Below are 230686 nucleotides of genomic sequence, written 5' to 3' on the forward strand. Positions count from 1 at the left end.
CGCCGGCCATCGCGGTCAGCTTGCCGGTGTCCGCGTCGGCGAGCTTGGTGACGGTCTCGGTGGGGGTGGGCGTGGGGGTGGGGGTGGTGGGCGGGTCCGTCGGTCCGGGGCTCCCGGAACCGCCGCCGGGCTTGCCCGGCTTGTCGGGGCTCGGCGACGTGCCGGGCGAGTCGGGCGACGGGGTGGGGGTCGGCGTCGGGCTCGGCGAGGGGCTCGCTCCGCCGCTGCCGCCACCGCCGCTGGGGTTGCGCGGCAGGACACCGGTGCCGTTGGGGACCTCGTGCGTGCCCTTGCGGTAGTACTCCAGCCAGGACAGGACGGTCGCCAGGTAGTCCGAGGAGTTGTTGTAGCTGAGGATCGCCTTGTTCAGGTCCGCGGCGTTGGACAGGTCACGGTCGGCACGGCACAGGTAGTGCCCGGCGGCGAGGGCCGCGTCGTAGATGTTGTTCGGGTCCTTCTTGCCGTCGCCGTTGCCGTCCCGGCCCGCCCACTCCCACGTCGACGGAATGAACTGCATGGGGCCGACGGCGCGGTCGTGCACCGTGTCACCGTCGTACGAACCGCCGTCGGTGTCGGTGATCTTCGCGAAGCCGTTGCCGTTCAGCACCGGGCCGAGGATCGCGGTGATCGTCGTGCCGTTCGCGTCGACGTTGCCGCCGCGCGCCTGGCCCGACTCGACCTTGCCGATCGCCGCCAGCAGCTGCCACGGCAGGTTGCAGCCCGGCTTGCTGGCCGCGAGCTCGGCCTCCGCCTTCTTGTAGGCGTCCAGGACGGTGGCGGGAATGCCCGAATCGGCGCCCCCGCTGCCCGCGCCCCCGGGCGAGGCGCTGGGACCGTCGGTGGGGCTGTCGAGCGGCGGCAGATCGGTGAAGTAGTCCGGTCCGGTCGCGCCGCCGGGCGGCGTCGGGTCGTCGGAGCGGTCCGCGGCCGACTTGCCGCCGCCCGTCTGCGGAGGGGTCACGCCGGGAGCCTGTGACGCGGACAGGGCCGCCACCGCCGCGGCGGCGACCGCGGCCGTCATCGCACCCCTGCGCAGCCGCCTGCCGAATACCGCCGCCATACCGCGAACCCCTCCCGTATAGCCCGTCAAAGCCGGTCTGTCCGGCCCGCCCCGGATCGCGGGACGTACCGGATCCCTGCACTCCCCAGCGCACGGACCCAGCCGACACTACGACAACTTCCGCCGCGCAGACACCTGTTCGCGCCCGGTATTCACCGATTGATCAGGTACGCGCTGTCGTACGCTTCCACGCTCGCACGTTCTCGATCCCAGGGGGTTCCGTGCCGTTCACCATCAGTCATGCCGCCGCTGTGCTGCCGTTCGTTCGGCGCGACGGTTCGGGGCGCGGCCGGCTCGTGCCGTCGCTGCTCGTGGCCGGCTCGTTCGCGCCGGACGTCACGTACTTCGCGGCGAGCGCGGTGCCCGGGGCGATGGAGTTCGGCACGTTCACGCACTCCTTCGCGGGGGTCTTCACGGTGGACGTCCTGATCGCGCTCGCGCTGGTGGCGCTGTGGCGACTGGTCCGGGAGCCGGTCCTCGCGCTGCTGCCGCGACGGGTGCGGGACCGGGTGTGGACGGTGGCCGGGGGACGGGGCGGCGGGGCCGGCCGCCGGTGGGCGTGGTGGTACGTCTCCGCGGCGATCGGGGCGACGACACATGTGGTCTGGGACGCGTTCACGCATCACGACCGCTGGGGGACGCGGGTCCTGCCGGTGCTCGGCGAGAGCGTCGCCGGGTCACCGCTCTACTGGTACGCGCAGTACGGGAGTTCGGCGCTCGCGCTGGGCGTGATCGCGGTGTTCGTGTGGCGGTCGGTGCGCGGCGCCGCCGCCACGGCCGGGCTCGCCGCCGCGTCGGTCCGGGATCGGTGGCTGGCGCTCGTCCTGATCGGCGGGTGCGCGTGCGGCTGCGGCGCGGTGCGGGTGGTGCGCTGGCTCGCGTACGTGGACGAGGAGGGCCTCGCCTGGAAGCCCTGGGAGATCGTCCCGACGCTGTGCTTCGGAGCGGGCGCGGGACTCGTGCTCGGCCTCGTCCTGTACGCGGCGGCGGTCAGGGCGCTGGGGCGGACCGGGCGTCCGGCAGGGCCTACGGGTGCGGGAGTTCAGGCGCCCACGGCGGAACCGAGCCGTCCGAACGCTCGCTGATCTCGTCGGCCGGGGTGAGGCCGCGGGCGACGGCGCGCCCCTTGTTCAGGTTCCGGTGGACGGCCTGGGCAACACGCTCCACGGTGCGCACGCCGTATGCCATGGACGGGTTGTCGTGGGACAGGACGGCGATGCGGTAGGTGCGGCCGCCGCCGGTGAACGCGCCGATGCTGTGGATGCGCCAGCCGTGGGTGGCGCGGGGCAGCCAGCCGTTCTTGAGGTGGGCGCGCAGGCCGCGCGGCATGCCGGCGGTCACGCCCCAGCGCTGGTCCTTCCTGACCTCGCTCATCAGCTTCAGGCCGTAGGCCCGGTACGTGACGAACGGCCGGGGTCCGGTCAGCCCGCCGAGCAGGCGCAGCTGGTCGGCGGCCGTGGTGCGGGTCAGGCCCCAGTAGCCGTACGGGCCGAGGCTGGTGCGGGTCGTGCCGGCGCGGCGCAGCGTACCGGCCAGGTAGGGGCGGCCGAGGTCGTTCCACAGGCGGCTCGCGGCCGCGTTGTCCGAACTGCGGATCATGGGGCGGAGGTTGCGCCCCTCCCACGGGGTGAGGGGGCGGCCCCGCTGCTGGGCGCGGCGCAGGGTGGCCTCCAGCATGAGGACCTTCACGATGGACGCCGAGTCGTAGCTCAGGCCCGCGTCGAGGGTGCAGTTCAGGTTGGTGCGGTTGTCGTGCAGCGCGACGGAGACGGTGCCGCGGCGGCCGGCGAGGGCGCTGCGCAGGTCGCGGGTGAGCTGCTTGGCGAGCGCGGGGTTCTTGGGGGCGCGGCAGGTGGGATTGCGCTCCGCGGCCTGCGCGGTGGGGGCGGTGCCGAGCAGGGAGGCCCCGAGCAGGGAGGTGCCGAGCAGGAGCGTGAGGGCGGTGTGCTTGCGGCGGGGTTGTGGCGGCATTGCCCCATGGTGCGGGGGCACTCCGTCGGGGGGCGCGGTGTGAGGTCTGAACGGGGGTGTGGCTTCACGCGTGCGCGCCGTGGGGTGGGGGGTGGTGAGGTTTCGTCGGCGGGTGCGGGTGTTTCGTGGCTGGTCGCGCAGTTCCCCGCGCCCCTGGAGACGCGCACGGCGTGCGCCGTCTCCAGGGGCGCGGGTTCGGGAAGGCGCGGCGAAGCCGCAGCCTTCAGGGGAGCGGGGAACTGCGCGACCAGCCACAACGCACCCGCACCCGGCGAACCCATCTGCCGGAGGCTAGTGCGCCGCGGACTCCCAGTCCGTCCCCAGGCCCACCGAGACATCCAGCGGCGCCCGGAGGGCAACCGCGGCGGCCATCTCGCGGCGGACCAGCTCCTCCGCGGCCGCGGCCTCGCCGGGGGCGATCTCCAGGACGATTTCGTCGTGGACCTGGAGCAGCATCCGGGACGTGAGCTTCGCCTCCGTGAGCGCCTTGTCCACGTTGAGCATCGCGATCTTCACGATGTCGGCGGCGGTGCCCTGGATCGGTGCGTTGAGCGCCATCCGCTCGGCCATCTCGCGGCGCTGCCGGTTGTCCGAGTTCAGGTCGGGCAGGTAGCGGCGGCGGCCCAGCATCGTCTCGGTGTAGCCGGTGGCCCGCGCCTCGTCGACGGCCCGGCGCAGATAGTCGCGGACCCCGCCGAACCGCTCGAAGTACGTGTCCATCAGGGCACGCGCCTCGCCCGCCTCGATGTTCAGCTGCTGCGAGAGACCGAACGCGGAGAGGCCGTAGGCCAGTCCGTACGACATCGCCTTGATCTTGCGGCGCATCTCCGCGTCGACCGCCGAGGGCTCCACGCCGAACACCTGCGCGCCGACCGTGGTGTGCAGGTCCTCTCCGGAGGTGAACGCCTCGATGAGGCCCTCGTCCTGCGACAGGTGCGCCATGACGCGCAGCTCGATCTGGCTGTAGTCCGCCGTCATGAGGGTCTCGAAGCCCTCGCCGACGACGAAGCCGCGGCGGATCGCGCGGCCCTCGTCCGTGCGGACCGGGATGTTCTGCAGGTTCGGGTCGGTCGACGAGAGGCGGCCGGTCGCGGCGACCGTCTGGTTGAACGTGGTGTGGATGCGGCCGTCCGCCGCGATCGTCTTGATCAGGCCCTCGACGGTGACGCGGAGCTTGGCCTGCTCGCGGTGGCGCAGCATGATCACGGGCAGCTCGTGGTCGGTCTGCGTGGCGAGCCAGGCGAGCGCGTCCGCGTCCGTCGTGTAGCCCGTCTTCGTCTTCTTCGTCTTCGGCAGGTCCAGCTCGCCGAAGAAGACTTCCTGGAGCTGCTTGGGCGAGCCGAGGTTGAACTCGTGGCCGACGGAGGCGTGGGCCTCCTTCACGGCCTGCTGCACGGCGCCCGCGAACATCTGCTCCATCGACTCCAGGTGGGCGCGGTCGGCGGCGATGCCGTACCGCTCCAGGCGCGCGAGGAGCACGGAGGTGGGCAGCTCGATGTCGGTGAGCAGCTCGGCCGCGCCGACCTCCTTGAGGCGCTCGCCGAACGCCTCGCCCAGGTCGAGGATGGCGCGGGCCTGGACCATGAGGGCGTCGGCCTCGGCCTGGTCGTCCTCGTCGGTGCCGAAGGCGAGCTGCCCGTCGGCGGCCGCGGCCGGGGCCAGCTCGCGGCCCAGGTACTCCAGGGACAGCGCGTCGAGCGCGAAGGAGCGGCGGCCGGGCTTGACCAGGTACGCGGCGAGCGCCGTGTCCATGGTGATGCCCTCGACGCTCCAGCCGTGCTCGGCGAAGACCCGCATGACGCCCTTGGCGTTGTGCAGGACCTTGGGCTTCGCGGCGTCGGCGAGCCACTGGGCGAAGGCCTTCTCGTCGGCCTCGTCGAGCGCCGACGGGTCGAACCAGGCGGCCTCTCCCCCGGCGGCCGCGAGCGCGATCTCCGTGACCGAACCGGCGCCGAGCGCCCAGGTGTCGACGGATGCCAGGCCCAGGACGGCCGTGCCGTGCTCGGCGAGCCACGGGGCCAACTCGCCCGTGCCGAGCACCTTTCCGTCCAGCTCGACGCCCGGCTCGGCCGGCGTCTCCTCGGCCTCGGCGGCGCCCGGGTCGACGGCGAACAGGCGCTCGCGCAGCGACGGGTTTCGGATCTCCAGGGTGTCCAGGATCATCGCGATCGCCGTGCGGTCGTACGGCGCGCGCTCCAGGTCGGTGACGCCCTTGGGCAGCTCGACGTCGCGCACCATCTCGGTCAGCCGGCGGTTGAGCTTGACGGCGTCCAGGTGCTCCCGCAGATTCGCGCCCGCCTTGCCCTTGACCTCCTCGGCGCGCTCGACCAGCTCGGCGAACGAACCGAACTGGTTGATCCACTTCGCGGCGGTCTTCTCGCCGACGCCGGGGATGCCCGGCAGGTTGTCCGACGGGTCGCCGCGCAGGGCCGCGAAGTCGGGGTACTGGGCCGGCGTCAGGCCGTACTTCTCCTGGACCTTCTCCGGCGTGTAGCGGGTGAGCTCGGAGACGCCCTTGGTCGGGTAGAGCACCGTCACGTGGTCGGTGACGAGCTGGAAGGAGTCGCGGTCGCCGGTGACGATGAGGACGTCGAAGCCCTCGGCCTCGGCCTGCGTGGCGAGCGTGGCGATGACGTCGTCGGCCTCGAAACCGTCGACGGCGAAGCGCGGGGTGTGCATCGCGTCGAGCAGCTCGCCGATCAGCTCGACCTGGCCCTTGAACTCGTCCGGGGTCTTCGACCGGTTCGCCTTGTACTCGGTGAACTCCGCGGAGCGCCACGTCTTGCGGGACACGTCGAACGCCACGGCGAAGTGCGTGGGCGCCTCGTCGCGCAGTGTGTTCGCCAGCATCGACGCGAATCCGTAGATCGCGTTCGTCGGCTGGCCCGTCGCCGTCGTGAAGTTCTCCGCGGGCAGCGCGAAGAACGCCCGGTACGCCAGCGAGTGCCCGTCCATGAGCATCAGCCGGGGGCGCCCACCTGCACCGGAGCCCGTCGCCTTCGTCGCGGTTGTCTTCGCCGTCTTTGCTGCTTTCTCTGCCACGTCCCCGATCCTGCCACGCCCCACTGACACTCCGGCCCACTGCGACCGGGCGGCGAGGCCGTCGGTCACCCGTGCGAGGATCGGAGACGTAGCTCACAGCACGGCCCAGCACGCTCGCAGGACCAGCTCGAAGGGGAGTCAGCCATGGCCAGCAAGCCGCCCGCGTCGGACCCGGTACAGGACGCACCGCAGGTCGCGGCCCCGCAGCACCATGCCGCAGGGCTTCCCGCCGTCAGGCACTCCCTCAAGATCGCGCGCGAGCAGATGGGCGTGAAGCGCACCGCGCTGACGCTGCTGCGCGTCAACCAGAAGGACGGCTTCGACTGCCCCGGCTGTGCCTGGCCCGAGCCGGAGCACCGGCACGCGGCGGAGTTCTGTGAGAACGGGGCGAAGGCGGTCGCCGAGGAGGCCACCCTGCGCCGGGTGACGCCCGAGTTCTTCGCCGCGCACCCGGTCGCCGACCTGGCGACGCGTTCCGGGTACTGGCTGGGCCAGCAGGGCCGCCTCACGCACCCCATGTTTCTCGCGGAGGGCGCCGACCGCTACGAGCCGGTGACGTGGGAGCGGGCCTTCGACATCATCGGCGACGAGCTGGCCGCGCTGGACTCCCCGGACGAGGCGGTCTTCTACACGTCGGGCCGGACGAGCAACGAGGCGGCGTTCCTCTACCAGCTGTTCGCCCGCGAGTTCGGCACGAACAATCTGCCCGACTGCTCGAACATGTGCCACGAGTCGTCCGGTTCCGCGCTCACGGAGACCATCGGCATCGGCAAGGGCAGCGTCCTGCTGGAGGACCTCTACAAGGCGGACCTGATCATCGTGGCCGGGCAGAACCCGGGCACGAACCACCCGCGCATGCTCTCCGCCCTGGAGAAGGCCAAGTCGGGCGGCGCGAAGATCATCTCCGTGAACCCGCTCCCCGAAGCGGGCCTGGAGAAGTTCAAGAACCCGCAGACGCCGAAGGGTCTCACCAAGGGCGCGTCCCTGACCGATCTGTTCCTGCAGATCCGGCTCGGCGGCGACCAGGCCCTGTTCCGCCTCCTGAACAAGCTGATCCTCGACACGGAGGGCGCGACCGACGACGCCTTCATCGCCGAGCATACGCATGGCTACGAGGAGTTCGCGGCGGCCGCCCGGGCCGCCGACTGGGACGAGACGCTGAAGGCGACCGGCCTGTCGCGCGCGGACATCGAGCGGACCCTGGAGATGGTGCTCGCCGCCAAGCGCACCGTCGTGTGCTGGGCGATGGGCCTGACCCAGCACAAGCACTCCGTGCCGACCATCCGCGAGGTGGTCAACTTCCTTCTGCTGCGCGGCAACATCGGCCGCCCGGGCGCCGGTGTCTGCCCCGTCCGCGGCCACAGCAACGTGCAGGGCGACCGCACGATGGGCATCTTCGAGCGGCCCGCGCCCGCGTTCCTGGACGCCCTGGAGAAGGAGTTCGGCTTCGCGCCGCCGCGCGAGCACGGCTTCGACGTCGTCCGCGCCATCCGCGCCCTGCGCGACGGGGACGCGCAGGTCTTCTTCGCGATGGGCGGCAACTTCGTGTCCGCCTCCCCCGACACCGACGTCACCGAGGCGGCGATGCGCCGCGCCCGCCTGACCGTGCACGTCTCCACGAAGCTGAACCGCTCGCACGCCGTCACCGGCGCCCGCGCCCTGATCCTGCCCACGCTCGGCCGCACCGAGCGCGACCTCCAGGGCGGCGGCGAGCAGTTCGTGACCGTCGAGGACTCCATGGGCATGGTGCACGCCTCGCGCGGCCGCCTGGAGCCGGCGAGCAGGCACCTGCTGTCCGAGCCCGCCATCGTGGCCCGCCTCGCCCGCCGCGTCCTGGGCGCCGCATCCGCCACGCCCTGGGAGGAGTTCGAGAAGGACTACGCGACGATCCGCGACCGCATCGCCCGCGTGATCCCCGGCTTCGAGGACTTCAACGCGCGCGTGGCGGACCCGTCCGGTTTCGCGCTGCCGCACGCCCCTCGCGACGAGCGGCGCTTCCCCACGACCACCGGCAAGGCCAACTTCACGGCGGCGCCCGTCGAGTACCCGCACCTCCCGGAAGGGCGGCTGCTGCTCCAGACCCTGCGCTCGCACGACCAGTACAACACCACCATCTACGGCCTCGACGACCGCTACCGCGGGATCAGGAACGGCCGCCGGGTCGTCCTCGTCAACGCCGAGGACGCCAAGGAACTCAGCCTGGCGGAGGGTGCGTACGTCGACCTCGTGAGTGAGTGGAGCGACGGCGTCGAGCGGCGCGCGCCCGGCTTCCGCGTCGTCCACTACCCGACGGCCCGCGGCTGCGCGGCCGCCTACTACCCGGAGACCAATGTGCTGGTGCCGCTGGACGCCACCGCGGACACCAGCAACACCCCCGCCAGCAAGTCCGTCGTCGTGCGCCTGGAACAATCGAGCACCGACTGAGCGTTCGCTCAGCCAGGTGGGAAGCTTTTCCAGCAGAACAGCACACAGGTAAGCAGGCACGACGGACGGAGCCGGGCCCCATGGGCGAGCAGAACCAAGTGAAGTTCCCGCAAGAGGTCATCGACGAGTACGCGGCGCTCGGCGTCGACCTGCCCGCCCTGTTCTCCGCCGGGCACCTCGGTACCCGGATGGGCATCGAGATCAAGGAGGCGGCCGCGGACCGCGTCGTCGGCACGATGCCCGTCGAGGGCAACACGCAGCCGTACGGCCTGCTGCACGGCGGCGCCTCCGCGGTCCTCGCCGAGACCCTCGGCTCGGTCGGCTCGATGCTGCACGGCGGCCTCGGCAAGATCGCCGTCGGCGTCGACCTGAACTGCACGCACCACCGCGGCGCCCGCTCGGGCCTGGTCACCGGGGTGGCCACGCCGGTGCACCGCGGGCGGTCCACGGCGACGTACGAGATCGTCATCACGGACGAGCAGGACAAGCGGGTCTGCACGGCGCGTCTGACCTGCCTGCTGAAGGAAGCGCCCACCGCGCCCACCGCCTAGGACCCGTCCGGCGGATCGTGTCGCGGGCGAGCCGGTCCCGGCGCGGCGCACGGACCTCCGCGTGCCCGCCGGACGCCGCGCGGATGCCGCGCCGGTGAGCGACGAGGGGCCCGGTCCCGTACGGCGATGCGCCGGAGAGTGACGGACGGGCACCGGTCCCGACACCTTCCGGCCCGCCCCACCGCGCGCGGGGGCCGCGCACGGACGCGGGCGGCGCGGCCCGTGGCGCCGCCGTGCGCACTTCGCGAGCGGGCCGCGGCAGCGACGCCCGCCCACGCCGCCTCATCGGGCCACCACGCCTCCAGGGGCGCGCGGCAGGGGGGATCCGCCCGGCGCGGACGCCGGCCCGCCGGACGACCCCAACCACCGCCGCACCGCGGGAAGTTGACGGAACTCCCGGCTCCGGCTCACCGTCGGGCATGACCGGCATCGGGCCCGTCGAGCCGCACGAACCGCCCGACGCCCCCTCCCCTCAGGCACCTCCGCCACCGGCAGACACCCTCGGTGACGACGCGCGGCGCCTGTCCGACCGCTGGACCGAACTGCCCCCGCACCGGCGCCGGTTAGCCGTGACCGCCGCGGCGACCCTCGTCGCCCTCGCCGCCTGCGCCGTCCTGCTCACCCGCCCGGAACCCGCGCCGACGCGTCCGTCCGTCCCCTGGCCCGCCCAGGTCACTCACCTGCGGTACAACGGCACGGACACCCGACCCGGCACCTTCCGCTTCACCGTGCGCGTCGACCGCGGCACGTCAGTGACGATCCATCAGGTCCTTCCCGGCTTCGGCCAGTTGACGGCCGCTACCACGCCACGACCGCCCTTCACGGTGGCCCCCGGCATCCCGCGCGCCCTCGCCGTGCGCATCGGCGTACGCGACTGCACCGCCCTGCCCCGGCTCCTGGACATGACCTACCTGGACCTTTCCCTGCACAACCGGCGCGGACAGGAACTGCACAGCTTCATCTTCGTCGGCCGTTACCCGCACGCCCTCCTCGCCCACCTGCGCGCCACCTGCGGGCCGCCCGTGCGTCACCGATGACCGACAGCCACCGACGACCTCACACGGCGGTAACACAGAGTTACCTCTGTCGCAACGAAGCAATGCGAGGGTCACGGCGCACACCCGCGCCCACCGCACCGCGCACCCCTCGCGCACACCGCGCGCCCATGCGTGTACCGCACACCGACCCAGGTCACCTCAAGTCCCATTGGAGAACTGCGCGTTCTCGACATGCGAACACCGCACACCGCGCCCGCACCCCCCGGGCCCGCCCCAATCGTCCGCACTGCGCCCACCCGACCCCGCCCCGGCATAACAAGAGCGTCACAGCCTCTTCCACACCTGCTCAGCACTCCCCACCTGCCCTTATAGTCACGGCCAGTCACCGCGCCGCCGGGCGCGTCACTTGCACGGCCCCTGTACCAACCCGTACGGCCCGGCGAGACACACGGCCTCCCAAGACCGGAAGGCCGCGCCAGGGAGAGGAATGATCGTGCGACACCGTTCTCTGCTCATACTCACGTCCGTGCTCACCACCGGAGCACTCACGCTCACCGCCTGCGGTTCGCGCGACGATGACAACAAGGAGTCCGGCAAGACCACCACCGTGGTCATCGGCGTGGACGCCCCGCTCAGCGGCGACCTGTCGGCCATCGGCATCGGCATCAAGAACTCCGTCGACCTGGCCGCCAAGACCGCCAACAAGAACAAGGAAGTCCCGGGCGTCACCTTCAAGATCAAGGCGCTCGACGACGTCGCGAACCCCTCCACCGGCGGCCAGAACGCGACCACGCTCGTCGGCGACAAGACCGTCCTCGGCGTCGTCGGCCCCCTGAACTCCAGCGTCGCCCAGTCGATGCAGAAGACCTTCGCCTCCGCGAACCTGGTCGAGATCTCGCCCGCGAACACCGCCCCCGAGCTCACCCAGGGCGCCAAGTACGCGACGACGAAGTCCCGCCAGTTCAAGACGTACTTCCGTACCGCCACGACGGACGCGCTCCAGGGCCCGTACGCCGCCCAGTACGCGTACAACACCCTCAAGCTCAAGACGGTCTACTCCGTCGACGACAAGAAGACCTACGGCGCGGGCCTCGCCCGCACCTTCCGCGAGGAGTTCACCAAGCTCGGCGGCAAGGTCGTCGCGACCGACCACATCAACCCCGACGACCGCGACTTCGGCGCCATCTCCACCAAGATCAAGAACTCCAAGGCCGACTTCGTCTACTACGGCGGCGAGTACCCGGCCGGCGCCCCGCTCTCCAAGCAGATCAAGGACGCCGGAGCCAAGATCCCGGTCATCGGCGGCGACGCCCTGCAGAGCGCCGACTACATCAAGCTCGCCGGCAAGAACGCCGAAGGCGACTTCGCCACCTCCGTCGGCGCCCCGCCGGAGCAGCTCGACACCGCCAAGAAGTTCATCGCCGACTACAAGGCCGGCGGCTACACCGACCCGTACGAGACCTACGGCGCCCTGTCCTACGACGCCGCCTGGGCCATCATCCAGGCCGTCAAGTCCGTCGCGAACGACAACGACGGCAAGCTCCCCAGCGACGCCCGCGCCAAGATCACCGAGGCCACCCAGAAGGTCTCCTTCAACGGCGTCACCGGCCAGGTCGCCTTCGACGAGTACGGCGACACCACCAACCGCACCCTCACCGTCTACCAGGTCAAGGGCGGCAAGCACACCCCGGTCAAGACCGGCGAGCTGGAGAACTGACCCACAGGGAACCCCCGCGGTAACCCTCCCCGGGATCCCACCGCACCAGCCCACGGCGCGGGGGGCACACAACAGCCCCCCGCGCCCTCGCACTTGACGACAACCTCGGAGGCCCAGCGGTGCACGATCTGCCGCAGCAGCTGGTCAACGGCCTGATCCTCGGAGCCCTGTACGGCCTCATAGCCGTCGGCTACACCATGGTCTACGGCATCATCCAGCTCATCAACTTCGCCCACGGCGAGATCTACATGATCGGCGGCTTCGGCGCCCTCACCATGTGGCTCTGGCTCCCCGGCGGCACGTCCCTCGCCATCGCGATGCCCCTCATGCTCCTCATGGGCATCGCCTGCTCCGTCCTCGTCGCCGTCGGCGCCGAACGGTTCGCCTACCGCCCCCTCAGGAACGCCCCCCGGCTCGCCCCGCTCATCACCGCGATCGGCCTGTCCATCGCGCTGCAGCAGGTCGTCTGGGCGTTCTACCCCGACGCCAAGGCCGACCGCACCTTCCCCCAGTTCTCCGGCGGCCCCATCGACCTCGGAGCCTTCACGCTCCAGCGCGGCGACCTCTTCCTCATCATCGCGGCCCCCCTGTGCATGGCCTTCCTCGCCTACTTCGTCGCCAGGACCCGCACCGGACGCGCCATGCAGGCCACCTCCCAGGACCCGGACACCGCCCAGCTCATGGGCATCAACACCGACCGGATCGTCGTCACGGCCTTCGCCATCGGCGGCGCCTTCGCCGCCGTCGCCGCCATGGCCTACGGACTCAAATACGGCCAGGTCGGCTTCAAGATGGGCTTCATCGCCGGCCTCAAGGCCTTCACCGCCGCCGTCCTCGGCGGCATCGGCAACATCTACGGCGCCATGATCGGCGGCCTCGCCCTCGGCCTCGCCGAAGCCCTCGCCACCGCCTACATCCAGGACATCCCCGGCATGGAGCTCCTCGGCGGCGGTGCCTGGAAGGACGTCTGGGCCTTCGTGCTCCTCATCCTCGTGCTCCTGCTGCGCCCCCAGGGCCTGCTCGGCGAGCGCGTCGCGGACAGGGCGTGATCACCATGACCGACACCACCACCACGGCCCCCGCACGCGCCGTGCTCCCGCTGCCCGAGAAGGCCGCCCGCTACGGCACCGCCGCCGGCGCCCTCCTCACCACCGCGAGCACCTTCCTCGCCTGGACCTGGACCGCGGAATTCCCCGGCGACCTCACCGTCACCGGCTACCCCGGCGGCCTGCAGGTCCTCACCCTCGTCGGCGGCCTCATCACCCTGCTGCTCACGCTCTCCGCCCTCGGCATCCGCGGACTGCGCTGGCTCACCCCCGGCGGCAGCACCGCACCCACCCTGCTCTTCGCCCTCGGCACCCTCGGCACCACCGGCTACACCCTCGGCGCCATCAGCTACAGACTCGGCGGCGTCGTCAACCTCGAACCCGGAGCCTGGATCGCCGGCATCGCCGCGCTCCTCACCGCCGTGTTCGCCCTCGGCATCCCCGCCGACGAACCCGACCCCGAGGCCACCGGCGCCGGCGCCCGCCTGCGCGCCGCCCTCAAGGCACCGCCCGCACGCCCGGCCGCCGTCACCCTGCCGTCCTGGGCCGAGATCCTGCTGATCGCCGTCGCCTTCGGCATCGCCCTCTACGTCTTCACGTACGGCATCGACACCGAATACGTCGAGCTCTTCACCGGCTACCTGATCCTGGTCCTCTTCGGCGGCATCGCCCTGACCAAGACCGGTCTGCCCTCGCGCCTCACCGCGCTCACCGCGAAGCACCGCACCATCGCGCTCACCGCGGCCTTCGTCGCCGCCGCCGCGTTCCCCTTCACCCAGTCCAACGACACCTACACCAACGTCGCCGCCAACATCCTGGTCTTCGCCACCGTCGCCCTCGGCCTCAACGTCGTCGTCGGCCTCGCCGGCCTCCTCGACCTCGGCTACGTCGCCTTCCTCGGCGTCGGCGCCTACGCCGCGGCCCTGGTCTCCGGCTCCCCCGACTCCACCATCGGCGTCCACTTCCCGTTCTGGGCCGCCGTTCTCACCGGCGCGGCCGCCTCCCTGGTCTTCGGCATCGTCATCGGCGCCCCGACCCTGCGACTGCGCGGCGACTACCTCGCCATCGTCACCCTCGGCTTCGGTGAGATCTTCCGCATCACCATGAACAACCTGGACGGCGACTCCGGGCCCGACATCACCAACGGCCCCAACGGCATCCCGAACATCCCCGACCTCGAAATCTTCGGGTTCAACCTCGGCGAGACCCACACCGTCCTCGGCGTCGACCTCGGCCGGTTCGCCAACTACTACCTCCTGATGCTCGTCTTCACGATCATCGTCGTCACCGTCTTCCGCCGCGCGGGCACCTCCCGCATCGGCCGCGCCTGGGTCGCCATCCGCGAGGACGAGACCGCCGCCCAGGCCATGGGCATCAACACCTTCCGCCTCAAGCTCCTCGCCTTCGCCCTCGGCGCCTCCCTCGCCGGCATGGCAGGCACCGTCCAGGCCCACGTCCAGTACTCGGTCACCCCCGACCAGTACAAGTTCGTGGAGAACGCGCCGCCCAACTCCGCGTTCCTGCTCGCCGCCGTCATCCTCGGCGGCATGGGCACCGTCAGCGGACCCCTCGTCGGCGCCTCCCTGCTCTACCTCATCCCCGCCAAGCTGCAGTTCATCGGCGAGTACCAGCTCCTCCTCTTCGGCGTCGCGCTCATCCTCCTGATGCGCTTCCGCCCCGAAGGCCTCATCGCCGACCGCCGCAAGCAGCTCGAATTCCACGAGATCGACCAACTCGACGTGCCAGAACAGCGATTGCCCGAAGAACCGGCCGTCACCAAGGCGGGGGCGTGACCACCATGACCACGACCACGACCACGACGACCCGTACCGTCCTCGAAGCCAGCGGCGTCACCATGCGCTTCGGCGGCCTCACCGCCGTCCGCGACGTCGACCTCACCGTCGGCGAGGGCGAGATCGTCGGCCTCATCGGACCCAACGGCGCCGGCAAGACCACCTTCTTCAACTGCCTCACCGGCCTCTACGTGCCGACCGAGGGCAAGGTCTCCTACAAGGACACCGTCCTGCCGCCCCAGCCCCACCTCGTCACCCAGGCAGGCATCGCCCGCACCTTCCAGAACATCCGCCTCTTCGCCAACATGACCGTGCTGGAGAACGTCCTCGTCGGACGCCACACCCGCACCAAGGAAGGCCTCTGGTCGGCCCTCCTGCGCGGCCCCGGCTTCAAGAAGGCGGAACGGGCCTCCGAGGAACGCGCCATGGAACTCCTGGAGTTCACCGGCCTCGCCAAGAAGCGCGACCACCTCGCCCGCAACCTCCCCTACGGAGAACAGCGCAAGCTGGAGATCGCCCGCGCCCTCGCCAGCGACCCCGGACTCCTCCTCCTCGACGAGCCCACCGCCGGCATGAACCCCCAGGAGACCCGCGCCACCGAGGAACTGGTCTTCGCCATCCGCGACCAGGGCATCGCCGTCCTCGTCATCGAGCACGACATGCGGTTCATCTTCAATCTCTGCGACCGCGTCGCCGTCCTCGTCCAGGGCGAGAAACTCGTCGAAGGCACCAGCGACGTCGTCCAGGGCGACGAACGCGTCATCGCCGCCTACCTCGGCACCCCCTTCGAAGGCGCCCCCGAGGACACCGCGCTCGACGAAGTCCAGGCCGCCGAAGCGCAGGCCGCCGCCGAAGGAGACGACCAGTGACCGCACTGCTGGAGGTCGAGGACCTCAAGGTCGCGTACGGCAAGATCGAAGCCGTCAAGGGCATCTCCTTCCGCGTGGAGGAAGGCCAGGTCGTCACCCTCATCGGCACCAACGGCGCCGGGAAGACGACGACGCTGCGCACGCTCTCGGGCCTCCTGAAGCCCCTGAGCGGCAAGATCACGTTCGCCGGACAGCCGCTCAACACGGTCCCGGCCCACAAGATCGTCGCCATGGGCCTCGCCCACTCCCCCGAAGGCCGGCGCATCTTCCCCCGCCTCAGCATCGCCGAGAACCTCCAGCTCGGCGCCTTCCTCCGCAAGGACACGGCAGGCATCACGAAGGACATGCAGCGCGCCTACGACCTGTTCCCCATCCTGGGCGAACGCAGGAAGCAGGCGGCGGGCACGCTCTCCGGCGGTGAGCAGCAGATGCTCGCCATGGGACGGGCGCTGATGTCCCAGCCCAAGCTGCTCATGCTCGACGAGCCCTCCATGGGCCTCTCCCCGATCATGATGCAGAAGATCATGGCGACCATCGCCGAGCTGAAGGCACAGGGCACCACGATCCTGCTCGTCGAGCAGAACGCCCAGGCGGCCCTGTCGCTCGCCGACCAGGGCCACGTCATGGAGGTCGGCTCCATCGTCCTGTCCGGCTCCGGCCAGGACCTCCTCCACGACGAGTCCGTCCGCAAGGCGTACCTCGGCGAGGACTGAACCCGCACATGACCGAGGCCCGCACCCCATCGGGGTGCGGGCCTCGGTCATGCCCAGGGGGCCGGGTCTCAGCCCTTCGACGCCTTCTTCTCCGCGGCGTCCTCGATGACCGCCTCGGCGACCTGCTGCATCGACAGCCGGCGGTCCATCGACGTCTTCTGGATCCAGCGGAACGCCGCCGGCTCCGTCAGCCCGTACTCCGTCTGCAGGATCGACTTCGCCCGGTCCACCAGCTTGCGGGTCTCCAGACGCTGGGTGAGGTCCGCGACCTCCTGCTCCAGCGTCTTCAGCTCCGTGAAACGCGAGACCGCCATCTCGATCGCCGGCACGACGTCGCTCTTGCTGAACGGCTTCACGAGGTACGCCATCGCGCCCGCGTCCCGGGCCCGCTCGACGAGGTCGCGCTGGGAGAACGCGGTCAGCATCAGGACCGGCGCGATCGACTCCTCGGCGATCTTCTCCGCCGCGCTGATGCCGTCCAGCTTCGGCATCTTCACGTCGAGGATCACGAGGTCCGGGTTGTGCTCACGGGCCAGCTCGATGGCCTGCTCACCGTCGCCGGCCTCGCCCACGACGGTGTAGCCCTCTTCCTCGAGCATCTCTTTGAGGTCGAGGCGGATCAGGGCCTCGTCCTCGGCGATGACGACACGGGTCGTCAGCGGCGGGACGTGCGACTTGTCGTCGTCGGCGGCGTCAACGGGCTGGGGCGACTCGGGGGCGGTCACGGGGGCGCTCCTTGTTCGGGCAGGCTATGGGCTGCTCCTAGAGACTACCTAGCTGCGGCCGCGCGTGATGACCCGGTACACTTCCGACGCGGCCAGCGGCCGGGCCGGGTTGGTGGAACGGTATACACGGAGGTCTCAAACACCTCTGCCTGAAAGGGCTTGCGGGTTCGAATCCCGCACCCGGCACACAGTTCCGTAAGCGGATGTTCGCATTCTCGTGAACATCCGCTTTTTGCTGCGCGGCGTCACAATCGCTCACGCACAGTTACCCCATGGAACAGCACGCACCTTCGGTACGGGCACAAGCAATCGCGCTGATGCGCCAGGGCGTCGCCAACCGCGTCGTCGCGGAGCGGCTGAACGTCCCGAGGGGAACCGTCGGCTGGTGGCGCAGCGAGGACCGCAGAGCCCGAGGTGAGGCGTACGAGCCGGTGACGGACTGCCCCAGGTGCACTGGCCGTGACTTCGGCAAGGCCGCCTATGCGTACTTACTCGGCCTCTATCTCGGCGACGGCCACATCATCTCCAAGCCCCGACAGCACCACCTGTCCATCTTCTGCAACGCCACGCAGACCGGGTTGATCGCGGCCGCCGCGGAGGCCATGCGCCATGTCATGCCGCTCCCTCGCGTGAGCCTGCGCGAGAGGCCCGGCTGCATCGAGGTGAAGTCGTACACCAAGCACTGGACCTGCCTGTTCCCCCAGCACGGCCCCGGCAAGAAGCACGAGCGCGAGATCGCCCTGGTCTCCTGGCAGCGGGAGATCGTCGACGCGCATCCCTGGGAGTTCGTGCGGGGTCTGATCCATTCCGACGGCTGCCGGATCACGAACTGGACCACCCGGCTCGTCGGTGGCGAGCGCAGGCGCTACGAGTACCCCCGGTACTTCTTCACCAACAAGTCCGACGACATCCGGCAGCTCTACACGGACACCCTCGACAGGCTGGGTGTCGTCTGGACGCACTGCACGCGCAACGGCAGCCCGTACAACATCTCCGTCGCGCGTGCGGCAGACGTCGCCCTCCTCGACCTCCACGTGGGACCCAAACACTGACCCGCAATAGGACCCGTCACAGCACCCCCGCCCGCCCCCTGGGACCCGCCCCAATTCCCCCGCGAGTTCTTGACCGGCCCACCCGCCTCGCACGATGTTCGGGGTCACACCCATCCGTCGTCCGAAGAGGTACGCATGAGCCCGATCAACCGGCGCCGCTTCGTCGCGGCCGCGGCCGGCGCCGCCGCGGCCGCCGTGGCCGTGAGCCCGGAGTCCGCGTTCGCAGCAGGGTCCGGCAGGAGCGTCGGCGCGACGGACGAGGACGGTCCGGACTTCGGCGACAGAGGCGATTTCACCGACGCCGACAAGGGGTTCGTCGCCGCTCTGTCCCCGGGCGTCGTCAGGAATGCGGACGGCAAGGTCGTCTGGGACAACGACGCGTACGACTTCCTGAAGAGGGACGCTCCGGCCACCGCCAGCAAGAGCCTGTGGCGGCAGTCCCAACTCGTCCGCAAGCAGGGCCTGTACAAGGTCACCGACCGGATCTATCAGGTCCGGGGGCTCGATCTGTCGAACATGACGATCGTCGAGGGCGACACCGGCATCATCGTCATCGATCCGCTGATCTCCGCCGAGACGGCCGCCGCCGCGCTGAAGCTGTACCGGGACCATCGCGGCGCCGGCAAGGAGGTCACCGCTCTTCTCTACACGCACCCGCACGTGGACCATTTCGGCGGCGCGTACGGCGTCCTGCCGAACGGGGCGGGGGACGTGCCGGTCGTCGCGCCGGAGGGGTTCCTGGAGCACGCGGTGTCGGAGAACGTGTACGCGGGGACGGCGATGACGCGTCGCTCCGCCTATATGTACGGCGCCCAGCTCCCCACGTCGGCCAGGGGGCAGATCGGCTGCGGTCTCGGGCAGAACGTGTCGCTCGGGACCGTCGGGCTGATTCCGCCGACCAGGAGCATCACGCGGACCGGGCAGGTCGAGACGTACGACGGCGTGCGGTTCGAGTTCCAGATGACGCCGGGGACCGAGGCGCCCGCCGAGATGAACTTCGTCCTCCCGGATCTGCGGGCCGTGTGCATGGCGGAGAACGCGACGCACACGATGCACAACATCATCACGCTGCGCGGTGCGCAGGTGCGGGACGCCCGCCAGTGGGCGCATTGTCTGGACGAGTCGATCGGCCTGTTCGCGGGGCGGGTGGACGTGGCGTTCGCGTCGCATCACTGGCCCACCTGGGGCGGCGACGAGATCACCGAACTGCTCACGCAGCAGCGGGACTTGTACGCGTATCTGCACGACCAGACCCTTCGGATGATCAATGTCGGGATGACGGGCCGGGAGATCGCCGAGGAGATGAGGCTGCCGCCCGCGCTGGAGGGGTGGGCCAACCGCGGCTACTACGGGTCCGTGAGCCACAACGTGAAGGGCATCTATCAGCGCTACATGGGCTGGTTCGACGCGAACCCGGCTCATCTGTGGGAGCACCCGCCCGTCGAGGAGGCGAAGCGGTACGTCAAGGCGATGGGCGGGCGGACGGCGACCGTGCTGAAGGCGAAGGGGTTCGCGCGGGACGGGGATCTGCGGTTCGCCGCGACGTTGTTGAACCACGTCGTGTTCGCGGATCCGGAGCACAAGGCCGCGAAGGCCGAACTTGCCTCTGTTTACGAGAAGTTGGGGTTCGCGACGGAGAACGCGGTCTGGCGGAACTTCTATCTCACCGGGGCCATGGAGCTGCGTGAGGGGGTGCGGCCCGGCGATTCGTCGACCGTGGGCCCGACGATGATGGCGGCGCTGAGCGTCGAGCAGCTCATCGATTCGGTGGCGATCCGTGTCAACGGGCCGAGGGCCTGGGATCTGAAGGTGCGGATGGACTGGAGTTTCCCGGCGTCCGGCGTCGTGTTCCATCTGACTTTGCAGAACGGCGTGTTGACGTATCGCAGCGATACGAAGGCGGATCCGGCCGCGGAGGTCACGCTGACCATGACCAAGCCTCAGTTGCTCGCTCTGCTGGGCGGCAAGGGGCTGGGGGACATCGGGGTCGTGGGGGACGCGTCGCTGTTGCAGAAGCTGCTGGCGGTCGTGGACGAGCCGGATCCCGGTTTCGCCGTGGTGACGCCGTAGGAGCGGGCGGATACGCGGCCGGGGCCGCACCCCGGGGAGGGGTGCGGCCCCGGCCGCGGTGGGTGACCGGTTACTTCGGGCTGTCGTCCTCGCCGATGTGGTGGATGCGGACGAGGTTGGTGGAGCCGGGGACGCCGGGCGGGGAGCCGGCGGTGATGACGACGATGTCGCCCTTGCGGCAGCGGCCGATCTTGAGGAGCTGCTCGTCGACCTGGGCGACCATCGCGTCGGTGGAGTCCACGTGCGGGCCGAGGAACGTCTCGACGCCCCAGGTCAGGTTGAGCTGCGAGCGGGTCGCCGGCTCGGGGGTGAAGGCCAGCAGGGGGATGGGTGAGCGGTACCTGGACAGGCGCTTCACCGTGTCGCCGGACTGGGTGAAGGCGACGAGGAACTTCGCGCCCAGGAAGTCGCCCATCTCGGCCGCCGCGCGGGCGACGGCGCCGCCCTGGGTGCGGGGTTTGTTGCGCTCGGTCAGGGGCGGCAGGCCCTTGGCGAGGATGTCCTCCTCGGCCGCCTCGACGATGCGGCTCATCGTCTTGACGGTCTCGATCGGGTATTTGCCGACGCTGGTCTCGCCGGAGAGCATGACCGCGTCGGTGCCGTCGATCACGGCGTTCGCGACGTCGCTGGCCTCGGCGCGGGTCGGGCGCGAGTTGTCGATCATCGAGTCGAGCATCTGGGTGGCGACGATGACCGGCTTGGCGTTGCGCTTGGCGAGCTTGATGGCGCGCTTCTGCACGATCGGGACCTGCTCGAGGGGCATTTCGACGCCGAGGTCGCCGCGGGCGACCATGATGCCGTCGAACGCGGCGACGATGTCGTCGATGTTGTCGACGGCCTGCGGCTTCTCCACCTTGGCGATGACCGGGAGGTGGCGGCCCTCCTCGGTCATGATGCGGTGCACGTCCTCGATGTCGCGTCCGCTGCGTACGAAGGAGAGCGCGATGATGTCGGCGCCGATGCGCAGGGCCCAGCGGAGGTCCGCCTCGTCCTTGTCGGAGAGCGCGGGGACGGAGACGGCGACGCCGGGGAGGTTGAGGCCCTTGTGGTCGGAGACCATGCCGCCTTCGACGACCTCGGTGCGGACGCGGGGGCCGTCGACGCCGGTGACCTGGAGGCTGACCTTGCCGTCGTCGACGAGGATGCGCTCTCCGGGGGTGACGTCCTCGGCGAGGCCGCCGTAGGTGGTGCCGCAGCTACGGCGGTCGCCCTGGATGCCGTCCTCGACGCTGATGGTGAACTCGTCACCGCGTTCAAGGAGTACGGGGCCTTCGCTGAAGCGGCCGAGTCGGATCTTCGGGCCTTGAAGGTCGGCGAGGATGCCGACGCTGCGGCCGGTCTCGTCGGAGGCCTTTCGCACGCGCTGGTAGCGCTCCTCGTGTTCGGCGTAGGTGCCGTGACTGAGGTTGAAGCGGGCTACGTCCATTCCGGCCTCGACGAGTGCCTTGATCTGCTCGTACGAGTCGGTGGCGGGGCCCAGGGTACAGACGATCTTTGCTCGGCGCATGATTCGAGCCTAGGCCTTACCGGCCGGTAGAGAATTGGCCGGGCGTGACTACTCAACGACCTTTGTATGAAGGGCTATTGACAAGCGCCGCTAAGTTTTGAATTTGATCGCGGGCGCGCTCCAATGAGCAGGTGGGATGTCAGAGCTGGGGCGGGTGCATCGTGAATCGCGCATTGACCTGGGCGTGCACGTGCTGGCGTTCGGGTTCGAGGTCGAGGGCGGGTGCGCTGTCGGGGGTGTCCCCGGCGAAGGCGGCGCGGGGCATGCCGCGGGCGAGTTCGCGCCCTGTCCAGGAGTGGTCCTCCGCTGCGACGTCGGCGAGTTCGACGAGGGCGGCGAGGGTGGTGCCGAGGGCGTCGGCGTATTCGCGGGCGCGCTGGACGGCTTCGTGGACGGCCTGCCGGCGTGCCTGGGCGTGGACCGGCGAGGTGGGGCGCAGGGACCACCAGGGTCTGTCGACGCTGGTGAGGTCGAGGTCGGCGAGGCGGGTGGCGAGTTCACCGAGGGCGGTGAAGTTGGTGAGGTCGACGGTGACGTGGACTCGGCCGTGGTGGGTGCGGATGCGTTCGCCGCGGCCGTGTTTGGCGAATTCGGGGGTGAGGGAGAAGGCTCCGGTCTCGAGGTTCTCGACGGCGTCGCCGTAGGTCTTGACGAGGTCGAGGACGCCGGTGTTGCGGCGGGTGAGGTCGTCGAGGGTGGCGCGGCGGTCGGTGCCGCGGGCGCTGACGGTGATGCCGATGCGGGCGAGTTCGGGGTCGGCTTCGAGGTGGGCTTCGCCGCGGACGGCGATGCGGGGTGCCTCGGGTGTCCCGAATGGCGTGGGTTCGGCGGGTGTGGGGGTCATGGCCCCACTGTCTCACTGGTGTCCGCCCCCGGCCGGTCATCGGATCGAAACCTGGAGGGGGTGTTGCGGGGGTGGGTTCTGCGCCAGAATCTACGCGCGTTACACGTGTGTTGACTCATCGCCAGTGGTGCCCCGAGGAGTACAGAGATGCCGTTGAACCGCAGAAGGTTTCTGGGACAGTCCGCCGCGACGGGCGTGGGGGTGGCGCTGACCGGCGCCCTGGCCGCACCGGCCGCGGAGGCCGCGGAGCGGGGTCACGGGCACGGGCACGGACCCGAGAGGCGGAAGCGGTACTCCTTCACGGTCATGGGCACGACCGACCTGCACGGGCACGTCTTCAACTGGGACTACTACAAGGACGCCGAGTACGCGGACACGGCGGGCAACGCGCAGGGTCTGTCGCGGATCTCGACCCTGGTGAAGCAGGTGCGCGAGGAGAAGGGCCGTGGCAACACGCTCCTGATCGACGCGGGCGACACGATCCAGGGCACGCCGCTGACGTACTACTACGCGCGCGTGGAGCCGATCACCGCGAAGGGTGGTCCGGTGCACCCGATGGCGCAGGCGATGAACTCGATCGGCTACGACGCGGCGGCGCTCGGCAACCACGAGTTCAACTACGGCATCGACACGCTGCGCACGTTCGAGTCGCAGCTGAAGTTCCCGCTGCTCGGGGCGAACGCGGTGGACGCGAAGACGGAGCGGCCGGCGTTCCGGCCGTATGTCATCAAGAAGCTGCGCACGCCGCACGGCAAGGACGTGAAGGTGGCGATCCTGGGGCTGACGAACCCGGGGATCGCGATCTGGGACAAGGCGTACGTGCAGGGTGTGCTGAAGTTCCCCGGCATCGAGGAGCAGGCCGCGCTGTGGGTGCCGAAGCTGCGCTCGATGGGCGCGGACGTGGTGATCGTCTCGGCGCACACGGGTGCCTCGGGCACGTCGTCGTGGGGCGATCAGCTGCCGTACGTGGAGAACGCGGCGGCGAACGTGGCGGCGAAGGTGCCGGGGATCGACGCGATCCTGGTCGGGCACGCGCACGTGGAGATCGAGCAGCAGGTCGTGACCAATGAGAAGACCGGGAAGCCGGTCGTCCTGTCGGAGCCGCTGTGCTACGCGGAGCGGCTGGCTCTCTTCGACTTCGAGCTGGAGTGGGAGAAGGGCCGCTGGACGGTGGCGTCGGTGTCGTCGAAGCTGCTGAACTCGAACACGGTGGCGGACGACCCGAAGATCACGAAGCTGCTCGCGGACGAGCACGCGCTGGTCGTGAAGTACGTGAACCAGGTGGTGGGACGGGCGACGGCGACGCTGACGACGGAGGACGCCCGTTACAAGGACGCGCCGATCATCGATCTGATCAACAAGGTGCAGGCGGATGTCGTGACGGAGGCGCTGAAGTCGACGCAGTACGCGTCGCTGCCGGTGCTGTCGCAGGCGTCGCCGTTCTCGCGTACGTCGCAGATCCCCGCGGGGGACGTGACGATCCGCGATCTGTCGAGCCTGTACGTGTACGACAACACGCTGGTGGCGAAGTTGCTGACGGGTGCGCAGGTGCGGGCGTACCTGGAGTACTCGGCGGAGTATTTCGTGCAGACGGCGGCGGGTGCGGCGGTCGATGTGGACAAGCTGACGAACGCGAACAACCGGCCGGACTACAACTACGACTACGTGTCGGGTCTTTCGTACGACATCGACATCGCGCAGCCGGCGGGTTCGCGGATCAAGAACCTGAAGCACGGCGGTGCGGATCTGGACGACGCGGCGCAGTTCGTGTTCGCGGTGAACAACTACCGGGCGAACGGCGGTGGCGCGTTCCCGCACGTGGCGACGGCGCAGGAGCTGTGGGCGGAGTCGATCGAGATCCGGACGCGGATCGCGGAGTGGGTGACGGCGAAGGGCGTCCTCGACCCGGTCGACTTCGCGTCGGTGGACTGGAAGCTGACGCGGGACGGGACGCCGGTGTTCTAACCCTGGAGTTTGATCAGATTGCCGCGCTCACCTGTCTGCTGTCCGGGCAGGGGGGCGCGGTTCTCGTGTCCGGTGAGGCCGAAGGTGGTGAAGGCGGTGCGCCGGGGCTGCGGGTAGGGGTCCTTGCCCGTCAGGGAGTTGAGGATGGTGGAGCTGCGCCAGGCGGCGAGGCCGAGGTCGGGGGCGCCGACGCCGTGCGTGTGGCGCTCGGCGTTCTGTACGTACACCGCTCCCTGCACCGACTTGTCGAGGACGAGGCGGAACTGCTCGTCGATCCGCGGGCGTTCGCTGTTGTCCCGGCGGATGTAGGGGTCGAGTCCGGCGAGCATCCCGTCGAGCGGGCGCTCCTTGTAGCCGGTGGCGAGGACGACGGCGTCGGTGGTGAGGCGGGAGCGGGTGCCCTGTCCGCGGTGTTCGAGGTGGAGTTCCACTTTGGTGGTGGCGACGCGGCCGGCGGTGCGAACGCTGACGCCGGGGGTGAGGACGGCGTCGGGCCAGCCGCCGTGCAGGGTGCGCCGGTAGAGCTCTTCGTGGATGGCGGCGATGGTGTCGGCGTCGATGCCCTTGTGGAGCTGCCACTGGGCGGGGACGAGGCGGTCGCGCTCGGGTTCGGGGAGCTGGTGGAAGTACGAGGTGTAGTCGGGCGTGAACTGCTCGAGGCCCAGCTTGGAGTACTCCATGGGCGCGAACGCCTCGGTGCGGGCCAGCCAGTGGATCTTCTCGTGGCCCGCGGGGCGGTGCCGGAGGAGGTCGAGGAAGATCTCGGCGCCGGACTGGCCGCTGCCGATGACGGTGACGTGTTCGGCGGCGAGCAGGCGCTCGCGGTGGTCGAGGTAGTCGGCGGAGTGGACGACGGGCACGGTGGGCGCGTCGGCGAGGGGCTTGAGCGGCTCGGGGACGTGGGGCTCGGTGCCCACTCCGAGGGCGACGTTCTTCGTGTACGTGCGGCCGAGGGCCTCGGCTTCTCCGTCGGCGTCGAGCTGGGTGAAGTCGACCTCGAACAGGGCGCGTTCGGTGTTCCAGCGGATGGCGTCGACCTGGTGGGAGAAGTGGAGTCCGGGCAGGTTCTCGCTGACCCAGCGGCAGTAGGCGTCGTATTCGGAGCGCTGGATGTGGAAGTTCTCGGCGAAGTAGAAGGGGAAGAGCCGCTCGCGGGTCTTGAGGTAGTTGAGGAACGTCCAGTGGCTGGTGGGGTCGGCGAGGGTCACCAGGTCGGCGAGGAAGGGGACTTGGAGCGTGGCGCCGTCGATGAGCAGCCCGGGGTGCCACTGGAAGGCGGTGCGCTGTTCGTAGAAGACGGTGTCGAGCTCGGTGAGGGGGTGGGCGAGCGCGGCGAGGGAGAGGTTGAAGGGGCCGATGCCGATGCCGACGAGGTCGCGGGGCGCCTCGTCGGGCGGGGTGGCGGACTGCGGGGTGGGCGCGGCTGTCATCGGGGCGTGTGTCCTTCCACCAGTTTCAGGAGGGCGGCGAGGTCGCCCGGTTCGGTGTGCGGGTTGAGCAGGGTGGCTTTGAGCCAGAGGGTGCCGTCGTCGGTGCGGGCCCGGCCGAGGACGGCGCGGCCTTCGGTGAGCAGGCCGCGGCGGATCGCGGCGATGGTCTCGGCGCTCGCGCCCGTGGGCCGGAACAGGACGGTGGAGAGGGTCGGGGTGTCGTAGAGCTCGAAGGCGGGGTGGGCGTCGACGAGCCGGGCCAGGTGGTGCGCGAGGGCGATGACCTGGTCGGTGAGGGCGCCGAGTCCGGTGCGGCCGAGGGCTTTGAGCGTGACGGCGATCTTGAGGATGTCGGGGCGGCGGGTGGTGCGCAGGGAGCGGCCGAGGAGGTCGGGCAGGCCTGCTTCGGTGTCGTCGTCGGCGTTGAGGTAGTCGGCCTGGTACGTGAGGGCCTGTACGTCGGCCGGGTCGCGTACGGCGATGAGTCCTGCGGCGACGGGCTGCCAGCCGAGCTTGTGCAGGTCCAGGGTGACGGTGTGGGCGCGGGCGAGGCCGTCGAGGAGGGTGTGGTGGCGGGCGCTGAACAGGAGGCCCGCTCCGTAGGCGGCGTCGACGTGCAGGCGGGCGCCGTGCTGTTCGCAGACGTCGGCGATCTCGGGGAGCGGGTCGATGAGGCCGGCGTCGGTGGTGCCGGCGGTGGCGGCGACGAGCTTGGGCCCGGGCAGGTCGGTGAGGGCCTCGTCGAGGGCGGCGGGGTCGAGGGTCCCGGTGGGTGCGGGCACGGCGATCGGGTCGGGCAGACCGAGCAGCCAGGCGGCGCGGGCGAGGCTGTGGTGGGCGTTGTCCCCGACGAGGAGCCGGACGGGTGCGCGGTGGCGGGTGGTCTCCCGGGCCAGCAGGACGGCGAGCTGGTTGGCCTCGGTGCCGCCGGTGGTGACGAGGGCGTCGCCGGGCGCCGTGTCGCCGTACACCTCGCGGGCGAGGGCGGCGGTCACGAGGGCTTCGAGGGCGGAGGCGGCGGGGGCCTGGTCCCAGGAGTCCATCGAGGGGTTGAGGGCGCTCGCGGCGAGGTCGGCGGCGGTGGCGACGGCGAGCGGCGGGCAGTGCAGGTGGGCGGCGCACAGGGGGTCGGCGGGGTCGGCGGCGCCTTCGGTGAGCGCGGTGACGAGGGTGCGCAGGGCGTCGTCGGCGCCGGTCCCCTGCTCGGGCAGGAGGGTGCCCGCCCGGTCCTGCAGCCGGGTGGCGACGGCGTCGGGGCCGCCGGCCGGGAGGGGGCCGCCGCGGAGTGCGGCCCCCTCCTGGAGTGCGTCGAGGACGGTGGTGAGCAGGGGCCGCAGGGCGTCGGGGCCCTGGGTGCCTCCGGCGAGGGGCGGATGAGCGCTCACGGGCGCAGCCCGTTCCTCGAAAGGGCGGTGGTGGGCGACGGGCGGGCGCTCATGGGGGTCCTTCGGGTGCGTGACTGGCGGGGCGGCCACGAGGCCGTGCGCCCACCAGTCTTGAACCTTCGGGAAGTAGACCTTCGGTAAATGCGACAGGAATACCCGAAAGGGGTACTCCTTGGCCGGAAAGGTCTGTTGGTGGTGTATAAGGCGTGGCGGTTAGGGCTGTTGGGCCTGCCGTACCCGCAATGCCCTTGCGAGGTCGTCGAGTTGGTCGGTGAGCTTGCGGCGCAGGGCCGGGGTGGGGGTGCCTTCGGCGAGGGTCCGCTCGCCGAGGTCGAGGGTGTCGGTGTCGATGGCGTACGTGGGGAAGGCGTGCCGTCCGGCGGCTTCGGCGATGGCGGGGCCGCGGCGGTCGGCGAGGGCGGTGACGTCGGTGAAGTAGCGGGGTACGTAGCACCGCAGCAGGCCGGCCTGTTCGGGCTGCCAGAAGCCCTGGGCGGTCGCGGTGAACAGGTAGTTGGACAGGTCCTGTCCTGGGTCGGTGGTGAACATCGCGTCCCAGGCGGCCTGTTTGGCCTGCGGGTCGGGCAGGGCGGCGCGGCAGCGGGCGGCGCCTTCCTGTCCGGCGGCGCTGGGGTCGTGGGCGAGTTCGGCCTCGATGACGGCCTCGTCGACGGCGCCGAGGACGCTGAGCCGGCCGAGGATGCGCCAGCGCAGCTCGGGGTCGAGGTCGGGGCCGCCGCGGACGGCGCCGGAGTCGTACCAGTCGCGGATGACGTCGGCGTGCTGGGCGGCGTCGACGAGGTGGCGCACGGCGGTCAGGCGCAGGCCGGGGTTGCTGCCGTCCTCGGTGCGGCGGATGAGGTCCTCGCACAGGGCGGTGAGCAGGGTGAGCGCGGCGGGGCGGTCCTCGGGGGCGCTGTAGCGGTCGGCGACCTGGGTGTGGGCGAAGGCGAGGACGCCCTGGACGAGGGCGAGGTCGGTCTCCGCGGCGAGGTGGGCGCCGACGGTCTCCAGGTAGGCGGCGGGCTCCAGTTGCCCGTCGCGGACCATGTCGCGCAGCGTGTTCCACAGGACGGCGCGGGTGAGGGGGTCGGGGACTTTGGAGAGGCCGCGCAGGGCCGCTTCCTCGGAGGCCGGGTCGAGGCGGACCTTGGCGTAGGTGAGGTCCTGGTCGTTGGGGACGATCAGGGCGGGCCGGGGGCCGAGGAACGTCTGGGGCGTCCGGTCCGCGGGCACGTCGACGTAAAGGCGCTCGCTCAGGACGAACGCGCGGTGGTCGGCGGGGTCGCGGTCGTAGCGGCCGAGGGCGATGCGGTGCGGGCGGCTGCCGGTGCGCTCGGCGGCGAGGGTCCAGGTGTCGTCGGTGCCGGTGACCCGGGCGGTGAGGGTGTCGACTCCGGTGGTGCGCAGCCAGGCGTCGGCCCAGGCGTGGACGTCGCGTTCGGTGGCGGAGGCGAGGGAGTCGAGGAAGTCGGCGAGGGTGGCGTTGCCGAACCTGTGGCGCTTGAAGTGGGTGTTGATGCCGGCGAGGAAGTCCTTCTCGCCGAGCCAGGTGACGAGCTGGCGCAGGGCGGAGGCGCCCTTGGCGTAGGAGATCCCGTCGAAGTTGAGGAGGGCGGAGGCGGTGTCCTCGACGGCTTCGGGGGCGACGGGGTGGGTGGAGGGCCGCTGGTCCGCGTCGTAGCCCCAGGACTTGCGGGCGACGCCGAAGTCGACCCAGGTGTCGGTGAAGCGGGTCGCCTCGGTGAGGGTCTGGTAGCCCATGTACTCGGCGAACGACTCGTTCAGCCAGATGTCGTCCCACCACTTGAGGGTGACGAGGTCGCCGAACCACATGTGGGCCATCTCGTGGGAGATGACCATGGCGCGGGTCTGCCGCTCGGTGTCGGTGACGGCGGAGCGGTAGACGAACTCGTCGCGGAAGGTGACGAGTCCGGGGTTCTCCATCGCGCCGGCGTTGAACTCGGGGACGAACGCCTGGTCGTAGGAGTCGAACGGGTAGGGCTCGTCGAACTTCTCGTGGTAGCGGTCGAAGCACGCGCGCGTGACGTCGAGGATCTCGTCGGCGTCGGCGTCCAGGTAGGGCGCGAGGGAGCGGCGGCAGTGCAGGCCGAAGGGCAGGCCGCGGTGTTCGGTGCGGACGGAGTGCCAGGGTCCCGCGGCGACGGCGACGAGGTAGGTCGACAGGAGCGGGGTGGTGGCGGCCTGCCACTTCCCCTCCCCCAGGTGTTCGGTGACGCTGTTGGCGAGGACGGTCCAGTCGTCGGGGGCGGTGACGGTGAGGTCGAAGACGGCCTTCAGGTCGGGCTGGTCGAAGGCGGCGAAGACACGCTGGACGTCCTCCATGAACAGCTGCGTGTAGACGTACGTCTCGCCGTCGGTGGGGTCGGTGAAGCGGTGCATGCCCTCGCCGGTGTGCGAATAGCGCATCGCGGTGTCGAGGCGCAGCTCGTGCGGGCCCTCGGTGAGGCCGGTGAGCGGCAGCCGGTTGCCGTCGAGCGAGGCGGGGTCGAGGGGCTGTCCGTCGAGGGTGGCGGAGCGCAGCTCGGCGGGTTTGAGCTCGACGAAGGTGTCCCCTGTCGCACGCGCGGTGAACCGGATCGCGGTACGGGAGTCGAAGGTGTCAGCGCCGGTGGTCAGGTCGAGGTCGACGGTGTACCGCTCGACGTCGATGAGCCGGGCTCGGGTCTGCGCTTCGTCGCGCGTCAGTACGGGCATGAGGTCATGGTGCCGTACGGCTCCGGCGCGGGAACAGGGCGGCTCGTGCGGCCCCGGCCAGGGGCGCGGGGAGCTGCGCGGCCGGCCACGACGGCGCGGCAGCCGCCGAGGGATCTCGACCGGCTACGGCGCCGCGGCCCCGGGGCTCTGGCCCAGGCCCTGCTCCTCGGTCGCCGGAGGGGCTCGATGGTGCGCCGGTGCGTGCGTCAGCGCTTGGTGTCCTCGGCGATCTGCTCGTGGTGGCGGATGACCTCGCTGATGATGAAGTTGAGGAACTTCTCGGCGAACGCGGGGTCGAGCTTGGCGTTCTCGGCGAGCTGGCGCAGGCGCTCGATCTGGCGGGCCTCGCGGGCCGGGTCCGCCGGGGGCAGGGCGTGCTCGGCCTTGAGGTGGCCGACCTGCTGGGTGCATTTGAAGCGCTCGGCGAGCATGTGGACGACGGCGGCGTCGATGTTGTCGATGCTGTCGCGGAGGCGGGCGAGCTCGGCGAGCACCTCGGGATCGACGGCCGACTGGTCTGCGGGCTTGCTGGTGGTCATGACGGATCAGCCTACGTGGACCATGGGCGGGTCGTCGGGGTCGGGGATCTTGTCCGACCAGCCGCCGGGTACGGCACGGCCCTGCTGCTCGCGGAAGCGGACGGGTGCGGTGCCGACGCGGCGGGTGAACAGGCGGGAGAAGTAGGCGGGGTCGTCGTAGCCGACGCGGCGGGCGACGGCGGCGACGGGCAGTTCGGTGGCGGCGAGGAGTTCCTTGGCGCGGCCGAGGCGGATGCCGAGGAGGTAGTCCTTGGGGCTGCAGCCGGCGCCTCTGCGGACGGCGGTGCGCAGTTCGGCGGGGGTCATGCCGTGCCGGGCCGCGTGTTCGGCGACGGACAGCGGCTGGAAGGCGTCGCGGGCGAGGGCCTGGAGGACGGGGTCGCCGTCGGGGGCCATGTCGGCGCGGGCGCGGCGCAGGGCGACGAGGAGTTCGTGGACGGCGGCGCCGGTCTCGACCTCCAGGAGGGGGTTGCCGCGGCGGGCGGCGCGGGCGATACGGCCGACGGCGGCGCGGGCCGGGGCGGCGTCGGAGAGGGGCACGAGGGGCCGGTCGGGCTCGATGTAGCCGAGTTCGGTGTAGGTGGCGGTGGCGGGGCCGGTGAAGTCGACGAAGCACTCGTCCCAGCCGGTGTCGGGGTCGGCTCCGTAGTGGTGGGGGCGGCCGGGGGTGAGCCAGATGAGGGCGGGGGCGGTGACGGGGGCGCGGCGGCCGTCGGTGCCCTGGAACCAGCCGCTGCCCGCGGTGACGACGACGGCGACGTGGTGGTCGAGGGTGCGGGGTCCGACGGTCGGCAGCAGTCCGTGCTGGAGGCCCACGCCGAGGCAGACCAGGCCGAGGCGGTGGTGGACCGGGCTGGGTGTGAAGTACCGCATCCAGGTGTGGTACGTGGACATATGTCCCCTCCCGTGGTGCTTGTCCTGCGTGTTGTGGTGGCGTTCGGGGCACCGGGGGCGCCTTCCCGCGTCCAACACCAGCCGATCTTTGTCCATGGACCCCGTGGCCCGCCAGAGGTGAAGGTGGCGGCCGGTAGGTGAGGCGCCTATCGGGCACGGAGGAGCACGTGATGGCCGAGTTCAGGGTGGGCGAGGACGACTTCGAGGTGGACGGCAGGCCGGTGCGGCTGCTGTCGGGTGCCTTGCACTACTTCCGGGTGCACGAGGAGCAGTGGGCGCACCGGCTGCGGATGCTGAAGGCGATGGGCCTGAACTGTGTGGAGACGTACGTCCCGTGGAATCTGCACGAGCCGCGGCCGGGCGAGGTGGACGACGTGGCGGCGGTGGGCCGGTTCCTGGACGCGGCGCGGGAGGCGGGGCTGTGGGTGATCGCCCGGCCGGGTCCCTATATGTGCGCCGAGTGGGAGAACGGCGGGCTGCCGCACTGGGTGACGGGCCCGCTGGGGGCGCGGATCCGGACCAGGGATGCGGAGTTCCTGGCGTCCGTGGAGCGCTGGTTCCGGGTGCTGTTGCCGTACATCACGGAGCGGCAGATCGACCGGGGCGGCCCGGTGATCATGGTGCAGGTGGAGAACGAGTACGGCAGTTACGGCTCGGACGGCCTCTACTTGCGGGCCCTTGCGGACCTTCTTGTCGAACTCGGTGTGACAGTGCCGCTGTTCACCTCGGACGGGCCCGAGGACCACATGCTGACGGGCGGTACGGTCCCGGGGATGCTGGCGACGGCGAACTTCGGCTCCCACGCGCGCGAGGGCTTCGCGACGCTGCGCAGGCACCGTCCCAAGGGGCCGCTGATGTGCATGGAGTTCTGGTGCGGCTGGTTCGACCACTGGGGCGCCGAGCACGTCGTGCGCGATCCGCGGGACGCGGCCGAGGCGCTGCGGGAGATCCTGGAGTGCGGGGCCTCGGTGAACCTGTACATGGCGCACGGCGGGACGAGCTTCGGCGGCTGGGCGGGGGCGAACCGGGGCGGGCGGCTGCACGACGGGCCGCTGGAGCCGGATGTCACGTCGTACGACTACGACGCGCCGATCGACGAGTTCGGCCGGCCCACCGAGAAGTTCTGGCTGTTCCGGGAGATCCTCGGCCGGTACGCGGACGGGCCGCTGCCCCAGGTGCCCGAACCGCCGGCGGCGCTCGCCGCGCCGGTCACGGCCGGGCTGACCGCGTTCACGCCGCTGGACGGTGTGCTGGAGGCGCTGGGCGGGCCGGAGACGGAGCACGCCGTGCCGCCGTCGTTCGAGGCGCTGGACGTGGACCGCGGCCTGGTGCGGTACGCGGTGACGGTGCCGGGGCCGCGCAAGCCGTATCCGCTGCGGGCGAGCGGGCTGCGGGACCTCGCCGTCGTGTACGTCGACGGGGAGCGGGCCGGGGTGCTCACGGAGGAGGAGCCGGTGCTCGCGGAGCCTGTCGCCGGGCACGCGCGCGTGGAGCTGTGGGTGGAGTCGCTCGGCCGGGTCAACTACGGGCCGCGCACGGGCGAGCCGAAGGGGATCACCACCGGGCTGCTGCACGAGCGGCAGTACGTCCACGGGGTGCGGGCCAGGGGGCTGCGCCTGGACGCGTTCGTGCCGGAGCGGGTGGCGTCCCTGCCGTCCGTGCCGCCGGGCGACGGGCTTCGGGGCCTGTACCGGGGGTCTTTCGAGGTGGCGGGGGCCGGGGACGCCTCGCTCGAACTTCCGGGCTGGACGCGGGGGTTCGTGTGGGTGAACGGGTTCTGCCTGGGGCGGTACTGGGCGGCCGGGCCGCAGGATGCCCTGTTCGTGCCCGGGCCTGTGCTGCGGGAGGGGGTCAACGAGGTGTGGGTGCTGGAGGTGGACCGGGCGGGTGAGCCGGGCGTGCGGCTGCGCTGAGGCGGGGCCGGGGGCGCCTGTTCGTCCGCCGGGTGCGGTGGGGCGGCGGGTGCGGCTTTCGCCGTGGCCCGCAGCGCAGTTCCAGGCGCCCCTGGATGCGCACCCGGCGGACGGGCACGCGTTCAGGCCCCCTGGAGCTCGGTCACCTCGAACGCGTCCAGGGTGAACTCGGCCGTGCCGTCGTCCCCGGTCTTGCGGAGCCCGACCCACGCCTCGCCCTGCGCGGGCGCGGTGAACTCGTAGGTGAGGGTCGCCGGTTGGGTCGCGACGGGCAGGTCCTTACGGTCCAGCTCCCGCGGCTGCGGCTCGTCGACCGCCGTGATCCAGGCGTACTGGCCGGCCAGCTCGCACGCGTACCGGAGGCGGACCCGGTACCGCTTGCCGGGCAGGAAGCGGACGGTGTGCGGGACCGTACGGTGGACGAGGCCGGTGTTCTCGCCGCGGGACTTCAGGGACTGGGTGCCGTCGATGACATCGTCGACGGCCTTGCCGTTCCAGCCGCGCTGCGTGAAGGGCGCGTGCCGCTGCGCGATGTGGGTGCGCGGATCGGTGGAGCCGCCGGCGTCGCCCTTCACGAAGGGGCCCCAGCCCTGCGGTACGTGCTCGAAGTCCTCGGCGGCGAGGACGTCCCGGGGAACGGTGGGCCGCACGGCCGCGGCGATGCGTACGTTGTCGAAGCGGACGCGGGCCCGGCCGGCGTCCGCGCGCAGGGTGAGAGTGACGGGGCCGCCGCCCTCGGGGACGGTGAAGTACGTGAACATCCGCTGGAAGCGGGTGTCGTGCTTGCGGTCGGCGGCGACGTGGTTGACGGCGGTGGACGTGTCCGTCCAGTTGGTGGCGGTGACGCCGTCGGCGGTGCGCACCTCCAGGGAAGCCTTGCGCCGCTCCCCCGCTGTCGCACCGACCTCGACCTGGACGGACGCGACGTAGCTGCCGGGGGCGAGGCGGGACAGGCGCTGGGAGACGGTGGCGGCGGCGCCGGGCGCGATGACGAGTTCGTGGTCGCCGAGGTCGCTGAGTGCGACGGCCGCGGGGCCGGTGACCTGCCAGCCCGCCAGGGAGCCGGAGTGGAATCCGGGGTCGTGGAGCGGGGTGCCCTGCCCCCAGTCGGGGTCGCGGTCCAGGTCGGTGCGGCGCCGGTAGAGGACGTACGGCTGGTCGGCGTCGGCGCGGAGCGTGACCTTGCCGCCGGCGACGGGCACGTGGGCGACGAAGACGCGGCCCTGGTCGGTGAGCCGGTACAGGGCGACGCGCGACAGGCCGGTCCAGGCGCGCGGGAGCTGCCAACTGCTGCTGCCGCCTTCGGGGTTGTAGTGGTACAGCTTCGCCGGGTCGGTGGCGTTGCGGGGTTCCCACGGCAGCAGGTAGGTGCCGTCGTCGTAGACGAGGCGGCCGTCGGTGGTGATGCGGCGGGTGCCGGTGGCGTCGCTGACGCTGGTGCGGGTGGCGCCGAAGAACGTGATGTCGTGGTCGCCCCACGCCTTGATGGGCTGCGCCTGGAGGTACTTGGCGGGCAGCGAGTGGGTCCAGATGAGCCGGTAGAAGGCGGTCCAGTCGGTCTTGCCGACCCAGCCTTCGAAGTTGCCCATGCGGGCGACGCCGAGGAGGGTGGGCCACTTGTCGGCGAAGACGTCCTTCTGGTGGTGCCGGATGAAGCGGATCAGCCGGGAGTTGATGCCGCGCGAGGTGTCGGCGCCGTAGTCGGTCTCGGTGGCCCAGTGCGACCACAGGGCGGAGCGTTCGAAGCCGTGGCCCCATTCGGTGGTGATGTTCCAGCCCTGCTCGCGGAAGGTGCGCTGGAGGCGGTCGGAGGTCCAGCCGGACTCGCGGAACACGTCGATGTAGAGGGTGTTCAGGGCCGGGTCGGTGTCGCGGCGCAGGTCGGCGAAGCGCCGGACGATGTCGCCGGAGACGAGGTCGCGGCGCTGGTCGATGCGGTAGCTCTGGTCGAGCCAGTCCCACTGTTCGTCCGTCTTGTCGACGAGGGTCTCGGAGAAGGCGTGGGCGACGGGGTAGGACTCGGTGGCGTTGACGTGCACGCCGAAGTCGCTGTTCCACTTCTTGCCCTCGCGGACCAGGGTGTTGAGGTCGTCGAGGCCGCCCGCGCGGGTGTTGTAGTTGCCCGCGTAGTCGGGGTGCGCGGAGTCGTGGCCCTCGGACTGGTAGCCCTTGAGCAGCGTGTACTGGCGCAGTCCGTCGGTGGCGAGGTGGATGCGCTTGACGTTGTCGAGGGTCGCGAGGAACGGGTTGGTGGCCTGCGAGGCGAAGTTGAACGGGATGTGCGGGACGACCCGCAGGTGCTGCTCGTCGGCGCCGCGCGGGGTGACGGCGATGGCGCGGAAGGCGATCGCGGCGTCCTGCCAGTCGACCGTGCCGTCGCCGTTCCGGTCACCGGTGACGATCACGGTGGCGTACGGGAGGGGTTCGGTGGCGTCGACGGGGGCGGTGGCGGCGCGGTGCGTCCACTGGCCGGGGGTGAGGCGGGCGGCGGTGTGGCCGTCGCCGCGGACGGTCTCGCGCCACAGGCGGCCGTTCTCCCAGGTGGTGCCCGCGGCGGTGTCGGGCTTGTCGTAGACCGTGTTGGTCTCGACGGCGCCGCCGAGGGTGTCGTGGGCGACGACGGCGTAGGCGCAGCCGGTGGGTGCTTCGGCCGGACTGTCGGCCTTCGGTGTGACGAGGGTGTCGCCGCTCTTGGCCTTGTCGAGCTGCACCTTCGCGGCGAGGAGGGCGGCGCCGGGCTGGTCGCTGCGGACGGACAGCAGCGCGAGGCCGGGGATCTGCAGGGTGCCGACGCGGAGTGCGGCGGTGTCGGCGATGCGGGTGACGCGCCAGTCGACGCGGAAGCCCTCGACGGTGATGCGTACGTCGATGGTGGTGCCGCCGTCGAGGGCGAGCCGGTAGTCGGCGCGGTCGGTACCGGCCGTCGACGTCACCTTCGGGGTGTGCTCGACGCCGTCGACGAGGACGGTCGTGACCGGGTCGGGCTGGGCGTGCAGGACGGCTCCGGTGGCGCGGTCGGTGTAGGAGACGACGGCCGGGAAGGCGGTGGCGACGCGGACGTCGAGGTCCCGGGAGCGGAGCACGGCGGCTGTACCGGCGGTGTCCGCGGCGCGGGCGGTGGTGGTGCCGGCGAGGCCGAGCGTCAGGGTGGTGCCCGCGGCGGCGCCGGCGGCGACGACGGCCCTGCGGCTGGGCCCGTCATGGCCTCTCGAGGGACCGGTGGGCGGCTTCGGCTGGCCTGTGGGGGGCACGGCGCACTCCTTCTCGCGGCGGTTCGGCGTGTCGATCACGATGCGCCGCGTGGGGCGAGGGCGCCCATGGACAAAGGAGGGACAGGTGTTGGACTAACGGACGCGCAGGGGCGGCCGGACCGCCCGTGAGGGGGTCTGGTGCCGGAGGCGGGCGGCCTTACTCTGGAGGCGCCGGGTCCGGGGGCGGGCCCCGGGGGAACACGGCCCGGCGGCCCCAGGGGGTGCGCGCGTGGCGAACGGCGGACCGGTGGTGCACGGCTATCCGCACCTGGAGACCGTGCGGTCGGCGATCACCGCGCTGTACAAGCGCCTCTCCTACGACACGGTGCACACCTTCGCATCGAGTGTCGTCCCCGCCGACGTGGCCTTCGGCGACCAGGACGATCTGCACCTGGGGGCGCAGCGGGTGGCGCGCGAGATGGTGCGGCACTATCACCTGCCGGACGCGCGCATGATCGTCGGCTTCCGGGAGATGCAGCACGCGGCGAGCGTCGAACTGGCCGCGGGGCCCGAGTACTTCATCGAGCTGAACGACCGGTTCCGTACGCATCGCCGGGACATCGGGGCGGCGCTGGCGCACGAGGTCATGCATGTGTATCTGCACCGGCTCGGCCTGTCGTTCCCGGGGACGCGGGACAACGAGATCCTCACCGACACGGCCGCGACGTACCTGGGCGCGGGCTGGCTGCTGCTCGACGCGTACCGGGAGGACGCGGCGTCGTCGCAGAAGCTCGGCTATCTGACGCCGGAGGAGTTCGGGTACGTACTGGCGAAGCGGTCGCTGGCGTTCGGCGAGGCACCGGAGACGTGGTTCACCAGCGCGCAGGCGTACACGGCGTACACCAAGGGTCTGGCGCAGGCGCGGCGCGACGAGCAGCAGCCGCCGTTGACCGCGGCGGGCTGGGCGGGCCGGCGCCGGTACGCGAAGGACCGCCGCTACGCGCAGGACCACGGCCCGCACGGGCCCGCGCCGGCCGGGCCGTACTCGTTCTCGGCGACCGGGCCGCAGGGGCGGTCGGGGCTGCGGGTGGCGTTCCCCTGCCCGACGTGCCACCAGCGGATCCGGGTGCCCGTGCGCGGGCGGGTGCGGGCGCGGTGCGGACTGTGCCGCACGGTCCTGGAGTGCGACACGTAGGGGGCGGCTCGCGGTCCGCCGAAGCCGTCCTGGCCGGCGGAGTCCCGGACTCGGGAGGCAGGGGCGCCGACATGCTGTGCGTCCGGGTGTGCCCCGGGGTGAGGGCCGAGGCGGGACGCTGCCGCGCGGCGCGTGACGGTGCTTTCACGGCCGGGCCGTCCGGGGCGGCGGCCCGGTTCCCGGCGGTGGCGGCGGACGACGGCGCGGGGCCGCCGTGCGCCCGTCCCACGACCGTGGGGGGATCTCCCCCTGGATCCCCCGTGGCCCCCGTGGTGGTGCGTCCGGGCACTTCGACCGTAGGGCGCCGCGGTTGCCCGGCGCCCCGGGAGGCGGCCTAGGGACTTCCCCGGTCCGCGTCCTGCGGGCTGCGGCCCGGCCGGCTGCGGTCGAGGCGGGCGGCGAGGCGGGTGCGGGAGTCGACGCCGAGCTTGGCGTAGATGCGGCCGAGGTGGTACTCGACGGTCTTCACGCTGATGACGAGTTCGCGGGCGACCTGCCGGTTGGTGAGCCCCGCGGTGACGTGCCGGGCGACGGCCAGCTCCTGCGGGGTGAGCAGCGCGGCGGCGCCCGCGCCGCGTTCCCGGCGCTCGCCGGGGTCGATGCCGCAGGCCGCCAACTCCCTTTCGCAGCGCTCCAGATCGGGCCGTGCCGCGAGCCGCGCGAGGAGGTCGCGGGCCGTGCCGAGCTGCTCGGCGGCGCGGGTCCGTTTCCCGGTGCGGCGCAGGAAGGCGCCGTACGCGAGGTGGGCGTGGGCCCGGTCGAAGGGGGCCGCGACGTGCGGGGCCTGTTTGAGCGCGGCGCGGTAGGCCCGGTCGGCGGCGGGGTTGTCCCCGCGGGCCGCTTCCAGGGTGCCGCGGGCGCGGGCGGCGCGCAGCAGGGCGCCGTGGTGGCCACGCCGGACGGCGATCACCTCGTACGGGGCGAGGGCCGCGGCGGCGCGCCGGTCCTCGCCGAGTGCGCTCCAGGCGTCGGCGAGCAGGTCCCGCCACGGGGTCGGTCCGGGCTCCTCGATGTCGCCGCGGCGGGCGAGCCCCGGCAGCGGCTCCAGGGCGAGGGCGACCTCCTCGTGGCGGCCGCGGGCGCGGGCGAGGTGGGCCTCGGCGAGCGCGGACCACAGGACGGGCTGGGCGTGGCCGAGGCGCGCGTATTCGGCGACGACCCGGGCGTGCGCCTCGGCCTTGGCGAACTCTCCCCGGGCGCTGTGAAGTTGAGCTGCCAGCATGCGGCAGTACAGGGCGATGTGCGGCTGGTCGGTGTCGGCGGCCAGGGTGAGGGCCTGGTCGGTGTGGGCCAGGGCGTCGTCCCAGGCGCCGATGCCGTGTTCGGCGGAGGCCAGGCACGTCGCGGTGACGACGCGGAACGAGGCGGCGCGGCTCCGGCTGCTCGCGTGGACGGCGGTCAGGTCCTGTACGGCGCCGGGGAGATCGCCCGTGATCTCGCGCAGGGTGCCGCGGCCGAGGAGTTCCTCCAGCTGGGCGGGGGTGGCGACGGCCGGGTCGGGCAGCGGGCCGAGCCCGTCGAGGGCCGCCGCCGCGCCGCCGCTCATCGCCAGGCCGCTCAGCCGCAGGTACCGGATCATGTCGGTGGCGGTGTCCTGCGGGGCGAGCCGCAGCGCGGTCTCCGCCCATTCGGCCATCTCGGCGCCGCGTGCCGTGCTCCCGCACAGGGCGGCGAACTGTCCGGCGACGCGGGCGCCGAGGACGGGTTCGCGGGCCGGGTCGCAGCGGCGCCAGGCGTCCCGGAGCAGGGCCTCGGCCCGGCCGAGGTCGAACAGGAGCAGCCGTCCGAGCAGATAGCTCCGCCAGCCGCTCGGCGCGAACTCGGCTATGTGCGCGGCGACTTCGGCGACGTCCGGGATGTCGCCGGCGAGCAGCCCGCACTCCACGGACTCCAGGGTGAATCGTTCGCGGCGGTCCGGGCGTGCGCTGAGCCGGGCGGCGTCGGCGAGTTGGCGCGCCGCGCACGCCCAGGCTCCGTCGGCGGCGAACTCCCTTCCTGCTGTGGCCAGTTCGTCGGCGAGCCGGTCGTCGGTGCCGGTGGCGGCGAGGGCCCGGTGCCGGAGGGCGGCCGCGCGGTCCGGGACGGTGCCGGCCGCGGCGCCGTGGAGTGCGGCGCGGCGGGCGGGGCCCAGGCGGTGGTAGACGGCGGCGTGCACCAAGGGGTGCGGGAAGCGGATCCCGTCGGTGCCGGGCCGGACGTCGAGGAGGCCGTTGTCGACGGCCTCCTCCCATGCGGCCAGCGCCGTCGTGGAGGGCCGGTCCGCCGCCGGTCGCGGGGCGGAGGCGGCCGGGCCCGGCGGTTCCCCGAAGGCGATCCGCGCCGCCGCCGTGAGGGTGCAGTGCGCGCCCAGGACGGCTGCCGCGCTGACGAGTCGCTCCGTCGGGGCGCCGCAGGCCGCGAGGCGGTCCAGGACCAGGGCCGTGAACGACTTCGGGGCCGGAGGTGTGACGTCGGGGCGTTCCAGCGCGTCGACCAGCGCCGGGCCCTCCTGGTCGAGGAGGGCGAGGACGTGCAGCGGGTTCCCGGCGGTGTGCGCGTGCAGGCGGGTCGCGGCCCGGGCGGTGAGCCGCAGGCCCGTCGCCCGGGCGGCCAGCCGGCGCAGCTCGCCGGGGTCGAGCCCGCCGAGCCCGACCCGTACGCAGCCGGCCGACGTGAACAGTCGCCGCACCCCTTCCGGGACCCCGCCGTGCTGCACGTCGCGGGCCACCACCAGCGCGACGACCCGGTCGGCCCGCAGCCGGCGCACGGCGAACGCGAAGGCGGTGAGCGACGCCGGATCGGCCCACTGCGCGTCGTCGACGACCAGCGCCACGGCGCCCGCGTCCCCGGCCTCCTGCGCCTCGTCGACCGCTTCGAGGAGCGCGGCCCCGGCCTCGACCGGATCGGTCCACGCCCGGCCGGCGCGTCCGCCGAGCAGCTGCTCCACCACGCCGAACGCGAGGCCGGTCTCGGCCTCCTCGCCGCTCGCGTGCAGCACGTGGGGCATGTCGTCGAGGAAGCGGTGCACCAGCGCCGTCTTGCCGACACCGGCCGCGCCCTCGATCAGCACCCGCTGCGGCGCCCCGAGTCCGGCGGCGCCGCGCGCGCGTTCCAGCACGGCCAGCGCGTCCCCGCGCCCTACGAACCGCTCGGCCTCCACCTCTTCAAGCTAGCGCTCCGCGAGGGCGCCCGGCCATCGGCGGCGGGGCCGCGGGGCGCGATGGGCCGCCACGTCTTCGCGGCCCGCCGCTCAGGACGCCCCGTAGACGCTTCCCGGGGTCTCGGCGCGGGCCAGCAGTTCCCGTGCCGCGCCGCCCGCTCCCGTCGGGGTCCACCGCTCGGCCTTGTCGACGGTCGGCCCGGGCCGCCACCCCTCCATGACCGTGATGCGGCCGCCCTCCACCTCGAAGACCCGGCCGGTCACCCCGTCACTGGCCGCCCCGGACCCGAGCCACACCACCAGCGGCGACACGTTCTCCGGCGCCATCGCGTCGAACTCCCCGCCCCCCGGGGCGGCCATCGTCCCGGCGAACGCGGTCTCGGTCATCCGGGTCCGCGCGGCCGGCGCGATCGCGTTGACCTGCACCCCGTACCGCCCCATCTCGGCGGCGGCCACCAGCGTCAGCCCGAGGATCCCGGCCTTGGCCGCGCTGTAGTTGCCCTGCCCGACCGACCCCAACAGACCCGCTCCGGACGAGGTGTTGACGACCCTGGCCGTCACCGTCCGGCCCGCCTTCGCCTCGGCCCGCCAGTACGCGGCGGCCTGCTGGAGCGGCAGGAAGTGCCCCTTGAGGTGGACCCGCATCACGGCGTCCCAGTCGTCCTCGGCCAGGTTCACCAGCATCCGGTCCCGCAGGAACCCGGCGTTGTTCACCAGCGTGTCGAGCCGCCCGTACGTGTCGACGGCCGCGGCGACGAGGGACGCGGCGCCCTCCGAGGTGGCGATGTCGGCCCCGTGCGCCGTCGCCTCGCCGCCCGACGCCCGTATCTCCTCGACGACGTGAGCGGCGGGACTGTCCGGCGCGGGCGCTCCGTCGAGGCCCACCCCGAGGTCGTTCACGACGACCTTCGCGCCTTCGGCCGCGTAGGCGAGGGCGTGCGCGCGCCCCAGCCCGCGTCCGGCGCCGGTGACGGCCACCACCCGCCCCGCGCACAGTCCGCCGCCGACCGGCTTCGCGTCCGTCATCTCACGCCTCCTTGTTGACCGTTGCCGCATCCAGGAACGCGGGGCGTTCGCCGCCGCCGTGCACGAGCAGGCTCGCCCCGGTGATGTACGCCGCCGCGTCCGACGCCAGGAACACCGCGGCGTCGCCGATCTCGCGGGGCTCGGCGAGCCGGCCCAGCGGCACCGTGGCGCCCACCGCCGCGATGCCGTCGTCGTCGCCGTAGTGCAGCGCGGAGAGTTCCGTGCGCACCATGCCGAGCACGAGGGTGTTGACCCGGATGTCCGGCGCCCATTCCACGGCCATGGACCGCGCCAGGTTCTCCAGGCCCGCCTTCGCCGCCCCGTACGCCGCCGAGCCCGGCGAGGGGCGCGTCCCGCTGACGCTGCCGATCATCACGATCGAGCCGCGCGCCGCCGCGAGCCGTTCGCGGGCGGCGAGCGAGGCGGTGAGCGGCGCCGTCAGGTTCAGTTCGATCACGCGGGCGTGGCGCTCGGCGTCCGTGTCGCCGAGCAGCCGGTACGGCGTGCCTCCCGCGTTGTTCACCAGCACGTCCACCCGGTCGAGCCTCGCGAACACCTCCCCCACGGCCACGGTGTCGCGCAGGTCGACGGGGACGAACTCGCAGCCGTCCAGGGCAGCTTCGGGCGGCCGGCGGGCACAGACCAGCACCCGCGCCCCGGCCCGCACGAACGCGCCCGCGATCCCCGCCCCCACCCCCCGGGTGCCGCCCGTGACGACGACGACCCTCCCGCTCAGGTCCGGCCCCTGCCCCATGCCCCCTCCTCCTGACCCTCCCGGTCTTCTGGGCCCTTCCCGGCCCGTTCCGCAGGCCTCGGCCGCCTGCTACCGTCGAGCGCGATCGCGTACCAAACAAACGTTAGGTGGAAAGGTAGCCGAACCCCTCGTTCGCCGCCACCACCCCGCTCCTGAAGCCCTCCACAAGGGAGTTCACGTATGCCAGGCACGCACAGCACCGCCCTGTCCCGCCGGACCCTGATCGGTGCCGCGCTCGGCACGGCCGCCGCGGCGGCGGTCGCCCCGGCCGCCGCCGCCCTGTCCGGCACACCGCCGATCCGGCACATCCCGCTGCAGGGCGCGGTGAACGTCCGCGACATCGGCGGCCACCGCACGCCCGGCGGCCGGGTCCGCCACGGGCTCGTCTACCGCGCCGACGCGCTGAGCAAGCTCACGGACGCCGATCTGACGACGCTGGGCGAACTGGGACTGCGTCATGCCGTGGACTTCCGGGTGCCGTTGGAGGTGCAGTACGACGGCGCGGACCGACTGCCCGCGGGCGTGGCCGGCATCTCCCGCCCGGTCACCGACAACGGGCTGTACGCGCAGATCCTCGCCGCCATCGGCTCCGGAGACCCGGCCCGGCAGGAGGAGATGCTGGGGAACGGGAAAGCGGCGGCGTTCATGCGGAGCGTGTACCCGATGTTCGTCTCCAGCGCCGACAACCGCGGGCGGTTCGCGGCCACCCTGCACGACATCGCGTACGGCGGCCGGGACGCGCTCCTGTACCACTGCACGTCCGGCAAGGACCGCACCGGCTGGACGACCTACGTGCTGCTGCGCCTGCTCGGTGTGCCCGAACGCGCCGCCGTGGCCGACTACTTGGCGTCCAACACCTTCCGCGCCGCCTACGACGCGCGGCTCCGCGAGAGCCTGCGGCAGTCCGGTGCGATGCGGAACCCGGATCTGCTGATCCCGCTCCAGGAAGTGCGCACCGACTACCTCGCGGCGGCCCTCGGCCAGGTGCGCCGCGAGTACGGCGGTCTGCGGCGGTACGCGGCCGAGGGCCTCGGGGTCGACCGGCGTACGGCCGGGCTGCTGCGGGCCCGGCTCGTGCACTGACCCGGACGCCCGGCGTCACTTGCCCTCGTGTGCGCTCCAACTCCTAATGTCCCGGGCATGACCAGCAGCACGCGACAGCACAGGATCGGCAGCGGGTTCGGGGCGCACAGCACGGCGGCCGAGGTCGTCGCCGGGATCGATCTCACCGGGCGGACGGCCCTCGTCACCGGCGGCTACTCGGGCCTCGGCCTGGAGACGACCCGCGCGCTCGCCGCGGCGGGGGCCCGCGTCATCGTGCCGGCGCGCCGCCCGGACCAGGCGCGCGAGGCCCTGCGCGGTATCGGGGGCACGGAGGTGGCCGCGCTCGACCTGTCGGACCTGGAGAGCGTCCGCGCCTGCGCCGACCGCCTCCTCGACTCGGGCCGCACCCTGGACCTCGTCATCACCAACGCCGGGGTCATGGCGGCCCCCGAGACCCGGGTGGGACCCGGCCTGGAGTACCAGTTCGCGACGAACCACCTGGGCCACTTCGCCCTGGTGAACCGGCTGCGCCCGGCGCTGTCCCCGCACGGTGCGCGCGTCGTCGCCCTCTCGTCCTCCGGCCACTTCCTGACCGGCATCCGCTGGCACGACCTCGACTTCCGTACGGGCTACGACCGCTGGCTCGCCTTCGGTCAGGCCAAGACGGCCAACGCCCTGTTCGCGCTGCACCTGGACCGGCTCGGCGCGGCGAGCGGTCTGCGCGCGTACGCCGTGCACCCGGGGTCGATCCTGACCCCGCTGCAACGGCACATTCCGCGCGAGGAGTGGGCCGGGCGCGGCTGGGTCACGGAGACGGGCGCGCCCCGGCCCGGTTTCAAGACGCCGGAGCAGGGCGCGGCGACCACCGTCTGGGCGGCCACCGCGCCGGTGCTGGACGGGTACGGCGGCGCGTACTGCCAGGACTGCGACCTGGCCGAGTCCGTGCCGGACACCGCCGAGGACATGCTCGTCGGCGGGGTCAAGTCCTGGGCGCGGGACCCGGAGGCGGCGGCCCGGCTGTGGTCGCTGTCGGCGGACCTGACCGGCGTGGACGCCTTCGCCTGACCGGGCCCGCGTTCGAGCGCCAGGGCCTGTCCGGCGGATCGTGTCGCGGGCACGGGGCCCGGCACGCCGACCAGCACGGGCCACCCGGACGCGGCCTGACCCGCCGGACAGCCCCTAGGCCGCGGCCCTGCGGGGACCGCGCGGGCCGTGGCCACGGCGGTTGCCGCCGGCCGTGGAGCCGTTCGCCGCGCCGGTGCCCGAGCGGCGCCGGCCGCCGGACGCACCCTGAGAGGAACGCTGGCCGCCCTGCGCGGACCGCTGGCCGCCCTGCGAGGAGCGCTGCCCCTCGCCGCCCGCGGCACGGCCCGCGCCGCTGCCGCCGTTGCCCGAGCCACCGCCGCGCGAGCGGCGCGAACGGCGCGGCTTGGCGGCGGCCGCGGGGGCGGTGGGCTCCGGGACGGCGATGGTCACGGCCACACCGGAGGGCTCGCGCGCCCCGGTGATCGCCACCAGCTCCTCGTCCGTGGACCGGACCTGGGTGGTGCGGGGCTGCACCTTGGCGTCCCGCATCAGGCGCTGCACGTCGCGCTTCTGCTCGGGCAGCACGAGCGTGACGACGCTGCCGGACTCGCCGGCGCGGGCCGTACGGCCGCCGCGGTGCAGGTAGTCCTTGTGCTCGGTGGGCGGGTCGACGTTGACGACCAGGTCGAGGTCGTCGACGTGGATGCCGCGCGCGGCGACGTTCGTGGCGACCAGCGCGGTGACCCGGCCGTCCTTGAACTGCTCCAGGGTGCGGTTGCGCTGCGGCTGGCTGCGGCCGCCGTGTAGCGGCGCGGCGAGCACGCCGCTGGCCAGCAGGCGCTTGGCGAGCCGGTCGGCGGAGCGCTTGGTGTCGACGAAGAGGATGACGCGTCCTTCACGGGCGGCGATGCGCGCGGTGACGGCCTTCTTGTCGGTCTCGTCGAGCAGGTGCAGGACGTGGTGCTCCATCGTCGTGACGGCGCCTGCGGACGGGTCGACCGAGTGCACGACGGGGTCGGTGAGGAACTGCCGCACCAGCCGGTCCACGTTCCGGTCGAGGGTCGCCGAGAACAGCATCGTCTGGCCGCCCGGCGCGACCTGCTTCAGCAGCGCGGTGACCTGCGGCATGAAGCCCATGTCGGCCATCTGGTCGGCCTCGTCGAGGACCGTGATCCGGACCTGGTCGAGGGCGCAGTCGCCGCGCTCGATGAGGTCCTTCAGACGCCCGGGGGTGGCGACGACGACCTCGGCACCGCGGCGCAGCTGGCCGGCCTGCCGGGAGATCGACATGCCGCCGACGACGGTGGCCAGGCGCAGCCGGAGCGCGCCGGCGTACGGGGTGAGGGCGTCGGTGACCTGCTGGGCGAGCTCGCGCGTGGGGACGAGGACGAGCGCCAGCGGGGTCTTCGGCTCGGCCTTGGCGCCGGCGGTGCGGGCGAGCAGCGCGAGGCCGAAGGCGAGGGTCTTGCCGGAGCCGGTGCGGCCGCGGCCGAGCAGGTCCCGGCCGGCGATCGAGTTGGGCAGCGTCGCGGCCTGGATCGGGAAGGGCTCGGTGACGCCCTGCTCGCCCAGGGTCTTCAACAGGGCGGCGGGCATGTCGAGTTCGGCGAAGCTGTCGACCGGGGGCAGCGCGGGAGTGGTGTTCTCCGGCATGGTGAACTCGCGCGGCGGCGTGGGCTGTTGCCTGCGCTGCTGCTCGGGGGCGCGGCGCCTTCCGGCCCCGGCGGGACGGGGGGAACGCTGGCGGGACGGGCGGGACGAGCTGGCCATGCGGCATGCCTTCCGGGGACTCCGGGGGTGGGGACAGCATGAGCCGGGGCCCGCACCGTGAAGGTGCGGACCCCGGCCCGGTGATGCTCGATCAGGCGGGGAGGATGTTCTCCGCCTGCGGGCCCTTCTGGCCCTGCGTCACGTCGAACGTGACCTTCTGGCCCTCCTGGAGCTCACGGAAGCCCGAGGTGGCGATGTTCGAGTAGTGGGCGAAGACGTCGGCGCCGCCGCCGTCCTGCTCGATGAAGCCGAAGCCCTTTTCCGAGTTGAACCACTTCACGGTACCGGTGGCCATGTAATTCTCCTTGAAACAGGTAGCAGCCCCCCATTCCGAGAATGCCCCGGCAAAACAATAATGCGCCTGAGGAACATTCCCGTCAGGCGCACATAAAGTCTATGGGTACCAAAACTGCAACACGGAGACCTTAGCACGCCCTCTCACCGGGCCGCGATTCCGTCCAGGACCATGGACAGGTACTGGCGGGCGATCTCCTCGGGGCTGTGCTGTCCGCCGGGCCGGTACCAGGAGGCGGCCACCCAGACGGTGTCGCGCACGAACCGGTACGTGAGGCGGATGTCGAGGTCGGCGCGGAACACCTGGTCCGCGACGCCGCGCTCCAGGGTCGTCAGCCACGTCTTCTCGAACCTGCGCTGGGACTCGGCGAGGAACTCGAACCGCTCCTGCACGGCGAGCTGCCTGGCCTCCTTCTGGTAGATCGCGACGGCGGCGCGGTGCCGGTCGATCTCCCGGAAGGACTCGGTGACGAGGGCCTCCAGGGTCTGCCGGGGGCCGGGCTCGGCATCGAGGACGGCGTCGTAGCCGGACCACAGCTCGTCGAGGAAGGTGCGCAGGATCTCCTCCAGCATCGATTCCTTGGAGTCGAAGTGGTAGTAGAGGCTGCCCGCGAGCATGCCCGCCTCGTCGGCGATCTTACGGACGGTGGTGGCGTTGTAACCCTGGGCGGCGAAGACCTCGGCGGCGGTGGCCAGGATCTCGCGGCGCCGCTCGGGCGACGCGGCGGCCTTCGCCGACGGGGGCTTCTTGGTCACCTGGGGCTCCTTGTTCGTGGGCACGCCCCCATTGTGGTCCGTCGGCGCGGCGAGCAGCCCCGGCCCCTCCTGGCGGCGCCGCGGGCGTGCCCCGGTCATGGCGCGGGGCGCGTCACACTCCGCCGACGACGGCGACGGGCCCCGTCGCGTACAGGTCCACGGCGCCGTCCGCGGTCACGAGTGCGGCGTCGTGGCGGCCGAGCGTCCGCCCCGCCACCTGCGCGCCCGCCTCGGTGAGGGCGACGACGAGCGAGGGGCCCGGCGCGAGGGGCAGCCGACCGCGGACGACGGCGACGGACGGGGGCTGGGCGAGGGCGTCGCGCCGCCACATGACGTTGAAGTTGACGACGGGCCCGCCGAGCAGCCGGCAGCCGGTGGGCACGTCGCCCGCGAAGTCCCTTGGTTCGTAAGGGGAGTCGACGAGGGTGGCGGCGGCGCCGACGGTCAGTTCCATGCCGTCGCCCTCGACCATGGTGAGCGTCCGGTCGACGCCGGGGAACGCGGAGAACGGCCCGTCGGCGGCCACCTCCGCGAGACTGACCCGCCAGCGGAAGTCGCCCGTGCCCGCGCCCTGCGGGGCTCCGGCGATCTCGCGGGTGACTCCGCCGCCGTTCTTCCAGGCGACGGCGGTGCGGTCGGCGGCGGGCAGCAGGCGTACGGCGGTGTCGATCATGAGCGCCGAGGGTACGCCGGGCGCACCCGCTCCGACCAGGCCCGCCGGGGGTGGCTATGTTGTTCGCCGCCCTACGTTGATGACCTCAGGAGCCGGCCGTGGAGCCCACCTCTCAGTCCGCCACGACGCCGACGTGCTACCGGCACGCCGGCACCGAGACGCACATCGGCTGCGTCCGCTGTGAACGGCCCATATGCCCGGCCTGCATGCGCGAGGCGTCCGTCGGGTTCCACTGTCCGGAGTGCGTGCGCGAGGGGAGCCGCTCGGTGCGGCAGGCCCGCACGGTGGCCGGCGGCCGGATATCGGCCGTGCCGCTGGTGACGTACGCGCTCATCGCGGTGAACGTCCTCGCCTACCTGGGCGAGGTGATCAGCCCCGGCATCGTCGAGCGGCTGCAGATGCTGGGCCAGGGCCTGGTCGGCCCCGACGGCGCGCGCTACGTCTTCCAGGACAGCTACCCCTCGGACTTCCACGCGGACGGGGTGGCCGCGGGCGAGTGGTACCGGCTGCTGACCGGCGCGTTCCTTCATATGCCGCCCACCGAGGGCGTGTTCGGGGTCCTGCACATCGCCCTGAACATGTGGTCGCTGTGGAACCTCGGCCGGATCGTCGAGTCCCAGCTGGGCCGCGTCCGCTATCTCGCGCTCTATCTGGTGTCCGCGCTCGGCAGCTCGGTCGTCGTCCTGCTGATCGCGCCGGACACCCCGACGGTCGGCGCGTCCGGCGCGGTCTTCGGGCTCGGTGCGGCGTACTACGTGATCGCGCGGCGGATCGGTGCGGACATGCGCCAGGTCAACCAGTTCATGGCGTACTTCCTGCTGTGGATGCTGATCTCGGCCGGGTTCACGTCGTGGCAGGGGCATCTGGGCGGCCTGCTCACCGGCGGCCTGGTGACGGTGGGGCTCGTGTACGCGCCGCGGGAGCGGCGGGGGCCGGTGCAAGGAGTGGTGTGCGGGGCGGTGGTGGTGCTGCTGGTGGCGCTGGCCGCCCTGAAGGTGGCGGCGCTCGCCTAGCGCGAGCGGTGCGGGGCCCACAACCGGGCCGTGACGGCGGCCGCTTACCCTGTCCCGCATGAAGCGCGCAGGCTGTCTGGTCCTCTCGTTCCTCGCCGTGGCCCCTGTCGCCACGGCGGCGGTCTTCTTCCTGTCCCCCGACGGCAAGAACGACGACGCGTCCGGCGGCCCCGGGACGTCGGCGACGGCGTCCGCGCAGCCCGGTCAGGACGGCAAGTCGGCCGCGGAGCGCAAGGCCGACGACGAGCTGATCGCGGACCTGCCGCCCGGCCTCGCCGCCCCCGCCAAGAAGGAACTCGCGCAGCAGATCGTCGCCAGCGCCGAGAACTCCACGCTCGACTGGCGCGGCCAGTACGGCTACATCGAGGACATCGGCGACGGCCAGGGCTACACGGCGGGCATCATCGGCTTCTGCACCGGCACCCACGACCTGCTCACCCTGGTCGAGCGCTACACCGAGGCGCACCCAAACAACGGCCTGGCCCGCTACCTGCCCGCCCTGCGCAAGGTCGACGGCTCGGACTCGCACGAGGGCCTCGACCCCGGGTTCACCGAGGCCTGGAAGGCGGAGGCGAAGGTGGCGGCCTTCCGCAGGGCCGAGGACGAGGAGCGCGACCGGGTCTACTTCGACCCGGCGGTCCGCCTCGCCAAACTCGACGGCCTCGGCACGCTCGGCCAGTTCGTGTACTACGACGCGATGGTCTTCCACGGCCCGGGCACGGGCCCCACCGGCTTCTACGGCCTGCGCGAGGCCGCGATCAAGGAGGCCGACACCCCGTCGCAGGGCGGCGGCGAGAAGGCGTACCTGGACATCTTCCTGGACCTCCGGCGCAAGGCGATGAAGGAGCGGAAGCAGGACATCGACACCTCGCGCGTCGACACGGCCCAGCGGCAGTTCCTCTACGACGGGAACCTGTCGCTGAAGACGCCGTTGACGTGGCAGGTCTATGGAGAAACGTTCCGGGTGCCGTAGCAGGCACAACTCGCCCGCGCCACGGACCACGTCTGGGATGATGTGAGACTCGAAAGGCGAGGGTGACGGGGGAGCACGTGGCGCGGGAGCAGGAAGTCGGCCCGGGACAGCGGAGAGCGCTGCTGATCGGCGTGACGCAGACGCCGTATCTGGCCGACCATCCGGAACTGTCAGACCGCTATCGTCCCCTCGACTCCGCCGAGCGGGACGTGACGCTGTTGCGCGCTGTCCTCGAGGACTCCGGCTACGACGTCGAGACGCGAACCAAGAGCGAGGAGACCGGGCACAATCCGGTTCTCGGCGCGGTCTCACGCTTTTTCGCTTCGTGCGCGCCGGGCGATACCGCGTTCCTCTACTTCTCCTGCCACGGCGAGACACTCGGCGGCATCGACCACCTCGTCCTCGCCGATACCCAGGCCGACTGGCCGCTGCCCGACGGCACCCCGGGGCTGGACCCGGACACGCTGCTGCGCGCCGATCCGGACAAGCTGTTGCGCAGACTGCCGCCCGGCGTCACCGCGGTCATCTGCCTGGACATCTGCCGTACCCCTGAGCCCCGCGAGGCTCAGCCGGGTCCCGCCGACCGCGGCACGGTCCCCGGCGGGCACCAGGCGTACTGGGTCTACAGCTGCGGCAGCGGGCAGCGGTCCTACGCCGACCCGATGGCCGGCAGCTGGTTCGCGCGGGCACTCGCCGATGCCCTGTCGCCCCTCACACCGCCGCGTTCCTTCCATGAGGTGATACAGCACACGCAGGCCGAACTGATCCGTATCTCGGACGATCATCCCCAAGTCGAGGCGCCTGAGGTCCAGTTCAGGCGTCCATCGCCGATTCAGGACGAGCCCGACCGGGATCCCGCGGTGTGCGAGGGCTCGGAGCAGAGCTCGGAATGGATCCGCGCCATCCGTGATTCGACCCTGTGGAAGCACACCTCGGGTCCGGCCGAGGCACACCGGCGGGTGCAGGACCGGCTCGCTGACCTGGTCCGCTGCGTCGTCGGCAGCGCCGCGGGCTCCGGCGCACTGCGGGACGACCCATGGTCCGACCCGCTCTACCCGGTGCGTGTCGAGGACCGGCTCGCCGACCTCGTGGGCCGGGCCGGGCCGCTGCGCGACGACGAACTGCTCTCCCCCGCCGAGACGGCATGCCTGCTGGCAGCCGCCGTCGTCCAGGAAGGCATCGTCGCCGTCGCCCTGGACGAGCTGCGCGGGCTGCTGCCGGTCCGCTTCGACCCGGGGCCGCGCGGCAAGGACGAGGAACCCGGTCAGCACCGGCGCCTGGTCCGGGACGCCGCGCGCGACGTGTGCCGCGCGCACTCCCTCGTCCTGCGCACCACGGAGACCCTGCGCGGCCGCGGGCTCGACGACGCAGCGAAGGCCGCCGACCACTGGCTGCGCCACCGCTTCGTCGCCGACTGGGACCGGCTCTGGTTCCGCATGGCCGACGAGTACCGCCCGGTCGACGAGCTGATCGACATGGTGGTGCAGGCCGTCGTCGCCGCCGCCGACTCACCGGCGGCGGGGCCCCGCACGGACGCGGACCGCGAGCAGATCGACAACCAGGTCCGCCAAGTCCTCGGGCACACGACGGTCAAACCGGGCCGCAGCCCGCGCATCAACTTCGAGGGGCACGGCGAGGACTGGATCGAGTCCTGGCCGGTGCGCGGCAACCAGTGGCGCGGCCCTCAACTCGCCCGCCTCCTGTGGACGGCGTCCCTGCTCGCCGCCGACCCACGGCGTCTGTCCAGCGTTCTCGTCGACCACCTGGGCGCCCACGAACCTCTCGTCGCCCGGGACGTCGCGGTCGCACTGCGCGGCTTCGACTACGACGCGAAGGACCGCTCCGACGGGACGTACGCCCTGGCCGTGCGGTTCCGCTGCCCGCACCCGGCCCTGCACGCGGCGGTCGAGGAACTGGCGCTGACGGCCGACGCGGCGGTGCGGGCCTTCCGCGAGGACCCAGCGCTGCCGGTGCTGCTGCAGGGCCTGCCGTCCCGGGTCACCACGGACCAGCTGACGGCGGTCCCCGGTCGCTACAAGGAACCCTTGGAGCGCTTCCGTCTCGCGGAGGACGAGATTCGCCCGCTTCTCATGGGGACTCAACTGTACGGCGACCGCATGCTGGCCGTGCGCGAGCTATACCAGAACGCGCTGGACGCCTGCCGTTACCGAGACATGCGCCGCCAGTACGGCAAGGCTCGCTCGGCCTGGGACGGGGAGATCACGTTCGTCCAGGGCCGACACGACGGCCGACCCTACATCGAGTGCACCGACAACGGCTCGGGCATGACCCGCAACCGCCTCACCTCGATGTTCGCGCGGGCAGGCAAGCGCTACGAGCAGGATCCGGAGTTCGTTCAGGAACGCCGCAACTGGCGTCGCGAAGGCATCACGGACCGATCCATGAACTCGCGCTTCGGCATCGGGGTGTTCAGCTATTTCATGCTGGCCGACGAGGTCGTCGTATGGACCCGCCCGGTGGACCAGTTCGGCATCCCCGGCGCGGACGCGTTGCGCGCTGACATCCAATCGGGATCGGGGCTGCTGCAGATCAACACGTCGCGGGACGCAGAGGTACCGGAGGGAGGCGGGACGCGGGTCCGGCTGTATCTGGCGGAGGCCGTCGGCGAGGAGAAGCGGGCATCGGCTCTGGAAACGCTGAGGACGCTGCTCTGGGTGACCGAACACCAGGTACACGCAGAGGAGTTGGCAGACGACGGCAGTGTCGTGCGCAGCCTCGACTGGGTTCCTGGGCAACTCGTCGACCGAGACGAATGGTACGGCGACTCGGTGCCGCTCGGCCCCGAGGCCGACGCCGACGCATGGCTCGTGCAGGGCAAAGGACAGCTGCTGCTCGACGGAATCGTGGTCCAGGACGCTCCCAAGGTGTACGGATACGTGGTGAACCTGCGGGAGCGACACGCGCCGGTACCGAGCGTCGACCGTAAGCAACTGCTCTCTTACGACACAGAGTTGGTAATGACGGAGCTGGTCTCGTGGGTGCAGGACGCGGGGCCAGGGGTTGGTGACGTGTCACTGTCGTGGCTGTGGCAGCTAGGCAGGACGGCGCCTCGGCTGACTGTGGCGCTGCTGGACTCCCTGCCGAGGGAGACCGTGGGGGTGATCGGACCCGGCATGGGCCACATGACGCGGCGCCTGGAACCGGGCAGGGTCCTGTTGTCGGAGACAGGGTGCCTGCCGTGCGGCGACGGCCGTGCCGGTTACGTCTCGGTAGGCCCTCCCCATCCCCACCAACTCCGGGAATTCAGGCACTGGAGGAACACTTTGCTCGACGCCGGAAAGAGCCGGCAGAGCTTCACACCCTCGGGTTACCCGACACCACAAAGCATCGACACCCTTCTCTTCCGGCACGCGTACCCCCACGGCTGGGAGCCCCTCCTGCAGGCTGCGGCGCAGGGACGCATCTGCGTGCGGACCGTACTGCGAGCGGTGCGCCGCTACGCCGTGACCGGCATTCACGTACCGGCCGTCGCCGACATCAGAGCGCTGGAAGGGGTCCGCATCTCCCAGGCTGCCGCCGATCTGCGCACCGCGTATCTGTCACTTGAACACGACATGCACCGGCTCGCTGACGTCGACGGCTATGCATACCGCAGGAGCGCCCGAGCCCTGGAGCGGCAGCGGCCACCCGCTCAACACGCTCCGCTGCTTGAGATCGCGGCTGTATTCAGCCTGACGCTGGGCCAGACGGCCGACTTGTTACGCGAGCTGCGTCTCTTGGAGCCGACGCTGCCCGAACCGCCCGAACTGGATGAGGCTCTGTCCACAGAGCGCCCGACCCTGGACGACGCAAGCCGACTTGCCGTGCGCGAGAGAAGAGGCCTCTCCTACCGAACCCCTTCTTCCAACCAACTGATCTGGCATCCGGGGTCGTTGGGGCCGGTGGCCCTCTTCGTTCGTGCGACACCCCCCTTCTCACCCAGCGAACTAGCCCAACGAATAGAGCACTTCGCGCCACTGGGCTTCTCACTCGAGCCCGCCCTTCCCGAGAAGGCGCTGGACTTGCGTGAGCTGCCACCCGAACAACGCCTCCTGCTGTCGCACGATTTCGACGGATCGGGTCCCTGGTACGAGGGAGACGTGCCGCTCGAACACCTCATGGAGCTCTCCCACCAGACAGGCGCCTCGCTGAAAGAGGTAGCCGAGCGGATCGACGCGGCGCAGCACATCACCGCAGCTCGCGCCCCAGCCATTCCAGAAGCAGCGGCCGACTGGGTGGTTCCGTCGTGGGTGGGCCGGGCGCTGCGCGATCGCTCTGTGGGCCGCCGCAGTGGTTCGCTCCGGCCCTGGGAGCTGTTCAGTACATGGACCGACTTCAACCAGCCCGCAACGTTCCTGCGGGCCCTGGGTGTGCTCGACGCCAGCGCGTTGGTCGACTGGGGGGACGGTGACCGTGCCCTGTTGGAGTGTTCTCCTGAGTCGCTCCAGCAGTGGCGACTGCCGGAGCACTACGCCCGTCTCGACGTCGACTTCGACGCGCCGAACGCGTCACTCGCCTTCCTGATGGCCGCGGCCCATCGCCACGGCGAGGCACTCGGCACGGCAGGAGATCAGCTGGCCCGGCTAAAGACCCTTCTGCCCCTGAAGCCGATCGACCTTCCCGAGCCCGCCCGCGGACTTCGCGTCAGCGCGCACGACCTGGAAATCCTGGCCCCGAGAGCTCTTTCGCTTCAGGCCAGTCAGGTCAAGCGGCGTCTGAGGGTACTGGACCTCTTGGAGTACGGCCTCTCCTCTCACACCCCCCTCGGTGAGACGGTCCAGCACTTGGCGGAGTACGTGCCCATCGGTGGCCCGGCCCTGCCCGGCCCGTTCGAGGGGCCGCACGCGGAGCGTCTCCAGCGCTTCGTGCCCGAGTGGTTCGACATCTCGGCCTTCGCCGAGGACCTCCTGGGCCCGGCCGTCCTCGGCCCTCTCGAACTCGTCCTCGTGTCCGGCCGCTTCGGTTGGTCCCTCGCCAAGACCTACGACCGCTACGCGCCGTTTGCCTGTCTTGGTCTGGACGTCACCGTCCACGCTCCTCAGGGCCCCGAAGGCGAGCTCGTACCGGACTGGCGCGATGTCGTGCTGCTCACCGAACAGCTCACGGGCCGCGCCCCCGCTCTGTCGGGCGACGTTCCGCAGGACCACATCACCCTGTGTGTCGAGGAGACCGATCTCGACGAGGACGGCGTACGCGAGCGTCTGTCCCAGTACGCGAACCTCTTCGGCCTGACACTGCCCGCGGAAACGGACGACATGACGGAGACCGCCCCATGACCCCGGCCACTCCTTACCGAGCGCACCGGCATCCGGCCACACTCACCTTCGAGTGGTCGGCCCAGCAGGCCGACGGCCGGGACGAGTTGACGGCCACGGGTATCTGCCCGGTCTGCGCCTGCCCCACGACCCGCTCCTTCGGTCCGGTGCAGCCGCTCATCGCCAAGGGCGGCTTTCTGAACCGTCGCGCGGAGCCCACCGACCCCCTGCCCTGGAACACGTCCTGCCGGTGCGACGGCTATCACCAACCGCGCCCGGAGGGCCGCCGTGGCTGCGGCGCGCTGCTGACCCTCGCGCCGCCGCCGGCCGCCCTCACCGAAGGACGGTGAGCGGCCCAGTGAGCTTCACCGACGACGAACTGCGGGCCGCCGAGGACCGGTCGGACGCGCTCCGCGATCCCCACCGGCAACTCCGCCTGGCCCAGCAGCAGGCCGAGGGGTATCGCACATACCTGTCGTCCCTGACCGGTCTTCTCGCGGCAGTCTTCGTACTCAAGGGACAGGAGGACCTGAGCAAGCTGTCCGACAGCACTCGCTGGAGTGTCATATCGCTCCTCAGCGTCGGCTTTCTCGCCCTGATCGCGGCCTCCTGGCTAAGCGTCGTCGCCGTGCACGGACGCCCTGGCGAAGAGGTCTACAGCGAGCCCAACCGCTTGCTCATGTACGAGCGTCGACGCACCCGCACCATCTGGAGACTGGTCGAGGCGGCCCGTTGGCTCGGCCTCCTCGGCGTACTCGCCGTGGCCGCCGCCGTCATCGTCACCTGGGTGGCCCCCGTCAAGTAACCGGAGGCAGACGCACCGCGACGCCCGCCCAGGCGTCCGGTCGGGGACAGTTAGGGCGAGCGTCGCGCTCAGTTCCGTACGCCGTTGTACGGGACGTTCAGGGACGGGGCGTCACACCATGAGGGCGCGGTCCGTCGGGCGGATCGGCGCCGGGAGTTCCGAGGCGCCGGTCAGGAAGCGGTCCACGCCGCGGGCGGCCGAGCGGCCCTCCGCGATGGCCCACACGATGAGCGACTGGCCGCGGCCCGCGTCACCGGCGACGAAGACGCCGGGGACGTTGGTCTGGAAGTCGCCGTCGCGGGCGATGTTGCCGCGCTCGTCGAGGTCCAGGCCGAACTGGGAGACGAGGCCGTTCTCCTGGTCGGTGCCGGTGAAGCCCATCGCGAGGGTGACCAGCTGGGCGGGGATCTTGCGCTCCGTGCCCGGCTTCGGCGTCAGCTTGCCGTCGATGAACTCGACCTCGGTGAGGTGCAGCCACTGGACGTTGCCGTCCTCGTCGCCCTCGAAGTGGGTGGTGGAGACGGAGTAGACCCGCTCGCCGCCCTCCTCGTGCGCGCTCGTGACCTTGTAGAGCATGGGGAAGGTGGGCCAGGGCTGACCCGCGTTCCGCTCGTCGCCGGGGCGCGGCATGATCTCCAGCTGCGTGACCGAGGCCGCGCCCTGGCGGTGGGCGGTGCCCACGCAGTCCGCGCCGGTGTCGCCGCCGCCGATGACGACGACGTGCTTGCCCTCGGCGGTGATGGGGGGCTGCACGAAGTCGCCCTCCTGCACCTTGTTGGAGAGCGGCAGGTACTCCATCGCGAAGTGGATGCCGTTCAGCTCACGGCCCGGGACCGGCAGGTCGCGGGAGATCGTGGCGCCGGCGGCGACGACCACGGCGTCGTAGCGCTTGCGCAGCTTGGCGGCGTCGAGGTCACGGCCGATCTCCACGCCCGTACGGAACTTGGTGCCCTCCGCGCGCATCTGCTCGATGCGGCGGTTGATGTGGCGCTTCTCCATCTTGAACTCGGGGATGCCGTAGCGGAGGAGTCCTCCGATGCGGTCCGCGCGCTCGTAGACGGCGACCGTGTGACCGGCCCGCGTCAGCTGCTGGGCGGCGGCCAGGCCCGCCGGGCCCGAGCCGATGACCGCGACCGTCTTGCCGGAGAGCCGCTCCGGGGCCTGGGGCGCGACGTCGCCGCGGTCCCACGCCTGGTCGATGATCGACACCTCGACGTTCTTGATGGTGACGGCCGGCTGGTTGATGCCGAGCACGCACGCCGACTCGCACGGAGCCGGGCACAGGCGGCCGGTGAACTCCGGGAAGTTGTTCGTGGCGTGCAGCCGCTCCTGCGCCGCCGACCAGTCCTCGCGGTACGCGAAGTCGTTCCACTCGGGGATCAGGTTCCCCAGCGGACAGCCGTTGTGGCAGAACGGGATGCCGCAGTCCATGCAGCGCGAGGCCTGCTTGCTGATGATGGGGAGCAGCGAGCCGGGAACGTAGACCTCGTTCCAGTCCTGCACGCGCTCGCCGACGGGACGCGTCCTGGCGACTTCGCGCCCGTGGTTGAGAAAGCCCTTGGGATCAGCCATTGGTCGCCGCCTCCATCATCTTCTCGGTGATCTCGGTCTCGGAGAGACCGTCTCGCTCGGCGGCGTCCTTGGCGGCGAGCACTGCCTTGTACGTGCTGGGGATGATCTTGCTGAAGCGGGCCACCGAGGCGTCCCAGTCGGCGAGCAGCTTCTCGGCGACCGTGGAGCCGGTCTCCTCCACGTGGCGGCGCACGACGTCGTGCAGCCACTGCTTGTCGGTGTCGTCCAGGGCCTCGACCGCGGACTGGCTCGCGCCGTTCACGTTGTCGGTGTCCAGGTCGATGACGTACGCGATGCCGCCCGACATGCCGGCCGCGAAGTTGCGGCCCGTCTCGCCGAGGACCACCGCGTGACCGCCGGTCATGTACTCGCAGCCGTGGTCGCCCACGCCCTCCGAGACGACCGTGGCACCGGAGTTGCGGACGCAGAAGCGCTCGCCGGTGCGGCCGCGCAGGAACAGCTCGCCGCCCGTCGCGCCGTACGCGATGGTGTTGCCGGCGATCGTCGAGTACTCGGCGAGGTGGTCGGCGCCGCGGTCCGGGCGGACCACGATGCGGCCGCCGGACAGGCCCTTGCCGACGTAGTCGTTGGCGTCGCCCTCCAGGCGCAGCGTGACACCGCGCGGCACGAACGCGCCGAACGACTGGCCCGCCGAGCCGGTGAAGGTGATGTCGATGGTGTCGTCGGGCAGGCCCGCGCCACCGAACTTCTTCGTCACCTCGTGGCCGAGCATGGTGCCGACCGTGCGGTTGATGTTACGGATGGCGACCTGGGCGCGCACCGGCTGGGCGTCGGCCTGGTCCTGGGCCGCGAGGGCGTCGGCGGCGAGCTTGATCAGCTCGTTGTCGAGCGCCTTCTCCAGGCCGTGGTCCTGCGTGATCAGCTGGTGGCGGACGGCGCCCTCGGGCAGGTCCGGGACGTGGAACAGCGGCTCCAGGTCGAGGCCCTGCGCCTTCCAGTGGTTCACCGCCCGCTCGGTGTCGAGGAGTTCGGCGTGGCCGACGGCCTCCTCGATGGAGCGGAAGCCCAGCTCCGCGAGGAGCTCGCGGACCTCTTCGGCGATGAACTCGAAGAAGTTCACGACGAACTCGGGCTTGCCGGAGAACCGGTCGCGCAGCGTCGGGTTCTGGGTGGCGATGCCGACCGGGCAGGTGTCCAGGTGGCAGACGCGCATCATGACGCAGCCGGAGACGACGAGCGGCGCGGTCGCGAAACCGAACTCCTCGGCGCCGAGGAGCGCGGCGATCAGCACATCGCGGCCGGTCTTCAGCTGGCCGTCGGTCTGCACGACGATGCGGTCGCGCAGGCCGTTGAGCAGCAGGGTCTGCTGGGTCTCGGCGAGGCCGAGCTCCCAGGGGCCACCGGCGTGCTTGAGCGAGGTGAGCGGGGACGCGCCCGTGCCGCCGTCGTGGCCGGAGATGAGGACGACGTCCGCGTGCGCCTTGGAGACACCCGCGGCGACCGTGCCGACACCGACCTCGGAGACCAGCTTCACGTGGATGCGGGCCGCCGGGTTGGCGTTCTTGAGGTCGTGGATCAGCTGAGCCAGGTCCTCGATGGAGTAGATGTCGTGGTGCGGCGGCGGGGAGATCAGGCCCACGCCCGGCGTCGAGTGACGCGTCTTGGCGACCCACGGGTAGACCTTGTGGCCGGGCAGCTGACCGCCCTCACCGGGCTTGGCGCCCTGGGCCATCTTGATCTGGATGTCGTCGGCGTTGACCAGGTACTCGGACGTGACGCCGAAGCGGCCGGAGGCGACCTGCTTGATCGAGGAGCGGCGCGCCGGGTCGTACAGACGGTCCGGGTCCTCGCCGCCCTCACCGGTGTTGGACTTGCCGCCCAGCTGGTTCATGGCGATGGCGAGGGTCTCGTGGGCCTCGCGCGAGATGGAGCCGTAGGACATGGCGCCGGTCGAGAACCGCTTGACGATCTCGGAGACGGGCTCGACCTCGTCGATCGAGATCGGCTGCCGGCCCTCGGACTTGAAGTTGAACAGGCCGCGCAGCGTCATCAGCCGCTCGGACTGCTCGTTCACCCGGTCCGTGTACTTCTTGAAGATGTCGTAGCGGCGCGAGCGCGTCGCGTGCTGGAGGCGGAAGACCGTCTCCGGGTCGAACAGGTGCGGCTCGCCCTCGCGGCGCCACTGGTACTCGCCGCCGATCTCCAGGGCGCGGTGCGCCGGGGCGATGCCGGAGGCCGGGTAGGCCTTGGCGTGGCGGGCGGCGACCTCCTGGGCGATGACGTCCAGGCCGGCGCCGCCGATCTTGGTGGCCGTGCCGTTGAAGTACTTCTCGACGAAGGCCTCGTCGAGGCCGACGGCCTCGAAGACCTGGGCGCCGCGGTAGGAGGCGACGGTCGAGATGCCCATCTTGGACATGACCTTGAGGACGCCCTTGCCGAGCGCGTAGATCAGGTTGCGGATCGCGCCCTCGGCCTCGCCGTTCTCGTCGCCCGACAGGAACGTGCCGGCGCGGACCAGGTCCTCGACCGACTCCATGGCCAGGTACGGGTTGACGGCCGCGGCGCCGAAGCCGATCAGCAGGGCGACGTGGTGGACCTCGCGCACGTCACCGGCCTCGACCAGCAGGCCGACCTCGGTGCGCTCCTTGGTGCGGATGAGGTGGTGGTGCACGGCGGCGGTGAGCAGCAGCGACGGGATCGGCGCGTGCTCGGCGTCGGAGTGCCGGTCGGACAGGACGATCAGGCGGGCACCGGCGTCGATGGCCGCGTCGGCCTCGGCGCAGATCTCCTCGATCCGGGCGGCGAGGGCGTCGCCGCCGCCGCTCACCCGGTACAGGCCGGACAGGGTCGCGGCCTTCATGCCGGGCATGTCGCCGTCGGCGTTGATGTGGATGAGCTTGGCCAGCTCGTCGTTGTCGATCACCGGGAACGGCAGGGTGACCGAACGGCACGACGCGGCGGTCGGCTCCAGCAGGTTGCCCTGCGGGCCCAGCGAGGAGCGCAGCGAGGTGACGAGCTCCTCGCGGATCGCGTCCAGCGGCGGGTTCGTGACCTGCGCGAACAGCTGGGTGAAGTAGTCGAAGAGCAGGCGCGGGCGCTGCGAGAGGGCCGCGATCGGGGTGTCCGTGCCCATCGAGCCGATCGGCTCGGCGCCGGTCTTGGCCATCGGCGCGACGAGGATACGGAGCTCCTCCTCGGTGTAGCCGAAGGTCTGCTGGCGGCGCGTGACGGAGGCGTGCGTGTGCACGATGTGCTCGCGCTCGGGCAGGTCGGAGAGCTCGATCTCGCCGGCTTCCAGCCAGTCGCCGTAGGGGTGCTCGGCGGCGAGGCCGGCCTTGATCTCGTCGTCCTCGATGATGCGGTGCTCGGCGGTGTCGACGAGGAACATGCGGCCGGGCTGCAGCCGGCCCTTGCGGACGACCTTCGCCGGGTCGATGTCGAGGACGCCGACCTCGGAGCCGAGGACGACGAGGCCGTCGTCGGTGACCCAGTAGCGGCCGGGGCGCAGGCCGTTGCGGTCGAGAACGGCGCCGACCTGGGTGCCGTCGGTGAAGGTGACACAGGCCGGGCCGTCCCAGGGCTCCATCATCGTGGAGTGGTACTGGTAGAAGGCGCGCCGGTCGGCGTCCATGGAGTCGTGGTTCTCCCACGCCTCCGGGATCATCATCAGGACGCTGTGCGGAAGCGAACGGCCGCCGAGGTGCAGCAGCTCCAGGACCTCGTCGAACGAGGCGGAGTCGGAGGCGTCCGGCGTACAGATCGGGAAGATCCGCTCCAGCTTCTCCGAGCCGAACAGCTCGGAGGCGAGCTGGGACTCGCGGGCGCGCATCCAGTTGCGGTTGCCCTTGACGGTGTTGATCTCACCGTTGTGGGCGACGAAGCGGTAGGGGTGCGCGAGCGGCCACGACGGGAACGTGTTCGTGGAGAAGCGCGAGTGGACGAGCGCGACGGCCGAGGCGAAGCGGCGGTCGGACAGGTCCGGGAAGAAGGGCTCCAGCTGGCCGGTGGTCAGCATGCCCTTGTAGACGATGGTGCGGGCGGAGAGCGACGGGAAGTACACGCCGGCCTCGCGCTCGGCGCGCTTGCGCAGGACGAAGGCCTTGCGGTCCAGCGCGATGTCCTTCGCGGCACCGTCCGCGTCCGCCACGAAGATCTGCCGGAAGACCGGCATCGTCGAGCGGGCGGTGGCGCCGAGCAGCTGCGGGGCGACGGGGACCTCACGCCACCCGAGGACGTTCAGGCCCTCTTCACCGGCGATGGTCTCGAGCTGCGAGACGAAGGACTCGGTGTCGTTCTCCGGCAGGAAGGCGATACCGACGGCGTACGCACCGGCGTCGGGCAGGTCGAAGTCGACCGACTCGCGCAGGAAGGCGTCCGGAACCTGGGACAGGATGCCCGCGCCGTCACCCGAGTCGGGCTCGGAGCCGGTGGCACCGCGGTGCTCCAGGTTGCGCAGAACTGTGAGCGCCTGCTCGACCAGCGTGTGGCTCGCCTCACCGGTGAGGGTGGCCACGAAGCCGACGCCGCAGGCGTCGTGCTCGTTGCGCGGGTCGTACATGCCCTGGGCGGCAGGGCGAGCATCCATGTGCGACCAGTTCTGGCCGTTCGCGGAATGCTGGGACGGCTGGCGCGGCGTACGCATCGGCTCTCCCGTCGTCGTCGTGGCATTTTTCAAGTGCCGAGGGACGACGTTGGCCCTCTGCGGAGGTACTGCTGATGTACTGCAAAGTTCATGCTGCTGCAAAATTTCGTGCAGGTTACATGATGGAACGATTCTCAGGAAGCGGATAGTTCGTTCCAACATGCGGACACCGCGGGTGGCGGCGGAAGGGGGCCCGGGGGACAGATCAGTGACCGGGGGGCCGATGTGCCGATGCGCGTCGCGGGCCTCATTGCCCACAGCGCTTACGGCTCATGCCCCGTGGTCAAGTACTCGAAACCGTCCAGTAACGACTACTTATGCAAGGCCCTGTATAGCCATCTTCCGGCCGTGACCGGCGAACCGTCAACCTATTGCCGTTCCGAAGAGACTGCCCAGGAGATACGTCACACCCGCCGCGGCGCCGCCCAGGGCCAACTGCCGCAATCCGCTGAACCACCAGGAGCGCGCCGTCACCTTCGCCACGACGGCGCCGCACGCGAAGAGTCCGATCAGCGCGAGCACCACGGCGGGCCACAGCGCGCTCGCCCCCAGCAGGTAGGGCAGTACGGGGATGAGGGCGCCCAGCGCGAACGAGCCGAAGGAGGAGACCGCGGCGACCGTCGGCGAGGGCAGATCACTCGGATCGATGCCGAGCTCCTCGCGCGCGTGGATCTCCAGGGCCTGCTCGGGGTCGCGCGACAACTGCCGGGCGACCTCCGCGGCCAGCTCGGGCTCGACACCGCGGGACACGTACAGCTCGGCGAGCTCCCGCTCCTCGTCGACCGGGTGCTTGCGCAACTCCCGTCGTTCGACGTCGAGTTCGGCCTCGACCAGCTCGCGCTGGGAGGCGACGGAGGTGTACTCGCCGGCCGCCATGGAGAAGGCGCCGGCGGCCAGGCCCGACAGACCGGTGATGATCACCGTCTGCTGCGAGACGGCGCCGCCCGCGACACCGGCCATCAGCGCGAAGTTGGAGACGAGGCCGTCCATCGCGCCGAACACCGCCGGACGCAGCCAGCCGCCGTTGACGTCGCGGTGGGTGTGATTGTCCCGGTGCGCGTCGTGCAGCGTCGCCTCGGTCTCGATGATGGCCATGCTCGTGATCCCCGCTCCCCTAGGTCGTTTACGGACCCGAAAGTACGCGCGAAAAAACGCCTCCGCTAGCAAGGAAGGCCGTACTTACCTGCGGTTTTGCACCCTGCGCAACAGGCCGGGCACGCGCTGACCTCGACCTTCCCCGACTCACCCGTGAGATGGATCACGTGATCGCTCCGTTGACGGGCCGGGAAACATGACCGCAACATCTGTAAACGTTTCCAGTAGCCGGAAACGTTTACAGCAACCAGACGTTCGCTGACATAAGGGGGCAAAGAGGTGCCGAGGACAGCGACCGCACCGCAGGGCGGTCAGCCGACGATCGTCTCCATCGCCGAGCGCGCGGGAGTCTCGATCGCCTCCGTCTCGCGCGTCCTCAACGGCGTCGGAGCCCGCCGCGACACCGTCGAGCGGGTCGAGCGCGCCGCCGCCGAGCTCGGCTACGTGCCGAACGCGGTGGCCCGCTCCCTCAAGGACGGCCGCACCCGGCAGCTCACCTTTGCGATGCCCGACATCGGCAACCCGGTGTACGTGGCGATGGTCCGCGCCATCCAGTCGGTGGCGAAGGCGGCCGGGTACCGCCTGCTCCTGCACTCCACGGACGCCGTCGTCGACGACGAGCTGGCCGTGCTGCGCAGCCTCGGCGACCGGACCAGCGACGGGCTCATCATCTGCCCCATCCGCATCACCGACGAGCACATCGAGGCGCTGCGCACCGCGGCCGGTCCCGTCGTGGTCATAGGGTCCCTGCCGGACGACGTGCCCGTGGACAGCGTGCGCGCCGACTCCGTCGCGGGCGCCTCGCTCGCCGTACGCCACCTGTACGAGACCGGGCGCCGCCGGATCGCCTTCGTCAACGGCCCCTGCGACACGGTCCCCGGCCGCAACCGCGCCGCGGGCTACCGCGCGGCGCTCGACGACTGCGGCCTCGTATACGACCCGGCGCTCGTCGTGCACACCGACTTCGGCATCGAATCCGGCGCCGAGGCCGCCGCGGCCCTCCTGGACCGGTCCCCCGACGCCGTCTTCTGCGCCAACGACCAGCTGGCGCTCGGCGCCGCCCGCGCCCTGCACTCGCGCGCGCTGCGCATACCCGAGGACGTCGCCGTCGCGGGCATGGACGACAGCGTGCTCGCGCAGGCCGGCTGGCCCCCGCTGACCAGCGTCGACCTCGGCTCCACCGAGCGCGGCCGGCGCGCCGCCGAACTGCTTCTGGAGCGCCTCGGCGCCTCCGGGACCGCCACCCCCCGCAGCACCACCGCCCCGCCCCGCCTCGTCGTCCGCGCCTCCACGGGCCGGGCGGCGCCCGACAGTTGAGAGCCACGAGGTTCGATCCATGAGTCTCACCGCCGACCGGGACAGTGCCGTCCCGGGCAGCCGCGGCACACCGCCGCCCCGCACTCCGGACCAGCGCAAGCGCGCGCTCGGCCTGGACCGGGGCGCCTGGTTCCTGCTGCTTCCCGCGCTGGTCCCGATCCTGATACTCAGCGTGGGCCCGCTCCTGTACGGCCTGTCGCTCGCGTTCACCGACGCGCAGGCGGGCCGCACGTCCCCCACGCAGTTCGTCGGCCTGGACAACCTGCTCGACCTGCGCCACGACAGCCTCTTCTGGGAGTCGTTCCGCATCGGCCTGATCTGGGCGGTGTGCGTCACGGCGCTGCAGTTCGTCCTGGCGCTCGGCCTCGCCCTCCTCCTCAACCAGAACCTGCGTTTCCGCTGGCTGGCCCGCACCCTCGCGCTGGTGCCCTGGGCGATGCCCGAGGTCGTGGTCGGCATCATGTGGCGCCTCGTCTACCACTCCGACGCGGGCATCCTGAACAAGACGCTGACCCAGCTGGGCCTGATCCACGAGAACATCGACTGGCTCTCCGACCTCTCCTACGCGCTGCCCGCGGTCATCGTCGTCGGCGTCTGGGCCGGCATGCCGCAGACCACGGTCGTGCTCCTCGCCGGTCTGCAGAACGTGCCGCACGAGCTGCGCGAGGCCGCCCAGCTGGACGGCGCCGGACTGTGGCGCCGCTTCACCACGGTCACCTGGCCCGCGCTCAAGCCGGTGGTCCTCGCCGTCACGGCCCTGAACTTCATCTGGAACTTCAATTCCTTCGGCCTGGTGTACGTCCTCACGCAGGGCGGCCCGGGCGGACAGACCCGGCTGCCGATGCTGTTCGCGTACGAAGAGGCCTTCAAGTACGGCCAGTTCGGCTACGCGGCCGCGATGGGCCTCGTCATGATCGCGGTGATCGCGGTCCTCCTGACGCTGTTCCTGCGCAAGAAGCTCAAGGAGGACGCAGCATGAGCGTGAGCCCCGCACTCCCCCGGGCCGCCGGCCGGGCGGGCCAGTACCTGGCCCTGCTCTGCTACCTGGTCTTCCTGGCCTTCCCCCTGCTCTGGCTGCTGTCGACCTCGTTCAAGTCGCCGCAGGAGCTGGGCTCGATCGACCCGTCCTGGCTCCCGCGGCACCCGAGCCTGGACAACTACCGGGCGGCCTTCGACGCGCAGCCGCTGCTCCACTCGGCACTGAACAGCCTGGTCGTCGCGGTCAGCGCCTCGCTGATCTCGGTGGCGATCGCGGTCCCGGCGGCGTACGTGATGGTCCGCTACAAGAGCCGGGTCGGCCAGGCCGGCACGGTCTGGATCCTGGTCAGCCAGATGTTCCCGTTCGTCCTGGTGATCATTCCGCTGTTCCTGGTGCTGAAGAACCTGCACATGATCGACAGCATCCCCGGCCTGATCATCGTCTACGTCGTCTGGAACCTGCCCTTCTCGCTCTGGATGCTCCAGGGCTACGTGAAGTCGGTGCCGCGCTCCCTGGAGGAGGCGGCGGCGATGGACGGAGCGGGCCGTCTGCGCACGCTGACGAGCGTGGTCCTCCCGCTGCTGGCCCCCGGCCTGGTGGCGACGCTGATGTTCAGCTTCGTGACGGCCTGGAACGAATTCTTCTTCGCGCTCGTGCTGCTCAAGTCCCCGGAGAACCAGACGATGTCGGTCATCCTCACCCGTTTCCTCGGCGCCGAGGGCGTCGCGGACCTGGGCCCCCTCGCCGCGGCCTCGGTCCTCGCCACGATCCCCAGCCTGGTCTTCTTCGCGCTGCTCCAGCGCCGGCTCGTGGGCGGCATGCTCAGCGGGGCGGTGAAGGGCTGATGCGCACCCGACGGATCACGGCGGCGGCCGCGGCCGCCCTCTGCCTGACCCTCGTCGCCGGATGCGGCGGCGACGGCTCGGACCCGTCCGACGGCACGGTCACCCTCGAATTCCTCAGCCTGGCCTGGCAGAAGGAGTCGGTCGACGCCAACAAGGCGCTCGTCAAGCGGTGGAACGACACCCATGACAAGGTCAAGGTCAAGTATGTGCAGGGGAGTTGGGACAACATTCACGACCAGCTCCTCACCTCCTTCGAGGGCGGCGAGGCGCCGGACATCTTCCACGACGACGCCTCCGACCTCACCGACTTCGCGAACGGCGGCTACCTCGCGGATCTCGGCCCGTATCTGCCGAAGTCGCTGAAGGAGGACATCCCGCAGGCCTCCTGGGACACGACGACGTTCGACCACAGGACGTACGGCATCCCGTTCCTCCAGGAGCCGCGCGTCCTGATCGCGAACACGAAGCTGCTGAAGCAGTCCGGCGTCCGCATCCCGACCGCTCAACACCCTTGGACCTGGGACGAGTTCGAGAAAGTCAGCAAGAAGCTCACCCACGACAAGAACAAGGACGGCCGGCCGGACACCTACGGCGTCGCCTGGTCGATGAAGGAACCCGTCAGCCAGTCCGTCAACCTCTCCCTGTCCACCGACGGCAAGATCTTCTACAAGGGCGAGGACGGCAAGAACGAGATCCGTTACGACGCGGCCGACTCCGCGGTCGCGCAGCTGATCAACCGGCAGGTCAACGAGGACCGCACCGCGCCCAAGTCCGGCCTGGGCATGTCGGGTTCGGACACGCTGCCCGGCTTCTTCGCGGGCCGCTACGCGATGCTCCCGCTCAACTTCTCGTACCGCCAGCAGGTCCGGCAGCAGGCACCCGAGGGCTTCGACTGGACGGTGCTGCCCATGCCGTCCGGCGCCGGCGGCCTGGCACAGGGCACGGCCCCGCAGACCCTCTCGGTCTCCCAGGACAGCAGGCACAAGCAGGTGGCGACCGACTTCATCGCGTACCTGACGCAGGCCGAGCACCAGGTCCAACTGGCGCGCGGCGACTGGCTGTTGCCCACGAGCACCGAAGCGCTGAAGGACCCCTCGCTCACCACGGACAAGAACGGCTGGCGGACGGGGGCCGACATAGCGAAGGACCTGCGCCCCTCGCCGGTGCTCGGGGTGCGCGGCTACGCGGAGTGGAAGGACAAGATCGCCACTCCGGCCTACCAGGAGTACTACAACGGCGCGTTCGGCATCGATGAACTGCGCAAGCGCCTGGCGGGCGACGGCAACCGCATCCTCGACCGCTACCAACGCTGAACCGAGCACGACCCCAGAAAAGAGCACGAACACACCATGAGCGTCAGCGTCGACCCGGATCCCCCCGCGGACGGCACCGCGGCCCCCCGCAGGCTGCGCACGGTCCCGCATCCCCCGCCGCCCGGCACGATCTCCCTGCGGGACCGGGCCAGGGGCGCGCTCCTCGGCCTCGCCGTCGGCGACGCGCTCGGCGCGCCCGCCGAGAACATGAAGCCGTCCCAGATCCGCGAACGCTGGGGCCGCATCGAGGGCTTCGTCTCCGCCGATCCGGCCGGGACGGACGACACCGAGTACGCGATCTTCTCCGGCCTGCTGCTCGCCGAGCACGGCGCGGCCCTCACCATCGCCGATGTCGAGGCGGCCTGGCACACGTGGATCGCGGACCGGGACGAGGGCCCGTTCAAGGGCGCGGGCTTCAGCGAGCGCGGCACGCTGGAGAATCTGCGCCGCGGTCTCGCGGCGCCCATCTCGGCGCAGCACCGGCACGCGTGGAGCGACGGCCTCGCCATGCGGGCGGCCCCCTTCGGTGTCCACGCGGCCGGCCGCCCCGCCGAAGCGGCGCGCCTGGTGTCCATCGACGGCACGGTGTCGCACGACGGGGAGGGCATCCACGGCGGACGGGCGGTGGCGGCCGGAGTGGCGGCGGCGATGGTCAGCCACAACCCGGACGCGGTCGTCCAGGCGGCGCTCTCCGTGGTGCCGGAGGACTCCTGGACGGCGCGCTCCCTGCACCGGGCGGTGTCGGCGGCGCGCCGGGCCCGCCGGGACCCGGACGGCACCCAGCTGTCCATGGAACGGGCGGTGCGCAAGGCGGTCGTCATCGGCGGCTACCCCTGGACGGACCTGGCGCCGGAAGCGGTCGGGCTCGCCTTCGGGGCGTTCGCGGTGGCCCGCGGCGACTTCCGTGAGTCCGTCCTCACGGCGGTGAACATGGGCCGCGACGCGGACACGACGGCGGCAGTCGCCGGGGCGCTCGCCGGGGCGCTGTGCGGCGAGGCGTCGATCCCGGAGGCGTGGTCCGCGGCGATCGGCCCGGTTCGCGGCAGCTGCCTCCCGTCCATGGCGGGCAAGCACATCCTCGACGTGGCGGACCGCCTGACCCCGCCCCCGCCGGACCGCGAGGGAGCGGTGGCGTGACCCGGCACGGCAGATCGCCCAAGGCGGGGCCGCGGCCGATGGCGCCGCACTCGGACGAGAAGCCCCACCGGGCTGAGGCCGCACGTCGACGGGAGGGGACGTGTCGGGGTGCCCCCGCAGGACACCACAGGCATTCAGCGCCGGACGGCGCGCCTACGGCGTACGGAGGCGACGAGACCCATCCGGCCGGGGAAGTACCCCGGCGCGGCCCCGCCCCACGAACCGACCGCCGGCGCACCACCCCGGCAACGCACACCCCCGCCCCACCGAAAGGCCAGGCCACCCCATGACGACCGCCCCGGCGGAGACGACGTCCCGCATCGAGGGTCTTCTGCTCGGCATCGCCGCAGGGGACGCGGCCGGCTGGCCGTCCGGGCGGCACCGCGCCGCCCGGCTCCCCGACTGGACCCGCCGTCTCACCCGCGAACTGGACACGTTCGCCGAGCAGAACGCGACCACCACCCTCCCCGTCCCGATCGCCCTGAACCAGCCCCCCGAGCCGCTCCGCCTCGGCCCGTCCGACGACGCCGAATGGGCCGCGTTCACCGCGCACGCCGTCCTCGACGCGTACGCCGAGGGCCTCGGCGACCTGCCCCCGGACCACCGTGTCCGCTCGGCGCTCGCCCTGGCCTGGAACACGCTCGCCGACGAGATCGCCGCGGCGGCCGCCCGGGCCGACGAGATCGAGTCGGCGAAGATCCCGCTGCGCGCCCGGATCTCCGTCCGCGCGGGCCTGGGCAATCTGGCCGCAGGTCTGCGGCCCCCGGCCACCGGCCACGACAACCCGCACTACTTCGACGACGCGGCCTGCGTACGGGCGGCCGTCCTCGCGGTCGTCCACCCGGGACAGCCCGAACGCGCGGCGGATCTGGCCGAGTTCGACGCCCGGTACACCCAGGACGGCGACGGCGTGCACGGTGCCCGCGCGATGGCGGCGGCCGTGGCGGCGGCGCTCGGCGGGGCACCGGTCGACGCCTGTGTGGACGCGGCGCTGGCCCAGCTCCCCGACGGCACCGAGATCCACCGCAACGCGCACCGCGCGGTGGAACTGGGCCGCACCACGGCGGCCGCCCGCCCGGGCCTGCCCGGCAACGCGTTCGCGCTCGTGCCCGTCCTGGAGCACGAGATCGTCGACCACGTCTACAGCTACGGCATCGCGGCCGCGGAGACGGTCCCCGTCGCCCTGGCCGTCGCCACGGCCGCCGCGGGCGCGGTCACCGAAGCGGTCCCGACCACCGCGTGCCTGTCCCGCGTCGCGGACTCGGCGCCTGCCCTGGCCGGTGCCCTCACCGGCGCGATCGGCGGCGCGGAGGCGCTCCCGCAGACCTGGCGCGACGCCTGTCGCACGCTGGCCGGCTGCGCGCTGCCCCGCCTGGCGGGCACGGACCTCACCGACCTGGCGGCACGCCTCGCGGCCACGCACGCACCACCACGGTCACATGCACACCTGATCAACTCGGCCTCCTCGGAAGGAACTTCGGCATGAGCAGCGTCCCCACTCACCCGTCACTGGAGGACCGCACCACCGGCGCCCTCGTCGGCGCCGCCGTGGGCGACGCGCTCGGCGGCCCGGTCGAGGGCTGGACCCCGGAGGCGATCGCGGAACGGCACGGCGGCCGGGTGCGCGGCATCGTCGAGCCGTTCTACAAGGACGACTGGAAGACGGCCCGCCCGATCGCGCCGTACCACAAGGGCGACGGCCACGTCACCGACGACACCCTGATGACGCACGCGCTGATCCGCGTCTACGAGAAGGTCCGCGACCACCTCGACGCGTACGCCGTCGCCGACCACCTGGTCCCGGACCTGATCACCACGCCCCGCTGGATCCCGGAGCTGGAGGCGGAGGCGCTCCCGCTCCAGCGCATCTTCCTCGCGGAGAAGTGGATCGTGGCCCGCATCCACTACGGCCACATCGACCCGCGCGAGGCGGGCGTCGGGAACATCGTCAACTGCGGTGCGGCGATGTACATGGCGCCGGTCGGCGCGGTCAACGCGGGCAACCCCCTCAAGGCGTACGAGGAGGCGCTGGACGTCGCGGGCGCGCACCAGAGCTCGTACGGCCGCGAGGCGGCGGGCGTCTTCGCGGCGGCCGTGGCGGCGGCGTACAAGCCGGACGCGACGCCCACCACGGTGATCGACGACGTCCTCTCCCTCGCCAAGGACGGCACGAAGGCGGCGATCGAGGCGGTCTGCGAAGTGGCGTCCCGCTTCGACGACTTCGAGGACGCGCTCCAGCCCCTGCGCGAGGCGGTCACCCCCTTCGACACGGTCGGCCCGGACTACCGCAAGCCGTCGCTGGGCGCCCGCCGACCGTCGCGCCTGCACTCCATCGAGGAGCTCCCGGTCGCGCTCGGCATGCTGCTGGTGGGCCGCGGCGACTTCCGGCACACGGTGCTCGGCTCGGTGAACTACGGCCGCGACTGCGACTCGATCGCCACGATGAGCGGCGCGATCGTCGGCGCGCTGTACGGGGAGGGCGCGGTGCCCAAGGAGTGGAGCGCGGAGGTGGCGCGGGCCAGCAGGCTGGATCTGCACGCCCCGGCCGCCGCCCTCACGCGCGTCACGCGTGAGGTGCACGTGCGCGATCTGGAGCGCCGCCGCGCCCACGAGGCGGCGTTCGCGTCGGTCGCGGGGCTGTGATGCTGCGTCTGACCTGGGTCCAGCCCGAGGACCTGCTCGGTCACGAGCTGCGCCAGGCCGCGCAGGACGGCCGCGACGCGTCCGCGGTCGAGCGGCGCTGGACGGCGGCGGGCGGCCACCTGGCACCGGATCGGGCGGGCGCGTCCGCGGGGCCGACTACGCCCGAACTTCGGTCTCTCGCCGGGCAGTTGCTGGACGAGCTGGCGGTCCTGCCGTCGCCCCTGGCGGCGGACGAGCCCACCGGTCTCACCGCGATCCGGGACGCCTGCCCGGCCTGGCCGCACTCCCCCACCGCCGCGCACCAGGCGTCGTACGACGCGGTCCACGCGGCCTGGCTGGGCCGGGCCGCCGGATGTCTGCTCGGCAAGCCGGTGGAGAAGCTGCCCCTCGCCGGGATCCGTGCCGTCGCGCGGTCCACCGGCAACTGGCCGCTGAGCGGCTGGTTCACGGAGGTCGGCCTCGCTCCGGAGCTGGCCGCCGCGTATCCGTGGAACCGGCGCAGCGCGCCGACCTCGCTCGCCGAGAACATCGACGGCATGCCCGAGGACGACGACCTCAACTACCCGCTTCTCGCCCTCCTGTTGCTCCAGCGACACGGCACCGGCTTCACCACCGAGGACGTGGCGAAGCTGTGGCTCGACGAGCTGCCCGCCGGGCGCACCTTCACCGCCGAGCGCGTCGCGTACCGCAATCTTCTCGACGGCCTCGAACCTCCCGCCACCGCCGCTCACCGCAACCCGTTCCGGGAGTGGATCGGCGCGCAGATCCGCGCCGACGTCTTCGGCTGGATCAACCCCGGGGACCCGGCGCGCGCCGCCGAGCTGGCGCACCGGGACGCCGTGCTCACGCACACCGCCAACGGCGTGTACGGGGAGATGTTCACGGCCGCCGTCATCGCGGCCGCGGGCTCGGGCACGGTGGACGTGCACGCGGCGCTGCGGGCCGGCCTGACGGTCGTACCGCCGCGCTCGCGGTACGCGAAGGCGGTGCGCCTCGGCATCGAACTGGCCGAGAGCCAAGAGGACTTCGACACCGTGGTGGACGAGCTGCACGGCGTCTACGCCGACCACCACTGGGTGCACGTCCTGCCCAACGCGGCCCTGCTGGCCGCCGCGCTCACCCACGCCGACGGCGACTTCTCCGGCTCCATCTGCCGGGCGGTGTCGGGCGGCTGGGACACGGACTCCAACGGCGCGACGGCCGGTTCGATCGCGGGCCTGCTCGCGGGCGGCCCGGACGCGCTCGGCGCGCGGTGGACGGCTCCGCTGAAGAACCGCCTCGCCACCACGGTCGCGGGCTTTGACGGCATCGGCTTCGACGAACTGGCCAGGATCACTCTGGAGGCCCGCGCATGACGACCACTCAACAGACGACTCAGAACGGCCCGTTGACCGGACTGCGGGTCCTCGACCTGGCCACCCTCTTCGCGGGCCCGCTCTGCGCCACGATGCTCGGCGACTTCGGCGCCGAGGTGGTGAAGGTGGAGCATCCGCGCAAGCCGGACCCGTCCCGGGGCCACGGTCCGGCCAAGGACGGCATCGGCCTGTGGTGGAAGCTGCTCGGCCGCAACAAGAAGAACCTCACGCTCGACCTCTCCTCCCCCGGCGGCCGCGAGGTGCTCCTCAAGCTGGTCGCCGAGTCGGACGTCGTCATCGAGAACTTCCGCCCCGGCACCCTGGAGAAGTGGCACCTCGGCTGGGAGGAGCTGAGCGCCGCCAACCCGCGCCTCGTGCTGGCCCGCGTCACCGGCTTCGGCCAGTTCGGCCCGTACGCGCGCCGCCCCGGGTTCGGCACGCTCGCGGAGGCGATGAGCGGCTTCGCGGCGATCACCGGCCAGCCGGACGGCCCGCCGACCCTGCCCCCGTTCGGCCTCGCCGACTCCATCGCCGCGCTCGCCACCTCGTACGCGGTGATGGCGGCGCTGCGCGGCCGCGACGTGACGGGCCGCGGTCAGGTCGTCGACATGGCGATCATCGAGCCGATGCTGACCATCCTCGGCCCGCAGCCCACCTGGTACGACCAGCTCGGTTACGTCCAGCCCCGCACCGGCAACCGCTCCACGAACAACGCGCCCCGCAACACGTACCGCACGAGCGACGACAAGTGGGTCGCGGTCTCCACGTCCGCCCAGTCGATCGCGGAGCGGGTGATGCACCTGGTCGGCAGGCCGGAGTTCATCGACGAGGAGTGGTTCGCGACGGGTGCGGGCCGCGCGGGCCACGCGGACGAGCTGGACGCGGCGGTCGGCGGCTGGATCGCGGTCCACACCCGCGACGAGGTGGTGGCGGCCTTCGAGAAGGCGGAGGCGGCCATCGCCCCGATCTACGACATCCGTGACGTGATGCGGGACGAGCAGTACCGGGCCCTGGACTCCATCACCGAACTCCCCGACCCGGACCTCGGCACGGTCAAGATGCAGAACGTCCTGTTCCGCCTCTCCGAGACGCCGGGCGCGATCAAGTGGACGGGCCGCCCGCACGGCGCGGACACGGACGAGATCCTCGACGGCCTCGGCCTGTCGCAGGCGGACATCGCCACCTTGCGGAAGGCTGGTGCGGTATGAGCACAGTGTTCCTGACCTGGCTGTACGTCCCCGGGGACCGCCCCGACGTCGTGGCGAAGGCGCTCGGCTCGGGCGCCGACGTGGTCCTCGTCGATCTGGAGGACGCGGTCGCCCCCGAGCGCAAGGCGTACGCGCTCGACGCGACGGCGGAGCTGCTCGCCGACAAGCACGAGGTGCCGGTGCACGTGCGGGTGAACGCGCTGGACGGGCCGCTCGCCGAGCGGGAGGTGCGGCGCCTCACCCCGCTGCCCGGTCTGGACGCGCTGCGGCTGCCGAAGGTGCACGACACGGCGGACGTGGCCCGGGTCGCCGACTGGGCGGTCGACGTGCCGCCGCTGTACGCCCTGCTGGAGTCGGCGCTGGGCGTCGAGCACGCCTACGACATCGCCTCCCACCCCTGTGTGCACGGCGTCGCGCTCGGCGAGGCGGATCTGCGGGCCGACCTCGGCGTCGCGGACGCGGCGGGCCTCGCGTGGGTGCGCGGCCGTGCGGTGGTCGCGGCCCGCGCCGCGCACCTGCCGCCCCCGCCCCAGTCCGTCTACCCGGACATCCGCGACACGGCGGGCCTGGCCCGGTCCTGCGCCGAGGGCCGCGCGCTCGGCTTCTTCGGCCGGACGGCGATCCACCCGCGTCAGCTCCCGGTGATCGAGGAGGCGTTCCGTCCGACGGAGGCGGAGCTGGCGGCGGCCGAGGAGATCGTGGGCGCGGCGGCCACCGACGCGGGGGCGCTCGCGCTCCCGGACGGCCGTTTCGTGGACGCGGCGGTGGTGGCCTCCGCCCGCAGAACCCTGGCCCTGGCAGGCCGACCCACCACTGCTGACCGGCCCACCACCCCTGACCGGTCCGGCACCCCCAGCCCGTCCGGCGTTTGAGGACGAGCCCTCAGGGCGATACACCCGCACCAAGAAGGGCGCCGAACCAGAGACGGTTCGGCGCCCTTACGAGCGTACGGCGAAAACCAATCAGGCCTTCTTGGCCCCGGCCTCGTCCTTGGCCCCGGCGTCAGCACTCTTCACAGCGCCATCGCCATCGGCAACCCCATCCGCACCGCCATCAGCGTCGGCCTCGGCCTCGGCATCCGCCGCGGCCGGCTCCTCGGCTGCGCCGGAAGCGCCGTCCCCGTCCTCGTCGGAGGCACCCGGCTCCACGATCTCCTCGCGTCCCGGTCGCGTCTTCGCCGACACCACCAGGTAGACCACGGCGAGCACGAAGACGATCAGCGCGGTCCAGTTGTTGAGGCGCAGACCGAAGATGTGGTGCGCGTCGTCGACCCGCATGTACTCGATCCAGAACCGGCCCACGCAGTACGACGCCACGTACAGCGCGAACGCCCGCCCGTGTCCCAGCTTGAACCTGCGGTCGGCCCAGATGACCAGCAGCGCGACGCCGATGCACCACAGGGACTCATAGAGGAACGTCGGGTGGTACGTGCCGGGCACCCGCCCGTCCGTGTCCGAGGTGATCTTCAGGGCCCACGGCAGATGCGTCTCCCGGCCGTACAGCTCCTGGTTGAACCAGTTGCCCCAGCGGCCGGCGGCCTGCGCGAGGGCGATGCCCGGCGCGAGGGCGTCGGCCCAGGCGGGCAGCGGGATGCCACGGCGGCGGCAGCCGATCCAGGCACCCACCGCGCCGAGCGCGATGGCGCCCCAGATACCGAGGCCGCCCTCCCAGATCTTGAAGGCGTCCACCCAGTCACGGCCCTCGCTGAAATACAGCTCGTAGTCCGTGATCACGTGGTAGAGACGCCCGCCGACCAGGCCGAACGGCACCGCCCAGACAGCGATGTCAGCGACGGTGCCGGCCCGCCCGCCGCGGGCGATCCAGCGCCTGTTGCCCAGCCAGACGGCCAGGAAGACGCCGATGATGATGCAGAACGCGTAGCCGCGCAGCGGGATGGGTCCGAGATGGATGACCCCGCGCGACGGGCTGGGAATGTAGGCAAGTTCCATGGCAGGGTCGACGCTACCGTGCCGGGCCGCGGACACGTCCAGCAGCCCGGCTACGTCTCCATAACAAGGGCCTACTTGTCGGCGTCCTGCACCGTCTTCTTCAGCTTGTCCGGGGTCATGGTCTGGTCGTCCATGATGTTCTTGCCGTTGAGCAGGACCGTCGGGGTGCCCTGGTAGCCGCCGTCCTGGAACGCCTTGTACGACTTGTTGATCCAGCCGTTGTGCGTGCCGTCGTCCACACAGGACTTGAAGGTGTCGGTGACCAGCCCGTCGACCTTGCCGGCCAGGTCGATCAGCTTGCCGTTGTCGGCGAAGGTGTCCTTGGTCTCCTCCGGCTGGTTCTCGTACAGCACGTCGTGGTACTCGGGGAACTTGCCCGCGCCCTGGGCGCACGCCGCCGCGTTGCCCGCGTGGAGGGAGCCGCTGCCGCCCATGTTCGAGTCGATCAGCGTGACCGTGTGGTACTCGACCTTCAGCTGGCCGGCGTCGGTCAGCTCATGGATCGTCGAACGGTAGTTGTCCTCGAAGGACTTGCACGCGGGGCAGCGGAAGTCCTCCCACACCGTGAGCGTCGACTTGGCGCTGTCCTTGCCGACGGGGATCGCCAGATCGTCCTTGCCGGTGGCTCCCTTCGGCGCGACCACGGCATCCGACGAGCCACCGGAACTGTCGTCACCGGAATTCGCCGCGGCCACGCCGATCACGGCGGCCAGCCCCAGCACACAGACGACGGCCGCGCCCACGATCAGGGTCCGGCGCCGCTTCTCGGCGGCTTTCTGCTTCTCGCGCTCCACGGCCAGCCGCTCGCGGGCCGTTCGCTTTCCCTCACGGTTCTTCTCGCTCACACCCGCCCAAACGAACCGGGGAGGCACGAGCGTGCCTCCCCGGTCCTACTTCCACCCATATGAGGGACGTTGCTACGCGTCGCCCCGTACGCCGGCCGCGAGTTCACCGGCGAGGGCGCGGACCGCGTCGAGACCGGCGGCCTCGTCGTCGGCGTCCAGCATCCGCTTCACGAACGCCGAGCCGACGATGACGCCGTCCGCGAAGGCGGCGACCTCCTTCGCCTGCCGGGCGTCGGAGACGCCGAGGCCGACGCAGACCGGCAGCTCGGTGGTGGCCTTGGTGCGGCGGACGAGGTCCTGGGCCTGGTTGCCGACGGACTCGCGGGTGCCGGTGACACCCATCAGCGAGGCGGCGTAGACGAAGCCCGAACCGGCCGCCGTGATGGTGGCCAGGCGCTCGTCCTTGCTGCTGGGCGCGACGACGAAGACGGTCGCGAGACCGTGCTTCTCCGCGTGCTCGCGCCACGTCGCCGACTCCTGCACGGGCAGGTCGGGCAGGATGCAGCCGGCGCCGCCCGCCTCGGCGAGCTCGGCGGTGAACCGCTCGATGCCGTAGCGGTCGATGGGGTTCCAGTACGTCATGACGAGGACCGGCTTGCCGGTGGCCTCGTGGGCCTCGCGCACCGTGCGCATGACGTCCTTGATCTTGACGCCGCCGCGCAGCGCGATGTCGTCGGCGGTCTGGATGACCGGGCCGTCGAGCACCGGGTCGGAGTGCGGCAGGCCCACCTCGACCACGTCGGCGCCGCCGTCGAAGACGGCCTTGATCGCCGCGATGCCGCCGTCGACCGTGGGGAAACCGGCGGGCAGGTAGGCGATGAGGGCGGAGCGGCCCTCGGACCTGGCAGCGGCCAGGGTGTCGCTCAACAGCTGGATGTTGCCGCTCACTTGGCGTCCCCCTCGATCTCCGCGGTGTCGGCGGCGTCGGCCGCGACCTCGGCGTCGGCACCCTCGTCGTACAGCCCGAAGTACCGGGCGGCGGTGTCCATGTCCTTGTCGCCGCGCCCGGACAGGTTGACGATGATCAGCCCGTCCTTGCCGAGCTCCTTGCCGACCTCGAGCGCGCCCGCGAGGGCGTGCGCGGACTCGATGGCCGGGATGATGCCCTCCGTGCGCGACAGCAGGCGCAGTGCCTGCATCGCCGCGTCGTCGGTGACGGCGCGGTACTCACCGCGGCCGCTGTCCTTGAGGAAGGCGTGCTCGGGGCCGATGCCCGGGTAGTCCAGACCGGCCGAGATCGAGTACGGCTCGGTGATCTGGCCCTCGTCGTCCTGGAGGACGTAGGAACGGGAGCCGTGCAGGATGCCGGGCTCGCCGGCCGTCAGGGTCGCGGCGTGCTCGCCGGTCTCGACGCCGTGGCCCGCGGGCTCGCAGCCGACGAGACGGACGTCGGTGTCCGGGATGAACGCGTGGAACAGGCCGATGGCGTTGGAGCCGCCGCCGACGCAGGCGATCGCGGCGTCGGGCAGCCGTCCGGCGCGCTCCAGGATCTGGCGGCGGGCCTCGACGCCGATGACGCGGTGGAAGTCGCGGACCATCGCCGGGAAGGGGTGGGGTCCGGCGACCGTGCCGAAGAGGTAGTGCGTGCGGTCGACGTTGGCGACCCAGTCGCGGAACGCCTCGTTGATGGCGTCCTTGAGGGTGCGGCTGCCGGACTTCACGGCGACGACCTCGGCACCCAGCATGCGCATGCGGGCCACGTTCAGGGCCTGGCGCTGGGTGTCGATCTCGCCCATGTAGATGGTGCACTCGAGGCCGAACAGGGCGCAGGCGGTGGCCGTGGCCACGCCGTGCTGGCCCGCGCCGGTCTCGGCGATGACGCGGGTCTTGCCCATGCGCTTGGTGAGGAGGGCCTGGCCGAGCACGTTGTTGATCTTGTGCGAGCCGGTGTGGTTCAGGTCCTCGCGCTTGAGGAAGATCCGGGCGCCGCCGGCGTGCTCGGCGAACCGGGGCACCTCGGTGAGACTGCTGGGGCGGCCGGTGTAGTTGACCAGGAGGTCGTCGAGTTCGCGGGCGAACTCGGGGTCGTTCTTGGCCTTCTCGTACTCGACGGCGACCTCGTCGACTGCGGCGACGAGGGCCTCCGGGATGAACTTGCCGCCGAACGCGCCGAAATAGCCTTCGGCGGACGGGACGATCCCCTCCGGGTCGGGGATGAAGTACTCGCTGGGCATGCGTGAGCCTCACGGTGAGTCGGTGGAAACAACTGATCGCCGTGGGGGCGTGGGTACTCGGTCGAGTGCGGACCGTCTTGGGTTGCTCGCGCCGTTCCCGCGCCCCTTACAGGGCGCCCTGCCATCGCATGCCGTTGACCTGACCCGGCTCGTCACCGATGACGTACCGCACGCGCCGCCCGTGCACCCTGCGCGCGGGCGCCCGGCAGCCGCGCGGGCGGCAACCGGGGGCGAGGCGGACGGCGATGGACATGGTGCGGGTCTCAGCCCCGTCCGTGGCGCAGCGCGGGGTGCGCGCCGGCGGCGACCAGGTCGGAGACCGCGGAGCGCGGGTCGCGGCCGGTCACCAGGGACTCGCCCACGAGGACGGCGTCGGCGCCCGCGTTGGCGTACGCGATGAGGTCGTGCGGGCCGCGCACGCCGGACTCGGCGACCTTGACGATGTGGTCCGGGATGTCCGGGGCGACGCGCTCGAAGGTGCCGCGGTCGACCGTGAGGTCCTTGAGGTTGCGGGTGTTGATGCCGATGACCTTGGCCCCGGCGTCGACGGCCCGCTCCACCTCGTCCTCGTCGTGCGCCTCGACGAGCGGCGTGAGGCCGATGGACTCGGCGCGCTCGATGAGGGACTCCAGGGCGGGCTGGTCGAGGGCGGCCACGATCAGCAGGGCGAGGTCGGCGCCGTACGCGCGGGCTTCCCACAGCTGGTACGAGGTGACGATGAAGTCCTTGCGCAGGACCGGGATGTCGACCTTGGCGCGGACCGCCTCGAGGTCGGCGAGGGAGCCGCCGAAGCGCCGCTGCTCGGTGAGGACGGAGATGACGGCCGCGCCGCCCGCCTCGTAGTCGGCGGCGAGGGCCGCCGGGTCGGCGATCGCGGCCAGCGCGCCCTTGGAGGGGCTGGACCGCTTGACCTCACAGATGACCTTGACGCCGTCGCCGCGCAGGGCCGCGACCCCGTCCTTGGCGGCTGGAGCCTTCGCCGCGCGCTCCTTGAGCTCGTCGAGGCTGACGCGCGCCTGCCGTTCCGCGAGGTCGGCACGGACTCCGTCGATGATCTCGTCGAGCACACTCACGCGAGGGGACTCCTTTCCTGGCAGTTCGGTTCTCTGGGCAACCGAGTGGTCACTGTGATGGTATCCGGAGGAGGGCGAAGGCTCCGCATCCGGTTGACGGCGATCCCACTACCTGGACAAATGCTGTTGATCAAGGGAGCAGGAAGCCACCGACGGGCAGGTTCCGGACAACCGTGAAGGTCAGCACGACCGCGCCGAGTGTCCACAGGTGTACGCGCCCGAGGCCGAGGCCGAGCGGACGACCACGGGCCGCCCGCACGGCCCACACGGTCCACAGCACGGCGAAGAGGGCGTAACCGGCCACGGCCAGGGCGTTGGCGCCGAGGGCTCCGCCCAGGTCACCGTGCACGATGGCGTGGGCGCTGCGCAGGCCGCCGCAGCCGGGGCAGTAGACGCCGGTGGCCTGCAGGAGCGGGCAGGCGGGGTAGTGGCCGGGCTCGTTCGGGTCGACGGTGCCGACGTACGCGAACGCCGCCGCGACCCCTCCGAGGAGCCCGAGCGGCACGGCCAGCCTGCGCAGGGCGGCGGTGCGGGGGGCGGCTTCGGTGTCGGTCGTCTCGACGGTCACCCGTGAATTCTGCCCCGGTGGAGCGGGCTGCGCGCCCGGGGACACGCGAAAGGGGCGGTGCGGCGAGTCCGCCGCACCGCCCCCGCGTCGTTCTGCGAGCGGCTCAGGCCTCCGAGCCGGCGGTCGCGGCCGGGACGGTCTTGAGCTGCAGCTCGGCACGGCGCGGCTTGCCGAGGCCCATCGCGCTCATCGCGCCGCCGACGATCGCGGCGACCGCGAGCAGGGCGATGCCCGCCCAGAAGCCGGCCACGCTGCCCATCACCATGAAGGCACCGGAGACACAGAAACCGATGAAGGCGATGATGACTCCGGTCCAGGCGGCCGGGGTGTGTCCGTGGCTGGTGTCCGCCATGGCTTGCTCCTCGTGACTAATGGCCCGTGCGTACACGGGCTTGCATCGTTCGTTTCCATTGTCCCGTACGCGCTGTACGGGCCGGACCCGGGGTCAGGCGGTGCCCGTCGGGTCCTCGCCGCGGTCGAGGGCCTTCCACAGGTCCTCGGGGCGGTCCGGGTCGACGGGCTTCTGCCGACGGGCCCGGGGTGCGCCGCTGCGCTCGTAGCGACCGCCCATCGAGGGCCAGGCCGCGCCGTACACGACGGCGAGGATCCCGGCGATCAGGATGAGGGCGCCGCCGCCCGCCGCGACGTACGGCCAGGCGGTGTGACTGAGCGCGTCGATGGTGCCGGCCGCGTCGCCGGAGGCCTGGGCGGCCTTCTCGTCGAGCGCGGAGCTGTCGTCGGCGCCGAGCACGGCGGCGGCGACGGCGCCCGCGCCGCTGAGCGCGAGCAGCGCGGCGACCAGGACGCGGCCCGCCCGGCGCACCGCGAACACGGCCACGAGGGCGGCGAGCCCCACGATGGCGAGGGCCGCGGGGACGCCCGTGACGTCGCTGCCCTTGGCCGTCAGCGGGAGCTTGCCGCCCGCGACGGCGGCGACGCCGGAGCACCACTCCTGCCGGGACGCGAGCAGCGCGACCGCGGCGCCCGCGGCCCCGAAGAGCAGGGCGACGCCGAGACTGCGCCGGCCGCTGCTGCTCGGCCCGGCGGTCTCGGAGGCTTCGGTTCGGGGGTGCGGTACGGCAGTCACGTATTCCACTATCGCCTGTCCGCGCGGGTGTATGTGACCCGGGGGCGGGAGGCGTGGGTCACTTCACACCGTGGGCGGCGCCGAGCCGGTTCGCCGTGTGGACGGCACGGAGCACCGCCGCGGCCTTGTTGCGGCACTCGGTGTCCTCGGCGACCGGGTCCGAATCGGCGACGACGCCCGCGCCCGCCTGCACGTACGCCGTGCCGCCGCGCAGCAGCGCGGTGCGGATGGCGATGGCGGTGTCGGAGTCGCCCGCGAAGTCGAGGTAGCCGACGCAGCCGCCGTACAGGCCGCGCCGGGACGGCTCCAGTTCGTCGATGATCTGCATCGCGCGGGGCTTGGGGGCGCCGGAAAGGGTGCCGGCCGGGAAGCAGGCGGTGAGCACGTCGAAGGCGGTGCGGTCCCCGGCGACCTGGCCGGTGACGGTCGACACGATGTGCATGACGTGCGAGTACTTCTCGATGGACATGAAGTCGACGACCTCGACGGAGCCGGGCTCGCAGACCCGCCCGAGGTCGTTGCGCCCGAGGTCGACGAGCATGAGGTGCTCGGCGCGCTCCTTGGGGTCGGCGAGGAGTTCGTCGGCGAGCGCCTGGTCGTGCTGCGGGGTGGTGCCGCGCGGCCGGGTCCCGGCGATGGGGTGGACCATGGCGCGGCCGTCCTCGACCTTGACGAGGGCCTCGGGGGACGAGCCGACGACGTCGAACCCGTCGAAGCGGAAGAGGTACATGTACGGGGACGGGTTGGTGGCCCGCAGGACCCGGTAGACGTCCAGCGCGCTCGCCGTGCACGGGGTCTCGAACCGTTGGGAGGGCACGACCTGGAAGGCCTCGCCCGCCCGGATCCGCTCCTTGATGTCCTCGACGGCCTCCTGGTACTGCTCGCCGCCCCACAGCGCGGTGAACTCGGGCAGCTCGGACGGCGGGAGTGCGGCCGGGGCGGACTGCACGGGCTTGCCGAGGTCGGCCTCCATGGCGTCGAGCCGGGCGACGGCGTCGGCGTAAGCCTCGTCGACGCCGGTGTCGAGGTCGTTGTGGTTGATCGCGTTGGCGATGAGCAGGACGGACCCGTCCCAGTGGTCGAGCACGGCGAGGTCGCTGGTGAGCAGCATCGTCAGCTCGGGCAGGTTCAGGTCGTCCCGCTCCCCCGGGCCGATCTTCTCCAGGCGGCGCACGCTGTCGTAGCCGAGATAGCCGACCATGCCGCCGGTGAAGGGGGGCAGGCCCTCGTAGCGCGGGGTGTGCAGCGCCTCGACGGTGGCGCGCAGGGCGGCGAGGGGGTCGCCGTCGACGGGGACGCCGACCGGCGGGGTGCCGAGCCAGTGGGCCTGGCCGTCGCGCGTGGTCAGCGTGCCGGTCGAGTGCACGCCGACGAACGAGTACCGGGACCAGGACCGTCCGTTCTCCGCGGACTCCAGGAGGAACGTGCCGGGGCGTTCGGCGGCGAGCTTGCGGTACAGGCCGACCGGGGTGTCGCCGTCCGCGAGGAGCTTGCGGCTGACGGGGATCACGCGGCGGTCGGTCGCGAGCTTGCGGAAGGTCTCGAGATCCATGGCGGCCGACCCTACTGCTTCACGGGGAGGATGTCGGCGTCGAAGCAGGTCCGGGCGCCGGTGTGGCAGGCGGCGCCCACCTGGTCGACCTTGACCAGGACGGTGTCCGCGTCGCAGTCCAGGGCGACCGACTTCACGTGCTGGAAGTGGCCGGAGGTGTCGCCCTTGACCCAGTACTCCTGGCGGCTGCGCGACCAGTAGGTGCAGCGGCCCGTGGTGAGGGTGCGGTGCAGCGCCTCGTCGTCCATCCAGCCGAGCATGAGGACTTCGCCCGTGTCGTACTGCTGGGCGATGGCGGGGACCAGGCCGTCGGCGCTGCGCTTCAGGCGCGCGGCGATGTCCGGGTCGAGGCGGCCGGCGGCGGAGGGGGGCGTGCTGCTCATGGGTGCCATTGTGCCGCGCCGTGCGGGTTCCCTTTCGCGGGCGTCCACTGTCCGGACGGGGGAGGCGGTCGTAGGCTGGCGCCCATGTCGACCCATGCCAAGCGTGAACGACTTCTCCTCGCCGATCTGTTGGAGGCGGCGGGCCCCGAGGCCCCCACTCTGTGCGAGGGCTGGACCGCCCGTGACCTCGCGGCGCACGTCGTGGTGCGCGAGCGCCGGCCCGATGCCGCCGGCGGCACCCTCGTCAAGCAGCTCGCCTCGCGTCTGGAGCGGGTGCAGGGCGAGTTCGCGGAGAAGCCGTACGAGGAACTGATCCAGCTGATCCGGACGGGGCCGCCGCGCTTCTCGCCGTTCTCCCTCAAGCAGATCGACGAGGCGGCGAACGTGGTCGAGTTCTATGTCCACGCCGAGGACGTGCGCCGCGCGCAGGCCGACTGGTCGCCGCGGGAGCTCGACCCGGTCTTCGCCGAGGTGCTGTGGTCACGCCTGGAGCGGATGGCGCGGGTCGTGGGCCGCAAGGCGCCGGTGGGCCTGGTGCTGCGCCGCCCGGACGGCCGGACGGCGGTCGCGCACCGCGGCGCTCCGGTGGTCACGGTCACCGGCGAGCCGTCGGAGCTCCTGATGTACACGTTCGGCCGCCAGGACGCGGCGAACGTGGAGGTGGAGGGCGACAAGGCGGCCATCACCCAGCTCAGCGAGACGAAGGCGCTGGGCCTGTAGGCACCACACGCACCACACGCACCACACGCACCAACGGAAAGGCCCCCATGATCAAGCTCGCGATGACCAGCGTCTACGTGGACGACGTGGCCAAGGCTCACGCGTTCTACACGGACGTGCTCGGGTTCGAGACGCGGACGCACATCGACCTGGGCGACGGGACGCTGTTCGCGACGGTGGGGGCGGCCGGCGCCCAGGCGGACGTGGAGCTGCTCCTGGAGCCCGGCCAGGGGCCGATCGCGGAGCCGTACCGCGCGGCGCTGCGGGAGGCCGGCCTGCCCAGCATCGTGTTCTCGGTGGAGGACGTCGCGGCCGAGTACGAGCGGCTGCGGAAGCTTGGCGTGGCCTTCACCCAGGGCCCCGAGGAGCAGGGCCCGGTGATCACGGCGGTGCTCGACGACACGGTGGGCAACTTCGTCCAGCTGATGCAGCCGGCCGCGACCGGCTGACGGGTCCCGTCAGAGCGGGTTGATGCGCGCTTTCAGCAGGCAGAACTCATTGCCCTCGGGATCGGTGAGGACGTGCCACTGTTCCTCGCCGGTCTGGCCGATGTCGGCCCGGCGCGCTCCGAGCTTCAGGAGGCGTTCGAGCTCGGCGTCCTGATCGCGGTCGGTGGGGTTGAGGTCGATGTGCAGCCGGGACTTCCCCGGCTCCGGCTCGTCCCTGGCGCTCAGGATGATCGTCGGCTGCGCACCGCCGAACCCGTCGCGTGCGCCGATCTCGAGGGTGCCGTCGTCCTCGCGGTCGAGCACCACGAAGTCCAGGACCTCGCACCAGAACCGCGCCAGCACCTCGGGGTCGCGGCAACCGAGCACGAGTTCACCGATACGACATGCCATGGACGAAGACCTGCTCTCAGCGTCGGAACCGCCGGGCCGCGGGGCGCTCCTGGGCTCCCCGCGGCGGGAAGACGATCGAGACCGTACCGGGCGGTGCGAGCGGGTGTGAAGCGCTTTTCGGGGTCCGCGCCCCGCTCCCGTCGGACAGTCCTCAGGGGAGTTCGGCCCGGCGCAGGGGACCCGAGCAGAGGGCGACGACGCCGCCGAGCGCGCAGACGCCCGCGCACCCGGCGAACACCGCTCCCGTTCCCCACAGCGCGACGGCCCACCCGACCACGGGGAACGTGAGCGGTGCGACGCCGAAGCTGACCAGGGTGGCGGCGGAGGTGACCCGGCCGACGTAGGCGGGGCCCGCGTGGCTCTGCAGCAGCGCCCCGCTCAGGGTTCCGCACAGCCCGAGGGAGAGGCCGACGGCGAGTGCGACGCAGGCCGCGCCCACGACGGACGGCACCCGGGCGAGCAGGGCCATCGCCGCGGAGCCCAGCACGGCCATCACGCCGGTGACGAGCCCGGCGCGGGGCGCCCGTCCCCGTACGGTGATCAGGAGTGCGGCGGCCCCGGCGCCGACGCCGAACCCGGCGAGCACCCAGCCCATTCCGGTCGAGCCCCAGCCGCGCTCGTGGGCGAGGAGCGTGAGGCCGAGGTTCATCGGGCCGACGAAGCCCAGGTCGCCGAGGGCGATGACGAGCACGAGGGGCCGCAGGACGGGGTGGTGGGCGATGTGCCGCAGCCCGTCGCGCAGTTCGGCCGTGACGGCCGCGCGCTCCTGCCGGTCCGCGGGCGGCGGTCCGGCGTCCCGGACGGCGATCAGCAGCGGCAGGGACACCCCGATGAGCAGCGCGGCGGCGCCGAACGCCCCGGCCGTGCCGCCGAGCGCGATGCCGAGGCCGGCGAGCGGTCCGCCGAGCACGTTGGCGAGCCGGGTCGCGAGGGCGCGCAGCCCCTGCACGCGGGCGAGTTGGCCGCGTTGCGCGATGCGGGCGGGCAGGGCGCCCGCGGCGGGCAGGAACACGGCGTCGACGATCCCGAAGACGACGGCGACGGCGCCGAGCGCCCACAGTCCGGGGCTGGTCGCGAGCAGGGTCGCGGCCGCGGCGACGACGAGTGCGGCGCGCACGGCGCTGGTGGCGAGGACGACGCGGCGCGGTCCGTACCGGTCGGCGACCACTCCGCCGCCGAGCATGAGGACGGCGCGCGGTACGGCGCTGACCGCGGTGACGAGGCCGGCCTGGGCGGGGGTGCCGTGCTGCACGGCCGCCCAGGACAGGGCGAAGTAGTAGACGTTGTCGCCGACGGCGGACGAGACGTACGCGCTGAGCCAGCGCAGCACGTTCCCGTCGCGGTGGGCGGCCGGCGTGCCGTCGGTGGCGGTGTCCCGCAGGGCGGTGGACGCCATGGCGGGCCGCCCTCAGTTCCGGAACGGGAAGGCGTAGGTGTGCACCGCGACGTTCTCGCGGCCCTCGGTGTTCCCGGCGTCCTCTGCGGCCCGGCCCTGTTCCTCGTAGCGGCGCAGCAGTGCGCGCATCTCGCCGACGAGCTCGGTGAGTTCGGCCGCGGTCAGCCGCATCATGGACTCGGACGACTCGTGGGCCGTGGCCCAGGCGTCGTCCCAGGCGATCCGCTGGTCGAGGAAGCGCCGGTACATGTCGGCGCGCTGCTCGAAGAAGAGCCGGCTGGCGGCGGTGTGCGCGGCGGCCTTCTCGGGTGCGCTGCGGAAGTCGGCGTCGCGGATCTCGACGCCGTCGGACGCGGGCTGCCACCAGCGCTCGCGCCCGTCGACGCCCTGCGGCTCGGCTTCCTCGATGAGGCCGTGCTCGGCGAGCTTGCGCAGGTGGTAGCTGACGAGTGCGACGGCCTCGTCGACGTGCTCGGCGAGCTGCGAGGCGGTGGCGACGCGGCGCAGGCTCAGCTCGCGGTAGAGCATGCTGCGCACGGGGTGGGCGAGGGCCTTGAGCGTGCCCAGGTCGGTGATGCGGCGGTCTCTCTCTTTGCCTGCCATACCGCCACCGTAGATACGAAAGAAATGTTGCGCAATAAAAATTGCGGAACTTGTCCTGCGCTTCCGGGGCCGGGAGCGGGCCGGGACGTCAGTCGTGCGGGCGCAGGCGGTGCGCCTGCAGCGCCAGGGCGAGTTCCACGAGGTCGGTGGGGCGGGTCAGGCTCCGGCCGGTGAGCTGTTCGCAGCGGCGCAGGCGGTTGAGGACGGTGTTGCGGTGGCAGTACAGGCGGGCGGCGGCGCGCTGCGCGGAGCCGTCGCAGTCCAGCCAGGCCGTCAGGGTGTCGAGCAGCAACGCCCGGTCGGCGGACGGCAGGGTGCGCAGCGCGCCGAGCACCCGGTCGGCGAGGAGGTCTCCGAGCGCGGGGGCGCCGGCCACGAGGGCGGCGGGCAGTTCGTCGTCGAGCAGGACGGTGCCGCCGCTCGCGGGGCAGATCCGCAGGGCGGTCTCGGCGAGGCGCCGGGCGCCTCCGACGGCGGCAAGCCCCTCGACGGCGGAGCTCACGCCGACGCGTACGCCGGCCCCCCGGTCCGTCGACGCACGCCACGCGGCGGCGAGTTGCCGTACGTCGCACTCCCCCAGGGCGACGATGCCGCGCTCGGCGTCGGGCGCCGGGTGCCACACCGTCCGGGTGCCGGTGGGCGAGGGCGCCACCGTTCTGCCGCCCGCGACGAGCACGACGGCGTACCGGCCGCGCTCGGGCAGGCCGAGCGCGGCGGCGGCGTCGGGCAGGTCGGCGATGCGGGTGGCGCCGTCGAGCAGGGCCGCGGCCGTCAGGCGGCGCCGGTTCTCGCGGCGCCAGGTCAGTTCGTGCTCCGCCCGGCGGTAGGACTCGGCGACGCAGGCACAGTGCTCGTCGACGAAGTTCCGCACGTCGGCGGCGAGATGGACGAGCAGATGCGCGTCCCGCGGATGGTGCCGGGTCACCTCGTCGACGAGCGCCTGCCAGACCAGGGCGCCGCCGAGCCGGAAGGCGTGCAGCAGGGCGTCGAGCGGGAGGCCGCGGGCCGCGCGTTCGGCGCCGATGCGGGCGGAGCAGGCCCGGGCGGCCTCGCGGGAGCGGGCGGGGTCGAGCAGGGAGGCGACGCTGTGCCGCAGGGAGCGCTGCACCTCGCGCCGTACGTCCCCGGGGTCGGCGTCGATCGCGGCGCGGTAGGCCGGTTCCCGTGCGTGCAGTTCGGCCGTCAACCGGTCGGTGAGCGTGGGCAGTTGACCCATGAGCGGGAGCGCGGCGCGACGCAGTACGGCGACCGCGTCGGACCCGGCGGGCGGGGGTCCGGTCCGGGGGCGGGGTCGAGGGGGTACGAGGTGCACGGGCATCGCGGTCCTCCACGGGTCGGCTCGTGCCGGAGCGCGCCTGAGCCGCCCCGGGGCCCGAGAATGACATACCGTCTGGTCGGTCTCCAGCCCTCGGGACATAACGACACCGTGACGCGTACGGATCCGTGAGGTGCGGCCCGGGCGGGGACGCGGGGCCGGGACCGGATCTCAGGAGTGCGCGACAGGCCGTTCCGCGTGGTTCACGAGGCGGGCCAGTTCGACCCGGGAACGGACGCCCAACTGCGCGAACACGTTGCGCAGATGGTGGTCGACGGTGCGCGGGCTGACCGACAGGCGCAGGGCCACCTCGCGATTGGTGGCGCCCTCCGCGACGCAACGGGCGATGCGCAGCTGCTGCGGGGTCAACTCCGCGAGTCTGCCCGGAGGTTCGCGATGGCCGGGGGCTTCGCCGGTGGCGCGCAGCTCGGCGGCCGTCCGGTCGGCCCAGACCGTGGCGCCGCACCGCTCGAAGGCGACCAGGGCGTCGCGCAGCAGCACCCGCGCGCGGGCGGGCCGGCGCGCGCGGCGCAGCCATTGGCCGTGCAGGGCGGCGGTGCGGGCCCGCTCGAAGTCGCCGTCGGCCCGGTCGTGACGGGCCAGGGCCTCGGCGAACCGGGCGTCCGCGCGGGCCGGGTCGCCGGCGGCCAGCAGCGCCTGGCAGCGGGCCAGTTGGGCCAGCGCCTGCGGGTCGTAGCCCCGCTCGGTCCACACCGTGAACTCCGCGACGGCGGCCCGGGCCCCGTCCGGGTCGCCGGCCAGGGCCGAGGCCTCCACGAAGCACGGCACGGCGAGCATCCGGACCGCGAAGTGGCCGCGCCGCGGCCCCGGCCGCACGAGCGGTCCGAGCCGGGCCGCCGCCTCGGCCACCCGGCCGCGGGCCAGATCGGCGCGGGCCAGGGCCCATTGGGCGAGGGTGGCGGCCTGGACGAGACCGTGCCGGGCGGCGACGTCCTGCGCGGCCCCCGCGTGCCGGGCGACCGTCTCGGCGTCACTGTCCAGCGAGGCGACCAGGGCGAGGATCGCGTGCATGTGGGCGAGGACGTTGCGCTGCCCCGTGGCGCGCGCCGCCCGCAGCCCCTCCTCGGCGTGGGCCCGGGCGCGGGCGTGCCGCCCGGTGCGCAGTTCGCCGTACGCGAGCAGTTCCAGGGCCCGGGGCAGCTCGGGCCCCGCGTCGTGGGCGCGGGCGGCGGCGAGGGCGCGGCTGCCGAGAAGGCAGGCGGCGTCCACGTCCCCGGCGACGAGAGCGGCGGCCCCGGCCCGCAGCAGCGCGTCCGGGGCGCCCGCGTCGGCGGCCCCGGCGACGACCCGGCGCAGCGCGGCCCGGCCCGCCGCGTAACGGTCGCCGAGAGCGGCGGACATCCCGAACCCGTAGTCGTGCCCGGTGGCGGCTCCCGCCCGCGGCTCCCCCACGTCCTCCCGGTACGCCTCCATGTCGCCGAGCGCCCACGACGCCTCCGCCGCGGCGAACCGGGCGTCGAGCGCGTGGGCCGGCGGGCAGAGCCGGGCGGCCAGCAGCAGGCAGGCGCGGGCGTCGGCCATCGGGCCGTCGCGCAGGGCGAGCAGCCCGTGCACCAGCGCGGCGTTCCCCCGCACCTCGTCCGGCGGCGTCAGCTCCCCCACTTGGTCGAGCAGTTCGCGCGCCCGGTGCGGGCGTCCCGCGCGGCGCGCCTGGTCCGCGGCGGCCACCAGCAGGTCGGCGCGGACGGCCGGATCCGCGGTGAGGGCCGCCGCGTGGGCGAGGGCGGTGGCCCGCTCCCCGTGCGAGGGGCCCGGCAGCCGTGCCGCGGCGGCGAGTTCGGCGCCGGTCCGGCTGTCGGGATACGGCGCCGCGAGCGCCCGGTGCAGCAGCCCCGCCGGCCGGTGCCGCTCCCCCGCGGCGGCCTCGGCCAGCAGGCGGTGCGCGGCCCTGCGCTGCGCGGGCCGCGCCGCCTCGTACACCGCCCGCCGCCCGGCGAGCCGCAGCCGCCCGTCCGGGCTCCGCTCCAGGCCCGCGCGCTCGGCGGCGTCCAGCGCGTCCGCGCCGAGTCCGGCGGCCGCCGCGGCCCGCAGCACGAGGCCGCCGTCCACGCGCGCCCCCTCGGGGTCGCTCTCGTAGGCGGCTGCGGTCAGCAACAGGACATGTCTCGCGGTCACTTACGTCACCGTACGAGCGGACCGCCGCGCCCGCGGCGCCGGTTGGGAACGGACCCAACCGGCGCCGGACGACACTGTGCCCGGGCACAGCGCGTCAGAACGTCACGACGTGTGCGGGCAGTTGCCCCGGTACTCCGCGATGGTGAGGCTCGACGCGGGCAGCGGGCAGAGGAACTGCTCGTAGCGGGTGTCGTTGTCGATGAAGCGCTTCAGCCACGAGATGCTGTACTTCGCGATCGTGGTGTTGGACGAGTTCGGCGTGAAGTGCGTGGCGCCGCGCAGCTCCAGGTACGCCTTGTCGAGCGAGCTCGGCAGACTCTGGTAGAACGGCTCGGAGTGGGTGGCGACCGGGGCGATGGTGTCGCCGTCCGCGCCCACGACGAGCGTCGGGGTCTTCACCTCGGGCCAGGTCTTGTCGAGGTTCCAGCCGGTCAGCGGGATCGCGGCCTGGAGCGAGGGCCGGCTCTTGGCCGCTTCCAGGGTGCCGCCGCCGCCCATGGAGTGCCCCATGACGCCGAGCCGGCTGGTGTCGATCCGGCTGCGCACCGAGCTCTGCTGCGTCAAGTAGTCCAGCGCGGCGAGGAGTTGGCGGCCCCGGCTGTCGGGCTGGTCGAGCGTGGTGTTGGTGTCGATGGTGAAGACGACGAAGCCCTGCGAGGCGAGGCGCGGGCCCAGCCAGGCGATGGACGACTGGTACGCCGTGTAGCCCGGGGAGATCGCGACGGCGCCGAACGTGCCGTCGGCCGTGGACGTCGGGTAGTAGATGGTGCCGCCGCCGAAGCCGCTGACGCTCAGGGACGACACGGTGGTCTGCGAGACGGCGTACGAGCCGCGGGACGCCTCGATGCTCGACGTCGTCGGGGCGGGTCCGCGCTCGTAGGGGTTGTCGGCGGCCTGGGCGGTCAGGGTCTGCGAGGTCACGAGCCCGCCGACGGCCAGGAGGGCGGCGAGTCCGGTACGGATCAGGCGGGTGCGGAGTCTGTTCGCGGCTCGTCTGGCGTGCGCGGGGGGCGCTGCACTGGTGTGCTGCTGCACGACGCGGTCCTCTCGGTGGGGCGGCGCCCGTCCCGGGGCGCCGCCGTGGTCTCTGACATCGACCACGGTGGCGTCGGGCCGCCCCTTCCGCATCGGCGAAATCACCGGTCGCGGGTGCGCCTTCTCTTCCGCCTCGTCTTCATCACGGGCGGGGCGGGTCATCTCATCGATGAGGCAGCAGCGAAGCTGTATGCCTCAGGGGCGCGGGGAACTGCGCGAGAAGCCCCACCGGGCCGCAGCGGCCGACGCACGACCACCCCCACGGCGAAACGGCCTACCGAACCGCACACCCCGCGGAGCGCAACGCCCCCTTGACCTCGCCGATCCGGAGATCGCCGAAGTGGAAGACGGACGCGGCGAGCACCGCGTCCGCCCCCGCCGCGACGGCCGGCGCGAAGTGGTCGAGGCGGCCCGCGCCACCGGACGCGATGACCGGGACGGTGACGTGCCGGCGAACGGCCTCGATCATCTCCAGGTCGTAGCCGTCCTTCGTACCGTCCGCGTCCATCGAGTTGAGCAGGATCTCGCCCGCCCCCAACTCGGCCGCCTGGTGCGCCCATTCGATCGCGTCGATACCGGCGGAGCGGCGCCCGCCGTGCGTGGTGACCTCGAACGTGCCCGACTCGGTGCGCCGCGCGTCCACGGACAGCACGAGCACCTGACGGCCGAACCGCTCCGCGATCTCCCGGATCAGCTCGGGCCGGGCGATCGCGGCGGTGTTCACGCCGACCTTGTCCGCCCCGGCGCGCAGCAGCTTGTCCACGTCGTCGGCGGTGCGGACGCCGCCGCCGACCGTGAGCGGGATGAAGACCTGCTCGGCGGTGCGGCGCACCACGTCGTAGGTGGTCTCGCGGTTGCCGGAGGACGCGGTGATGTCCAGGAACGTCAGCTCGTCGGCGCCCTCGGCGTCGTACACCTTCGCCATCTCGACGGGGTCGCCCGCGTCGCGCAGGTTCTGGAAGTTGACGCCCTTGACGACGCGGCCGTTGTCGACGTCGAGGCAGGGGATGACTCGTACGGCGAGGCTCATGATGTGCTGGCTCCCTGGCGGTACGCCTCGACCTCGACCTCGACGACCAGCGACGGGTCGACGAAGCCGGAGACGATCAGCATGGACGCGACGGGTCGGACGGTGTCGAAGAGCTCCTTGTGGGCCCGTCCGACCTCGTCCACGTCCCGCGCGTGCGTGAGGTACATACGGGTACGGACGATGTCCTCGCGGCCGAGGCCCAGCCGGCCGAGCGCCTCGACGGCCACGCCGAACGCGGTCACCGTCTGCTCGTACGGGCCGCCCTCGGCGATGACCCCGTCGACGACCGACGTGCAGCCGGCGACCAGCACGAGGCCGTTGGGCAGTTCGACCGCGCGGGCGTAGCCGAACTCCTCCTCCCAGGGGGCCCCGGACTGGACGCGCCGGACGCCGCCCGTGCCGCTTCCGTCGCTCACGACGAGACCGCCGCGAGCGCCTCTTCCAGCGTGAACGCCTTGGCGTACAGCGCCTTTCCGACGATGGAGCCCTCGACGCCCAGCGGGACCAGCTCGGCGATGGCTCGCAGGTCGTCGAGCGAGGAGACGCCGCCGGAGGCGACGACCGGGCGGTCGGTGGCCGCGCACACGTTCTTCAGCAGCTCCAGGTTCGGGCCCTGCAGCGTGCCGTCCTTGGCGATGTCGGTGACGACGTAGCGCGTGCAGCCCTCGGAGTTGAGCCGCTCCAGGGTCTCGTAGAGGTCGCCGCCGTCGCGGGTCCAGCCGCGGCCGCGCAGCGTCGTGCCGCGCACGTCGAGGCCGACGGCGATCTTGTCGCCGTGCTCGGCGATGACCTTGGCGACCCACTCGGGGGTCTCCAGGGCGGCGGTGCCGAGGTTCACGCGGGTGCAGCCGGTGGCGAGGGCGGCGGCGAGGGTGTCGTCGTCGCGGATGCCGCCGGAGAGCTCCACCTTGATGTCCATGGCCTCGGTGACCTCGCGGATCAGGGCGCGGTTGTCGCCGGTGCCGAACGCGGCGTCGAGGTCGACCAGGTGCAGCCACTCGGCGCCGGCGGACTGCCAGGCGAGAGCGGCCTCCAGCGGGGAGCCGTAGGAGGTCTCGCTGCCGGACTCGCCGTGCACGAGACGGACGGCCTGCCCGTCACGGACGTCGACGGCGGGAAGGAGTTCGAGCTTGGCAGCCATCAGAGGGTTCCGATCCAGTTCTTCAGCAGCTGGGCTCCGGCGTCGCCGGACTTCTCGGGGTGGAACTGCGTCGCCCACAGTGCGCCGTTCTCCACGGCGGCCACGAACGGCTCGCCGTGCGTGGCCCAGGTGACCTTCGGGGCGCGCAGGTGGGGGTTGTGCACTTCCAGCTCCCAGTTCTGGACGGCGTAGGAGTGCACGAAGTAGTAGCGCTCGTCGGCGTCGAGGCCGGCGAACAGCCGGCTGTCCTCGGGGGCGCGGACGGTGTTCCAGCCCATGTGCGGTACGACGTCGGCCTTCAGCGGCTCGACGGCGCCGGGCCACTCGTCGAGGCCCTCGGTCTCGACGCCGTGCTCGATGCCGCGGGCGAACATGATCTGCATGCCGACGCAGATGCCCATGACGGGGCGTCCGCCGGAGAGCCGGCGGCCGACGATCCAGTCGCCGCGGGCCTCGGTGAGCCCCTTCATGCAGGCGGCGAACGCGCCGACGCCGGGCACGAGCAGCCCGTCCGCGTTCATGGCCTTGTCGTAGTCGCGGGTGATCTCGACGTCGGCGCCCGCGCGGGCGAGGGCGCGCTCCGCGGAACGGATGTTCCCGAAGCCGTAGTCGAAGACGACAACTTTCTTGTCACTCATGGCAGTTGGTCAGTTCCAGTAGTCGAGCCGCAGCACACCCGCGACGAGGCACATGGCCGCGGCGATCGAGAGCAGCGTGATGAGGCTCTTGCCCATGCCCTGCTTGACGAACGAGTAGATGCCGCCGAGCAGGAACAGGCCGAGGACGATGAGGACGGTCGCGAGGCCGTTCATGGCTAGAGGGCGCCCTTCGTCGAGGGGAGGATGCCGGCGGCGCGCGCGTCCCGCTCGGAGGCGTAGCGCAGCGCGCGGGCGAGGGCCTTGAACTGGCACTCCACGATGTGGTGCGCGTTGCGTCCGTACGGCACGTGGACGTGCAGGGCGATCTGGGCCTGCGCGACGAAGGACTCCAGGATGTGCCGGGTCATCGTGGTGTCGTACTCGCCGATCATCGGCGCCATCTTCTCGGGCTCGGTGTGCACGAGGTAGGGGCGGCCGGAGAGGTCGACGGTGACCTGGGCGAGGGACTCGTCCAGCGGGACCGTGCAGTTGCCGAAGCGGTAGATGCCGACCTTGTCGCCGAGCGCCTGCTTGAAGGCGGCGCCGAGGGCGAGGGCGGTGTCCTCGATGGTGTGGTGCGAGTCGATGTGCAGGTCGCCCTCGGTCTTCACCGTGAGGTCGAACAGGCCGTGGCGGCCCAGCTGGTCGAGCATGTGGTCGTAGAAGCCGACGCCGGTCGACACGTCGACCTTGCCGCTTCCGTCCAGGTCGATCTCGACGAGGACCGAGGTCTCCTTCGTCACACGTTCAATACGTCCTACGCGGCTCATGCGCCGTACTCCTTCTTCACTTCGCGGGCCGCGTCCAGGAACGCGTCGTTCTCTTCGGGGGTGCCGACCGACATGCGCAGGCGTCCCGGCACGCCGTTGTCCCGGATCAGGACGCCGCGGTCGAGGATGAACTGCCAGACGGCGTGCGGGTCCTGGAAGACACCGAACTGGATGAAGTTGGCGTCGGCGACGGTCACGTCGAAGCCGAGGCCCTCCAGCTCCGCGACCACACGGTCGCGTTCGGCCTTGAGCTGCTCCACGTACTGGAGCAGCGTGTCGGTGTACTCCAGGGCGGCGAGGGCCGTCGCCTGGTTCACCGCCGACAGGTGGTAGGGCAGGCGAACCAGCTGGACGGCGTCGACCACGGCCGGGTCGGCGGCGAGATAGCCGAGGCGCAGCCCGGCCGCGCCGAACGCCTTGGACATGGTCCGCGAGATCACCAGGTTCGGGCGGCCCTCGATCAGCGACAGCAGCGAGTCGCCGTGGCTGAACTCGGTGTACGCCTCGTCGACGATCACCATGGCGTCCCGGCCGGCCGCCTCGTACAGCGCGAGGACGTCCTCGGCCGCCACCGCGTTGCCCGTGGGGTTGTTGGGGCTGGTGATGAAGACGACGTGCGGCTTGTGGGTGCGGATCGCCTCGATCGCGGCGGGCACGTCGAGGGAGAAGTCCGCGGCGCGCGGGGCGCTGACCCAGCCGGTGTTGGTGCCGCGGGCGAGCAGCGGGTGCATCGAGTACGAGGGCTCGAAGCCGAGGGCGGTGCGGCCGGGGCCGCCGAACGCCTGGAGCAGCTGCTGGAGCACCTCGTTCGACCCGTTGGCCGCCCAGACCTGCTCGAAGCCGACCTGGTGGCCGGTGGTCCGGGTCAGGTACCCGGCGAGCTCGGTGCGCAGCTCGACCGCGTCCCGGTCCGGGTAGCGGTTGAGGTTCCGGGCCGCGTCCGCGACCCGCTCGGCGATACGCGCGACGAGCGGCTCGGGCAGCGGGTACGGGTTCTCGTTCGTGTTCAGCCGGACGGCGACGTCCAACTGCGGTGCTCCGTAAGGGGACTTGCCGCGCAGCTCGTCCCGTACAGGAAGGTCGTCGATGCTGGTCACTTGTCTCCCGGCACCTTCCACTCGAAGCGGGCCTTCAGCGCCGCTCCGTGCGCGGGCAGGTCCTCCGCCTCGGCGAGGGTGACCACGTGGCGGGTGATCTCGGCGAGCGCGTCGCGCGTGTAGTCGACGATGTGGATGCCGCGCAGGAAGGACTGCACGGACAGACCCGAGGAGTGGCAGGCACAACCGCCGGTGGGCAGGACGTGGTTGGAGCCCGCGGCGTAGTCGCCGAGGGAGACCGGGGACCAGGGGCCCACGAAGACCGCGCCCGCGTTCCGCACCCTTTCGGCCACTTCGGCGGCGTCCCGGGTCTGGATCTCCAGGTGCTCCGCGCCGTAGGCGTTGACGACCGCGAGGCCGTCCTCGACCGAGTCGACGAGGACGATCGCGGACTGCTCGCCCTTCAGCGCGGGCTCGATGCGCTCCGCGCGGTGCTTGCTCACCGCGACCTGCTCGGCGAGCTCCCGCTCGACCGCGGCGGCGAGCTCCTCGGAGTCGGTGACCAGGACGGAGGCGGCCAGCGGGTCGTGCTCGGCCTGGCTGATCAGGTCGGCCGCCACGTGCACGGCGTCGGCGGTGTCGTCGGCGAGGACGGCGATCTCGGTGGGACCGGCCTCGGCGTCGATGCCGATCTTGCCGGTGAAGTGGCGCTTGGCGGCGGCCACCCAGATGTTGCCGGGTCCCGCCACCATGTTCGCCGGGGCGCAGGACTCGGTGCCGTGCGCGAACATCGCGACGGCGGTGGCGCCGCCGGCCGCGTACACCTCGTCGACGCCGAGCAGCGCGCAGGCCGCGAGGATCGTCGGGTGCGGCAGGCCGCCGAACTCCTTCTGCGGGGGCGAGGCCAGCGCGAGGGAGGGCACTCCGGCCTCCTGCGCCGGAACCGTGTCCATGATCACGGAGGACGGGTAGACGGCCCGGCCGCCGGGCGCGTACAGGCCCACGCGGTCGACCGGGACCCACTTCTCGGTGACGACGCCGCCGGGGGCGACCTCGGTGCGCTCGGTGGTCCTGCGCTGGGCCCGGTGCACGATCCGCGCGCGCCGGATGGACTCCTCCAGGGCGGCCCTGACCTCCGGGTCGAGCTGCTCCAGGGCGTCCGTAAGGGCCTGGGCCGGGACCCGGACCTGGGTGAGGCGTACGCCGTCGAACTTCTCCGCGTACTCGATCAGCGCCGCGTCGCCACGATGATGCACGTCCTCGCAGATCGGCCGCACCTTCTCCAGGGCGGCCGTGACGTCGAAGTCGGCACGGGGCAGCAGCGAGCGCAGGGCCTGACCCTCGGGGAGGGCGGCGCCGCGCAGATCGATTCGAGAGATCACGCACCAATTCTCTCAGACGCGGGTTCGCCGTCGTTGGCCCGTATCAGTGACTGATACACGTCCGGTTTCAGCCGTTGTTCCGGCACCGGAAGACGACCTTCACCACTAGCGTTCAGACGGTCACCCAGCGGGCATGAACGGTTGTACGAAACCCACGAGTAGCAGGTGGCCGAGGTGACCGCGGGCCACGTGGGACGTGCGGGTGGCAGGGCGTACGGGGTGCACGGGGAGGAAGAGCGGTAGTGGTCGACGTGACGACCGGCAACGACGGAGACGTGCCGGACGGGCTGAGCGCCGCGGAAGTCGGGATGTGGCAGGCGTTCCGCAACGGCAGCGTCTACGACCTGCGCAGCGGGGACGCGACGGTGGACGATCCGCACGGCGGGCACCCCTGGGGGCCCGAGCGCAGTGTGCGGGCGCGGATCGTGGCCTGGCTGCTGCTGGACGGGCCGCCCGCCCTGTCGGGCCGGGTCTCGTCCCTCAAGCTCCAGGGCGTGCAGATCACCGACGTGCTCGATCTCGCGGGCGGCACGGTGGTCCCGTATCTCGAACTGAAGCACTGCCGCTTCGAGAAGGAGGTGCTGCTGCCGGAGGCGCACTTCACGACGGTACGGCTCGTCGACTGCTCGGTGCCGCGGCTGGAGGCCGCCCGGGTGCACACCGAGGGCGATCTGCATCTGCCGCGCTGCCGCTTCCACAACGGCATCCGCCTGACCGACGCGCACATCGGCACGGACCTGCTGCTCAACCAGGCCGTCGTGTTCCGCGACCGGCACAGCAAGTCGGTCATGGCGGACGGTCTGTCGGTCGGGCAGGACCTGCAGGCCGAGATGATGGAGACGCACGGCGAGGTCAGCCTGCGCGGCGCCACGGTCGGCGTCTCGCTCTCGCTGCGCGGCAGTCACCTGAGCAACACCTACGGCCGCCGGGCGCTGAACGCCCCGCAGATGACGGTCGAGCGCACGCTGTACCTGACCCCCGCGGGCCTCGGCAATCCGATCCAGTCCAGCGGCGCCACGCCCGCGCGCGGCACGCGGGTGCAGCGCTTCGAGTGCGTGGGCGGCGTCCGGCTCGACGACGGGCGGTTCGGTGACGCGGTCGACCTGGAGTCGGCGCGCTTCACGCTGGAGAACGACCAGGAGGTCTCGCTGCGCCGCATCCAGACCCCCGAGCTGCGCTTCCTCGGCGAGAAGCCGCAGCGCGGGAGGATCGTGCTGTCCGGCGCGAAGATCGTCAACCTGGTCGACAAGGCGGCGGGCTGGCCCGGCCCCGGGCAGCTGCGCATGGGCGGATTCACCTACGAGAACCTGATCCCGTTCGGCCCCTTTCCGCTCACCCGGCGCCTGGAGTGGCTCGCCGCGGCGACGCCCGAGTACAACCCGGAGCCGTACGAACGGCTCGCCACGGTGCTGCGCAACAGCGGCGAGGACGCCGACGCCCGCGAGGTGCTCCTCGCCAAGCAGCGCCGCCGCCGCGACACGCTGCCGGCCGCGGCGAAGGTGTGGGGCTACCTCCAGGACTGGACGGTGGCGTACGGGTACCGGCCGGGCCGGGCCGCGGTGTGGATGGCGGTGCTCTGGGCGGTCGGCGCGTTCGCTTTCGGCCATGCATCCCACCCGCCGATGAAACCGGGCGAGGGCCCGCACTGGGACTCGGCCCTGTTCGCCCTCGATCTTCTCCTGCCGGTGATCGACCTCGGCCAGTCCAGCGCCTGGCAGTTGCAGGGCGGCTGGCAGTGGGCGGCGGCGATCCTGGTGATGCTGGGCTGGATCCTGGCGACGACGGTGGCGGCGGGAGCGACGCGGCTGCTGCGCCGGAGCTAGCCCCGGCCGAACCGTTACCGTCCGGAGGCAACCAACGGTCCCCCGGAGCCGTCATCCCAGCGCAGACCCCGTTCCCGCACGCAGAGGAGGCACCGTGCCGTTCCTGCGTGCCTTCCTGCGGACCGTCCGCATGATCCGCCACACCGGAGCCCTGGCCGAGGGCCTGCCGCCGGACGACGAGGTCCTGCTCGACGCCCCGGACGAGCGGCTGGCCCCGGCGCTGGTCGAGGCCGGACGCGGGGAGTTCGGCCCGGTCGCCAAGGTCCTCGCGCACACGAGGGAAGCGGCCGAGTGGGAGAACCGCGACCGCTACGTGCAGCGCCTCGCCGCGTTCGCCGCCTCCCGCCCCGAGTGGTTCCACGCCTGGCAGTCCGCGTCCCCGCACGACCCGGACCTGCTGCTCGTCAAGGCCGAGCTGGCGGTGGACCGGGCCTTCGGCTCCCCGGCCCGCGCCGAGCTGCTGCGCGAGGTCACCCCGCTGATCCTGGCCGCCGCGGAGGCCGACCCCGGCGACCCCGTGCCCTGGCGCGTGGCCCTCGACCACGCCCGCGGCACGAACGCCCCGCACACCGTCTTCGAGAGCCTGTGGGCCCAGGCGGTGCGCCGCTCCCCGCACCACTACGGCTGTCATGTCGCGGCGCTGCAGTATTTGTCGGCCGCCTGGTACGGCTCGCACGCCGAATGCTTCGACTTCGCCGAGCGCGCCGCGCAGGACGCCCTGCCGGGCTCCCTCCTCCAGGCCCTGCCGGCCCGCGCGGCCCTCGCCTACCTGACGGCGCAGATCCCGCGGGGCATCCCGCGGGCCCGCCTCGACGCGGCCGCCGACCTGGCGATCGAGCTGTCCCGTACGTACGAGGCGGCCGATCCGTGGCCCGCCGAGGTGCGCAATCTGCTGGCCTGCGTACTGGTCGAGCTGGAGCGCTGGCCGGACGCCCTGGAGCAGCTCCGGCTGGTCGGCCCGTACGCCACGTCGTTCCCCTGGGACCGGCTCTCGGACGATCCGCTGGGCCTTTTCCTGGAGCGGCGTGACGGGGTGCGCCTGGAGGTCGCGGCGGTGCTGCCGCTGCGCGACGGACCAGGCGGCTCCGGCGCCCATTACGCTTGAGCGTCGTGACCACCGTCCGGCTTCCGCTCTTCCCGCTCAACTCGGTGCTGTTCCCGGGGCTCGTGCTCCCGCTGAACGTCTTCGAGGAGCGTTATCGCGCCCTGATGCGCGACCTGTTGAAGGCGTCCCCCGATGACCCGACCGACCCCGACGCCGATCCGGCCGTCTCCGACGAGCCGCGCCAGTTCGTCGTCGTCGCGATCCGCGACGGCCACGAGGTCGCGCCGACGTCGTCCGGCATGCCGGACGACGTCACCACCAAGGAGGCGGGCGCGGGGCCCGCGGCCGGCTTCGGCGACGACCCGATCACGTCGTTCCACGCGGTGGGCTGCATCGCGGACGCGGCGACCATCCGCGAGCGCGCCGACGGCAGCTTCGAGGTCCTGGCCACCGGCACCCGCCGGGTGAAGCTGCACTCGGTGGACGCCTCGGGCGCCTATCTGACGGCCGAGGTCGAGGAGCTGCCCGAGGAGGACGGCGACGAGGCCGGTGCCCTCGCCGAGGGGGTGCTGCGGGCGTTCCGCTCGTACCAGAAGCGGCTGGCCGGTGCCCGCGAGCGGTCCCTGACGACGGGCGCGGAGCTGCCCGACGAGCCGTCGGTGGTGTCGTACCTGGTGGCGGCGGCCGCGGTGCTCGACGTACCGACGAAGCAGCGGCTGCTCCAGGCGCCGGACGCGGCGTCCCGGCTGCGCGACGAGCTGAAGCTGCTGCGCGCCGAGACGGCGATCATCCGGCACCTGCCTTCGCTGCCCGCGACGGAACTGACGAGACAAGCGACCAGCCTCAACTGACCTTAAGGAACGGGCACGTTGGCGAAGAAGGCCAAGAAGCAGCAGCAGTCGGGCGGGACCCCGGCGACGGTGGCGCTCACCGCGGCCGGCACGACCTTCACGGTCCACGCGTACGACCACGATCCGTCCCACCCCTCGTACGGCGAGGAGGCCGCCGAGGCGATGGGCGTCTCCCCCGACCGGGTCTTCAAGACGCTCGTCGCGGACGTCGACGGCCGGCTGACCGTCGCCGTCGTGCCGGTGGCGGGCCAGCTCGACCTCAAGGCGCTGGCGTCCGCGGTGGGCGGCAAGCGTGCCGCGATGGCCGATCCGGCGCTCGCCGAGCGCACCACCGGATACGTCCGGGGCGGGATCTCGCCGCTGGGCCAGCGCAAGAGGCTGCCGACGGTCATCGACGCGTCGGCCGGGCAGCACACGACGATCTGTGTCTCGGCGGGCCGCCGGGGCCTGGAGGTCGAGCTGGCGCCGGGCGACCTGGCGGCGCTGACCGACGCCGTACTCGCTCCCGTCGGGCGCGTCTGACCCCTCGACGTGCCCCGCCTCTTCGGCTAAGCACCAAGGACATGTCGAAGAAGACGCGCAAGCGGAAGTGGCGCATCAAGAAGGGCAAGTCCAACCACGGGCACCGGCCCGCCTGACGATCGGCGACGGCTCGACCGGCCGCGGAGACCCCGCCCCGCACGGGCGGTCTCCGCGGCCGCTGCGCTCCGGGGCCGCGGCCCCTGCCGCGCCCTTGACACCGCTGTCGCCGGTGCCGCACTGTCACCCTCGACATGGGACGTCCCACGTCCTACCTTCTTCTGCTCCGGGAGACCACCGCCATGACTCTCCGCGCACCGTTCCCCGCCCCGCTCCGCGGCGTCGTCCCGCCCCTGGTCACGCCGCTCACCCCGGAGGGCGAGGTGGACGTCGCGTCGGTGCGGCGGCTGACCGGTCATCTGATCGGCGCCGGGGTGCACGGCCTGTTCCTGCTGGGCTCCAGCGGCGAGGCGGCGTACCTCACGGACGGCCGGCGCCGCACCGTCCTGGAGGCCGCGGTGGAGGCGGCGGCCGGGCGGGTCCCGGTGCTCGCCGGCGTCATCGAGACGACGACCGCGCGGGTCCTGGAGCGGGCGGAGGACGCGGTGAAGGCGGGCGCGGACGCGCTCGTGGCGACCGCGCCGTTCTACACCCGCACGCATCCGGCCGAGATCGCCGACCACTTCCGGCGGCTGCGCGCGGGCGCCGGGCTGCCCGTGTTCGCGTACGACATCCCGGCCGCGGTGCACGGCAAGCTGAGCCGGGACACGGTCCTGGCGCTGGCCGCCGACGGCACGCTCGCGGGGCTCAAGGACTCCAGCGGCGACGAGGGCTCACTGCGCCGTCTGCTCGCCCCGCTGCGCGCGGCCGCGCCCGGCTTCTCGGTGCTCACCGGTTCCGAGCTCACGGTGGACGGCGCGCTGCTGGCGGGCGCCGACGGCGTCGTCCCCGGCCTCGGCAACGTGGACGCGCACGGTTACGTGCGGCTCTACGAGGCCGCCCGCGCGGGCGACTGGGACACCGCCCGGCGCGAACAGGACCGGCTCGCCGCCCTGTTCGGGATCGTCGACGCCGGCGACCCGGCGCGGATGGGCGGCTCGTCCTCCGCGCTCGGCGCGTTCAAGGCGGCCGTCCATCTCCAGGGGATCATCGGCTGCCCGGCGACCGCGGCACCCCAGGTCCCGCTGGGCGCGGCCGAGTTCGCGTACGTACGGCGTCATCTGGCCGAGGCGGGTCTACTCCTGGGCGAGACGCGCGCGGAGTAGCCCTCAGGCCCCTGCCCCGGGCGCCCCCGGCGCGTGCTGCGGGGTGTGTTCGTAGTAGCCGGCGTACGGGTCCGGGTCCCGGGGGCCGAACAGGCCCGTGAGCCCGAGGTGGACCACCATCGCGGCCAGCGGCCAGGCGAGCAGCGCCCCCTTGGCCTTGAGTTCGAGGGGCGCGTCGAAGACGACCCCCTTGCCGACCTCCTTGGCGTGCGCGGCGACGTCCTGCGCGGGACCGAGCCAGATCCCGAACCGCCAGGCGAGCACGCCGCCGAGCAGGCCCCCCAGCGCGAGCGCCACGACCAGGGGCACCCCGCCGCGCTTGCGCCACAGGAAGACGACGACCGCGGTGACCACGCCGAACGCGAGCCCGAGCAGGGTGAAGGTGCCGTCGATCCCGATGGCCTGCTCCCCCTCGGTGTCCTTGAGGTAGACCGCCGAGCTGTCCGACACGAGCGGGATCCGCGGCGCGAGCCACAGCCACAGGGCGCCGAGCAGCAGGCCGACGAGCGCGACGCCCACCGTCACGACGACGGCCTCGCGCAGCTCGGTGCGCAGTCCGGGCCCGTCCTCCTGGGAGGCGGGCGGCGCGGGAGGCAGATGTCCGGTCATCGGGTCGGGGGCCTGCCACGGGTCACTGTGCCCGTTGTTGTGCGGGGGCTGATGAGGCGGCGGCGTCAGCGGTGCGGTCACCCTGCCATCGTGCCAGGCGTCCCTGCCGGGCGCGTCACCGGACGGCTGCCCGGCGGTACGCCCAGGTCGCCACGGCCAGCGAGGCGACGCCGACAGCGGCGCAGACGCCCAGGTCGAGCAGGACGGTGGGCCAGTCGGGGTGGTCCCCGAAGGTTCTCGCGAGGGCCTCGACGCCGTACGTGGAGGGCAGCAGATCGCGCGCGTACTGCACGACCTGGGGCATCCGGTCGGCGGGCAGCACACCGAGCAGCAGTGCCGCGGACATGCCCAACTGGCCGAGCAGTGTGGCCAGTTCGGCTCGTGGCGCGAGCAGTCCGAGCGCGGCGCCGAGCCCGGAGAGGGCGGCCCCGGCCAGCGGGATCACGGCGACGAGGACCCACAGATGCGTCAGCGGCAGGTCGAACATGGCGCAGCCGACGACCGCGGTGACCACGGTGCCGGGCACGGTGAACGAGGCGTACGCGCCCGCGGCGCCGAGCACCACGGAGGCGGGCGGCACCGGCAGGGTCGCGTAGTGGTCGAGTCCGCCGGCGGCGCGCAGCTGCCCGAAGTACTGGGCGAGCAGGTTGAGGGCGACGAACGCGACGACCAGCACCGCGGAGCCCGCGACGACGGCCCGCGCCTCGCTGCCGCCGCGGTCGACGACCCCGCGCATCAGGATCATGATCCCGATGGACTGGAAGGTCGCCACGAACAGCAGCGGGATCCGGGCCACCCGGGCCCGGGAGAGCTGGGCGCGGTAGACGGCGGCGAGCGACGGCAGGAATCCGGCCCGGGGCGCGAGCCCGTCGTCGGCGGGGCCGGCCGGCGCCACCTGTTCGCCGGACCGGGTGCGCACGGCCTCCGCGGATACGACACTCATGCCTTCACCAGGCCCTTCACGCTGCTGCGGCTCCCGCCGAGTGCCAGGTACACGTCTTCCAGGCTCGGGGTGGCGAGCGTGAAGTCGTCGAGGAAGTCGAAGGCCGGGCCGCCGGTGACGGCCGCGACGGCGGCACGGGCCTCGTCCGGCGCGAGCCGGAGGGACCAGCGCCGCCCGGCCTCCACGGCGTGCTCGCGCAGCCGGGCGACCTCGGGCAGCCGGGTCGGCGCCTCCTGGCGCCACACCAGCTCGACGCGCACCTCACCGGCGACGCGGTCCTTGAGCCCGGCCGGGGTGTCGCAGGCGATGACCCGCCCCTCGTCGAGCACGGCGACGCGGTCGAGCACGGTCTCCGCCTCGATGACGTTGTGGGTGACGAGCAGGACGGTCGTGCCGCGCTCGGCCCGCCTCCGGTCCACGGCGGCCCACACCGCGCGCCGCGCGACGGGGTCCATGCCGGTGGTCGGCTCGTCCAGCACGAGCAGCGGCCGCTCGCCGACCAGCGCGGCGGCGACACAGGCGAGCCGCCGCTGCCCGCCCGAGAGCTTCTTCAGCGGGCGCGAGGCGAGCGGGGTGAGCCCCAGCTCGTCCAGTACGTCGTCGCGCGCGGCCCGCGCGTCCTTGAGCGCGAGCCCGCGCAGCCGTCCGGTGGTCTCGGCGGCGAGGGACACGGTCAGTTCGTCGAGCGCGGTCGACTCCTGCCCGAGGTAGGCGAGGATCCGCGCGGCCCGCTCCGGGTACCGCACGATGTCGTGCCCGAGGATCTCCACGCTTCCGGCGTCGGGCCGCATCAGTCCGGTGAGCTGTCGTACGAGGGTGGACTTGCCGGCGCCGTTCGGCCCGAGGAGTCCGAAGATCTCGCCGCGCCGGATGTCGAGCCGGACGTCGTCCGTGGCCCGTACCTCCGGGGTTCCGGGTGCCCCGCGCCGTCCGCGCGCGGCGGGATAGGTCTTGCTGAGCCCCCGCACCGCGCACACCACAGCGTCCCCTTTATGGTTCGGGGCGGCCTCGCCGGTGCGCGTACTCACGAGGAACGAGAGTACGGGGTCCGGCCCGCCTCATTGCGCGCGGGGCCGGACATATGAGGCGGGCGTCGCCCTCGTCGCGCGGGCCGGCGGGGCCGGAACCCCCGTCCGGCTAGCGGAAACGTCAGTCCCCCGCGGTCGCGTGCTCGGCGGTCCGCACGTCGATCTCGCGCCAGAAACCGGCCCGGATCGCGTAGCGGTCGTGCTCGTCGATCTGGTCGTCCTTGTGGGCCAGCAGCCCGAACCGCGCCGCGTACCTGAGCAGCTCGCCGTCGATCCGGTGCGGCACCCGGGGGTACATGGTGGCCAGCTTCTGCAGCAGGACGTGGTCGGCGAGGCGTGCCATCCAGCGGCGCGCGAAGACCTGCCCCACCTCGTACGGGTCGCCGCCGACCGTGGTGATGTCCTCCTCCCGGTCGGCCCAGCGCTGCTCCGCGGTGGTGAGCTGGGCGAGCGTGGGCAGGGACGCCGCCTCCGGGGGCTCGCCGCCGCCTCCCGGGCGCTCCACCCAGCCCTTGTCGGAGGACCAGCGCAGCGTCGCGTTCGCCGGGTGGGGTGCGGCGGCTCCGGCCGGTGCGCCGGGTCCGCGGAGCGCGGCCAGGTCCTTCGGCGTGGGCACGCCCTTGGTGCCGCGGTCCTCGGTGTCGCTGCCGGTCCGGGCGGCCGGCGCGTGCTGCGGCGGCGGCGCGTCCACCCCCTCGTCCACCGGGCGGCCGGTCGCGGCCGGCGCCGACTCGGGCAGCGGTGCGGAGAGGATCGCGGCGATCTCGGGGCGCGGTACGGGCGGCGGGGCGCAGATGCCGCCGAGCTCCTTGGCGCGGACGGCCTTGGTGATCCAGGCCCGGTCGAGCACGCGCCGCTCGTCGGCCTCGGCGACCAGGTCCTCGGACTGGTTGTAGTCGCCGTCGGCGGCCTGCACGGCCCAGAGGTGGACGGCGACGCCGTGCTCCTTGGCGGCCATCATGCCGGGCAGCAGATCGCCGTCGCCGGTCACGAGGACCACGTCCGAGCAGGCCCGGTTGCGCGCCAGCTCGGTCAGCTCGGCGTGCATGGCGGCGTCCACGCCCTTCTGCGCCCAGCGGCCGTCGCTGCGGGTCAGGGCGCCGAGCCGGACGGTGACCCGGGGCATGACGCGCAGCCTGCGGTGCTCGGGCTGCGGGACGCGGTCGGGGGCGCCGTCGAACCAGTAGATGCGCAGCAGCTGGCGCTCGGTCTCGGACTCGGCACGGTCGCGCAGGCCCTGGATGAGGGCGGCGTGGTCGACGTGGATCCGGGATCGGGAGGGCTCACCCGCGAGGAGGCTCGCGGCGGCCCCCAGAAGATATCCGGCATCCACCAGGACGATGCAGCGGTCCACGCGATCCACCCTCTTTCGCCGACTTCCAACAGTCCGGACGCGCTCTCGGGGCGACGCCCACGGGTTCGCTTCGGGTTTCCTTCGAGTCTGCCCGACGGCACGGGGGTTAACGGCCCGAACTGGATCTTCGGCGTGGCGGATGCGGTGCCGGCGGGAGGAATGCGTGCCGACACCCCTTGTCACGCACGGTAATTCTCCGAAATGCGACCTTTCTCGTCATATGTGAATCTGAACGCGGCCCTGGCCCCTAGATCCCCCGCAGGAGGCAGATCACCATGGCCAAGAACAAGAACCGCAAGCAGGGCGCCCAGAACGACCGCGCGTCCGCCGCAGAGCAGGCGTCCGAGCAGGCCAAGTCGGCGGCCTCGGAGGCACAGGCGATGCCGCAGACGCTGGCGCAGGGCAGCCCGGCGGATGTTGCTCGTAAGCACCAGCGCCGCTTCGGCCACAACTGAGGCGACAACTGACGCCTGATCCAAGGCACTTGGCACACGGCGAGGGGCTCACCCGGACTTCCGGGTGAGCCCCTCGCTCATGCCGCGCTCGCGGCGGACCGTGCCGTGCCGGGTCAGCCCGCCAGGCAGGACGGGCCGAGGAGCACCTTCAGGTCGCCGAAGAGCGCCGGGTCCGGCTTCACGCGGTGCCGGTCGAGCCGCAGCACCGTTGTCTTGCGCGGCCCCTGGAGCTTGATCCGCACCTCGCTGTCGCCCCGGTGGTGGCTGAGGATCTCGCCGAGCCGGCTGACCATCGGCGGCGTCACCTTCAGCGCCGGGATGGTGAGGATCACCGGTGCGTTGGTGCCCGCGTTCGACAGGTCGGGGACCTGCATCTCCATGGCGACCAGGCGCGGCACGTCCTCGCGCTTGTCGAGGCGGCCCTTGACGAACACCACGGCGTCCTCGACGAGTTGGGTCGACACCAGCTGGTACGTCGCCGGGAAGAACATGCACTCGATGGAACCGGCGAGGTCCTCGACGGTCGCGATCGCCCAGGCGTTGCCCTGCTTGGTCATCTTGCGCTGCAGGCCCGAGATGATGCCGCCCACCGTGACGACCGCGCCGTCCCCGAAGTCGCCGCCGGTGAGCTGCCCGATGCCCGCGTCCGCCTTGTCGGACAGGACGTGCTCCAGGCCGAACAGCGGGTGGTCGGAGACGTACAGGCCGAGCATCTCCCGCTCCTGGGCGAGCAGATACGTCTTGTCCCACTCGTCGGTGGAGAACTCGACGTCGAGCCCGAAGCCCGGCTCGTCCGCGCCCTCGTCGCCCATCCCGCCGAAGAGGTCGAACTGCCCCTCGGCCTCCTTGCGCTTGACCGCGACCACGTTGTCGATCATCGGCTCGTACTGCGCGGTGAGGCCCTTGCGGGTGTGCTCCATGGTGTCGAACGCGCCCGCCTTGATGAGCGATTCGGTGGTCCTCTTGTTGCACGCCGCGGCCTCGACCTTGTCGAGGTAGTCGGGGAACGAGGAGAACTTCCCCTTCGCCTTGCGCGAGCGGATGATCGCGTCCACCACGTTCGTACCGACGTTGCGGACGGCCTCCAGGCCGAACAGGATCACGTCGTCGCCCTGGGCGGCGAAGTTGTGCACCGACTCGTTCACGTTCGGCGGGAGCACCTTGATCTTCATGCGCCGGCACTCGTTGAGGTAGACGGCCGACTTGTCCTTGTCGTCCTTCACCGACGTGAGCAGCGCCGCCATGTACTCGGCCGGGTAGTTGGCCTTCAGGTACGCGGTCCAGTAGGTGACCAGGCCGTACGCGGAGGAGTGCGCCTTGTTGAACGCGTAGCCGGCGAACGGCACCAGGACGTCCCACAGGGCCTGGATCGCCGCGTCGGAGAAGCCGTTCTTCTTCGCGCCCTCCTGGAACAGGACGAAGTTCTTCGCCAGTTCCTCGGGCTTCTTCTTGCCCATCACGCGGCGCAGGATGTCGGCCTCGCCGAGCGAGTACCCGGCGATGATCTGGGCGGCCTTCTGCACCTGCTCCTGGTACACGATGAGGCCGTAGGTCAGGCCGAGCGTCTCCTTCAGGGGCTCTTCGAGCTCCGGGTGGATCGGCGTGATCTCCTGGCGGCCGTTCTTGCGCTCCGCGTAGTTCGTGTGCGAGTTCATGCCCATCGGGCCCGGCCGGTACAGGGCCGAGACGGCGGAAATGTCCTCGAAGTTGTCGGGCTGCATCTGGCGCAGCAGCGAGCGCATCGGGCCGCCGTCGAACTGGAAGACGCCGAGGGTGTCACCGCGGCAGAGCAGTTCGAAGGTCTTCGGGTCGTCCAGCGGGAGCGAGAGCATCTCCAGGTCGATGCCCTTGTTGGCCTTCACCATCTTGACGGCGTCGTCCATGATGGTCAGGTTCCGCAGGCCCAGGAAGTCCATCTTCAGCAGGCCGAGCGACTCGCACTGCGGGTAGTCCCACTGCGTGATGGTGACGCCGTCGGTGTGCCGCACCCAGATCGGCGCGTGGTCGACGATCGGCTCGCTGGACATGATGACGCCGGCGGCGTGCACGCCCATCTGCCGGACCAGGCCCTCGACGCCCTTGGCGGTGTCGATGACCTTCTTGACGTCCGCCTCGTTCTCGTACATCCCCCGGATCTCGCCCGCCTCGCTGTAGCGCGGGTGCTTGGGGTCGGTGATGCCGGAGAGGTCGATGCCCTTGCCGAGGACGTCGGCGGGCATCGCCTTGGTGAGGCGGTCGCCCATCGCGTACGGGTAGCCGAGGACGCGCGCGGAGTCCTTGATCGCGTTCTTGGCCTTGATCTTTCCGTACGTGCCGATCATGGCGACCTTGTCGGCGCCGTACTTCTCCGTCACGTACCTGATCACCTCGACGCGCCTGCGCTCGTCGAAGTCGATGTCGACATCGGGCATGGAGACGCGCTCGGGGTTGAGGAACCGCTCGAAGATCAGTCCGTGCGTGATCGGGTCGAGGTCGGTGATGCCCATGGCGTACGCGACGATCGAGCCGGCCGCGGAGCCTCGGCCCGGGCCCACCGCGATGCCGTTGTTCTTCGCCCACATGATGAAGTCGGCGACGACCAGGAAGTACCCCGGGAACCCCATCTGGATGATGATGTCCATCTCGTACTCGGCCTGCTTCTGCCGGTCCTCGGGGACGCCGTCCGGGTAGCGGCGGCCCATGCCGACCCGGACCTCCTCCTGGAACCAGGTGACCTCGGTGAAGCCCTCCGGGATCTCGAACTTCGGCATGAGGTCGCGCTTCTCGAACATGCCGGTGGTGTCGATCTGCTGCGCCACCAGGAGCGTGTTGCGGCAGCCCTCCTGCCAGGCGTCCGAGGAGTCGACGGCGTACATCTCGTCGGTGGACTTCAGGTAGTAGCCCGTCCCGTCGAACCGGAAGCGGTCCGGGTCGGAGAGGTTCTTGCCGGTCTGGATGCAGAGCAGGGCGTCGTGCGCGGTCGCCTCATGGGCGTACGTGTAGTGCGAGTCGTTCGTCACCAGCGGCGGGATGCCGAGCTTCTTGCCGATCTCCAGCAGGCCGTCGCGGACCCGGCGCTCGATCTCGATGCCGTGGTCCATGAGCTCCAGGAAGTACCGGTCCTTGCCGAAGATGTCCTGGTACTCGGCGGCCGACTTCAGGGCCTCGTCGAACTGGCCCAGGCGCAGGCGCGTCTGCAGCTCGCCCGAGGGGCAGCCGGTGGAGGCGATGAGGCCCTCGCTCCACTGGGAGATCGTCTCCTTGTCCATGCGCGGCCACTTCTGCAGCCAGCCCTCGGCGTACGCGTCCGAGGAGAGCTTGAACAGGTTGTGCAGTCCCGTGCTGTTCGCCGCCCAGATCGTCTTGTGGGTGTAACCACCCGAACCGGACACGTCGTCGCGCTTCTGGTGCGGCTGGCCCCACTGGATCTTCCGCTTGTTGCGCCGCGACTCGGGGGCGACGTACGCCTCGATCCCGATGATCGGCGTGACGCCCGCCTTCTCGGCCGAGTGGAAGAAGTCGTACGCCCCGTGCAGGTTCCCGTGGTCGGACATCGCGATGTGCGTCATGCCCATCTCGTTGCACGCGTTGAACATGTCCTTCAGCCGCGCGGCACCGTCCAGCAGCGAGTACTGGGTGTGGACGTGCAGGTGCGTGAAGGGCGGCTTTGACACGGTGGGGGCCTCCAATGGCAAACGCGCGGCGACGGTGGCGGGGACAGCTTGGAAGTCTACGACCGACCGCTGACAAGACGCGGGCACTCCGGAGTACGGTCGGGCGTTGGACAGGTCAGAAGACCTGCCCTGCGTGTCACACAAGCCCACGCACCACCCGTACCAGGAGGCACCCGGCGATGTCGGTCCCGCAGCCCACCGCTGAGCAGCGCGGCGAGGAGATCCTCGCCGTCTTCGACGCCGCGTTCGGCGAGCTCCTCGCCGCGGACCCCGCGGCGTTCCGGGTCAAGTTCCGCAAGATGGCCGCCTCGGCGTTCGCCTTCTACCGCGGCACGGCGTGCCTCTTCTACCACGACGTGGAGCGCGAGCAGCACGGCGGACCGTACCTGGACGACCGCACCAGCCGGGTGTGGATCCACGGGGACCTGCACGCGGAGAACTTCGGCACGTACATGGACGCCACGGGCCGGCTGATCTTCAATGTGAACGATTTCGACGAGGCGTACGTCGGCCCCTTCACCTGGGACCTCAAGCGCTTCGCCGCCTCGGTGGCGCTGGTGGGCTACGCCAAGGCGCTGGGCGACGACCAGATCACCGACCTGGTGCGCACGTACGCGGCGGCCTACCGCGAGCGCATCCACGCGCTCGCCACGGGCGCCAAGAGCGACGAGGTGCCGCCCTTCACGCTGGACACGGCCGAGGGCCCGCTCCTGGACGCGCTGCGCGACGCCCGCTCGCTGACCCGCTTCGGGCTGCTCGACTCCATGACGGAGATCCGCGACTTCGAGCGCCGGTTCGCCGAGGGCGGCGGCTCCGTCGAGCTGGACGCGGCGACGCGCTACAAGGTGCTGGCGGCCTTCGACGGCTACCTGGAGACGCTGCCGGAGTCGTCGCTGGCGCGCCCGGACTCGTACCGGGTGAAGGACGTGGTCGGGCGGCGCGGCATCGGGATCGGGTCGGCGGGGCTGCCCTCGTACAACATTCTTCTGGAGGGCAACAGCGACGCCCTCGAGAACGATGTGGTGATCTACATGAAGCAGGCCCAGACCCCGGCGGTGTCCCGGCACATCAGCGACGCGGCGATCCGGGACTACTTCCAGCACGAGGGCCACCGCACGGTCATCTCGCAGCGGGCCCTGCAGGCGCACGCGGACCCGTGGCTGGGCTGGACCGAGCTGGACGGGTCGGGCCAGCTCGTCGCCGAGGTGTCGCCGTACGCGGTGGACCTGGACTGGGGCGACATCGACGACCCGGAGGAGATCGCGGCGGTCGTCGCTGACCTCGGCCGGGCCACGGCGACGATGCACGCGGCGGCGGACGACCAGTCCGGCGAGTCGCTGGTGCCGTTCTCCACGGAGCGCGCCATCGACGCGGCGATCGCCGCCGACGAGGACGGTTTCGCGGGCGTCCTGGTCGACTTCGCGCACAGCTACGGGGCACGCGCGCGTGCGGACCACCAGATCTTCGTGGACCTGTTCCGCAACGGCCGGATCCCAGGGCTGTAACGCACAGGGACCCTTTAGGCATCGCTTACCGGAACCCATGGCACACTCCTCCGCGATGGACGACATATCCGGGACCCAGCTCAGAGCCGTGCGCGCGGCGCTCTTCACGGCGCTCGTCGTGACGCTCTCCGCCGCGTCGCACGTCCTGCTGTCCCGGGTCCCGCTGCCGCTCACGACGGTCGCCGCGATCGCCGTCGCCGTCTTCGTGATCGCGTACGCGCTGGCGGGCCGGGAGCGCGGCCTCGGCCGGATCGCGGCCCTGCTCGTCCCGCTGGAGCTGGCCGCGGACACGGTCTTCACCACCGGCCAGCACATCTGTTACGGCGAGGCGGGCGGCCCGGTCGCCGGTCCGCTGCGCTCGTTCGGCTTCGACGTGCTGTGCGGCGGGAGCGTCGGGACGCCGCTGGCCCGGATGACCGGCGGCACCGACGAGGCCGCCGCCCTGCTCGCCCACAGCGACCCGGCCGCGTCCTGGCTGCTGCTCGGCGCGCACGTCACGGTCGGGCTGCTCGCGGCCGTCTGGCTGCGCCGCGGCGAGCAGGCCCTGGCCCAACTGCTGCGCGCGGTGGCCGCCTTCACGTTCCGCCCGCTGCTGGTCGCCTTCGCCGCGGTCTCCGTCCGCCTGGACCCGGCCCCGAAGCGGCCGCGCCCCGCGGCCCTCGTCCGGGCCGCCCGCACCCGGTTCTGGGTGCACTCCGTGGGACGGCGCGGACCGCCGTGCCTGGCCGTTTGAGCCTGAGCACGACAGTCCCCCCAACACCTTTCACGAACTACGGAGCAACGGATCATGAGCAAGCGCAACAGCCAGCAGGCGAAGTCGGCGGCCCGCGAGCGGCTGCGGATCGAGCGGGAGCGGCAGGCCAAGAAGGACAAGGCGAAGCGGCAGGCGATCGTCGCCGGTTCCATCGTCGGCGTCCTGGCGATAGCCGGCGTCGTGAGCTACCTGGTGGTGCAGGGCAACAAGCCCTCGTACTGGGAGGCCGCGAAGAACGACGCGCTGGTCGCGCCCAAGAACACCAGCGGCAAGAACAACACCACCGTGGTCCTCGGCAAGGACTCGGCCAAGAAGACGATCATCGCGTACGAGGACTCGCGCTGCCCCGTCTGCGCCGCCTTCGAGCAGACCGTCGGCCCGACGGTCAAGAAGGACATGGACGCCGGCAAGTACAAGATCCAGTACGTCGGTGCCACCTTCCTCGACAACAACCTCCAGGGCGAGGGCTCCAAGAACGCGCTCAGCGCGCTCGGCGCCGCTCTGAACGTGTCGAAGGACGCCTTCTGGGACTACAAGGAAGCGCTCTACTCCACGAAGTGGCACCCGGAGGAGACGAGCGACAAGTTCAAGGACGACGCGTACCTCATCAAGATCGCGAACACCGTCCCCGAGCTGAAGAACGACAAGGCCTTCCAGAAGGACGTCAAGGACGGCACCTTCGACAAGTGGGCCCTGGAGATGTCGAAGAACTTCGACAACAACAAGTACGGGGTCCAGGGCACCCCGTCCTTCGTTCTCGACGGCAAGAAGCTCACCGGCTCCGACAGCGAGAACGCGCCGAGCACCGTCGCCGACTGGAACACGGCGGTGGACAAGGCGCTCAAGGGCTGACCGGCCCGATGTGACGCGCAGCCGACGAGCGGGCGAACTCTCCGGGTTCGCCCGCTCTCGGCATGTACTGGTCAGTAATGTGATCCTCCGTGACCAGTCGACCTCAGCCTGACGGCTTCCCCGAGAGCACCATCTCCCTTGCCCCGCGCCGCCGCACGGTCGTGAAGGCCGCGGCCGCCGGCGCCGTGCTCGCCGCGCCGCTCGCCGCCGCGGCCGCCGCCCGCGCCGCCGAGGCGCCCGCCTTCCTGCACGGCGTCGCCTCCGGTGACCCGCTGCCCGACGGGGTCCTGCTGTGGACCCGTGTGACGCCCACCGCCGAGGCCGTGCCCGGCTCCGGCCTGGGCCCGGACGTCGAGGTGGGCTGGGAGATCGTGCAGGACAAGGCGTTCGGCACGGTCGTCGCCCGGGGCACCGCGACCGCGAGCGCCGCCGCCGACCACACGGTGAAGGCGGACGTCCGGGGCCTGCGCCCGGCAACCGCCTACTACTTCCGCTTCTCCGTGGGCGGTGCGCTCTCCCCCGTGGGCCGTACGCGGACGGCGCCCGCCGCCGACACGTCCGCTCCCGGCCTGCGCTTCGGCGTGGTCTCCTGCGCCAACTGGGAGGCCGGCTACTTCTCCGCGTACCGGCACCTGGCCGCCCGCACCGACCTGGACGCGGTCCTCCATCTCGGCGACTACCTCTACGAGTACCGGACGGGCGAGTACCCGGCGGCGGCGTACACCGTCCGGCAGCACCGGCCCGCGCACGAGATCGTCTCGCTCGCCGACTACCGGGTCCGGCACGGCCTGACCAAGACGGACGACGACGTGCGGGCGATGCACGCCGCGCATCCCCTGATAGCGATCTGGGACGACCACGAGTTCGCCAACGACGCCTGGTCGGGCGGCGCCGAGAACCACACGCCGGACACCGAGGGCGACTGGGCCGCCCGCCAACAGGCCGCGAAGCAGGCCTACTTCGAGTGGATGCCGGTGCGCGCCTCGACCGCGGGCACCGTCTACCGCCGCCTGCGCTTCGGCAGACTCGCGGATCTGCACCTGCTCGACCTGCGCTCGTTCCGCTCCCGGCAGTCGGGCATCGGCAACGGCGACGTGGACTCGGCGGACCGTACGATCACCGGCCGCGCCCAGTTGGACTGGCTGAAGGCGGGTCTCGCGGGCTCCGAGGCGCGCTGGAAGCTGGTCGGCACCTCGGTGATGATCTCGCCGGTCGCGTTCGGCTCGCTCCCGGCCCGCCTGCTGGGCCCGCTCGCGGAGCTGCTGGGCCTGCCGAAGGAGGGCCTCGCGGTCAACGTGGACCAGTGGGACGGCTACACGCACGACCGCAAGGAGCTCATCTCCCACCTGCGCGACAAGGGCATCCGCGACACCGTCTTCCTGACCGGCGACATCCACATGGCCTGGGCGAACGACGTGCCGGTGACGGCGGCGACGTACCCGCTCTCGCCGTCCGCGGCGACGGAGTTCGTCGTCACGTCGGCCACCTCGGACAACCTCGACGACATCCTGCACGTCGCCCCCGGCACGCTCTCCACGGTCGCCGAGGGCGCCGTCAAGGCGGCCAACCGGCACGTGAAGTGGCTCGACATGGACTCCCACGGGTACGGCGTCCTGGACGTCACGGCCGAGCGCGCGCAGATGGACTACTACGTGATCTCCGACCGGGCCGACAAGAACGCGACGACCTCCTGGGAGCGCTCGTACCGCACGCTGAGCGGGACGCAGAAGACCGAGCGGGTCGGCTCCCCGGTGCGGTGACGCCGACGCGGTGCGGCCCGGCCGTGATACCTGTGCGCTGCATTCCGGTCACGGGCACGGACGTTAAGGGCGGATGACACCGCTCACGGTGGGTGGTGCGGACGCGGCCGCACGCGAGAGCCAATGCGGACACACCACCCACCTCGGTGACCCCCGCCGTTACGTCCGCGTCTCAAACTCCGGACGGCCGTCGAATTTCTTCTCACGGTTGCCCCGGTATGCCCGGCCCATTTCCGTGATCGGCGCGGCCAGTTAGCCGCTCCTCCTGGAGTGACATGAGCACGTAATCTCCCCGCGGCGGCGAGGAAGGCCCTCCCGCCCACGTCCGCGAGGAGCCCCCACATGACCACTCTTGCCCGTATGTCCCCGCGCCTGAGCCGCCGGCTGCTCGGCACCGCGGTGATGGCCGGAACCCTGGCCCTGGTCCCGCTCTCCGCCCCCACCGGCACCGCCGCCACGAAGACCACCGCCGAGAAGTGCGCGAGCACCGCGAACGCGGTCGCCCGCGAGAAGAAGCCGGCCGGAGCCGAGCACACCGCCGAGCCCAACGAGCTGACCGCCGCGCAGGCCAAGGCGATGAACACGGCGCTGGAGAAGAGACTCGACAAGATGCGCGCCGCCGGAACCCTGGAGCGGGGCCTGAGCGCGGCCGCGTCCACCACCGTCCCGGTGTACTTCCACGTCATCCACGCCGGCACCACCGGCAAGCTGTCCGCGGCCTCGATAGCCAATCAGATCAGCGTCCTGAACGCGGCGTACAGCGGGCAGGGCACCGGCAACACGAACTCGGGCTTCCAGTTCCAGCTGGCCGGCACCGACTACACGGACAACGCCGCCTGGTACAACGGCATCACGCCCGACTCGTCCGCCGAGTCGTCGATGAAGTCCGCGCTGCACAAGGGCGGCGCGAACGCGCTGAACTTCTACACCGCGAACCTGGGCGACGATCTGCTCGGCTGGGCCACGTTCCCGTCCTCGTACACGTCGAACCCGAAGGACGACGGCGTGGTCGTCCTCGACACCTCGCTGCCGGGCGGCTCGGCGACGCACTACAACGAGGGCGACACCGGCACCCACGAGATCGGCCACTGGATGGGGCTTTACCACACGTTCCAGGGCGGGTGCAGCGGCAACGGCGACTACGTCTCCGACACCCCGGCCGAGAAGAGCGCCGCCTTCGAGTGCCCGACCGGGCGCGACACCTGCACGAACAAGACCGGTGTCGACCCGATCCACAACTTCATGGACTACACGTACGACTCCTGCATGTACCAGTTCACCGCGGGCCAGGTGCAGCGCATGAAGGACAGCTGGACGGCCTACCGGGGCTGACCCCGCCGCGGCAGGCTCACAGGGTCTCCAGGAAGCCGAGCGCCACCCGCCAGGTGGCCTCGGCGGCCTCCTCGTCGTAGTCGGGCAGGTCGGGGTCGGTGTAGAGGTGGCCGGCCCCGGCGTACCGGTAGACCTCCACGTCGGCACCGGTGCGGCCCATCTGGAGGTACCAGGCGGTCAGCCAGTCGTCCGTCTCGAACGGGTCGGGCTCGGCGACGTGCAGCTGGACCGGCAGCTCGTCCACGGAGGCGTTCTCCGCGATGTCGGAGGTGCCGTGCAGGAGCAGCAGGCCCTTCGCCTTGTCGTCGCCGAGGGCGAGGGTCTGCGCGGTGGCGGCGCCCAGTGAGAAGCCCGCGTACACCAGGCCGCGGTCGGAGTAGGGGGCAGCGGCCAGCACGGCGCGCTTGAGGAGCTCGTCCTTGCCGATCTCGTCCTTGTGGGCCATGCCCTCCTCGACCGTGTCGAAGGTGCGGCCCTCGAAGAGATCCGGGGTCCATACCTCGTGACCGGCGGCGCGCAGCCGGTCGGCCGCGGCCTGCACCGCAGGTCGCAGACCGTACGTCGAGTGGAAAAGCATGATGTTCATGGGCCCCATGGTGCCAGGAACGCCACAGGTTAGCCGCGGCCGATCCCGGTTACGGTCCCCTCATGGAGAACGTACTGCGCCCCCTCATCGTCATCGGCGGCTCGGTCGTGCTCACACTCGTGCTCGGGTGGGCTGTCGACCGTCTCTTGCAGCGCGCCGACCGGCGCCATCACGAGACCCCGCTGTGGGGTCTGCTGCGCCGCTGCCGGCTCCCCCTCCAGTTCGTGCTCTGCGCGGCTCTGCTGCGGGGCTCGTACGACCAGGCGAAGATCGCCGAGGAGCACTCCGCCGGTGTCGGGCAGACCCTCACCCTGGTCCTGATCGGCGCGACCGCCTGGCTGATCGTGCGGATCGCGTCCGCGATCGTCGAGTCGACCTACGCCCGCTACGCCAACGCCCACCGCGATCCGGCCCGGGTCCGCCGGGTGCGCACCCAGGTCACCCTGATCCAGCGGGTCGTCATCGCGGTCGTCGCCGTGGTGGCGGTGGCCTCGATGCTCTTCACCTTCCCCGGGTTCAGGGCCGCCGGTGCCTCGCTGCTCGCCTCCGCCGGTCTGCTGGGCATCGTCGCCGGTGTCGCCGCGCAGTCCACGCTCGGCAACATCTTCGCCGGGCTGCAGATCGCGTTCGGCGACATGGTGCGCATCGGCGACACGGTCGTGGTGGACGGCGAGTGGGGCACCGTCGAGGAGATCACGCTCACCTTCCTCGCCGTACGCACCTGGGACGAGCGCCGGATCACGATGCCCGTGTCGTACTTCACGTCGAAGCCGTTCGAGAACTGGTCGCGCGGCGGCGCCCAGATGACCGGCACCGTCTTCTTCCACCTCGACCACAGCGCCCCGGTGCCGCAGATGCGCGAGAAGCTCCACGACATCCTGCGGGACTGCGCCGCCTGGGACGGCCGCGACTGGAGCCTCGCCGTGACCGACACCACGCCCAGCACGCTCCAGGTCCGCGCCGTGGTCACGGCCAAGGACGCGGACGACATCTGGACGGTGCGGGTCACGGTCCGCGAGCAGCTGGTCCGCTGGCTGACCGACGAGCACCCCTACGCGCTGCCCCGGATCAACACGGCGACGGCCCTGCTCGCCCCGGAGGAGATGGCGACAGCCCTGCCGGACCATGTGATCCAGCGCAACGGCCGCGCGCCGCGCACGGGCCGGGGCTGACGGCAGGCGCGGTCAGCGCCCCAGCACCTCCCCGCCGTTGACCTGGACGATCTGCGCGGTGACATGACCGGCCCCCGGCGACGCGAGCCAGGTCAGGGTGGCGGCGACGTCGGCGGGGGCTCCGGCCCGCCCGGTCGGGATGGCGCCGACGCGGCGCCCGTACTCCTCCTCGGACATCTCGCGCCCGAAGAACTCGGTGTCCTCGATGTAGCCGGGCGCGACCGCGTTCACGGTGATGCCGCGCGGCCCGAGCGCCTTGGCCAGGTCGAAGGTGTACGGGTGCAGGGCCGCCTTGGCGCCGCCGTACGCGCCGGTGCCCGAGCCGCGCAGGGCGGCGATGGACGAGAGGAAGAGGACCCGGCCGCCGGGCGCGGCGAGGTGTTCCCGCAGGGCTTCGGTCAGCAGGACCGAAGTGAGCGTATTCACACGGAAGTTGGCGTCCCATTCGTGCGCGACGGCGTCGAGCGGATCGCCCCCGGCCGGGGCCCCCGGCTGCCGCCCGCCGAGTCCGCCGGCGCTGTGCACGAGCACGTCGACCGTGCCGTCGAACGCGTCGAGGGCGAAGTCGGCGGCGCCGCGCGCCCCTTGGACCGTGCTGAGATCGGCGGCGAACGTCAGCGCGCCCGGCACCCCGGCCTTCGCCAGGACGTCGGCCCGCCGCCCGACCAGCAGCACCCGGTCTCCCTCGGCGGCGAAGGCGTGGGCCGCGGCGAGCCCGATTCCCGTACCGCCACCGGTGATCATCACATTGCGTGCCATGGGCACGAGCCTAGGTCGTGGAGCGCGCTCGAGGTCGGGGATCAGCGCAGGCTTCGCACGTCCAGCTGCCGCAGCACCCGGTCGACGACCTCCGGATCGGCCCCGGGCTCGCTGCGCGCGGCCAGCACCTCGTGCCGCGCCGCCGACATCATCTCGCTCTGGATCCGCCGCACCCGCTTGATCCGGGCGAACCGCTTCGCCTGCGACTCGCGCCGTTCCTCCGCCCCCAGCTCCGGGTTGATGCGCAGCCCGATGTCGTAGGCGCGCCGCAGCATCTGCTCCTGGACCTCCTCCGGCAGCTCCTCGACCTCCTCGATCTCCTTGAGCCGTCGCTTGGCGGCCTTCGCGGCGCGCAGCGCGAGCGCCTTCTCGTACTCCTGCTCCGCCTCGGTGTCGGCGCGCACCTTCAGCTTCTTCACGAGCCACGGCAGGCTCAGCCCCTGGAGCACGAGGGTCGCCATGATGACCCCGAAGGCGATGAAGACGATCTCGTCCCGGTCCGGGAAGGGCGATCCGTCGTCCATGGTCAGCGGAATGGCGAGGGCCAGGGCCACGGAGGCCACACCGCGCATCCCCGACCACCACATGACGACGGTCTCCCGCCAGCTCACCGGGATCTCCTCGTCGACGTCGCGCCGGGCGTGCAGCCGCTGCGTCACCCAGGTCATCGGCAGCAGCCACAGCAGGCGTACGACGATGACGACGCCGACGACCGCGGCCGCCCAGCCGAGCATCTCGCCCCAGCGGCCCTGCGCGGTGCGCACGACGTTGTGCACCTCGAGGCCGATGAGCCCGAAGGCGACACCGGTGACGAGGGTGTCGACGACGTCCCAGAAGGCGCGGCCGGTCAGCCGGGTGAGCACGTCGTCGGCGTCGAAGGCGCGCTCGGCCAGGAACATGGCGACGGTCAGCACGGCGAGCACGCCCGAGCCGTGCAGTTCCTCGGCCATGACGTACGAGGCGTACGGCACCAGGAGCGTGAGGCCGATCTGGAGGGTGGCGTCGCCGAGATAGCCCATGAGCCGGTTGGCGGCCCAGCCGAGCGCGACACCGACCGCGACGGCGACGACGGCGGAGAGCACCAGTTCGAGCGCGGCCTGCGGCACGGAGAAACTGCCGCTGACGGCGGCGGCGATCGCGACGTGGTAGAGCACGATCGCGGTCACGTCGTTGAACAGGCCCTCGCCCTCCAGGATCGACACCATGCGGCGGGGCAGGCCGAGTTGGCCGGCGACGGCGGTCGCGGCGACCGGGTCGGGCGGCGCCACGAGCGCGCCGAGCGCGACGGCCGCGGCGAGCGGCAGGCCCGGCACGACCGCGTTGGCGACGAGAGCGACCGCGGCGGTGGTGACGAAGACGAGGGCGACGGCCAGCAGGAAGATGGGCCGCCGGTTCGCGGCGAACTGTCGCCAGGACGTGCGGTGCACGGCCGCGTAGAGGAGGGGCGGCAGGACGAGCGGCAGGATCAGGTCGGGGTCGATGTCGACGTTCGGAACGACGCGGATCAAGGCGAGGACGATGCCGAGCAGCGTCATCAGGACGGGCGCGGGCAGCTTGAGCCGGTCGCCGAGCGGCACGCTCAGGACGGCCCCGAGCAGCAGCACGAACAGCAGGGCCAATTGATCCACGGGTGCTCCGACCAGGCTCGACGATCAGGGACGTTCCGCCTCAAGAGTGCCACGCACATCCGGGCAAACCGCCCTCCGAGCGCCCCGCATCCTCCGATGTCCACGGCTTTCGTGACACCGGAACACCGGGCATCGGCGTCAGGCGTCGAGCGACGTCCCGGCCCTCTCGGACACCCGCCGCCCGAAGGGCCCCGACCCAACCGCAGCCCGGGGCAACGCCCTTGGTCACCCGGAGGGACGCGTCCCCTCGGGCACCCGCGCGCCGCGACGTATCGGTCGCGTCAGTCGAGCGGCTTCCGCATCGCCCGGTGCGGAATCCCGGCGTCCGGGAACTCGGGCCCGTACGCGACGTACCCGAGCCGCTCGTAGAACCCCAACGCATGCGTCTGCGCGTGCAGATCGACCGCGCGCAGCCCGCGCTCCCGGGCCGCTTCCTCGATGGCCCGCACCAGAACCGCGCCGATGCCCGAGCCCCGGGCGGCCTTCGCCACGGCCAGCCGGCCCAGCGCGCCGACGTCCACGGCGCCGCCGTTCTTCACCGCGGCGGCGTCGCCGGTCAGCAGTCGGCCCGCGCCGAGCGGAACCCCGTCCTCGCGCACGGCGAGCACATGCACGGCCCCGGCGTCGTACGCGTCGTACTCGAGCTCCTCGGGAACGCCCTGCTCGGTGACGAAGACGTCCCGGCGCACGGCGAAACAGGCCGCACGGTCCGCGTCGGCCTCGGCCACGCGGACGACATAGTCCCCGGCGCTCACGCGCTCTCCGCCCGGACCCGGTCGAGCGCGGTCTGCAGGTCATCCGGGTACTCGCTCGCGAACTCGACCCACTGCCCGTCGGAGGGGTGCTCGAACCCGAGGCGCACCGCGTGCAGCCACTGCCGCGTGATCCCGAGCCGCTTGGCGAGCGTCGGGTCGGCGCCGTACGTCAGGTCGCCGACGCAGGGGTGGCGGTGCGCGGACATGTGGACGCGGATCTGGTGGGTGCGGCCCGTCTCCAGCTTGATGTCCAGCAGGGAGGCGGCCCGGAACGCCTCGATGAGGTCGTAGTGCGTCACGGAGGGCTTGCCGTCCGCGGTCACGGCCCACTTGTAGTCATGGTTCGGATGCCGCCCGATCGGGGCGTCGATCGTGCCGCTCATCGGGTCGGGGTGGCCCTGCACGAGCGCGTGGTAGCGCTTGTCGGGCACGCGCTCCTTGAACTGCCGCTTCAGCGACGTGTACGCGCGCTCGGACTTGGCGACGACCATCAGCCCGGAGGTGCCGACGTCGAGGCGGTGCACGATGCCCTGGCGCTCGGCGGCACCGGACGTGGAGATCCGGTACCCGGCTGCGGCGAGCCCGCCGATGACGGTCGTCCCGGTCCAGCCGGGGCTCGGGTGGGCGGCGACCCCGACCGGCTTCACGATGACCACGATGTCGTCGTCGTCATGGACGATCTCCATGCCCTCGACGGGCTCGGCGACGATCTGCACCGGAGCGGGCGCCTGCGGCATCTCCACCTCCAGCCAGGCTCCGCCGTGCACGCGCTCGGACTTGCCCACGACCGAACCGTCGACCGTGACCTTCCCGGCGGCGGCCAGCTCGGCCGCCTTGGTGCGGGAGAAGCCGAACATGCGGGAGATGGCGGCGTCGACGCGCTCGCCCTCCAGGCCGTCGGGCACGGGCAGGGTTCGGATCTCGGGAATGGTGCTCACGCATCGAGTATGCAGGAGTGCACCGACAGCCCCGTACCGCAGCCCTGCCGCCAGGGCCCCGCCTCAGTCCTTGTGGACGGTCCCGTCGGGGTCGATCCCGCGGAAGGACAGCAGCACGATCAGGATGCCGCCGCAGACGATCGCGGAGTCGGCGAGGTTGAAGACCGGGTAGTTCTTCGGCGCGATGAAGTCGACGACGGCACCCTCGAAGACGCCCGGGGCGCGGAAGATCCTGTCGGTGAGGTTGCCGAGCGCCCCGCCGAGCAGCAGCCCGAGCGCGATCGCCCACGGCGTGCTGTAGAGCTTCCTCGCGAGCCGCGCGATGACGACGATCACCGCGGCGGCGATCACGGTGAAGATGATCGTGAAGGCCTCGCCGATGCCCCAGGCGGCCCCGGGGTTCCGGATCACCTCGAGCTGCAGCCAGTCACCCAGGATCCGGATCGAGTCGCGGTGCTCCAGCTTCGCGACCACCAGCAGCTTGCTGCCCAGGTCCAGGGCGTACGCCAGGGCGGCCACGACGAACAGCGCGGCGATGCGCCGCCTGCCCCTGGGCCGCTCGGCGACGATCTCCTCGGCCGGCGAATCGGCCCCGTCGGCCTTCTCCGGCTCCGCTGCCCCCGTGTCCGGGGAATCCGGCGTACCGATGATGCGCTCCGCCTCTGCCACGTGAGTCCCTCAACCTAGGTACCTGACTGAGGACGAGAGTACGGCACACCCAGGGGGCGTCACGGGGACGGTTCAGTAACGACGCTCCTGCTTCTGCTTGCACTCCACACAGAGGGTCGCCCGGGGAAAGGCCTGCATACGCGCCTTGCCGATGGGGTTCCCGCAGTTCTCGCAGAGTCCGTACGTGCCGGCGTCCAGCCGCTCCAGGGCCCGCTCGGTCTGCAGCAGCATCTCCCGGGCGTTGGCGGCCAGCGACATCTCGTGCTCGCGCGTGATGTTCTTCGTGCCGGTGTCGGCGTCGTCGTCCCCGGCCCCGTCCCCGGAGTCCCGCATCAGACCGGCGAGCCCCTCCTCGGACGCCTCGATCTCGCTCCCGAGCCGCAGCGCCTCGCTCTGCAGCTCGGCACGCGCCTCCTCGACCTCGTCCGGGGTCCAGGGTTCCTCGCCGGGCCGGACGGCCAGCTCGCCGGGCTCGGCGGCGGACAAACGCGCCTTGGGGACCGCGCCGGGCTTCTTCGCCGCCGTGGCCGTGCCCTGAGTCTTCTTCGCAACCACTGTCGTGGCTCCCGTCGTCTTCGCGGCCTCGGCCGCGTCCTCGGCCGCGGAGGCGACCGCCTTCTTCACCGCGCCCTTGCGTCCGGCGGACCGCTGTGCGACGCCGCCCTCGGTGGCATCGGCACCGTCCGTGCCCTGCGCCTCTGCCGCGCCCTGTGCGGCATCCGCCTTCTTGGCCGTACCGGCCGCCTTCTTGGTCGTACGCTTCCCCGCCGCGGCCTTCCCGGCACGCGCGGCCGTGCTGTCGCCCTCCCCGGAAGCGGCGGCGCTCTTGCTCGCCGCCTTCTTGGCCGTCCGTTTCGTGGCCGGTTTCGCGGCGCCCTTGTCTGCCCCGCCCGCAGGCCCGGCCGTCTGCTCCTCGGGCACCGGCTCCTCGGCCGGGCGGACCGCGGCCTTCTTGGTGGTGCTTTTCGTCGCCTTCTTGGCAGCGCCGCCCGTCGCCGTGGCTTTCTTGCCGGCTGCGCTCTTCTTGCCGCCCACGTCCTTGCCGGCGGCTCCGCCGGAGGCTCGGGCCGCCCCGCCGGAGGCACCCGCGCCCGTGGATCTGCCGGACGCCGACTGCTGAACGGCGGTCTTTTTCGCCACCATGGCCGCGGCCCCTTCACAAATTGTGATCTTGCTCGCGAATCGTGCTGGGACGATAAATCGACTTCAGGCCCGCGGCAACGGGGCGCACACTCCGATCCGGCCGCCCGGAGGCCCCCGCGGGACGAATCTGCAAGCGTTGTGCCCAGCTCCCCGGCCGGTAATCCGCCCGTTCCGGGCGTCCCGGGCGGCCGTCCGGGATCGGACACCGGACGTATCGCCATTCGGGTCACTGCGCGCAGCCGTCCGCCGCCCCCGCGGACCCCCGCGAAAAGCGGTCGGCCGCCCCCTGGCGGGCGCCGTACACTGGGCGGAGCGAGAAGCGTGGATGGGGCCGAGTAGCGGCGTACGCAGCCAAGAGCGATCCGGGGACGGTGGAAGCCCGGAGGCGAGCGCGACGCGAAGATCACCCCGGAGCCGCCGGAAGAACACCGCAGTGCGTGCGCAGCGGCCAGTAGACCCGGCATCGCGACCCCAATGAGGGGGCTCACCGGAGCACATCACGCGCCGGAGGGCCAAGGAGGGTGGTACCGCGGGAGCGCGCCGCACACGGCGCAGCAGCCTCTCGTCCCTCCGACGGAAGGAAGCACGTCCGCCGGAGGAAGACTGATGACGCAGTACCGCCAGGTGCCCGCCCAGGTCGACCTGCCCGCCGTCGAGCACGCGGTGCTCGACTTCTGGCGCGAGCAGAAGATCTTCGCCAAGACCCTGGAGCAGTCCGAGGGACGCCCTGAGTGGGTGTTCTACGAGGGCCCGCCCACGGCCAACGGCATGCCGGGCGCCCACCACATCGAGGCCCGCGTCTTCAAGGACGTCTTCCCCCGCTTCCGCACCATGCGCGGCTACCACGTGGCCCGTAAGGCGGGCTGGGACTGCCACGGCCTCCCGGTGGAGCTGGCGGTCGAGAAGGAGCTCGGCTTCAGCGGCAAGAAGGACATCGAGGCGTACGGCATCGCCGAGTTCAACGCCAAGTGCCGCGAGTCCGTGCTGCGGCACACCGACGCCTTCGCCGCGCTGACGACCCGCATGGGGTACTGGACCGACCTCGACGACCCGTACGTCACGATGGACCCCGAGTACATCGAGTCGGTCTGGTGGTCGCTGAAGGAGATCTTCAACAAGGGCCTGCTGGTCCAGGACCACCGCGTGGCCCCCTGGTGCCCGCGCTGCGGCACCGGCCTCTCCGACCACGAGCTGGCGCAGGGCTACGAGACGGTCGTCGACCCCTCGGTCTATGTCCGTTTCCCGCTCACCTCCGGTCCGCTGGCGGGCCAGGCGTCGCTCCTGGTGTGGACGACGACGCCGTGGACCCTGGTCTCGAACACGGCGGTCGCCGCGCACCCCGAGGTCCGCTACGTCGTCGCGACGAACGGCGAGGAGAAGCTGGTCGTCGCCGAGCCGCTCGTCGAGAAGTCGCTCGGCGAGGGCTGGGAGACGACCGGCGAGTCCTTCACCGGCGCCGAGATGGAGCGCTGGAAGTACCAACGCCCGTTCGAGCTCGTGGAGTTCCCGGCCGAGGCGCACTACGTCGTGAACGCCGAGTACGTCACGACCGAGGACGGCACCGGTCTCGTCCACCAGTCCCCCGCCTTCGGTGAGGACGACCTCAAGGTCTGCCGCGCGTACGGGCTGCCGATGGTGAACCCCGTCCGCCAGGACGGCACCTTCGAGGAGAGTGTCCCGCTGGTCGGCGGCGTCTTCTTCAAGAAGGCGGACGAGGCGCTCACCGAGGACCTCGGCGCCCGCGGCCTCCTCTTCAAGCACATCCCGTACGAGCACAGCTACCCGCACTGCTGGCGCTGCCACACGGCGCTGCTGTACTACGCGCAGCCGTCCTGGTACATCCGCACCACGGCCGTCAAGGACCGCCTCCTCCAGGAGAACGAGAAGACCAACTGGTTCCCGGAGACCGTCAAGAACGGCCGCTTCGGCGACTGGCTGCAGAACAACATCGACTGGGCGCTCTCCCGCAACCGCTACTGGGGCACCCCGCTGCCCATCTGGCGCTGCGCGGAGGACCACCTCACCTGCGTGGGTTCCCGCGAGGAGCTGTCGCGGCTGACGGGCACGGACCAGTCCTCACTCGACCCGCACCGCCCGTTCATCGACGACGTCACCTTCACCTGCACCCACGAGGGCTGCACGGAGACGGCGACGCGCGTGCCGGAGGTCATCGACGCCTGGTACGACTCGGGTTCGATGCCGTTCGCGCAGTGGGGCTACCCGTACAAGAACAAGGAACTCTTCGAGTCCCGCTACCCCGCGCAGTTCATCTCCGAGGCCATCGACCAGACCCGCGGCTGGTTCTACACGCTGATGGCCGTCGGCACGCTGGTCTTCGACAAGTCGTCGTACGAGAACGTGGTGTGCCTGGGCCACATCCTGGCCGAGGACGGCCGCAAGATGTCCAAGCACCTGGGCAACACCCTGGACCCGATCCCGCTGATGGACCGGCACGGCGCGGACGCGGTGCGCTGGTTCATGGCGGCCGGCGGCTCCCCCTGGGCGGCCCGCCGCGTCGGCCACGGCACCATCCAGGAGGTCGTCCGCAAGACGCTCCTCACGTACTGGAACACGGTCGCCTTCCAGGCCCTGTACGCCCGCACGTCGGGCTGGGCGCCCAGCGAGGCGGACCCGGCCCCGGCCGAGCGCACCGTCCTGGACCGCTGGCTGCTGTCCGAGCTGCACCAGCTCACGGACGAGGTCACCAAGTCCCTCGAGGCGTACGACACCCAGCGCGCCGGCAAGCTCCTGTCGGCGTTCGTCGACGACCTGTCGAACTGGTACGTGCGCCGCTCGCGCCGCCGCTTCTGGCAGGGCGACAAGGCCGCGCTGCGCACCCTGCACGACGTGGTGGCGACGGTCACGCAGCTGATGGCGCCGCTCACGCCGTTCATCACGGAGCGGGTGTGGCAGGACCTGGTCGTGCCGGTCACCGCGGACGTGCCGGAGTCGGTGCACCTGTCGTCGTGGCCCGAGGCCGACCGGTCGGCGATCGACCCGACCCTGTCGACGCAGATGGACCTGGTCCGCCGCCTCGTGGAGCTGGGCCGCGCCACGCGCGCGGAGTCCGGTGTCAAGACCCGTCAGCCGCTCTCACGCGCGCTGGTCGCCGCCTCCGGCTTCGACGCGCTCTCCCCCGAGCTGCACGCGCAGATCACGGAGGAGCTGAACGTCACGTCCCTGGCCTCGCTCTCGGAGGTCGGCGGCTCGCTGGTCGACACGACGGCCAAGGCGAACTTCCGGGCGCTCGGCAAGCGGTTCGGCAAGCGCGTCCAGGACGTCGCCAAGGCCGTCGCGGGCGCCGACGCCGCCGCGCTGTCCCTGGCGCTGCGCGAGGGCACGGCCACGGTCGAGGTCGACGGCGAGACCGTCAGCCTCGCCCCCGACGAGGTCATCATCACGGAGACCCCGCGCGAGGGCTGGTCGGTGGCCTCCGACTCCGGCGCGACCGTGGCCCTGGACCTGGAGCTCACCGAGGAGCTGCGGCAGGCGGGCCTGGCCCGTGACGCGATCCGCCTGATCCAGGAGGCCCGCAAGAACAGCGGCCTGGACGTGGCGGACCGGATCGCCCTGCGCTGGACCTCCACGGACCCGGCGGTGATCTCGGCCCTGTCCGAGCACTCCGGCCTGATCGCCGACGAGGTCCTGGCGACGGACTTCGCCCAGGGCGAGGCGGACGACACGTACGGGGACCCGTTCACGGACGAGGGCCTGAGCCTGACGTTCCGCCTGCGCAAGGCGTAACACCCGGCACCCCCGAAGGGCCGGTCCCGCCAGAGCTGATCTGGCGGGACCGGCCCTTCGCCGTACGCCCGGCACCGCCGGTTCACAGCGGCCGCGAAAAGGCCCTGGCCCGGATCGCAGAAACGATCCGGGCCAGGGCCTGAATGAACGCCGACGCCTTTTCTCAGGCGCTACAGGGCGCCCCTAGTTGTCGTCCTCGTCGATGAGGAACCCGCGCATCGGCGACGGGGCCTGCTGCATCGGCTGCGGCGCCTGCGGCCGCACCGGTGCCATCGGCTGCGTCATGGCGGGCGACATCTGCTGCTGGCCACCGCCGTACGACGGACCGCCGGCCTGCTGGTTGCCACCCATGCCCTGGTTGCCGCCGTAGGACGGCGCACCCGCACCGGCCGGAGCCATCGAAGGCGCCGGGGACGGCGGCAGGGACGCGGTCGCCGGGGTACGCGGCGGGGCCAGCGAGTCGTCGGCCTGGGTCTCCAGCTGACGCAGCTGCGACTCCAGGTAGGACTTCAGACGCGTGCGGTACTCGCGCTCGAAGCCGCGCAGGTCCTCGACCTTGCGCTCCAGCGTGGCGCGGGCGGACTCCAGGGAGCCCATCGCGACACGGTGCTTCTCCTGCGCGTCCCGCTCCAGGGCGTCGGCCTTGGCACGGGCGTCACGCTCGAGGCCCTCGGCGCGGCTGCGGGCCTCGCCGACGATCTTGTTGGCCTCGGAGCGGGCCTCGGCGATCGCCTGGTCGGCGGTCTGCTGGGCCAGCGAGAGGACACGGGCGGCGCTGTCGCCACCGGGACCCTGACCGGGCTGCGGCATCTGCGGACCACCGTGGCCGCCCATGGGACCGCCCATGGGGCCGCCCAGCTGGCCCTGACCCATCGGGCCCGGACCCTGACCCATCGGACCCTGACCCATCGGGCCCTGGCCCATCGGACCGGGACCCTGCGGGCCGGGTCCCTGCGGACCGTGGCCACTGGGACCGGCCGGAAGCTGCGGGGCACCGCTCGGCAGCTGCGGCGGACCGCCCATGGGGCCGCCCATCTGCTGCGGCGGGCCCGATATGCCGGCGGGCACGGGGGCGCCCGGACCGCGCATGCCCTGCGGGGGACCCTGCTGGTCCTGCGGACCGCCCTGGCCCTCGGGGCCACCGGGGCCGGGGCCCTTGCGCATGCCGCCCTGCTGCTGGTTCTGCGCGGCGGCACGGGTGGCTGCGGCGAGCTTCGCGCGCAGGTCCTCGTTCTCACGAAGGAGACGGGTCAGTTCGGCTTCGACCTCATCGAGGAAGGCATCGACCTCGTCCTCGTCATAGCCTTCTCGGAGGCGGACGGTCGTGAACTGCTTGTTCCGCACGTCCTCGGGGGTCAACGGCATCTCTTCACCTCAACGTTGTCGTCGGCATTCGGCAAGACCGTATCGTTCACAGCCGGCTCACGACGGAGATCAGGATGTAGACGATGATCATCAGTACGAAGAAGGACAGGTCGAGCGCCACGCCCCCGAGACGCAGCGGCGGGATGAACCGCCGCAGAAGCTTGAGCGGTGGATCAGTGACAGTGTAGGTGGCCTCAAGAACGACCACCATCGCCTTGCCGGGTTGCCACGAGCGGGCGAACTGGAAGACATAGTCCATGACCAGCCGGAAGATCAGCACGATGAGGAAACACATCAGCGCGATGTAGACCACATCCAAAACCACGCCCATGTCGGCGGTTCCCTCTCCCCTGTGTCTCGTGCCTCGTGACTAGTACTTGGCTAGTCGTCGAACTAGTACTGCGTCTCAGCTCTGGTTGAAGAACCCGCCCTCTGCGATGCGGGCCTTGTCCTCCGCCGTGACATCGACGTTAGCAGGAGACAACAGGAACACCTTCTGGGTCACCCGCTCAATGCTCCCGTGAAGACCGAAGACGAGACCGGCGGCAAAGTCGACAAGTCGCTTCGCATCGGTGTCGTCCATCTCCGTCAGATTCATGATCACCGGAGTGCCCTCGCGGAAGTGTTCCCCGATGGTACGGGCCTCGTTGTAGGTCCGGGGGTGCAGTGTGGTGATGCGGTACGGCTCCCGCTCGGACACGACCTTGGGCATGATCACCGGTGCGTTCTTCTCCAGGCTCTGACGTTCAGGTGTGATGGATGCCACGGGGGCGATTCGCGCCGGACGTCCGGATTCAGCGGCGAGCGAAGCGGGCTGGCGCACCGGCTCCCGCTGTGCGGGCGGCTGCACCACTCGTACCGATTCGTCCGTTTCTACCGCACGGGAACCATGTGACTGATGCGACGGTTCGTGCCGCCGCCGGTCACGCTCGGGCTCCGGGTCGAGCTCGGGTTCGAAGTCGTCGTCGGGGTCGAACCCCCGGCCGTCGTACCCATCGTCCTCCACGAGGCCGAGGTAGACCGCCATCTTGCGCATCGCGCCGGCCATGCTCTGAGTCCTCCGCTCTGTGGTGGATCGGCTGACGTCAACCAAAGTGCCCGCGATCCACGTGATCTCCCCGCCCATCAGCGAGAATGACCATATTTTCGGCTGTGGTCCGACTTCTTGGCGACGTTACCCGAGCCTGGGTCGGACTCCGAGTACCGCAGTACCGACGCGCACATGTGTCGCTCCGGCCGCCACGGCCTGCTCGAGGTCCGAACTCATCCCTGCCGAGACCATGTTCGCAGCCGGATGGGCCGCGCGCAGGGCAGTCGACAAATCCATGAGGCGCTCGAACGCCGCCTGTTGCCGCCCCGCGTAGGCCCCGGTGAGCGGCGCGACGGTCATCAGTCCGTCGAGCCGCAGCCCCGGAGCCTCGGCCACGCGTGCGGCCAACTCCTCCACCCCACCTGTCCCTACGCCCCCGCGCTCACCCCGGCCGTCGTCGTCCGCGTCGAGCGCGACCTGGATCAGACAGCCCAGCTCGCGCTCGGCCCGCACGGCCTCCTTGGACAGCGCCGTGACGAGCTTCGCCCGGTCCACGGACTGCACCAGATCGGCATAACTCACCACGGAGCGGACCTTGTTGGTCTGCAACTGACCGACGAAGTGCCAGGTGAGCGGCAGGTCCGCGCAGTCCGCCGCCTTGGGCGCGGCATCCTGGTCGCGGTTCTCCGCCACGTGCCGCACACCGAGCTCGGACAGGATCCGGACGTCGCTCGCGGGATAGGTCTTGGTGACCACGATCAGGGTCACGTCCTCGCGCTTGCGGCCGGCCGCGACACACGCGGCGGAGATACGTTCCTCCACCCCAGCCAGGTTCGCGGTGAGTTCTTCCTTACGTCCCTGAAGGTCCGTCATGTCGTATCAGTCCAGCCAGACATAGCCCGCGAGCCGGCCGGTGACCTTGTCGCGTCGGTACGAGAAGTGGTCGTGCGACTCCAGCGTGCACACCGGCGACTGCTCCCGGTCGCGCACCCCGAGCCGCTCCAGTTGCGCGTGCACACCGGCGGTCACATCGACGGCCGGAGTGCCCCAACTGGTCTCGGCGTACGCCGCGGGCTCCACCGCGGCGACCTCGGCCCGCATCTGCTCCGGCACTTCGTAGCAGCGCCCGCAGACCGCGGGCCCGGTGCGGGCCACGATCCGGGCGGGATCCGCGCCGAGCTTCACCATCGCCTGCACGGCGGCGGGCACGACCCCGGCGATCATGCCGGGACGTCCCGCGTGTGCGGCGGCAACGACACCGGCGACCGGGTCCGCAAGGAGCACGGGGGTGCAGTCGGCGGTGAGCACGGCGAGGGGGAGCCGGCGCCGGGTGGTGACGATGGCGTCGACATGCGGAACGTCGGCGTCCGTGGCCCAGGGCCCGTCCACCACCGCGACGTCAGGTCCGTGCACCTGGTTCATCCAGACGACCCGGGTCGGTTCGAGGCCGAGCCCCTCGGCGGCCAGCTCCCGGTTGCGCAGTACGGCCTCGCGGTCGTCGCCGACCGCCCCGCCGAGATTGAGCTCCTCGTACGGAGCGGCGCTCACCCCGCCCCACCGGTCGGTGAAGGCGAAGTGCGCGCCACTCGTAGAGGTCACAGCGTCACGCTGTCCTATCACTGCCGTGAAGTTCCCATCGGGCTCAGGAACGTCACTTCAGGAAGTCCGGGACGTCCAGCTCCTCGGCCTGGCTGTCCGGGTAGGACGGCCGCGGGACGTGGGGCGGGTTGACCGGGGCGACGGGCGTCTCGTTCACCGGCGCGGGCGCCTCGACCGGCTCCGGGGACTTCTGCTCCTCGCGCGGCGTGACGCTGCCGAGGCTGCCGAAGGTCGGCCGCGAGGGCTCGGGGGCCGGCGCCGGACGGGAGGCCGGCGCCTGTTCCTCGCGCTTGGCGGACGACGAGCCGATGACGTTCTCCCGCTTCGCCGGCGGCTGTCCGCCGTCGAAGCCGGCGGCGATGACGGTGACCCGCACCTCGTCGCCCAGCGCATCGTCGATGACGGCGCCGAAGATGATGTTCGCCTCGGGGTGCGCGGCCTCGCTGACCAGTTGCGCGGCCTCGTTGATCTCGAAGAGACCGAGGTCCGAGCCACCGGAGATGGAGAGCAGCACACCGCGGGCACCGTCGATGGACGCCTCCAGGAGCGGCGAGGAGATCGCCATCTCCGCTGCGGCCACCGCGCGGTCGTCGCCGCGGGCCGAGCCGATGCCCATGAGGGCCGAACCGGCCTCGGACATCACGGACTTGACGTCGGCGAAGTCGAGGTTGATCAGGCCGGGCGTGGTGATGAGGTCGGTGATGCCCTGGACACCGGAGAGCAGGACCTGGTCCGCCGACTTGAAGGCGTCGAGGACCGAGACCTGGCGGTCCGAGATGGACAGGAGCCGGTCGTTCGGGATGACGATGAGGGTGTCGACCTCTTCGCGGAGCTCGGCGATGCCGTCCTCCGCCTGATTGGCCCGGCGACGCCCCTCGAAGGTGAACGGCCGCGTGACCACGCCGATCGTCAGGGCGCCCAGCGAGCGGGCGATGTTGGCCACGACGGGTGCGCCGCCGGTGCCGGTGCCGCCGCCTTCACCGGCGGTGACGAAGACCATGTCGGCCCCCTTGAGGACCTCCTCGATCTCCTCGCGGTGGTCCTCGGCCGCCTTGCGCCCGACTGCCGGATTGGCTCCGGCGCCGAGGCCGCGGGTGAGTTCACGGCCGACGTCGAGCTTGACGTCCGCGTCGCTCATCAACAGGGCTTGCGCGTCGGTGTTGATGGCGATGAACTCGACGCCCTTGAGACCGACCTCGATCATCCGGTTGATGGCATTGACACCACCGCCGCCGACACCGATGACTTTGATGACTGCGAGGTAGTTCTGCGGTGCTGCCACGTCGAAGGCCTCTCGCCTCGAGTTACGTGTCGCCGCCTCGCGTTCTACCGATGCGACGACTGATGTCGAATGGGGACGGTCCGGACTACTAGTCGACTGCCGACCCGAACCCTAACGCTGAAGTTTAGGGTTACCAGTGTGTCTGTTCCCTGGACTCTTCCGAACCTGACACTAAGTCGACAAGTGGCGCCCGTTCAACGAACACGCCGAACCTCCCGTTTTTCTTTTCACCCTATGTGATCAGCCGTAGCGCTGCCCAACCAGGGTGCTGGCCTGCGCTGATGTGCGTCAACTCCCTGATGACGCAGGCGCGGTGGGGACACTCACGTCGAAGTGCCGGGCCTTGGGGGCGGCTTTCATGAGGGCACCGAGTACACGCGCCTTCGTATCCCCCTTCTCGGCACTTCCCCATACGACCGCGCGCCCGCCGGTGAGCTCCAGCGAGATGTCGTCGTACGAACGGACCTTGACGGCACGGGTGTCGCGCGCGACCGCCTTCGGGAGCCGGCCCGCCACCCGGACCGCTTCACGCACCAGCCGGTCCGGCCCGAAGCGTCGCAGACTCGCCGCCGCGCCCGTCCGATCCGGCGTCAATTCCAGCCGGGGAACGCCCTTCAAGGGCTTGTCGACCGTCGCGAAACGAACGCCTTCGCGGTCCACTTCGACGAACTTGCCCGCATTTCCGCTGTCTTCGACAATCAGAACCGGCTTGCGTTCCGCCACTTTCAGCCCGATTCCGTGCGGCCAGGAACGCACGACGTCGACCGAGTCGATTCGCGGCAATGTGCGGCGCAGTCGGTCCTCAATGGCGTCCGTGTCGACGGAGATCAGCGGAGCGCCGACCGGTACCGCCGCGGCCTCGCGCAGCTCCGCCGGCGTGAGGACGTCCGTCCCCGCGGTCGTGACGCGCTCGACGCGCAGCCACTGCGATCCGTACAGGAGCCAGGTGCCGCCCGCCCCGATCAGGACGAGCAGCACTCCGGTCACGACAAGGGCCCGGACGCTCGGCCTCCGCAGCCGGCGGAGAGGAGGGGGCGGGCCGGATTCGGACGCCTCGGCTTCGTCTCGTTCGCCGCGGTCCGCGGTGGTCGGTCCGGCCACGCTCCCCTGCCTTCGTGTCGTACGCGCCTAGCGGCGTGAGTTGATCGCCTCGTACACCATCCCGACGAGCAGGTCGTCGGCGTCCCGGCGGCCGAACTCGGAGGCGGCGCGGGACATCTCGTACAGCCGGTGCGGGTCGGCGAGCACGGGCAGGACGTTGCCCTGGACCCACTCGGGGGTCAGCTCCGCGTCGTCGACCAGCAGGCCGCCGCCGGCCTTGACCACCGGCTGGGCGTTGAGCCGCTGTTCGCCGTTGCCGATGGGCAGCGGGACGTAGGCGGCCGGGAGCCCGACGGCGGAGAGTTCGGCGACGGTCATCGCGCCCGCGCGGCAGAGCATCATGTCGGCCGCGGCGTACGCGAGGTCCATCCGGTCCACGTACGGTACCGGGATGTACGGGGGCATTCCCGGCATCTGCTGAACCTGCGGCAGTTCGTTCTTCGGGCCGACCACGTGCAGGATCTGGATGCCGGACTGCTGGAGCAGCGGCGCGACGCGCGTGACGACCTCGTTCAGGTGGCGGGCGCCCTGCGAGCCGCCGGAGACCAGCAGCGTCGGCAGGTTCGGGTCCAGGCCGAACGCGGCGCGGGCCTCGGGGCGCACCGCGGCCCGGTCCAGCATGGCGATGGTGCGGCGCAGCGGGATGCCGATGTAGCGGGCGTCCCGCAACTTGCTGTCCGGGGTGGAGACGGCGACCCCGGCCGCGTACCGCGAACCGATCTTGTTGGCGAGGCCCGGTCGGGCGTTCGCCTCGTGCACGACGATCGGCACGCCGAGGCGCTTGGCGGCCAAGTAGCCGGGCAGGGCGACATATCCGCCGAAGCCGACGACGGCGTCCGCCTTCGTGCGCTCCAGGATCTGCTCGGCGGCCTTGATGGTGCCGCGCAGCCGTCCCGGCACGGTGATCAGTTCAGGGGTGGGCTTGCGCGGCAGCGGTACGGCGGGGATCAGCGCCAGGTCGTAGCCGCGCTCCGGGACGAGACGGGTCTCCAGGCCGCGCTCCGTGCCGAGCGCCGTGATCCCCACGGTCGGGTCCTGCCTGCGCAGGGCGTCCGCGAGGGCGAGCGCCGGCTCGATGTGGCCGGCGGTCCCCCCACCGGCGAGTACGACATGCACCGAAATTCACCGCTCTCCGGACGTACGCGCCGTGGCGCGCCGTCGCATCGTGTTCCATCTCATCCGTGGCTGCCGCATGGCGAGGGCCGCCCGAGCCGCCGGTTCGTCCCGCGCGAACGCGATCAGAAGTCCCACGGCGAACATGGTCGGCAGCAGCGCCGACCCCCCGTACGAGAACAGCGGGAGCGGAACTCCGGCGATCGGCAGCAGGCCGAGCACCGCGCCGATGTTGACCACGGCCTGCGCCGTGATCCACGTCGTCACCCCTCCCGCGGCGTATCGAACGAAGGGGTCCTCCGTGCGTCCGGCCACGCGGATACCCGCATAGCCTAGAGCCGCGAACAGGGCGAGCACCGACAGCGTCCCCGCCAGGCCCAGTTCCTCACCGGTGATGGCAAAGATGAAGTCGGTGTGCGCTTCGGGAAGTTGACCCCATTTTTCCACACTCGCGCCCAGGCCGGAACCGAAGAATCCGCCGGACGCGAGGGCGTAGATCCCGTGCAGCCCCTGCCAGCACATGTCGTCGGGTCCCGCGTCGGCGCGGCCCAGGCACGCGAGCCGCGCCATCCGGTTCGGGCTGGTCTTGATGAGCATGACGCCGATCGCGCCGGCCACGGACAGCACGCCCACGAACAGCCGTGTGGGGGCGCCGGCCAGCCACAACAGGCCGAAGAGGATGGCGGTCAGCAGGATCGCCGTGCCCATGTCGCCGCCGAGCATGATCAGGCCGAGCAGCAGGAAGGCCATCGGGACCAGCGGCACCAGCATGTGCTTCCACTGGGTCAGCAGCCGCTTGTCGTGCTTGCGCGCCAGCAGGTCGGCGCCCCACAGGATCAGCGCCAGCTTCCCGAACTCACTGGGCTGCAGCATGAACGGGCCGCCGAGCGAGATCCAGTTCTGGTTGCCGTTGATCGACACTCCTATCCCCGGCACCTGGACGAGGACCATCAGAAAGACGCTGACGGCGAGGATCGGGTACGCGAGCGCGCGGTGCAGCTTCACCGGCATCCGCATCGCGAGCACGAGCAGGATCGAGCCGATGACGGCCGCGACGAACTGCTTGCGGAAGAAGTACGAGCTGGAGAGCCCCATCTGCAGGGCCGTGATCATCGAGGCCGAGTACACCATCACCAGGCCGAGGCCCGTGATGAGCAGGGCGGACCCGAGGATCAGGTAGTACGCGGTGAGCGGCCGGTCCCAGGCACGGCGGGCCTGCGTGTACAGGCGGCGTACGGGATTGGCGCGCGCCCGGTAGACACGGCTGGTCTTTCTCGGCGGGGCCGAGGGGCGTTTGGTGGTGCGGGCGCTGCTACCGGCCATTGCCGCTCCCCCACGGTGAGCCGTACGGCTGTACCTGCTGCGCTGCCACGTTCCCCTCCCGAGGGTGCCCGGCGTCACCGGGCACCCGGGGGTCCCGTCAGACGCTGGTGGCGCCGAGTTCGCGGACCGCTTCCGCGAACGCCTCGCCACGCTTGTTGTAGTTGGTGAACATGTCCATCGACGCGCAGGCCGGGGCCATCAGCACGGTGTCCCCCGGGCGGGCGAGCCGCGCCGCCTCCTGGACCGCCGCCGACATCGCCCCAGTGTCGGTCCGGTCGAGGTCGACCACCGGTACTTCGGGGGCGTGTCGCTCCAGGGCTTCCCGGATCAGGGCCCGGTCGGCACCGATCAGGACGACACCGCGCAGCCGCCCGGCGGCACCGGCGACCAGCTCGTCGAAGGTCGCTCCCTTCGCGAGACCGCCCGCGATCCACACGATCGACTCGTACGACGCCAACGAGGCCTGCGCGGCGTGGGTGTTGGTGGCCTTGGAGTCGTCGACGTACGCGACCTCGTCGACATCGGCGACGTGCGCGATGCGGTGCGCGTCGGGAGTGAAGGCGCGCAGTCCGTCGCGTACGGCGGCCGGCTCGACGCCGAAGGCGCGGGCGAGGGCGGCCGCCGCGAGGGCGTTGGCGATGTTGTGCGGGGCCGACGGGGTGACGTCGGAGATCTCGGCGAGCTCCTGGGCGCTCTTCTGCCGGTCCTCGACGAAGGCCCGGTCGACCAGGATGCCCTCGACGACGCCGAGTTCGGAGGGGCCGGGCGTGCCCAGCGTGAAGCCGATGGCGCGGCAGCCCTCCTCGACGTCGGCCTCGCGGACCAGGTCCTCGGTGGCCTTGTCGGCGACGTTGTAGACGCAGGCGACCTGATTGCCTTCGTAGATACGGCCCTTGTCGGCGGCGTACGCCTCCATGGAGCCGTGCCAGTCGAGGTGGTCGGGCGCCAGGTTGAGGACGGCCCCCGAATGGGCGCGCAGCGAGGGCGCCCAGTGCAGCTGGTACGAGGACAGCTCCACGGCGAAGACGTCGTACGCGTCGTCGCCTTCGAGGACGACGTCGACGATGGGCGTGCCGATGTTGCCGACGGCGGCCGTGCGCAGGCCCGCCGCCGTCAGGATCGACGCGAGCATCTGGGTCGTGGTGGTCTTGCCGTTGGTGCCGGTGACGGCGAGCCAGGGTGCGGCGTCGGGGCCGCGCAGCCGCCAGGCGATCTCCACGTCGCCGACCACGTCGACGCCCGCCTCGGCGGCCGCCGCGAACAGGGGCGAGGAGGGCTTCCAGCCCGGCGAGGTGACGACCAGCTCGGTGCCCTCGGGCAGCGTGGCCGCGTCCCCGAGGCGTGCGGAAATGCCCTCTTCTTCAAGAAGGGCGGCCTTTTCGCGGTGGGCGGGGCCGTCGCCGCCGTCCACGACGGTGACCGACGCGCCGAGGCCGGCCAGGGCGCGGGCGGCGCTGAGGCCGCTCACGCCGAGACCGGCGACGGTGATGCTCATCCCCTGCCAGGAACCCTGACCAGATGTCACTTCTTGGCTGCCCATCCTGCGTAGAAGAGGCCGAGTCCGACGATCACGCACATGCCCTGGATGATCCAGAAGCGGACCACGACAAGGACTTCGGACCACCCCTTGAGTTCGAAGTGGTGCTGCAGTGGCGCCATGCGGAAGACGCGCTTGCCGGTCATCTTGAAGGAGCCGACCTGGATGACCACGGACATCGTGATCATCACGAACAGGCCGCCGAGCAGGGCGAGGAGCAGCTCGGTGCGCGAGCAGATCGCGAGACCGGCGAGGGCGCCGCCGAGGGCCAGCGAACCCGTGTCACCCATGAAGATCTTGGCGGGCGAGGTGTTCCACCACAGGAAGCCGAAGCAGGCGCCCATCAAGGCCGATGCGACGACCGCGAGGTCAAGTGGGTCTCTGACCTCGAAACAGGCCGCCGGGTTGGTGAGGGTCTGCGCGTTGGCGCAGGACTCCTGGAACTGCCAGACACCGATGAAGGTGTACGCGCCGAAGACCATCACGGAGGCGCCGGTGGCGAGGCCGTCGAGGCCGTCCGTCAGGTTCACGCCGTTCGACATCGCGAGGATCATGAACAGCGCCCAGACCACGAAGAGCACCGGGCCGATCGTCCAGCCGAAGTCCTCCACGAAGGAGAGCCGGGTGGACGCCGGGGTCTGTCCGCGGGCGTCGGCGAACTGCAGGGACAGCACCGCGAAGGCGATACCGACGATGAGCTGGCCGGCCATCTTCGCCTTGGCGCGCAGACCGAGCGAGCGCCGCTTGACGATCTTGATGTAGTCGTCGAGGAAGCCGACCAGGCCCATGCCGGCCATCAGACCGAGGACGAGCAGACCCGACAGGGTCGGGGCCGCGCCGGTGATCAGCTTGCTCAGGAAGTACGCGATGAGGGTCGCCAGGATGAAGGCGATACCACCCATGGTCGGCGTACCGCGCTTGCTGTGGTGCTCGCGCGGGCCGTCGTCACGGATGTACTGGCCGTAGCCCTTGCGCGCAAGGAGCTTGATGAGCAGGGGCGTTCCGACCAGGGTCAGGAACAGGCCGATGACTCCCGCGAAGAGGATCTGCTTCATCATCGGGCATCGACCCCGCCCTCGAAGCCCTCAAGCAGCGCCTGTGCCACGCTCTCCAGGCCCACCGACCTGGAGGCCTTCACGAGCACGACGTCACCCGGGCGCAGCTGGCTGCGCAACAGGTCGACCGCCGCCTGTGCGTCGGACACGTGCACCGACTCCTCACCCCACGAACCCTCGTTATAGGCGCCCAGTTGCAACCAGGACGCTTCCCTGCCCCCGACTGCCACGAGCTTGCTGACGTTGAGCCGGACGGCGAGCCGTCCGACCGCGTCGTGTTCGGCCAGCGCCTCGTCGCCGAGCTCGGCCATGTGCCCGAGCACCGCCCACGTACGCCGTCCCTTGCCCATGGCCACGAGCGCGCGCAGGGCCGCTCGCATGGACTCCGGGTTCGCGTTGTAGGCGTCGTTGACGATCGTGACGCCGTCCGAACGCTCGGTGACCTCCATCCGCCAGCGGGACAGGGTGCCCGCCTCGGAGAGCGCGAGCGCGATCTCCTCCACGGACATGCCAAGGTCATGGGCGACGGCGGCCGCGGCGAGCGCGTTCGACACGTGGTGCTCACCGTACAGGCGCAAGGTCACTTCGCTGCACCCGGAGGGTGTGTGAAGGCTGAAGGAGGGCTGTCCGTTCTCCGTGAGCCGGACATTCTCGGCACGTACGTCGGCTTCCGCGGCCTCTCCGAAGAGCAGCACCTTCGCCTTCGTGCGCGACGCCATGGCCCGTACGAGCGGATCGTCCGCGTTCAGGATCGCGGTGCCGTCGGCGGGGAGGGACTCGACCAGCTCGCCCTTCGCTTCCGCGATCTGCTCGCGGCCGCCGAACTCGCCGATGTGCGCGGTTCCCACATTGAGGACGACGCCGACCTTCGGGGGCGTCAGGCCCGTCAGGTACCGGATGTGGCCCTTGCCGCGGGCGCCCATCTCCAGGACGAGGAACCTGGTCTCGTCGGTGGCGGACAGGGCCGTCAGCGGCAGGCCGATCTCGTTGTTGAACGAGCCGGGGGTGAAGACCGTGGGCGCCTTGCGCCGGAGCACCTGCGCGATGAGGTCCTTGGTGCTGGTCTTGCCCGCCGAGCCGGTCAGACCGACCAGCGTGGCGCCGAGCCGCTCGACGACGTGCCGGGCGAGCGCGCCGAGCGCACTCCGGACGTCCTCGACGACGATGGCGGGCACGCCGACGGGGCGCGCGGCCAGCACGGCGACGGCGCCCGCGGCGATCACGTCCGCGGCGTAGTCGTGGCCGTCCACGCGCTCGCCCGCGAACGCGGCGAACAGGCTGCCGGATTCGACCTTGCGCGAGTCGATGACGACAGGCCCGGTGACCCGGGCCTGTGGATCCGGTATGTCGTACGTCTGCCCGCCGACGACTGAGGCGATCTCGGCGAGGGAGAGGGCGATCACAACTTCATCCCTGGGTTTGCTCGATGGCTTCGCGAAGCACCAGGCGGTCGTCGAAGGGACGCACCACCCCGGCGATGTCCTGGCCCTGCTCGTGTCCCTTGCCGGCGACGAGCACCGTGTCGCCGGGCTCGGCCCGGGCGACGGCGGCGGCGATGGCGGCGGCCCGGTCCTCGAAGACGGCGACGTCACCGCGCTCGTGCGCCGGCACGTCGGCGGCGCCCGCGAGCATCGTGGCGAGGATCGCGAGGGGGTCCTCGGAGCGGGGGTTGTCGGAGGTGAGGATGGCCGTGTCGGCGAACCGCGCGGCCGCGGCGCCCATCGGCATCCGCTTGGTCCTGTCCCGGTCGCCGCCGCAGCCGAGCACGATGTGCAGCTTGTTCTCGGTGACCTTGCGCAGCGCCTTGAGGACGGACTCGACGGCGTCGGTCTTGTGCGCGTAGTCGACGACGGCGAGGTACTTCTGGCCCGCGTCCACGCGCTCCAGGCGGCCCGGCACGCCGGGGACGGCGGCGACGCCGTCGGCGGCGGTCTGCGGGTCGATCCCGGCGACGGCGAGGGTGACGATCGCGGCGAGGGTGTTGGCGACGTTGAAGGGGCCCGGCAGGGGCGCCTTGGCGGTGATCCGCTCGCCCTTGGGGCCGACGACGGTCAACGTCGAGCCCAGCGGGCCGACTTCGACGTCCTCGGCGCGCCAGTCGGCGTCGGGGTGCCCCTCGGCGGAGAAGGTGACGACGGGGACCTCGGACTCGTCGATGAGCCGGCGCCCGTACTCGTCGTCGTAGTTCACGACGCCCTGTTTGCTGCGTGCGCGCGTGAACAGCTGTGCCTTCGCCCGGAAGTAGTCCTCCATGTCGGAGTGGAACTCCATGTGCTCCGGGCTGAGGTTGTTGAAGACGGCGACGTCGAAGACGCAGCCGTCGACCCGGCCGAGCACGAGGGCGTGGCTGGAGACCTCCATGGCGACGGCCTCGACGCCGCGCTCGCGCATGACCGCGAACAGGGCCTGGAGGTCGGTGGCTTCGGGGGTGGTGCGCTCGGACTTGATCCGCTCGTCGCCGATGCGCATCTCGACCGTGCCGATCAGGCCGGTGCTGCGGACCTCTTTGAGGCCGCCCTCGACGAGGTACGCGGTCGTCGTCTTGCCCGACGTGCCGGTGATGCCGAGCTGCAGGAGGTCCTTGCCCGGGTGGCCGTAGATGGTGGCGGCCAGCTCGCCCATGCGGCTGCGCGGGTTCTCCACGACGAGCGGCACGAGCCCGGCGTCGTGGACGCGTGCGGCGCCGGCCGGGTCGGTGAGGGCGGCGACCGCGCCGAGGGTCGCGGCCTGCGCGGCGAAGTCGGCGCCGTGCGCGCGGGCGCCGGGCAGCGCCGCGTACAGGTCGCCGGGGCGCACCGCACGGGAGTCGTGGGTGATGCCGGTGACCCCGAGATCGGTGGCGCCGGGCGCGGGGACACCCAACTGATCGGCCAGTTCCGCGAGGGGGGTGGCGGAGACCTCGACCGGTCGCGGCGGCCCGGGATATGTCACGGGTGCGCCCTTCTGGGTGGTTTGGGACTGATCAGCGTGTGGCACGGCGGTGAGCGTACCGGGCGCACCCCCCGCTGAGCGAAGCGAGGGGCGTGGCGTCCGGTGGTTCCCGGAATCCGAGGTGATGGTTGTCACGGGCTCTTCAGGGTGTCTTCACTGTGAGTGATCATGGTTACGACGTGTCCCGGCCGTCATGGCTGAAACGCGACGGGCAGCCGTGCGGACTTGGCGCCGGTGGGCGGCACTTGAAGGGTCTTCAGGGCGAACTCCATGACCTGCTTGTAGATGGGGCCGCAGATCTGGCCGCCGAAGTAGCTCCCCTTCGTCGCGTTCTGGATGGCGCAGTAGACGGTGACGCGGGGCTTGTCGGCGGGCGCGAACCCGGCGAACGACGACGTGTACCCCTTGTAGCGGCCGGTGGCCGGATCCACGCGGTTGGCCGTACCCGTCTTACCGGCGACGCGGTAGCCGGGGATCCGGGCCTTCGTACCGGTGCCTTCCTCGTCGTCGACCACGGACTCCAGCATCTGGGCGACCGTCCTGGCCGTCTTCTCGCTGACGACGCGGGTCTCCTTGGGCTTGGGCGCGGGCGTGAACCGGCCGTCAGGGCCCTTCGCGCCGCGCACCAGGGTCGGTTCGACCCGGACGCCGCCGTTGGCGATGGTCGAGTACACGGAGGCCGCCTGCATGGCGTTGATCGAGAAGCCCTGCCCGAACGGGATCGTGTACTGCTGCGACGTCGACCACTTGTCCGCCGCCGCGAGGATGCCGGAGGTCTCGCCGGGGAAGCCGAGACCGCTCTGCCGCCCGATGCCGAACTTGCGCAGGTACGAGTAGAGGGTCTCGTTGGCCTTCGGCTGCGTCGCGCCGAGCTGGCCGGTGGCGAGGATCGTGCCGATGTTGCTGGACTTGGCGAGCACGCCGTTGAGCGTGAGGTGCCAGGTCGGGTGGTCGACGTCGTCCTGGAAGAGGCGGTCGCCCCGGTGCAGCCGGTTGGGGACGGTGACGTGCGTCAGCGGCGTGGCCGCGTTCTCCTCCAGGACCGCCGCCATCGACATGACCTTGGCGGTGGAGCCGGGCTCGTACGCGTCCTGGAGCGCGGCGTTGCCCAGGGCCGCCGAGTTGGCCTGCGACAGGTCGTTGGGGTCGAAGCCGGGCGCGTTGGCCATGGCCAGGACCTCGCCGGTCCGCGTGTCCTGCACTATCACGTAGCCGCGGTCGGCCCCGGATTTCTTGACCTGCTCGGCGATCGCGTTCTGCGCGGCCCACTGGATGTCGCGGTCGATGGTCAGCTCCACGTCGGAGCCGGCCACCGCGGGCTGCTCGGTGCTGCCGGCGGTCGGCACCTGTCGGCCGCCGGACTGGGCGTACCGGATCTTGCCGTTCTTGCCGGCGAGCTCCTTGTCGAGCTGCTGCTCGACACCGCCGCCGCCCTTGCCGTCGGCGTTGACCCAGCCCAGTATCCCGGCGGCCAGGTCCCCGTTCGGGTACACGCGCTTGCTGCTGGGGTCGGCGAGGACCCCGGACAGCACGCTCGCCTCGTGGCCCTCGGCGTTCGCCTTGTCGTTCAGCGTCGACCTGAGGTCCTTGATCTGCTTCCAGACCTGCGGCGTCTGCCGCGTGGCGAGCCGCACGTACCGCGTCTTCTTGGTCTTGAGCTTCTTGGCCAGGGTGTCCGCGTCGACCCCGATGATCGGCGACAGGAGCGCCGCCGCCTGCTCGGGCGCGTCCTTGACCTGGGTCGCCTTCTCGGTGAACAGCGTCGGGTCCGCGGTGATGTCGTACGCGTCCACGCTCGCCGCCAGCGCGACACCGCTGCGGTCGGTGATGCCGCCGCGCTCGGCGGCGATGGTGTGGCTGACGTAGCGGTTCAGCTCGGCCTTGGCGGCGTACGCGCTCGCGTCGACACCCTGCACCTGGAGGAGACGGACGACGAAGACCATGAGGACGAGCGTGAGGCCCAGACTCACCATCCGCAGGCGGGGCCGTGGGCTGCCCAGGCGCAGTGGGGTGGCGGTTCTGGCAGATGCGGGGCGCGGGCGCCGTGCGGCGGAGCGCGCGCCGGGGCCGGGGCGCCGCTGCGCACCGGGGCGGGCCGTCCGGGCGGGACGCGCGGGGCCTGGCACGCGGCGGCGCGGGGGTTCCCTGTCGGTCATGGCGTCACCTGCCGGAGTTCGAAGGAACGGGGGCCGCGGGCTGCGTCGAGGTGTCCGGCTGCGCGGGCGGCTCGGCGGAGGGCGTCGTGCCGGGCGTCGCCTGCGTGGTCGGCGACGGCGACCCGCTCGGGGTCGTGTGGACCATCTCGGGCGGCCGGGGCGCCTGCGGCCGCACCGGCGAGGGCAGCGCCGCCGGGCTGGGCGCCCCGCGGACGGTGCCGTCGGGGGTGAGGAACGCGGGGTCGCCGCCCGGGACCATGCCGAGTTCGCGGGCGCGGCGCTGGAGGGCGTCGGGCGCCGAGTAGGAGTCGACGTCGCGCTGGAGCTGCTGTTCGTCGTCGGTCAGCTCGGTGGTCTGCTTCTTGAGCCGGCTGAGCTTGAACGATCCTTCGTTGAGCGAGGAGTTCAGCAGCAGCAGGGTGATGAGCCCGCCGCCGAGCAGCAGTACGACGAGGAGGACGAACGGGGTCCGGGCGGCCTGGGCGCCGCCGGACGGGGCGACCGGGAACAGCCGCGCCCATCGGGCGGCTCTCCCGCGTGGTTCACCTTGGGGGCCTCGGGCGCCCTGGGCGCCCTTGGATCCTTTCGAGCCGCTCTTGGCGGTCATGACCACCTCTCCACGCGCGCGTGCCTCACTCGGCGACCTCCTCGCGGATGCGCTGTGCACCCCGCAGCCGTGCCGGGGCGGCCCGGCGGTTCTCGGCGACCTCTTCCTCCGTGGGAAGTTCGGCGCCGCGGGTGAGCAGCTTGAGCCGGGGCTGGTAGCGCTCGGGGACCACGGGCAGGCCGGGCGGCGCCGTGGTGGCGGCGCCGGCCGAGAACACCTGCTTGACCAGCCGGTCCTCGAGCGAGTGGTACGACAGAACGGCCATCCGGCCCCCGACCGCGAGCGCCCGCACGGCGGCCGGGACCGCCCGCTCCAGGACGCTCAGCTCGCCGTTGACCTCGATGCGCAGCGCCTGGAAGGTGCGCTTGGCCGGGTTGCCGCCGGTGCGCTTGGCGGCCTGCGGCAGGGAGTCGCGGATCAGCTCGACGAGCCGCGCGCTGTTGCTGAACGGCTCCTTCTCGCGCTCGCGCACGACGGCCGAGACGATGCGCTTGGCCTGCTTCTCCTCGCCGTACTGGCGCAGGATCCGCACCAGTTCGCCCGGCGGGTACGTGTTGAGGACCTCGGCGGCGCTCATCCCGGTCGTCTGGTCCATGCGCATGTCGAGCGGCGCGTCCTGCGCGTAGGCGAAGCCGCGGTCGGCCTCGTCGAGCTGCATGGAGGAGACGCCGAGGTCGAACAGGACGCCCTGGACGCGCGGGATGTCCAATCGGTCGAGGACGTCGGGCAGTTCGTCGTAGACGGCGTGCACGAGGGTGGCCCGGTCGCCGAAGGGGGCGAGACGCTCGCCGGACAGCCGCAGCGCTTCCTTGTCGCGGTCGAGGGCGACCAGGCGGCACGAGGGGAACGTGGAGAGCAGGGCCTCGCTGTGTCCGCCGAGGCCGAGCGTGCAGTCGACGACGACCGCTCCCGGCTGCGCGAGCGCCGGAGCCAACATGTCCAAGCAGCGCTGGAGCATGACCGGGACGTGTCGCTGACTCAAGAGGCCCTCTCAGGTCCGGCGGGCGGGTCGTACGCACTGCCGGGTCCCCGCCCGCTCATGAAGGGGATGGTGGTCCGTCGGCGCCGGGGAAGTGACGCCGGCCGACCGGAGCGGGAGGAGGCCGAGCCGTACGTACGCGCCGCGCACGCGGGGAGCGTCCGGCAGCGCCGGGATCTCCGTGATGCTTCGTTTAATGGGGTTCGGCGTCACTTTAGTCCACGGTGCCCCTTGGTCAATCAACCGGCCTGCGCGTCGCGGGACGCTTCCGCCCGAAGCCGCATATCCGGCTAATTCACTCGTTCGGTCGCGGCCCTCCCACCCCTGTGGGTTAGCTCACAACAAGGCGTGATGACGTTCTTTGTCCCCCCTCACAGCAGGCCGGAGACGTCTGCGGCCACTACCGTCGTCCCTATGACGACTTCCGCATCCCTCCCCTCCGAGAACGCCATATCCGCCGACGGCACCGTGACCGACCGTCTCGTCGAGGCCAACGCGCGCTACGCCGCCGCGTTCACCGACCCGGGGATGGACGCGCGCCCGGTGCTGCAGGTCGCCGTCGTCGCGTGCATGGACGCCCGTCTCGACCTGCACGCCGCGCTCGGCCTGGAGCTCGGCGACTGCCACACCATCCGCAACGCCGGCGGTGTCGTCACCGACGACGTGATCCGCTCGCTCACCATCAGCCAGCGGGCGCTCGGCACCCGCAGCGTGGTCCTCATCCACCACAGCGGCTGCGGCCTGGAAGGGCTGAGCGAGGAGTTCCGGCACGAGCTGGAGCTGGAGGTCGGCCAGCGCCCGACGTGGGCCGTCGAGGGATTCCGGGATGTCGACCAGGACGTACGGCAGTCCATTCAGAAGGTGCGCACCTCTCCCTTCCTGCTGCACACCGATGACGTACGCGGCTTTGTCTTCGACGTGAAGACCGGTCAGCTGCGCGAGATCACCCCGGCATAGGGACAGCACCCGCCGGTCGTCCCCTCAAAAGGTTGTAAGCCCCGACATATCGCGGCCAGTTATCCACAGGCGAGTGACACGAACCGGTAACGGCAACAAGAATGCGTGTGTGACACCCCGCGCGAGCGACGGAACTCTTCGCGCGTGGTGTCCGTATTTCGGGGTGGGCCGGTCCGCATCGCAGAGCGACGGCCCGGGAAAGTACGGGCCGAGGAGGGCCGGGTGACGACCTATGACGATCGAGCGAGCCTCACTGATCTGACCACCACCGCGGAGCGTGTCCGCAGGTCGGTGGAGGGTGTGATCGAGGGCAAGCCGGAGGTCGTACGGCTTTCGCTGACCGTGCTGCTCGCCGAGGGGCACCTGCTCATCGAGGATGTCCCGGGCGTCGGCAAGACGATGCTCGCCAAGGCACTGGCGCGGTCCATCGACTGCTCGGTGCGCCGCATCCAGTTCACGCCGGACCTGCTGCCGTCGGACATCACCGGTGTGTCCATCTGGGACCAGCAGCGTCAGGACTTCGAGTTCAAGCCGGGCGCGATCTTCGCGCAGATCGTGATCGGCGACGAGATCAACCGCGCCTCGCCGAAGACGCAGTCCGCGCTCCTCGAGTCCATGGAGGAGCGCCAGGTCACCATTGACGGCAAGACCTACGAACTTCCGAGCCCCTTCATGGTGGTGGCCACGCAGAACCCGGTCGAGATGGAGGGCACGTACCCCCTGCCCGAGGCCCAGCGCGACCGGTTCATGGCCCGCGTCTCCATCGGCTACCCGAGCCCGGACGCCGAGCTGCAGATGCTGGACGTCCACGGTGGCGTCTCGCCCCTGGACGACCTGCAGCCGGTGGCGCACGCGCACGACATCGTGAAGCTGGTCGACGCGGTGCGCACGGTCCATGTCGCCGATGCCGTACGGCGCTACGCGGTGGACCTGGTCGCCGCCACGCGCACGCACCCGGACCTCAGACTCGGCGCGTCGCCGCGGGCGACGCTGCACCTGCTGCGGGCGGCCAAGGCCTCGGCGGCGCTCAGCGGCCGTGAGTACGCGCTGCCGGACGACGTCCAGGCGCTGGCCGTCGCGGTGCTGGCCCACCGTCTGCTGCCCACCGCGCAGGCCCAGTTGAACCGGCGCACGGCCGAGCAGGTCGTCCTCGACATCCTGCAGCGCACCCCGGTGCCCGCCACCGACACGCGCGCGCCCCAGGGCTACACCCAGGCTCCTCCGATGTACGGCCAGCAGCCCCCCGGCACCCGGAGGCTCTGATGGCGGCCGGGGGGTACTACGCGGCGGATCCCGGGGGCGGCTTCACGGACGGCGACGGCGCGGCGGACGACAAGGGCGACAAGAGCGGTCTGCGCACCGCGCTCGCCGGGCTGACCACGCGCGGGCGCTCCTTCCTGGCGGCCGGTGTCGCCGCGACGGTCTGCGCGTTCGTCCTGGGACAGGGCGATCTGCTCCGCGTCGGCATGCTGCTCGCCGCGCTCCCTCTGGTCTGCGCGGGCGTCCTGTACCGCACCCGCTACCGGGTCGCGGGCAGTCGCCGCCTCTCCCCCGCGCGCGTGCCCGCCGGTTCGGAGGCGCGCGTGCATCTGCGGATGGACAACATCTCGCGGCTGCCCACGGGCCTGCTGATGCTCCAGGACCGGGTGCCGTACGTGCTCGGGCCGCGGCCCCGCTTCGTCCTCGACCGCGTCGAGGCGGGCGGCCGCCGCGAGGTGTCCTATCGGGTCCGCTCGGACCTGCGCGGCCGCTATCCGCTCGGGCCGCTGCAACTGCGCCTGACGGACCCGTTCGGCATGTGCGAACTGACCCGTTCCTTCTCCACGTACGACACCCTGACGGTGATCCCGCGCGTGGAGCCGCTGCCGCCGGTACGGCTCTCCGGCGAGGCCAAGGGACACGGCGAGGGACGGCAGCGCTCGCTCGCGCTGGCCGGCGAGGACGACGTGATCCCGCGTGGGTACCGCTACGGCGACGATCTGCGCCGCGTCCACTGGCGGTCGACCGCGCGGTACGGTGAACTGATGGTGCGGCGCGAGGAGCAGCCGCAGCGGGCCCGTTGCACGGTGCTGCTCGACACGCGCGGTCCGGCCTTCCAGGGCGCGGGCCCGGAGTCGGCCTTCGAATGGGCGGTGTCGGGGGCGGCCTCCGCCCTGGTGCACATGCTCGAACGGGGCTTCTCCGTGCGGCTGTTGACGGACACGGGCAGTGCGGTGCCGGGCGAGGGCACGGACGGGTTCGCGGGCACCGGCCAGGGGTCGGCGGACGCGGCGGGCCTGATGATGGACACGCTCGCCGTCGTCGAGCACTCCGACGCGTACACGCTGTCGTCCGCGTACGACGTGCTGCGCGGCGGGAACGAGGGGCTGCTGGTCGCCTTCTTCGGTGACCTGGACGAGGAGCAGGCCGCCGTCGCCGCCAAGATGCGCCGGCGCAGCGGCGGCGCCGTCGCCTTCCTCCTGGACAGTCCGTCCTGGATCCAGGGGCCGGGGGCACCGCCCTCGCAGCAGTGCGCCGAGCGGCTGCGCGTGCTGCAGGAGGCCGGCTGGACCGTGGTGGTCGTGCCGCCCGGCGCGTCCTTCGTGGACGTGTGGCGGCAGGCGGACCGGGAGCGTACGGGGGCAGCCGGTGCCCCGGGTACCGCAGGGGGTTGGTCATGAGCGGCGGTGCCCGTCTGTCGATCTGCGCGACGCTGGCCACGTTCCTGGCGTCGTGCGCGCTGCTGCCGCTGGTCGACCGGTCCACCTGGATCATGCAGGCCGCGATCCTGCTGGTGATCCAGGCCGGGGTGGGCGCGGCGGCCCGTCGGGTCCCGCTCCCCCGGCCGCTGACGGTCGCGGCGCAGGCCCTGGTCTCCCTGCTGCTGCTCACCCTCGTCTTCGCGCACGACCAGGCGCTCGGCGCGGTCGTCCCCGGGCCGGAGGCCTTCCGGCACTTCGGGCTGCTGCTCCAGGCCGGCAGCGAGGACGTCAGCCGGTACATGATCCCGGCGCCGCTGTCCGACGGCATCCGGCTGATGCTGGTCGGCGGCGCGCTGGTGATCGGGCTCGCGGTGGACGCGCTCGCGGTGACGTTCCGCAGCGCGGCCCCGGCCGGGCTTCCACTGCTCGCGCTGTACTCGGTCGCCGCGGGGCTCTCCGACGGCGGGATCGACTGGCTGTGGTTCCTGCTCGCGGCCGTCGGCTATCTCCTGCTGCTGCTCGCCGAGAGCCGGGACCGGCTCTCGCAGTGGGGCCGGGTGTTCGGCGGCACCGGCCGCGTGCCCGGCGGGACTCCGGGGCAGGGCGGCGCGGTCGCCCCGATCCGGACCGGCCGCCGCATCGGCGTGCTCTCGCTGGGCATCTCGCTCCTGGTCGCGTGGGTCGTGCTGCCGCTGGACGGCGGCCTCCTCGGCCCCTCCGGCACGGGTGTGGGCAACGGGTCGGGGGGCGGCGGCACCATCTCCGCGGTCAACCCGCTGGTCTCGCTGCAGAACAGCCTGAACCAGCCGGAGGACCGGACGGTGATGTCGTACAGGACGAACGCCGAGCAGACGTCCGACATGTATCTGCGGATCGTGGCGCTCGACGAGTTCGACGGCACCACCTGGCGCCCTTCGGTGCGCAGCATCACCGATGTGCCCTCCACGCTGCCGGGCCCGCCGGGCCTCGGTGCGGACATCGGCAGGACCGAGATCACGACGCGTATCTCGGCGGCCGACTGGTACGCGCAGGACTGGCTGCCCATGCCGTATCCCGCGACGCAGGTGTCGGTGAACGGGCGGTGGCGGTTCGAGCGGGTCGGCCGGACCCTGGTGGGCGATCACGGGCAGACGACGCGCGGGAAGTCGTACACCGTCAAGAGCCTGATCGTGCAGCCGACGGCGGAGCAGCTGGCCAATGCCGGGGCGCCGCCGACGGATCTGCTGCGCGAGTTCACGAAGGTGCCGGGCTCGCTGCCGGACGTGGTGCGCACGACCGCGCGCAAGGTCACGGCGGGCGCGTCGAACAACTACGAGCGCGCGGTCGAGCTGCAGGACTACTTCGCGGTCAACGGCGGCTTCACGTACAACACCGAGGTGCAGGCGGGCAGTGGTTCCGCCGCCATCGCCCGGTTCCTGAAGCAGAAGGAGGGCTTCTGCGTCCACTTCTCGTTCTCGATGGCGGCGATGGCGAGGACGCTGGGCATACCGGCCCGCGTCGCGGTCGGCTTCACTCCGGGCTCGCCCGCGGGTGACGGCGCCTACTCGGTGGGCCTGCGCGACGCCCACGCCTGGCCGGAGCTGTACTTCGAGGGCGTGGGCTGGACCCGCTTCGAGCCGACGCCCAACCGCGGGACGGTCCCGGAGTACACGCAGGACAACACTCCCGCGGCGCCGAACAACCCGGCGGCGCCGTCCGAGTCCGCCTCCGCGGCTCCCTCGGCGGCCCAGCCCTCCGCGTCGCAGAGCTGCACGGCGGCGCAGCGCAGGGACGGCAGCTGCGGCAACACGGCTCCGGCGATCGTGGGCGGCTCCTCGGACGACGGCCCGCCGGTCGGCACGTTCCTGCTGGTGGCCGTGGCCGCCTTGCTGGTCCTGCTGGTGCCGCTGCTGCCGATGCTGTGGCGGCGACGCCTCAGGGCGCTGCGGCTCGGTTCCTCCGGCCGCACGGAGGCCGATGTCGCCACGCGCACGCTGGCGGCCTGGCGCGAGGTCACGGACACGGCCTGGGATCACGGCATCGCGCCGGACGACTCGCAGACCCCGCGGAAGGCGGCGGCGCGCATCGTGCGGGTCGGGCACCTCGATCCGCCGGCCGCCGAGGCCGTCCACCGGGTGGCGGCGGCGGTGGAGCAGGTGCTGTACGCGCCGCGGCCGGGCGCCGTCTCGGGTCTCGCCGAGGATGCGCGGCGGTTGCAGGCCGGACTGCACGCGAAGGCGAGCCGCACGACCCGGCTGCGTGCGACGCTCGCGCCGCGCTCGGCCATCCGGGTGGTGTGGGCGGTGGGGCAGCGCTGGGAGTCGTTCACCGTGCGCCTGCGGACCCGCTGGTCGTCGCTGCTCGACCGGGCCTCCCGCTCCCGCCCGTCGAGCCAGGAGAGCTGAGTCGCCCTGGGTGATGCGGCCCAGCCGTCCAGGGCGATGAGGCCCGTACGTCGATGGAGGCTCCGGCCGCCGTGAGGGGTGGCCGGAGCCTTCATTTCCACTCGGGCCCCGTCTGCGCCCAGGGTCTTCATCTCCGCACGGGCCCGTTACGCACAAAGGGTGACCGCCCGGGGGCGGTCACCCTTCACACACGTCTGTAGGTCCCGATCGGGGCCGGTCGGCTCAGCGGCCGCCCTGCTCGTCGCGGCGGCGCTGCCAGCGCTGCTCGATCCGGTCCATCATCGAGCGCTTCTGTTTGCTCTGTCGCCGGGCGGCGGGCGCACCTGGCACCGCTCCCGCCGGCTGTTCACCGGGCTTGGGCGCCTTGCGCCAGCCTGTGACGGCGAGCACCGCACATCCCAGCATGACGAGGAATCCCACCACGCTGATCCAGATCTGCTGCGCGACCATACCTGCCATGAGGAGCGCGATACCCACCAGGAAGCCCGCGACTGCCTGGTAGACCCGACGTCGGGTGTACGTACGCAGCCCGCTTCCCTCAAGCGCTGTCGCGAACTTGGGATCTTCGGCGTACAGCGCTCGCTCCATCTGCTCGAGCATTCGCTGCTCGTGCTCCGAGAGCGGCACGGAGTCCTCCTCATCGTGCAGTCGCCGGGGCGACCGGGGGTCCCCTTCAGGATAGGCAGGGAATCGCCCCCGTGAAACCCGCCCCTCTACGCCAACTTCACCATTCCGGACCGCGTCACGCCGCTCCGGCTCACTGGGCGTCATTCCCCGGTGGCCGACCCGTCATGCCGGACGGTCTACCCCGATCATACGGCGACACGCGCCGGATCGGGGGGCCTGTGGCGTACTCCATCTGCCGCTGCGCCGCTGATCAGCGGCGGATCACCTCAGTCGCTCAGGTCCGGTCGGCCGTCTGCTTCTCGCCGAGCACGTGCAGCTGCGTCGCCACGGCGTGGAACGCGGGCAGCTCGGCGGCGGCGGCCTCCAGCTTCAGGAGCTCCTGGAAGGCGCCTGGCTCGGTGTCCACGAGGACGCCGGGAACGAGGTCGGCGAAGACCCGCACACCGTGCACGGCGCCCACGTCCACGCCAGAGTCGGCGACGAGCCGGGAGAGCTGCTCGGCGGTGAAGCGGCGCGGCACCGGGTCGCCCTCGCCCCAGCGGCCGGCCGGGTCGTCGAGGGCCTGCCGGGCCTCCTTGAAGTGTCCGGCGAGGGCCCGCGCGAGGACGGCGCCGCCGACACCGGCGGCGAGCAGGCTGAGCACACCGCCGGAGCGGAGCGCGCCCACCGCGTTGCGCACGCCCTCGGCCGGCTCCTCGACGTACTCCAGGACGCCGTGGCACAGGACCGCGTCGTACCCGTCGCGCTCGACGACGTCGAACAGGCCGGAGATGTCGCCCTGGACGCCGCGCACCCGGTCGGCGACCTCGGCCTCGGCGGCGCGGCGCTCGAGCGCGAACAGCGCGTTCGGGCTGGGGTCGACGACGGTGACGCGGTGGCCCAGACGGGCGACCGGCACCGCGAAGTTGCCGCTGCCGCCCCCGGTGTCGAGGACGTCCAGCGTCGGGCTCCCCGCGGCCTTGGCACGACGGTCCAGGGCGTCCTTGAGGACCTCCCAGACCACGGCGGTACGGAGAGAGGCACGGGGACGAGGGGGGTCGGAGCGCGGCGACGTCGTACGCGAGTGGTGGGAGACGGGAGGGCGCATCGGGTCCGACACGGCGGCTGACTCCTCGGCGTGAGCAGGTTCGGGCGCCTCCACCCTAATGGGCCCGGACGGGCGGCCTCGCCATCCGCGCACATCACCGCAATCGCTGGTCACCCCGCGTCGGGCACCTCCCGCTCCGCTACGCGCGCGTCGTCCTCCTGGCGCGGCTGGGGAAGCGCCGGCTGCAGCACGAGCATCCGCTCGACCAGGCGCAGGAACATCGCCACGTCGCGCAGCAGATCGTCGGCGTCGCGCGCGCTGGCCGCATCGCGGATACCGGCCTCCGCGCGCGCCCGGCGGGTCGCTCCGGAGGCGAACAGGGCGCTCCACTCGGTCAGTTCGGGTGCTATCTCGGGGAGCACTTCCCAGGCGCTGCGGATCCTGGCGCGGCGCTTGGGGGTGAGTTCGGGCCGGCCGCGGGCGGCGAGCACGGCGGCCGCGGTGCGCAGGGCGGCGAGGTGGGCCGTGGCGTACCGCTCGTTCGGTGTCTCGAGCACGGCCGCCTCGTCGAGTCCGGAGCGGGCCTGGGCGAGCAGATCGAGGGCGGCGGGCGGGGCGCTCACCCGGCGGAGCACCGGGTGGACGTCGCTCGCCGGTCCGGTCAGTGAGGGGGCGTGGCCGGAGGCAGCGGGGCGGTGTGCGGCGGCTGCGGTGTACCTGGCCATGACGAACCTCCTGTCGTCTGTGTGACGGCGCAGTGGCCGTATGTGCCCATCGTGCGGTATGCCACTGACAATCGGCCCTGACCTGGCCTTTTGCTTCGATCGAAGGTTCGGGCTAACTTTTGCACTGACTGGTCAGTTCAAAAGAGGTTGCCGAGGGGGCCATGGCCATGGACGGTCCGGAGGGCTCAGTCGCCGTCACCGCCGAGGGGTTCGGGCTGAAGGGCCCGCGCGGCTGGGCGTTCCGCGGTGTCGACATCGACGCGGCGCCCGGGTCCCTCCTCGCGATCGAGGGGGCGTCCGGCAGCGGCCGCACCTGCCTGCTGCTGGCACTGACCGGACGCATGCGGCCCACCGAGGGCACGGCGACCGTCGGCGGGTTCCGGCTGCCGAAGCAGATGGCCGCCGTGCGGCGGGTGAGCGGGCTCGCGCACGTGCCGGGGGTGACCGACCTCGATCCGGCGCTCACCGTGGCCGAGCACCTGCGGGAACGGGCGCTGCTGCAACGCCGTTTCGACGGGTCGCTGCGCGGACTGCTGCGCCCCCGCGCCGAGCGCGCGGCCGAGGCGGCGCTGCGCATCGACACGGCCCTGGCCGCCGCCGGCCTGGACCGCGAGGCCCTGCCGAAGGGCTCCCGCACGGCCGTACGCGACCTGGAGCGCCCGGAGGCGCTGCGCCTCTCCCTCGCGCTCGCGCTCATCGGCCGCCCGGCGCTGATCGGCGTCGACGACGTCGACCTGAAGCTCGCGGATGCCGAACGGGCCGAGATGTGGGACCAGTTGAAGGCCATCACCGCGGCGGGCACCACGGTCGTCGCCGTGTGCAGCGAGGCACCGGACCTCGCCGACGCCGTCGTCGTACCGGCCGCCCCCACGAGCACCACCCCTGTGACCGACACCGACAAGGAGACGGCCGATGCGCTCGCCGAAGCTGGCCGCGCTTGAGCTCAGGCGCTTCGGCAGGGGCAAGCTGCCGCGCGCCGCGCTCGTCGCACTTCTGCTGCTGCCGCTGCTCTACGGGGCGCTGTACCTGTGGTCCTTCTGGGATCCGTACGGGCGGCTCGACAAGATTCCCGTGGCGCTCGTCAACGACGACAAGGGAGCGGCCGCCGCCGGCAAGAAGATCACCGCGGGCGACGACATCACCGAGGGGCTGTACGACAGCGACACCTTCCAGTGGCACGAGGTCGACGCCGCGCAGGCCGAGCGGGGCGTGGAGGACGGCACGTACTACCTTTCGCTGACGATGCCGGAGGACTTCAGCAAGCGGATCGCGTCCAGTTCCGGGGACACCCCGGAGACCGGCGCTCTTCGGGTGCGCACGAACGACGCGAACAACTACATCGTCGGGCAGATCTCCCGCACGGTCTTCTCCGAGGTCCGCTCGGCCGCGTCCACGAACGCGTCACGGTCCTTCCTCGACAAGATCTTCATCTCGTTCTCGGACATCCATGACGCGACCCAGAAGGCCGCGAAGGGCGCGGACGACCTCAAGGGCGGCATCGGCAAGGCCAAGAAGGGCTCGAAGGACCTGGCCGACGGCCTGAAGGACGCCAAGAAGGGCAGCGGCGACCTGGCGAGCGGCCTGAAGAAGCTCGACAAGGGATCGGCCGACCTGGAGACGGGGTCCCGGCAGGTCTCCGCCGGCACGCAGTCCCTCGCCGACAAGGTCAACGGGGCCGCCGACCAGGTGCTCCCCTTCCTGAAGGGCAACAAGAAGCAGATCGGGGACACGGCGCGGCTCGTGGCCGACTCCGCGAAGGGCATCCGGCACAACCTCGACGCCCTCGTGAAGCTGGCACCCACCGCGCGCAAGGGCGCCCACGCGGGATCCGACATCCTTGCCGCCGTCTACGAGCGTCGTTGCGAGAAGGCGCTGCTCGACGACCCGGCCTGCCCGGACCTGAAGAAGGCCATGACGGCCGCCGCGGACGTCGCCACCGTCTCCGACGACCTGAACACGCTCATCCAGGACGAGCACGGCGACCTGGACCTCATGGACAGCCACCTGAAGACGCTGCAGAAGCAGTCCGAGGCCCTCGCCGAGCGCGCCCCGACGCTCGACAAGGATGTCGAGAACGCGGTCGCGCAGATCAACAGGCTCAACAAGGGGGCGGGCCAGGTCGCCACGGGCGCCGGGAAGCTGCACACCGGGCTCGGCACGGCGAAGACCGGCTCCACCGAACTCGACGCCGGTGTCGGCAAGTTGAAGACCGGGGCGAACGACCTGAACGGCGGTATGTTCAAGCTGGCCGACGGCTCGGGGAAGCTGGCGGGCGGGCTGCACGACGGCGTCGAGAAGATCCCCGACTACGACAAGAAGGACCGCGATCAGCGCACTGAGGTGATGGCCGATCCGGTGCAGCTGGCCTCGCAGTCGCTGCACAAGGCGCCCAACTACGGGACGGGTTTCGCCCCGTACTTCATTCCGCTCTCCTTGTGGGTGGGCGCGATGGTCGCCTACATGCTGATCCAGCCGCTGAACCGGCGCGCGCTCGCCGTGGGCGCCTCCGCATGGCGCGTGGCCCTCTCGGGCTGGCTGCCGGTCGCGGCGCTCGGTCTCCTCCAAGTGGCGGCCCTGATGTCCGTACTGCACTGGGCACTTGGGCTGCAGATGCTGCACGCGGCCGGGACGGTCGGGTTCCTGTGCCTGGTCACGGCGTGCTTCGCGGCCATCGTGCAATGGCTGAACGCACGCTTCGGGGCGGCGGGCCGCATCCTTGTCCTCGCCTTCCTGATGCTGCAGCTGACGTCGGCGGGCGGCACGTATCCCGTGCAGACGAGCCCGGGCTTCTTCAACGCGATCCACCCGTACCTGCCGATGAGCTACGTCGTCGAGGCTCTGCGGCGGCTGATCTCCGGCGGCGGGCTCGGCCCCGTGTGGCAGGCCTGCGCGGTGCTGATGGCCTTCACGGCGGGCGCCCTCGCGCTCACCGCACTGACGGCCCGGCGCAAGCAGGTGTGGACGCTGGACCGGCTGCACCCGGAGCTGAGCCTGTGAGCGCGCCCACGGGACGGCCTGTGAGAATCGGGGGCATGGAAAGCAGCACACGGCGCCAGGCCACCCGGCAGAAGCTCTACGAGGCAGCTGTCACGCTCATCGCGGAGCAGGGTTTCTCCGCGACGACGGTCGACGAGATCGCCGAGCGCGCCGGGGTCGCGAAGGGCACCGTCTACTACAACTTCGCCAGCAAGTCGGTCCTCTTCGAGGAGCTGCTGCGGCACGGCGTCGGGCTTCTCACCACCTCCTTGCGGGACGCCGCGCAGAAGACCGACGAGCGAGGCGGCAGCAAGGTCGACGCCCTGGACGCGATGATCCGCGCCGGCCTCGTCTTCATCGACGAGTACCCGGCCTTCACGCAGCTCTACGTGGCCGAGCTGTGGCGCACCAACCGGGCCTGGCAGTCCACCCTCGCCGTGGTCCGCCAGGAGGCGGTGGCCGTCGTCGAGGGTGTGCTGCGCGGTGCCGTGGCGAGCGGCGAGCTGAGCGAGGAGATCGACGTCCCGCTGACGGCGGCGGCCCTGGTGGGCATGGTCCTCGTGGCGGCGCTGGACTGGCAGGCGTTCCAGCCGCAGCGCTCGCTGGACGATGTGCACGCCGCACTGTCGCTGCTGCTCCAGGGCCGGGTCGGCGGCGGCCCGTCGCTGACGCGCAAGGCGTGACCCGCCTCTGACGCGAGGAACGCGGAACGGGCCGCACATGTGAAGCGCCGGCATACGTGAAGCGCCGGTCCGGCAAGGCCTGTGGTCGTGATCAGGCCTCACCGGACCGGCGCATCCCCCGTTGTTCCCCCGTTGGACCCCGTTCGGTCTCCCCCGGGTCCCCCGTGCCTCGCTCCCACCCTTACGGGCGAGAGGAGCGGCCAAGGGCGCCGCATCCGTTCCGCCGCCCCGTGTCGGCGGTACCGGAGCCGCGCCCCTCTCCGTGTCCTCCACTCTTCCGTCTGCGCAGGTGGGACCCCATCCGTGCACCTACTCATCTCACTACCTAGGTACGGATACTCAGGCCTGGGCACTCATCCCCAGGCACGGAGAGTTCCCCACTGGTTACGATCTTGTCCGTGTCCGTACTCCCCCTGGTCTTCACCAGTGGCTGGGCGAGCGGCATCAACGCGTACGCGGTGGTCCTGCTGCTCGGCATCTTCGGCGCGACCGGGCTGACCGACGAGGTCCCCGAGTCGCTGCAGCGCCCGGACGTCCTGATCGTGGCCGGAGTGCTCTTCCTGTGCGAGGCCGTCGCCGACAAGATCCCCTATGTGGACTCGGCCTGGGACACGGTGCACACCGTGATCCGGCCGGTGTCGGGGGCGGTCGTCGGCGCCCTGCTCGCGGGGCAGACCGGTTCGCTGTCCGATCTCGCGGCCGGCGCGATCGGCGGTTCCACGGCCCTGGCCAGTCACACCGTGAAGGCCGGCACCCGGATGGCGATCAACACCTCGCCGGAGCCGGTGTCGAACTTCGTGATGAGCACCGCCGAGGACCTCGGCGTCGGCGGTGTCGTGACGTTCGCGATGTTCTATCCGGAGGCCGCCGCGATCATCGCGGCGGTGCTGCTGCTCCTCGGCCTGTTGCTGCTGTTCCTCCTCGTCCGGCGCATCCGCCGGTTCCTGCGCAGACGCGCCCAGCGGCGCGAGGAGAAGCGCCTGGCCCGTGAGGCACCGCCGCCGTGACCTGCGGGCGGCGTTGTCGGTGGCGGCCGATAAAGTCCCTGGCATGGCACGAATTGCGGTGATCGGCGCGGGGATGGGCGCCATGGCGGCCGCCGCTCGGCTGGCCGTCGCGGGCCACCGACCGGTGGTCTTCGAGCGCGCGTCGACGTACGGCGGCGCGGTCGGCCGGTTCGAGCGCGACGGCTTCGCGTTCGACACGGGCCCGGGGCTGCTGCCCCTGCCCGCGGTCTACCGCGATCTCTTCGTCAAGACGGGCAAGGAGCCGCTGGAGGACCTCGTTCCGCTGACCCAGGTGGAGCCCGCCGTACGGCACGTCTTCGCGGACGGCACGACGACGGACCTGCCGAACGCGCGGCGCGCGGGGGTCGCCGAGGCGTTGGACACGGCCGTCGGCGCGGGCGCGGGCGAGCTCTGGTCGGCGTTCATGAACCGGGCGCGGGAGGCCTGGGACCGCTCCCGGCGCCCCCTGCTGGAGGAGCCCCTGTGGCCCAACTGGCAGGTGCTCGCCGACCGTGAGCCGTACCCGGCGGTGGCCCGGCGGCGGCTGCTGCGCAAGGACCGCACGGCGACGACGCTCACCGAGATCGGCGCCCTGGAGCTGGGCGGGGACCCGCGTCTGGTGGCGCTCCTCGAGCAGTACGCGCTGGCGTACGGCCTCGATCCGCGTACGGCGCCGGCGAGCGCGGCCGTGCTGCCCTACATGGAGCAGACCTTCGGGACCTGGGCGGTGAGCGGCGGCCTGCGGGCGCTCGCGGACGCGGTGTACGCGCGGTGCCTGAAGCGCAGGGTCGAGTTCCGGTTCGACGCGGCCGTCACCCGGATCGTGGTGAAGGACGGACGGGCGGCAGGCGTCGAGCTGGCCGACGGGTCGGTCGAGGACGCCGAGTTCGTGGTGGCCGGTGTCGCGCCGGGAGTGCTCGACGGGCTGCTGCCGGACCGCAGTGTGCGGGGCGAGGTGCCGGCGCGCCCCGAGTCGTCGGTGCCCAGTCGGCTCACGGTCCATCTGGCGCTGCACGGACCCCGGACCGAGGGGACGCCGCACCGGACGGTGGTGCACGGGGCCGACCGGGACGCCGAGTTGGCGTGGCTGTTCGACGGCGGTCCCTGGCCCGCGAGACCGACGGTCGCGGTGCTGCGGACCGGCGATCCGTCGCAGGTTCCGGACGCCGGCCACGAGGCGGTCACCGTCACCGTGACCGTGCCGCCCCACGCGCGCGTGAGCGAGGCCGGTCTGGAAGCGGTCCTCACGGCGGCCGAGCGCACCGTGTCCGGCCTCCGCGACCGCCTCCTGTGGCACGAGACGCGCACGCCCCAGGACATCGCCGAGGCGACCGGAGCGGCGGGCGGCGCCGTGCCCGCGCCCGCCCTGGCCGCCGCGCGGGGAAGCCTGCTGCATCCGGCGAACGGGACGGACCTGCCGGGCCTCTTCGCGGTGGGCGGCTGGTCGCATCCCGGTGGCGGACTGCCGCACGCGGGCATGTCGGGAGCGCTGGTGGCGGGCCTGATCGTGGAGGGACCGGAGTTCCGCGGCTCGCAGTGAGCCGCGGCGGGCGGACGGCTCAGTACCGGTACTGCTGCTCGTTGTAGCCGGTGTCGTACCCGGTGTTCGGGTCGTGCTGCGGATACGTCGGGTAGGGCTGCTCGGGCGGGAGTTCGCCGCCGTAGCCCTGCTGCTGCTCGTCGCCGTTGCGCTGCTGCGGCACCCAGACGCCGCCCGGAGGCGTGTCCGCGCCGTAGCCCGCGGCGGTCGCGTACGGGTCGGCGTACTGCTGCTGGCCGGTGGCGTACGGGTCGCCGTACTGGGGCTGCGCCGGGTACGTCTGGGTCCCGATGTACGGGTCCGAGTAGGGCGCGGCGTACGGCTGCTGCCCGGTGTCGTAGCCGTAGTTCTGCTGGTCGTAGGCGTAGGCCCCGGTGTCGTAGCCGTAGTTCTGCTGGTCCGCCTGGGCGGTCTGGGCGTACGCCGAGTCGCTGTAGACGCCGTACTGGCCGGTGTCGTCGGGCATCGGCTCGGTCGTCGCGTACACCGCGGTGGACTCGGCGGGCGCCTGCGGAACCGGCGGGTAGTCCTGGGCACCCTGCTCGTACTCCAGGTCGGAGACCTCGAGCGTCGGGTCCTGGTGGACCGGCTCCTTCTTGCGGCGCTTGCTGCCGCCGGTGTCGGCACCGCCGGGGCCGTTCTTGAGGGCCCAGCCCGCCGCGAAGCCGCGGCGGAACGACAGGGTGACGTACGTCTGGCCGATCGCGAAGGCGATGGCACCGGCGCCGATGACGATCACCGAGGGCATCAGGACGCCGAGGACCACCCCGAGGAAGCCCACGAAGGCGAGCAGGCGCCAGCGCAGCCGCGCCTTGTACTGCAGCAGCACCTCACCGAGGAGCCACAGTGCCACCAGTCCGAACGCGACATAGAGGACCGCCCAGCCCATGTACGCCCCTCTCGTACGGCCGTAGCCCCTTGCGGGTACGGCCCATCAGGCCCGCTGCTCGTGCAGGCCCAGGTTCTCGTAGATTTCCAGCGTCGCAGTGGAGTTGTTGAGCGTAATGAAGTGCAGACCCGGGACACCTTCGTCAAGCAGCTTCGCGCAGAACTCCGTCGCGAACTCGATGCCAATGGAGCGTACAGCGGCCGGATCGTCTTTGGCTGTGAGGATCCGCTCTTTCAGCGCCGGAGGGAAGTCCGCGTTGCTGAGCTTGGGCAGGCGTTCGAGCATGCGCACGCTCGTGACCGGCATGCATTCCGGAATGATGGGCGTCTCGCAGCCCGCGGCGGCGACCCGGTCGCGCAGCCGCAGATACTCCTCCGGGTAGAAGAACATCTGCGTGATCGCGTAGTCGGCGCCCGCCCGGCACTTGTCGACGAAGTGCCGCACGTCGGTGTCCCACTCCGTGGAGCGCGGGTGCATCGCGGGGAACGCGGCGACGCCGACGCAGAAGTCTCCCGACTCCTTGATCAGCTCGACGAGTTCGGCCGCGTACGTCAGCCCTTCGGGGTGCGAGACCCAGTCGGCCATGGGGTCGCCCGGCGGGTCTCCGCGCACGGCGAGCATGTTCCGGATGCCGGCGTCGGCGTACTGGCCGATGATGTTGCGCAGTTCGGCGACCGAGTGCTCGACCGCGGTGATGTGGGCGACCGGCGTCAGCGTCGTGTCGACGACGATCTGCTGGGTCTCCTTGACCGTGCCCGCGCGCGTGGAGCCGCCGGCGCCGTACGTCACGGAGACGAAGTCGGGCGAGACGGCCTCGACCCTGCGCAGCGCGTTCCACAGGTTGCGCTCGCCCTTTTCGGTTTTCGGCGCGGAGAACTCGAAGGAGTACGTCGTCTTGCCGGTCGCGAGCATGTCGCGCACGGTGCGGGCGCGATCAGTCCTGGTGGAAGCAGTGCCAAGGGCCATACGGGCAGGTTACTGACGGAATCCGGTTGCCCATAATCCCCGTCCACCTTGCGGACAGACGAGCCGAAGGCCTGCTCCCCGAAGGGATCCCGGGGTCAGACCGAGCGCAGGCGCTTGGCGAATTCGGCGGTCGCGGCGGCCGGATCGTCGGCCTCCGTGATGGCGCGCACGACGACGACGCGACGGGCGCCCGCGTCCAGGACCTCGTCCAGGTTCCCCAGGTCGATGCCGCCGATGGCGAACCAGGGGCGGTCGGTGCCGAGGCCCGCGGTGTAGCGCACCAGGTCGAGACCGGGGGCGTGGCGGCCGGGCTTGGTCGGCGTCGGCCAGCAGGGGCCGGTGCAGAAGTAGTCCACGCCCTCCTGGACGGCGGCCGCGGCGGCCTCCGCGTCGGCGTGCGTGGAGCGGCCCACGAGGATGCCGTCGCCGAGAACGGCGCGGGCCGCGGGGACAGGCAGGTCGCCCTGGCCCAGGTGCAGCACGTCCGAAGCGGTCGCGTGCGCGACGTCCGCCCGGTCGTTGACCGCGAAGAGCTTGCCGTGGCGACGGGCCGCCTCGGCGAACACGGCGAGGTGCTCCAGCTCCTCGCCGGCCTCCATGCCCTTGTCGCGCAACTGCACGATGTCCACGCCGCTGGAGAGCACCGCGTCGAGGAACTCCGGCAGGTCGCCCTGGCGCTTGCGGGCGTCGGTGCACAGGTAGAGCCGGGCATCGGCGAGCTGCGTGCGCTTCGGGTCGGCCATGGGAAATCCCCCCGTGTGGATCAGGTGTCGTCCGGCGTGCGCACCACGGGGTCCGTGGTGCGCACGCCGGACGGTTGTCAGGTCAGACGGCGAGCGCCTGGGCGCGGCGCTTCACCTCCGTGCCGCGATTCTCGCTCAGGGCCTGCGCGGGCGTGCCCGGCAGGGTCGGGTCGGGGGTGAAGAGCCACTCCAGCATCTCTTCGTCGCTGAAGCCGTCGTCCCGCAGGACCGTCAGGAGGCCGACGAGCCCCTTGACGATCTTGTCGCCGTCGATGAAGGCGGCGGGCACGTGCAGTGCCCTGTTCTCACCACGGCGTACGGCGATCACCTGGCCTTCCTTCACCAGCTGCCGCACACGCGTCACCTCGAGGTCGAGTTGCTCCGCGATGTCGGGGAGGGTGAGCCAGTCGGGGACGAGAGCATCGATCTTTGCGTCAATCTCGGTCACGGGACAAGCCTGCCATCCCGGACTGACAGTCGGAAGTCGGGGCGGTCTGACCAGGGGTTTCCGCCACGCGGCGGACGGCACACGGCCGGCCCGCCCACGGTCGTCCGGGGTAGGCCGGGTTCAGGCCACCGCAGACTTCAAGGGGCGGGCGGGATCGCTCAGACGCTCCGGGTCCAGCACGGTGCCCGCCTCGATGAGCTTGCGGCCCTGTGCCAGATCGCGGGGCTTGCCGACGGCGAGCACGGCCACCAGGGCGCCCTCCCGCAGCCAGCACACCGACCAGGCCGCGCCGGCCGGGTCGCCCCGCCACACCGTCGTGTCGGCGGCGTCGTGGTGGCCCGCGTACTGCACGAAGCGGCCGAACTGCTCGGACCAGAAGTAGGGCACCGGGTCGTACACCGCCGGTGTCTCACCGATGATGTTCGCCGCGACCGTGCGCGGTCCCTGCAGCGCGTTGTCCCAGTGGTGGACCATCAGGCGCTGTCCGTAGCGCTTCGAGGGGAACGACGAGCAGTCCCCCACGGCGTACACGTCGAGTACGGAGGTGCGCAGCCCCGCGTCGGCCACCACCTCGTGGTGTGCGCCGAGGCCGATGCCGGAGTCGGCCAGCCAGCGGGTCGCGGGGCGGGCCCCGATGCCGACGACGACGGCTCCGGCGGGCAGCCGCGTTCCGTCGTCCAGGACCACGAGGCCCGGCTCGACGTGCTCCACGCGCGCGCGGGTGCGCAATTGGGCTCCCGAGTCCGCGTACCAGGCCGTCATGGGGGCCGCGACCTCGGCGGGCAGCGCCCCGGCCAGCGGCCGCTCGGCCGCCTCCACGACGGTGACCCGGCAGCCGGCCTCGCGGGCGGCGGTGGCGAACTCGGCGCCGATCCATCCGGCGCCCACGACCACCACGTCGTGCTGGTCGGCCAGCACGGGCCGCAGCCGCTCGGCGTCGTCGAGGGTGCGCAGCAGGTGCACTCCGGGGACATCCTCGGCGCCCGGCAGCCGGACGGGCTCGGCGCCGGTGGCGACGACCAGGACGTCGTACGGGACGGGCCCCTCGGCGGTGTCCAGCTCGTGGTCGCCGGGGCGCAGGCCCGTGACCTCGCGGCCCAGCTCCAGGGTGACGCCGAGTGCCTCGAAGTCCACGTCGAAGGCCGATCCCTCGGCCTTGCCGAGCAGCACGGCCTTGGACAGGGGCGGCCGGTCGTAGGGCTGGTGGGGCTCCGCCCCGATCAGCGTGACGGCACCGGTGAAGCCCTGTTCGCGCAGCGCCACGGCCGTCTGTACGCCGGCCATTCCCGCGCCCACGATGACGACGTGCCGCTGCCCTGTGGGTGTTCCGTTGCCGCTCCGCTGCTCGCTCACGGGATCACCTTAGGCACCTGATCTTGCGTCAGTCAGCGGCGCGGGCCACTCCCGCGCCGTGACGTCCTGCACACGGGCCGCCGGTTTAGTGATCAAACAGGGGCGGCGATCTCCTCGACCACACTGGTCCCCCTGCCCACCTGCGACTCCCACTCCCATGTCTCGTCGAGCCGCACCCTGCCGTCCGGCAGCTCGGACACGGTGGAGAGGCAGTGCCCCGAGGACGTGGTCCCGTCGGTCTTCAGCTGTACGTAGCGGAAGTCGAGCCGGTCACCGGAACGCGTGCCCACCAGGTGCCCCTGTACGACGTCGCCGCCTTCATAAGAGGCCCACACGCGCCCGCCGTCCTGGTGGTAGGCGAAGCGCGTACGGGTACCCACTTGGCCCGGCGCCTGGTCGGCCACCGGGGCGAGAACGAGACCGTCGAGCGATCGGGCCACGGGCGGAGGCTCCCTTACTGGAGGTCGTGCGCAAGAGTTAGGGTGGCCAACGTAAAGCACTCGCGGGAGCCCGTACGCAGCGGGCTGAGAGGGAGGCTGGAGCGGCCTCCGACCGTACGAACCTGATCCGGGTCATGCCGGCGAAGGGAGGGGCTGGACGCCCATGTCGCGTACTCCGTCCAAAGCCACCGACGTACTGGTCGTCGGGGGCGGCATCATCGGCCTGGTCACCGCGTGGCGGGCCGCGCAGCGCGGTCTGTCCGTCGCGGTGGTGGATCCCGATCCGGGCGGCGGGGCCGCCCAGGTGGCGGCGGGCATGCTGGCCGCGGTCACCGAACTCCACTACGGCGAGCAGACGTTGCTGAACCTGAACGTCGAGTCCGCGCGCCGCTACCCGGACTTCGCCGCCGAGCTGGCCGAGGCCTCCGGCCGGGACCTCGGCTACCGCGCGTGCGGCACGCTGGCGGTCGCGCTGGACGCGGACGACCGGGCGCATCTGCGTGAACTGCACGCGCTGCAGAGGAAGTCGGGCCTGGAGTCCGAGTGGCTGTCGGGCCGTGACTGCCGCCGCCTGGAGCCGATGCTCGCGCCGGGCGTACGCGGGGGCCTGCGGGTCGACGGTGACCACCAGATCGACCCGAGAAGGCTCGCGGGCGCCCTTGTGACGGCCTGCGAGCGCACGGGCGTGGTCTTCCACCGGACCCGCGCCGAACGGCTCCGTGTCGTACAGGACCGGGCGTCCGGCGTCCTCCTCGCCGACGGCACCGAACTCGCGGGCGGCCAGATCGTGCTCGCGGCGGGCAGCCGCAGCGGGCAGCTCGCGGGGGTACCCGACGAGGTGCTGCCGCCCGTCCGCCCGGTCAAGGGCCAGGTCCTGCGCCTGACCGTGCCCCGGCGGTACGCGCCGTTCCTGAGCCGCACGGTCCGCGCGGTCGTCCGCGGCAGCCACCTGTACCTGGTGCCGCGCGTCAACGGCGAGCTCGTCGTGGGCGCCACGAGCGAGGAGCTCGGCTGGGACACCACGGTCACGGCCGGCGGGGTCTACGAACTGCTGCGGGACGCCCACGAGCTCGTCCCCGGCATCACGGAGCTGCCGCTGACCGAGACCTGCGCGGGCCTGCGCCCCGGCTCGCCCGACAACGCCCCGCTCCTCGGCCCCACCCCGCTGCCGGGCCTCCTCCTGGCCACCGGCCACTACCGCAACGGCGTGCTGCTCACGCCGGTCACCGGGGACGCCATGGCGCATGTGCTGGTCACCGGTGAACTCCCCGAAGAGGCCCGCCCGTTCACCCCCAGGCGCTTCAGCGGCGCCTCCTTGGAGCAGCCCGCATGAACGTATCCGTCAACGGCGAGTCGCGCACCGTGACCGCGGAGACCACGCTCGACGCCCTGGTGGCCACCCTCACCACGGCGCACTCCGGCGTCGCCGCCGCCCTGAACGAGACCGTCGTCCCGCGCACCCAGTGGCCCGCGACCGCGCTCTCCGACGGGGACCGCGTCGAAGTCCTCACCGCCGTACAAGGAGGCTGACTCGTCCATGGCTGACGACGCTTTCGTCCTCGGGGGCACCACGTACTCCTCGCGCCTGATCATGGGCACGGGAGGCGCCCCGAGCCTCGACATCCTGGAACGCTCCCTGACCGCCTCCGGCACCGAGCTCACCACGGTGGCGATGCGCCGCGTGAACGCGACGGTGCACGGCTCGGTGCTCTCGGTCCTGGAGAAGCTCGGCATCCAGGTCCTCCCCAACACCGCGGGCTGCTTCACGGCGGGCGAGGCGGTCCTCACGGCCCGCCTGGCGCGCGAGGCACTCGGTACGAACCTCGTCAAACTCGAGGTCATCGCCGACGAGCGCACCCTGCTGCCCGACCCGATCGAGACCCTGGACGCCGCCGAGACCCTGGTCGACGACGGGTTCACGGTGCTGCCCTACACCAACGACGACCCGGTCCTGGCCCGCAGGCTCGAGGACGTGGGCTGCGCGGCGATCATGCCGCTCGGCTCCCCGATCGGTTCCGGGCTCGGCATCCGCAACCCGCACAACTTCCAGCTGATCGTCGAGCACGCGCGCGTGCCGGTGATCCTGGACGCGGGCGCGGGCACGGCCTCCGATGTGACGCTCGCCATGGAGCTGGGGTGCGCGGGTGTGATGCTCGCCTCGGCGGTGACCCGCGCCCAGGAGCCGGTCCTCATGGCCGAGGGCATGCGGCACGCGGTGGAGGCGGGCCGGCTGGCGTACCGCGCGGGCCGTATCCCCAAGCGCCACTTCGCTGAAGCCTCATCGCCCACAGAGGGCCGGGCCCACCTCGACCCTGAGCGCCCGGCCTTCTGACACGGTCACAGCTCTGCTGCAGTACGGGACCGGTCCCGCTGCACGCATCGGGCATGTCAGTCACTCCTCGTAGACTCCCCTGCGTGGACACGACCCTTCAGGACCCGTTGCTCGGGCACGTGCTCGACGGCCGGTACCGCATCGACGCACGCATCGCGGTCGGCGGGATGGCCACGGTCTACCGGGCCGTGGACACCCGCCTCGACCGCGTGCTCGCGCTCAAGGTGATGCACCCCTCGCTGGCGGCCGACGCCACGTTCGTCGACCGCTTCATCCGCGAGGCCAAGTCGGTCGCCCGCCTCTCGCACCCCAATGTGGTCGGGGTCTTCGACCAGGGCGCCGACGGCGCGTACGTGTACCTGGCGATGGAGTACATCGCGGGCTGCACGCTCCGCGACGTCCTGCGCGACCGCGGTGCGCTCCGGCCCCGCGCGGCGCTCGACATCCTGGAGCCGGTGCTCGCCGCGCTCGGAGCGGCGCACCGCGCGGGCTTCGTGCACCGCGACATGAAGCCGGAGAACGTCCTGATAGGGGACGACGGCCGCGTGAAGGTGGCGGACTTCGGTCTCGTGCGGGCGGTGGACACCGTCACGAACACGACCGGATCGGTCCTCGGCACGGTCTCGTACCTGGCACCCGAGCAGATCGAGGACGGCACGGCGACGCCCGCCGTGGACGTCTACGCGTGCGGAGTGGTCCTGTACGAGATGCTGACGGGGTCGAAGCCGCACTACGGGGACACTCCGGCCCAGGTTCTCTACAAGCACCTCAACGAGGATGTCCCGCCGCCCTCCGCGGCGGTGCCGGGACTCCCCTTCGAACTGGACGACCTGGTCGCTTCGGCCACGGCCCGCACCCCGCAGGTCCGCCCGCACGACGCCGTGGCGCTGCTCGCGCAGGCCAGGGACGCGCGTGCGGCGCTGACCGACGCGCAGCTGGACGCGGTGCCGCCGCAGGCGCGGGACGTGGAGCACGCGGGGGCGGACGACCGGACGAGCGTGATCCCGCGCGCGGTGCAGCTGCCGCTGCCCACGGAAGAGGACCGGTTCAACCGCACCAGCCGCCTGGAGTCACCGCCTCCGCCGCCCCCGGCCACCGCCCCGGCACGCCGCAGGAGCGGCGGTCCGCGACGCGGCACGTTCGCGATCATCGCGGCGATCCTGCTGGTCCTCGGCGTGGGCGCGGGCGTCTGGTACATCAACTCCGGCCAGTTCACGAAGGTCCCGCCCCTGCTGGCCAAGACGGAGGCGGAGGCGAAGCAGCGCCTTCAGAGCGCGGGCCTCCAGGCGGGCGGCAAGACGACGTACAAGTACAGCGACACGTTCAAGCGCGGCAGTGTCATGGCCACGGACCCGGAGGCGAATACCCGCATCCGGGACAACGGCACGGTGAACCTGACCGTGTCCAAGGGCCCCGAGACGGTCAAGGTCCCCGACCTCAAGGGCACGCCCCTCGCCACGGCGAAGAGCGACCTCAAGAACCGGGGCCTCGAACCGGGCATGATCACCAAGGAGTTCAGCGAGGACGTCACCAAGGGCTCCGTGGTCAGCACGGACCCGGAGGCGGGTGCGACCCGCAAGTCCGGTTCCGCGGTCGCCCTGGTCGTCTCCAAGGGCGAACCCGTGGACGTCCCCGACGTCACGGGCGAGTCCGAGGAGGACGCCGTGGCCGAGCTCGAGGAGGCGGGCCTGAAGGCGGAGATCGCCACGAAGCGGGTCACCTCCGATGAGGACAAGGGCGACGTGGCCCAGCAGTCCCCCCGGGACGGCCAGCTCGCCAAGGGCGACACGGTCACCCTGACGATCTCCGACGGCCCCCCGATGATCGAGGTCCCGGACGTCACGGGCCTGAGCGTCGACGACGCCCACGCCAAGCTGGAGGACGCCGGCTTCGAGGTCGACGAGGACCGCGGCCTCCTGGGCCTCTTCGGCGACACGGTCAAGAGCCAGTCCGTGACCGGCGGCGACGAGGCCCCCGAGGGCTCGACGATCAAGATCACCATCCGGTAGCGCCCCGGCACCCACTCCTCGATCGCCGGAGGGGCTCAATCTGCTCAGCCCTCACCGGCGATCACTCGCGTACGAGACGGGAGGGGCCGGTCTGGGTATGTGCGCGCGCAGCACAGGCCACGCGGTATCGGCGGCCAACGCAACCGGCGAGGCCATCAAGATGGCGAGCACGGACATGCCCAGGGCGGCCCCGTACCCGACCACACACCTGTCGGAGACAACGGAAAGCCGCCAAGACAACCCCCGACGGCCACCCTCCTTTCACGGCGCACCCCCATGACACCCTTGACCGCGTGACGAACACCCCCCGCTCCCGCAACCCCATCGGCGGCCACGTCCCCGTAGCCGGCGGCCTCGCCTCCGTAGGCCTCTCGTACGCCCACGACCTCAAGGCCGAGACCGTCCAGGTCTTCGTGGCCAACCCCCGCGGCTGGGCCACTCCCCCGGGAAACCCCCAGCAGGACGAGGAGTTCCGCGCCCGCTGCGCCGCCGAGGACATCCCCGCCTACGTCCACGCCCCGTACCTGATCAACTTCGGCTCGCACACCGAGGCCACCGTGGAGAAGAGCGTCGCGTCGATGCGGCACTCCCTCCGCCGCGCCCGCACCATCGGCGCCCTCGGCGTCGTCGTGCACACGGGCTCCGCGACCGGCGGCCGCGACCGGGCCGTCGCCCTGGCCCAGGTACGCGAGCACATGCTCCCCCTGCTCGACGAACTGACCCACGACGACGACCCGTTCCTCCTCCTGGAGTCGACCGCGGGCCAGGGCGCCTCCCTGTGCTCCCGCACCTGGGACTTCGGCCCGTACTTCGACGCCCTCGACCGCCACCCGAAGCTCGGCGTCTGCCTCGACACCTGCCACATCTTCGCGGCGGGCCACGACCTCGCCGGCCCGGGCGGCATGAAGCAGACCCTCGACCTCCTCGTGGACACCGTCGGCGAGGGCCGCCTCAAGCTCATCCACGCCAACGACTCCAAGGACGTCGTGGGCGCCCACAAGGACCGCCACGAGAACATCGGCTCCGGCCACATCGGGGCCGAACCGTTCCACGAGCTGATGACCCACCCGGCGACCGAGAACGTCCCGCTGATCATCGAGACGCCGGGCGGCAAGGACGGCCACGCGGCGGACATCGCCCACCTCAAGGAGCTCCGCCCGTAAGATTCCGCGTTCCGTTGAGGAATACCCCCCAGGGGTATACGGTTCCTGTCACTGGCAGGAGCCGTTACCGACGCTGGGGGAACCATGCAGCACAACGCACAAACGGAACACGAACACCACGGGCACGACCACGACCACACACCCAACGACCACGACCACGACCACGCACCCCACGGCCACGGCCACGACCACGGCGGCAAGGTCACCTGGTCCACAGCGGCGCAGGCGACACTGCACTGCCTCACCGGCTGCGCCATCGGCGAGATCCTCGGCATGGTGATCGGCACCGCGCTCGGCTGGGGCAACGTGCCGACGATGGTCCTGGCGATCGTGCTGGCGTTCTTCTTCGGCTACTCGCTGACGCTGCGGAGCGTGCTCGGGGCAGGCGTGGACTTCAGGACGGCATTCCGGGTGGCGCTGGCCGCGGACACGCTGTCCATCGCCGTGATGGAGCTGATCGACAACGGCGTCATCGCACTGTGGCCGAGCGCGATGGACGCCCAGCTCTCGGACGCACTGTTCTGGGGCGCGCTGGCGGCGTCACTCGTGATCGCCTTCGTCGTCACGACGCCGGTCAACCGCTGGATGATCGGCCGAGGCAGGGGCCACGCGGTGGTGCACCAGTACCACCACTGAAGACGACGCACGCCGGACCCTAAGCTAGAGCTCAGGCCCTTCCCCGGGCTCTTCCTGGTACGAGTACCGCTGCTCCTGCCACGGGTCCCCCACGTTGTGGTACCCGCGCTCCTCCCAGAACCCCCGCCGGTCCGCGGTCATGTACTCGACCCCGCGCACCCACTTCGGCCCTTTCCAGGCATACAGATGCGGCACGACAAGACGCAGCGGGAACCCGTGCTCGGCCGTGAGCAGCTCCCCGCCCTTGTGGGTGGCGAAGATGGTGCGGTCGGCGGCGAAATCGGCCAGCCGCAGGTTCGAGCTGAACCCGTACTCGGCCCAGACCATCACATGCGTGACCGCGGGATCCGGCGGCGCCAGCTCAAGGATGGTGGAGGCCCGCACGCCGCCCCACTCGGCGCCGAGCATGCTGAACTTCGTGACGCAGTGCAGATCGCCGACCACGGTCGCGTACGGCAGTGCCGAGAACTCCTCGTGGTTCCAGCAGTGCTTGTCACCGTCGGCGGTGGACCCGAAGACCCTGAACTCCCAGCGCTCGGGCCGGAACTTGGGCACGGGCCCGTAATGGGTGACCGGCCAGCCGCGCTGCAGACGCTGCCCGGGAGGAAGCTCCGGCTGCACTGCTCCCCCAGACTCGCGACTCACCGGATGACCCATGCCTCCATCCTGACAGACCCCGAGCAGTGGACGTGACCACGCGGGTGCCGACAGGCGTCAGTCGATCATCGATTCGGGCAACTCCTACTAAGCGTGCACTTACTGGACGCGTTTGAACCCCGGTGCAAGGATGCGCGGAACCTGCCGAGTCCACCACGTGGAAGGAGCCTCTGCGATGCAGGGCGACCCCGAGGTCATCGAATTCCTCAACGAGCAGCTCACGGGCGAGCTGACGGCCATCAACCAGTACTGGCTCCACTACCGGATCCAGGACAACAATGGCTGGACCAAGCTCGCGAATTACACCCGTGCCGAGTCCATCGACGAGATGAAGCACGCGGACAGGCTGACGGAACGGATCCTCTTTCTCGATGCCCTGCCGAACTACCAGCGGCTGTTCCATGTGCGTGTCGGACAGACGGTCACCGAGATGTTCCAGGCCGACCGGCAGGTGGAGGTCGAGGCCATCGACCGCCTCAAGCGCGGCATCGACGTCATGCGGGCCAAGGGCGATGTGACGTCGGCGCGGATCTTCGAGGACATCCTGGAGGACGAGGAGCACCACATCGACTACCTCGACACCCAGCTGGAGCTGATCGAGAAGCTCGGTGAGGCGCTCTACCTTGCCCAGCAGATCGAGCAGCCGGACAGCTAGCCCGCCGGAGGGACCGGCCGGCGGATCAGGCGGCTTCGGGAAGCTCCACCTGGGGGCTCTGCGGGGCCTGCGGGGCGAGCGCGACCGCGGCCTCTCCCTGCTCGACCAGCTCGCGCCGCGGGCAGGCTCCCCGCCCGAGCAGCGCCTGGATACGGCGTACGCACGAACCGCAGTCCGTGCCCGCCTTGCAGGCCGACGCGATCTGGCGGGGCGTGCAGGCGCCGCCCTCCGCATGCTTCTTCACCTGGTCCTCGGTCACACCGAAGCAGTTGCAGACATACACGCGGGGGTCACCTCCCGGTCGGGACTCATAGGCGTTGCCGTCCCGATTGATCGGTGAGGCTAACCTAACCTTACCCGCCGGGCCGGATGCACAAAAGTGCCGTGGGGCGCGGATCCCTGTGATCCGCGCCCCACGGCTGTGTACTCATGTCCCTCGAGGGATCACTGGTCCCGGTACATCTCCGCGACCAGGAACGCCAGGTCCAGGGACTGGCTGCGGTTCAGGCGCGGGTCGCAGGCCGTCTCGTAGCGCTGGTGCAGGTCGTCGACGAAGATCTCGTCGCCGCCGCCCACGCACTCGGTGACGTCGTCACCGGTGAGCTCGACGTGGATGCCGCCCGGGTGCGTGCCGAGCGCCTTGTGGACCTCGAAGAAGCCCTTGACCTCGTCGAGCACGTCGTCGAAGCGGCGGGTCTTGTGACCGGAGGCCGCCTCGTACGTGTTGCCGTGCATCGGGTCGGTGATCCAGGCGACGGTCGCGCCGGAGGCGGTGACCTTCTCCACCAGCTCGGGCAGCTTGTCGCGGACCTTGTCGGCGCCCATGCGGACGATGAAGGTCAGGCGGCCCGGCTCGCGGTCGGGGTCGAGGCGCTCGATGTACTGCAGCGCTTCCTCGGCCGTCGTGGTCGGGCCGAGCTTGATGCCGATCGGGTTGCGGATCTTCGAGGCGAACTCGATGTGCGCGCCGTCGAGCTGACGGGTGCGCTCGCCGATCCAGACCATGTGGCCCGAGACGTCGTACAGGTTGCCCGTGCGCGAGTCGACGCGGGTCAGCGCCGACTCGTAGTCGAGCAGCAGCGCCTCGTGGGAGGCGTAGAACTCGACCGTCTGGAACTCGGCCGGGTCGGTGCCGCAGGCGCGCATGAAGTTCAGTGCGTTGTCGATCTCGCGGGCGAGCTGCTCGTAGCGCTGGCCGGACGGGGACGACTTCACGAAGTCCTGGTTCCAGGCGTGCACCTGGCGCAGGTCGGCATAGCCGCCGGTGGTGAAGGCGCGCACCAGGTTGAGCGTCGAGGCGGACGCGTTGTACATCCGCTTCAGGCGCTCGGGGTCCGGGATGCGGGCGGCCTCGGTGAACTCGAAGCCGTTGACGGAGTCGCCGCGGTAGGTCGGCAGGGTGACGCCGTCGCGGGTCTCGGTCGGCTTGGAGCGCGGCTTGGAGTACTGGCCGGCGATGCGGCCGATCTTCACGACCGGCACCGAGGCGGCGTACGTCAGCACGGCGCCCATCTGGAGCAGGGTCTTGAGCTTGTTCCGGATGTGATCTGCGGAGACGGCGTCGAAGGCCTCGGCGCAGTCGCCGCCCTGGAGGAGGAACGCCTCTCCCTTGGCGACGGCCGCCAGGCGGGTACGCAGCTGGTCGCACTCGCCCGCGAAGACGAGCGGCGGATACGACTCGAGGTCCGCGATCACATCGCGCAGAGCCTCGGCATCGGGGTACTCGGGCTGCTGCGCCGCGGGCAGGTTTCGCCAGGTGTTGCCAGCGCTTGCGCTGGTCTTAGCGTTCACGGTCACCTCGCCAACATTACGGGGTCATGTCGGGCGTCCATCCCACCGCTCATCTTTTGAGACGGATGAGAGTCGGGAGGCACACATGAGCCCGGGGTTCGGGTACGGTTGCGCCCATGTTCGCGCAGTTTCTGAACCGCACCTGGTGGTGGACCGCACATCCGGCGGCCCACTGACTGCGCGTATCCAGACTTCGCGAAGGCCGCCCGAGGGGCGGCCTTCAGTGTTTTCAGGACCGGGCCGTTCCTCTCCGACCGACTTCCGACCGACTTCAGGAATCCAGGAAGAGGAACCGCCCATGCAGCTCTCGGCTCTGCTCGCCGACGACCGACCCTTCGCGCTGCTGCGCCGCCGCACGCCCGGCCGCGACCACGACACGGTCGAGGTCCTGATCGGCGGGGTCGGCACGTACGACCGGCTCGCGGACATCCCGGAGGGGCTGGCCCTGGTCCCCTTCCGGCAGATCAGGGAGCGCGGCTTCGACGTCCGCGACGACGGCACACCGCTCGTCGTCCTCACCCCCGAGGAGTCGTACGAGATCCCGCTCGACGAGGCGCTGCGGCAGCTCCCGGCGCACGACGTCCGCGTCCGGGACGGCGGTTTCGACGTCGACGACGAGACGTACGCCGGCATCGTCGGCCGGGTGCTGCGCGAGGAGATCGGGCAGGGCGAGGGCGCGAACTTCGTGATCCGCAGAACGTACGAGGGCGAGATCGAGGGGTTCGGACGGGCCGACGCGCTCGCGCTGTTCCGGCGGCTGCTCGACGGCGAGCGGGGCGCGTACTGGACGTTCGTCGTGCACACGGGAGACAGGACGCTGGTCGGTGCCAGCCCCGAGGTGCACGTGCGGATGTCGGGCGGGACGGTCGTCATGAACCCGATCAGCGGCACCTACCGCTATCCGGCCGCCGGGCCCACGCCCGAGGACCTGCTGGACTTCCTCGCCGACGGCAAGGAGATCGAGGAGCTGTCGATGGTCGTCGACGAGGAGCTCAAGATGATGTGCACCGTCGGCGACATGGGCGGTGTCGTCGTCGGGCCCCGCCTCAAGGAGATGGCCCACCTCGCGCACACCGAGTACGAGCTGCGCGGGAAGTCGACCCTCGATGTGCGCGACGTGCTGAAGGAGACGATGTTCGCGGCGACCGTCACCGGCTCGCCGGTGCAGAACGCCTGCCGGGTCATCGAGCGGCACGAGGTGGGGGGACGCGGGTACTACGCCGGTGCCCTGGCGCTCGTCGGGCGGGACGCGGGCGGCGCGCAGACCCTGGACTCCCCCATCCTGATCCGCACCGCCGACATCGACGCGGCCGGACGACTGCGGGTGCCGGTCGGCGCGACGCTCGTCCGGGGGTCGGACCCGGCGGGCGAGGTCGCGGAGACGCACGCGAAGGCCGCCGGCGTGCTGGCCGCTCTCGGCGTACGTCCCGGACGGCCGCGTGAGGAGAGCACGCGGCCCGCGCTGGCCGACGACCCGCGGGTCCAGGCCGCGCTCGACGGACGCCGCGCGGCCCTCGCACCGTTCTGGCTGCGGATGCAGGAGCGGCACGGAGAGCTCTCCGGACACGCGCTCGTCGTGGACGGCGAGGACACCTTCACGGCGATGCTGGCGCATGTGCTGCGCTCGTCGGGGCTCGATGTGACGGTGCGGCGCTACGACGAGGAGGGGCTGCGGGACGCCGTCCTCGCGCATGAGGGGCCGGTCGTGCTCGGCCCCGGGCCCGGCGACCCGTCCGATCTCACCGACCCCAAGATGCGGCTGTTGAGGTCGCTGACGGCCGATGTGATCCGCGGCCACCGGCACGGCGTGCTCGGGGTCTGCCTCGGGCACGAGCTGATCGCGGCCGAGCTGGGCCTGGAGATCGCCCGGAAGGACGTGCCGTACCAGGGCGCGCAGACCGACATCGCGCTGTTCGGCCGGACCGAGACCGTCGGGTTCTACAACAGTTTCGCGGCCCGCTGCGACGACGCGGCGGCGCTGGAGCTGGCCGCGCACGACGTCGAGGTCAGCCGGGACCCGGCGAACGGGGAGGTGCACGCGCTGCGCGGGCCGTCCTTCGCCGGGGTGCAGTTCCACCCGGAGTCGGTGCTCTCGCTGCGCGGCGCCGGGATCGTGCGGGAGCTGATCGGTCAGCTCGTCGCCAGCGCCTCGGCCGGGACCAGCACGTTCTCGGAGCGGCGGCCGGCCAGGTAGTCCAGGACGTTCTGCACCGTGGTGTCGATGATCTGGCCGACCGCGTCCACGGTGTAGTACGCCTGGTGCGAGGTGACCAGGACGTTCGGGAACGTGACGAGGCGGGCCAGGGTGTCGTCGTCGACGATCTCCAGGGACTTGTCGAGGAAGAACAGGCCCGCCTCGGCCTCGTACACGTCGAGGCCGACGCCGGTGAAGCGGCCCTCGCGCAGTTCGGCGACGAGGGCCTTGGTGTCGACGAGACCGCCGCGGCTGGAGTTGATCAGGATCGCGTCGTCCTTCATGGTGCGCAGGGCGGCGGCGTCGACGATGTGCTCGGTGGCGGGCAGCAGCGGGACGTGCAGGCTGATCAGGTCGGCCTCGGCGAAGAGCTGGTCCTTGTCGACGTACTTCATGCCGAGGGCCACGCACTCCGGGTTCTCGGCGACGTCCCAGCCGAGCAGGTTCATGCCGAAGCCGTGCGCGATGCGGGTGAAGGCCTCGCCGATCTTGCCGGTGCCGAGGACGCCGACGGTGCGGCCGCGCATGTCACGGCCGAGCAGGCCGTCGAGGCGGAAGTCGAAGTCGCGGGTGCGGTTGCTGGCGCGGACGATGCGCCGGTTCACGGCCATCGCGAGGGTCCAGGCGAACTCGGCGACCGAGTACGGCGAGTAATAGGAGACCCGCGCGACGGTCAGCCCGAGGCGCTCGGCGACCTCCAGGTCGATGTTGTTGAAGCCGGTGGAGCGCTGGGCGATCATCTGCGTGCCGCCGGCCGCGAGGCTCTGCAGCACCCGGTTGTTGAGGGTCGCGTTGACACTGGTGGAGATGATCTCGTAGCCCGCCGCGATGGGGGCGGTGTCCTCGTTGAGGAAGACGTCCAGGCAGCGGACGTCGTGGTGGCCCTCGAAGGCCTTCTCGATGAGGGGCTTTTCGTCGGATTGCACGCCGAATGCGAGGATCTCCATGGCTGGAGTTTATGTAGGGCCACAGGGGACGGCACCCCGAACCGGGATGCCGTCCCGAGCCGTCGCCTAACCGAAGAAGACCCCCACCTCCTCGTAGAGGGACGGATCGACGGTCTTCAGGCGGGCCGTCGCGTCGGCGATGGGCACGCGGACGATGTCCGTGCCGCGCAGCGCGACCATCTTGCCGAAGTCGCCGTCGCGGACCGCCTCGATCGCGTGCAGGCCGAAGCGGGTGGCCAGCCAGCGGTCGAAGGCCGACGGGGTGCCGCCGCGCTGGACGTGGCCGAGAACCGTGGTGCGGGCCTCCTTGCCGGTGCGCTTCTCGATCTGTTTGGCGAGCCATTCGCCGACGCCGGAGAGGCGTACGTGCCCGAAGGAGTCCAGCGACTCGTCCTTGAGCACCATGTCGCCGTCGCGCGGCATCGCGCCCTCGGCGACGACGACGATCGGCGCGTACGAGGCCTTGAAGCGGGAGGTGACCCAGGCGCAGACCTGGTCGATGTCGAAGCGCTGCTCGGGGATGAGGATGACGTTGGCGCCGCCCGCCAGGCCCGAGTGCAGGGCGATCCAGCCCGCGTGGCGGCCCATGACCTCGACGACGAGGACCCGCATATGGGATTCGGCGGTCGTGTGGAGCCGGTCGATGGCTTCGGTGGCGATGCCGACGGCGGTGTCGAAGCCGAAGGTGTAGTCGGTGGCGGAGAGGTCGTTGTCGATGGTCTTGGGCACGCCGACGACGCGGATGCCGTACTCGTCGGCGAGGCGGGCCGCGACGCCCAGGGTGTCCTCGCCGCCGATCACGATCAGCGCCTCGACCTCCTGCTCGAGGAGGTTCTCCTTGACGCGGCGGATGCCGTTCTCCGCGTTGAGGGGATTGGTGCGCGAGGAGCCGAGGATGGTGCCGCCGCGCGGCAGGATGCCGCGGACGGTGGGGATGTCGAGGCGGACGATGTCGTTCTCGAGCGGTCCCCGCCAGCCGTCCCGGAAGCCGACGAAGTCGTAGCCGTACTCCTGCACGCCCTTGCGGACGACGCCCCGGATGACGGCGTTGAGCCCGGGGCAGTCGCCGCCTCCGGTCAGTACTCCGATTTTCTTGGCCCGCATGAACACGTCCCTTCGCGCTGAAGTGAACCGTCACGAGCCACGCTAATGGTGATCCAGGTCACTTCTGGAGGGGACGGAGAGTCAATTCCTTTACTGGAGGCGCGAGTTGTACGGCGGGCGCCGGGCTACTCGTCGTCGAGGCCGCGCTCGATCGCGTACCGGACGAGCTCCACCCGGTTGTGCAGCTGGAGCTTGCCGAGGGTGTTCTGCACGTGGTTCTGCACCGTGCGGTGCGAGATGACCAGCCGCTCCGCGATCTGCTTGTAGCTCAGACCCTTGGCGACCAGGCGCAGCACCTCGGTCTCCCGGTCGGTGAGCTGCGGCGCCTTCGGCTCGTCCGTGCCGGTGACCGGAACCGGCTCGGAGGCCAGCCGCCGGTATTCGCCGAGGACGAGACCGGCGAGGCCCGGCGTGAAGACCGGGTCGCCGACGGCCGTGCGGCGCACCGCGTCGATCAGCTCGTCGGTGGACGCGGACTTCAGCAGGTAGCCGGTGGCCCCGGACTTCACCGCCTCCAGGACGTCCGCGTGCTCGCCGCTCGCCGACAGGACCAGGACCCGCAGCGCCGGGTCGGCGCCGACCAGCTCCTTGCAGACCTGGACGCCGGGCTTGGCCGGCAGGTTCAGGTCGAGGACGAGGACGTCGGGGCCCGCGGCCCGCGCGCGGCGCACCGCCTGCTCGCCGTCGCCCGCGGTGGCGACCACGTCGAAGCCGGACGCGGCCAGGTCGCGGGCGACGGCGTCGCGCCACATCGGGTGGTCGTCGACCACCATGACCTTGATCGTGGCTCCTGCGCCGTCGTTGTGCTGTTCGCTCATCGCTCCGGTCCTGCCCTTCCCCCGTGTGCCGTCCGGTTCTTCCCGACGGTCAGTTCTTCGTCGGTCTCTTGGGTACGTTCAGTTCGACCTCGGTGCCCTGGCCGGGTACCGAGATCAGCTCGGCGGTGCCGCCGATGTCGCGCAGCCGGCCCCGGATGGACAGGGCGACGCCGAGCCGGCCCTCGCCCTCGGCCTGGGCGAGCCGGCCCTCCGGGATGCCGGGGCCGTCGTCCCGCACGGTCACGATCACCGCGTCCGGCTCGTCCTCGACCAGGATCCAGGCGTGCGCGCCCTCACCCGCGTGCCGCCGCACGTTGTCCAGGGCCGCGCTGACGGCGGCGGCCAGTTCGCGGGCGGCGGCGGGCCGCATCAGAACCGGGGCGCCCGGCTCGGCGAAGGTGATCCGCGATCCCGCGTGCCCGGCGAGCAGCGGCCGCAGGTCGCGGGGCTGCCCGGTGTCCGCGTCCTCTTCGTGCGCGTGGCGGTCCGGTTCGTCGACGGCGCGGACGACGGCGCCCTGCGCGGCGTCCTCGGAGGCGCGGGACGCCGGGGTCAGGCCCCCGGCCACCAGGGTGCGCAGCGCGACCTCCTGCTCCCCCGCCATCCGGCCGATCTCGGCGGCCTCGCCGCCCAGGGCGTTGCCGCGCCGCTGCACCATCGCGAGGACCTGCAGGACGCTGTCGTGGATGTCGCGGGCCAGGCGCTCCCGTTCGCGTGTGGCGGCCTCGATCTCCAGGGCGCGGGCGAGGGTGCGCTCGGAGGCGCGGGCCACCTCGACGACGTAGCCGATGGCGATGGAGGCGATGCAGACCAGCAGCACGTTGTGGAAGGTGCTGCGGCTGACGGCGCCGCGCTGGACCACGTTGGCGACGCCGATGAGCAGGGAAGCGGTGGCCGCCCAGCGCCAGCCGCCCTTGAGGGCCCAGGCGAGGACCGCGCCCGCCGTCCATATCGACGGCAGCGTCGAGCCGCCGGTGACGGCCCGCTCGTGGCCCGCGACGGGCGACAGCAGGATGCCGACGACGGCGATCGTCAGGTCGGCGGTGAGGAACCGCTTGGTGCAGCGCCGGGCTCCCGACACCTGCGGCAGCGTCGCCAGGGTCCACCCGGCCAGCACGGCGAAGTAGGCGATGGCGACCCACGGGCGCTCGTACACCTCGTACGCGGAGGCGAAGAGCCCGATCGCGTACAGCATGGTGAGCACCCGGTAGGCCGTCAGGGCACGCCACAGCGGCTGCTCGACCGACATCCGTACGACCCGCTCGCGTCTGACCGTGCTCCCCATGTCCCCCACCCCTCGGGGACGACGCGGTCAGGCGCCGCCCCGCTCCTTCTGCGCTTCCTTCTCGGCCTTCTCGGCTTCCGCCTTCTCCGCCTTCTCCGCCTTGGCCGCGTCGGCGATCTGCCGCTTGGCGGCGGTCGCGTACATGTCGACGTACTCCTGGCCGGAGAGCTTCATGATTTCGTACATGACCTCGTCGGTCACCGCCCGCAGCACGAACCGGTCGCCCTCCATGCCCTGGTAGCGGCTGAAGTCGAGCGGCTTGCCGATGCGGATGCCGGGGCGCATGAGCTTGGGCATCACCTTGCCCGGGGGCTGGATCTTCTCCGTGTCGATCATGGCGACCGGGATGACGGGCGCGCCGGTGGCCAGCGCCACGCGGGCCAGGCCGCCGGGCTTGCCGCGGTACAGCCGGCCGTCGGGTGAGCGCGTGCCCTCGGGGTAGATGCCGAACAGCTCGCCGCGCTCCAGGACCTCGATGCCGCTCTTGATGGCGGCCTCGCCGGCGCCGCGCGAGCCGGACCGGTCCACGGGCAGCTGGCCGACGCCCTTGAAGAAGGCGGCCGTCAGCTTTCCCTTGACTCCGGGGGTGGTGAAGTACTCGGCCTTCGCGATGAAGGTGACCTTGCGGTCGAGGACCGCCGGCAGGAAGAACGAGTCGGAGAAGGAGAGGTGGTTGCTGGCCAGGATCGCGGCCCCCTCGGCGGGAATGTTCTCCAGCCCTTCCACCCACGGCCGGAAGCCGAGCTTCAGCGGCCCTCCGATGGCCACCTTCATTGCGCCGTAGATCAACCCACTGCCTTCCCTCGTCCGAGGATCAGACCTTAACCCGCGGGGCCGCTCAGGGGCCCGACGACCCTGGTCGGTGTCAGTCCGGTCGCGTACGGTGAAGTCCACGTCCCGCTGCTCCCCCGTCCAGAGCCCCTTCCAAGAACTGGAGACCGAAGGTGCCGGTCCTTCCTGGAGCCGAGCCGTACCGCCATGAAGGCGGCGAGGTCGGCGTCCTCCTCTGTCACGGCTTCACCGGATCCCCCCAATCGATGCGCCCCTGGGCGGAGTACCTGGCCGGGCGGGGTCTGACCGTCTCGCTCCCGCTGCTGCCCGGGCACGGCACCCGCTGGGAGGACATGGCGATCACCGGCTGGCAGGACTGGTACGCGGAGGTGGACCGCGCCCTGCGCGAGCTCACGGAGCGCTGCTCGCAGGTGTTCGTCTTCGGCCTGTCGATGGGCGGCGCGCTCGCGCTGCGCCTCGCGGCCCGGCACGGCGACCAGGTGGCCGGCCTGGTCCTGGTCAATCCGGGGAACAAGGTGCACGGTCTGGCCGCGCACGCCCTCCCGGTGGCCCGGCACCTCGTCCGTACGGTGAAGGGCATCGCCAGCGACATCGCGAAGGAGGGCGTGGACGAGGTGGGCTACGACCGGGTGCCGCTGCACTCGGCGCACCAGCTGCGGACCTTCTTCCGGATCGTGGACCGTGAACTGCCGCAGGTGACCCAGCCGTTGGTGGTGCTGCACAGCATCCAGGACCATGTGGTGCCGCCCGCCGACTCGGCCCGGGTGCTCAGCCGGGTCTCCTCCACGGACGTCACGGAGATCCTGCTGGAACAGAGCTACCACGTCGCGACGTTGGACCATGACGCGGACCGGATCTTCGAGGAGAGCTACGCGTTCATCGGCCGGCTCGCTCCGAGTGTCGGCAAGATCCCCAGCGAGGGCGTGACCAGCCCCGGCGAGGGCGCGGAAGGGACGGCCAGCGGTGGCTGAGCAGGAGCGGCGGGAGCCCGAGAGCCCCGACAGTCCGGACGGCGGCGGGGGCCCGGAGCCCCAGGGGGCCGGTGCCGGGCAGCCGCGGCAGGACGCGGAGCAGCAGGACGGGCTGCTCCCGGTCGACGAGGACGCGCTGTGGGCGCAGATCGTCGCCGGGTACGGGGAGGAGCCGCCGGACCCGCCGGGCGCGAAGCCGTTCAAGTCGGTGGAGGACCTGGCGCTCCTGGAGCCGGAGACCAATACGACGCGGCCGGGCGACGGTCCGGACGAGGACGACGACGCGGACGAGCGGCCGTCGGGGGACACCAAGGGGCCGCTCGGCTCGTCGGTCTCCTTCGCCCCGGGCATCGGCGCCGCTCCGGGCCCCCGTGACTACGCGTCGCCGGAGCCGTCCGAGAGCGACTTCGACGAGGACGACGAGGGCCACTTCGTGCCGCCGGAGCCGCCGCCGCTCCCGGAGTCGGACGTGACGTCCAGGTTCGCGTGGCTGGCCGTGATCGGCGGCCCGGTGCTGCTGCTCGTCTCGGTGCTGCTGGGCTGGTCCATGACCTGGTGGCTGGCGACGCTCTGCGTCGGCGGCTTCCTCGGCGGCTTCGCCACGCTGGTCGCGCGGATGCAGTCGGGCGAGGACGAGGACGACGACCCGGGTCGCGGAGCCGTGGTCTGAGACCCGTACCTGCGCGAAGGGCCCGGCCGGATGATTCCGGCCGGGCCTTTTGCGTACCCGGTGGACAAGGCCAGGCGGCGTCCTCAGGCGGCCGGGATTCTGAGGGCGGCCAGGACCGGCAGATGGTCCGTGGCCGCCCTCAGGTCGTGCGCGGGCAGATCGGCCGGGACCCCGCAGCCGAGGACCTCGATGCCCTGGGTGGCGAGGATCGCGTCGATCCGCTGGTGGGGGTCGGCCGGGGTGGAGGTGTACTCGGTGCCCCAGGGGCGGGTGGCCCAGGCGTCGTTCAGGGCCGCGGCCAGACGGCGGAAGGTGCGCCCGTCGGGCCGCTCGTTCAGGTCGCCGCCCACGACGGCGTGCTCGACGCCCATGGCCTCGATCCGGTCGAGCAGCATCCCGCCCTGTGCGTACCGCTCGTCCTTCTGCAGGCTCAGATGGCAGCTGACGACGCCGAGCCGGGCGCCGCCGAACCGGACGACGGCGGTGGCGAAGCCGCGCCGGTGCAGCCCGGGCGTGAGCGGCAGCAGCACGTCCTCCGTGCGCTCCACCGTGGCCCGCAGCGAGCAGAGCAGCGCGGGTCCTGCCGCGCTGCCGCCGCCGGAGAGGATCACCAGGTCGGCGGCGCGGGCCAGCCGGGCGAGCTTCTTGCGCCAGCGGAAGAAGCGGGGGGCCTCCTGGACGAGGACCAGGTCGGGGGCGCAGGCCTTCATGACGCGGGCGAGGGCGGCGGGGTCGTCGCGCATCGAGCGGATGTTGTAGCTCAGGACGCGGATGACGGCAGAACCGTCGGCCGCGGTAAGGGAGTTGGGGAGCGAGCCGGAGTCCATGGCGATCAAGATACGCCGGTGCCCGCCGCCCCAGAGGGGAACGACGGGCACCTGGCGTACATCGGTGTCACATCACCGGGTCGGGCTCCCGTGCCAGGTCGGCGGCGCCGACCATGCCCGCCTTGTTGCCCAGCTGGGCCGCGATGACGTCGGCGACCGGCCGCCAGTTCCCGCCGACCAGCCAGCGCTTGTACGACTTGCGGATCGGGTCGAGGACCAGCTCGCCCTCGTCGGAGAGGCCGCCGCCGACGATGAACGCCGACGGGTCGAAGAGCGAGGCGAGGTCGGCCAGGCCCGCGCCGGCCCAGCGGGCCAGCTCGCGGTAGGAGTCCACCGCGACCGGGTCGCCCTCGCGGGCGGCCGTGGAGATGTGCTTGCCCTCGATGCCGTCGGGGCTGCCGTCGCCGAGCGACAGCAGGTACTCGGCGTTCTCGGGGGTGGCGTTGGCGCGCTGCTTGGCGTAGCGGACCAGGGCGCGCCCGGACGCGTACTGCTCCCAGCAGCCCTGCGAACCGCAGCCGCACAGCAGCCCGTCCGGCACCATGCGGATGTGGCCGAACTCGGCGGCGACGCCGAAGTGGCCGCGGCGCAGCTTGTTGCCGATGATGATGCCGCCGCCGAGGCCCGTGCCGAGCGTGATGCAGATGACGTTGCGGTGGCCCTTGCCCGCGCCGAACTTGTACTCGCCCCAGGCTGCCGCGTTCGCGTCGTTCTCCACGACGACGGGCAGGCCGACGCGCTGCTCGACCTTCTCCTTCAGCGGCTCCTGGCGCCAGTCGATGTTCGGCGCGAAGTACACGGTGGAGCGCTGACGGTTGACGTATCCGGCGGCGCCGATGCCCACGCCCACGATCTCGTGCCCGGCCCTGGCGCCTTCCACGGCCGAGGCGATCGCGTCCACGATCCCGTCAGGCGTGGACGGCGTCGGCACCTTGAACGTGGAGAGGATGTTGCCCTCCTCGTCGACCACGCCGGCCGCGATCTTCGTGCCGCCGATATCGACGCCGATGGTGAGTCCCATGAATCCCTCAGTTCGGTCGAGCCCCGCTACGGCCCACCGTACCTGAGGGCCTGCCGTCGGATTCCTGCCGTTCGCCCGAAGGGCGGGCCCGACGGCGTGCCGGACGCCGTCGGACGAACAGGAAGCGGCCAGGAATCCGTCGGCGGGTCCTCGATGCTTCAGTCCAGGTCGATGTGCTCCCCGCCGGGGCCTTCGTCCTTCGGCGTCCGGGGGGCCTTCCGCTCCTGGGAGCGCTGGGTCCAGCGGCTCTCCTGGTTCTCCACGGCGGAGCGGTACGCGGCGAGCAGCTCGGAGCCGGCGGCGGCGAGGTGGTCGAAGACGTCGGAGTTGCGCTCGATGACCGGCTCGACGACGGACCTGGCCTGCCGGACGACCTGCCGGGCGACCTGCTCGGCGGTGCCCTGCGCCATGGCGCCGAGGAACGGGGCCTGTGCCCCGGACAGGTCGGAGAGCTTGTCGGCGACGGCGTCGACGAGCTTGCGCAGCTCCTCGGCGGCGGAGCCGGGGGGCGGCCCCTGCTCGGCCCGGCGGCGGGCCTTCTCCGCCGCGAGATCCTCGGCACAGGCCTGCTCCCAGGCGTCTGCGTCGGCCTGGGGTGCGGGCTGCTCGGTGGCGTCGCTCATGACGGCTGACTCCTGCGAAGAGCTGAAGGGGGTGCTGAAGCGGTGACGTCTTCGACGTTACCCGAACGGGTGCATGGCCTCACTAGGTCGTGTACGGGAGAAATCAGGACCGGGACTGCGGCCAGAGGTCCGGGTCGGGGGCGAACCGCACGCGCAGCTCGCCGTCGACGAGCCCGGCCCCGGCCACGGTGCAGCGGCGGGGCGCGGAGGGCAGCGGGACGACGCGGCGGAAGGGTCCCGCGCCGACGACGATCTCGTCGCCCCGGCGGATCAGGGTGAGCTCCTCGCGGACGGCGCCGGGCAGCGGGATCCGCCAGACCAGGACGCCGTCGTCCTGGAGTCGGTCCTCGACGGGCCAGGGGGTGCGGGGCGCGGGGATGTCGGGGAGCGCAGCGTCGAGGCCGGGGAGGCCGTCGAGGTCGGCGCCGCGCGGGTCGCGGCCGAGGTGGGGTATCTCCCGGGCGCCCGGCCACTGGGCGACGACCTTGCGCTGGCGGGCGGCGGCGTCGGCCAGCCACGGGTCGGTGGAGCCGTCGGGGAGCATCCGGTTGGCGATCAGGGTCTCGGTGCGCAGGCCGTGGAGGGCGAGCCCGGTGCTGGTGACGCGGAGGGTCTCGGCGGCGGCCTGGGTGGGCTCGGCGACGAGGCGTACGAGGGTGGTGTCGGCGTCGATCACGGCCTGGGCAGCGGCGAGTTCGCGGTCCCAGCGGGCGGCGGTCTCGTACAGCCACTCCGCGGGCATCGGCACCCCCGCGAGCCGCCCGAGGACGGGGCGCAGGGCGCGGGCCGCCTGGCGTTCGGCGGGGAGCAGGCGGCGCAGATAGCGGCGCAGCTGTTCGGGCAGGGCGAGGACGGCGACGGCGTGCGGGGCGGGCGGCAGGTCGACGACGACCAGGTCGGACGCCTCTTCGGCGCTGTTGCGCAGGGCACGCAGCAGGGCGAGTTCGTCGCTGCCGGGCAGCGGCGTGAGTTCGTCGGCGTCGAGCCGGGCGGCACCGAGCAGGTCGAGCGCGGAACCGGCCCGGTCCTGCAGGGCGAGCAGATCGTCCCGGAATCCGTCGGCCGGGGTGAGCCGGGTGACGGTGACGCCGGGCAGGTCCGCCAGGGTGTCACCGGTGATCAGGTGCGTGCGCAGCCCGTCCCGGGCGGCCTTCAGGGCGGTGGCGGCGGCGATCGTGGTCCGGCCGGAGCCACCGGGACCGGTGACGAGAAGGGTGCGCATGAGGATCGAGGCTACCTGGGCGGGCGCGGACCCACGGGGCCCGCCCCGGACCCCGCTCCCCGGCTGTCGCGGCGGCTACTTGCCCGCTTCCACGCGCTTCTTCAGTCCGGCCAGCGCCCGGTCGATGATGACCTTCTCGGCCTTGCGCTTGATCATCCCGAGCATCGGGATCTTCACGTCGACGGTCAGCGAGTACGTGACCTCGGTGCCCGTACCGGCCGGCTTCAGCACGTACGACCCGTCGAGCGACCGGAGCATCTGGGACTTGACGAGTGTCCAGGACACCTCGTTCTCGCCCGCCCAGGTGTACTTGAGGGTCTGGTCGTCCTTGATCGCGCCGGCGTCCATGACGAGGCGGACCTGCTCGGCCCGGCCGGAGTCGTCGGTCGCGAGGACCTCGGACTCCTTCACCTCGCCGGTCCAGTCCGGGTAGCGGGCGAAGTCGGCGATCACCCCCATGACATCGGCCGGTGCCGCCTCGATCGTGATGCTCGAGCTGGTGTGTTCCGCCATCGCCGTGGCTCCTCCAGATACCGGTCAGGGGTCCCGCCGTGCATACGTGTGTGTCGCGTGAAGGCTATCGCGCGCCGACCGGCCCGCCGTCACCACTCCAGGGCCCAGGGCCGCCCCGCGCTCGCGAAGTGGCCGACATTGACGCACTCCGTGACGCCGATCCGCATGCGCCGGGCGAGCGGCTGGTGGACGTGGCCGAACAGGGAGTAGCGGGGCCGGGTGCGGCGAATGGCGTCGAGGACGGCGCGGCTGCCGCGCTCGAAGCGCCGGGCCACCGTGTCGTAGACCAGCTCCGGGACCTCCGGCGGGATGTGCGTGCACAGCACGTCGACCTCCCCGACGGCCTCGATCTTGGCGGCGTACTCCTCGTCGTCGATCTCGTAGGGGGTCCGCATCGGCGTCCGCAGCCCGCCGCCGACGAACCCGAACGTCCAGCCGCCGATCTCGACCCGCTCCCCGTCGAGCACGGAGGTGCCCGGCCCGGCGTACTCACTCCACAGCTGCGGCATGTCGACGTTGCCGTAGGTGGCGTACGTAGGAGAGGGGAAGGCGGCGAACAGCTCCGAGTACTGCTTGCGCACGGCTTTTTCGATGGCGGGGCCGCGGTCGATGCCCGCCCAGAGCCGGGCCCCGAAGGCTCTGGCCTCCTCGAACCGGCGGGCGGTGCGCAGCTCGACGATGCGGTCGGCGTTCTCGACTCCGAACAAGTCGGGAAAAATGCCGCGCGAGTGGTCGGCGTAGTCGAGGAAGAGGACCAGGTCACCGAGGCAGACGAGGGCGTCGGCGCCGTCGCCGGCTCGTGCGAGGTCGGTGGAGTTTCCGTGCACATCGCTGACTACATGTACGCGCATGCGATCACCCTAGGACGATGGGTCCAAGGTGGGTAGAGGCCGCCGGACCTGCGGTTACTTCCGAGTCAGGAAGCGTGTGGACTACTGTGCGCAAAGCACCGCCGTGACGTGTGACGCAGCGAACATCTGGCCTGGACCCCCTACCGAAAAAGCAGTACTGGTGGGTAACGTCCGGGCAGTCCAGTCGTGCTCAGTTCAACCACATCGATCAAGAAGACGATCGACGAGGCCCTGAGCACCTGCCCGATCTTGGACCGCACCGACGCAGCACACAGAGTCGTGGCGCCGGCGCCTTATGAGGAGCAGCAGTCTTGCGCGAGTTCAGCCTTCCGGCTTTGTACGAGGTCCCTGCGGACGGCAATCTGACCGACATCGTCCGCAGAAACGCCGCGCAGCATCCCGACGTCGCCGTCATCGGACGCAAGGTCGACGGCACCTGGCAGGACGTCACGTCCGTCCAGTTCCTCGCCGAAGTGGTGGCCGCCGCGAAGGGCCTCATCGCCTCCGGCGTGCAGGCGGGCGACCGGGTCGGCCTCATGTCCCGTACGCGCTACGAGTGGACCCTGCTCGACTTCGCGATCTGGAGCGCCGGCGCGGTCACCGTCCCGGTCTACGAGACGAGCTCGGCCGAGCAGATCCAGTGGATCCTCGGCGACTCCGGTGCCGTCGCGATCCTCGTCGAGTCGGACGCGCACGCCGCGGCCGTCGCCTCCGTGCACGACCGGCTGCCCCAGCTGCGGCACGTCTGGCAGATCGACGCCGGCGGCGTCGAGGAGCTGAACCGGGCCGGCGCCGAGGTGCCCGACCGGACGGTGGACGAGCGCAGCGCGGTGGCGAAGGCCGACGACCCGGCCACGATCGTCTACACGTCGGGCACCACGGGCCGCCCCAAGGGCTGCGTCCTGACGCACCGCAGCTTCTTCGCGGAGTGCGGCAATGTGGTGGAGCGCCTGAAGCCGCTGTTCCGTACGGGCGAGTGCTCGGTGCTGCTCTTCCTCCCCGTCGCGCACGTCTTCGGCCGGCTGGTCGAGGTGGCGTCGCTGATGGCCCCGATCAAGCTGGGCCACGCCCCCGACATCAAGCACCTCACCGATGAACTGGCCGCGTTCAGGCCCACGTTGATCCTGGGCGTGCCGCGGGTCTTCGAGAAGGTCTACAACTCGGCGCGAGCCAAGGCGCAGGCCGAGGGCAAGGGCAAGATCTTCGACAAGGCCGCCGACACGGCGATCGAGTACAGCCGCGCGCTCGACACCCCGAAGGGCCCGTCGCTCGCGCTGAAGCTCAAGTACAAGACGTTCGACAAGCTGGTCTACAGCAAGCTGCGCGCGGTGCTCGGCGGCCGCGGCGAGTACGCGATCTCGGGCGGCGCCCCGCTGGGCGAGCGCCTCGGCCATTTCTTCCGCGGTATCGGCTTCACGGTCCTGGAGGGCTACGGCCTGACCGAGTCGTGCGCCGCCACCGCGTTCAACCCGTGGGACCGCCAGAAGATCGGCACGGTGGGCCAGCCGCTGCCCGGCTCGGTCGTGCGGATCGCCGACGACGGCGAGGTGCTGCTGCACGGCGAGCACCTGTTCACCGGCTACTGGAACAACGAGGCCGCGACGCAGGAGGCGCTCGCCGACAACTGGTTCCACACCGGTGACATCGGCACGCTCGACGAGGACGGCTACCTCCGCATCACCGGCCGCAAGAAGGAGATCATCGTGACGGCGGGCGGCAAGAACGTCGCCCCGGCCGTCATCGAGGACCGCATCCGGGCGCACGCGCTGGTCGCGGAGTGCATGGTGGTGGGCGACGGGCGGCCGTTCGTCGGCGCCCTGGTCACCATCGACGAGGAGTTCCTCGGCAAGTGGGCCGTGGACCACGGCAAGCCGGCCGACTCCACGGTGGCCTCGCTGCGCGACGACGCGGATCTGCTGGCCGCGATCCAGACGGCCGTGGACGACGGCAACGCGGCGGTCTCCAAGGCGGAGTCGGTCCGCAAGTTCCGCATCCTGGGCGCTCAGTTCACGGAGGAGTCGGGCCATCTGACGCCGTCGCTGAAGCTGAAGCGGAACGTGGTGGCGAAGGATTACGCGGACGAGGTCGAGGCGATCTACCGGGGCTGACCGCGCCCACGCACCGTAGGCCCGTACCCCCGTAGGCGGGTGCGGGCCTCGTCGTGGTTGCTCGCGCAGTTCCCCGCGCCCCTGAAGGCTGCGGCTTCGCCGCGCCTCCACCCGGTCGGCGCTACAGCAACCCCCGCAACCGCTCCGCCAACAGGTCCCACCGCCACCGCTCCTCGACCCACTCCCGGCCGCGCTCCCCCATCGCCCGCCGCAACTCCGGGTCGAGCAACAGCGCGGCCACCCGGTCGGCGGCCTCCTCGGGGGACCCGCCCCGTACGACCCAGCCCGTCTCCCCGTCGAGGACCGCGTCCGGCGCACCGCCCGAGTCACCGGCCACCACCGGCAGCCCCGTCGCGGACGCCTCCAGGTACACGATCCCGAGGCCCTCGACGTCCAGTCCTCCGCGCCGCGTCCGGCAGGGCATGGCGAACACGTCACCGGCCCCGTAGTGCGCGGGGAGTTCCGCCCACGGCACGGCCCCGGTGAAGCGCACGGAGTCCGCGACGCCGGTCTCCTGCGCCAGCTTGCGCAGCTCCTTCTCGTACGGGCCGCCGCCCACGATCAGCAGCACCGCGTCCGGCACGGCCGCCAGGATCCGCGGCATCGCGAGGATCAGCGTGTCCTGGCCCTTGCGCGGCACCAGCCGCGAGACGCACACCACCACGGGGCGGTCCGAGAGGCCGAGCCGGGCCCGCACCGCGTCGCCGCCCGACGCCGGGTGGAACGTCTTCTCGTCGACCCCGGGCGGGAGTTGGACCATCCGGCCGGCCGCCGCGGGCGTCAGTGCCGCCGCGATCCGCGACCTCGTGTACTCGCCCAGGTACGTGATCGTGTCCGTCGACTCGCCGATCCGGCGCAGCAGGCTCCGGGACGCGGGGAGCTGGGCCCAGCCCGCTTCGTGCCCGTGGGTCGTCGCGACCAGGCGCTCCGCACCGGCCCGGCGCAGAGCCGGCGCCATCAGGCCCAGCGGCGCGGCCGCCCCGAACCACACCGACGTACAGCCGTGCTCCTTCAGGAGGCCCACCGCGCGCCGGGTCACGCGCGGCGTCGGCAGCAGCATCGTCGTACGGTCGCGTACGACGGTGAACGGCTGTTCCGCGTCGAAGGCCGCGGTCGCCTCGACGCCTTCCCGGCCGCGCTTCCACGTGGACGCGTAGACGACGAGCTGCTCGGGGTCCAGGCGCAGTGCCATGTTGTGCAGGAATGCCTGGATGCCGCCTGGGCGGGGCGGGAAGTCGTTGGTCACGACCAGCGTCTTGTTTGTCTTGTGCATCGCCGCAGACAGTACCGAACCCACCCGAAGGAACGCGCCACGCCGCCTCGGTCCATGGCCACCACACAGTTCGGCCCGGCATGATGGTTCGAATGAAGACGCGAAATCCCGCAGGGGTCCTTGTCACGTGGGCCCTGACCAGGACGCTGCTGCTGTTGTGCGTCTTCAAGGTCATCATGGTCCCCGGCCCCGACGTGACCAGCGACGTCTCGGTGATCTACCAGGGCTGGTTCGACATCCTGCGGACAGGAACGTTCCCGCTGGACGATGTCACCTGGCAGTACCCGCCGGTCGCCGCGGTCGCCATCCTCTCCCCCGCGGTGCTGCCGTTCCTCGCGTACACCTCGGCGTTCTTCCTGATGGCGTTCCTCGCCGACGCGGCCGTCTTCCTGATGCTCCTGTACGTCTCCGAGCGGCACGGCAAGTCGCGGCGCGGCGTGTGGGTGTGGGTGGCGGGCCTGCCGCTGCTCGGGCAGACCGTGTACGCGCGCTACGACGTGATGGTCACCGCCGTCGCGGTCGCGGGGCTGCTCGCGGCCGCCCGGCATCCGAAGGCCGCGGGCGTCATGGCCGCGCTCGGCGCGATGCTCAAGGTGTGGCCGGCGCTGCTGCTGATCGGCACCCGGCGCGGCCGGGCCACCCGTGAGGCGTGGGGCGCGGCGGCGATGACGGCCGGCCTGCTCGCGCTCACCTTCCTCGTCGCGATGCCGGGCGCGTTCGCCTTTCTGACGTTCCAGCGGGACCGGGGCACGGAGGTCGAGTCGCTCGGCGCGCTGGTCTTCCACGTGGCACGGCAGTTCGGCTGGTCGGGCACGGTGCAGCTGAACTACGGCTCGGTCGAGTTCCTCGGCCCGTACGTGGACCTGGTCAGCGCCCTCGCGCAGGGGCTGACCGTGCTGGCCTTCGGCTGGCTGGTGCTGTGGCGGCTGCGGGCCCGCGCCTGGGCGTCGAGCACGCTCGCCGACGCGGGTCTGACGGCGGTGCTGCTGTTCACGACGACGAGCCGGGTGATCAGCCCGCAGTACATGCTGTGGCTGGTCGGTCTCGCGGCGGTGTGCCTGCTGTTCCGCGACAGCAGGATGACGCTGCCCGTGGGGCTGGTGCTGGCGGCGACGTTCGTGACGTTCCTGGAGTTCCCCATCTGGTTCTCGCACGTGGTCGCCAGCGACTCCCTCGGCCTCGCTCTGCTCCTCGTCCGCAACGGGCTGCTGGTCGCCGCGACGCTGAGCGCCTGCCGTCGCCTGTGGCGGGCGACGGTGACCGAGCCGCGCCGCGCCGCGCGCACCCCGGTGCCCGCTCAGGCCGCGCGGGCCGGTTTCAGCGAGGCGACCACGTCCTCCTGACCGGCCGCCCGCCGCGCCATGAGCACCAGGCATCCGCACTGCACGGCCATGGCGAGGGCCAGGAAGAGCAGGGCGAAGCCCAGCCCCGCGGCGCCCGCCACGAGCACCGCCTGGCGCTTGGACTTCCTGGAGACCCCGGCGAGCTTCTTCTACGACGAGGACGGCGGGCCGGTGCGCGCCGAGGAACCCGAGGACCTGTTCCGGCGGGGGATGCTGCGGGTCGCGCGGGCCACCGGCACGGCGGAGCGGGCCTGGCTGCGCGAGGTGATCGCCGAACTCACCGGCTGATCGCCGGACTCGCCCGTCGGTCAGCCCAGTTCGCTGCGGACGTACGCCCGCCAGCGCGCCACGAAGTCGTTCTCGTCGATCCCGAGGACGCTCCGCAGGGCGCCCTCCACGGCACCGGCCCGCTGCTTGTGCCCGCCGACCGCGGTGTAGAAGGCGTTGAGCTTCGCCTCGCCCCACTCCTCGGCGATCATCCGGCAGGCCATCCAGCCGCTCTCGTACGCCCGCGCGAGCTCGGCCGCGTCACCGCTGAACCCGAAGTCCGCGTCGTCCGGCAGCCGGCCGGGAGCGGAGCCCTCCTGCACCGCCCGCTGCAGCTCGGGCGCGGCCTGCCCGGCGGTGCGGCCCGTGTCGCGGTACCCCGTCCAGTCCGCGTACCCCTCCGACAGCCACAGGGGCGTCGCCGCCGAGGTCACCGCGCGGGTGGCCACGTGCGCGGTCTCGTGGGTCAGGACGACCTGCTTGCCGAAGGCGCCGAGCACGCCGTACGCCTCGGGGTTGATGATCACCCGGTCGGCGGGCGCCGTGCCCGAACCGCCCGCCTCGCCCGTCGTGACGGCGGCGATCCCCTGGTAGCCGGAGGCGGGCGCCCCCAGCAGTCCGCCCATCCCGTCGAGGGACTTGGGGACCAGCACGACGATCCGGCGGGCCCAGCGGTCCCCCCAGGCGTCGGTCACCGCGGGCACCGCGTCGTCGGCGAGGGCCGCGTACGAACGCAGCACGGACCGCTGCTGCCCCACGCCGAGCACCAGGCTGTGCGCGCCCTGCACGGCGGTGACCTTGCCCTGCTCCCACAGCTGCTGCCCGGACTTGTCGGCGGGCTCGTCGCCGATGACGCGCCAGCGTCCGTCCGTGCGCTGCAGCGTCAGGGTCCGCTCGGCGACGACGGGCGCCTTGTCGTACCCGTCGACGCGGTAGCGCAGCTCGGCCGCGGCGCTGACGCGGGACCCGGAACCGTCGAGCCGGGTCAGCTCGTACGCCCAGGACTCCAGCGGGACCTCGGCGAGGTCGGGGAGCAGATAGGGGTCGGCGCCGCCGGTCGCCCGGTACGCGGCGGCGTCCTGGGCCAGGACGGCGGCCGCCCGCCGGTCCAGGACGCGCTGCACGGCGGCCGAACGGGAGTCGGTGGGCGCGGTGTCCGGGCCGCACCCGGACACGACGGCGAGCAGGGCGCCGAGCGCCACGAAGCACCCCGCCCTGTTCACCGCACGCCGTCGACCAGCCATCCTTGCGATCGTACGGCGCTTTGCGCGGGCAGGCCTCAGACGCGGGTCACCGAGGAGACGGGCATCATGCCGACGGGGTCGTAGCGCACCGGGGCACCGGGGTAGGGCGCGTGGATGACCTGGCCGTTGCCCGCGTAGATGCCGATGTGGTGGGCGTCCGAGCCGTAGGCGACCAGGTCGCCGGGGCGGGCCGCGGAGAGCGGGACCTGCTGCCCCGCGTACCGCTGGGCCTGCGAGGTGCGCGGCAGACCGACTCCGGCCTGCCCGTACGACCACTGCATCAGGCCCGAACAGTCGAACCCGGAGGGGCCGTTGGCGCCCCAGATGTAGGGCTTGCCGAGCGCCGACTGGGCGGCGGCGAGGGCGGCGGCCGCGCGGGCCGAGGAGGCGGGGCCCGCTCCGGCCAGGTCGGGGCGGGCGTCGCCGCGCGAGGCCCGCTCGTACGCGTCGCGGTCGGCGCTCGGCATCGAGTTGAGCAGCCGCCGCGCCTTGGCCAGCTTCGCCTCGACGGTGCGCTTGTGCTGGGCGACGGCCTTGCGGCTCTTCTCCAGCTCGGCGAGCTTGCGTTGCGCCTCGGCGCGCTGCTGCGCCAGATCCCGCTGGGCGCTCTGCAGTTCGGCGAGGTCACCGGCCTGCCGGGCGCTGATCCGGTTGAGCGCGCTGGCCCGGTCGAGATAGCCGTCCGGGTCGGAGGAGAGCATCAGGGCGAGCGAGGGGTCCATGCCGCCGGAGCGGTACTGGGCACCGGCCACCATGCCGAGCGCCTGGCGCATCTTGTTGATCCGCTCCTGCCCCCGGGCCACCTGGTCCTGGGACGCGGCGAGTTCGTCGCGGAGCGTGTCGGCACGCTCGTCGGCCTTGTTGAACGCCTCGGTGGCGGTCTCCGCCTGCTCGTACAGGCGGTCCACCTCGGCCTTCGTGTCGGCCGGCTTGTCCTGCGGCGCGGCGCCCGCCGGGACGGCGCCGAGGGCTGCCGCCGCGGAGGCGGCGGCCACGGTCAGGACGGTTGCGCGCGTGCTCCGGTCGAGGCCGGAGTGCGCAGTGCGGCGATGGGACCCCACGGGTGGCCGCTCTCCCTTCCGCTGACGATGCTGCTGGCGCTCCCCGTGATCGGGGAATGCGCGCCGACAGTAGCCGCGCGACTACCGCCCGGCCAACGACCGTTCGGGGAGCGCACAGCCCGACGCCCCGCCTCTGACGCAGGTCAGTGGCGGGGCGTGGGGTCAGCGAAGGACGCCGGAATTCGCCCGAACGGGCGCGTTTCCAGGTGTCGTTGGTACGAGGATCAGATGCGGACGCCGAACTGGAACGAACCGATCGTGCTCATCGACTCGTAGCGGACGACGGCGCCGGGGTGCGGGGCGTGCAGCACCTGGCCGTTGCCGGCGTAGAGGCCGACGTGCGCGAGGTTGTTGAAGAAGACCAGGTCGCCGGGCTTGAGCTGGCTCATGCCGATCTTCACGCCGTCGTTCTGCTGCGTGTACGTGGTCCGGGTGATGCCCGCACCGGCCTGGGCGTACGACCACTGGGTCAGGCCCGAGCAGTCGTAGGAGCTGGGGCCCGTGCCGCCGGAGACGTAGGGCTTGCCGAGCTGGGTGGCGGCGGCGCTCAGGGCGGCCCCACCGAGCTTGGAGGCGGGCACCTCGTTGCCGAGGTCGACGCGGCCGGCCGCGGAACGGCTGGCGCGCTCCTCGTCGGCGGCCATCTTGGCGCGCTCGGCGGCGGTGAGGGTGTTGAGCAGCTTCTGCGCGGAGCCGAGCTTGCTCTGGACTTCCTTCTTCTTCTTGCCGAGCTCGGTGCGGGTGTCGGCGAGGTCCTTGAGCTTCTCGGCGGCCTCGGCGCGCTCCTGGGCGAGCGTGCGCTGCTTCTCCTGGACCTTCTTGAGCGACTCGAGCTGCTGGGCGCTCAGCGAGTCGATCGTGGACGCCTTGTCGAGGTAGTCGTCCGGGTCGGCGGAGAGGAAGAGCTGGACGGAGGGGTCGATGCCGCCGGAGCGGTACTGCTGGCTGGCGAGCGAACCGAGGCCCGTGCGCAGTTCGTTGAGATCCTCCTGGCCGCGCGCGACCTTGTCCTGGATCTCGCCGATCTCCTTCTCGAGCTTCTTCTGCTTCTCCTTGGCCCCGTTGTAGAGGTCGGTGGCCTTGCCCGCCTCTTCGTAGAGCTTGTCGACCTTGGCCTTGACCTCACTCTTGTCAGGCTTCGGCGCGGCGTTGGCCGCCTGCGAGGTCAGTGCCACGGCAGCGGCAGCGGTCGCGGTGAGCACGGTCACACGGGTGCGGCTCGGCTGCTTGGGTCGACGGTGGGACGCCACGAAGGCGAGCTCCTTCTTCCTCCAGCCGCCCACGAAAACACCCGGTGGGCGGTGCCCCTCCACCGTCACTCACCTCTTGTGAGTGATCACCCGAGCGGAGGTTCGAGGCCTGACCCTAGTGACCTTCTTGTGATCAGTTCAAATCCTGACGAAAAAAATCTCGGTCACCCACCGCATTCTTTGCACTCAACTCACGTGCAGTGATGCTCGTTTGACACTACGTTGCGTGAAGGTTTCGCCAATTCGGGCATACGGAACGGACCTTGCGGATGTGGCGTTTGGGGCACAGGGGGCGTCAACCCCGCGAGAGCCGCTTCAGGAGCATGACCGACGCAACCGGGCGCGCCCCGGCCTTCGCGACGCCGTCGGCGACCTCCCGGTCCGTGGACACGACGATCACCGGCCGGCCCGGCGGCTCGGCGCGCACCAGCTGGCGAATCAATTCATCAGCGGTGACGCCCGCCTTGGAGAACAGCACCCGCACACCGCGCGGCGGCGCGAGCAGCACCGGCGCCGCCAGCTCGGCCCCGTCGAAGACACAGGTCACCTCGGCCCCGGTCTGCGCGGCGAGCTGCGACAGGGACCCGAGCAGCCGCAGCCGCTGCTTCTCCAGCGGCATCGTCGGATACCCGGTCTTCGTCACGTTGTAGCCGTCGACCACGAGATGGGCCTGCGGCAGCGCGAGCAACTGGTCGAGGATGGCCGGGTCGTGCTCGTGCAGGGCCCGCGCCGCGATGTCCTTCGGCGTCATCCGGCCCGGCTCCACGGCGTCCACGGAGTCGGCGGGCCGCGCGGAGACGGGCGGCAACGCCAGCTCCCTGCGCAGCCCTTGAGCCGCGTCCAGGACCGTGTCGAGCAGCAGCCGCACGCGCATGTCCTCGACGCTGCGCCCCTCGCGGGCCGCTCTGCGCGACGCCTCCAGGGCCGCCTCGGCCTCACCGAGCCGCGCCTTGATCCGCCGTGTCTCGCTCTCGGCGGCGGACAGCTGCGCCTGCCCCTCGGAGCGGACCGTCTCGGTCTCGGCCTGGGCCTTGCGCGCGGCGGCCTCGCCGCGCTTCACGTCGCTGAGGGCGGCCCGCAGCTTGCGGTGCGCGGCGTCGGCCTCGCGCCGGGCCGCGTCCAGCTCGGTGCGCAACCGTTCCGTCTCGGCCTTGGTGTGCGCCTGCGCCTCGGCGAGCCGGTCGCGCAGCGCCTGCAGTTCGGCCCGGGTCTCCTCGTCGGCGCGCTCGGCGTCGGCCCGCTGGGCCTCCTCACCGGCGGCGGCGACCAGCTTCACCCAGCCCGCGGGCCGCAGCACGTACGCGGCCGCGGCCACGTCCAGCGGGTCCGCGGCGGGCGGCGGCGCGGCGGCGTCCAGCGCGCCGGCCAGCTCGGGCTGCGCCTCCCGGAACCGCTCCGCGATCCGCTGCCGGAACAGCGTCTCGCTCTCCACGGCGGCGGCCATGGCATTGCCCGCGAACTTCACCCGTCGAGTCGGGGTGAACCGCGCATATTGTCGCAATTGGGGCGGCAGTTCACCGATCGTCAGGCCTCCGAAGCCGTCCGAGACGATCTGCACGACCCGCCGCCGTACGCCTTCGGGCAACGGCCGGTCGAGCACCTCGGCGGCGCCGCCGTCCCCGGCCTCCCCGCCTGTGCTCTCCACCATCCGTCACCCCAAAGTCGCTGTGGGGCCGCTCCTTCAGGAGTCGGCGCCCGGCCTGTCCACGAGTTCCACCTGATCCACCGCGTTGCACCAGCGGCAGCGGACCGACTCGATGGTCTCACTGACCACGTTGCGCTCCTCGACGTTCGGCTCACCGGCCAGGTCGAGGTGCACGTACTCGACGACCTTCGAGGAGCGGGTCACGTCGAACCGCGTGAGATTGCCGCAGAGCGTGCAGCGCCAGCGGGTGGTGGCGGTCGGCAGGGGAACCGTCATTCGGACTGTCGCCTCTTCCTTCGAGCACGGCCCTCGGCTCGTGCGCTTTCCGTGGTGCGTGGTGCTTGCTTTATTGCCCGTAACCCTACGGCCTGCCGTACACCGCCCGCTCCCCGCCTTGCGTCATGCTCTCTTTCATGATCGGCAACGGACGTGACGCGATCGGCAAAGTGACCGCATTCCTCAGAGGGCATCCGGCTCCGGTCACGTACGGAATCATCGCCGTCTGCACCGTGGTCTTCGTGCTCTCCCCGGCATCCGGGCTCAACCCGTCGTACGGCACCGGGGACCGCCTCCTCGCCGCGCAGAGTGCCTACTTCGAGCGCTGGGGAGTCGTCCCCACGGAACTCTTCACCGGATCGCCCCGGGCCGCCCTCACCCCGGCCACAGCCCTCTTCGTCCACGGCAGCTGGGTGCACCTGCTCGGCAACATGCTCTTCCTCTACGTCTTCGGGGCGATGGTCGAGGAGCGCATGGGCCGCGTGCAGTACGCGTTCTTCTACCTGATCACCGGCTACCTGGCGCTGCTCGGCTACGCGATCGCGCACGCCGACTCCGACCAGACGCTGGTCGGCGCCTCGGGGGCGATCTCGGCGGTGCTGGGCGCGTTCCTGTACCTGTTCCCCGGAGCGCGCGTCACGAGCCTGTTCCCCTTCCTCCTCTTCCTGCCGCTGCGCTTCCCCGCATGGGTGGTCCTGCCGTTCTGGGTGGCGCTGCAGTGGGCGGCGGCGGGGCAGGACAGTCAGGGGCCGGGCGTCGCCTACCTCGCCCACCTGGTGGGCTTCTCGCTCGGGTTCCTCTACGCGTGGGTGAGGTACAGGGGCCGGGCTAGAGTGAACGCAGTCCCAACCACGGCCACCGAGGGAGACAGCCAGCCGTGATCACCGCGATCGTGCTCATCAAGACCAGCGTGGACCGGATCCCCGAGATCGCCGAGTCGATCGCGGCCCTGGAGAGCGTCAGCGAGGTCTTCTCCGTCACCGGCACGTACGACCTGATCGCCATGGTCCGGGTGGCCCGCCACGACGATCTGGCGGATGTCATCCCGGGCCGGATCAGCAAGATCCAGGGCGTCGAGGCGACGGACACGCACGTCGCTTTCCGCACGTACTCCCAGCACGACCTGGAGGCGGCTTTCTCCATCGGCCTGGACAACTGAAAAGACCGCGGTCGCGCCTGCTCGATGCATGAGCAGGCGCGACCGCGGCTTTTGGTCGTGGCTTTTCGTGGGTTGCTCGCGTGCCTTACGGGGCCGGGACGCAGCGGCCCTCTTCGGTGCGGTAGCTCCAGGCGGCGCCGTCCCGGACCAGTTCCTTGACGGCCGCGACGAAGCGCTCGACGTGCTCGTCCGGCGTACCCGCGCCGAAGCTGACCCGGATCGCGTTCAGCGACTTCTCGCCGGGCGCCGCCTCCGGAGCCCCGCACTCGCCCTGGGTCTGCGGGTCGGAGCCGAGCAGGGTGCGCACGAGCGGGTGGGCGCAGAACAGACCGTCCCGCACACCGATCCCGTACTCGGCGGAGAGCGCGGCGGCGAAGTGCGAGGAGTTCCAGCCCTCGACGACGAACGAGATGACGCCGACGCGCGGGGCGTCGTCCCCGAACAGGGACAGCACCTTCACCTCGGGCACCGCGGCGAGCCCCTCGCGCACCGTGCGGATCAGGTACTGCTCGCGGGCGACCAGGGTGTCGAACCCGGCCTCGGTCAGCGCCTTGCAGGCGGAGGCGATGGAGTAGACACCGATGACGTTCGGCGAACCGGCCTCGTGCCGGGCGGCGCTCTCGTGCCACTCGACGTCCACGCCGCCGTCCGTGCGCCGGGCGACCTTGCGGGAGGCGCCGCCGCCGGCGAGGTACGGCTCGGCTGCGGTCAGCCAGTCCGAGCGCCCGGCGAGCACACCGGAGCCGAACGGCGCGTACAGCTTGTGCCCGGAGAACGCGATCCAGTCGACGTCCAGCTCCTGCACGGAGACCGGGTGGTGGGGCGCGAGCTGGGCGGCGTCGAGCACGATGCGGGCACCGTGCGCGTGAGCGGCCGCCGCCAGCTCGCGCACCGGCCAGAGCTCACCGGTGACGTTGGAGGCACCGGTGACGCAGACGAGGGCCGGACCGTAGGGGTCCCGGTCGGCGAGGGCCCGCTCCAGGGTGGCGACGGCCTCCTCCGGGGTGCGCGGCGCGTTCAGGTACGTCACCCGGGCGTCCCGCCAGGGCAGCAGCGACGCGTGGTGCTCGGTCTCGAAGACGAACACCTGGCAGTCGGCGGGGAGGGCGGCGGCGAGCAGGTTCAGCGAGTCGGTGGTGGACCGGGTGAAGACGACCTGGTCGTCCTCGCGGCAGTCGAGGAACTCGGCGACGGTGGCGCGGGAGTTCTCGAACAGGTCGGTCGACAGCTGGGAGAGGTACCCGGCACCGCGGTGCACGCTGCCGTAGTACGGCGCGTAGGCGGCGACGTCGTCCCACACGCGCTGCAGGGCCGGCGCGCTGGCGGCGTAGTCGAGGGCGGCGTACGTCACCTCGCCACCGGTGACGAGCGGCACGGTCACGTCCCGGCCGAGCACCGGCAGCGGGGCCCCACAGGCGGGGTCGGCGGACTCGACGGACTCGACGGAGGAGGTGGTGGCGATGGCGGTGGCAGGGTGAGCGGACATGGCGGTATCTCCCGGCAGGACAAGGCGCAATGGCTGTGAGAGCCCGCACGGAAGCCATCAACCGGCTTACGGCGTACGGGAATTGACCTCGACGTGCGGAACGGAGAGGTCCGTCGCACGGAGGGTGATGGAGATGGAGAAGGGGCTGTGAAGCCCTAGCACATTCGCTTGCTCACGAGACTGCTCCCTCAAACGACCCAGGACCCCTGGAGAGTTCGCGAGGGGTCCGCGCTTGCCGCAAGCCTTGCTGCTTGCGGCCTGGTCTTCACCCGGGGCACCCCGCCACGGACGGAGGGTTGCCGGACAGCCGGCCGGGGCCGAAATCGCTGTCACTCATGACCTTGAAAAGCATCCTGCCACACGATCCCGATACGGCAAGGGCGCAGTCCACGATCTGGACTGCGCCCTGCGTCACACCGTCGCTCTCACGGCCGGTTGCTGGCCGCCACCCACCGCTCCAGGGTGGCCTTCGCCGCGCCGGAGTCGATCGACTCGGCCGCGCGGTCCATCGCGGCTCGGATCTGCTCGGCGAGCGTCCCGGTGCCCGGTCGTACGGCCACCAGCGCGGCCGCCGAGTTCAGCAGGACGGCGTCGCGCACGGGCCCGCGCTCCCCGTCGAGCAGCCGCCGCGCGACCTCCGCGTTGTACGAGGCGTCCGCGCCGCGCAGGGCCTCCACCGGCACCAGGTCGAGGCCCACGTCCCGCGGGTCGAAGGACTCCTCGCGCACGGCCCCGTCCCGCACGACCCACACCCGCGAGGTGGCCGTGGTGGTCAGCTCGTCGAGCCCGTCGTCGCCGCGGAACACCAGGGAGGAGTTGCCGCGCTCGGCGAAGACCCCGGCCACGATGGGCGCCATCCGCGCGTCGGCGACACCGACGGCCTGCGCACGGACCCGCGCCGGGTTGGTGAGCGGGCCCAGCAGGTTGAACACGGTGCGGATGCCGAGCTGGCTGCGCGCCGCGCCCGCGTACCGCAGCGCCGGGTGGAACTTCACGGCGAAGCAGAAGGTGATGCCCGCCTCCTCCGCGACCTGCGGGACGCGGGCGGGGGTGAGCTCCAGGTTGACGCCGAGCTTCTCCAGCACGTCGGACGCGCCGGAGGCCGAGGACGCGGCGCGGTTGCCGTGCTTGACGACCTTCACACCGGTACCGGCGATCACGATCGCGGACATGGTGGAGATGTTGACGGTCTTCGCGCCGTCGCCGCCGGTACCGACGATGTCGACGGTCTCCCCCGGCACCTCGATCACGTTGGCGTGGTCGTACATGGCCCGGACCAGACCGGAGATCTCCTCCACGGTCTCGCCCTTGGACCGCAGCGCCACCACGAAGCCGGCGATCTGCGCGTCGGTCGCCTCGCCCCGCATGATCCGGTCCATCGCCCAGGCGGTGTCGTCGGCGCTCTGGTCTCGGCCGTCGAGCAGACCGTTGAGGACGGCGGGCCAGGAACGGCCCGCCGCGGTGTCGCCTCCAGCGGGGTGCAAAGCGCTCATGGCCGCTCCTGTGATGTCAGTGAGAATTCCGCGGTCCTACCTTATCCAGCGCCGCGGACGGCAAAGAGCCCCCGTCCAGTGCCTGGACGAGGGCTCCTGCCGTGGCGGACAGTTCAGAGATCAGTGGTGGCCGTGGCCGCTGGTGATCTCCTTGTACTCCTCGGCGGTGGGCTTGGGGATCTGGTTGTTCTCCCCGTAGTAGCCCTTCGACAGCTTGGCGCGCGCCTTCTGCAGGCGGGACACCTTGCGCTCGACACCGTTCTCGTCGACCGCCGGGCCGAGCTCGACAGGCTTGTACTGCTCGTGCGCGGTGAGCGTGTGCAGCGCCTCCGCGTCGAGCGGCTCGTGCACCTCGATGAACTCACCGTGCGGCAGGCGCTTGATGATGCCGGACTCGCGTCCGTGCAGCACCTTGTCCTTGTCGCGGCGCTGGAGGCCGAGGCAGATCCGCTTGGTGGCGATGAACACGAGGACCGGCACGACGAAGAAGCCGATCCGGACGAACCAGGTGATCGCGTTGATCGACAGGTGGAAGTGCGTGGCCCAGAGGTCGTTGCCACCACCGACGAGCAGGACGAAGTACCACGAGATCCACGCGGCGCCGAAGGCGGTACGCGTCGGCACGTTGCGCGGGCGGTCCAGGATGTGGTGCTCGCGCTTGTCGCCGGTGACCCAGGACTCGATGAACGGGTAGACCGCGATCGCGACCAGGACCAGCGGGAAGATGATCAGCGGGACGAACACACCCAGGACGAGCGTGTGACCCCAGAGATTGATCTCCCAGCCCGGCATCGTACGGATCAGGCCCTCGGAGAAGCCCATGTACCAGTCGGGCTGAGCGCCCGTGGAGACCTGGTCGATGCGGTACGGGCCGATGGCCCAGATCGGGTTGATCGAGGCGATCGCCGCGATGACCGCGATGACGCCGAAGACCAGGAAGAAGAAGCCACCCGCCTTGGCCATGTAGACCGGCAGCAGCGGCATGCCGACGACGTTCTTCTCGGTCTTCCCGGCACCCGCGAACTGCGTGTGCTTGTGGTAGAAGACCAGGATCAGGTGGGCCACCATCAGGCCGAGCATGATGCCCGGCAGCAGCAGGATGTGGACCGAGTAGAACCGCGCGACGAAGTCGCCGCCCGGGAACTCGCCGCCGAAGAGGAAGAACGACAGGTACGTGCCGACGATCGGCACGGACAGGACCGCGCCCTCCATGAAGCGGACACCGGTGCCGGAGAGCAGGTCGTCCGGGAGCGAGTAACCGGTGAAGCCGGTGAACATGCCGAGGACGAACAGCAGGAAGCCGAACAGCCAGTTGATCTCACGCGGCTTGCGGAACGCGCCCGTGAAGAACACGCGCATCATGTGCACGAACATGCCGGCGAGGAAGATCAGCGCGGCCCAGTGGTGGATCTGCCGGATCAGCAGACCACCGCGCACATCGAAGGAGATGTGCATGGTCGAGTTGAACGCCTCGGACATCAGCTGTCCCTGCAGCGGGACGTAGCTGCCGTGGTACTCCACCTCGTTCATCGACGGGTGGAAGAACAGCGTCAGGTACACACCCGTGAGGATGATGATGATGAAGCTGTACATGCAGATCTCGCCGAGCATGAAGGACCAGTGGTCCGGAAAGATCTTGCGCATGTTGGACTTGGCCAGGGAGTAGATCCCGAGGCGTCCGTCCGCCCAGTCGGCGACGCGCTCGCCGGCCGGCGCCTTCTCGCGAGAAGGCGCGTCGTTGCTGGTCGTAGTACTCATCCGCGCTCCCAGAAGGCAGGACCGACGGGCTCCGCGAAGTCGCTCTGCGCCACGAGGTAGCCCTCGTCGTCGACGCCGATGTGCAGCTGCGGCAGCGCGTGACCGGCGGGACCGAAGATCACCCGGGCACCGTCGGAGAGGTCGAAGGTGGACTGGTGGCAGGGGCAGAGCACGTGGTGCGTCTGCTGCTCGTACAGGGAGATCGGGCAACCCACGTGGGTGCAGATCTTCGAGTACGCGACCACACCCTCGTGCGACCACTCGAGTTCCTGCTTGTCCTTGATGTTGTCCGGCTGGATACGGACCAGCATCAGGGCGGCCTTGCCCATGACCTGCTGGAAGTCCTCGTCGTGCTCCTCCACGCCCTCGGGCTTGGCGAAGGTGAGCGAACCGACCGAGATGTCCGAGGCACGGAGCGGCTCGTTCGTGTTCATGTTGACGAGCTTCAGGCCCTTCTTCCACGCCGTGTGGCGCAGCTTCGTGCCCGGCAGCGGGCCGAGGTCACGAAGAAGGACGACGCCGGAGAGCGGCACCAGGGCCAGCGCGCCGAACAGCGTGTTGCGGATCAGCTTGCGCCGGCCGAACTGCGACTCGCGCGCACCGTCGGCGAAGTCCGCGAGGACCTTCGCCTTGACCTCGGGCTCGGCCTCGATCGGGTGACGCTCCTGGGCCACCTCGACGTCGGACATCAGGGTCCGGGCCCAGTGGACCGCACCCGCGCCGATGCAGAACAGAGCCACACCGAGGGTCATGCCCAGCGCGAAGTTGAGCGCGCTGATGTGACCGAGCGGGAAGACGTAGATGCTCTTGTCGACGTCGATGGTGACGTACGAGGCGATGAAGCCGACGGTGGCCAGCATCGAGATCGTGAACAGCATCGCCACGACGCGCTCGGACCGCTTGGCGGCCCGCTCCTCGATGTCCTGGATCCGGTGCTCGTGCTCCGGCAGCCCCGGGTCGGCGAAGGGGTCGTCCTTCACCGCGACCGAGCCGTGCTCGGTGTCGTGCCCGGTGGGCAGGTTCTCTTCTGGAATGTCTTGGCTACTCATGACTTCTTGGCCTTTGCGGTCCGAGCGGCGACCCAGATGGCGACGGCGACCAGGGCGCCGAGACCGAAGATCCAGGCGAACAGACCCTCACTGACCGGGCCGAGCCCGCCCAGCTTGAGACCGCCCGGGCTCTGCGTCTTGTCGCCGTTGACCGCGTCGAGGTACGCGATGATGTCCTTCTTGTTCTGCTTGGTCATCGTCGTGTCCGGGAAGGACGGCATGTTCTGCGGGCCGGTCTGCATGGCCTCGTAGATGTGCTTGGGAGCGACGCCCTCGAGGCTCGGCGCGAACTTGCCGTGCGTCAGCGCGCCACCTTCACCGGTGAAGTTGTGGCACTGCGCGCAGTTGGTGCGGAACAGCTCGCCACCCTTGGCGATGTCCGCGCCGTCCGGGCTGTAGTCCTGCGAGGTCGGCGCGACCGGACCGGCACCCAGCGAGGCGATGTACGCCGCGAGCTGGTCGATCTCGGCCTGCGAGTAGATGACCTTCTTGCGCGGGACCTGCGCGCCGGGCTGCTGGGCCGGCATACGGCCCGTGCCGACCTGGAAGTCGACGGCTGCGGAGCCGACACCCACCAGGCTCGGACCGTCGGAGGTGCCCTGACCGCCGGTTCCGTGGCAGCTGGCGCAGCCGACGGAGTAGAGCTTCTTGCCCTCGTCGATGGCGAGGGACTGGGAGGTTTCATCGGCCTGCGCCTTGTCCGCGGGCGCGAACGCGGCGTACAGCCCCCCGGTGGCCGCCAGCGCGAGGAGTAGGACGACGACCGCCGCCAGCGGATGGCGTCGTCGTGCGGAGAGCTTTTTCACGGATTACCCCGGTGTCAGGATCTTCTGCGTCGGTGCTGCGGGAATGTTTCGGGTGCTTCGCCCGATGCTGCGATCTGCGAACTACTTGATCAGGTAGATCGTGGCGAAGAGGCCGATCCATACGACGTCGACGAAGTGCCAGTAGTAGGACACGACGATGGCCGCGGTCGCCTGCTCGTGAGTGAACTTCCGGGCCGCGTACGTCCTGCCGAGGACGAACAGGAAGGCGATGAGGCCGCCTGTCACGTGCATGCCGTGGAAGCCGGTGGTCAGGTAGAACACCGAGCCGTACGGGTCGGAGGAGAGCGAAAGCCCGTCCTTCTTGACCAGCTCGGTGTACTCGAAGACCTGACCGCCGATGAAGATCGCACCCATGATGAAGGTGACGATGAACCACATCCGGAGCTTCTTCACGTCACCGCGCTCGGCGGCGAACACGCCGAGCTGGCAGGTGAGGGAGGAGAGCACCAGGATCGTGGTGTTCGTCGCCGAGAACGGAAGGTTCAGGCTCGAGGCCATTTCCTTCCAGTGCTCCGGTCCCGTCACCGATCGCAGGGTGAAGTACATCGCGAAGAGGGCCGCGAAGAACATCAGCTCGGAACTCAGCCAGATGATGGTTCCGACGCTGGTGAGGTTCGGTCGATTGACCGACGGGTGCGCGTGCCCGGTTTCTACTGTCGTTGCTGTCGCCACGACCGACATTATGTCGGTCGCTTATCTCGCCCTCACTCCGGGGGGTGCCGTTCGGAGTGTCTGGGGGGTGTGTCCAGCCCATATGGCCCATCGGAGGCCTGTGCGAAGCGCTGTTGACGGGGTGTCGGGAGGAGTAGGCTCCGCGCCAGAACGCCTTAGGACGCCGATGTCTCGGAGGAACGATGCAGTCGACCGCGACGGTTCTGGTCTACAGCGACGATGCCAATACGCGTGAGCAGGTTCGCCTGGCGACCGGCCGCAGGCCCGCGTCCGACGTTCCCGAGGTCCAGTTCATCGAGTGCGCGACGCTCCCCGCGGTCCTCAAGGAGCTGGAGCGCGGCGGCGTCGACGTCTGCGTCCTGGACGGCGAGGCGGTCCCCGCGGGCGGCATGGGCGTGTGCCGGCAGATCAAGGACGAGGTCTTCCGCTGCCCGCCGGTGCTGCTCCTGATCGGCCGCCCGCAGGACGCCTGGCTGGCCACGTGGAGCCGCGCCGAGGCCGCGGTGACGCTGCCGGTCGACCCGGTCGAGTTCGCCGAGGCGCTGGCCTCCCTGCTGCGCTCCCGGCTGGCCGTCGGCGCCTGAGGCCCCGCTGAACGGGCCGACTCCCGTACGTCCGCGACGTACGGGAGTCGGATGTCTCACACCCGGCGGGCTCAGACCTCGGGGCTGAGCCGCGCCTGGCGCACCGGATCGGGCTTGCCGGTGGTCGACAGGGCACTGCCCTCGCCCCACTTCTTCCAGCTGACGTTCCAGTCGCCGAACCCGTTGCCGAACGGGTCCATCTCCTCGCCGTAGCTGTTGACGACCTTCACGATGTCGCCCTCGCGCACCGTGTCGAAGAACCAGGCGGCGTTGTCGGTGCTCATGCCGGTGCAGCCGTGGCTGACGTTCGCGTAGCCCTGTGAGCCGGTGGACCAGGGCGCGGCGTGCACGTATTCACCACTCCAGGTGACGCGGGTGGCGTAGTACACCGGCAGGTCGTACGAGTCCGAGGAGCCCTCGGAGATGCCGATGCTCGTACCGCGCATACGTACGTAGTACTCCTTGCCCAGCACGACCTTGACGCCGTTGCGGGTCTCGAAGCCGGGCTTGCCGGTGGTGACCGGGATCTCGTTGATGGCCTCGCCGTTGCGGTAGACCGTCATAGAGTGCGAGCCGGCGTCGGTGACGGCCTCGACGCGGTCGCCGGTGGTGATGGTCAGGGGCTTGCTCTCGCCGCCCCAGAGGGTGTCGGTGACCTTGATGCCCTTGAGGTTGCTGTGCGCCGTGATGGTGGCGTGGGCGGGCCAGTACTCCTTGGGGCGGTAGTGCAGCGTCTTGCTGTCCACCCAGTACCAGGAGCCGCCGTCCGCGGCGGGCTTGGACTCCACCTTCAGGGCGCGCTCGACGATGGCGCGGGCCTTCTCGTCCTTGACGGCCTTGTTGAGCTCGGCCGTGATGGGCTGGCCGACGCCGTACTTGCCGCCGTCGGGGCCGAAGGTGACCTTGAGGGACTTCTCCTTGCTGGGGTTGCCCGTCTCGAAGTTGAGGACCTTGCGGCCGGGCGCGCCGTCCTCGTCCTCGGTGCTGACCCGGACCGTGTACTGGGCGTCTGCGGCCAGCGGGGACGTGGTGTGCCATCTGCGGCCGTCGGCGGAGAGTTCGCCCGCGACGTAGCGTCCCAGGGCGTCTGTGGCGGTGACGTCGGTGATGCGCCCCTCGTCACCCTGCGCGGTGACTTCCAGGGGCTTGTCCGGATCCGCCTTCTTGCTGCCCACGGGCCCGCTGAAGGAGATCTGGCTCGCCGCGTCGTAGGGCTTGGCGGAGAGCGGGTGGCCGGAACTGCCGCACGCCGTGAGGCCGGCACCGAGTGCGGCCACCAGCAGGGTGCAGCCAAGAACCGTACGGATGCGCGGTGAGTGGTTCATGAACACACCGTATGAAGGTTCGCCCGGTCCAGCGCGGCGAATGAGCCGCACGGGGCATAGCGGCGTGTCGCGCGACACGCCGAAGGGCCCGGACGCTCCCTCAGGAGTGTCCGGGCCCTTCGGGCACGGGAGTTCGGAACCGGGTTCCTACTGGTTCTGGTTCTCGCCGCGGTAGTACTCGAAGACCCAGCCCCACAGGCCGAACATGATCACGGGGGCGGAGAAGTACAGCAGCCACCAGCCGAAGACGACGCCCATGAAGGCGAGCGCGCCACCGACGGCCAGGGAGAGCGGCTGCCAGGAGTGCGGGCTGAAGAAGCCCACCTCACCGGCGTCGTCCGCGACGTCGGCCTCCTTGTTGTCCTGCGCGCCGGTGTCGACCCGCCGGGCCGTGAAGGCCAGGTAGTAGCCGATCATGATGCACAGGCCGAACGCCAGGAAGAGCGCCGTCGTACCGGCCGGCTCCTTCGACCACACGCCGTAGACACCGGCCATGATCAGGACGAAGAGGCTCAGCCAGATGAACATCTTGCCTTGGACCTTCACTTGCCGGCCTCCTTGCCGCCAGCGAGGGCTGTGTCGCCCTTGGCACCGTGGCCAGCGTTCTCCAGCTGGTCCAGGGCCGCGATCTCAGGGTGATGCAGGTCGAACGCCGGCGATTCGGAGCGAATGCGCGGCAGGGTGAGGAAGTTGTGCCGCGGCGGCGGGCAGGACGTCGCCCACTCGAGCGAACGGCCGAAGCCCCACGGGTCGTCGACCTCGATCTTCTTGCCGTACTTGGCGGTCTTCCAGACGTTGTAGAGGAACGGCAGGATCGACAGACCGAGCACGAACGAGGAGATCGTCGAGATCGTGTTCAGCGCGGTGAAGCCGTCGGCCGCGAGGTAGTCCGCGTAACGACGCGGCATGCCCTCGACGCCCAGCCAGTGCTGCACCAGGAACGTGCCGTGGAAGCCGCAGAACAGCGTCCAGAAGGTGATCTTGCCGAGACGCTCGTCCAGCATCTTGCCGGTGAACTTCGGCCACCAGAAGTGGAACCCGGCGAACATCGCGAAGACGACGGTGCCGAAGACCACGTAGTGGAAGTGCGCCACCACGAAGTACGAGTCCGAGATGTGGAAGTCCAGCGGCGGGGCCGCCAGGATGACGCCGGTCAGACCACCGAAGGTGAAGGTGATCAGGAAGCCGATCGCCCAGAGCATCGGTGTCTCGAAGGACAACGAGCCCTTCCACATCGTTCCGATCCAGTTGAAGAACTTCACGCCTGTCGGTACGGCGATGAGGAACGTCATGAAGGAGAAGAACGGGAGCAGTACGCCACCGGTGACGTACATGTGGTGCGCCCACACGGTCACGGACAGACCCGCGATCGCGATCGTCGCGCCGATGAGGCCGGAGTATCCGAACATCGGCTTGCGCGAGAAGACCGGGATCACTTCGGAAATGATTCCGAAGAATGGCAGGGCGATGATGTACACCTCTGGGTGTCCGAAGAACCAGAAGAGGTGTTGCCATAGCAGCGCGCCGCCATTTGCGGCGTCGAATACATGGGCACCGAACTTGCGGTCCGCCTCCAGGGCGAACAGCGCGGCCGCGAGGACCGGGAAGGCCAGCAGGACCAGCACACCGGTCAGCAGGACGTTCCACACGAAGATCGGCATACGGAACATCGTCATGCCCGGAGCGCGCATGCAGATGATCGTGGTGATGAAGTTGACCGAGCCGAGGATCGTGCCGAAGCCGGAGAAGGCCAGACCCATGATCCACATGTCGGCGCCGATGCCCGGCGAGCGGACGGCGTCCGACAGCGGGCTGTAGGCGAACCAGCCGAAGTCGGCGGCGCCCTGCGGGGTGAGGAAGCCACCCACCGCGATCAGCGAGCCGAACAGGTACAGCCAGTAGGCGAACATGTTCAGTCGCGGGAACGCGACGTCGGGGGCACCGATCTGCAGCGGCATGATCCAGTTCGCGAAGCCCGCGAACAGCGGCGTCGCGAACATCAGCAGCATGATCGTGCCGTGCATCGTGAACGCCTGGTTGAACTGCTCGTTCGACATGATCTGCGTGCCGGGACGGGCCAGTTCGGCGCGCATGAAGAGCGCCATCAGACCGCCGATGCAGAAGAACGCGAACGACGTCACCAAGTACAGCGTGCCGATCGTCTTGTGGTCAGTGGTGGTCAGCCACTTGATCACGGTCGCGCCGGGGCTCTTGGGCCGAGCCGGCAGCTCGTTCTCGTACGAGTCGTCAGCTGCGGCCGCACCCTGGGGTTCGTTGAGGATGCTCACAGGTTCTTCGTCTCCCGGTCCTTCTCGTGGTCCGTCTGGGCGATGCCAGCCGGGACGTAACCGGTCTGCCCCTTCTTGGCAAGGTCCTTGAGGTGCTGCTCGTACCGCTCAGGAGAGACGACCTTCACGTTGAAGAGCATCCGGGAGTGGTCGACGCCGCACAGCTCGGCGCACTTGCCCAGGAAGGTCCCCTCCTTGTTGGGGGTCACCTCGAAGGCGTTGGTGTGGCCCGGGATGACGTCCTGCTTCATGAGGAACGGCACCACCCAGAAGGAGTGGATGACGTCACGCGAAGTGAGGACGAAGCGGACCTTCTCGCCCTTGGGGAGCCAGAGGGTCGGGCCGGGGTTGTTGGTCTGCGGGTTCCGCGTACCAGGGGTGCCGACCTCGTAGACGCCGCCGGCGTTCGCCGGGAAGTCCTCCTTGAAGCGCCCGGGGATCGCCTCGAGCTCCTTGGAGGTCTTGGCGTCACCGGAGACACCGGGCACGTTCTCGACGTAGTTGAAGCCCCAGCTCCACTGGTAGCCGACCACGTTGATGGTGTGCGCCGGCTTGTCGTCGAGCTTGAGGAGCTTCGACTCGTCGCGCGCGGTGAAGTAGAAGAGGACCGACACGATGATCAGTGGAACGACCGTGTACAGGGCCTCGAGCGGCATGTTGTACCGCGTCTGCGTCGGAACCTCGATCTTGGTGCGGCTGCGCCGGTGGAAGATGATGCTCCACAGGATCAGTCCCCATACCAGCACGCCCGTGGCGAGCGCTGCCGCCCACGAGCCCTGCCAGAGGGAGAGGATCCGGGGACCCTCTTCCGTAACCGGGGTGGGCATACCAAGACGAGGGAAGTCCTTGTATGTGCAACCGGTAGCGGTTACCAGGATCAGGCCCGCAGTCAGCACCTGCGGCAGCTTCCGCCGCATCGGGCGCCGCGACGAGCGGTCGGAGCCGTTGGGACTCACGTAGCGCCTTCCCGAGAGTCTCGCCCGCGCTGGTTGGCTACGGCCGTCTCGCTGGTCGCTCGCCGCCCTGGCACACGGGCAGGGGTTTGGATGTTTATGCGGACCAAACCCTACTGGACGCTATTTGGGGTCGCGCGGGGAGGGTGCCTAACGCGCCGCGGGTCACTCCGAAGGGTGGGATGAGCCTGCTCCGGGGCGTTTCTGACGGGGGGTCGGAGCCGCCCGCCGGGGTGGGGGTTTTGTCCGTTCGCGTGTGCGGGTCCGTTGTGGTCGCCCGCGCCGTTCCCCGCGCCCCTCACCGGGCTGCGCCGTCCCTGGGCGCATTAGGTTTGCTGCGTGTCGTACTTCGATGTGGCCTCGTCCGCTCCTCTGCATCCCGTCGCCCGGCAGGCCCTGCAGGCCTCGCTCGATGAGGGCTGGGCCGATCCGGCACGGTTGTACCGGGAAGGACGACGGGCGCGGCTTCTGCTTGACGCCGCGCGCGAGGCGGCCGCGGAGGCCGTGGGATGCCGGCCGGACGAACTCGTGTTCACCTCGTCGGGCACCCGGGCCGTGCACGACGGGATCGCGGGGGCGCTCGCGGGCCGTCGGCGTGTCGGGCGGCATCTGGTGGTCTCCGCGGTGGAGCACTCGGCGGTGCTCCATTCGGCGGCGGCCCACGAGGGCGACGGCGGTTCGGTCACCGAGGTGGGCGTGGGGCGGGAGGGCACCGTGTCCGTCTCGTCCTACGCGGATGCGGTGCGGGCCGACACCGCTCTCGCGTGTCTGCAGTCGGCCAACCATGAGGTGGGGACGGTGCAGCCGGTCGCCGAGGTGGCCGAGGCGTGCCGGGCGGCGGGGGTGCCGCTGCTCGTGGACGCCGCGCAGTCGCTGGCCTGGGGGCCGGTCGAGGGCGACTGGTCGCTGCTCACCGGGAGCGCCCACAAATGGGGCGGGCCCGCGGGGGTCGGTGTGCTCGCCGTGCGGAAGGGGGTGCGGTTCGCGCCCCAAGGCCCGGCGGACGAGCGGGAGTCGGGGCGGGCCGCCGGGTTCGAGAACATTCCGGGCGTGGTGGCCGCCGCCGCGTCGCTGCGGGCCGTACGGTCCGAGGCCGCCGGGGAGGCGGCACGGCTGCGGGAGCTGACGGAGCGGATCCGGGCGCGAGTGCCCCGGCTGGTGCCGGATGTGGAGGTCGTCGGCGACCCGGTGCGGCGGCTGCCGCATCTGCTGACGTTCTCGTGTCTCTATGTCGACGGGGAGACCGTGCTGCACGAGCTGGACCGGGCGGGCTTCTCGGTGTCGTCCGGGTCGTCGTGCACCAGCAGCACGCTGACGCCCAGCCATGTGCTGCGGGCGATGGGCGTGGTGAGCGAGGGGAACGTACGGGTCTCGTTGCCGCTCGGGGCCGAGGAGGCGGAGGTGGAGCGGTTCCTGGAGGTGCTGCCGGGTGTGGTGAGCGGCGTGCGGGAGAAGCTCGGGGTCACCGTGGCGGCGGGTGGTCAAGGAGAGGAGGAGGCCGTCACCGTGGACGCGCTGGGCCTCACGTGCCCGCAGCCCGTGATCGAGCTGGCCCGGGCGATCGGGCGGGTGCGGGTCGGGGGCGTCGTGACGGTGGTCGCCGATGACGAGGTCGCCGCCGTGGACATTCCTGCCTGGTGTTTCACGCAGGGGCACGAGTACGTGAGGTCCTCGCCGAGGCCCGGCGAGGCCGTCGCTCATGAGGTACGGAGAGGGCTGTAGGGGGCGCGGGGAACTGCGCGAGTGACCCACGACAAGCCGCGGACGCGTCTGCTCGGTCGATGAGCAGACGCGTCCGCGGCTTGTCTGTGGCTGGGCGCGCAGTTCCCCGCGCCCCTTATGCGCCCAGGTAGGACTCGACTTCCTCAGCGGCAGCGTCACCGTAGGCCTTGCGGAACCGGTCCATGAACGGCGCCCGGCGCAGCTCGTACTCCTGGGTGCCCAGGGTCTCGATGACGAGCGTGGCGAGCATGCAGCCGACCTGGGAGGCGCGCTCCAGGCAGACGCCCCAGGCGAGGCCGGACAGGAAGCCGGCGCGGAACGCGTCGCCGACGCCGGTCGGGTCGATCTTGGCGTTCTCCTCCGGGCAGCCGACCTCGATGGGCTCCTCGCCGACCTTCTCGATGCGCACGCCGCGCGCGCCGAGGGTGGTGACGCGGTGGCCGACCTTCGCGAGGATCTCGGCGTCGGTCCAGCCGGTCTTGGACTCGATGAGGCCCTTCTCGTACTCGTTCGAGAAGAGGAACGTGGCGCCGTCGAGCAGGAGACGGATCTCCTCGCCGTCCATGCGCGCGATCTGCTGCGAGAAGTCCGCGGCGAAGGGGATGGAGCGGCTGCGGCACTCCTCCGTGTGGCGCATCATCCCCTCCGGGTCGTCCGCGCCGATGAGGACCAGGTCGAGGCCGCCCACGCGGTCCGCGACGGTCTTCAGCTCGATGAGGCGGGCCTCGCTCATGGCGCCGGTGTAGAACGAGCCGATCTGGTTGTGGTCGGCGTCCGTGGTGCACACGAAGCGGGCCGTGTGCAGCGTCTCGGAGATCCGGACGGAGGCCGTGTCCACACCGTGGCGGTCGAGCCAGGCGCGGTACTCGTCGAAGTCGGAGCCGGCGGCGCCCACCAGGACCGGGCCCGTGCCGAGCTGTCCCATGCCGAAGGCGATGTTGGCGCCGACGCCGCCCCGGCGTACGTCGAGGTTGTCGACGAGGAAGGAGAGGGAGACCGTGTGCAGCTGGTCCGCGACGAGTTGGTCGGCGAAGCGGCCGGGGAAGGTCATCAGGTGGTCGGTGGCGATGGAGCCGGTGACTGCGATTCGCACGGCGTGAGCACGCTTCCTGAAGTGGAGGGGGTTGACAGTTCACGCTACCCGGTCGAGGCCCCTGCTCTGAAGTGCGGAAACTACCCGATAGTAGGGCTTTTTTCTGCCGGGCTGCCATGTCTACGGTGCGGGCATGACGTACGACGTGTCCTTCATGGCCCAGGACGGGCTCGCCGCGCTGCGCGGCGACTGTGCGCGGATGGTTCCGCACTGGGTGCTGCCACGCGCCCCCTGGGAGGCCGACCGGCCCGCCCCCGTGGCCGACGCGTCCGGTATCCACGGTGTCGTCGTGCCCGCCTCGTCCGCCCGGCTGATCGGCGCCATGGCGGATTTCGGCGACTGACGGCGCCCGGAAGGGAACCGCGCGCTCCTCTGCCACGTCCCATCGCTGTCCCCTGTTGCTGTCCTCCATAGAGGGGATGCGGGATACGACACGGCAGTTGAAGGAGCGATGCGGTGAGCACCGAAGAGCAGACGCAGGATCGGCACCGGCGGCGGCGCACGCTCGCGGTCGCCTCGGTCGCGGCGGCTGTGCTGCTCGCCGGTGGCGGCGGCGCGTACCTCGCGGCGAGCAGGTCCGGGGACGGCCCGGCGAGCGGTCCCGGCGGCGACGGCACTCCCCCGCCGCTCGCCCTGGACGGCTATGCGCAGGGCGGCAGCCCGGGCACGACGAACGGGATCGCGCCCGGCGAGCCCGACCCGAACGGCACGCGCTACCGGGCGGCCGGCGATCTGCCGGACGGCCCGGGCGAGGCTCCCGTCTATCGGGCGCAGGGCGAGGTGAGCGCGGCCGAGGTGGCGGCGCTCGGCAAGGCCCTCGATGTCGACGGCACGCCGAAACTGGTGGACGACGCCTGGCGGGTGGGGCCGGCCAAGGACGGGTCGGGGCCGTCGCTCCAGGTGAACCGGAATGCGCCGGGCACGTGGACGTACGCCAAGTACGCGCCGTCGGACGGCACGAAGTGCGGCAGCCCGGCGAAGTGCGCGGACCCGGTGGGCAGCGGCAGCGAGAAGGACGCGGTGAGCGAGGCCGCAGCGAAGAAGTCCGCGGCGCCGGTCCTCAAGGCCCTCGGCCAGGACGACGCGAAGCTGGACGCGGGCCAGCTCATGGGCGCCACGCGGGTGGTGAACGCCGACCCGGAGGTGGGCGGGCTGCCGACGTACGGCTGGTCGACCGGGATCCAGATCGGTGCGGACGGCCAGGTGGTCGGCGGCAGCGGCCAGTTGAAGGCGCCGGTCAAGGGCGATACGTATCCGACGGTCGGGGCGAAGGAGACGATCGAGCGGCTGAACAGCACGGTGGCGGGCGACCGCGGCTCGGTGGGCGGGTGCGCGAGTGCGGTGCCGCTGGACGGCGGCTCCCCCGGCACCGAGCAGGGCGCCGGGTGCACGCCGTCGTCGCCGCGGCCGCCCGCGTCCACGACGGTCGCGGTCACCGGGGCCACGTTCGGGCTCGCGGCGCACTACGCCGAGGGGCGGCAGGCGCTGGTGCCGTCGTGGCTGTTCCGGGTGAAGCCGGCCGGGGACGGGGCGGCGTTCACGGTGACGCATCCGGCGGTGGAGCCGAAGTTCCTGGTGGCGCCGGGGAGTTCGACGGCGTCGCCGAGCGCGGTGCCGCCGGTGGAGCCGAGCGCGTCCGGGAAGAGCACGAAGGACGTGCGGGTGAACGGGTACCGCGCCGACGGGCGGACGCTGACCCTGCACTTCGCCGGCGGCGTGTGCGCTTCGTACGCGGCGACCGCGGACGAGTCCGGGGGGCGGGTCACCGTGCGGGTGACGTCGGCCGAGAAGAAGGGCACCGTCTGCATTCAGATGGCGAAGTTCTACACGCTGCCCGTCACGCTGGACTCCCCGCTCGGTGACCGGAAGGTCGTGGGGACGGACGGCTCCGTCGTGCCGCCCTCACAGAAGGACCAGCCCGGCGGGGCCGTACCGGCGCCGCGGGACTGAACACCCGGCATCCGGCATCCGGCACGACGAAGGGCGGCCACCCCGAGTGGGGTGGCCGCCCTTCGTCGTGCGGCTCAGCTGAACGAGTCGCCGCAGGCGCAGGAGCCCGTGGCGTTCGGGTTGTCGATCGTGAAGCCCTGCTTCTCGATGGTGTCGACGAAGTCGATGGAGGCGCCGCCCAGGTAGGGGGCGGACATGCGGTCGGTGACGACCTTGACGCCGCCGAAGTCCTTGACGACGTCACCGTCGAGCGAGCGCTCGTCGAAGAAGAGCTGGTAGCGCAGGCCGGAGCAGCCGCCGGGCTGAACGGCCACCCGCAGCGCCAGGTCCTCGCGGCCTTCCTGCTCGAGCAGAGCCTTGACCTTGCCGGCGGCGGCGTCGCTCAGGATGATGCCGTCGCTGACGGTGGTGGTCTCGTCCGATACGGACATCTACATCTCTCCCGGGTTGTACGGAGACTGCTTGCCGACCATTGCAACCGGCAAAGGCCCGGATCCATTCCGGATCCTCGGGGGTTTTCGCACTTCTCCCTTCATGCTCGCACACCCTCGGCGGACGGGGCACGGGACCGCCGGGGCGGATTGCGTCACATCGACGACATCGCCATCGTCAAACTGACGTGAAGCGGCTATGATAGATAACGTCATTTCGACGAGAAGTCGGTCTGCAAAACAGAAAGGGTGCGTGACGTGACCACGGCCCAGACCCCCCAGGCAACCGTTGACCTGGATGTCTCACCCACTCCGCTGGCTCTTCTGCTGCTCGGCCGGGACGCCGACCCGCAGAGCGAGCGCGGTGTGGAGTGCCCCGGTGACCTGCCCTCGCCCTCCGACCCGGACCTGGTGGAGCGGGCCCGCGCGGCCAAGGAGAAGCTCGGCGACAAGGTGTTCGTGCTCGGGCACCACTACCAGCGCGACGAGGTCATCCAGTTCGCCGACGTCACCGGCGACTCCTTCAAGCTGGCGCGGGACGCCGCCGCGCGGCCCGAGGCCGAGTACATCGTCTTCTGCGGTGTGCACTTCATGGCCGAGTCCGCCGACATCCTGACCGGCGACGACCAGAAGGTCGTGCTGCCGGACCTCGCCGCCGGCTGCTCCATGGCCGACATGGCGACGGCCGAGCAGGTCGCCGAGTGCTGGGACGTGCTGACCGAGGCCGGGATCGCCGGATCCGTGGTCCCCGTCTCGTACATGAACTCGTCCGCGGACATCAAGGCGTTCACGGGCAAGCACGGCGGCACGATCTGTACGTCGTCGAATGCCGAGCGGGCCCTGAACTGGGCGTTCGAGCAGGGCGACAAGGTGCTCTTCCTCCCGGACCAGCACCTGGGCCGCAACACCGCGGTGCGCGACCTCGGCATGTCCCTGGAGGACTGCGTCGTCTACAACCCGCACAAGCCGAACGGCGGCCTGACCGCCGAGGAGCTGCGCGCCGCGAAGATGATCCTGTGGCGCGGACACTGCTCGGTGCACGGGCGGTTCTCGCTGGACTCGGTGAACGACGTGCGCGAACGCATACCGGGGGTGAACGTCCTCGTGCACCCCGAGTGCAAGCACGAGGTCGTCGCCGCGGCCGACTACGTCGGGTCGACCGAGTACATCATCAAGGCCCTGGAGGCCGCGCCCGCCGGGTCCAAGTGGGCCATCGGGACCGAGCTGAACCTGGTGCGGCGCCTGGCCAACCGGTTCGCGCCCGAGGGCAAGGAGATCGTCTTCCTCGACAAGACGGTCTGCTTCTGCTCGACCATGAACCGGATCGACCTGCCGCACCTGGTCTGGACGCTGGAGTCGCTCGCCGACGGCCGGCTCGTGAACCGCATCGAGGTCGACCGCGAGACGGAACAGTTCGCGAAGCTGGCCCTGGAGCGGATGCTGGCCCTGCCGTAGACCGACGCGCCCTTCAGGGGGCGCGGGGAACTGCGCGACCGGCCACGACGGCGCGGGCACCCGGCCACGGCCGACAGCCCGCAACGGTGAGGAGCCCGGTACGGACGCCGATCGGCGTCCGTACCGGGCTCCCTGCGTCCGGCCCTGTCAGACCCCGGCCGGCTCCGACTCCGGGGACTCCGAAGGAGACGGCACACCGGCCTTCTTCTCACGCCTGGCGGCCCGCTTCTTCGCCCGCCGCTCCTTGCGGAGCTCCAGCATCGCGTAGAGCGTCGGCACGAGCAGCAGCGTGAGCAGCGTCGACGTGATCAGACCGCCGATCACGACCACCGCGAGCGGCTGTGCGATGAAGCCGCCCTCGCCGGTGACGCCGAGCGCCATCGGGAGCAGGGCGAAGATCGTCGCCAGGGCCGTCATGAGGATCGGGCGCAGCCGGTGACGTCCGCCCTCGACCACGGCCTCGACCACGCCGAACCCTTGCGCGCGGTACTGGTTGATCAGGTCGATCAGCACGATCGCGTTCGTCACCACGATGCCGATGAGCATCAGCATGCCGATCATCGCCGGGACACCCATGGGCGTACCGGTGGCGACGAGCAGGCCGATCGCGCCCGTGGCGGCGAACGGGATGGACACCAGCAGGATCAGCGGCTGGGCCAGCGAGCGGAACGTCGCCACCAGGAGCATGAAGACGATCGCGATCGCCGCGAGCATCGCCAGGCCCAGGTTCTTGAACGCGTCGTCCTGGTCGGAGGTGACACCGCCGATCGTCGCCGTGGCGCCCTTCGGCAGGTCCAGCTTGTCGATCTTCGACTGGAGGTCGGTGCTGACCGCGCCCGTGTTGTCACCGGTCGGCTTGGCGGTGATGGTGGCCGCGCGAGCCCCGTCGATCCGGGTCATCGAGACCGGGCCGTCGACCAGCTTCACCGTGGCGATGTCGCCGAGCTTCAGGCCGCGCGGGCCCATCGGCAGCTTCTCCAGCTCGTCCATCGTGGTGGCCGGCTCGGCCGACTTCACGACGACGTCGCGCTCGGTGTCGTCGAGGATCGCCTTGCCGCTGGTGGTGCCGCGCACCGCCTGGGCGACGGCGGCGCCGAGCGTCGTGTCGTTGAACCCGGCCGCGGCCGCCTTGGAGTTGGCGCGCACCGAGATCCGCGGCACGGACTGCGACAGGTCGCTGGTGACGTCCGTGACGTCGTCGATCGAGGCGACCGCCTTGCGGACCTCCTCCGAGGCCTTGTCCAGCACGTCGCCGTCGGCTGCCTTCACGACCACGCTCAGGTCCTGGCTGCCGAAGCCGTCACCGGCCGAGATCGTCGTCGTACCGATGCCGGACAGCTTGCCGAGCTCGCGCTCGATGCGGTCCTGCGTGTCCTCGTACGACGCCTTGTCCTTCAGCGTGATCTGGTACGAGGCCTGGTTGGTGTCGGTGCTGCCGCCGAAGGCCGCCATGAAGCCCGAGGAGCCGACGGTGACCTGGTAGTCCTTGATCTCGTCGATGCCCTGGAGCACCTTCTCGACCTGCTTCGCCGACGCGTCGGACGCGGCCAGGCTGGTGCCGGGCTTCAACTCCTGCTTGATGGACAGGACTTCCTGCTCGCCCTGGTCGAAGAAGTTGGTCTTCAGCAGCGGCGCCATGCCGAACGTGCCGATCAGCACCACGACCGCGATCGCCAGACTGGTGAGGCGGCGGCGGGTCGCGAACCGCAGCACGGGGACGTAGATCCGCTGGAGCCAGGAGCGGGCCTCCTTCTCCTCGGCCTTGCGGCGGGCCTCCTCCGGGTCGACGCCCTGGATCGACTTGGGCGCGCGCAGGAACCAGTAGGAGAGGACCGGGACGACCGTGAGCGACACGAGGAGGGACGCGAGGAGCGCGGCCGTCACCGTGATCGAGAACGAGCCGAACAGCTCGCCCACCATGCCGCCGACCAGGCCGATCGGGAGGAAGACCGCCACCGTGGTGAGGGTGGAGGAGGTGACGGCGCCCGCGACCTCGCGGACCGCCTTGAGGATCGCCTCCTGGCGTTCCTCGCCGTAGCCGAGATGCCGCTTGATGTTCTCCAGCACGACGATCGAGTCGTCCACGACGCGGCCGATCGCGATGGTCAGCGCGCCGAGCGTGAGCATGTTCAACGACAGGTCGCCCGTCCACAGGACGATCAGGGCGAGGACCACCGACAGCGGGATGGAGACCGCCGTGACGAGGGTCGAGCGCAGCGACGCGAGGAAGATCAGGATCACGATGACCGCGAAGAGCAGGCCGAGCGCGCCCTCCGTGGTCAGGCCCGAGATGGACTTCGAGACGGCCGGGCCCTGATCGCTGACGACGGTCAGCGTCGCGCCGGAGCCGAGGTCCCGGCGCAGTTCGGGCAGCTTGTCCTTGACCGCGTTCGAGATGGAGACCGCGGAGCCGTCGTGGTCCATGGTGACCGCGACCGCGAGGCTCGGCCTGCCGTCCGTGCGGGTGAGGGAGTCGGCCGCGGACGGCTGCTGCTTCACCGAGGCGATGTCACCGAGGCGTACGGGCTTCTTGACGCCCTCGCCGGTGATCATCAGGTCCTCGATCTGCGCCAGCGAGGTGAAACCGCCGCCGACCTGGACCGTGCGGTTGTGGCCGTCCTCGTCGAAGGAGCCGGCGGGCAGGGTGGCGCCGCCGGCCTGCAGGGACTGGCTCAGCGTCTGGACGCCGACACCGGCCGCGGCCATCTTCTTGTCGTCGGGCGTCACGTCGACCTGGAGGTCACGGACGCCGTCGACGCTGACCTGACCGACGCCGTCGATGTCCTTGAGGGACGGTACGACGGTCTTGTCGAGCTGGTCGGCGAGCGCCTGCTGGTCCTTGTCGGAGGTCACGGCGAGCACGACGGTCGGGATGTCGTCGGTGGAGCCGGCGATGACCTGCGGGTCGACGTCGTCGGGCAGCTGGGCGCGGGCCCGGTTGACGGCCTGCTGGACGTCGGCGACGAGCTGCTTGGAGTCGCTGCCGTTGCCGTAGTCGAACTGGGCCATCAGGACGGCGTTGCCCTCGCCGGCCGTCGAGGTGATGCCGGTGATCCCGTCGACCGCGTCGATGGAGTTCTCCAGCGGCTCGACGACCTGCTTCTCCACCACGTCGGGGGACGCGCCCTGGTACGGGGCCAGGACGGAGACCATGGGCAGTTCGATGGTGGGGAGCAGCTGCTGCTTGAGCTGGGGGATCGCGATGGCGCCGAAGGCGATCGCGATGATCGACACCAGCCCGATCAGGGCGCGTTGAGCGAGGCTGAATTTCGACAGCCAGGACATGGGCTGGGGTTCTCCAGGGGCGTGAGCGGTGGATGACGGCCCATGACGCGGACATGCGCAGGGGCCCGCATACACCCTCGACCACCGGGGCGCCCCGATTCGTCGCTCCCAGGTCCCGTTCTTATGCGGCGCCTACTGCGGCCGTAGTACGTGCGGGCCGGGATCACTCCACCCTTGGACGGACCAGGCCCGATTCGTAGGCAATTACCACGAGTTGGGCCCGGTCGCGGGCGCCGAGCTTGGCCATGGCGCGGTTCACGTGGGTCTTCACGGTGAGCGGGCTGACCTCGAGGCGCTCGGCGATCTCGTCGTTCGAGAGGCCGCCCGCGACCTGGACCAGGACCTCGCGCTCGCGTCCGGTGAGCGCGGCGAGCCGCTCCGCGTGAGCGCCCGCGCCGCGCGCCGTGTCGTCCGAACCGTCGCCCTGCGCCAGGAACTTGGCGATCAGGCCCTTGGTCGCGGCGGGCGACAGCAGGGCGTCGCCCGCGGCCGCGATGCGCACGGCGCCGAGGAGTTCGTCGGGTTCGGCGCCCTTGCCGAGGAAGCCGGAGGCGCCGGCCCGCAGCGACTGCACGACGTACTCGTCGACCTCGAAGGTGGTCAGCATCACCACGCGTACGTGGGCGAGTTCGGGGTCGGCGCTGATCTCGCGGGTCGCGGCGAGGCCGTCGGTGCCGGGCATCCGGATGTCCATGAGGACCACGTCGGGCCGCTCGGTGCGGGCCAGCCGGACCGCCTCGGCGCCGTCGGACGCCTCCCCCACCACTTCCATGTCGGACTCGGAGTCGACGAGCACACGGAAGGCGCTGCGCAGCAGGGCCTGGTCGTCGGCCAACAGGACCCTGATGTTGCCGCTGGTCATGTGGTGGCGTCCCCTGAGGTGTCTGTGTCGGTACGGACCTTGACCGGAAGGATCGCATGGACGCGGAAACCGCCGCCGTAGCGCGGTCCCGCGGTGAGGGTGCCGCCGAGCGCGGTGACCCGCTCGCGCATGCCGAGCAGGCCGTGCCCGCCGTTCTCGTCGAGCCGGTGGGGGGACTTGGGATCGGCGCCGGGCCCGTTGTCGAGAATCGAGATCTCCACGTCGGCCCCGACGCGTACGACGCTGACCTCGGCCTTCGCGTCGGGGCCCGCGTGCTTCTGCACGTTCGTCAGCGCTTCCTGCACGACGCGGAAGGCGGCGAGGTCGACGGCGGCGGGCAGCGCCGGGGCGGAGGCGGCGCGGGCCACCTCGACGGGCAGCCCGGCGTGCCGGAACGTGTCGACGAGGTCGTCGAGCCGGTCGAGCCCGGGGGCCGGTTCGGTCGGCGCCTCCGGGTCGCCGGTCTGGCGCAGCAGGCCGACGGTGGCGCGGAGTTCGTTGAGCGCGGAGCGGCTGGCCTCGCGGACGTGCGAGAGGGCTTCCTTGGCCTGGTCGGGGCGCTTGTCCATGACGTGGGCGGCGACCCCGGCCTGGACGTTGACGAGCGCGATGTGGTGGGCGACGACGTCGTGCAGATCGCGGGCGATGCGCAGCCGTTCCTCGGCGACGCGCCGCCGGGCCTCCTCCTCCCGCGTGCGCTCGGCCCGTTCGGCGCGCTCCCGTATGGCGTCGACGAAGGCGCGCCGGGAGCGGACGGCGTCCCCGGCGGCCGCGGCCATGCCGGTCCACGCGAAGATGCCGAGGTTCTCCTGGGCGTACCAGGGCAGCGGGCCGACGAGCATGGCGACGCCGGTGAGGACCGCCATCGTGGCGAGGCCGACGCGCCAGGTGGTGGGGCGGTCGGTGGTGGCGGCGACCGTGAAGAGCGCGACGACCGCGGACATCACCACGGGGGCGCGGGGTTCGCCGGTGGCCAGTTCGACGACGGAGACGGTCGCGGTCGCGGCGAGTACGTACATGGGGGCGAGCCGCCGGAAGACCAGGGCGGCGGCGCCGAGCACCATGAGGAGGAGGCTGAGACCGCCCGGGGTGCGGGCGCCCCAGACGTACATGCCGTCGGGGCCGTTCGGGTCGACGAAGGAGCCGGCGACCATGGCGAGGAGAACGCCGAGCGCGACGATGGCGTCCAGGGCCAGGGGGTGCGTCCTGGCCCACCGTACGAGGGGGGTCACCGGGGTCACGGTAGCCGCCCCCTTCACCGCGGCACTGGTCAGCCCGGGATCAGTCCGTCGTCGCTGAGCATGTCGCGGACCTCTTCCAGCGTCGCCTCGGCGGCGGGGAGGATCAGCTCCGAGGGCTCCAGGGCGTCGTCGGGGAGGGGCTCGCCCAGGCGGCGCACGGCGTCCAGGAGCGCGGCGAGCGTGCGCCGGAAGCCGGCGTCGTCGCCGCTCTCCATCTCTTGGAGCAGTTCGTCGTCGAGCTTGTTGAGCTCGGTGAAGTGGCCGTCGGCCAGCTTCACCTGGCCCTCCCCCATGATCCGTACGATCATGACGCCCTCCTGTGGGCTGCTACTGCTTGTCGAAGCGCGGAGTGTCCTGCGGCTGCTGTGCCTGCTGGCCCTGCCCGGCGCCGCCCTCGATCGCCTGCTGGGACGACGAGGAGCCACCGGCCAGCTCGGCCTTCATGCGCTGCAGCTCCAGCTCTACATCCGTACCACCGGAGAGCCGGTCCAGCTCGCTCTGGATGTCGTCCTTGGCGAGGCCGGAGGAGTCGTCGAGGGCGCCGGACGCGAGCAGCTCGTCGATGGCGCCGGCCCGGGCCTGCAGCTGGGCCGTCTTGTCCTCGGCGCGCTGGATCGCCATGCCGACGTCGCCCATCTCCTCGGAGATGCCGGAGAACGCCTCGCCGATCCGGGTCTGTGCCTGCGCCGCGGTGTAGGTGGCCTTGATGGTCTCCTTCTTCGTACGGAAGGCGTCGACCTTGGCCTGCAGGCGCTGGGCCGCGAGGGTGAGCTTCTCCTCCTCGCCCTGCAGCGTCTGGTGCTGCGTCTCCAGGTCCGTGACCTGCTGCTGGAGGGCGGCGCGGCGCGAGAGGGCCTCGCGGGCCAGGTCCTCGCGGCCGAGCGCGAGCGCCTTGCGGCCCTGGTCCTCCAGCTTGGAGGACTGGCCCTGGAGCTGGTTCAGCTGCAGTTCCAGGCGCTTGCGGCTGGTCGCCACGTCGGCGACGCCGCGGCGCACCTTCTGGAGCAGCTCCAGCTGCTTCTGGTACGAGTAATCGAGGGTCTCGCGCGGGTCCTCGGCCCGGTCAAGGGCCTTGTTCGCCTTCGCGCGGAAGATCATCCCCATACGCTTCATGACACCGCTCATGGGCTTCGCGCGCCCCCTTCTGACCGACTCCAGCTCCAGCACTGCGACAGAACCCACAGTACGGGTCCTGCATCTATTACCGCACTGTTCAGGTGCGGATGCGCTCATCCCCAAGGACGACTGCGCCCGGCCCCGCTCCGGCTTGAGGAGTAGGTGTGCCCCTATGGACGCAGGGTGTTGCCGGATCGTTCCCCACAGGCCTGTGGTCCATGCACGACCAGCACGTACCCTTGGCTTTTGTGTTCCGTAGCCGATCCAAGGACGACAAGGCCCCGGCCGACAAGGCCCCGGTGACCTCCTCGCCCTCGCAGACCCGAGACCCGCAGGCGCCCAAGGGCCGCCCCACGCCCAAGCGCAGCGCGGCCCAGTCGCAGCGCCGCAGCGTGGCCAACACCAAGATGTCGCCGAAGGAGGCCCGCTCCCGGCAGCGCGACGAGCGGCGCACCGCGATGGAGCGTCAGCGTGCCGCGCTGGCCAGCGGTGACGAGCGTTATCTGCCGGCCCGCGACAAGGGGCCCGTGCGCCGTTACGCGCGGGACTTCGTCGACTCGCGGTTCTGCATCGCCGAGTACTTCCTGCCGATGGCGGTGATCATCCTCGTCCTGAGCATGGTCCGCGTCGGCTCGCTGCAGAACATCGCGCTGCTGCTGTGGCTGTTCGTGATCGTCGCGATCGTGATCGACTCGGCCATCACCGGCTTCCGCCTGAAGAAGCAGCTGGCGGAGAAGTTCCCGAACGAGCGCCGCAAGGGCGCCGTCGCGTACGCGCTGATGCGCACGCTCCAGATGAAGCGCCTCCGTCTGCCCAAGCCGCAGGTCAAGCGCGGGGAGCGGCCCTGAGCACCGAGGCCTTCGCCGGGGACGCGCCGGGCGCCTGGCTGGCACGGCTGGGCGGCGTGCGCAATGTCGTACGGCAGGAGCTGGTGGCCCGGCAGCTCGACGAGCAGATAGCCGGGCGCTTCCCCGTGGGGCAGCGGCTGCGGGTGCTCGACGTGGGGATGGGCCAGGGCACGCAGGCCCTGCGGCTGGCCCGGGCCGGGCACAAGGTGACCGGCGTCGAGCAGGACCCCTCGATGGTCTCCGCGGCCCGGCAGGCGCTGGCCGCGGAGCCCGAGGGGGTGCGCGAGCGGGTCCGGGTCGTCGAGGGTGACGGCCGGGACACCGGCGTCCATTTCCTGCCGGGCAGCTTCGACGTCGTGCTGTGCCACGGCGTCCTGATGTACGTCGAGGACCCGGACGCGCTGCTGGCGGGCCTGGCGCGGATGCTGGCCCCGGGGGGTCTGCTCTCGTTGCTGGTACGGAACGCGGACGCGCTCGCCATGCGGCCCGGGCTCGGCGGTGACTGGGTCACCGCGCTCGGCGCGTTCGACTCGACGAAGTACACCAATCGCCTCGGCCTCGATGTGCGGGCCGACCGGCTCGACGCCCTGACGGCGACGCTCGCCGGGATCGGCGCCCCGCTGCACGCCTGGTACGGGGTGCGGGTCTTCACCGACCAGGCCGGCGACGGGGACGGGCCGCCGGAGCGCGGGGAGCTGCAGACGCTGCTCGCCGCGGAGGAGCGGGCCGGGCGCACCGAGCCGTACCGGCGGGTGGCGGCACTGCTCCATCTGTGCGGGGTGCGCGGCTGAGAGCCCGCGCGGGGTCCACGGCACGGGCGGTCGTCCGTGCCCGGGCCCTGACGCCTGTTCGGCGGCGCAGGGCGGGCGACCGCCCCGCGCGAACGTGACAATCCGGGCATGAACGTCTCTCGCGCGCGTGCTCGCCGCTCCCCTCGCCTCGTCCGGGTCGCCCTGCCGCTGACCGCCGCCGTGTGCGCGGCGGCGCTCGTGTCCGGCTGTTCGGACTCCGCGTCGTCCGGCTCGTCCGACCCGACCACGCAGGCCGCGCCCGCGGCGGCCGACAGCCTGCAGGACGACTACCAGAAGGTGATCAAGGAGGTCCTGCCCTCGGTCGTCCAGATCCAGGCCTCCTCCGATCTCGGCTCCGGCGTCGTGTACGACGACCAGGGGCACATCGTGACGAACGCGCACGTGGTCGGCGACGAGAAGACGTTCAAGGTCACCACGGCCAACAGCACCGACGAACTCACGGCGAAGCTGGTCTACGCGTATCCGGAGCAGGACCTCGCCGTCATCAAGCTGGACAAGGTGCCGGACGGGCTGAAGGCCGCGGCGTTCGGGGACTCGTCGAAGGTGGAGGTCGGGCAGATCACCCTGGCGATGGGGTCGCCGCTGGGGCTGTCGTCGAGCGTCACCCAGGGCATCGTGTCGGCGACCGGGCGGACCGTGAGCGAGAGCCGGTCGGGGGGCGGCACCGGGGCGACGATCGCGAACATGGTGCAGACGTCCGCCGCGATCAATCCGGGCAACAGCGGGGGCGCGCTGGTGAACCTGGACGGGGAGGTCATCGGCATCCCGACGCTCGCGGCGACCGATCCCGACATGGGGGACAGCGCGGCGCCCGGCATCGGGTTCGCCATCCCCGCGTCCATGGTCACGAAGGTCGCCGACCAGGTGATCAAGGACGGCAAGGTGACGGACTCGGGGCGGGCGGCGCTCGGCGTCACCGGCCGCACGGTGCTCGACGACGGCTACCGGCCGGCCGGGGTCGCCGTGGTGTCCGTGACGGACGGCGGCGGCGCGGAGAAGGCCGGGATCGAGGCCGGGGACATCATCACCGGGTTCGGCGGCACCGAGGTGACGACAATGCAGTCGCTGTCGGAGGCGCTGGCCGAGGAGAAGCCCGGCGACAAGGTGTCGGTGACGTACACCCGGGACGGCGCGGAGAAGAAGGCCGAGGTCACGCTCGGCGAGATCTGATCCGCCCGGGACGTGACCGTGCGGGGCCGGAGGCCGGTTCAGCGGCTTCCGGCCCCGGCCGGTGTCAGCTCTGCGCCGCTTCCTCCGTCTCGGCGTGCAGGCTCATCGGGCCGTAGACGACCGTGCTGTCCTCGGACAGGGTGACCTGGTCGGCCCCGCCCTCGGCCAGCGCCTTCCAGTGCTCGCCGATCCAGGACTCGGCGTCGCCCTGCGTCGTGAACTCCTCCGGCTGCACCGCCGGGGACACCTCTGTCCCGTCGGACTTCTCGAACCGCCACGTCCATGCCGCCATGTCAGCCTCCCGGTACCGGATGTCCGATGTCCCTGGAAGCGTATCCGGGCGCGCGGCGCTCGCGGTGGCGCGGGAGGATCTTCCCGTGGAACTGACTCTGCTCGGCACCGGCACCCCCGAGGGGCTGCCCCGCCCCGACTGCCCCTGCGCGGCCTGCGCGACCGCGCTCGGCCCGCGCGCCCGCGCCGCGACGGCCCTGCTGATCGACGGGACGCTGCTGCTCGACCTGACGCCGGGCGCCGCGTTCGCCGCGGCCCGCGCGGGGCGCAGCCTCGGCGGCGTACGGCAGGTGCTGCTCTCGCATCCGCACGACGGGCCCGCGGTGGAGGTGCCGGCGGGGCTGCCGCAGCCGGGGCGGGTGCCGGACGGGCGGGAGCTGGCGCTGCTGACCGGGCACCGGGTGCGGGCGCTGGCCCTGGACGCGCCGGGCACCGGGTACGAGGTGGTGGGGCCCGAGGGCACCCGGCTGCTGTATCTGCCGCCGGGCGCGGCGCCCGCGGGCCTCGCGGAGGTGCGCGCGCCGTACGAGATGGTGGTCCTGGACGTGACCGGGCGGCCGGACGCGCTGGCCCGGCTGCGGTCGGTGGGCGCCGTCGGTGCGACCACCGACGTCGTCGCCGTCCATCTGGACCACGACGTGCCGCCGGGGCCCGAGCTGGACCGCCGGCTCGCGGCCGCGGGCGCGCGGGCCGTGCCGGACGGCACCACGCTGGAGGTGGGG

At 71.5% G+C, this 230686-nt stretch carries 201 protein-coding genes, 1 tRNA gene, 1 pseudogene and 2 riboswitches (2 of these 205 cut by a window edge); of the genes and pseudogenes, 80 read left to right on the forward strand and 123 right to left on the reverse strand.

The annotated features are described in order from the left end of the window. Positions 1–1060: the 5' portion of a lytic transglycosylase domain-containing protein gene (locus tag ACVHNB_RS30370; RefSeq protein ID WP_456226331.1), read on the reverse strand. The gene continues 677 nt to the left of window position 1, outside the view; the window shows 1060 of its 1737 coding nt (coding positions 1–1060); it begins with the start codon at positions 1058–1060; the stop codon falls past the left edge of the window. A 221-nt stretch (positions 1061–1281) separates the two neighbouring features. On the opposite strand from ACVHNB_RS30370, the gene ACVHNB_RS30375 reads away from it, so the two are divergent. Further along, a complete protein-coding gene (locus ACVHNB_RS30375) occupies positions 1282–2145 on the forward strand; it encodes a DUF4184 family protein (protein ID WP_456226332.1) in 864 nt (287 codons plus the stop codon). On the opposite strand, the gene ACVHNB_RS30380 is transcribed toward ACVHNB_RS30375, so the two are convergent. Both ACVHNB_RS30380 and polA read right to left on the reverse strand, forming a co-directional pair. Next, positions 2087–3031 carry a serine hydrolase gene (locus tag ACVHNB_RS30380; RefSeq protein WP_456226333.1) on the reverse strand — a complete coding sequence of 315 codons (945 nt, stop codon included), beginning with the start codon at positions 3029–3031 and terminating at the stop codon, positions 2087–2089. The genes ACVHNB_RS30375 and ACVHNB_RS30380 overlap by 59 nt on opposite strands. Before the next feature lie 291 nt (positions 3032–3322). Further along, positions 3323–5992, reverse strand: a complete 2670-nt coding sequence (gene polA / locus ACVHNB_RS30385; protein ID WP_456228969.1) for a DNA polymerase I — start codon at positions 5990–5992, stop codon at positions 3323–3325. Between the two features lie 225 nt (positions 5993–6217). Between polA and ACVHNB_RS30390 the strand changes: the two genes are divergently transcribed. From ACVHNB_RS30390 to ACVHNB_RS30425, 8 genes are all read left to right on the forward strand, one after another. Further along, positions 6218–8497, forward strand: a complete 2280-nt coding sequence (locus ACVHNB_RS30390) for an FdhF/YdeP family oxidoreductase (protein ID WP_456226334.1) — start codon at positions 6218–6220, stop codon at positions 8495–8497. An 80-nt stretch (positions 8498–8577) separates the two neighbouring features. Then, on the forward strand, positions 8578–9048 hold the full coding sequence (locus ACVHNB_RS30395; protein ID WP_428955331.1) for a PaaI family thioesterase: 471 nt from the start codon (positions 8578–8580) through the stop codon (positions 9046–9048). A 419-nt stretch (positions 9049–9467) separates the two neighbouring features. Further along, on the forward strand, positions 9468–10085 hold the full coding sequence (locus tag ACVHNB_RS30400; RefSeq protein WP_456226335.1) for a hypothetical protein: 618 nt from the start codon (positions 9468–9470) through the stop codon (positions 10083–10085). Positions 10086–10539: 454 nt separating this feature from the next. After that, entirely contained in the window at positions 10540–11763 is a 1224-nt protein-coding gene (locus tag ACVHNB_RS30405; protein ID WP_428955329.1) for a branched-chain amino acid ABC transporter substrate-binding protein, read from the forward strand. A 119-nt stretch (positions 11764–11882) separates the two neighbouring features. Further along, on the forward strand, positions 11883–12812 hold the full coding sequence (locus ACVHNB_RS30410; protein WP_428955328.1) for a branched-chain amino acid ABC transporter permease: 930 nt from the start codon (positions 11883–11885) through the stop codon (positions 12810–12812). Positions 12813–12817: 5 nt separating this feature from the next. Next, positions 12818–14602 (forward strand): branched-chain amino acid ABC transporter permease, encoded by a 1785-nt coding sequence (locus ACVHNB_RS30415; protein WP_428955327.1) that lies wholly within the window; start codon positions 12818–12820, stop codon positions 14600–14602. Then, positions 14599–15471, forward strand: coding sequence for an ABC transporter ATP-binding protein (locus ACVHNB_RS30420; RefSeq protein WP_428955326.1), 873 nt, complete (start codon positions 14599–14601; stop codon positions 15469–15471). The genes ACVHNB_RS30415 and ACVHNB_RS30420 overlap by 4 nt, the downstream gene beginning before the upstream one ends. Continuing rightward, entirely contained in the window at positions 15468–16184 is a 717-nt protein-coding gene (locus ACVHNB_RS30425) for an ABC transporter ATP-binding protein (RefSeq protein ID WP_428955325.1), read from the forward strand. Before ACVHNB_RS30420 ends, ACVHNB_RS30425 begins: the two co-directional genes overlap by 4 nt. Positions 16185–16252: 68 nt before the next feature. Here ACVHNB_RS30425 and ACVHNB_RS30430 read toward each other — a convergent pair whose 3' ends face one another. Continuing rightward, a complete protein-coding gene (locus ACVHNB_RS30430; protein ID WP_456226336.1) occupies positions 16253–16909 on the reverse strand; it encodes an ANTAR domain-containing response regulator in 657 nt (218 codons plus the stop codon). A gap of 103 nt (positions 16910–17012) precedes the next feature. Here ACVHNB_RS30430 and ACVHNB_RS30435 point away from each other — a divergent pair. From ACVHNB_RS30435 to ACVHNB_RS30445, 3 genes are all read left to right on the forward strand, one after another. After that, positions 17013–17095: transfer RNA gene (locus tag ACVHNB_RS30435), tRNA-Leu, on the forward strand. A gap of 86 nt (positions 17096–17181) precedes the next feature. Further along, complete coding sequence (locus ACVHNB_RS30440; protein WP_456226337.1) at positions 17182–17961, forward strand: helix-turn-helix domain-containing protein; 780 nt, start codon at positions 17182–17184, stop codon at positions 17959–17961. A 135-nt stretch (positions 17962–18096) separates the two neighbouring features. Continuing rightward, positions 18097–20031, forward strand: coding sequence for an alkyl/aryl-sulfatase (locus ACVHNB_RS30445; protein ID WP_456226338.1), 1935 nt, complete (start codon positions 18097–18099; stop codon positions 20029–20031). A 70-nt stretch (positions 20032–20101) separates the two neighbouring features. On the opposite strand, the gene pyk is transcribed toward ACVHNB_RS30445, so the two are convergent. Beyond that, complete coding sequence (gene pyk / locus ACVHNB_RS30450; RefSeq protein ID WP_428955321.1) at positions 20102–21538, reverse strand: pyruvate kinase; 1437 nt, start codon at positions 21536–21538, stop codon at positions 20102–20104. Positions 21539–21677: 139 nt separating this feature from the next. Further along, positions 21678–22382, reverse strand: a complete 705-nt coding sequence (locus ACVHNB_RS30455; RefSeq protein ID WP_456226339.1) for an SIMPL domain-containing protein — start codon at positions 22380–22382, stop codon at positions 21678–21680. A 147-nt stretch (positions 22383–22529) separates the two neighbouring features. Here ACVHNB_RS30455 and ACVHNB_RS30460 point away from each other — a divergent pair, with 147 nt between their 5' ends. Continuing rightward, the gene (locus tag ACVHNB_RS30460) at positions 22530–24347 is read left to right on the forward strand and encodes a bifunctional metallophosphatase/5'-nucleotidase (RefSeq protein ID WP_456226340.1); all 1818 of its coding nucleotides are present in this window, start codon (positions 22530–22532) and stop codon (positions 24345–24347) included. Here ACVHNB_RS30460 and ACVHNB_RS30465 read toward each other — a convergent pair. The 5 genes from ACVHNB_RS30465 to ACVHNB_RS30485 form a co-directional block, all read right to left on the reverse strand. Further along, entirely contained in the window at positions 24344–25777 is a 1434-nt protein-coding gene (locus ACVHNB_RS30465) for a lysine N(6)-hydroxylase/L-ornithine N(5)-oxygenase family protein (protein WP_428955318.1), read from the reverse strand. The genes ACVHNB_RS30460 and ACVHNB_RS30465 overlap by 4 nt on opposite strands. Beyond that, positions 25774–27162 carry a pyridoxal phosphate-dependent decarboxylase family protein gene (locus tag ACVHNB_RS30470; RefSeq protein WP_428955317.1) on the reverse strand — a complete coding sequence of 463 codons (1389 nt, stop codon included), beginning with the start codon at positions 27160–27162 and terminating at the stop codon, positions 25774–25776. The genes ACVHNB_RS30465 and ACVHNB_RS30470 overlap by 4 nt, the downstream gene beginning before the upstream one ends. A 213-nt stretch (positions 27163–27375) precedes the next feature. Continuing rightward, positions 27376–29880, reverse strand: coding sequence for an aminopeptidase N (gene pepN, locus ACVHNB_RS30475; protein ID WP_428955315.1), 2505 nt, complete (start codon positions 29878–29880; stop codon positions 27376–27378). A gap of 206 nt (positions 29881–30086) precedes the next feature. After that, a complete protein-coding gene (locus ACVHNB_RS30480) occupies positions 30087–30419 on the reverse strand; it encodes a chorismate mutase (RefSeq protein ID WP_456226341.1) in 333 nt (110 codons plus the stop codon). 6 nt (positions 30420–30425) lie between these two features. Beyond that, the gene (locus tag ACVHNB_RS30485) at positions 30426–31313 is read right to left on the reverse strand and encodes a helix-turn-helix domain-containing protein (RefSeq protein WP_428955313.1); all 888 of its coding nucleotides are present in this window, start codon (positions 31311–31313) and stop codon (positions 30426–30428) included. A gap of 170 nt (positions 31314–31483) precedes the next feature. Between ACVHNB_RS30485 and ACVHNB_RS30490 the strand changes: the two genes are divergently transcribed. Then, the gene (locus ACVHNB_RS30490) at positions 31484–33226 is read left to right on the forward strand and encodes a glycoside hydrolase family 35 protein (RefSeq protein ID WP_428955312.1); all 1743 of its coding nucleotides are present in this window, start codon (positions 31484–31486) and stop codon (positions 33224–33226) included. Positions 33227–33348: 122 nt separating this feature from the next. On the opposite strand, the gene ACVHNB_RS30495 is transcribed toward ACVHNB_RS30490, so the two are convergent. Further along, entirely contained in the window at positions 33349–36477 is a 3129-nt protein-coding gene (locus tag ACVHNB_RS30495) for an endo-alpha-N-acetylgalactosaminidase family protein (protein ID WP_456226342.1), read from the reverse strand. Positions 36478–36706: 229 nt separating this feature from the next. Here ACVHNB_RS30495 and ACVHNB_RS30500 point away from each other — a divergent pair, with 229 nt between their 5' ends. After that, complete coding sequence (locus ACVHNB_RS30500) at positions 36707–37612, forward strand: hypothetical protein (protein ID WP_428955310.1); 906 nt, start codon at positions 36707–36709, stop codon at positions 37610–37612. A 334-nt stretch (positions 37613–37946) separates the two neighbouring features. On the opposite strand, the gene ACVHNB_RS30505 is transcribed toward ACVHNB_RS30500, so the two are convergent. From ACVHNB_RS30505 to ACVHNB_RS30515, 3 genes are all read right to left on the reverse strand, one after another. Next, positions 37947–40751 carry a LuxR C-terminal-related transcriptional regulator gene (locus ACVHNB_RS30505; RefSeq protein WP_456226343.1) on the reverse strand — a complete coding sequence of 935 codons (2805 nt, stop codon included), beginning with the start codon at positions 40749–40751 and terminating at the stop codon, positions 37947–37949. A 90-nt stretch (positions 40752–40841) separates the two neighbouring features. Continuing rightward, positions 40842–41777 carry an SDR family oxidoreductase gene (locus tag ACVHNB_RS30510; protein ID WP_456226344.1) on the reverse strand — a complete coding sequence of 312 codons (936 nt, stop codon included), beginning with the start codon at positions 41775–41777 and terminating at the stop codon, positions 40842–40844. Between the two features lies 1 nt (position 41778). After that, complete coding sequence (locus ACVHNB_RS30515) at positions 41779–42531, reverse strand: SDR family oxidoreductase (protein ID WP_456226345.1); 753 nt, start codon at positions 42529–42531, stop codon at positions 41779–41781. 180 nt (positions 42532–42711) lie between these two features. Between ACVHNB_RS30515 and ACVHNB_RS30520 the strand changes: the two genes are divergently transcribed. Both ACVHNB_RS30520 and ACVHNB_RS30525 read left to right on the forward strand, forming a co-directional pair. Continuing rightward, entirely contained in the window at positions 42712–43614 is a 903-nt protein-coding gene (locus ACVHNB_RS30520) for a tyrosine-protein phosphatase (protein ID WP_428955306.1), read from the forward strand. A 57-nt stretch (positions 43615–43671) separates the two neighbouring features. After that, on the forward strand, positions 43672–44640 hold the full coding sequence (locus tag ACVHNB_RS30525) for an SDR family NAD(P)-dependent oxidoreductase (protein WP_456226346.1): 969 nt from the start codon (positions 43672–43674) through the stop codon (positions 44638–44640). 114 nt (positions 44641–44754) lie between these two features. Here ACVHNB_RS30525 and ACVHNB_RS30530 read toward each other — a convergent pair whose 3' ends face one another. From ACVHNB_RS30530 to ACVHNB_RS30545, 4 genes are all read right to left on the reverse strand, one after another. Beyond that, complete coding sequence (locus ACVHNB_RS30530; RefSeq protein WP_428955304.1) at positions 44755–46371, reverse strand: DEAD/DEAH box helicase; 1617 nt, start codon at positions 46369–46371, stop codon at positions 44755–44757. A 91-nt stretch (positions 46372–46462) separates the two neighbouring features. Continuing rightward, positions 46463–46666 carry a cold-shock protein gene (locus tag ACVHNB_RS30535; RefSeq protein ID WP_005318814.1) on the reverse strand — a complete coding sequence of 68 codons (204 nt, stop codon included), beginning with the start codon at positions 46664–46666 and terminating at the stop codon, positions 46463–46465. A 143-nt stretch (positions 46667–46809) separates the two neighbouring features. Continuing rightward, entirely contained in the window at positions 46810–47445 is a 636-nt protein-coding gene (locus tag ACVHNB_RS30540; RefSeq protein WP_428955303.1) for a TetR/AcrR family transcriptional regulator, read from the reverse strand. Positions 47446–47533: 88 nt separating this feature from the next. Then, on the reverse strand, positions 47534–48094 hold the full coding sequence (locus tag ACVHNB_RS30545) for a HutD/Ves family protein (protein WP_428955302.1): 561 nt from the start codon (positions 48092–48094) through the stop codon (positions 47534–47536). 98 nt (positions 48095–48192) lie between these two features. Here ACVHNB_RS30545 and ACVHNB_RS30550 point away from each other — a divergent pair, with 98 nt between their 5' ends. The 5 genes from ACVHNB_RS30550 to ACVHNB_RS30570 all read left to right on the forward strand — a co-directional run bounded on the left by ACVHNB_RS30550 (position 48193) and on the right by ACVHNB_RS30570 (position 56140). Next, positions 48193–49107 (forward strand): rhomboid family intramembrane serine protease, encoded by a 915-nt coding sequence (locus ACVHNB_RS30550; RefSeq protein ID WP_428955301.1) that lies wholly within the window; start codon positions 48193–48195, stop codon positions 49105–49107. Positions 49108–49165: 58 nt separating this feature from the next. Then, positions 49166–50080, forward strand: coding sequence for a chitosanase (locus ACVHNB_RS30555; RefSeq protein WP_456226347.1), 915 nt, complete (start codon positions 49166–49168; stop codon positions 50078–50080). A gap of 62 nt (positions 50081–50142) precedes the next feature. Then, a complete protein-coding gene (locus ACVHNB_RS30560) occupies positions 50143–55356 on the forward strand; it encodes an HD domain-containing protein (RefSeq protein ID WP_456226348.1) in 5214 nt (1737 codons plus the stop codon). Continuing rightward, positions 55353–55685, forward strand: a complete 333-nt coding sequence (locus ACVHNB_RS30565; protein WP_456226349.1) for a hypothetical protein — start codon at positions 55353–55355, stop codon at positions 55683–55685. The genes ACVHNB_RS30560 and ACVHNB_RS30565 overlap by 4 nt, the downstream gene beginning before the upstream one ends. Positions 55686–55693: 8 nt before the next feature. After that, the gene (locus tag ACVHNB_RS30570) at positions 55694–56140 is read left to right on the forward strand and encodes a hypothetical protein (protein ID WP_456226350.1); all 447 of its coding nucleotides are present in this window, start codon (positions 55694–55696) and stop codon (positions 56138–56140) included. 111 nt (positions 56141–56251) lie between these two features. Here the strand turns inward: ACVHNB_RS30570 and ACVHNB_RS30575 are convergent, their stop codons facing one another. From ACVHNB_RS30575 to ACVHNB_RS30585, 3 genes are all read right to left on the reverse strand, one after another. Next, positions 56252–57712, reverse strand: coding sequence for a glutamate synthase subunit beta (locus ACVHNB_RS30575; RefSeq protein WP_428955299.1), 1461 nt, complete (start codon positions 57710–57712; stop codon positions 56252–56254). Next, positions 57705–62315: a glutamate synthase large subunit gene (gene gltB, locus ACVHNB_RS30580; protein ID WP_428955298.1), complete on the reverse strand. Its 4611-nt coding sequence runs from the start codon at positions 62313–62315 to the stop codon at positions 57705–57707. Before gltB ends, ACVHNB_RS30575 begins: the two co-directional genes overlap by 8 nt. A gap of 363 nt (positions 62316–62678) precedes the next feature. Further along, positions 62679–63410 carry a VIT1/CCC1 transporter family protein gene (locus ACVHNB_RS30585; RefSeq protein ID WP_428955297.1) on the reverse strand — a complete coding sequence of 244 codons (732 nt, stop codon included), beginning with the start codon at positions 63408–63410 and terminating at the stop codon, positions 62679–62681. 279 nt (positions 63411–63689) lie between these two features. Here ACVHNB_RS30585 and ACVHNB_RS30590 point away from each other — a divergent pair, with 279 nt between their 5' ends. The 10 genes from ACVHNB_RS30590 (at position 63690) to ACVHNB_RS30635 (ending at position 75079) form a co-directional block, all read left to right on the forward strand. Continuing rightward, entirely contained in the window at positions 63690–64727 is a 1038-nt protein-coding gene (locus ACVHNB_RS30590; protein ID WP_428955296.1) for a LacI family DNA-binding transcriptional regulator, read from the forward strand. Positions 64728–64746: 19 nt separating this feature from the next. After that, a complete protein-coding gene (locus tag ACVHNB_RS30595) occupies positions 64747–65706 on the forward strand; it encodes a carbohydrate ABC transporter permease (RefSeq protein ID WP_428955295.1) in 960 nt (319 codons plus the stop codon). Further along, the gene (locus ACVHNB_RS30600; protein ID WP_428955294.1) at positions 65703–66551 is read left to right on the forward strand and encodes a carbohydrate ABC transporter permease; all 849 of its coding nucleotides are present in this window, start codon (positions 65703–65705) and stop codon (positions 66549–66551) included. The genes ACVHNB_RS30595 and ACVHNB_RS30600 overlap by 4 nt, the downstream gene beginning before the upstream one ends. Continuing rightward, a complete protein-coding gene (locus tag ACVHNB_RS30605) occupies positions 66551–67864 on the forward strand; it encodes an ABC transporter substrate-binding protein (RefSeq protein WP_456226351.1) in 1314 nt (437 codons plus the stop codon). Before ACVHNB_RS30600 ends, ACVHNB_RS30605 begins: the two co-directional genes overlap by 1 nt. 36 nt (positions 67865–67900) lie before the next feature. Next, positions 67901–69001 carry an ADP-ribosylglycohydrolase family protein gene (locus ACVHNB_RS30610; RefSeq protein WP_428955292.1) on the forward strand — a complete coding sequence of 367 codons (1101 nt, stop codon included), beginning with the start codon at positions 67901–67903 and terminating at the stop codon, positions 68999–69001. A gap of 286 nt (positions 69002–69287) precedes the next feature. Further along, on the forward strand, positions 69288–70487 hold the full coding sequence (locus tag ACVHNB_RS30615) for an ADP-ribosylglycohydrolase family protein (protein WP_428955291.1): 1200 nt from the start codon (positions 69288–69290) through the stop codon (positions 70485–70487). Beyond that, positions 70484–71644 (forward strand): ADP-ribosylglycohydrolase family protein, encoded by a 1161-nt coding sequence (locus ACVHNB_RS30620; protein WP_456226352.1) that lies wholly within the window; start codon positions 70484–70486, stop codon positions 71642–71644. The genes ACVHNB_RS30615 and ACVHNB_RS30620 overlap by 4 nt, the downstream gene beginning before the upstream one ends. Next, complete coding sequence (locus ACVHNB_RS30625; protein ID WP_456226353.1) at positions 71644–72999, forward strand: ADP-ribosylglycohydrolase family protein; 1356 nt, start codon at positions 71644–71646, stop codon at positions 72997–72999. The genes ACVHNB_RS30620 and ACVHNB_RS30625 overlap by 1 nt, the downstream gene beginning before the upstream one ends. Then, positions 72996–74207, forward strand: a complete 1212-nt coding sequence (locus ACVHNB_RS30630; RefSeq protein WP_428955288.1) for a CaiB/BaiF CoA transferase family protein — start codon at positions 72996–72998, stop codon at positions 74205–74207. The genes ACVHNB_RS30625 and ACVHNB_RS30630 overlap by 4 nt, the downstream gene beginning before the upstream one ends. Beyond that, positions 74204–75079: an HpcH/HpaI aldolase/citrate lyase family protein gene (locus ACVHNB_RS30635; protein WP_428955287.1), complete on the forward strand. Its 876-nt coding sequence runs from the start codon at positions 74204–74206 to the stop codon at positions 75077–75079. Before ACVHNB_RS30630 ends, ACVHNB_RS30635 begins: the two co-directional genes overlap by 4 nt. Before the next feature lie 90 nt (positions 75080–75169). On the opposite strand, the gene lgt is transcribed toward ACVHNB_RS30635, so the two are convergent. The 11 genes from lgt to hisI all read right to left on the reverse strand — a co-directional run bounded on the left by lgt (position 75170) and on the right by hisI (position 83838). Further along, a complete protein-coding gene (lgt, locus tag ACVHNB_RS30640; RefSeq protein WP_456226354.1) occupies positions 75170–76156 on the reverse strand; it encodes a prolipoprotein diacylglyceryl transferase in 987 nt (328 codons plus the stop codon). A gap of 71 nt (positions 76157–76227) precedes the next feature. Continuing rightward, the gene (locus ACVHNB_RS30645) at positions 76228–77001 is read right to left on the reverse strand and encodes a DsbA family protein (protein ID WP_428955285.1); all 774 of its coding nucleotides are present in this window, start codon (positions 76999–77001) and stop codon (positions 76228–76230) included. A gap of 72 nt (positions 77002–77073) precedes the next feature. Next, positions 77074–77889 carry a tryptophan synthase subunit alpha gene (trpA, locus tag ACVHNB_RS30650; RefSeq protein WP_456226355.1) on the reverse strand — a complete coding sequence of 272 codons (816 nt, stop codon included), beginning with the start codon at positions 77887–77889 and terminating at the stop codon, positions 77074–77076. Next, a complete protein-coding gene (trpB, locus tag ACVHNB_RS30655; RefSeq protein WP_428955283.1) occupies positions 77886–79175 on the reverse strand; it encodes a tryptophan synthase subunit beta in 1290 nt (429 codons plus the stop codon). Before trpB ends, trpA begins: the two co-directional genes overlap by 4 nt. A 106-nt stretch (positions 79176–79281) precedes the next feature. Then, positions 79282–79428, reverse strand: coding sequence for a tryptophan biosynthesis modulator TrpM (trpM, locus tag ACVHNB_RS30660; protein WP_428955282.1), 147 nt, complete (start codon positions 79426–79428; stop codon positions 79282–79284). 10 nt (positions 79429–79438) lie between these two features. Beyond that, entirely contained in the window at positions 79439–80248 is an 810-nt protein-coding gene (gene trpC / locus ACVHNB_RS30665; protein ID WP_428955281.1) for an indole-3-glycerol phosphate synthase TrpC, read from the reverse strand. A 130-nt stretch (positions 80249–80378) separates the two neighbouring features. After that, positions 80379–80816: a DUF2752 domain-containing protein gene (locus ACVHNB_RS30670; protein ID WP_456226356.1), complete on the reverse strand. Its 438-nt coding sequence runs from the start codon at positions 80814–80816 to the stop codon at positions 80379–80381. Positions 80817–80919: 103 nt separating this feature from the next. Next, a complete protein-coding gene (locus ACVHNB_RS30675) occupies positions 80920–81168 on the reverse strand; it encodes an HGxxPAAW family protein (protein WP_428955279.1) in 249 nt (82 codons plus the stop codon). A gap of 93 nt (positions 81169–81261) precedes the next feature. Beyond that, positions 81262–81912, reverse strand: a complete 651-nt coding sequence (locus ACVHNB_RS30680; RefSeq protein WP_428955278.1) for a TIGR02234 family membrane protein — start codon at positions 81910–81912, stop codon at positions 81262–81264. Positions 81913–81961: 49 nt separating this feature from the next. Further along, the gene (locus tag ACVHNB_RS30685) at positions 81962–83455 is read right to left on the reverse strand and encodes an anthranilate synthase component I (protein WP_456226357.1); all 1494 of its coding nucleotides are present in this window, start codon (positions 83453–83455) and stop codon (positions 81962–81964) included. A gap of 11 nt (positions 83456–83466) precedes the next feature. Further along, a complete protein-coding gene (gene hisI, locus ACVHNB_RS30690; RefSeq protein ID WP_428955276.1) occupies positions 83467–83838 on the reverse strand; it encodes a phosphoribosyl-AMP cyclohydrolase in 372 nt (123 codons plus the stop codon). Positions 83839–83922: 84 nt separating this feature from the next. Here hisI and ACVHNB_RS30695 point away from each other — a divergent pair, with 84 nt between their 5' ends. Continuing rightward, positions 83923–84558 (forward strand): TIGR03085 family metal-binding protein, encoded by a 636-nt coding sequence (locus tag ACVHNB_RS30695; RefSeq protein ID WP_456226358.1) that lies wholly within the window; start codon positions 83923–83925, stop codon positions 84556–84558. A gap of 47 nt (positions 84559–84605) precedes the next feature. Further along, on the forward strand, positions 84606–85007 hold the full coding sequence (locus ACVHNB_RS30700) for a VOC family protein (protein ID WP_428955274.1): 402 nt from the start codon (positions 84606–84608) through the stop codon (positions 85005–85007). 9 nt (positions 85008–85016) lie between these two features. On the opposite strand, the gene ACVHNB_RS30705 is transcribed toward ACVHNB_RS30700, so the two are convergent. From ACVHNB_RS30705 to hisD, 14 genes are all read right to left on the reverse strand, one after another. Continuing rightward, positions 85017–85397 (reverse strand): VOC family protein, encoded by a 381-nt coding sequence (locus tag ACVHNB_RS30705; RefSeq protein WP_428955273.1) that lies wholly within the window; start codon positions 85395–85397, stop codon positions 85017–85019. A 151-nt stretch (positions 85398–85548) separates the two neighbouring features. Next, positions 85549–86793: an MFS transporter gene (locus ACVHNB_RS30710; protein WP_428955272.1), complete on the reverse strand. Its 1245-nt coding sequence runs from the start codon at positions 86791–86793 to the stop codon at positions 85549–85551. A gap of 12 nt (positions 86794–86805) precedes the next feature. Continuing rightward, on the reverse strand, positions 86806–87396 hold the full coding sequence (locus tag ACVHNB_RS30715; RefSeq protein ID WP_428955271.1) for an ArsR/SmtB family transcription factor: 591 nt from the start codon (positions 87394–87396) through the stop codon (positions 86806–86808). An 88-nt stretch (positions 87397–87484) separates the two neighbouring features. Beyond that, positions 87485–88714, reverse strand: coding sequence for a PucR family transcriptional regulator (locus ACVHNB_RS30720; RefSeq protein WP_456226359.1), 1230 nt, complete (start codon positions 88712–88714; stop codon positions 87485–87487). Between the two features lie 168 nt (positions 88715–88882). Next, a complete protein-coding gene (locus tag ACVHNB_RS30725) occupies positions 88883–90847 on the reverse strand; it encodes a LuxR C-terminal-related transcriptional regulator (protein ID WP_456226360.1) in 1965 nt (654 codons plus the stop codon). 102 nt (positions 90848–90949) lie between these two features. Further along, on the reverse strand, positions 90950–91882 hold the full coding sequence (bdeA, locus tag ACVHNB_RS30730; protein ID WP_428955268.1) for a bis(hydroxyethyl) terephthalate hydrolase: 933 nt from the start codon (positions 91880–91882) through the stop codon (positions 90950–90952). A gap of 274 nt (positions 91883–92156) precedes the next feature. Further along, on the reverse strand, positions 92157–92912 hold the full coding sequence (gene hisF, locus ACVHNB_RS30735; protein WP_428955267.1) for an imidazole glycerol phosphate synthase subunit HisF: 756 nt from the start codon (positions 92910–92912) through the stop codon (positions 92157–92159). Next, the gene (locus tag ACVHNB_RS30740; RefSeq protein WP_428955266.1) at positions 92909–93328 is read right to left on the reverse strand and encodes a RidA family protein; all 420 of its coding nucleotides are present in this window, start codon (positions 93326–93328) and stop codon (positions 92909–92911) included. The genes hisF and ACVHNB_RS30740 overlap by 4 nt, the downstream gene beginning before the upstream one ends. Then, positions 93325–94053: a bifunctional 1-(5-phosphoribosyl)-5-((5-phosphoribosylamino)methylideneamino)imidazole-4-carboxamide isomerase/phosphoribosylanthranilate isomerase PriA gene (priA, locus tag ACVHNB_RS30745; RefSeq protein ID WP_428955265.1), complete on the reverse strand. Its 729-nt coding sequence runs from the start codon at positions 94051–94053 to the stop codon at positions 93325–93327. Before priA ends, ACVHNB_RS30740 begins: the two co-directional genes overlap by 4 nt. Further along, entirely contained in the window at positions 94053–94691 is a 639-nt protein-coding gene (hisH, locus tag ACVHNB_RS30750) for an imidazole glycerol phosphate synthase subunit HisH (RefSeq protein ID WP_428955264.1), read from the reverse strand. The genes priA and hisH overlap by 1 nt, the downstream gene beginning before the upstream one ends. 9 nt (positions 94692–94700) lie before the next feature. Further along, the gene (locus ACVHNB_RS30755; RefSeq protein WP_428955263.1) at positions 94701–94865 is read right to left on the reverse strand and encodes a hypothetical protein; all 165 of its coding nucleotides are present in this window, start codon (positions 94863–94865) and stop codon (positions 94701–94703) included. A 2-nt stretch (positions 94866–94867) separates the two neighbouring features. Next, the gene (gene hisB, locus ACVHNB_RS30760) at positions 94868–95461 is read right to left on the reverse strand and encodes an imidazoleglycerol-phosphate dehydratase HisB (RefSeq protein WP_456226361.1); all 594 of its coding nucleotides are present in this window, start codon (positions 95459–95461) and stop codon (positions 94868–94870) included. Next, positions 95458–96558, reverse strand: coding sequence for a histidinol-phosphate transaminase (locus ACVHNB_RS30765; protein ID WP_456226362.1), 1101 nt, complete (start codon positions 96556–96558; stop codon positions 95458–95460). Before ACVHNB_RS30765 ends, hisB begins: the two co-directional genes overlap by 4 nt. Further along, complete coding sequence (hisD, locus tag ACVHNB_RS30770; RefSeq protein ID WP_456226363.1) at positions 96555–97880, reverse strand: histidinol dehydrogenase; 1326 nt, start codon at positions 97878–97880, stop codon at positions 96555–96557. Before hisD ends, ACVHNB_RS30765 begins: the two co-directional genes overlap by 4 nt. 308 nt (positions 97881–98188) lie before the next feature. Here hisD and ACVHNB_RS30775 point away from each other — a divergent pair, with 308 nt between their 5' ends. The 5 genes from ACVHNB_RS30775 (at position 98189) to ACVHNB_RS30795 (ending at position 103383) form a co-directional block, all read left to right on the forward strand. Next, positions 98189–99703 carry an oxidoreductase gene (locus ACVHNB_RS30775; RefSeq protein ID WP_456228970.1) on the forward strand — a complete coding sequence of 505 codons (1515 nt, stop codon included), beginning with the start codon at positions 98189–98191 and terminating at the stop codon, positions 99701–99703. Positions 99704–99833: 130 nt separating this feature from the next. Continuing rightward, entirely contained in the window at positions 99834–100808 is a 975-nt protein-coding gene (locus ACVHNB_RS30780; protein ID WP_428957693.1) for a hypothetical protein, read from the forward strand. A gap of 5 nt (positions 100809–100813) precedes the next feature. Beyond that, a complete protein-coding gene (locus ACVHNB_RS30785; protein ID WP_456226364.1) occupies positions 100814–101599 on the forward strand; it encodes an LON peptidase substrate-binding domain-containing protein in 786 nt (261 codons plus the stop codon). An 18-nt stretch (positions 101600–101617) separates the two neighbouring features. Continuing rightward, positions 101618–102121: a Cys-tRNA(Pro) deacylase gene (gene ybaK / locus ACVHNB_RS30790; protein WP_428955259.1), complete on the forward strand. Its 504-nt coding sequence runs from the start codon at positions 101618–101620 to the stop codon at positions 102119–102121. 299 nt (positions 102122–102420) lie between these two features. Continuing rightward, positions 102421–103383, forward strand: a complete 963-nt coding sequence (locus tag ACVHNB_RS30795) for a dihydrodipicolinate synthase family protein (RefSeq protein WP_428955258.1) — start codon at positions 102421–102423, stop codon at positions 103381–103383. Between the two features lie 3 nt (positions 103384–103386). On the opposite strand, the gene ACVHNB_RS30800 is transcribed toward ACVHNB_RS30795, so the two are convergent. The 4 genes from ACVHNB_RS30800 to ACVHNB_RS30815 form a co-directional block, all read right to left on the reverse strand. Continuing rightward, positions 103387–104073 (reverse strand): DUF2567 domain-containing protein, encoded by a 687-nt coding sequence (locus ACVHNB_RS30800; protein WP_428955257.1) that lies wholly within the window; start codon positions 104071–104073, stop codon positions 103387–103389. Between the two features lie 34 nt (positions 104074–104107). Then, on the reverse strand, positions 104108–104935 hold the full coding sequence (locus ACVHNB_RS30805; protein WP_428955256.1) for an ABC transporter permease: 828 nt from the start codon (positions 104933–104935) through the stop codon (positions 104108–104110). Further along, the gene (locus ACVHNB_RS30810; RefSeq protein ID WP_428955255.1) at positions 104932–105912 is read right to left on the reverse strand and encodes an ABC transporter ATP-binding protein; all 981 of its coding nucleotides are present in this window, start codon (positions 105910–105912) and stop codon (positions 104932–104934) included. The genes ACVHNB_RS30805 and ACVHNB_RS30810 overlap by 4 nt, the downstream gene beginning before the upstream one ends. 172 nt (positions 105913–106084) lie before the next feature. Continuing rightward, positions 106085–107317 carry an NYN domain-containing protein gene (locus tag ACVHNB_RS30815; RefSeq protein ID WP_428955254.1) on the reverse strand — a complete coding sequence of 411 codons (1233 nt, stop codon included), beginning with the start codon at positions 107315–107317 and terminating at the stop codon, positions 106085–106087. Between the two features lie 275 nt (positions 107318–107592). Here ACVHNB_RS30815 and ACVHNB_RS30820 point away from each other — a divergent pair, with 275 nt between their 5' ends. Then, positions 107593–107772 carry a hypothetical protein gene (locus ACVHNB_RS30820; RefSeq protein ID WP_428955253.1) on the forward strand — a complete coding sequence of 60 codons (180 nt, stop codon included), beginning with the start codon at positions 107593–107595 and terminating at the stop codon, positions 107770–107772. Positions 107773–107885: 113 nt separating this feature from the next. Here ACVHNB_RS30820 and dnaE read toward each other — a convergent pair whose 3' ends face one another. Continuing rightward, on the reverse strand, positions 107886–111425 hold the full coding sequence (gene dnaE, locus ACVHNB_RS30825) for a DNA polymerase III subunit alpha (RefSeq protein ID WP_428955252.1): 3540 nt from the start codon (positions 111423–111425) through the stop codon (positions 107886–107888). Positions 111426–111604: 179 nt separating this feature from the next. On the opposite strand from dnaE, the gene ACVHNB_RS30830 reads away from it, so the two are divergent. From ACVHNB_RS30830 to ACVHNB_RS30850, 5 genes are all read left to right on the forward strand, one after another. Further along, positions 111605–112930, forward strand: coding sequence for a DUF2252 domain-containing protein (locus ACVHNB_RS30830; protein WP_456226365.1), 1326 nt, complete (start codon positions 111605–111607; stop codon positions 112928–112930). A 55-nt stretch (positions 112931–112985) separates the two neighbouring features. Next, positions 112986–113663 (forward strand): hypothetical protein, encoded by a 678-nt coding sequence (locus ACVHNB_RS30835; protein WP_428955250.1) that lies wholly within the window; start codon positions 112986–112988, stop codon positions 113661–113663. A gap of 54 nt (positions 113664–113717) precedes the next feature. After that, positions 113718–114536: a thioredoxin domain-containing protein gene (locus ACVHNB_RS30840; RefSeq protein WP_428955249.1), complete on the forward strand. Its 819-nt coding sequence runs from the start codon at positions 113718–113720 to the stop codon at positions 114534–114536. Between the two features lie 89 nt (positions 114537–114625). Continuing rightward, positions 114626–116296 (forward strand): alkaline phosphatase D family protein, encoded by a 1671-nt coding sequence (locus tag ACVHNB_RS30845; RefSeq protein WP_456226366.1) that lies wholly within the window; start codon positions 114626–114628, stop codon positions 116294–116296. Positions 116297–116638: 342 nt separating this feature from the next. Continuing rightward, positions 116639–117628 carry a zinc metalloprotease gene (locus tag ACVHNB_RS30850; RefSeq protein ID WP_456226367.1) on the forward strand — a complete coding sequence of 330 codons (990 nt, stop codon included), beginning with the start codon at positions 116639–116641 and terminating at the stop codon, positions 117626–117628. Positions 117629–117644: 16 nt separating this feature from the next. On the opposite strand, the gene ACVHNB_RS30855 is transcribed toward ACVHNB_RS30850, so the two are convergent. After that, a complete protein-coding gene (locus tag ACVHNB_RS30855; RefSeq protein WP_428955246.1) occupies positions 117645–118214 on the reverse strand; it encodes a dienelactone hydrolase family protein in 570 nt (189 codons plus the stop codon). 62 nt (positions 118215–118276) lie between these two features. Between ACVHNB_RS30855 and ACVHNB_RS30860 the strand changes: the two genes are divergently transcribed. Beyond that, on the forward strand, positions 118277–119386 hold the full coding sequence (locus tag ACVHNB_RS30860; RefSeq protein WP_428955245.1) for a mechanosensitive ion channel family protein: 1110 nt from the start codon (positions 118277–118279) through the stop codon (positions 119384–119386). Positions 119387–119398: 12 nt separating this feature from the next. On the opposite strand, the gene ACVHNB_RS30865 is transcribed toward ACVHNB_RS30860, so the two are convergent. From ACVHNB_RS30865 to ACVHNB_RS30890, 6 genes are all read right to left on the reverse strand, one after another. Further along, positions 119399–120145 (reverse strand): SDR family oxidoreductase, encoded by a 747-nt coding sequence (locus tag ACVHNB_RS30865; protein WP_456226368.1) that lies wholly within the window; start codon positions 120143–120145, stop codon positions 119399–119401. Positions 120146–120186: 41 nt separating this feature from the next. Continuing rightward, positions 120187–121773 carry a Na+/H+ antiporter gene (locus ACVHNB_RS30870; protein WP_428955243.1) on the reverse strand — a complete coding sequence of 529 codons (1587 nt, stop codon included), beginning with the start codon at positions 121771–121773 and terminating at the stop codon, positions 120187–120189. Between the two features lie 281 nt (positions 121774–122054). Next, entirely contained in the window at positions 122055–122528 is a 474-nt protein-coding gene (locus ACVHNB_RS30875) for a GNAT family N-acetyltransferase (RefSeq protein WP_428955242.1), read from the reverse strand. Next, positions 122525–123466 carry an RluA family pseudouridine synthase gene (locus ACVHNB_RS30880; RefSeq protein WP_353942043.1) on the reverse strand — a complete coding sequence of 314 codons (942 nt, stop codon included), beginning with the start codon at positions 123464–123466 and terminating at the stop codon, positions 122525–122527. The genes ACVHNB_RS30875 and ACVHNB_RS30880 overlap by 4 nt, the downstream gene beginning before the upstream one ends. Positions 123467–123529: 63 nt before the next feature. Beyond that, positions 123530–124135, reverse strand: a complete 606-nt coding sequence (gene lspA, locus ACVHNB_RS30885) for a signal peptidase II (RefSeq protein ID WP_428955241.1) — start codon at positions 124133–124135, stop codon at positions 123530–123532. Positions 124136–124207: 72 nt separating this feature from the next. Further along, complete coding sequence (locus tag ACVHNB_RS30890; protein WP_428955240.1) at positions 124208–125278, reverse strand: TraR/DksA family transcriptional regulator; 1071 nt, start codon at positions 125276–125278, stop codon at positions 124208–124210. 606 nt (positions 125279–125884) lie between these two features. On the opposite strand from ACVHNB_RS30890, the gene ileS reads away from it, so the two are divergent. Continuing rightward, positions 125885–129022 carry an isoleucine--tRNA ligase gene (gene ileS / locus ACVHNB_RS30895; protein ID WP_456226369.1) on the forward strand — a complete coding sequence of 1046 codons (3138 nt, stop codon included), beginning with the start codon at positions 125885–125887 and terminating at the stop codon, positions 129020–129022. A gap of 183 nt (positions 129023–129205) precedes the next feature. Here the strand turns inward: ileS and ACVHNB_RS30900 are convergent, their stop codons facing one another. From ACVHNB_RS30900 to rsmH, 16 genes are all read right to left on the reverse strand, one after another. Continuing rightward, positions 129206–130387 (reverse strand): DivIVA domain-containing protein, encoded by a 1182-nt coding sequence (locus ACVHNB_RS30900; RefSeq protein ID WP_428955238.1) that lies wholly within the window; start codon positions 130385–130387, stop codon positions 129206–129208. A 46-nt stretch (positions 130388–130433) separates the two neighbouring features. Continuing rightward, entirely contained in the window at positions 130434–130718 is a 285-nt protein-coding gene (locus ACVHNB_RS30905; RefSeq protein ID WP_188339419.1) for a YggT family protein, read from the reverse strand. Positions 130719–130793: 75 nt separating this feature from the next. Further along, positions 130794–131435, reverse strand: a complete 642-nt coding sequence (locus ACVHNB_RS30910) for a cell division protein SepF (protein WP_428955237.1) — start codon at positions 131433–131435, stop codon at positions 130794–130796. Between the two features lie 126 nt (positions 131436–131561). Then, a complete protein-coding gene (locus ACVHNB_RS30915) occupies positions 131562–132290 on the reverse strand; it encodes a YggS family pyridoxal phosphate-dependent enzyme (protein ID WP_456226370.1) in 729 nt (242 codons plus the stop codon). A 6-nt stretch (positions 132291–132296) separates the two neighbouring features. After that, on the reverse strand, positions 132297–133037 hold the full coding sequence (pgeF, locus tag ACVHNB_RS30920) for a peptidoglycan editing factor PgeF (RefSeq protein WP_428955235.1): 741 nt from the start codon (positions 133035–133037) through the stop codon (positions 132297–132299). A gap of 31 nt (positions 133038–133068) precedes the next feature. Beyond that, on the reverse strand, positions 133069–134298 hold the full coding sequence (gene ftsZ, locus ACVHNB_RS30925) for a cell division protein FtsZ (RefSeq protein WP_428955234.1): 1230 nt from the start codon (positions 134296–134298) through the stop codon (positions 133069–133071). A gap of 288 nt (positions 134299–134586) precedes the next feature. Next, the gene (locus ACVHNB_RS30930) at positions 134587–135399 is read right to left on the reverse strand and encodes a cell division protein FtsQ/DivIB (RefSeq protein WP_428955233.1); all 813 of its coding nucleotides are present in this window, start codon (positions 135397–135399) and stop codon (positions 134587–134589) included. Positions 135400–135426: 27 nt separating this feature from the next. Then, complete coding sequence (murG, locus tag ACVHNB_RS30935; RefSeq protein ID WP_428955232.1) at positions 135427–136515, reverse strand: undecaprenyldiphospho-muramoylpentapeptide beta-N-acetylglucosaminyltransferase; 1089 nt, start codon at positions 136513–136515, stop codon at positions 135427–135429. A gap of 6 nt (positions 136516–136521) precedes the next feature. After that, positions 136522–137835, reverse strand: coding sequence for a putative lipid II flippase FtsW (gene ftsW, locus ACVHNB_RS30940; RefSeq protein WP_428955231.1), 1314 nt, complete (start codon positions 137833–137835; stop codon positions 136522–136524). A 97-nt stretch (positions 137836–137932) separates the two neighbouring features. Next, positions 137933–139375 (reverse strand): UDP-N-acetylmuramoyl-L-alanine--D-glutamate ligase, encoded by a 1443-nt coding sequence (gene murD / locus ACVHNB_RS30945; protein ID WP_428955230.1) that lies wholly within the window; start codon positions 139373–139375, stop codon positions 137933–137935. Continuing rightward, positions 139357–140430 carry a phospho-N-acetylmuramoyl-pentapeptide-transferase gene (gene mraY, locus ACVHNB_RS30950; protein WP_428955229.1) on the reverse strand — a complete coding sequence of 358 codons (1074 nt, stop codon included), beginning with the start codon at positions 140428–140430 and terminating at the stop codon, positions 139357–139359. Before mraY ends, murD begins: the two co-directional genes overlap by 19 nt. Next, positions 140427–141830 (reverse strand): UDP-N-acetylmuramoyl-tripeptide--D-alanyl-D-alanine ligase, encoded by a 1404-nt coding sequence (locus ACVHNB_RS30955; protein ID WP_428955228.1) that lies wholly within the window; start codon positions 141828–141830, stop codon positions 140427–140429. The genes mraY and ACVHNB_RS30955 overlap by 4 nt, the downstream gene beginning before the upstream one ends. A gap of 4 nt (positions 141831–141834) precedes the next feature. Beyond that, entirely contained in the window at positions 141835–143493 is a 1659-nt protein-coding gene (locus ACVHNB_RS30960) for a UDP-N-acetylmuramoyl-L-alanyl-D-glutamate--2,6-diaminopimelate ligase (protein WP_456226371.1), read from the reverse strand. 56 nt (positions 143494–143549) lie between these two features. Then, positions 143550–145514, reverse strand: coding sequence for a penicillin-binding transpeptidase domain-containing protein (locus tag ACVHNB_RS30965; RefSeq protein WP_456226372.1), 1965 nt, complete (start codon positions 145512–145514; stop codon positions 143550–143552). 4 nt (positions 145515–145518) lie between these two features. Further along, the gene (locus ACVHNB_RS30970) at positions 145519–146121 is read right to left on the reverse strand and encodes a septum formation initiator family protein (RefSeq protein WP_428955225.1); all 603 of its coding nucleotides are present in this window, start codon (positions 146119–146121) and stop codon (positions 145519–145521) included. A 25-nt stretch (positions 146122–146146) separates the two neighbouring features. Beyond that, positions 146147–147079: a 16S rRNA (cytosine(1402)-N(4))-methyltransferase RsmH gene (gene rsmH, locus ACVHNB_RS30975; protein ID WP_456228971.1), complete on the reverse strand. Its 933-nt coding sequence runs from the start codon at positions 147077–147079 to the stop codon at positions 146147–146149. 435 nt (positions 147080–147514) lie between these two features. On the opposite strand from rsmH, the gene ACVHNB_RS30980 reads away from it, so the two are divergent. The 4 genes from ACVHNB_RS30980 (at position 147515) to ACVHNB_RS30995 (ending at position 153122) form a co-directional block, all read left to right on the forward strand. Continuing rightward, positions 147515–148057, forward strand: a complete 543-nt coding sequence (locus ACVHNB_RS30980; RefSeq protein ID WP_428955223.1) for a beta-class carbonic anhydrase — start codon at positions 147515–147517, stop codon at positions 148055–148057. A 222-nt stretch (positions 148058–148279) separates the two neighbouring features. Next, positions 148280–149320 (forward strand): AAA family ATPase, encoded by a 1041-nt coding sequence (locus tag ACVHNB_RS30985; protein WP_456226373.1) that lies wholly within the window; start codon positions 148280–148282, stop codon positions 149318–149320. Continuing rightward, on the forward strand, positions 149320–150717 hold the full coding sequence (locus ACVHNB_RS30990; RefSeq protein ID WP_456226374.1) for a DUF58 domain-containing protein: 1398 nt from the start codon (positions 149320–149322) through the stop codon (positions 150715–150717). Before ACVHNB_RS30985 ends, ACVHNB_RS30990 begins: the two co-directional genes overlap by 1 nt. After that, complete coding sequence (locus ACVHNB_RS30995; protein WP_428955220.1) at positions 150714–153122, forward strand: transglutaminase TgpA family protein; 2409 nt, start codon at positions 150714–150716, stop codon at positions 153120–153122. Before ACVHNB_RS30990 ends, ACVHNB_RS30995 begins: the two co-directional genes overlap by 4 nt. Before the next feature lie 222 nt (positions 153123–153344). Here ACVHNB_RS30995 and ACVHNB_RS31000 read toward each other — a convergent pair whose 3' ends face one another. The 3 genes from ACVHNB_RS31000 to ACVHNB_RS31010 form a co-directional block, all read right to left on the reverse strand. Further along, positions 153345–153749, reverse strand: coding sequence for a DUF3040 domain-containing protein (locus ACVHNB_RS31000; RefSeq protein ID WP_428955219.1), 405 nt, complete (start codon positions 153747–153749; stop codon positions 153345–153347). Positions 153750–154023: 274 nt separating this feature from the next. Beyond that, complete coding sequence (locus ACVHNB_RS31005; RefSeq protein WP_428957692.1) at positions 154024–154836, reverse strand: class I SAM-dependent methyltransferase; 813 nt, start codon at positions 154834–154836, stop codon at positions 154024–154026. A gap of 110 nt (positions 154837–154946) precedes the next feature. Then, entirely contained in the window at positions 154947–155501 is a 555-nt protein-coding gene (locus tag ACVHNB_RS31010) for an SAV_6107 family HEPN domain-containing protein (RefSeq protein WP_456226375.1), read from the reverse strand. A 167-nt stretch (positions 155502–155668) separates the two neighbouring features. On the opposite strand from ACVHNB_RS31010, the gene ACVHNB_RS31015 reads away from it, so the two are divergent. From ACVHNB_RS31015 to ACVHNB_RS31035, 5 genes are all read left to right on the forward strand, one after another. Then, complete coding sequence (locus ACVHNB_RS31015) at positions 155669–156442, forward strand: ATP-binding cassette domain-containing protein (RefSeq protein ID WP_428955217.1); 774 nt, start codon at positions 155669–155671, stop codon at positions 156440–156442. Continuing rightward, positions 156414–158498 carry a YhgE/Pip family protein gene (locus ACVHNB_RS31020; protein WP_456226376.1) on the forward strand — a complete coding sequence of 695 codons (2085 nt, stop codon included), beginning with the start codon at positions 156414–156416 and terminating at the stop codon, positions 158496–158498. Before ACVHNB_RS31015 ends, ACVHNB_RS31020 begins: the two co-directional genes overlap by 29 nt. A 35-nt stretch (positions 158499–158533) precedes the next feature. After that, positions 158534–159160: a TetR/AcrR family transcriptional regulator gene (locus tag ACVHNB_RS31025; protein ID WP_456226377.1), complete on the forward strand. Its 627-nt coding sequence runs from the start codon at positions 158534–158536 to the stop codon at positions 159158–159160. 398 nt (positions 159161–159558) lie between these two features. Then, entirely contained in the window at positions 159559–160167 is a 609-nt protein-coding gene (locus ACVHNB_RS31030) for a DUF4126 domain-containing protein (protein WP_428955214.1), read from the forward strand. A gap of 43 nt (positions 160168–160210) precedes the next feature. Next, complete coding sequence (locus tag ACVHNB_RS31035; RefSeq protein WP_456226378.1) at positions 160211–161707, forward strand: phytoene desaturase family protein; 1497 nt, start codon at positions 160211–160213, stop codon at positions 161705–161707. Positions 161708–161726: 19 nt separating this feature from the next. On the opposite strand, the gene ACVHNB_RS31040 is transcribed toward ACVHNB_RS31035, so the two are convergent. The 6 genes from ACVHNB_RS31040 to ACVHNB_RS31065 all read right to left on the reverse strand — a co-directional run bounded on the left by ACVHNB_RS31040 (position 161727) and on the right by ACVHNB_RS31065 (position 166546). Next, positions 161727–162596 carry a hypothetical protein gene (locus ACVHNB_RS31040; RefSeq protein WP_428955212.1) on the reverse strand — a complete coding sequence of 290 codons (870 nt, stop codon included), beginning with the start codon at positions 162594–162596 and terminating at the stop codon, positions 161727–161729. Between the two features lie 45 nt (positions 162597–162641). Then, positions 162642–163562 (reverse strand): methylenetetrahydrofolate reductase [NAD(P)H], encoded by a 921-nt coding sequence (gene metF, locus ACVHNB_RS31045; protein WP_428955211.1) that lies wholly within the window; start codon positions 163560–163562, stop codon positions 162642–162644. Between the two features lie 95 nt (positions 163563–163657). After that, on the reverse strand, positions 163658–164305 hold the full coding sequence (thiE, locus tag ACVHNB_RS31050; RefSeq protein ID WP_428955210.1) for a thiamine phosphate synthase: 648 nt from the start codon (positions 164303–164305) through the stop codon (positions 163658–163660). 82 nt (positions 164306–164387) lie between these two features. Continuing rightward, on the reverse strand, positions 164388–164753 hold the full coding sequence (locus ACVHNB_RS31055) for an Rv2175c family DNA-binding protein (RefSeq protein WP_428955209.1): 366 nt from the start codon (positions 164751–164753) through the stop codon (positions 164388–164390). Between the two features lie 120 nt (positions 164754–164873). After that, positions 164874–166037, reverse strand: a complete 1164-nt coding sequence (locus ACVHNB_RS31060) for an NAD(P)/FAD-dependent oxidoreductase (protein WP_456228972.1) — start codon at positions 166035–166037, stop codon at positions 164874–164876. A gap of 161 nt (positions 166038–166198) precedes the next feature. After that, positions 166199–166546 carry a hypothetical protein gene (locus tag ACVHNB_RS31065; RefSeq protein ID WP_428955208.1) on the reverse strand — a complete coding sequence of 116 codons (348 nt, stop codon included), beginning with the start codon at positions 166544–166546 and terminating at the stop codon, positions 166199–166201. Between the two features lie 52 nt (positions 166547–166598). Further along, a riboswitch (TPP riboswitch) is annotated at positions 166599–166712 on the forward strand. On the opposite strand from ACVHNB_RS31065, the gene thiO reads away from it, so the two are divergent. The 6 genes from thiO to ACVHNB_RS31095 all read left to right on the forward strand — a co-directional run bounded on the left by thiO (position 166710) and on the right by ACVHNB_RS31095 (position 172686). Then, a complete protein-coding gene (gene thiO, locus ACVHNB_RS31070; protein ID WP_428955207.1) occupies positions 166710–167879 on the forward strand; it encodes a glycine oxidase ThiO in 1170 nt (389 codons plus the stop codon). (Overlaps the previous riboswitch by 3 nt.) Beyond that, complete coding sequence (gene thiS / locus ACVHNB_RS31075; protein WP_428955206.1) at positions 167876–168076, forward strand: sulfur carrier protein ThiS; 201 nt, start codon at positions 167876–167878, stop codon at positions 168074–168076. The genes thiO and thiS overlap by 4 nt, the downstream gene beginning before the upstream one ends. 7 nt (positions 168077–168083) lie before the next feature. Beyond that, positions 168084–168878, forward strand: a complete 795-nt coding sequence (locus ACVHNB_RS31080; RefSeq protein WP_428955205.1) for a thiazole synthase — start codon at positions 168084–168086, stop codon at positions 168876–168878. A 53-nt stretch (positions 168879–168931) separates the two neighbouring features. Further along, positions 168932–170887 (forward strand): Stk1 family PASTA domain-containing Ser/Thr kinase, encoded by a 1956-nt coding sequence (gene pknB / locus ACVHNB_RS31085; protein ID WP_456226379.1) that lies wholly within the window; start codon positions 168932–168934, stop codon positions 170885–170887. Between the two features lie 293 nt (positions 170888–171180). Continuing rightward, positions 171181–172050 (forward strand): deoxyribonuclease IV, encoded by an 870-nt coding sequence (locus tag ACVHNB_RS31090; RefSeq protein WP_456226380.1) that lies wholly within the window; start codon positions 171181–171183, stop codon positions 172048–172050. Between the two features lie 84 nt (positions 172051–172134). Continuing rightward, complete coding sequence (locus tag ACVHNB_RS31095; RefSeq protein ID WP_456226381.1) at positions 172135–172686, forward strand: DUF4396 domain-containing protein; 552 nt, start codon at positions 172135–172137, stop codon at positions 172684–172686. A 24-nt stretch (positions 172687–172710) separates the two neighbouring features. Here the strand turns inward: ACVHNB_RS31095 and ACVHNB_RS31100 are convergent, their stop codons facing one another. Beyond that, positions 172711–173343 carry a sulfite oxidase-like oxidoreductase gene (locus tag ACVHNB_RS31100; protein ID WP_428955201.1) on the reverse strand — a complete coding sequence of 211 codons (633 nt, stop codon included), beginning with the start codon at positions 173341–173343 and terminating at the stop codon, positions 172711–172713. Positions 173344–173518: 175 nt separating this feature from the next. Between ACVHNB_RS31100 and bfr the strand changes: the two genes are divergently transcribed. Further along, on the forward strand, positions 173519–173998 hold the full coding sequence (gene bfr, locus ACVHNB_RS31105) for a bacterioferritin (RefSeq protein WP_428955200.1): 480 nt from the start codon (positions 173519–173521) through the stop codon (positions 173996–173998). Between the two features lie 25 nt (positions 173999–174023). Here bfr and ACVHNB_RS31110 read toward each other — a convergent pair whose 3' ends face one another. After that, the gene (locus tag ACVHNB_RS31110; protein ID WP_456226382.1) at positions 174024–174281 is read right to left on the reverse strand and encodes a (2Fe-2S)-binding protein; all 258 of its coding nucleotides are present in this window, start codon (positions 174279–174281) and stop codon (positions 174024–174026) included. Positions 174282–174442: 161 nt separating this feature from the next. Beyond that, the gene (locus ACVHNB_RS31115; RefSeq protein WP_428955198.1) at positions 174443–175795 is read right to left on the reverse strand and encodes a class II 3-deoxy-7-phosphoheptulonate synthase; all 1353 of its coding nucleotides are present in this window, start codon (positions 175793–175795) and stop codon (positions 174443–174445) included. Between the two features lie 292 nt (positions 175796–176087). Here ACVHNB_RS31115 and ACVHNB_RS31120 point away from each other — a divergent pair, with 292 nt between their 5' ends. After that, on the forward strand, positions 176088–177983 hold the full coding sequence (locus tag ACVHNB_RS31120) for an anthranilate synthase family protein (RefSeq protein WP_456226383.1): 1896 nt from the start codon (positions 176088–176090) through the stop codon (positions 177981–177983). Here the strand turns inward: ACVHNB_RS31120 and ACVHNB_RS31125 are convergent. The 5 genes from ACVHNB_RS31125 to ACVHNB_RS31145 form a co-directional block, all read right to left on the reverse strand. Continuing rightward, positions 177920–178930 carry a 2-hydroxyacid dehydrogenase gene (locus ACVHNB_RS31125; protein ID WP_456226384.1) on the reverse strand — a complete coding sequence of 337 codons (1011 nt, stop codon included), beginning with the start codon at positions 178928–178930 and terminating at the stop codon, positions 177920–177922. The genes ACVHNB_RS31120 and ACVHNB_RS31125 overlap by 64 nt on opposite strands. Positions 178931–178996: 66 nt before the next feature. Further along, positions 178997–180034, reverse strand: a complete 1038-nt coding sequence (locus ACVHNB_RS31130; protein ID WP_428955195.1) for a 6-phosphofructokinase — start codon at positions 180032–180034, stop codon at positions 178997–178999. 125 nt (positions 180035–180159) lie between these two features. Further along, the gene (locus tag ACVHNB_RS31135) at positions 180160–180852 is read right to left on the reverse strand and encodes a response regulator (RefSeq protein WP_428955194.1); all 693 of its coding nucleotides are present in this window, start codon (positions 180850–180852) and stop codon (positions 180160–180162) included. A 49-nt stretch (positions 180853–180901) separates the two neighbouring features. Continuing rightward, entirely contained in the window at positions 180902–182137 is a 1236-nt protein-coding gene (macS, locus tag ACVHNB_RS31140; RefSeq protein ID WP_428955193.1) for a MacS family sensor histidine kinase, read from the reverse strand. A gap of 27 nt (positions 182138–182164) precedes the next feature. Then, entirely contained in the window at positions 182165–182926 is a 762-nt protein-coding gene (locus ACVHNB_RS31145) for a lysophospholipid acyltransferase family protein (protein ID WP_456226385.1), read from the reverse strand. Positions 182927–183081: 155 nt separating this feature from the next. Between ACVHNB_RS31145 and ACVHNB_RS31150 the strand changes: the two genes are divergently transcribed. Together ACVHNB_RS31150 and ACVHNB_RS31155 are read left to right on the forward strand one after the other, a co-directional pair. Next, positions 183082–183900 carry an alpha/beta hydrolase gene (locus tag ACVHNB_RS31150; RefSeq protein ID WP_428955191.1) on the forward strand — a complete coding sequence of 273 codons (819 nt, stop codon included), beginning with the start codon at positions 183082–183084 and terminating at the stop codon, positions 183898–183900. After that, positions 183893–184570: a hypothetical protein gene (locus ACVHNB_RS31155; protein ID WP_428955190.1), complete on the forward strand. Its 678-nt coding sequence runs from the start codon at positions 183893–183895 to the stop codon at positions 184568–184570. Before ACVHNB_RS31150 ends, ACVHNB_RS31155 begins: the two co-directional genes overlap by 8 nt. An 83-nt stretch (positions 184571–184653) precedes the next feature. Here the strand turns inward: ACVHNB_RS31155 and ACVHNB_RS31160 are convergent, their stop codons facing one another. The 6 genes from ACVHNB_RS31160 to ACVHNB_RS31185 all read right to left on the reverse strand — a co-directional run bounded on the left by ACVHNB_RS31160 (position 184654) and on the right by ACVHNB_RS31185 (position 189627). Beyond that, the gene (locus ACVHNB_RS31160) at positions 184654–185397 is read right to left on the reverse strand and encodes an endonuclease/exonuclease/phosphatase family protein (protein WP_428955189.1); all 744 of its coding nucleotides are present in this window, start codon (positions 185395–185397) and stop codon (positions 184654–184656) included. Between the two features lie 67 nt (positions 185398–185464). Next, a complete protein-coding gene (locus ACVHNB_RS31165) occupies positions 185465–186418 on the reverse strand; it encodes an ROK family glucokinase (RefSeq protein ID WP_428955188.1) in 954 nt (317 codons plus the stop codon). Positions 186419–186576: 158 nt separating this feature from the next. Next, a complete protein-coding gene (locus ACVHNB_RS31170; RefSeq protein WP_428955187.1) occupies positions 186577–187041 on the reverse strand; it encodes a DUF5304 domain-containing protein in 465 nt (154 codons plus the stop codon). Positions 187042–187144: 103 nt separating this feature from the next. Next, positions 187145–188263, reverse strand: a complete 1119-nt coding sequence (locus ACVHNB_RS31175; RefSeq protein WP_456226386.1) for an ArsA family ATPase — start codon at positions 188261–188263, stop codon at positions 187145–187147. A gap of 75 nt (positions 188264–188338) precedes the next feature. Further along, positions 188339–188776 carry an SRPBCC family protein gene (locus tag ACVHNB_RS31180; RefSeq protein WP_428955185.1) on the reverse strand — a complete coding sequence of 146 codons (438 nt, stop codon included), beginning with the start codon at positions 188774–188776 and terminating at the stop codon, positions 188339–188341. Between the two features lie 89 nt (positions 188777–188865). Beyond that, complete coding sequence (locus ACVHNB_RS31185; protein WP_428955184.1) at positions 188866–189627, reverse strand: metallophosphoesterase family protein; 762 nt, start codon at positions 189625–189627, stop codon at positions 188866–188868. A gap of 311 nt (positions 189628–189938) precedes the next feature. Between ACVHNB_RS31185 and ACVHNB_RS31190 the strand changes: the two genes are divergently transcribed. Further along, positions 189939–191735, forward strand: coding sequence for an AMP-dependent synthetase/ligase (locus ACVHNB_RS31190; protein ID WP_428955183.1), 1797 nt, complete (start codon positions 189939–189941; stop codon positions 191733–191735). Positions 191736–191856: 121 nt separating this feature from the next. Here the strand turns inward: ACVHNB_RS31190 and ACVHNB_RS31195 are convergent, their stop codons facing one another. Beyond that, entirely contained in the window at positions 191857–193008 is a 1152-nt protein-coding gene (locus ACVHNB_RS31195) for a glycosyltransferase family 4 protein (RefSeq protein ID WP_428955182.1), read from the reverse strand. Positions 193009–193100: 92 nt separating this feature from the next. Between ACVHNB_RS31195 and ACVHNB_RS31200 the strand changes: the two genes are divergently transcribed. After that, positions 193101–194351, forward strand: coding sequence for a glycosyltransferase 87 family protein (locus tag ACVHNB_RS31200; protein WP_428955181.1), 1251 nt, complete (start codon positions 193101–193103; stop codon positions 194349–194351). Here ACVHNB_RS31200 and ACVHNB_RS31205 read toward each other — a convergent pair. Next, entirely contained in the window at positions 194306–194452 is a 147-nt protein-coding gene (locus ACVHNB_RS31205) for a hypothetical protein (protein WP_456229013.1), read from the reverse strand. The genes ACVHNB_RS31200 and ACVHNB_RS31205 overlap by 46 nt on opposite strands. Before the next feature lie 10 nt (positions 194453–194462). Between ACVHNB_RS31205 and ACVHNB_RS31210 the strand changes: the two are divergent. Continuing rightward, positions 194463–194639: pseudogene (locus tag ACVHNB_RS31210) on the forward strand (PadR family transcriptional regulator); the annotation flags it as partial. Between the two features lie 20 nt (positions 194640–194659). On the opposite strand, the gene ACVHNB_RS31215 reads toward ACVHNB_RS31210, so the two are convergent. From ACVHNB_RS31215 to ACVHNB_RS31235, 5 genes are all read right to left on the reverse strand, one after another. Then, positions 194660–195862, reverse strand: coding sequence for a hypothetical protein (locus tag ACVHNB_RS31215; protein ID WP_428955180.1), 1203 nt, complete (start codon positions 195860–195862; stop codon positions 194660–194662). A gap of 35 nt (positions 195863–195897) precedes the next feature. After that, a complete protein-coding gene (locus tag ACVHNB_RS31220; protein ID WP_428955179.1) occupies positions 195898–196923 on the reverse strand; it encodes a C40 family peptidase in 1026 nt (341 codons plus the stop codon). 224 nt (positions 196924–197147) lie between these two features. Continuing rightward, the gene (locus tag ACVHNB_RS31225) at positions 197148–198173 is read right to left on the reverse strand and encodes a C40 family peptidase (RefSeq protein WP_428957690.1); all 1026 of its coding nucleotides are present in this window, start codon (positions 198171–198173) and stop codon (positions 197148–197150) included. 295 nt (positions 198174–198468) lie between these two features. Continuing rightward, positions 198469–199821, reverse strand: a complete 1353-nt coding sequence (locus ACVHNB_RS31230; RefSeq protein ID WP_456226387.1) for an NYN domain-containing protein — start codon at positions 199819–199821, stop codon at positions 198469–198471. Between the two features lie 33 nt (positions 199822–199854). Further along, positions 199855–200094, reverse strand: coding sequence for a hypothetical protein (locus tag ACVHNB_RS31235; RefSeq protein ID WP_338695757.1), 240 nt, complete (start codon positions 200092–200094; stop codon positions 199855–199857). Between the two features lie 137 nt (positions 200095–200231). Here ACVHNB_RS31235 and ACVHNB_RS31240 point away from each other — a divergent pair, with 137 nt between their 5' ends. Further along, the gene (locus ACVHNB_RS31240) at positions 200232–200975 is read left to right on the forward strand and encodes a rhomboid family intramembrane serine protease (RefSeq protein WP_428955177.1); all 744 of its coding nucleotides are present in this window, start codon (positions 200232–200234) and stop codon (positions 200973–200975) included. After that, a complete protein-coding gene (locus ACVHNB_RS31245; protein WP_428955176.1) occupies positions 200972–201253 on the forward strand; it encodes an Lrp/AsnC family transcriptional regulator in 282 nt (93 codons plus the stop codon). Before ACVHNB_RS31240 ends, ACVHNB_RS31245 begins: the two co-directional genes overlap by 4 nt. A gap of 85 nt (positions 201254–201338) precedes the next feature. Here ACVHNB_RS31245 and ACVHNB_RS31250 read toward each other — a convergent pair whose 3' ends face one another. From ACVHNB_RS31250 to ctaE, 6 genes are all read right to left on the reverse strand, one after another. Beyond that, the gene (locus ACVHNB_RS31250; RefSeq protein ID WP_428955175.1) at positions 201339–202739 is read right to left on the reverse strand and encodes an aminotransferase class V-fold PLP-dependent enzyme; all 1401 of its coding nucleotides are present in this window, start codon (positions 202737–202739) and stop codon (positions 201339–201341) included. A gap of 223 nt (positions 202740–202962) precedes the next feature. Then, positions 202963–203080, reverse strand: a riboswitch (SAM riboswitch). 84 nt (positions 203081–203164) lie between these two features. Then, positions 203165–204232 (reverse strand): anthranilate phosphoribosyltransferase, encoded by a 1068-nt coding sequence (gene trpD, locus ACVHNB_RS31255; protein WP_428955174.1) that lies wholly within the window; start codon positions 204230–204232, stop codon positions 203165–203167. A gap of 120 nt (positions 204233–204352) precedes the next feature. After that, a complete protein-coding gene (gene qcrB, locus ACVHNB_RS31260) occupies positions 204353–205990 on the reverse strand; it encodes a cytochrome bc1 complex cytochrome b subunit (protein WP_428955173.1) in 1638 nt (545 codons plus the stop codon). Then, a complete protein-coding gene (gene qcrA, locus ACVHNB_RS31265; protein ID WP_428955172.1) occupies positions 205987–207039 on the reverse strand; it encodes a cytochrome bc1 complex Rieske iron-sulfur subunit in 1053 nt (350 codons plus the stop codon). Before qcrA ends, qcrB begins: the two co-directional genes overlap by 4 nt. After that, a complete protein-coding gene (gene qcrC, locus ACVHNB_RS31270) occupies positions 207036–207845 on the reverse strand; it encodes a cytochrome bc1 complex diheme cytochrome c subunit (protein ID WP_428955171.1) in 810 nt (269 codons plus the stop codon). Before qcrC ends, qcrA begins: the two co-directional genes overlap by 4 nt. 81 nt (positions 207846–207926) lie before the next feature. Continuing rightward, complete coding sequence (gene ctaE, locus ACVHNB_RS31275) at positions 207927–208547, reverse strand: aa3-type cytochrome oxidase subunit III (RefSeq protein WP_365564556.1); 621 nt, start codon at positions 208545–208547, stop codon at positions 207927–207929. A gap of 173 nt (positions 208548–208720) precedes the next feature. Between ctaE and ACVHNB_RS31280 the strand changes: the two genes are divergently transcribed. Continuing rightward, a complete protein-coding gene (locus tag ACVHNB_RS31280; protein ID WP_428955170.1) occupies positions 208721–209122 on the forward strand; it encodes a DNA-binding transcriptional response regulator in 402 nt (133 codons plus the stop codon). Between the two features lie 71 nt (positions 209123–209193). Here the strand turns inward: ACVHNB_RS31280 and ACVHNB_RS31285 are convergent, their stop codons facing one another. From ACVHNB_RS31285 to ctaC, 4 genes are all read right to left on the reverse strand, one after another. Continuing rightward, on the reverse strand, positions 209194–210447 hold the full coding sequence (locus tag ACVHNB_RS31285) for an Ig-like domain-containing protein (RefSeq protein WP_456226388.1): 1254 nt from the start codon (positions 210445–210447) through the stop codon (positions 209194–209196). Between the two features lie 147 nt (positions 210448–210594). After that, on the reverse strand, positions 210595–210993 hold the full coding sequence (locus tag ACVHNB_RS31290; protein ID WP_428955168.1) for a cytochrome c oxidase subunit 4: 399 nt from the start codon (positions 210991–210993) through the stop codon (positions 210595–210597). Beyond that, positions 210990–212735: an aa3-type cytochrome oxidase subunit I gene (ctaD, locus tag ACVHNB_RS31295; RefSeq protein WP_428955167.1), complete on the reverse strand. Its 1746-nt coding sequence runs from the start codon at positions 212733–212735 to the stop codon at positions 210990–210992. Before ctaD ends, ACVHNB_RS31290 begins: the two co-directional genes overlap by 4 nt. After that, positions 212732–213691: an aa3-type cytochrome oxidase subunit II gene (gene ctaC / locus ACVHNB_RS31300; protein ID WP_428955165.1), complete on the reverse strand. Its 960-nt coding sequence runs from the start codon at positions 213689–213691 to the stop codon at positions 212732–212734. Before ctaC ends, ctaD begins: the two co-directional genes overlap by 4 nt. Before the next feature lie 336 nt (positions 213692–214027). Between ctaC and ACVHNB_RS31305 the strand changes: the two genes are divergently transcribed. Next, on the forward strand, positions 214028–215410 hold the full coding sequence (locus tag ACVHNB_RS31305) for an aminotransferase class V-fold PLP-dependent enzyme (protein ID WP_456226389.1): 1383 nt from the start codon (positions 214028–214030) through the stop codon (positions 215408–215410). Positions 215411–215525: 115 nt separating this feature from the next. On the opposite strand, the gene ACVHNB_RS31310 is transcribed toward ACVHNB_RS31305, so the two are convergent. Beyond that, positions 215526–216503, reverse strand: coding sequence for a carbohydrate kinase family protein (locus tag ACVHNB_RS31310; RefSeq protein WP_456226390.1), 978 nt, complete (start codon positions 216501–216503; stop codon positions 215526–215528). 133 nt (positions 216504–216636) lie between these two features. Here ACVHNB_RS31310 and ACVHNB_RS31315 point away from each other — a divergent pair, with 133 nt between their 5' ends. After that, on the forward strand, positions 216637–216846 hold the full coding sequence (locus ACVHNB_RS31315; RefSeq protein WP_456226391.1) for a hypothetical protein: 210 nt from the start codon (positions 216637–216639) through the stop codon (positions 216844–216846). Positions 216847–216959: 113 nt separating this feature from the next. Beyond that, positions 216960–218453: a hypothetical protein gene (locus ACVHNB_RS31320; RefSeq protein ID WP_456226392.1), complete on the forward strand. Its 1494-nt coding sequence runs from the start codon at positions 216960–216962 to the stop codon at positions 218451–218453. A gap of 74 nt (positions 218454–218527) precedes the next feature. On the opposite strand, the gene ACVHNB_RS31325 is transcribed toward ACVHNB_RS31320, so the two are convergent. Continuing rightward, positions 218528–218884 carry a HesB/IscA family protein gene (locus ACVHNB_RS31325; RefSeq protein WP_164300425.1) on the reverse strand — a complete coding sequence of 119 codons (357 nt, stop codon included), beginning with the start codon at positions 218882–218884 and terminating at the stop codon, positions 218528–218530. A 258-nt stretch (positions 218885–219142) separates the two neighbouring features. Here ACVHNB_RS31325 and nadA point away from each other — a divergent pair, with 258 nt between their 5' ends. Next, entirely contained in the window at positions 219143–220339 is a 1197-nt protein-coding gene (gene nadA, locus ACVHNB_RS31330) for a quinolinate synthase NadA (RefSeq protein ID WP_428955160.1), read from the forward strand. Between the two features lie 147 nt (positions 220340–220486). On the opposite strand, the gene ACVHNB_RS31335 is transcribed toward nadA, so the two are convergent. From ACVHNB_RS31335 to ACVHNB_RS31355, 5 genes are all read right to left on the reverse strand, one after another. Further along, on the reverse strand, positions 220487–223624 hold the full coding sequence (locus ACVHNB_RS31335) for an efflux RND transporter permease subunit (protein ID WP_456226393.1): 3138 nt from the start codon (positions 223622–223624) through the stop codon (positions 220487–220489). A 163-nt stretch (positions 223625–223787) separates the two neighbouring features. Continuing rightward, positions 223788–224486 (reverse strand): response regulator, encoded by a 699-nt coding sequence (locus ACVHNB_RS31340; protein ID WP_456226394.1) that lies wholly within the window; start codon positions 224484–224486, stop codon positions 223788–223790. Beyond that, the gene (locus ACVHNB_RS31345) at positions 224483–225718 is read right to left on the reverse strand and encodes a sensor histidine kinase (RefSeq protein ID WP_428955157.1); all 1236 of its coding nucleotides are present in this window, start codon (positions 225716–225718) and stop codon (positions 224483–224485) included. Before ACVHNB_RS31345 ends, ACVHNB_RS31340 begins: the two co-directional genes overlap by 4 nt. Before the next feature lie 38 nt (positions 225719–225756). Beyond that, positions 225757–226035, reverse strand: coding sequence for a PspA-associated protein PspAA (gene pspAA, locus ACVHNB_RS31350; RefSeq protein WP_428955156.1), 279 nt, complete (start codon positions 226033–226035; stop codon positions 225757–225759). A gap of 19 nt (positions 226036–226054) precedes the next feature. Further along, positions 226055–226852: a PspA/IM30 family protein gene (locus ACVHNB_RS31355; RefSeq protein WP_428955155.1), complete on the reverse strand. Its 798-nt coding sequence runs from the start codon at positions 226850–226852 to the stop codon at positions 226055–226057. Positions 226853–227061: 209 nt separating this feature from the next. Between ACVHNB_RS31355 and ACVHNB_RS31360 the strand changes: the two genes are divergently transcribed. From ACVHNB_RS31360 to ACVHNB_RS31370, 3 genes are all read left to right on the forward strand, one after another. Next, positions 227062–227691 (forward strand): DUF3043 domain-containing protein, encoded by a 630-nt coding sequence (locus ACVHNB_RS31360; RefSeq protein WP_428957689.1) that lies wholly within the window; start codon positions 227062–227064, stop codon positions 227689–227691. Between the two features lie 83 nt (positions 227692–227774). Continuing rightward, complete coding sequence (locus ACVHNB_RS31365; protein WP_428957688.1) at positions 227775–228482, forward strand: class I SAM-dependent methyltransferase; 708 nt, start codon at positions 227775–227777, stop codon at positions 228480–228482. 108 nt (positions 228483–228590) lie between these two features. Further along, positions 228591–229673: a S1C family serine protease gene (locus ACVHNB_RS31370; RefSeq protein ID WP_456226395.1), complete on the forward strand. Its 1083-nt coding sequence runs from the start codon at positions 228591–228593 to the stop codon at positions 229671–229673. 64 nt (positions 229674–229737) lie between these two features. On the opposite strand, the gene ACVHNB_RS31375 is transcribed toward ACVHNB_RS31370, so the two are convergent. After that, positions 229738–229965, reverse strand: coding sequence for a hypothetical protein (locus tag ACVHNB_RS31375; protein ID WP_428955153.1), 228 nt, complete (start codon positions 229963–229965; stop codon positions 229738–229740). Between the two features lie 85 nt (positions 229966–230050). Here ACVHNB_RS31375 and ACVHNB_RS31380 point away from each other — a divergent pair, with 85 nt between their 5' ends. Beyond that, on the forward strand, positions 230051–230686 hold the 5' portion of the coding sequence (locus ACVHNB_RS31380) for a bifunctional adenosylcobinamide kinase/adenosylcobinamide-phosphate guanylyltransferase (protein ID WP_456226396.1). The gene runs 570 nt beyond the window's last position; the window shows 636 of its 1206 coding nt (coding positions 1–636); its start codon is at positions 230051–230053; its stop codon lies off the right edge, out of view.

The sequence above is a fragment of the Streptomyces sp. YJ-C3 genome, assembly GCF_053891275.1.

Coding starts and splice junctions, on each gene's coding strand:
- ACVHNB_RS30700 (WP_428955274.1), top strand. CDS start 84,606: ATGATCAAGCTCGCGATGACCAGCGTCTACGTGGACGACGTGGCCAAG.
- ACVHNB_RS31250 (WP_428955175.1), bottom strand. CDS start 202,739: ATGTCCGCTCACCCTGCCACCGCCATCGCCACCACCTCCTCCGTCGAG.
- ctaE (WP_365564556.1), bottom strand. CDS start 208,547: ATGTCGGTCGTGGCGACAGCAACGACAGTAGAAACCGGGCACGCGCAC.
- ACVHNB_RS30995 (WP_428955220.1), top strand. CDS start 150,714: ATGAGCGGCGGTGCCCGTCTGTCGATCTGCGCGACGCTGGCCACGTTC.
- ACVHNB_RS30835 (WP_428955250.1), top strand. CDS start 112,986: ATGGACGACATATCCGGGACCCAGCTCAGAGCCGTGCGCGCGGCGCTC.
- ACVHNB_RS31185 (WP_428955184.1), bottom strand. CDS start 189,627: ATGCGCGTACATGTAGTCAGCGATGTGCACGGAAACTCCACCGACCTC.
- ACVHNB_RS31080 (WP_428955205.1), top strand. CDS start 168,084: ATGGCTGACGACGCTTTCGTCCTCGGGGGCACCACGTACTCCTCGCGC.
- ACVHNB_RS30480 (WP_456226341.1), bottom strand. CDS start 30,419: ATGACCACCAGCAAGCCCGCAGACCAGTCGGCCGTCGATCCCGAGGTG.
- ACVHNB_RS30720 (WP_456226359.1), bottom strand. CDS start 88,714: ATGCCCGTGCACCTCGTACCCCCTCGACCCCGCCCCCGGACCGGACCC.
- ACVHNB_RS31100 (WP_428955201.1), bottom strand. CDS start 173,343: ATGGGTCATCCGGTGAGTCGCGAGTCTGGGGGAGCAGTGCAGCCGGAG.
- ACVHNB_RS30830 (WP_456226365.1), top strand. CDS start 111,605: ATGTCGGTCCCGCAGCCCACCGCTGAGCAGCGCGGCGAGGAGATCCTC.
- ACVHNB_RS30520 (WP_428955306.1), top strand. CDS start 42,712: ATGCCAGGCACGCACAGCACCGCCCTGTCCCGCCGGACCCTGATCGGT.
- qcrA (WP_428955172.1), bottom strand. CDS start 207,039: ATGAGTAGCCAAGACATTCCAGAAGAGAACCTGCCCACCGGGCACGAC.
- ACVHNB_RS31375 (WP_428955153.1), bottom strand. CDS start 229,965: ATGGCGGCATGGACGTGGCGGTTCGAGAAGTCCGACGGGACAGAGGTG.
- ACVHNB_RS31020 (WP_456226376.1), top strand. CDS start 156,414: ATGCGCTCGCCGAAGCTGGCCGCGCTTGAGCTCAGGCGCTTCGGCAGG.
- ileS (WP_456226369.1), top strand. CDS start 125,885: ATGACGCAGTACCGCCAGGTGCCCGCCCAGGTCGACCTGCCCGCCGTC.
- ACVHNB_RS31325 (WP_164300425.1), bottom strand. CDS start 218,884: ATGTCCGTATCGGACGAGACCACCACCGTCAGCGACGGCATCATCCTG.
- lgt (WP_456226354.1), bottom strand. CDS start 76,156: ATGGAACTTGCCTACATTCCCAGCCCGTCGCGCGGGGTCATCCATCTC.
- ACVHNB_RS30535 (WP_005318814.1), bottom strand. CDS start 46,666: ATGGCCACCGGTACCGTGAAGTGGTTCAACTCGGAAAAGGGCTTCGGC.
- pspAA (WP_428955156.1), bottom strand. CDS start 226,035: ATGATCGTACGGATCATGGGGGAGGGCCAGGTGAAGCTGGCCGACGGC.
- ACVHNB_RS30565 (WP_456226349.1), top strand. CDS start 55,353: ATGACCCCGGCCACTCCTTACCGAGCGCACCGGCATCCGGCCACACTC.
- ACVHNB_RS30515 (WP_456226345.1), bottom strand. CDS start 42,531: ATGGGGCAGGGGCCGGACCTGAGCGGGAGGGTCGTCGTCGTCACGGGC.
- ACVHNB_RS30575 (WP_428955299.1), bottom strand. CDS start 57,712: ATGGCTGATCCCAAGGGCTTTCTCAACCACGGGCGCGAAGTCGCCAGG.
- ACVHNB_RS30630 (WP_428955288.1), top strand. CDS start 72,996: ATGACGACCACTCAACAGACGACTCAGAACGGCCCGTTGACCGGACTG.
- hisH (WP_428955264.1), bottom strand. CDS start 94,691: ATGAGTGACAAGAAAGTTGTCGTCTTCGACTACGGCTTCGGGAACATC.
- ACVHNB_RS31200 (WP_428955181.1), top strand. CDS start 193,101: ATGAAGACGCGAAATCCCGCAGGGGTCCTTGTCACGTGGGCCCTGACC.
- ACVHNB_RS30970 (WP_428955225.1), bottom strand. CDS start 146,121: ATGACCGCCAAGAGCGGCTCGAAAGGATCCAAGGGCGCCCAGGGCGCC.
- pyk (WP_428955321.1), bottom strand. CDS start 21,538: ATGCGCCGAGCAAAGATCGTCTGTACCCTGGGCCCCGCCACCGACTCG.
- hisB (WP_456226361.1), bottom strand. CDS start 95,461: ATGAGCCGCGTAGGACGTATTGAACGTGTGACGAAGGAGACCTCGGTC.
- pknB (WP_456226379.1), top strand. CDS start 168,932: ATGTCAGTCACTCCTCGTAGACTCCCCTGCGTGGACACGACCCTTCAG.
- thiE (WP_428955210.1), bottom strand. CDS start 164,305: ATGGCCGACCCGAAGCGCACGCAGCTCGCCGATGCCCGGCTCTACCTG.
- ACVHNB_RS30915 (WP_456226370.1), bottom strand. CDS start 132,290: ATGACGGACCTTCAGGGACGTAAGGAAGAACTCACCGCGAACCTGGCT.
- ACVHNB_RS31230 (WP_456226387.1), bottom strand. CDS start 199,821: ATGGTGGAGAGCACAGGCGGGGAGGCCGGGGACGGCGGCGCCGCCGAG.
- ACVHNB_RS31285 (WP_456226388.1), bottom strand. CDS start 210,447: ATGAACCACTCACCGCGCATCCGTACGGTTCTTGGCTGCACCCTGCTG.
- ACVHNB_RS30710 (WP_428955272.1), bottom strand. CDS start 86,793: ATGGCGTCCACCGCCCTGCGGGACACCGCCACCGACGGCACGCCGGCC.
- ACVHNB_RS30755 (WP_428955263.1), bottom strand. CDS start 94,865: ATGAACGGCCTCGCGACCGTCCTCATCGTCCTCGGCCTGTTCCTGCTC.
- ACVHNB_RS31240 (WP_428955177.1), top strand. CDS start 200,232: ATGATCGGCAACGGACGTGACGCGATCGGCAAAGTGACCGCATTCCTC.
- ACVHNB_RS31120 (WP_456226383.1), top strand. CDS start 176,088: ATGCAGCTCTCGGCTCTGCTCGCCGACGACCGACCCTTCGCGCTGCTG.
- ACVHNB_RS30905 (WP_188339419.1), bottom strand. CDS start 130,718: ATGGGCGTGGTTTTGGATGTGGTCTACATCGCGCTGATGTGTTTCCTC.
- ACVHNB_RS30635 (WP_428955287.1), top strand. CDS start 74,204: ATGAGCACAGTGTTCCTGACCTGGCTGTACGTCCCCGGGGACCGCCCC.
- ACVHNB_RS30525 (WP_456226346.1), top strand. CDS start 43,672: ATGACCAGCAGCACGCGACAGCACAGGATCGGCAGCGGGTTCGGGGCG.
- ACVHNB_RS31035 (WP_456226378.1), top strand. CDS start 160,211: ATGGCACGAATTGCGGTGATCGGCGCGGGGATGGGCGCCATGGCGGCC.
- ACVHNB_RS31335 (WP_456226393.1), bottom strand. CDS start 223,624: ATGTCCTGGCTGTCGAAATTCAGCCTCGCTCAACGCGCCCTGATCGGG.
- hisI (WP_428955276.1), bottom strand. CDS start 83,838: ATGAGCAGCACGCCCCCCTCCGCCGCCGGCCGCCTCGACCCGGACATC.
- ACVHNB_RS30415 (WP_428955327.1), top strand. CDS start 12,818: ATGACCGACACCACCACCACGGCCCCCGCACGCGCCGTGCTCCCGCTG.
- ACVHNB_RS31180 (WP_428955185.1), bottom strand. CDS start 188,776: ATGGCGGAACACACCAGCTCGAGCATCACGATCGAGGCGGCACCGGCC.
- ACVHNB_RS30595 (WP_428955295.1), top strand. CDS start 64,747: ATGAGTCTCACCGCCGACCGGGACAGTGCCGTCCCGGGCAGCCGCGGC.
- ACVHNB_RS30780 (WP_428957693.1), top strand. CDS start 99,834: ATGATCCGCCACACCGGAGCCCTGGCCGAGGGCCTGCCGCCGGACGAC.
- ACVHNB_RS30865 (WP_456226368.1), bottom strand. CDS start 120,145: ATGGCACGCAATGTGATGATCACCGGTGGCGGTACGGGAATCGGGCTC.
- ACVHNB_RS30400 (WP_456226335.1), top strand. CDS start 9,468: ATGACCGGCATCGGGCCCGTCGAGCCGCACGAACCGCCCGACGCCCCC.
- ACVHNB_RS31130 (WP_428955195.1), bottom strand. CDS start 180,034: ATGCGGGCCAAGAAAATCGGAGTACTGACCGGAGGCGGCGACTGCCCC.
- ACVHNB_RS30900 (WP_428955238.1), bottom strand. CDS start 130,387: ATGCCGTTGACCCCCGAGGACGTGCGGAACAAGCAGTTCACGACCGTC.
- ACVHNB_RS31215 (WP_428955180.1), bottom strand. CDS start 195,862: ATGGCTGGTCGACGGCGTGCGGTGAACAGGGCGGGGTGCTTCGTGGCG.
- ACVHNB_RS30890 (WP_428955240.1), bottom strand. CDS start 125,278: ATGGTGGCGAAAAAGACCGCCGTTCAGCAGTCGGCGTCCGGCAGATCC.
- polA (WP_456228969.1), bottom strand. CDS start 5,992: ATGCTCATGGACGGGCACTCGCTGGCGTACCGGGCGTTCTTCGCGCTG.
- ACVHNB_RS31360 (WP_428957689.1), top strand. CDS start 227,062: ATGCACGACCAGCACGTACCCTTGGCTTTTGTGTTCCGTAGCCGATCC.
- ACVHNB_RS30490 (WP_428955312.1), top strand. CDS start 31,484: ATGGCCGAGTTCAGGGTGGGCGAGGACGACTTCGAGGTGGACGGCAGG.
- ACVHNB_RS31235 (WP_338695757.1), bottom strand. CDS start 200,094: ATGACGGTTCCCCTGCCGACCGCCACCACCCGCTGGCGCTGCACGCTC.
- ACVHNB_RS31355 (WP_428955155.1), bottom strand. CDS start 226,852: ATGAGCGGTGTCATGAAGCGTATGGGGATGATCTTCCGCGCGAAGGCG.
- ACVHNB_RS30605 (WP_456226351.1), top strand. CDS start 66,551: ATGCGCACCCGACGGATCACGGCGGCGGCCGCGGCCGCCCTCTGCCTG.
- ACVHNB_RS30620 (WP_456226352.1), top strand. CDS start 70,484: ATGAGCAGCGTCCCCACTCACCCGTCACTGGAGGACCGCACCACCGGC.
- qcrB (WP_428955173.1), bottom strand. CDS start 205,990: ATGAGTACTACGACCAGCAACGACGCGCCTTCTCGCGAGAAGGCGCCG.
- ACVHNB_RS31025 (WP_456226377.1), top strand. CDS start 158,534: ATGGAAAGCAGCACACGGCGCCAGGCCACCCGGCAGAAGCTCTACGAG.
- rsmH (WP_456228971.1), bottom strand. CDS start 147,079: ATGCTCCAGCGCTGCTTGGACATGTTGGCTCCGGCGCTCGCGCAGCCG.
- ACVHNB_RS31040 (WP_428955212.1), bottom strand. CDS start 162,596: ATGGGCTGGGCGGTCCTCTATGTCGCGTTCGGACTGGTGGCACTGTGG.
- ACVHNB_RS31060 (WP_456228972.1), bottom strand. CDS start 166,037: ATGGCCGGCGTACAGACGGCCGTGGCGCTGCGCGAACAGGGCTTCACC.
- gltB (WP_428955298.1), bottom strand. CDS start 62,315: ATGCGTACGCCGCGCCAGCCGTCCCAGCATTCCGCGAACGGCCAGAAC.
- ACVHNB_RS30625 (WP_456226353.1), top strand. CDS start 71,644: ATGCTGCGTCTGACCTGGGTCCAGCCCGAGGACCTGCTCGGTCACGAG.
- ACVHNB_RS30600 (WP_428955294.1), top strand. CDS start 65,703: ATGAGCGTGAGCCCCGCACTCCCCCGGGCCGCCGGCCGGGCGGGCCAG.
- ACVHNB_RS30910 (WP_428955237.1), bottom strand. CDS start 131,435: ATGGCCGGCGCGATGCGCAAGATGGCGGTCTACCTCGGCCTCGTGGAG.
- ACVHNB_RS30805 (WP_428955256.1), bottom strand. CDS start 104,935: ATGAGTGTCGTATCCGCGGAGGCCGTGCGCACCCGGTCCGGCGAACAG.
- ftsW (WP_428955231.1), bottom strand. CDS start 137,835: ATGGCCGGTAGCAGCGCCCGCACCACCAAACGCCCCTCGGCCCCGCCG.
- ACVHNB_RS30840 (WP_428955249.1), top strand. CDS start 113,718: ATGAGCAAGCGCAACAGCCAGCAGGCGAAGTCGGCGGCCCGCGAGCGG.
- priA (WP_428955265.1), bottom strand. CDS start 94,053: ATGGCTGCCAAGCTCGAACTCCTTCCCGCCGTCGACGTCCGTGACGGG.
- ACVHNB_RS30610 (WP_428955292.1), top strand. CDS start 67,901: ATGAGCGTCAGCGTCGACCCGGATCCCCCCGCGGACGGCACCGCGGCC.
- pepN (WP_428955315.1), bottom strand. CDS start 29,880: ATGCCCGTACTGACGCGCGACGAAGCGCAGACCCGAGCCCGGCTCATC.
- ACVHNB_RS31340 (WP_456226394.1), bottom strand. CDS start 224,486: ATGACCAGCGGCAACATCAGGGTCCTGTTGGCCGACGACCAGGCCCTG.
- ACVHNB_RS30455 (WP_456226339.1), bottom strand. CDS start 22,382: ATGACCCCCACACCCGCCGAACCCACGCCATTCGGGACACCCGAGGCA.
- ACVHNB_RS30695 (WP_456226358.1), top strand. CDS start 83,923: ATGTCGACCCATGCCAAGCGTGAACGACTTCTCCTCGCCGATCTGTTG.
- ACVHNB_RS30380 (WP_456226333.1), bottom strand. CDS start 3,031: ATGCCGCCACAACCCCGCCGCAAGCACACCGCCCTCACGCTCCTGCTC.
- ACVHNB_RS30555 (WP_456226347.1), top strand. CDS start 49,166: ATGAAGCGCGCAGGCTGTCTGGTCCTCTCGTTCCTCGCCGTGGCCCCT.
- ACVHNB_RS31315 (WP_456226391.1), top strand. CDS start 216,637: ATGACGTACGACGTGTCCTTCATGGCCCAGGACGGGCTCGCCGCGCTG.
- ACVHNB_RS30545 (WP_428955302.1), bottom strand. CDS start 48,094: ATGATCGACACCGCCGTACGCCTGCTGCCCGCCGCCGACCGCACCGCC.
- ACVHNB_RS30395 (WP_428955331.1), top strand. CDS start 8,578: ATGGGCGAGCAGAACCAAGTGAAGTTCCCGCAAGAGGTCATCGACGAG.
- ACVHNB_RS30465 (WP_428955318.1), bottom strand. CDS start 25,777: ATGACAGCCGCGCCCACCCCGCAGTCCGCCACCCCGCCCGACGAGGCG.
- ACVHNB_RS31165 (WP_428955188.1), bottom strand. CDS start 186,418: ATGGGACTCACCATCGGCGTCGATATCGGCGGCACGAAGATCGCGGCC.
- ACVHNB_RS30855 (WP_428955246.1), bottom strand. CDS start 118,214: ATGAACATCATGCTTTTCCACTCGACGTACGGTCTGCGACCTGCGGTG.
- ACVHNB_RS30990 (WP_456226374.1), top strand. CDS start 149,320: ATGGCGGCCGGGGGGTACTACGCGGCGGATCCCGGGGGCGGCTTCACG.
- ACVHNB_RS30510 (WP_456226344.1), bottom strand. CDS start 41,777: ATGACGGACGCGAAGCCGGTCGGCGGCGGACTGTGCGCGGGGCGGGTG.
- ACVHNB_RS30530 (WP_428955304.1), bottom strand. CDS start 46,371: ATGGCCAGCTCGTCCCGCCCGTCCCGCCAGCGTTCCCCCCGTCCCGCC.
- ACVHNB_RS31005 (WP_428957692.1), bottom strand. CDS start 154,836: ATGCGCCCTCCCGTCTCCCACCACTCGCGTACGACGTCGCCGCGCTCC.
- ACVHNB_RS31280 (WP_428955170.1), top strand. CDS start 208,721: ATGCAGTCGACCGCGACGGTTCTGGTCTACAGCGACGATGCCAATACG.
- ACVHNB_RS31015 (WP_428955217.1), top strand. CDS start 155,669: ATGGACGGTCCGGAGGGCTCAGTCGCCGTCACCGCCGAGGGGTTCGGG.
- ACVHNB_RS30390 (WP_456226334.1), top strand. CDS start 6,218: ATGGCCAGCAAGCCGCCCGCGTCGGACCCGGTACAGGACGCACCGCAG.
- ACVHNB_RS30485 (WP_428955313.1), bottom strand. CDS start 31,313: ATGTCCACGTACCACACCTGGATGCGGTACTTCACACCCAGCCCGGTC.
- ACVHNB_RS31160 (WP_428955189.1), bottom strand. CDS start 185,397: ATGGACTCCGGCTCGCTCCCCAACTCCCTTACCGCGGCCGACGGTTCT.
- ACVHNB_RS30820 (WP_428955253.1), top strand. CDS start 107,593: ATGGCCAAGAACAAGAACCGCAAGCAGGGCGCCCAGAACGACCGCGCG.
- ACVHNB_RS30685 (WP_456226357.1), bottom strand. CDS start 83,455: ATGGATCTCGAGACCTTCCGCAAGCTCGCGACCGACCGCCGCGTGATC.
- ACVHNB_RS30980 (WP_428955223.1), top strand. CDS start 147,515: ATGACGACTTCCGCATCCCTCCCCTCCGAGAACGCCATATCCGCCGAC.
- ACVHNB_RS30440 (WP_456226337.1), top strand. CDS start 17,182: ATGGAACAGCACGCACCTTCGGTACGGGCACAAGCAATCGCGCTGATG.
- ACVHNB_RS30965 (WP_456226372.1), bottom strand. CDS start 145,514: ATGACCGACAGGGAACCCCCGCGCCGCCGCGTGCCAGGCCCCGCGCGT.
- ACVHNB_RS31010 (WP_456226375.1), bottom strand. CDS start 155,501: ATGGCCAGGTACACCGCAGCCGCCGCACACCGCCCCGCTGCCTCCGGC.
- ACVHNB_RS31370 (WP_456226395.1), top strand. CDS start 228,591: ATGAACGTCTCTCGCGCGCGTGCTCGCCGCTCCCCTCGCCTCGTCCGG.
- ACVHNB_RS31135 (WP_428955194.1), bottom strand. CDS start 180,852: ATGAGCGAACAGCACAACGACGGCGCAGGAGCCACGATCAAGGTCATG.
- ACVHNB_RS30860 (WP_428955245.1), top strand. CDS start 118,277: ATGGAGAACGTACTGCGCCCCCTCATCGTCATCGGCGGCTCGGTCGTG.
- ACVHNB_RS31195 (WP_428955182.1), bottom strand. CDS start 193,008: ATGCACAAGACAAACAAGACGCTGGTCGTGACCAACGACTTCCCGCCC.
- thiS (WP_428955206.1), top strand. CDS start 167,876: ATGAACGTATCCGTCAACGGCGAGTCGCGCACCGTGACCGCGGAGACC.
- ACVHNB_RS30705 (WP_428955273.1), bottom strand. CDS start 85,397: ATGGCATGTCGTATCGGTGAACTCGTGCTCGGTTGCCGCGACCCCGAG.
- trpD (WP_428955174.1), bottom strand. CDS start 204,232: ATGAGCGCTTTGCACCCCGCTGGAGGCGACACCGCGGCGGGCCGTTCC.
- ACVHNB_RS30775 (WP_456228970.1), top strand. CDS start 98,189: ATGTGGCAGGCGTTCCGCAACGGCAGCGTCTACGACCTGCGCAGCGGG.
- metF (WP_428955211.1), bottom strand. CDS start 163,562: ATGGCCCTTGGCACTGCTTCCACCAGGACTGATCGCGCCCGCACCGTG.
- mraY (WP_428955229.1), bottom strand. CDS start 140,430: ATGATGAAGCAGATCCTCTTCGCGGGAGTCATCGGCCTGTTCCTGACC.
- ACVHNB_RS31170 (WP_428955187.1), bottom strand. CDS start 187,041: ATGAGCGACGCCACCGAGCAGCCCGCACCCCAGGCCGACGCAGACGCC.
- ACVHNB_RS31095 (WP_456226381.1), top strand. CDS start 172,135: ATGCAGCACAACGCACAAACGGAACACGAACACCACGGGCACGACCAC.
- trpM (WP_428955282.1), bottom strand. CDS start 79,428: ATGTCCATCGCCGTCCGCCTCGCCCCCGGTTGCCGCCCGCGCGGCTGC.
- bfr (WP_428955200.1), top strand. CDS start 173,519: ATGCAGGGCGACCCCGAGGTCATCGAATTCCTCAACGAGCAGCTCACG.
- ACVHNB_RS31125 (WP_456226384.1), bottom strand. CDS start 178,930: ATGGAGATCCTCGCATTCGGCGTGCAATCCGACGAAAAGCCCCTCATC.
- murD (WP_428955230.1), bottom strand. CDS start 139,375: ATGGGCAGCCAAGAAGTGACATCTGGTCAGGGTTCCTGGCAGGGGATG.
- macS (WP_428955193.1), bottom strand. CDS start 182,137: ATGGGGAGCACGGTCAGACGCGAGCGGGTCGTACGGATGTCGGTCGAG.
- ACVHNB_RS31175 (WP_456226386.1), bottom strand. CDS start 188,263: ATGCGCACCCTTCTCGTCACCGGTCCCGGTGGCTCCGGCCGGACCACG.
- ACVHNB_RS30445 (WP_456226338.1), top strand. CDS start 18,097: ATGAGCCCGATCAACCGGCGCCGCTTCGTCGCGGCCGCGGCCGGCGCC.
- thiO (WP_428955207.1), top strand. CDS start 166,710: ATGTCGCGTACTCCGTCCAAAGCCACCGACGTACTGGTCGTCGGGGGC.
- trpB (WP_428955283.1), bottom strand. CDS start 79,175: ATGCCCAGCGAGTACTTCATCCCCGACCCGGAGGGGATCGTCCCGTCC.
- ACVHNB_RS30795 (WP_428955258.1), top strand. CDS start 102,421: ATGACTCTCCGCGCACCGTTCCCCGCCCCGCTCCGCGGCGTCGTCCCG.
- ACVHNB_RS30585 (WP_428955297.1), bottom strand. CDS start 63,410: ATGGCCATCATCGAGACCGAGGCGACGCTGCACGACGCGCACCGGGAC.
- ACVHNB_RS30850 (WP_456226367.1), top strand. CDS start 116,639: ATGACCACTCTTGCCCGTATGTCCCCGCGCCTGAGCCGCCGGCTGCTC.
- ACVHNB_RS30615 (WP_428955291.1), top strand. CDS start 69,288: ATGACGACCGCCCCGGCGGAGACGACGTCCCGCATCGAGGGTCTTCTG.
- ACVHNB_RS30675 (WP_428955279.1), bottom strand. CDS start 81,168: ATGGCGGACACCAGCCACGGACACACCCCGGCCGCCTGGACCGGAGTC.
- hisF (WP_428955267.1), bottom strand. CDS start 92,912: ATGAGCCTCGCCGTACGAGTCATCCCCTGCCTCGACGTCGACAACGGC.
- ACVHNB_RS30460 (WP_456226340.1), top strand. CDS start 22,530: ATGCCGTTGAACCGCAGAAGGTTTCTGGGACAGTCCGCCGCGACGGGC.
- ACVHNB_RS30715 (WP_428955271.1), bottom strand. CDS start 87,396: ATGGCAGGCAAAGAGAGAGACCGCCGCATCACCGACCTGGGCACGCTC.